Source organism: Nocardioides eburneiflavus (genome assembly GCF_004785795.1).
GTDB classification, from domain to species: Bacteria; Actinomycetota; Actinomycetes; order Propionibacteriales; family Nocardioidaceae; genus Nocardioides; species Nocardioides eburneiflavus.
Genome location: NZ_SRRO01000001.1, coordinates 3,623,909 through 3,850,065 on the forward strand (window position 1 = coordinate 3,623,909; position 226,157 = coordinate 3,850,065).

The following is a 226,157-nucleotide window of genomic DNA, read 5'->3' on the forward strand; positions in this document are numbered from 1 at the left end:
ACCGGAACCTGGAACCCCGGCAAGGTGAGGCGCACGATCAAGTGGTTCGCCGACGGCAAGCGGATCAAGGGCGCGACCAAGAACCGTCTCCGCCTCACCGGCACGCTCAAGGGCAAGCGGATCTCTGCGCGCGTCACCGCCTCCGCCCCCGGCCGCACCTCGTTGAAGGTCACGACGCGGAGGACCAAGAAGGTCAGGGCCTGAGCCCAGGCACCACGACAGCGCGCGCGGACCCACACAGCCGCTGGCGCTCATCGGAGGCGGCTCCCCCGGCGGGGAGCCGCCTCGCTACGGCGCGGCGTGTCGCGACGACCACCCCGTCCTGATGGGCGCGGGGATCTGACTGCTGCGTCATCCGCGCTCGCTCCTCTGTCGGCGGCTTCCGCCGTGCCAGTCCTCCTGCTTGCCGACGGTGCCGGGCTGCACTCCGAACCCGACCAGCTGTGGCCTCTCGCGCAGGCTGCGCTTCAGCTCGGCGAAGCCGGGGAATCGCGCCAGGCCGACGACGTGGTCCCACAGCTCCACGGCCTGCTCGGGCTCGGGGAGGCGGCTGATCACGGGGCCGAAGAACGCCACCCCGTCCGGAGGCTCGAAGTGGATGATCGGCGTGCCCACGTCCTTGCCGGTCAGCGCGAGAGCCTCGTCGCCGTCCGCGCGGATCGCGTCGTCCCAGGCGGTGTCGTCGAGCGCGTCGGCAAGGTCGGTGGGCAGGCCCACGTCGCGGAGGACGGGCTCGAGGAACTCCCGCGTTCCGTGCCGAAGGCCCGCGTCGGCGACCGTGGTCTCGGCGGGCGGGGTGTCGAAGATGTGGGCCCCGAGTGCGGCCTGGAGCGAGTCGACCGCACCGGCGCCGTGCTCGTGACGCGCCCGGGCCACGGCACGCAACAGGCGCAGGCCAGCGGTGTGACCGGTCTCGTACTCGGGCGGGAAGTGGGCGTCGTAGTCGATGTGCTCGTTGATCAGGCGCAACGAGATGAACCGCCAGTCCACCGACACGGCTCGCTCGGCCTGCACCATCCGGACCCACTTGCTCGTCAGCCAGCAGAACGGGCACACCGGATCGAAGTAGAAGCGGATGTCGGACGTCATGGACCGACACTAGGACCCGGACCCGAGGACGGCGCCTGACGCGCCAGAGACGTCCAACGCGCCGTTCACCCCAGCAGCGCCAGGTCCCGCCGTACGTACCTCAGGTGCGCCCACTCCTCCTCGAGGATCACGCGGACGCAGTCACCGACCGTGGGGCTCCAGTCGAAGCCCCACGGGTCCCTCCGCTCCTCGGCGAGCAGCTCGGGGGTGACCGTGGCGAGGAAGTCGGTGACCATCTGCTGTCGCTCGGCGCGTACGGCGAGCACCTCGTCGTAGGTCGGCGGCTCGACGCGGAAGATCGAGGTGTCGAAGCCCATCTCCGCGGCGCCGGTGAAGATCTGGCCGATATCGTGGAACGGCTGCTCGATCCGCAGGATCCCGCGGCGGAGCCACGTGTCGGTCGCCAGGACGAGGTGCCGCAGGGTCTGGGCGAGGGACCACTCGTCCGGGACGTGGGCGTCGACCAGCTCGGGCGGGGTGTCGGCGACGGTCGCGGCCCACGCGGCCTGCACCGCGACCCAGCCCTCGCGCAGGCCCTCGGGCGTCTGCGCCTTCTGGAGCTCGCGACCGGGGAACCGCCGGTTGAGCTCGGCGTCCACGAGTGGCACCACGTCGACGCCGTTGACGAGCAGGCTCCCCATGAACAGGTCGTGGCTGTCGATGTCGAGGCCGTCGACGTCGACGCTGCGCATCGTCACCCCGCTCACGTCGGAATAGCGCAGGGTGGCGCCCTTGAAGCTGGTCCTGACGAAGGTCGCGCCCTCGAAGTCACCGGTCCCGGAGTCGTTGGTCATGGCCCCATGATGGCCGCTGCCGGGGGCCGCGCGACAGGACCTCCCCACGCCCGGTTTGCCTCGTCACCCCGTCCGCGACATGGTGGAGGGGACACATTCGCCACACGGATTGGAGAGCCCATGCTCGCTCTCACCGAGAACGTGACCGACATCGTCAAGAAGCTCGCTGAAGAGGTGCCGGAGATCTCGGCGCTCCGCATCGCGACCGAGGTCGACGGGGAGTCCCTCTCCGTCAGCCCGGCCGACCACGGCGAGGCCGACGACCAGGTGATCCAGCAGGACGGCGCGACGGTCTACGTCGACGCGCCGGCCTCGGAGCTCCTGGCCGACAAGGTGCTGGACGGAGGCGTGGACGAGGAGGGAAACATCCAGTTCGCGCTCGGCCAGCAGGCCTGATCGACCGCTCCACCCACGGCGACGAGCCCCGGACCCCGCGTGGGGGCCGGGGCTCCGCTCATCCCCGTCGCGGGTCGTCGAGCACGTCGCGCCACGAGTGCCGCGGCTCGAAGCCGACCAGCTCGCGCGCCTTGTCGATCGCGTAGAACGTCTCGTCGCGCCGCATCTCGCGGCGCACCTCGACGCCGTCGTAGAAGCGCTCGATGACCTCCGCCGTCGTCGCGGCGACCGACATGTCGGCGTTGGCGACGTTGAAGACCTCGTAGCCCAGGCCGTCGGTCTCCAGGCAGCGTTGGACCATCAGGCCGAGGTCGCGCACGTCGATGTAGGCGAAGATGTTGCGCCGCCGCAGGCCCGCGTCCTCGAGGAAGTCGGGGAACATCTCGGCGTACTCGTGCGGCTCGATCACGTTGTTGATCCGCAGGCCGTAGACGTCCGCACCCGTGCGCGCCTGGAACGACCGCGCGGTCACCTCGTTGGCGACCTTCGACATCGCGTACGAGTCCTCGGGGACCGTCGGGTGCTCCTCGTCGACGGGGAGGTAGAGCGGGCGGCGCTCGCCCTGCGCGAAGCACACGCCGTAGGTCGTCTCGGACGAGGCGAAGACGACCTTGCGGATGCCGAGGCGGGTCGCCGCCTCGAGCACGTGGTAGGTGCTGAGGACGTTGGTGGCGTAGGTCGTCGAGTCGGCCGTGCGCAGGATGGCGGGCACCGCGGCGAAGTGCACGACGGCGTCGTACGACGGCTTCTCGGGCAGGTCGAGCTCGTCGAAGGTCGCCAGCCCGGCGAGCGCCGACCAGACCTCGCCCGGCTCGGTGAGGTCGACCGCCAGGTCGTGGACGTCGGGGTGGTCGAGCGGGACGAGGTCGGCGTTGGTGACCTGGTGGCCCTGCTCCGCGAGGTACGGGGCGACGTGGCGTCCGGCCTTGCCGCTGCCGCCCGTGAAGAAGATGCGCATGGGTTCCTTCCTACCCCGGCGGGGCAAGGGCGGACCCGCCCGGTCGGGCCTGCAGCTGACGCCGCGCCAGCTCGAGGCCCGCGATCCATCCCGGAGCGCGCCCACCCGTGGGTGGGCGGATCACGCCCATGTCGTGCCCTGCGCGGGCCAGCGCCCAGGCGACCACGGAGTTGGAGTTCCACATCTCACCGGTGCCCAGCTCGTCACGGCCCCAGACCAGCGGTGGCACCTGCTCGAGGACCGCGAGCACGCTCGCGACCCGCGCCGGGTCCTCGGTCGTGCGGACGGGACTGGCGATCGCGTCGGCGACGTCGGGGATCCGGCCGCCGGCCCAGCAGCGCACCTCGTAGCGGAAAGGACGGAGCCGACCCAGGCCGTACGCCCCGACGGGACCTTCGCAGAGGACGCCGCGGTCGTCGTCGGCGACGTTCCACACCGGTCCCATCTCGACCGCGTAGGTGACGTCGTCGGCGCGGACCATCAGGGCGGAGTGGTAGAGGTCGGAGGCGGGCCGGTGCCCACGCCACGCGGCCAACCGCTCGTAGACGCGGCCGTTGGTCCGGACGAACCACCCGCCGGCGCCCAGCGGCAACCAGTACAGGTCGACCCATGAGTCCATCGCACCGCCCTCCGACCCGACCCGGACCGCAGCCCGGTCAGTGCGCCACCGAGACGTCCTCGCAGCCGATCAGCGTGTCGAGGGGGTCCAGGCCGCCCTCCCCGTCCAGGGCGTAGTAGGTGACCCGGTCGAACCCGCTGCCGCAGTCGATGACGTCCGGCACCCCGTCGTCGACCGTCTTCACCTCGTCGTCGCCCGCAGCGGCGACGACGCGGTCGCGGCCACCGGTGACGCCGAAGAAGTCGTCGCCGGTGCCGCCGCGGAGCACGTCGTCCCCGGGCTCGTCGGTCAGCTCGCTGATCACGCCGTCGGTCAGGGAGTCGTCGCCGGTGCCACCCCGGAGCCTGTCGTCGCCGGGGCCGCCGGAGAGGACGTCGCGGCCGATTCCGCCGGCGAGCAGGTCGTCGCCGCCGTCGCCGAAGAGCATGTCGGCTCCGCCCCCACCCGCGAGCAGGTCGCGGCCGGACCCACCGCCGCCCACGTCGCGTCCGAGCCCGCCGCGGAGGACGTCGGTCCCGGCGCCACCGTGGAGCCGGTCCGCTCCCGCCCGCCCGCGGAGGACGTCGTCGCCACCGCGGGCCCGGACGACGTCCGCCCCGGGCGTGCCGACGAGCGTGTCGTCACCCGGGGTGCCCGTGATCACAGCGGCGGCCGCCGGTGCGGCCAGGGTCAGCGCGAGGGCCAGGCCTGCGGTCATGGTGCGTCGCACGGGATCACCCTTCGTCGGAGTTCGCTCCATGCTGTGCCACGTCGAGGGTCCACCGCTAGGGGCGGAGGTCCCCGACTAGGCGACTCACGCCGACCGAGGGGGTGGCTCACCGGTCCGGCCGCGCTGCGTTCTCCTGCGCCCGCAGCAGCAGCACCGCGCGCTCGCCCTCGTTGCGGGTGAGCGCCGCCGCCTCGACGAAGGCGGCCTCCGCCTCGGCGAACCGCCCGGCCCGCTCCAGCAGGTCGCCGCGCACGGCCAGCACGAGCGGCGAGCCGGGCAGCTCGGCCGCGTCGACCGCGGCCAGCACGGCGAGGCCGGCCTCGGGGCCGTGTGCCCGCCCGTGGGCGACCGCCCGGTTCACCTCGACGACGGGGCCGGGCGCCGCCTGCGCCAGCACGTCGTAGAGCGCGGCGATCCGCCCCCAGTCGGTGTCCTCGGCGCGCGCGGCGACGGCGTGCTCCGCAGCGATGGAGGCCTGGAGGAAGTACGTCCCGACCGGGGTGCCGGTGGCGGCGAGGCGGGAGGCCGCCCGCAGCACGGCGAGGCCGCGCCGGACCATCAGCGGGTCCCACCGCGTACGGTCCTGGGCCTCGAGCAGCACGGGGGTGCCGTCGGGGGAGAGGCGGGCGGCCGTGCGCGAGCCCTGCAGCTCGAGCAGTGCCTGCAGCCCCAGCACCTCGGGCTCGTCGGGGGCGAGGTCGGCCAGCATGCGTGCCAGGCGGGTCGCCTCGGCGGCGAGGTCCGGGCGCATCCAGTCCGCGCCCGACGTGGCGGTGTAGCCCTCGTTGAAGATCAGGTAGATCACCGCCATCACGTCGTCGAGGCGCGCGGCCCGCTCCTCGCCGGTGGGCATCTCGAGCTCGGCGCGGACCGATGCGAGGGTCTTCTTGGCCCGCGAGATGCGCTGGCCCATCGTGGCCTCGCTGGTGAGGAAGCCGCGGGCGATCTCGGCGGTCGTGAGGCCGCCGACCAGACGTAGCGTGAGTGCCGCACGGGACTCGGGGGTGAGCGCAGGATGGCAGGACAGGAACACCAGCCGCAGGACGTCGTCCTCGATGTGGTCGACCTGGTCGTCGAGGTCGGGCACGTGTGCCTCCTCCCCGCCGCTGACACCGCGGTCGTGCTGCAGCTCGGCGACCTTGCGGCGCAGCGTCTCGGCGCGCCGGAAGTGGTCGACGCCGCGGCGCTTCGCCGTCGTCATCAGCCAGGCGGACGGGTTGTCCGGGATCCCTGTACGCGGCCACTGCTCGAGCGCGGCGACGAGCGCGTCCTGCGCGAGGTCCTCGGCGAGGTCCACGTCGCGGGTCATCCGGGTGAGGGCGCCGACGAGGCGGGCCGACTCGGCCCGCCACGCGGCGATCACGGCCCCTGTCGAAGCATCTGAGGGGTCGTCCGTCCTGTCGTCTGGGGGAGTCCCTGCCGGCACCGGGCCAGCGTAGTGAGGCCGGGTCAGCCTGTCGGGGCGTCCGGGCCGTCGGAGATCTGGCGCAGCGTCGACACCACGGTGACCTCGGGCCAGTGCTCGGCGTGGAGCTCGGCGAACTTCTGCTGGTCGGCCACGGCCTCCTCGAGACTGGGGTACTCCAGCAGCGACCAGCCGCCGACGACCTCCTTGGCCTCGGCGTACGGCCCGTCGACCCGGCTGACCTCGCCCTTGCGCACCACGAAGTTGACGGCGTCCTCGGTGCCGTACAGGCCGCCGCCGTCGAGGAAGACGCCGCTGGCGGCGCGCTCGCCGATGTAGACGTCCATCGCGTCGAACAGCGACTGCGGCGGCATCCCGATGTTCTCTTCCATCCTGACGAATCCCATGAAACGCGGCATGGTATTTGCTCCTCCTGTGGGCGGTGGGTGTGTTCTCGCACGTACGTCGAACGGGTCCGACGCGTCTCGACATCGGTGTCAGAAGTTTTTCCGACGCATCCCTGGCTTGCCACCCCCACGCACGATGGAAGCCATGAGGTCCCCCGCTCCCGCCCTCGCCGGGCTGGTCGCCCTGCTCGCCACCGGGTGCTCGGGCGACACTGCGGCGTCCGGCTCGCTCGGGCCCGCCACGGCGGAGAGCGATGACGGCTGGCCGTTCGTGGTCGAGGAGGTGGACCGCCTCGAGGACCCGTGGGCGATGGCGTTCCTGCCCGGCACCGGCGACCTGCTCATCACCGAGCGCACCGGCGCGTTGCACCTGCGCGACGCCGGGAGCGGCGAGCGGGTCGAGGTCGGGGGAGTGCCGGAGGTGGTCGTCGCGGGGCAGGGCGGGCTCGGCGACGTGCTGCCCGCCCCGACGTACGCGGACGACGGGCTCGTCTACCTGAGCTGGGTGGAGGAGGGCGACGGCGGCACCGGGGCCGTCGTCGGGCGTGCCGGGCTCGAGACCGGCGACCGGCCGCGCCTGGTCGACCTCGAGGTCGTCTGGAGGCAGACGCCGAAGGTCGACGGCGACGGCCACTTCGGACACCGGCTCGCCTTCTCGCCCGACGGGCAGCACCTGTTCGTCTCGTCCGGCGACCGGCAGCTCCAGGACCCGGCGCAGGACACGACGAACACGCTCGGCACGATCGTCCGGCTCACCCCCGACGGGGACCCGGCGCCCGGCAACCCGCTGGCCGACGAGGGCGGCGCGGCCGCGGAGATCTGGAGCTGGGGCCACCGCAACCCGCTCGGCCTCGAGCTCGCTCCCGACGGCACCCTGTGGTCGTCGGAGATGGGGCCCGAGGGCGGCGACGAGCTCAACCTCGTCGAGGCCGGGTCCAACTACGGCTGGCCCGAGGTCTCCGACGGCAGCGACTACGGCGGCGGCGAGATCCCCGACCACGCCGAGGGGGACGGGTACGCCCGTCCCGCGCGCTCATGGACTCCGAGCATCTCGCCGGGCAGCCTGATGATCTACCGTGGCGACCTCTTCGAGGACTGGCAGGGCGACGCGTTCCTCGGCGCGCTGTCGGGCGAGGCACTCGTGCGCGTCGACCTCGACCGCGAGACCGCGGGCGACGCCGAGGTCTTCGACACCGGCGAGCGCATCCGCGCCGTCGAGGAGGGACCCGACGGCTCGATCTGGCTGCTCGAGGACGCGGGCGCGGGGCGCCTGCTGCGACTGACGCCGGCGGAGTAGCCGCGCGTCGCGGTCGGATGCGGCCGTTCGGCGCTCCGGTGTCGTCACCCTCAACTAGGCTCGGTCCCCGTGACGGAAGCCATGATCTCGGCGCGGGGACTGCGCAAGTCGTTCGGTGACTTCGAGGCCGTCAAGGGCATCGACGTCGAGGTGCGCCGGGGCGAGGCGTTCGGCTTCCTCGGACCCAACGGTGCCGGCAAGTCGAGCACCATGCGGATGATCGCGTCGGTGAGCCCGGTGACCTCGGGCGAGCTGCGGATCCTGGGCCTCGACCCGGCGACCGACGGCCCGGCGATCCGCGGGCGCCTCGGCGTCTGCCCGCAGGAGGACACCCTCGACAACGAGCTCAACGTCTTCGACAACCTCTACATCTACGGCCGCTACTTCGGCATCGACCGCGCCACCTGCCGCGAGCGGGCCCGCGAGCTGCTCGAGTTCGCCCAGATCACCGACAAGGCGAAGTCAAAGGTCGAGGACCTCTCCGGCGGCATGAAGCGGCGGCTCACCATCGCCCGCAGCCTGATCAACAACCCCGACCTGCTCCTGCTCGACGAGCCGACCACCGGCCTCGACCCGCAGGCCCGCCACGTGCTGTGGGACCAGCTGTTCCGCCTCAAGCAGGCCGGCGTCACCCTCGTGATCACCACCCACTACATGGACGAGGCCGAGCAGCTGTGCGACCGGCTCGTCGTCATGGACAAGGGCCTCATCGCCGCGGAGGGGTCCCCGCGCGAGCTCATCGACGCCCACTCGACCCGCGAGGTCGCCGAGCTGCGCTTCGGCGTCGGCGAGCACGAGGCGCTCGCCGCCAAGGTCGAGGACCTCGGCGAGCGGGTGGAGGTGCTGCCCGACCGCCTCCTCGTCTACAGCGACCACGGCGAGGACGTCGTCACGGCGGTGCTCGAGCGCGGACTGCAACCCCTCGCGACGCTCGTACGCCGCTCCACCCTCGAGGACGTCTTCCTGCGCCTCACCGGCCGGACCCTGGCGGACTGATGGAGTCCGAGGTGGCGACCGACGCGACGCCCGGGAGCACGTCCCGCGGCCCCGGCCCGGCCGGGGCGCTGTCGGCATGGGAGGGCATGGCCCGCCAGTACGACTACTGGCTCACCGTCCTCAAGCGCACGTGGCGCGGGGGAGTGGTCAGCAGCTTCCTGACCCCGCTGCTCTACGTCGTCGCGATGGGGGTCCTGCTCGGCGGCTTCATCGAGGGAGACCCCGACAAGCTCGAGGGGGCGACCTCCTACCTCGCCTTCGTCGTGCCCGGACTGGTCGCCTCGCACGCCATGACGATCGCGGTCAGTGAGTCGACCTACCCGGTCATGGGCGCCATCAAGTGGCACAAGACCTTCTACGCCCAGCTGGCCACGCCCCTGGCGGTGCGCGACCTGGTCAACGCCTTCATCGGGTTCGTGATGTTCCGCGTCGCCTCCGCGTGTGCCGTCTTCATGCTCGTCATCGCGCCCTTCGGCGTCTTCGCGACCTGGTGGGGACCGATCCTGGCCTGGCTGTCGCAGGTGCTCGTCGGCTTCGCCTTCGCCACCCTCGTCTTCGCCTACAGCGCGCGGCTCAGGTCCGAGGAGGGCTTCGGGGTGCTGTTCCGCCTCGGGGTGATCCCGCTGACGCTGTTCTCGGGGGCCTTCTTCCCGATCGGCAACCTCGGCCCGGTGCTGGAGTGGCTCGCGCGCCTCACCCCCCTGTGGCACGGCGTCTCCCTCTCGCGGATGTTCTGCGTCGGGCAGGTCGACTGGTCCCTGGCGCTCCTGCACGTCGTGGTCCTGGCCACCCTCACCGTCGTCGGCTGGTTCCTCGCCGTGCGCAACCTCGACCGTCGGCTGGAGGTCTGAGATGGCGCTGCTGCAGGACATCCCGGCCCCCCTCACCCCGGCCGCCGCCACCAGGGTCCTGGTGCTGCGCAACTACGTCGTCTACAAGGACGCGTGGAAGCTCTTCATCACCGGCTTCCTCGAGCCCGTCTTCTACCTGTTCTCGATCGGCATCGGGGTCGGCCAGCTCATCGACACCTTCGAGTTCCACGGCGAGGCGGTGCCCTACGCCGAGTTCGTCGCGCCCGCCATGCTCGCCACCTCGGCGTTCAACGGCGCCCTGCTCGACTCCACCTACAACGTCTTCTTCAAGATGAAGTACGAGAAGCTCTACGACCAGATGCTCGCCACGCCGCTCTCGACGAGCGACATCGCCCGCGGCGAGATCGCCTGGGGCCTGATGCGGGGCTCGGTCTACTCCGCGGCCTTCCTCGTGGTGATGGCGGCGATGGGGCTGACGAGCTCGTGGTGGGCGCTGCTCGCCCTGCCGGCGACGATCCTCATCGCCTTCGCCTTCTCCGCGGTCTGCATGGCCGTGACGACCTGGATGAAGTCCTGGCAGGACTTCGACAAGATCACGCTCGTCCAGATGCCGCTCTTCTTGTTCTCGGCCACGTTCTTCCCCGTGGAGGCGTTCGGCGACGGTGTCCTGCGCTGGGTCGTCGAGGCCACGCCGCTCTACCGCGGCGTGGTGCTGTGCCGCGAGCTCACCACCGGGGTCGTGACCTGGGAGTCGGCGGTCTCGGTGGTCTACCTCGTCGCCATGGGGATCATCGGCCTGCTCGTCGTACGTCGGCGCCTCGACAAGCTGCTGCTGACCTGAGATCCACCGGGGCTGCGGCGGAGCGGTCGCCGAGGCCCGCGAGGTGGAGACGCGCGAGGTCTCTGCGTCGCGCCTCGGACCCGGCTGGTCACCCGAGCCGCCGCTGCCACCACGCGAGATCGATCCACCGACCCTGCTTGTGCCCCACCTCCCGCATCACGCCCACCTCCTCGAAGCCGCAGCCGCGGTGGAGCGCGAGGCTGGCGGGGTTGGGCAGCGCGACGGCGGCGACGACGAGGTGCACGCCGTCGTCGGCGAGCAGCGCCAGCAGCGCGTCGTACAGGGCACGTCCGGTGCCGAGGCCCTGGTGGCCGGGCGCCACGTAGACCGTCGTCTCCCGCGTGTGGCCGTAGGCAGGCTTGGGGCGGAACGGCGCGGAGCTGGCATAGCCGATGACCGTGCCCTCGAGGTCGGCGACGAGGAGGTGGTCACCCTCGGCGGACAGCTTCTCCTCCCAGAGCGCCATCGGGAGTGGCTCGAGGTCGAAGGTGGCATGTCCCTCGCGGGCCTCGCGGCCGTAGATCGCCGCGACGGCTGGCAGGTCGGCGGGAAGTGCGCGGCGGATGTCCATTCTTGCCATTGTCCCCGGTGCCCGGGCTGGTTGGATGACGGGCATGGCCGGCACCCCCGACGCGACCACGCCCGACGCGATCACGCCTGACACCAAGGACTGGACCTGGGTCCTGGGCCGCTCGTGCGACGAGTGCGGGTTCGACGCGGCCGCCCACGACGTCGCCGACCTGCCCGGCCTCCTGCACGACACGGCGATGACCTGGTCGGAGGTGCTCGCGCGCCCCGACGCCGCCGAGCGGCCGGCGTCGACGGTGTGGTCGCCGCTGGAGTACGCCTGCCACGTCCGCGACGTGCACGAGCTGTTCGCCCAGCGCCTGCGACTGATGCTCGAGGAGGACGCACCGACCTTCGCCAACTGGGACCAGGACGCCACGGCGGTCGCCGACGACTACGGCAGCCAAGAGCCGACGACCGTGGCGGTGGAGCTGATCGAGGCCGCGGGCACGGTCGCGGGGATCTACGCCACCGTCACCGACGCCGCGCGTGGGCGCCGTGGGCTGCGCTCCAACGGCGACGAGTTCACGGTCGAGAGCCTGGGTCGCTACCACCTCCATGACGTCGTCCACCACCTCCACGACGTGGGGGCGCAATGACCTCTGCCGAGACGGTCCGCGCCTACGACCTCGACGCCGCGGCGTACGCCGCCGTGACGGCGACGGTGCCCGACCGGGTGCGGACCGTCCTGGAGGACCTGGCGCGGCGCCTCGGCGACGGCGCGCGTGTGCTGGAGGTCGGGTCGGGTAGTGGTCGCGACGCGCTGCTGATGGAGTCGCTCGGCCTCGACGTACGCCGCACCGACGTCACACCGGGGTTCGTCGCACTGCTGCGCGAGCAGGGCCACGCCTGCGACCTGCTCGACCCGCTCGTCCACGATCTCGCCGCGCTCGCAGAGGCCGTCACGGCGTCGGGCTGGGCGGGCGTCGACCTCCGCGGAGGGTTGGTCGGCAGCCGTGGGGAGTCGTGGCTCGCGGTGTCGGCGGTCCGTGATGGGGTGTCGGCATGAGGCACACGGAGTTCTGGGCGCGGCTCGACGACACCCTGGGCCGGGCCTACTCACGGACGTGGGCCGAGCTCACGGTCGTGCGGGAGCTCGGCGGCCGCACGACCCGGGAGGCCCTCGACGCGGGTGTCCCGCCCAAGCAGGTGTGGGCGGCCGTGCGCCGGCACCTCGAGCTGCCGGACAGCGAGCGGTGACGACCCGGCTGGACCCCCGGCTCGACCTCGCCGTCGTCCAGCGGCGCACCGTCCGCACGCTCGTCGTCTCGCAGGCGGTGGGCGCGGTGGGCGTCACCATCGGCGTGACGACGGCCTCGCTCCTGGCCCGCGACATCTCCGGCAGCGAGGCCATGGCCGGTCTCGCGCAGACCTGCCAGGTGCTCGGCACGGCCCTCGCGGCGTACGCCCTGGCGCGCGTGATGCGGCGCCGCGGGCGTCGCGTCGGCCTGGTCGCCGGCTACCTCGTCGGGGCGACCGGCGCCGTGCTCGCCGTGGTGGCCGGGGTCGTCGACTCGATGGCGGTCCTGCTCACCGGAGCGGTGCTGCTGGGCGCCACGTCCGCGGTCAACAGCGGCTCGCGCTACGCCGCCACTGACCTGGCCACCGAGGAGCACCGGGCCCGCGCCCTCTCCGTGGTCGTGTGGGCGACGACCGTGGGCGCGGTCGCCGGGCCCAACCTGGTCGGGGTGGGCGGTTCGGTGGCCCGCTCCCTCGGCATCCCCGAGCTCACCGGCGGCTTCGCGATCGGCGCCGTCGTGCTGGTCCTCTCCGCCGCCTGGGTCTGGCTCCGGCTGCGCCCCGACCCGCTGCTCCTCGCCCAGCAGGCCGCCGGCGTCGTCCCGGCCGCGGGACCGGAGGAGCGCGGTCGGTCCTGGAGCCGCTTCGTCACGGTCGTCCGCGAGGTCCCGGCCGTCGGCGCGGCCGTCGTGGCGATGGCCTGCGCACACGCCGCGATGGTCACGGTGATGATCATGACGCCGCTGCACATGGAGCACGGCGGAGCGCACCTCGAGGTGATCGGGTTCGTCATCTCGGTCCACGTGCTCGGCATGTTCGCGTTCTCGCCACTCGTCGGATGGGCGGCCGACCGTCTCGGACGCGCGACGGTGCTGGTCGCAGGCGGAGCGGTCCTCCTCGTGTCGCTGGCGCTGTGCGGGCTCTCGCCCGAGGGGTCCTCGTGGCAGATCCTCGTCGGGCTGTTCCTGCTCGGCCTCGGCTGGTCCTGCGCCACCGTGGCGGCCTCGACCGTGATCGCCGACCGCACGCCCATCGAGGCCCGCACCGACGTGCAGGGCACCTCCGACATGGCGATGGCCCTCACCGCGGCGGGAGGCGGCGCGCTCGCCGGCGTCATCGTCGGCGCGCTGGGCTATCCGGCCCTCGCGGCCTTCGCCGCCCTGCTGGCCGGCACCGTCCTGGCGGCGGGCTGGGTCACAGGCCGGCACGGCTGAGCCCGCGCCCGGCGCCGCGCCGGCAGGTCCGACAACGTGCGCGACACGCCGTGCCCGAACGCGGCGTCGAACACCTGTTCGGGCTACTGTTCATCCACAGGTACGACGAGGGGCGAGGTTGTCCACAGCGTGCGGCGGTCCTGATCAGGGACTGTCGGTGGCTCGCCCTAGCGTCGGAGAAGTACCTCACACACACGACGAGAGAACGGGACACAGCAATGGCTGGTGCAGACCGCGAGAAGGCCCTCGACGCCGCGCTCGCACAGGTGGAGAAGCAGTTCGGCAAGGGTTCGGTCATGCGGCTGGGCGACGAGACGCGTGCCCCCCTCGAGGTGATCCCCACAGGGTCGATCGCCCTCGACGTGGCCCTCGGCCTGGGCGGCCTGCCGCGCGGTCGCGTCGTCGAGATCTACGGTCCGGAGTCCTCCGGAAAGACGACTGTCGCGCTGCACGCGGTGGCCAGCGCCCAGGCGGCCGGCGGCATCGTCGCCTTCATCGACGCCGAGCACGCGCTCGACCCCGACTACGCCAAGGCCCTCGGCGTCGACACCGACGCCCTGCTGGTCTCCCAGCCCGACTCCGGTGAGCAGGCGCTCGAGATCGCCGACATGCTGATCCGCTCCGGCGCCCTGTCGTTGATCGTCATCGACTCCGTGGCCGCCCTGGTGCCCCGCGCCGAGATCGAGGGCGAGATGGGCGACAGCCACGTCGGCCTCCAGGCCCGCCTGATGAGCCAGGCGCTGCGCAAGATGACCGGTGCCCTCAACAACTCCGGCACCACCGCGATCTTCATCAACCAGCTCCGCGAGAAGATCGGTGTCATGTTCGGCTCGCCCGAGACCACCACCGGTGGTCGCGCGCTGAAGTTCTACTCCTCGGTGCGCCTCGACGTGCGCCGCATCGAGACGCTCAAGGACGGCACCGACATGGTCGGCAACCGCACCCGCGTCAAGGTCGTCAAGAACAAGGTGGCCCCGCCGTTCAAGCAGGCCGAGTTCGACATCATGTACGGCAAGGGCATCAGCCGCGAGGGCGGCCTGATCGACGTCGGCGTGGAGGCGGGCATCATCCGCAAGGCCGGCGCCTGGTACACCTACGAGGGCGACCAGCTCGGCCAGGGCAAGGAGAACTCGCGCAACTTCCTCAAGGACAACCCCGACCTCGCCAACGAGATCGAGAAGCTCATCCTGGAGAAGCTGGGCGTCATTCCCGCCGTCGACAAGCCCGCCGACGACCTGAGTGACGAGCCCATCGGGGTCAATGACTTCTGATCCCGCAGCTGACTCCGAGGAACGAGGAGTCGGCGTGGGCGGGGTCAGGTCGAGCAAGCGATCGCCCGAGCCTGCGAGGACGATGATGCGTGTCGAGACCCGATGACCAGCGAAGAACATCGCCCACCTCCGGCCTGGGCCGGCGACGTCGGCCTCGGCGTGCAGGCGTGGGTGGGGGAGACCCCACCCACGCCGGGCGAGCCGCGACCTCGGGGCGATCGCTCCTCCGGCACCCGTTCGTCGGGCTCGACCCGGACTGGCGGACGCAAGAAACGGCGCACCTGGGAGGAGTGGGAGGCAGCCCGCATCGCTCGTGAGGAGGCCGCGGCCGCCGAGGTCGAGGCCGATCCCGAGGCCGTGGCTCGCAGGATCCTGCTCGATGCGCTGACCGGACAGGCGCGCTCGCGCCAGGAGCTCGCCGACAAGCTGGACGCCAAGGGCGTCCCTGAGCAGCTGGCGCACGACCTGCTCGACCGGTTCACCGAGGTCGGCCTGATCGACGACGCTGCCTATGCCCGGCAGTGGGTCGAGAGCCGACACCGCAGCCGTGGCCTGGCGCCGCGTGCCCTGGCCCAGGAGCTGCGTCGCAAGGGTGTCGGCGACGAGGAGGCCAAGGCGGCGCTCGAGCAGATCGACGAGACCGACCAGCGGGCCGCCGCACGGGCACTCGTCGACAAGAAGCTGCGCTCGATGCGTGGCGTCGACCGGCAAGTGGCCACCCGGCGCCTCGCCGGGCTGCTCGCCCGCAAGGGTTACTCGGCCGGGCTGGCGTTCTCGGTCGTGCGCGAGGCGCTCGACGATGGGGACGACCCCGACGGTGCCGGCGACCTCGACCACCCGGACTTCTAGGCCCGCCCTTCCGCCGTCCGCCGGGACTCTGGTGGGATGGCTCCGTGAGCAACGAGCGTGAGGTCCTCACCTACGACCTGTTCGGCACCGCCACCCGCGAGCTGGCCCAGCAGGTCGCCGACTCGGCCTTCCGGCCCGACCTCATCCTGTCCATCGCCCGCGGGGGCCTCGCCCTCGGGATGGGCCTGGGCTACGCCCTGGCGGTGAAGAACATCTCCGTGGTCAACGTCGAGTTCTACACCGGCGTCGACCAGCGGCTCGACGTCCCGATCATGCTGCCGCCGACCCCGGCGGTCGTCGACCTTTCCGGGCTCAAGGTGCTCGTCGCCGACGACGTCGCCGACACCGGGCGCACGCTCGAGCTCGTCCACGAGTTCTGTGCGGGTCACGTCGCAGAGGCCCGGACGGTCGTGATCTACGAGAAGCCGCAGTCGGCCATCAAGGCCGACTACGCGTGGCGCCGGACCGAGCGGTGGATCGACTTCCCCTGGTCGGTGCTGCCGCCCGTCGTCGACCCGGACGCGCTCGCGCACTGACCGGTCGGTGGCGACCAGGCGTGTGACGGTCAGGGGCGAGGGCGTCGCCCTCGCCGGCGAGGTCGGGCCAGGGGAGAGCTGGGCGGGTGCGGCGGCCCGCATCGCCGCGCCGCTGCCGGGCGACCCGGTGGCAGACGACCTCTCCGGCGAGATCCTGGCCTTCGTCGCCGACCCGGACCTGCGCATCGACCTCCGCGCGATGACCCACGGTGACCTGCCGATCCTCACGAGGTGGCTCACGGCACCGCACGTCCGCCGGTGGTGGCACTCCGACGGTGAGCCGACCCTCGAGCGGGTCACCACGACGTACGGCCCGCGAGTCGACGGGCTCACGCCGACCCGGATGTGGGTCGTCGAGGTCAACGGCCGGTCGGTCGGCTTCGTGCAGGACTACCGCATCCGCGAGCACCCGGACTTCGCGCTGCTCACCCCGAACCCCGACGCCATCGGTCTCGACTACGCCGTCGGCGAGCCCGAGTGGGCCGGTCGTGGGCTCGGCGCCCGCATCCTCTGGGCCTGGATGGTCGGCGCGACGCGACGGTTCCCCGACGCCGAGGAGTTCTTCGCCGCACCCGACCACCGCAACGCGGCATCCCTGCGGATCCTCGACAAGGTGGGATTCGTGCAGGGCACGTGGTTCGACGAGCCCACGCGCGACGGGTCCGTGGCGACGGTCGTCGGCTGCCGCCTCGACGTACGCCGTGTCCTCGGCGGCACGCAGCGCGGCGAGCCCGGTCCAGCGCCCCGTGGGCCATGATGACCCCATGACCTCCGCCATCGCCGACGCGCTGCGACTCCCTGCCGGTCCGGTGGACCTGACCGCCGTCGACACCGACTCCGCACCGGGCTTCGACGGCAAGAAGGCCGACGGCAAGGCAGCACTGGCCGGGATGCAACCCGAGCTCGCCGACCTGCAGGAGCGGCTCTGGGCCGAGCGGACCGCGGGGTCCGAGCGTCGGGTCCTCCTGGTGCTGCAGGGCATGGACACCAGCGGCAAGGGCGGCGTGCTGCGCCACACCATCGGGCTGGTCGACCCGCAGGGCGTGCGGATCACCAGCTTCAAGGCGCCGACCGAGGAGGAGCGCGCCCACGACTTCCTGTGGCGCATCGAGAAGGGTCTTCCGGAGGCGGGCTACATCGGTGTCTTCGACCGCTCGCACTACGAGGACGTCCTCATCGCTCGCGTGCGCGGGCTGGCCGACGCTGCTGAGATCGAGCGCCGCTACGGGGCGATCAACGACTTCGAGGCCCGGCTCGTCGACGAGGGCTTCTCGCTCGTGAAGTGCATGCTCCACATCAGCGCCGACGAGCAGAAGGCGCGCCTCGCCGAGCGGCTCGCCAACCCGGAGAAGCACTGGAAGTACAACCCCGGCGACCTCGACGAGCGGGCTCACTGGCCGGCCTACCGCGAGGCGTACGAGATCGCGCTCGAGCGCACGAGCACCGAGGTCGCCCCGTGGCACGTCGTGCCGGCCGACAAGAAGTGGTTCCGCAACCTCGCCGTGGGCCAGGTCCTCCTCGACACCCTGCGCGGCCTCGACCTGCAGTGGCCTGCCGCCGACTTCGACGTGGAGGCCGAGACCGCCCGACTGGCCGCGGAGGCCCCGGTCCGGTGACCGCGGAGCTCCCCACGGACCTGCCCACGGTCCTTCCCTCGGTCCAGGTCACGCGCTACGTCACGCCCCTGCGCGAGGGCGGCAGCCTGCCCGGGGTCGTGGAGGGCGACGACCTCGGCACGTACGTCTGCAAGTTCCGCGGCGCCGGCCAGGGCGCGAAGGTGCTGGTGGCCGAGGTGATCGTCAGCGGGCTCGCCACCCGGCTCGGCCTGCGCACGCCGCGGCTCGTCGTGCTCGACCTCGACCCCGAGCTCGCCCGCTACGAGGCCGACGAGGAGGTGCAGGACCTCCTCAACGCCAGCGTCGGGCCCAACCTCGGCATCGACTTCCTCCCCGGGTCCTTCGGGGTCGACGGGCAGGTCGCCACGGCCGACGACGAGGGCGCGAAGGTGCTCTGGCTCGACGCGTTCACCGCCAACGTCGACCGCTCGTGGCGCAACCCCAACCTGCTGCTCTGGCACGGCGACCTCTGGGTCATCGACCACGGTGCCTCGCTCTACTTCCACCACGGCTGGCAGGCCGGCGTCAACGACCCGGCGCGGTTCGCCGCGCAGGCCTGGGACGCCGCCGGGCACGTCTTCGAGAGCTGTGCACGACGGGCGCGGGAGCTGGACGACGAGATCGCGGCGCCACTGGACCGGACAGCCTTCGCGGAGGTGCTGGCGACCGTGCCCGATGTCTGGCTCGAGCCGGTCCCCGGGGCCGACGGCGCCGAGGCGCTGGGGCCGGACGCCCTGCGCGCCGCCTACGTCGACTTCCTCACCGCCCGCCTCGGCACGCGGCAGTGGCTCCCGGGGGTGGCGCCGTGAGCACGACTCGCCTGCCCTACCAGTACGTCGTCCTGCGCTGCGTGCCGCGACCCGACCGCGAGGAGTTCGTCAACGTCGGCGTGGTGCTGCACTGCCAGGGTGCGGACTTCCTCGACGCCGCCTGGTCCGTCGACCGCGACCGGCTGCGAGCCCTCCACGCCGGCGTCGACGTCGACCAGGTCTGCGAGGCCCTCGCCTTCGTCGACCTGGTGTGCCGGGGTGACGCGCGCGGCGGCGAGGCGGCGCGCCAGTCGCTCGGCCAGCGCTTCGGCTTCCTCAAGGCGCCCCGCAGCACCGTCCTCCAGCCCGGACCCGTGCACGGGGGCGTCACCGACGACCCGGCCCGCCAGCTCGAGCACCTCCGCGAGCGTCTCGTCGGCTGACCGGGTCCCTGCGCGCGGGTGCACCGGGGCCACCCGCAGGCGGATACTCGTGACGTGAACCCGCCCGGCGGACCCGTACGGTTCCGGCTCTCGTCCACCCTCGTCGTCGAGGCAGGCGACCACGAGCGGTCGGGGCGCGAGCTCGGCAGCCGCAAGGCACGCACGCTGCTGGCCCTGCTCGCAGCAGAGCGCGGACGCCCCGTCCCCACCGATCGCATCGTGGACGCGTTGTGGCACGAGACCCCACCGAGCGACCCCGCGGCCAACGTCGCGACCCTGGTGAGCAGGATCAGGCGGACCGTCGGTCCGTCGCTCGTGGTCGGGCTGCCCGGTGCCTACAGCCTCGGCGGAGCCTGGGCCCTCGACCTCGTCGACGCCGAACGGTGGTGCGCCGAGGCCGCCGCCCGGATCGGAGCGGCCGAGCACGCGCTGGCCGATTCGGCGGCCAGCGCCGCACTGGACCTGCTCGGTGGACAGGTCGCCCTCCTCGACGAGGCGGACGACGACTGGGTCCTCGCGGTCCGCGCCCAGGTCGACGCCCTGCGCCGATCGGCGCGCCGCCAACGGGTCGCGGCGCTGCTCCACCTCGATCCGGACACGGCCGTACGGGTCGCGACCGACGGCGTCGCCTCCGACCCCTACGACGAGCAGGCCGTCCGCGACCTGATGCGCGCGCTGGCCGCTGACGGCCGGGTGTCCGCTGCGCTCGCCGCCCACGACCGGCTCGCCCGAACCCTTCGCGAGGAGCTCGGCACCGACCCGGACCCTGCGACCGAGGCGCTGCACCTGTCCCTCCTCCGCGCCGGGAGCGGCGCAGCGGATCCGGGGATGCCAGTGGTCCCGGACGACCCGGTCGAGGCGGCAGCGGCCCCGACGCCGGTGGGGAGCCTGCTCGTGGGGCGCGCGGACGAGCTCGCCCGGGTCGGGGAGTCGTGGGGGCGGGCGGTCGCGGGAGGAGGCACCTGCCTCGTCGTCGTCGGCGAGGGCGGGATCGGCAAGACCCGGCTGCTCGACGCCGTCGCGGAGGACTGCGCGGCGACCGGTGGACAGGTCCTGCGTGGACGGTGCCACCCGGCGGAGCGGTCACTGTTCCTGCAGCCGTTCGTGGATGCGCTCTGGCCCGTGCTCGGCGGGTTGCGCCACGACCGGGTGCGGTCCGTGCTGCGCGACCACGAGGCCGCGTGGGTCTCGCTCGTCCCCGACCTGGCCGGGGTGCTGCCCCCCGCCCTCCGGCCGGCGGACCGCGACCTGCAGCGGCGGGCGACGTACGACGCGGTGGCTGCGGCACTGCGCCGGCTCGCGGACACGCGGCCCGTCCTCCTGGTCGTCGACGACCTCCAGGACGCCGGTGCCGCCACGATCGACCTGCTCGGCTACCTCTCCCGGCAGCTGGCGACGGCCCGCGTGCTGCTGGTCGGTGCCGTCCGGAGCGAGGACCCGACCGTGCTCGACCGGCTGGGGGAGCGTGCCACCCCGGTGCCGCTCGGCCCCCTCGGCGGGCCGGCGGTGGAGGCGCTCGCGGAGGCCGCCGGGCTGCGTGACCACGGCCACCAGGTGATGGCCCGCACCGCCGGGCACACGTTGAGCGTCGTCGAGTGCCTGCGCGCGCTGCAGGGCGGGGAGCAAGGCGTCCCCGCCTCCCTCGCCGACGGCGTGCTGGCCCGGGTGCGGCGGCTGGACGCAGACGGCCGGTCCGTCGTCGAGGCAGGATCCGTGCTGCGACGGCGACTCGACCCACGGCTGCTCGCGGGCCTCACCGAGCTGTCCGAGGTCGGTGTCATCCGCCACGCCGAGGACCTGACCCGGTCCGGGCTCTTCGTGCGTGCCGGCGAGGTCTACGAGTTCACCAACGACCTGTTCCAGGAGTGCGTGTACGCCGCCCTGCCCGCGACCGTCGCGGCGGCCTACCACCGCCGTGCGGCCGACCTGACCAGCGACCGGCCGGAGGTGATGGCCGTCCACGCGCACGCCGTCGGGGACGACGCGCGCGCAGCGCTGGGCTGGCTCGTCGCCGGCGAGGAGGCGTTGCGGCGCTCGGCGGTCGAGGACGCGCGGACCCTGGTCGAGCGCTGCCTGGAGATGACGTCGACGGAGGGCGACGTGCGCGCGCGAGCGCTGCTGGTCCGGGCCCGGGTGCACGAGGCCGGGATGAGCTGGTCCGCGGCCATCCACGACGCCGACGCCGCCCTGGGCCTGGCGCGCAGCAGCGGCGAGCGACGGCTCGAGCTGGCCGCGCTCCGGGCCCGCGGCGGCGACGCCGCGGTCGGCGCCCAGCTCGGCGCCGACGAGGTGAGCGCAGCCCTCGAGGACGGCCAGCGGCTCGCCGCCGACCTGGGGGACCGGCGCGCGGAGGCGGACTTCGCGAGTCGGCTGGCGGTGCTCGAGGCCAGCCGGCTGCGGCTCGTCGACGCAGGTGCGCGGGCCGCGAGCGCCCTCGCGCGAGCGCACGCGGCGAGCTCGCCGGACGGGACGATGCTCGCCCTGGACGGCCTGAAGACCGTCGCCTGGTACCTCGGCGACGCGCCGGCCCTCGCCGACGCGGTCGCGCAGCTCGAGCCGATGCTGGAGGAGCGCCCCGACCCGTGGCTGCGGCAGTGGGTGGTCTTCGAGTCCGCCTTCGTGCCCGCGTCGGCCGACCGGTGGGAGGAGGCGTCGCGCGCCATGGCGGATGCCCTCGCCCTCAACCGCCGCAGCGGGTTCCCGGCGTACGCCGGCTGGCTGCACGCCTACGAGGCGTGGCTCGCGCGCCTCGAGGGCGACCTCGACCGCGCCAGGGCCGTCGGGCGCCGTGCCGTGGAGCAGACCTCGGCGGTCGACCATCCGTGGTGGCACTCGTGGGCGGCCGGACTGCTGGCCGCGACCCTGGTGGAGACCGGCGACCGCGCCGAGGCGCAGGCAGTGGCCCGGGCCGGCCTCGCCGCCCGCAGCGGCACCGCGCGCCCGGGTCGGCTGCTCTGCGCGGCGGCCCTGGTCGAGCTGACCGGTGAGCACGTCCGCGGGGCCACGGACGCGCTGGGGCGGGTGGACTGCCCGCCGGGCCGCGCCTGGATCCTCGGCGCCGACGCCTACCTCCTGCTCGCGGGTGCGGCCGCGGCCCGCGGCGACGAGGTCGAGGCCGACCGCCTGCTCGCTCCGTTGCGTACGGCGACGGCCGGGTCGTGGCCGTCGGTCCGGCGCCGCGTCGAGGACCTGGACCGGGCCACCTCGGGCCGGGGCGCGGCGCCTCAGAGCACCTCGAGCGCCATCCGCGCCGCCCGCGCGGCTCCGTCGGACGGCACCGGCAGGTAGTCGACCGGTTGGCGGAGCGCAGCGGTCAGCTCCTCGGCGATCCGGTCGGGACTCGCGTCGGCGTACCCGAGCCGCCGTCCCGCCCGGTGTCGCTCGAGCCGGTGCCGCACGTGCACCTGCTGCTCGAAGTGGTGCTCCAGCGGAACGTAGACGAAGGGCCTCCGCGCAGCGGTGAGCTCCATCGTGGTGCTCAGCCCGCCCTGGACCACGGCCACGTCGCACGCGGCGTGGTGGAGGTCCAGGTCGGGCAGGAAGCCGTGCAGCTCGACGCCCTCCGGGACGCACAGCGCGTCGCGGTCGATGCGCGGGCCGGTGACCATGACCATGCGCAGCCCCGGCACCCGGTCGGCCACGGACCCGTACGCCGCGGCGACGCGTCGCAGCAGGTGGTGCCCGACCCCCGAGCCCCCGACGGACACCAGGCAGACCACCTCGTCCTCCCCGTAGCCGAGGCGAGCGCGCAGCTCGTCACGACGTCCCGGGTCCGGTCGTGCGCCCATGACGTAGCCGGCGAAGTCGAAGTTCGCGCGGGTCCAGTCGCGCGCAGTGGGCAGCCCCGGGCCGAGGGGCAGGTCGACCACGTCGTCGGGGTCGCCGACGAAGACCGACCGGTCGCGCAGCCCCGGCGACCGGCCGACGTGCTCGACCATCTCGGCGTTGTAGTCCGCTGTCAGGAACGCCTCCCGCTCGCCGCCGTCGGGCATCGGTACCCAGCCGACGAAGTCGGTCATCCAGACGAACGGCGCGCGCTTGAGGGAGGGGTGCTCGTGGAGGAAGTGGTCGAGGTCCCATGCCTCGTCGCCGACCCACAGGTCGAACCGCTCGCGCTCGACCAGGTCGTCGAACACCATGAAGTTGTTGACCAGCACCTCGTCCATGCGGCGCACCGCGTCGAACGCGTGCAGGTCGTGCTCGCCCGACTCCGCCTCGAAGTGCCCCGACTCGCTGGCCAGCAGCCGCGAGGCCGGGTGAACGACCTCGCCGCGCCGCTCGAGGAACTCGGCGACGGGTGACTGGGTCAGCCACTCCACCTCCAGGTCCGGCCGCTCGGCGCGCATCGCGTCGGCGACCGCGAGGTCGCGCCGGACGTGGCCGAGCCCGATGGGGGAGGACAGGTAGAGCGCGCGGGGTCGGCGACGGCTCGCCCGGCGCGGCCGCGGCACGGTCCGGTGCCCCGTCGCCCGGTCGACCAGCGCCTTGATCGCGCGGTTGACGACCACCGGGTGGCGGGCCATCGGCAGGTGCCCCGACCCCTCCAGCAGCAGGAGCTCGGCGCCCGTCCATGCCGCGACCGACCGGCCGCGCCCCTGCGGCTGGCAGAGGTCGGCCGTGCCCTGGACGACCAGCACGGGCGCGGTGATCCCCCGGAGCAGCGCCTCCGCCTCGTCGGCCGTGTCGGGGAACCGCGGTGAAGCGTTCTCGGCGAGGATCACCGCGCCGGTCGTCTCGCGGGTGAACCCGACGATGTCCTCGAGCTGCTTCGTCGAGTGCGGCTCGGGGAGCATCTGGTCGAAGAAGAACTCGGCGTACTCCGGCCAGTGGTCCGGCAGGTAGTGGCGGTTGTTGCCCCGCCACCCCGAGTAGTCGTCGAGCTCCTCCTCGAAGTGCACGGCCGCCTCGAGGCGTACGGGGAACGGCGGGGTGCGGTCGCGCGCCCACGGGGCCACCGCGACGACCCCTGCCACCCGCTCGGCGTGCAGCGCAGCGGTCAACAGTGCCTGCCACGCGCTGACGCAGATCCCGACCAGCACGGCGCGGTCGATGCCGAGGTGGTCCATCACGGCCAGCGTGTGCTCGACCATCGCCAGGTCGCCGTACGCAGCCGGGTCGAGCTCGCGTCCCGACCGCCCGTTGCCCGGCGGGTCCACCGTGACCACGCGGTGGTGCTGTGCCAGGTAGGCCACCTGCCCCTTCCAGGCGCGACTGTGCACGCACGTGTCGATCGGGACGAACAGCACCGTCGTCGGCGCCGTGTCGTTGAACGACTCCCACGCGAGGCGCACGCCGTCCACCTCGACGGTCCCGTCGCTGTCAGGCTCTCGTGCTCGCATGCCGTCACCCTCCGCGGACGTGGTTGCAGCGCGGTTGCAATCGCAGCGCAACCGGCGCCGCGCACCCTCACCTGACAGCATCCACCCGGGATGCCCGAAGAGGGAGACCCAGATGACCACCATCGACCAGGCAGCAGCAGCGGAAGCCGCTCCGGCGGCGCCCCCGATCGACATGGACGCCCTGATGGCGTTCGTCGGCGCGTTCGTCGGCGACCTCGGCGCCACCGTGGGTGCCGGCAACGTCCTGCTCGGAGAGCGCCTCGGCCTCTACCGGGCGCTCGCCCAGGGACCGGCCGACGCCCGTACGCTCGCCGCCGCCACCGGCACCGACCCGCGCTACGTCGAGGAATGGCTGCGCGGCCAGGCGGCCGGCGGCTACGTCGAGCACGACGCCGTCACGGGGACGTTCTCCATGACGCCGGAGAAGGCGTTCGCGCTCACCGACCCCGCCGGACCGGTCTTCCTGCCCGGCGCCTTCGAGCTCGCGCTGGGCGCGCTCAAGGCGCTGCCGGAGATCGAGCACGCCTTCCGCACCGGCGCCGGCTACGGCTGGCACCAGCACGACCAGGACGTCTTCACCGGCTGCGAGCGGTTCTTCCGGCCCGGGTACCTCATGCACCTGCTCAGCGAGTGGATCCCGGCGCTCGACGGGGTGGGCGCCAAGCTCGAGCGCGGGGCGCGCGTCGCCGACCTCGGCTGCGGCCACGGCGCGTCGACGGTCCTGATGGCCGAGGCGTTCCCGGCGAGCACCTTCGTCGGGTCCGACTACCACGCCGGCTCCATCGAGGCGGCCCGCACCCGCGCCGAGGAGGCCGGGGTCGCCGACCGCGTGCGCTTCGACGTGGCCGGCGCGCAGGCCCTCGCCGACCACGACCTCGACCTCGTCACGACCTTTGACTGCCTCCACGACATGGGCGACCCGCTGGGAGCCGCGCAGCACGTCCGTCGCTCGCTCGCCGCCGACGGCACGTGGATGATCGTCGAGCCGGCGGCGGGGGACACGGTCGCGGACAACCTCAACCCGGTCGGCCGCGTCTTCTACGGCTTCTCGACCTTCCTGTGCGTGCCCAACGCCGTGTCCCAGCCTGGGGGCTACGCGCTGGGAGCCCAAGCAGGAGGGGCCGCGATCCGCCAGGTGGTGACCGACGCGGGGTTCACCCGCTTCCGCCGCGTCGCCGAGACCCCGTTCAACCACGTCTACGAGGCTCGTCCCTGACGCTGTCGGAGGCGGCTGCGAGGATGCCGCCATGACCTACGTGGGGGCTGTGCGGGCGGCCCTGGCCGAGGTGGGGGACCCGGCCAGGGCTGCTCAGCAGCAGGCCTACATGAAGTCGGAGCTGCCCTACGTCGGCCTGCGCGCCCCGGCGCTCAGCGCCCTGCTGCGCCCGCTGCTGGCCGAGCACCGCTTCGTCGACCGGGCCCAGTGGGAGCACGCGGTGCTGGAGCTGTGGGAGGACGCCGAGCACCGGGAGGAGTGGTACGCCGCGATCGCGCTGCTGCGCTACCGGGCCTACCGGCCGTGGCTCGACCCCGACCTGCTGCCCCTGCTCGAGACGCTCGTGCGCACGGGCGCGTGGTGGGACGTGGTCGACGAGATCGCCTCGCACCTCGTCGGCCAGGTCCTGCTCGACCACCGCGCCGCGACGACCCCGGTGATGGACGCCTGGTCCGTGGACGCCGACAGCCTGTGGGTCCGTCGCACGGCGATGCTCGCGCAGCTGCGCCACGCCGGTCGCACCGACACCGACCTGCTCGGCCGCGTCCTTGTCGCGAACCTGGACGACACGGCGTACGGACGCGAGTTCTTCGTCCGCAAGGCGCTCGGGTGGGCGCTGCGCCAGCACGCGCGCACGGACCCGGCGTGGGTCCGCACGTTCGTCCGGACCCACGCCGACCGACTCAGTGGGCTGTCGCGCCGCGAGGCGCTCAAGCACCTGTGAGGGATCACGTCGCGCTCGTGCCTCGCGCGCCGCTGCTCGTCTCATTTCGACGCGCTCGTGCGACTTCGTTCCTCAGTCGCGTCGCTTGCTCAATCTGGCCGAGCCCACGCGTCGCGCTCGTACCTCGCGCGCCGCTGCTCGTCTCAGACAGGCACGAGCTCCACCGCGCCCACGGCGTAGCGGGCGAGGATCGCGCGCGCGACGGCCGGGTGCGCGCCCAGCGGGTCGGAGACGGCGACGGCGCCGGCCTCGACGGCGAGCTCCGTCGCACGGTCCGGCAGCCGGCCCGGGGCGAGGAAGAACGACGCGACCGCGATGTGGCGCTTGCCCGCGGAGCGGAAGGCGCGCACGGCCTCGCCGGCGGCCGGCGGTGCCGCGGAGGCGAACGCGGCCGTGACCGGGAGCCGGTGCCGCGCGCCCCACGTGCGGGCGATCCGGGCGACGGCCTGGTTGGCGAGCGGGTCGGAGGAGCCGGCGGCGGCGAGCACCAGGGCGTCGAGCTCGCGGACCCGCGCCGCCTTGAGCGCCTCGCGCAGCCGGACGTCGAGGACCTCGAGGAACGCGGTCTCCATGCCGAGGATGCGGCTCGCCTGGATCCGTACGCCCTCGTGCCGGGCCATGGCCGCCGCGATCGCCTCGGGGACGTCGACCTTGGCGTGGAACGCCTCGGTGAGCAGCAACGGCACCACGACGATCTCGTCGTGGCCAGCCTTGACGAGCCGGTCGACGACCGTGTCGAAGGACGGCTTCGACAGGTCGAGGAAGGCCGTCTCGATGCGGAGGTCGGGGCGCATGGCCTTGACCTCCGCGACGAGCGCCTTGATCGTCGCGGCGGATCGCGGGTCCCGGCTTCCGTGGGCCAGGGCAACCAGAGCAGGAGCAGCCATCAGGGGTGCCTCCGATCGTGAGTGGTGGTGCGGTCGTGCTGGGTGGGTGCGACGACGTTGTCGCTCGTGCTGAGGAGGTCGCGCAGCGACCGTCTCGAAGCGCTGGGCTGAGGGAGTGAGTCAGGCATGGATGCCGCACTCGGTCTTGGTGGTGCCGGCCCAGCGCCCGCTGCGCGGGTCGTCGCCGGGAGCGACGCGGCGCGTGCAGGGCCAGCAGCCGATGCTGGGGTAGCCGTCGTGGACGAGCGGGTTCACCAGGACCCCGTTGTCCTGGATGTAGCGCTCGACCTGCTCGTCGCTCCAGCGGGCCAGCGGGGAGACCTTGACCTTGCCCTTGCGCGCGTCCCAGCCGACGACCGGGGCGATCACGCGGTTGTGCGTCTCGGCGCGGCGCAGCCCGGTGGCCCACGCGTCGTACTCGGCGAGCGTGTCGGCGAGCGGCTTGACCTTGCGCAACGCGCAGCACAGGTCGGGATCGGTCTTGTAGAGGTCCTTGCCGTACTGCGCGTCCTGCTCGGCGACCGTCTGTGCCGGGGTGACGGTGCGCAGGGTGACCGGCAGGGTCGCCTCGACGGCGTCACGCGTGCCGATGGTCTCGACGAAGTGGTAGCCGGTGTCGAGGAAGACCACGTCGATGCCCGGCGCGACCTTGGAGGCGAGGTGCGCCAGCACGGCGTCGCCCATCGACGAGGTGATCGCGAACCGGTCGCCGAAGGTCGCGACGGCCCACTCGATGATGACCTCGGCGGGAGCGAGCTCGAGCTCGGCGCCCACGTGGGAGACGAGCTCGCGCAGCTCCTCGGGCGTACGTCCCGCGGTGTGGGTGCCCTTGAAGTCGCGTGCGGCTCGGGTCGAGAGACTCATGGTGTGCCTCCTCCGTTGCCGGGGTGCGGGATCATGCCGGTCATCTGGACGGTGAAGCTGCGCAGGCACGAGCGGCACTCCCAGGCGCCCGCACCCTCGCGCGGGAAGAGGTTCTCGTCCCCGCACCAGGGGCAGTGGAAGGGCACCGCACGTTCGGACATCAGACCGCCACCGGCTCCCCGCGCAGCAGGGCCTCGTCGGCTCGGGCGACCCACGCGGCGAACCGCTCGCCGTCTGTGCGGTCGGACAGGTACGCCGACACGACCGCGGTGACGTAGTCGTCGAGGCCGGCGCTGGTGACCTTGTGGGCGCGCAGCTTGCGGCCCATCGCCGGGTTGAGCCCGAGGGCCCCGCCGAGGTGCACCTGGAAGCCCTCGACCTGCTGGCCGTTGTCGTCCATGACCAGCTGGCCCTTGAGGCCGATGTCGGCGACCTGGGTGCGGGCGCAGGCGTTGGGGCAGCCGTTGACGTTGACCGAGATGTCGGTGTCGAGGTCGGGGAAGCGCTTCTCCAGCTCGGTCACCAGGCGACGTGCCCGCTCCTTGGTGTCGACGATGGCGAGCTTGCAGAACTCGATGCCGGTGCACGCCATCGTGGAGCGGCGCCAGTTGCTCGGGCGGGCGGTCAGCCCGATCTTCTCGAGGTCGTCGGCGAAGGCCTCGGTGTCCTCGGCTGCGACGCCGATCACGACGAGCTTCTGGTAGGCGGTCAGGCGGGCGCCGCGGGCGCCGTACGACTCGACGAGGTCGGCGAGGCCGCTGAGCGTCGTGCCGTCGATGCGGCCCACGACGGGGGCGGCGCCGACGTAGAAGCGGCCGTCCTTCTGCTCGTGGATGCCGATGTGGTCACCCTGCTGCACGGGCGCCTCGGGGGAGGGGTTGTCGACGAGCTGCCGGTGCAGGTACTCGTTCTCGAGGACCTCGCGGAACTTGTCCTTGCCCCAGTCGGCGAGCAGGAACTTGAGGCGGGCCTTGGAGCGCAGCCGGCGGTAGCCGTAGTCGCGGAAGATGCCGGCGACGCCCTCCCAGGCGTCGGCGACCTCTTCGACGGGGATCCAGACGCCGAGCTTGTGCGCGAGCATCGGGTTGGTCGACAGCCCGCCGCCGACCCACAGGTCGAAGCCCGGGCCGTGCTCGGGGTGGACCGTGCCGACGAAGGACACGTCGTTGACCTCGGGCGCGACGTCGTGGCTCGGGTGGCCGGTCAACGCGGTCTTGAACTTGCGCGGCAGGTTGGAGTAGTCCGGGTTGCCGAGGATTCGCCGCTTGATCTCGCCGAGGGCCTCGGAGCCGTCGATGATCTCGTCCTTGGCGATGCCGGCGACGGGGGAGCCGAGGAAGGGGCGCGGGCTGTCGCCGCACGCCTCGAGCGTGGTGAGGCCGACGCCCTCGAGGCGCTCCCAGATCGCCGGGACGCTCTCGATCTCGATCCAGTGGTACTGGATGTTGTTGCGGTCGGTGATGTCGGCGGTGTTGCGGGCGTACGCCGTCGACACCTCGCCGAGCGCGCGCAGGGCTGGGCCGTCGAGGATCGCGCCGTCGGTGCGGACGCGCATCATGAAGAAGCGGTCGTCGAGCTCCTCCTCCTCGAGCTGGGCGGTCTTGCCGCCGTCGAAGCCCGGGGCGCGCTGGGTGTAGAGACCCATCCAGCGGAAGCGACCGCGCAGGTCGGCCGGGTCGATGGAGTCGAAGCCGCGGCGCGAGTAGGTGTGGAGGATGCGATCGCGCACGTTGAGCGGGTCGTCGTCCTTCTTGGACTGCTCGTTCTTGTTGAGCGGCTCGGTGTAGCCGAGCGCCCACTGACCCTCGGCGCGCTTCGGGCGCGGGATCTCGGTGTTCTGGGCGGCCTGGGGCTTGAACCGGAGGTCGGGCATGTCAGGAGATTCCTGTTCGCTGAATGTGTGCCGCGCGCGACGTTGGGCGCGGAAGGGGTGTTGGGGCGGGCGGCGTCAGCGATGCCAACAGGTCGCGCTGCCCACACGCATGAGGTCGACGTGACGTCGAACCACGAGGTGTGTGTGGGTGGAGGCGGAGACCATGTCAAGAAGTCTCAGGGAGTGGACACCTGATCCACAAGACGAAATCTCGGCATGTGGGACCTAGAACCACCATGTGAGACGTCAGCCCGCCCCCACGCGAGGCGCGCGGGCCGGGTGCGGCCCAGGTCACACGGGTCGGCGCTCGCCGCAGGAGGCGATCCCGAGCCAGGTGTGCCGGTTGCCCCACCAGCACCACCCGAGCTTCACGGCGTCCCGGCGCTCGCGGCCGTCGCGCCCCGTGCCGTTGCTGATCCACAGCGCGGGCGTGCGGGCGTCGTACGACCCGTCGGCCCGCCGCAGACGCGAACCGGGCGTCATGAAGCAGGCGTTGCGCTCGAGGACGCCGGGCTCCTGGAGCACCCAGTGCAGGCCCTCGGCGAGGGTCACGGGCGAGCGCCCAGCGGCGAGCAGCTCCGGGACCGACTCGGCCGGCGTCCGGTCGAGGTAGGCGTCGCCGCGGTCGAGGCCGAGCGCGACGTACGGGGCTGCCGGCACGTCGTCGGTGGGGGCGAAGAGGTCGACGTCGGTCATGTCCTCGACGACGAAGCCGTCCTTCTCCTCGTGGCCCCCCGCGCGGCGCAGCAAGGGCGCGAGGGCCGACGCCGGGGCGGAGGTCACGAGGAGGCCGTCCGCGGGGCCGTGCGCAGCGAGCTCGCGCAGCCGGTCGGCGGGGATCCCGGCGACGTCGTGGACGCCGAGGCGGACGAGCCGCTCGGCCTGGTCGATCAGGGAAGGGAGGGCCACGCGGGTCCAACGCCCCACGCGCCTACGGGGTTCCCGTCCCGGTGTCCAGCGCCCGCGGGCCGCGAGCGCGCACGCGCGAGCGGGCCCTAGGCTGGGGCCATGACGGACTCCCTGATCAGCAGTGCGTACTCGCAGGCCCTCGAGGTCATCGCCTCGGTCGAACCCCGCATCGCGGAGGCGACCCGCCAGGAGCTGGCCGACCAGCGGGCCTCGCTCAAGCTGATCGCCTCGGAGAACTACGCGTCGCCCGCCGTGCTGATGACCATGGGCACCTGGTTCAGCGACAAGTACGCCGAGGGCACCGTCGGTCACCGCTTCTACGCCGGCTGCCAGAACGTCGACACCGTCGAGTCGCTCGCCGCCGAGCACGCCCGCGAGCTCTTCGGAGCGCCGTACGCCTATGTCCAGCCGCACTCCGGCATCGACGCCAACCTCGTGGCGTTCTGGTCGATCCTGGCCAACAAGGTGGAGAGCCCCTACCTGGAGAAGCTCCAGGCCAAGAACGTCAACGAGCTCACCGAGGCCGACTGGGAGACGCTGCGCCACGACTTCGGCAACCAGCGGCTGCTCGGCATGTCGCTCGACGCCGGCGGTCACCTCACGCACGGGTTCCGCCCCAACATCAGCGGCAAGATGTTCCACCAGCAGCAGTACGGCACGGACCCGGAGACCGGGCTGCTCGACTACGACGCCGTCGCCGCCAAGGCGCGCGAGTTCAGGCCGCTCGTCCTCGTCGCCGGCTACTCCGCCTACCCCCGCCGGGTGAACTTCGCGAAGATGCGCGAGATCGCCGACGAGGTCGGTGCGGTGCTGATGGTCGACATGGCGCACTTCGCGGGCCTCGTGGCCGGCAAGGTCTTCACCGGCGAGGAGAACCCGGTCCCGTACGCCCACTTCACGACCACCACCACGCACAAGTCGCTGCGCGGCCCCCGCGGCGGCATGGTCCTGGCCCAGGAGGAGTTCGCCGCCGACGTCGACCGCGGCTGCCCGATGGTCCTCGGCGGCCCGCTCTCGCACGTCATGGCCGCCAAGGCCGTGGCCTTCGCCGAGGCACGCACCCCCGATTTCCAGGCCTACGCCCAGCGCATCGCCGACAACGCGAAGTCCCTGGCCGAGGGGTTCCTGACCCGCGGCGCCAACCTCGTCACCGGCGGAACCGACAACCACCTCGTCCTGCTCGACGTGTCGTCCTTCGGTCTCACCGGCCGCCAGGCCGAGTCGGCTCTCCTCGACGCGGGCGTCGTGACCAACCGCAACTCGGTCCCGGCCGACCCCAACGGCGCCTGGTACACGTCCGGCGTCCGGCTCGGCACGCCCGCGCTCACCACCCGCGGCTTCGGCCACGACGAGTTCGACACCGTCGCCGAGCTGATCGTCGACGTGCTCAGCAACACCGAGGCGGGCACGACCAAGGCGGGCGGGCCCAGCAAGGCGTCGTACGTCCTGGGCGACGGCGTCGCCGACCGCGTCACCAAGCGGTCGGCCGAGATGCTCGACAAGCACCCGCTCTACCCGGGCCTGGTCCTCAGCTGATCGGGTCTACGTAGACGCGCGGGCACAACGTCGCGCCGTGGGTGGCGTCACGCGGCGACCGGCCACGCCGCCAGAGGTTCCGTCCGCGTGTCTACGCCGACCGTCCGGTACAGGACCTCGCGCACCCAGGTCGGCCACATCATCACGTCGTCCCAGGTGAACCGAAGGACGGTCCAGCCGTCGGCGGCCAGCAGGGTGTAACGCCGGACGTCCTTGGAGCCCAGCGACCTGCAGGCAGATCGCCCTCGTCACGGACTCGAACGGGTTCGCAGCGCGAGCATCGGCCTGCTCCGCGATCCGCCGCACCTTGGCGCTCCCTGCGCCACGGACGCTCGCCACCACCCAGCTGAGCGTACGACTCGCCCGGCGGCAGGGGTTCTGTCCGCGCGTCTACGCGAGCGAGCGGTAGAGCTCCAGGGTCCGCGCGGCGATCGAGCCCCAGCTGAACGACTCCTCGGCACGCCGGCGACCGGCCGCGCCGTACGCCCGGGCGCGGTCGGGGTCGCTGACCGCGTCGGTGAGCGCGGCGGCGAGGTCGGCGACGTAGCGCTCCGGGTCGAGCGGGGTGCCGGTGCCGTCGGTGGCCTGGTCGATCGGCACCAGCCAGCCGGTCTCACCGTGCACCACCACCTCGGGGATTCCGCCGGTGGCGGTGGCGACGACGGCGGTCTCGCAGGCCATCGCCTCGAGGTTGACGATGCCGAGGGGCTCGTAGATCGAGGGGCAGGCGAACACCGTGGCCGCGGTCAGCAGTGCGACCACGTCGGGGCGCGGGAGCATCTCGGCGATCCACACCACGCCCGAGCGGGTCGCAGCGAGCTCCTCGACCAGCCCGCGCACCTCGGCCTCGATCTCCGGTGTGTCGGGCGCGCCGGCGCACAGCACGAGCTGGACGTCGGGCGGGAGCGCGGCAGCCGCGCGGAGGAAGAGCGGCAGGCCCTTCTGGCGAGTGATCCGGCCGACGAAGATGACGCTCGGCCGGTCGGGGTCGACGCCGAGCTCGCGGACGCGGTCGGGGTTCGCGACCGGCGACCACTCGGTGGTGTCGATGCCGTTGTGCACGACGTGCACGCGAGCCGGGTCGACCGACGGATAGCTGCGCAGGACGTCGTCGCGCATCGCCGCGCTGACCGCGACGATGCCGGCGGCGCCCTCGTACGCCATGCGCTCCGCCCAGCTCGACAGGGCGTAGCCGCCGCCGAGCTGCTCGGCCTTCCAGGGCCGCATCGGCTCGAGGGAGTGGGCGCTGACGACGTGGGGGATGCCGTGCATCAGGCCGGCGAGGTGGCCGGCCATGTTGGCGTACCAGGTGTGCGAGTGCACGAGGTCGGCCCCGGCGCAGTCGTCGACCATGGCGAGGTCGACGCCGAGCGTACGGATGGCCGCGTTGGCCCCTGCGAGCGACGACGGCTCGGCGTACGCCGTGGTGCCCGCCTCCGACCGCGGCGCGCCGAAGCACCGCACGCGTGCGTCCACGTCGGGCAGCACCCGCAGTGCGCGGACCAGCTCGGCGACGTGCACGCCCGCTCCGCCGTAGACCTCCGGGGGGTACTCCTTGCTGAGGACGTCGATGCGCATGGGCCGAACCTAGCCTGAGAACGCCATGGCGAGGGAGGTCGACCGCGCACCCGCGGACGGCTAGTTTCGTCGCATGGCCATCACGCCCCCGCGCAAGAAGGTGCTCGCCGTCGTCCTCGCCGGAGGTGAGGGCAAACGCCTCATGCCGCTGACGGCCGACCGGGCCAAGCCGGCGGTGCCGTTCGGCGGCATCTACCGCCTCATCGACTTCGCGCTCTCCAACGTCGTCAACTCCGGCTACCTCAAGGTCGTCGTGCTGACCCAGTACAAGTCCCACAGCCTCGACCGCCACGTCACCACGACGTGGCGGATGTCCAACCTCCTCGGCAACTACGTCACCCCGGTGCCGGCCCAGCAGCGCGTCGGCAAGCGGTGGTACCTCGGCAGTGCCGACGCCATCTTCCAGTCGCTCAACCTGCTCACCGACGAGCAGCCCGACATCGTGGTGGTGGTCGGTGCCGACCACGTCTACCGCATGGACTTCTCGCAGATGGTGGCCGACCACGTCGAGTCCGGCGCCGGCTGCACGGTCGCCGCGATCCGCCAGCCCATCGGCCTCGCCGACCAGTTCGGCGTGATCGACGTCGACCCGGCCAGCCCGCAGAAGATCCGGGCCTTCCTCGAGAAGCCCACCGACCCGGTCGGCCTGCCCGACTCGCCGGACGAGGTGCTCGCGAGCATGGGCAACTACGTCTTCACCGCCGACGCACTGGTCGACGCGGTCACCCGCGACGCGGACCGCGAGCAGTCCAAGCACGACATGGGCGGCGACATCGTGCCGTGGTTCGTCGACAAGTCCGAGTCCGCGGTCTACGACTACAAGGACAACGAGGTCCCGGGCGCGACCGACCGCGACCGCGGCTACTGGCGCGACGTCGGGACGATGCGGTCCTACTACGACGCCCACAAGGACCTGGTCTCACCGCTCCCGGTCTTCAACCTCTACAACAAGGCCTGGCCGATCTACACCAGCTATGGGCCGCACCCGCCGGCCAAGCTCGTCGAGGGCGCCAGCGGCGCGGGCGTGTCGACCTTCAACTCGATCCTCTCGCCCGGCGTCGTCGTCACCGGCGGCACGGTGAACCAGTCCGTGCTCTCGCCCGCAGTGTGGGTCAAGGACGGTGCCGAGGTGTCCGACTCCGTGCTGATGGACGGCGTCTGGATCGGCGAGGGCGCCGTCGTGCGCAACGCGATCATCGACAAGGGCGTCGTCGTTCCGCCGGGCGTCCAGATCGGCGTGGACCACGAGGCCGACCGGGCCCGCGGGTTCGTGGTCGACGAGGGCCTCACGGTCCTCGCCAAGCAGCAGTCGGTGCCCGAGGACTGACCGGCGAGGCTCAGCCCAGCCCGTCCCGCTGGCTCGTGAGGAAGGCGCGCTCGACGTCGTTGCGGCACGCCGCGATCGCCTGGTCGTACGCCGCGCGCGCCGCGTCGGTCTCGCCGGCCCGCGACAGCAGCTCGGCGCGCACTGCGGCCGGACGGTGGCTGTCGGGGATCTCCAGGCCCTCCAGCGCATCAAGGCCCGCGGCTGCGCCGCGGTCCTCCGCGACCGCGACCGCACGGGCCAGTCGCGCGGAGGGGGAGGGGGCGATCTGCAGCAGCAGGTCGTAGAGGCCGACGATCCGGTCCCAGCGGGTCTCCGCCGCACTGGCCACGGTGGCGTGCTCCGCGGCGATGCGCGCCTGGAGGACGTACGACGCGGTCAGCGGTGTCACGGGGCCGCCGAGGCAGGGGGCGGCCAGCAGGCGGGTCGCCTCGGCCACCTCGTCGTGGTGCCAGCGGGTGCGGTCCTGCTCGGCGAGGAGCACGAGCCGGCCGTCGCTGACCCGGGCGTCGCGGCGCGAGTGCTGGAGCAGCATGAGCGCGAGCAGCGCCAGTAGCGACGGCTCATCGGGGCGCAGCCCCAGCACCACCCGCGCCAGACGGATCGCCTCGCCCGACAGCTCCGCGCGCAGCAGGTCCGGGCCGGTGCCCGGGGCGTAGCCGGCCGTGAAGGCGAGGTACGTCGTCTGGGCGACCGTGTCGAGCCTGCCGGGCAACGCGGAGGCGTCGGGCACCGCGAACGGGATGCCCGCGCCCACGATCCGCTTCTTGGCACGGGTGATCCGGGCCGCCATCGTCGGCGCCGGCACGAGGAAGAGCCGGGCGATGTCGCTGGTCGGGACACCGAGGACCAGGCGCAGGCTCAGCGCGCTGGCCGACTCCGGCGCGAGCGCCGGGTGGGCGCACATCAGCACCAGCCGGAGCACGTCGTCCTCGACGAGGCTGCCGCTGTCGGCCATGGTGCGCGCCCCCTCCTGGTGGCGTTCGGCGTCGGTGAGGAGCAGCTGCTGCTTGCGCGCGGCCACCGCCTCGGTGCGCAAGCGGTCGACGACCCGTCGCTTCGCCGCGGTCATCAGCCAGCCCGCGGGGTTGTCCGGGACGCCGTCGACGGGCCACGTACGGCTGGCCGCCTCGACGGCGTCGCCGAGGGCGTCCTCGGCGAGGTCGATGCGACGGAACTGCGAGAGGAGCAGGGCGACCAGGCGTCCCCACTCCTCGCGCACGACCCGTTCGAGCTCGGGGTCCGACGGACTCAGGACGTCACCTCGACGGTCGGGTGGATCTGGATGTCGTAGGGGGGCAGCACCCGCAGCAGCTCGACCACGACGTCGAGGTCGGGGGCCTCGAGCAGGTAGAAGCCGCCCATGCCCTCGATCACCTCGGCGTACGGACCGTCGGTCAGGGCGACCCGCCCGTCCGTCGAGGTGCGCATGACGGTGGCGTGGGCGGAGTCGCCCAGCGCCTCTCCGGCGAGCAGCTCGACGCCGTCGCGGTCCCGACAGGCTCGGTCGAACTCGCCGAACTTCGCCATGGCCGCCGCCTGCTCGGACTCCGTCTGCTCGGGCCACGGCTTCTCCGCGCCGTCGCCGATCAGCAGGACCAGGTACTTCACGACGCACGCTCCTCGGGCTGGACGCAGCGGCGCACCTCGACGGCATCGCCCGTGGCGGCCAGGATCAGGCAGACCTCCATCAGGTCCTCGAGGTCGGTGCTCTCCACGACGTAGAAGCCACCGACCTGCTCGGCGCTCTCGGCCCAGGGGCCGTCGGTCACCGTGGTGGCGTTCGGCGCGATCGTCCGCGCCTCGGAGGCTCGGTGGAGCTCGGCGCCCCCCGTCACCTTGTGTCCGCGTGCGGCCAGCTGCTGGGAGAACCGCTCGTGCGCGGCGTACGCCTCGCGCTTCTCCTCGTCCGTGGTCTCGGTCCACCAGCGATCGGCGTCGCCCATCAGCAGCACGACGTACTCAGTCATCACAGACCTCCTTCACTCCGCCATGCGGCGGAACTCGATGTGCTCGCCCCGGGTCGCGAAGCGCTGGCAGGCGGCTCGCAGGTCGGCCTCGTCGCCGGAGTCGACGAGGTAGAAGCCGACGACCTGCTCGGCCGTCTCGGAGAAGGGACCGTCGGTCACGAGCGCCTGGCCGTCGGCACCGGGCCGCATGGACGTCGCACGGTCCGAGGACTCCAGCGGGCCGGCGACCAGCAGCTCGTGGCCGCCCGCCACCAGGTCCTGCTGGAACTGCACGTGCGAGCGGTGCCCCTTGTCGTGCTCCTCGGACGGCAGGTCTGCCCACTCGGCCTCTGGTGCGGGGAGCAGGATCAGGTAGCGGCTCATGGATGCGGATCTCCTCTGGGGCAGCGGGGCCACCGGTTGCGGCCCCACCACTCTGACGGACCGACCCCGCCCCGATCGACAGCAGGGCCCGGCTTTCTCGACGGGACTAGCCGGACCCACCAAGATGGGGCCATGGCCACCCACGAGAGAGCCGGACAGCCCGCCCGCACCGAGGACCTGGTGGACGTCGCCCACCTCGTCACGGCCTACTTCGACCACGAGCCGGATCCCGACGACGTCACCCAGCAGGTGGCCTTCGGCACCAGCGGGCATCGCGGCACGTCGCTGACCACGTCCTTCAACGAGGTCCACATCGCGGCGACGACGCAGGCGATCTGCGACTACCGCAAGGAGCAGGGCTACGACGGGCCGCTGTTCATCGGCCGCGACACCCACGCGCTGTCCGAGCCTGCGTGGGCGACCGCGCTGGAGGTGCTCGTCGCCAACGACGTGACCGTCCTGGTCGACGACCGCGACGGCTTCACCCCGACACCGGCGGTGAGCCACGCGATCCTGCGCGCCAACCAGGGGCGTACGACCGGCGCCGGGCTCGCCGACGGCATCGTCGTCACCCCGTCTCACAACCCGCCGCAGGACGGCGGGTTCAAGTACAACCCGCCCCACGGCGGCCCCGCGGACTCCGACGCCACCTCCGTCATCGCGGCTCGGGCCAACGAGCTGATCCGGGGGAACATCGCCGGCGTGCGCCGCGTCGCGTTCGCGAAGGCGCGCGCGGCCGTCGGTTCCTACGACTTCCTCGGCACCTACGTCGACGACCTGCCCACCGTGCTCGACCTCGACGCGATCCGCGACGCCGGCGTGCGGATCGGCGCCGACCCCCTGGGCGGGGCGAGCGTGGCCTACTGGGGCGAGATCGCCGACCGGCACCGGCTCGACCTGTCGGTGGTCAACCCGCTCGTCGACCCCACGTGGCGCTTCATGACGCTCGACTGGGACGGCAAGATCCGGATGGACTGCTCCTCGCCGCACGCGATGGCCTCGCTGGTCGGTCGCAAGGACGAGTACGCGATCGCGACGGGCAACGACGCCGACGCCGACCGGCACGGCATCGTCACCCCCGACGCCGGCCTGATGAACCCCAACCACTTCCTGGCCGTCGCGATCGCGCACCTCTTCGGTGGCGCCCGCCCCGGCTGGCCCGGGTCGACGCGCATCGGCAAGACCCTCGTGTCGAGCTCGATGATCGACCGGGTCGCCGCGTCGATCGGCAAGCCGCTCGTCGAGGTCCCGGTGGGCTTCAAGTGGTTCGTGCCCGGCCTCATGGACGGCTCCTTCGGCTTCGGCGGTGAGGAGTCCGCGGGCGCGTCCTTCCTGCGCCGCGACGGCTCGACCTGGACCACCGACAAGGACGGGCTGCTGCTGGCGCTGCTGGCCAGCGAGATCCTCGGCGCCACCGGGAAGACGCCGAGCGAGCACTACGCCGACCTGGTTGCCCAGCACGGCGACCCGGCGTACGCCCGCATCGACGCCCCCGCGTCGCGCGAGGAGAAGGCCAAGCTCGGCGCGCTGTCACCCGACGACGTGGCCGCGATCTCGCTGGCGGGGGAGCAGATCACCGGCAAGCTCACCGAGGCGCCCGGCAACGGCGCGAAGATCGGCGGGCTCAAGGTCACCACCGAGTCCGCGTGGTTCGCCGCGCGCCCCAGTGGCACCGAGGACGTCTACAAGATCTACGCGGAGTCGTTCCGCGGCCCCGAGCACCTCGCCCAGGTGCAGGACGAGGCGCGCGAGGTGGTTAGTACGGCTTTGCGGTGAGGAAGCGCTGCTCACCGCGCGAGGGGTGGGGCACCGTGACCGGGCCCGCCTCGATCGGGCCGGTCGCCCCGCCACCGTGGGCCCGGGCCTCGGCGAAGGCACCGTTCTCCACCTGGGCACGCTGGAACCTCACCGCCGTCACCGAGTCGAGGCGTACGAGCGCCTGGCCGTCCTCGTCGTCGAGGACGGCGCCGAGCCCGTCGCACCCGATCACCCGGCCCTCCAGCCAGGTCCCCTGGACCAGGATGCTCACCCGGGCACCGGTGTCCTCAGCCCTCCGCAACAGCGTCCCCACGCTGAGCATCGTGCTCGAGATCTTCGTCATCGCGACCTCCCCACAAGGCACACCCCGCACGCACCCCAACGTGGTGCGGGTGTGGGGACCGTAGACCCGCGGCCGGGATCGACGCCCGCGATCGGACCAGTGTCCGGAAGGCCTTCGAGAGATCTGCGACGGCCCTGCGGAATCCGGGCCGGGTGGTGTGGACCGCTCAGGCGGCGCTGCCGCCGACCGGTCCCGCCTCGATGGGGTCGCGCTGCCGCCGGCCGTGGGCGCGCGCCTCCTCGCCGGCGTCGTCGTCGATGTCGGCACGCGAGAAGCTGACCGCGACGATGGAGTCGAGGCGTACGAGCACCTGCTGGGCGTTGCCGTCGTCGAGGACCACGCCGAGGCCGTCGGCGCCGACGATGCGGCCGTCGAGCCACCTGCCCTGCACGAGGAGTCGCACCGGAGCGCCGGCGTCCTGTGCGTGTCGCAGCAGGGTGCCGACGGTGAACAACGTGCTGCCCTTGCTGGACACGGTCATCTCCCTTGGTCGAGGGACAACGCTAGGTCGTCCGCGGCGCTCGCGCAGGCGAACCGGTCAGGAAGGCCCTGACGAGGGTCACGCCGTCGACATCACACGGTCGGGGTGGCCCGGTCGACGACCTCGCGCAGGGAGCCGCTGGTGAGCATGCCGAAGGTGCCGCCGTACGACGCCCCGAACCGGCTGCCGCAGAACGCGTCGGCGACCTCGGCGGGCGCGTGGCGCACCAGCAGCGAGCCCTGGAGGCAGGCCGCCATCCGGCCGGCCAGGCGACGGGCCCCGGCCTCGAGCCCCGCGTCCTCGCCCAGCAGCGCGAGCGTGTCGTCGACCGCACGGTCGAGGCGGCTGTCGCCGCCTCGCGCGGCGCCGACCTCGGTGATCCATGCCTCCAGCACCTCGGGCTCGCGGCCGAGAGCGCGCAGCACGTCGAGGGCGTTGACGTTGCCGGAGCCCTCCCAGATGGAGTTGAGCGGAGACTCGCGGAACATCAGTGGCAGCCCGGAGTCCTCGACGTAGCCGTTGCCGCCGAGGCACTCCAGCGCCTCTGCGACCATCGCCGGCGTGCGCTTGCACACCCAGAACTTCGCCAGCGGCAGGGCGATCCGCCGCAGCGCCACCTCGTGCGCGTCGCCCGGACGGTCGACAGCGGCGGCCAGGCGCATCGCCAGAGCGGTCGCCGCCTCGGACTCGACGGCGAGGTCGGCGATCACGTTCTGCATGAGGGGCTTGTCGACCAGCAGGCCGCCGAAGGCCGAGCGGTGGGCGACGTGCCACGACGCCTCGGCGAGCGCGTGCCGCATCAGCGCCGCGGACCCGAGCACGCAGTCGAGCCTCGTCGCGGCGACCATCTCGATGATCGTCCGCACGCCGCGACCCTCGTCGCCGAGCCGCTGGCCGAGCGTGCCGGACAGCTCGAGCTCGGACGACGCGTTGGACCGGTTGCCGAGCTTGTCCTTGAGCCGCACCACGTCGAGGCGGTTGCGGGTGCCGTCCTCCAGGACGCGCGGCACGACGAAGCACGTCAGCCCACCCTCGGCCTGGGCGAGGACCAGGAACACGTCGTTCATCGGGGCCGAGGTGAACCACTTGTGACCGTGCAGCGCGTACCAGCCGTCATCGGGCGTGGCCACCGCGCGGGTCTGGTTGGCCCGGACGTCGGACCCGCCCTGCTTCTCCGTCATGCCCATGCCGGCCAGCGCCCCGGTCTTGGTCGACCTCGTGCGCACGCCCGGGTCGTACGAGCGCGCGGCCAGCAGCGGCGCCCACTCCTTGGCGATCGCGTCGTCGGCCCGCAGCGCCGGCACCGCGGCGTACGTCATCGAGATCGGGCAGCCGTGGCCGGGCTCGGTCTGCGACCAGGCGAAGAACCCGGCCGCGCGTCGCAGGTGGGCGTACGGGTCTCCCGCCTCCTGGGCCTCCCAGGGCGCGGCCTGGAGGCCGTGCCCCACGGCGCGCTCCATCAGCCAGTGCCACGACGGGTGGAACTCGACCTCGTCGACGCGGTTGCCCCAGCGGTCGTAGGTCGTCAGCTCGGGGTGGTGGCGGTTGGCGAGCATGCCGTGCTCGCGGGCCTCGGCGCTCCCGGCCTCCGCGCCCAGCGCGGTGAGGTCGGCGACGAGGTCGGCGTCGCCGTGGCGGGTGAGCGCCTCGGTGAGCGCGACGTCGGACGTCACGACGTTGTGCCCGACGAGGGCCGGAGCCTGGTTGGTGGCGGTGCGGGCGTCGGGCCTGGAAGCGGGGGAGACCTCGGTCATGGCCCCACCGTAGGACGCCGGGCGGTCGCGGGTGACGCCGACCACGCCGCCGGGAGAACCGCCGCACGGGTCCGGTGCTTCGGCGCGCGGGCTCGATAGCGTGCTCCCATGGTCGAGGCGAGCGAGGAGGACACCCCTGCCCCGCGGCCGACCGACACCGTCGCGCGACGCCTGCGCGAGCACCTCTGGCGGATCATCGTCACGACCGTCGGGTCCTGCCTCCGGCACCGGGTGACCGGGCTGGCCGCGGAGGCGGCGTTCTTCGCGGTGCTGTCGGTGCCCCCGCTGGTCTTCGCCCTCGCCGGCGCCGTGGGCTTCGTCAGCGGGCGCTTCACCGACACGCAGGTCGAGGACGTGCGCAACGCGGTCCTCGAGGTCTCCCGCCAGGCGCTGACGGAGCGGGCCGTCAACAGCATCATCCGGCCGACCATCGACACGGTGCTCGACGGCGGACGCTACGACGTCATCTCGATCGGCTTCATCCTCGCCCTGTGGTCGGGCTCGCGTGCGCTCAACGTCTTCGTCGACACCATCACGATCATGCACGGCCTCGGCGGGCACCGCGGGATCGTCGCGACCCGGGCCCTGTCCTTCGTGCTCTACGTCCTCGCGATGGTGACCGGCGCGGTGAGCATCCCCCTGGTGGTCGCGGGTCCGACCCTGGTCGACCGGGTCGTCCCCGAACGGCTGGACTTCGTCAACGGGCTCTACTGGCCGGTCGTCCTGGTGCTCTGCATCTGCTTCCTCGCCACCCTCTACCACGTGTCGGTCCCCGTACGGACCAACTGGAGCTTCAACCTGCCCGGTGCCGTCTTCGCGCTGTTCTGCTGGATCGCGGGGTCGTACACGCTGAGGTGGGTGCTGACCGTGACCGCGGCGGAGTCGCGCTCGATCTACGGTCCGCTGGCCGCGCCGATCGCCGTGCTGCTGTGGCTCTACCTGCTGGCGCTCGCAGTGCTGATCGGTGCCGCGGTCAACGCCGCCTTCGACACCGTGTTCCCGCAGAAGAGCACGACGCGCGCGCGGCTCGAGACGGTGCAGCGGCTGCGGGAGCGGATCGGCGTGCGAGACTCCTGACCGTGTCGACGTCGAGCCACCAGCCCAGCGTGGGCCGGGTGTCGCTGCCCGAGCAGATCAGGTCGCCCTGGTGGGAGCTGGGACGCCGTGTCCTGATGGCCCTGTCGATCCTCGTGGGCACCGTGCTGCTCGTCTACTTCGACCGCGAGGGCTACCGCGACGGCAACGACCCCACCAACCAGATCAGCCTGCTCGACGCGTTCTACTACACGACCGTCACGCTCAGCACGACCGGCTACGGCGACATCGCACCGGTGTCGCCGCAGGCGCGCCTGGTCAACGCGCTGGTCATCACGCCGGCTCGCATCGCCTTCCTGGTCCTGCTGATCGGCACCACCCTGGAGGTCCTCGCCTCCCAGGGACGCGAGATGTTCCGGGTCTCCCGGTGGAGGAAGAAGATGGACCAGCACGTCGTCGTCGTCGGCTACGGCACCAAGGGCCGCAGCGCGATCGAGACGCTCCTCAACAACGGCTACGTCCGCGACGCGATCGTCGTCGTGGACCCGAGCCCGGTCGCGGTCGCCGACGGCAACCGCGACCAGCTGGTGGTCATCGCGGGCGACGCCACGCGGCGAGGCGTGCTGCGCCAGGCCGGCGTCGAGAAGGCCACCCACGTCATCATCACCACCGACCGCGACGACTCCAACGTGCTGGTCACCCTCACCGTCCGCCAGCTCAACCCCGACGCGTGGATCGTCACGGCGGTCCGCGAGCACGAGAACGTCCCCCTCATGCGCCAGTCCGGTGCCAACTCGGTCATCACGTCCTCCGACGCCGTCGGCCGCCTGCTCGGCCTCTCCTCGATGTCGCCGGAGCTCGGCTCGGTGATGGAGGACCTGATGACGTACGGCGAGGGCCTCGAGGTGGCCGAGCGCGACCTGCTGGTCGCCGAGGTCGGCAAGCAGCCGCAGTCGCTGCCCGACCAGGTGATCGCCGTCGTGCGGGACGAGAAGGTCTACCGCTACTTCGACCCGGTGGTGTCGCTCCTCGCCCGCGGTGACCGCCTCATCGTGATCCGTCCCGCCAAGGAGCTGCCGTGGGCGCCGCGGCCCGGCACGCACGGCGAGGACCTCGCCGAGGACGACTGACCGACCTCAGAGGCCGAGACGCCGCAGCGTGCGCTCGAGGCCGGCGGGCCCGGTCCCACCGGGGACGAACGATCGCTCGTGCCCCAGCGCTGCGTCGATCGCGACCTGCATCGCCACCGGCTCGTCAGCCGACCGGCCGTCGCCGATCTCGACCACGCGACCGCCCGGGGCCATGAAGGCCGACTGGTGCAGGCCCGACCCGGAGAGGCCGGCGATGACGCGCGCGCCCGCCACCGTGCGCAGCTGCTCGTCGATGGTGAGGCTCTCGGGGGCGACGATCTCGAAGCCGTGGCCGGCGAGGACCTCGTCCAGCGCCCGGTCCTCCTCGGCCGACGTACGGATCGGACGTCGGTGACCGTTCGCGCGGCGGGCCGCGTTGAGCGCGGTGCGGGAGACGTGGACGCGCTCGGGACCGTCCAGGTCGCGGAACCCGGCGGCCACGCGCTGCCAGACGTCGCGGGCCTCGGGATGCGCCCACGCGTGGAGCGAGACGCTGCGACCGGGCACGACGAGGCGGTCCGCGCGGGCGGGGCGTGCGCGGTCGACGACGTGGACCGGCAGGTCGCCCCACCCGGCCAGCTCGAGCAGCCGGTCCTGCCAGTCGGCACGGCGGTGCCGGCCGAAGCTGGAGTGGAAGACCAGCCCGACCGGCCGCTGCTCGAGCGTCGGCCAGAGTGTCGTCAGGGTCTCGACGAGGAAGTGGCCGTAGACCGATGCCCACGTGCCGCCGTAGAGCCAGGTGCCGGTCAGCTGCTCGGCGTCGTCACGGCGGGCGACTCGCTCGGGGTCGGCGGCCACACGCTTGCCGCGCGGGTTGCCCAGCACCTTCTGCGAGGAGGGCACCAAGGTGTCGTCGGCGTCGTAGACGGCACCGCGGAACCACTGGTCGAGGTGGTGGACGGTGGCCAGTCTGCCCGTCGCCACCTCCGAGAGGTACGCGTCCTCGACCGTCAGCAGTCGCGGTGGGCGGCGTGGCTCGACGGGGGGCGTGGCCGGCGCCCACGACGGGCGACGCGACCACCTCCTCTTCCTGGCGGACATGGGGCCGATTATGTCGGGCGGCCCGGAAGGCAGGGGCAGGCGCTCCACTAGGATCCCGCTCGTGCCGATATTCACCCGGGACGGACGTTCCGTGCTGTTCGTCCACGTCCCGAAGACCGGCGGCACGAGCCTGGAGCGGATGTTCATCCGCGCGGGCTGGGACGTCGGCCTGCGGGCCACGCCGCACACGCACCCGGCGCAGAGCCGCCTGCACCGGATCTCCCCGCAGCACCTGCACGCCCCGCTCCTGACGGAGATGCTGAGACTGGGGCGGTTCGACGCCATCTTCCTGGTCGTGCGCGAGCCGTTGCTGCGCTTCCGCTCCGAGTACGTCATGCGCAACAAGCGGCACGCCGACGCGGGGAGCGCGGGCCACGTCGAGGCCTGGACCGACGACGTGCTCGCCAGGCTTCGGGCCAATCCGGCCGTGCTCGACAACCACCTGCGGCCGCAGCACGAATTCGTGCTGCCGCGGGCACAGGTCTACCGCCTCGAGGACGGCCTCGAGGCGGCGGTGGCAGACCTGCGCGACCGCTTCGACCTCGACCTCCCGGCCGAGGTCCCGCACACCCTGGAGAGCGGGTCCGGCGGTGGTCTGTCCTCCCGCGACGTCGAGATCACCGATGCGGTGGCGGCCCGGGTGCGAGCCCTCTACGCCCGCGACCACGAGGTGTTCGGCTACGCCTGAGGGGCCGCAGGCCCCACCGCGCACCTGGGATAGCCTCAGGTGTGCTGGTCTGCGACTCCCACCGGGTTCTGTTCGTGCACGTGCCGAAGACCGGAGGGGTGTCGGCAGAGGGAGTCATGCGGCGCGCGTGCCCCGACGCTCGCAAGCAGGTCCATCCGCGTCGCGGCCGACACGCGCCGCTCGGGCGGATCCTCGACTCCGAGCCGGAGCTCGCGACGTACTGGTCCTACGGCTTCGTCCGCAACCCGTGGGCACGCATGGTGTCGTGGTACGCGATGATCGAGGACTGGAGTCGGCGCTACGCCGAGGGTGGTCCGGACTCGGTCAAGAACCGCGGCAACGACATGTGGCGGGCCGTGGGTGAGTACGCCGACTTCGAGGAGTTCGTGGTTCGCGGCACGGAGGAGTGGCCTCGGATGGGTCGCCCGCAGATCGACTACCTCGAGGCGCCGGGGCACGGGTGCGAGGTCGACTTCATCGGCCGCACCGAGACCTTCGCCGAGGACCTGGCGGTCGTGCAGCAGCGGCTCGGTGTCGAGCCCAAGGCGCCGCCGCGGCGCAACCGGTCCACGCATGGCCACTACCGGGACTACTTCACCCCCGCCTCGAGACGGAAGGTCGCCGAGGTCTACGCAGCCGACATCGATCGGTTCGGCTACGAGTTCTGACGTCCGGCGGTGAGCACGGTCCGCCACGCGTCCTCGGGCACGGCGCGGTGGGCCTCGTGGGACAGGCCGCGCCACACCGTGCCCCCGCACTCGAGGTCGAGCCGGCCGTCGGCGCACAGGTCGGCGTCGACCTGCACGCCGAGCGCGACGACCGTGCCGATGGAACGGTGCCCGCCCAGGATCCCGGGCCGCTCCGCACGGTCGTCCAGGACCGTCTGCTCCACCAGCAGGGGCACGCCGTCGTGGCCGTGCGCGCTCCACACCTGCTCCAGGTGGCCCCCGCGCTCGCCGTGCCGTCCCATCACCAGCGCCTCGCGCACCAGCAGACGGGCCCCGGGCCCCAGGTCGACGGTCGTGCTGCGGCGGACCCGGGCACCGGACGCCACCACGAACGGCTCGCCGGCCCACACCACAGTGGCGTCTGCCGCCAGGTCCAGCCGCACGTCCCACGACGCGTCGCCGCCGCGCATGTCGAACGCCACGGTCCCGGCCGGCTCGACCAGCTCGAGCCGGATCCCGGGGCCGACGACGACGTCGAGGCGTACGGCGTCGCCCGCCAGCAGCAGGGCCCCGTCGGGCACGAGCGCGACCCGGGCGTGACGGGCGCCGCTGCCCAGCAGGAGGGGTCGCAGGCAGGGAGCTCCGGTGTCGCCCGGGGTGCCGATGCGGACGTGCACGCGCCCGTCGGCCGGCGTGACGGCGAGCGTGGTGCTGCGAGCCGTGGTCGCGTCAGGCAGGAGCGTGGTCATGGTCGCGACCGGCCGGTCCGGGGGAGTGGTCGTGGGAGTGTGGCGCCATCGGGCCGGGGTCGGTGGGCACGAGGTCGCCCGCGCGGTGCCGGGCGACCTCGGCCGTCACCCACGCCGTCAGGGCCGCGACGGAGGCCCGGTCCGTGCGGGAGAGGGCGATCACCGAGCGCCCGTGCCGGGCAGCCTCGGCATCGGCGACCATGCGGTCCCGGTCGACGCCGACGTGAGGTGCGAGGTCGGTCTTGTTGACCACCAACAGGTCGGCGCGCTCGATGCCTGGGCCGCCCTTGCGGGCCACGTCGCCCCCGCCGGCGATGTCGAGCACGAAGACCTGGGTGTCGACCAGCGCCGGGGAGAACGTCGCGGTGAGGTTGTCGCCCCCTGACTCGATCAGCACGAGGTCGGGGGCGAACTCCTCCTCGAGCTCCTCGACGGTGAGCAGGTTGGCGGTGATGTCGTCACGGATCGCGGTGTGCGGGCACGCGCCCGTCTCCACCGCGCGGATCCGGTCCGCCGCCAGCACCCCGGACGCCCGGAGGAAGCGGGCGTCCTCGTCGGTGTAGATGTCGTTGGTGACCACGGCGAGCGACATGCGCTCGGCGAGCTCGCGGCACAGCAGGGCGATGAGGGAGCTCTTGCCGGTGCCCACAGGGCCGCAGACGCCGAGTCGGAGGCCGCGGGTCGGGGACTGGGCGGGGGACGGGTCAGGCACTGAACAACCTCCTGGTGCTGCGGGCGTGGGCCTGCGCCCACACCTCGGTCTGGGGTGCTGCGGCCGCGGGGATGTCGCGCGGATCGGTCAGCGGGGCCACGTCCGCGGCGACCGCGGCCACCTCGGGCAGGGCGTCGTGCACCCATGCGGTGGTCTCGGCAGGGTCGAGGGGGAGCAGCTTGAGCGACGCCGAGGCGACGGTCTGCACGTCGTCGTAGCCGACGAGCCGAGCCAGCGACGACGCGTCGAGGCCTGTTGCGGCGGCGGCGCCGGCGACTGCCACGGCGCGCGGGCAGCCGTCCAGCCCGTGCACCCGGAGTACGGCTGCGTCGTCCGCCCACAGCCGCGTGCTGAGGCGGTTCATGGCGCGCCCCTGTGCCCGAGAGCTGCGCCGCAGCGCGTGGCTCGGCGTACGCGCCGCCCACGCCGCGACGACGGGCTCGAGCGGCAGCCCGTGGGTCAGCCGGTGGAGGGCGACGACCGCGGTGCCGGCCTCCACCCGCACGGTGGTCGCGAGCCGGGCCGACAGGTAGGCCGGCACCTCCACGCTGGTCAGCCCGTGCTGGACGGCGGCCTCCAGCCCGGCGGACTGCGTGTGCCCCGCCACCGGCAGGCGCGCGTCGGCGAGGAGCATCAGCAGCAGGTCGGTCGGGACGTGGTCCATGGAGGTCGGAACCTGCTCAGAACATCGTGTAGAGCTGCGCGAGCGGCAGCCACGTCGCCGGGGCGGGCACGACACGCTCGCCGTCGATGTCGATGGCGAAGGTCTCGGGGTCGACGGCGATCACCGGCAGCGCGTCGTTGTTGACCATCTGCGCCTTGCCCACCTCGCGCGTGGACCGCACCGCGGCGAGCCGTCGCCGCAGCCCCAGCTCGGCCGCCAGCCCGGACTCGAGCGCCGCGGGCGAGACGAACGTGACGGAGTGGTCGGCCCCGTCGTCCTCGACGAGGGTCGGCCGCATGAGGACCGGCTGCGGGGTCGGGATCGAGGCGTTCGGGTCGCCGAGCGCGGCGTACACCAGGGCGCCCCCCTTGAGCACGACCGAGGGGCGTACGCCGAAGAAGCGCGGGTCCCACAGGACGAGGTCGGCGAGCTTGCCGGCCTCGACCGAGCCGACCTCGTGGTCGATGCCGTGCGCGATCGCCGGGTTGATCGTGTACTTCGCGACGTAGCGCCGCGCGCGCTCGTTGTCAGCCGGCCCGGAGCCCAGCGTCCCGAACCGGTCCTTCATGGTGTGCGCCACCTGCCAGGTGCGCGTGACGACCTCACCGATGCGGCCCATGGCCTGGGCGTCGGAGGAGGTGATCGACATGGCGCCGAGGTCGTGCAGCACGTCCTCGGCCGCGATCGTCGTCGCCCTGATCCTGGACTCGGCGAACGCGAGGTCCTCCGACACGCGCGGGTTGAGGTGGTGGCAGACCATCAGCATGTCGAGGTGCTCGGCGACGGTGTTGACCGTGTGCGGCAAGGTCGGGTTGGTCGATCCCGGGATGACGTACGGCTCTCCGGCCACCCGGACGATGTCGGGTGCGTGGCCACCGCCGGCCCCCTCTGCGTGGAAGGCGTGGATGGACCGTCCGCCGATCGCGCGCAGCGTCGACTCGAGGTAGCCCGCCTCGTTGAGGCTGTCGGAGTGCAGCGCGACCTGGAGGCCGTGCTCGTCGGCCGCGCGGAGAGCTGCGTCGATGGCCGCGGGCGTGGAGCCCCAGTCCTCGTGCACCTTGTAGGCGGCGGCACCGGCGAGGGCCTGCTCGGCGAGCGCCGCGGCCGAGACGGTGTTGCCCTTGCCCATCAGCAGGACGTTGACCGGGAGCGGGTCCAGGGCGCGGTGCACCGTCCGCAGGTGCCAGGCGCCCGGCGTCACGGTGGTCGCCTTCGAGCCCTCGGACGGACCCGTGCCGCCGCCGCCGAGGGTGGTGATCCCGGTCGCGAGGGCCTCGTGGACCTGCGAGCGCGAGAGGAAGTGCACGTGCACGTCGATCCCGCCCGCCGTGAGGATCTTGCCCTCGCCGGAGACCACGTCGGTGGACGGGCCGATGACGAGGTCGGGGTGCACTCCGTCCGCGATGTCGGGGTTCCCGCTCCGGCCGAGGGCGACGATGCGTCCGTCGCGGATCCCGACGTCGGCCTTCACGATGCCCCAGTGGTCGAGGACCAGGGCGCTGGTGATCACCGTGTCGAGCGCTCCGTCGGCGCGCGTCGTCGTCGACTGGTGCATCGACTCGCGGATCGACTTCCCGCCGCCGAAGACCGCTTCCTCGCCGCCGAAGGTGAGGTCCTGCTCGACCTCGATCCACAGGTCGGTGTCGGCCAGGCGCACCTGGTCGCCGGTGGTCGGGCCGTAGAGGGCGGCGTACGCGCTCCGGCTGATCTCAACCACCGACCGGCCCCTCGTCCCCGCGAACCTGGATCCCCGGCACGTGGCGCCGGCCGCGCAACGCCACGGCGCCGACCTCCTGCGACGCGCCGGGCTCGAAGCGCCGGCTGGTGCCCGACGGGATGTCCAGCCGGTAGCCCACGGCGGACGCCCGGTCGAAGGACAGCGCGGCGTTCACGTCGGGTAGGTGGATGTGTGAGCCGATCTGGACGGGGCGGTCTCCCGTGTTGACGATGACCAGGTCGAGGCGCTCGTCGGGGCCGCGGTCGGCGTTGAGCACGACGGTCCCGTCCATGGTCCGGATCTCACCGGGCCCGGTGGGCAGGTCGGCCACGGATCCTCCTGTCTCGGGTGTCGGCGGTGCGTCAGGCGATCGGGTGGTGGAGCGTGACGAGCTTGCGACCGTCGGGAAAGGTCGCCTCCACCTGGACGTCGGTGAGCATCGACGCGACCTCCGGCATCACCTGGTCCCGGGTGAGCACGTGGCGTCCCGTCTCCATGAGGTCGGCCACGCTCGCGCCCTCGCGGGCCCGCTCGATGACCCAGGTGCTCAGCAGCGCCACGGTCTCGGGGTGGTTGAGCAGCACGCCCCGGGCGAGTCGGTCGCGCGCGACCATCCCAGCGACGGCGAGCAGGAGCTTCTCGGAGTCGGCCGGTGTCAGGTGCATGGTGACGGTGAACCTAGGAAGCCTGCGTTTCGAGGTGCGACCGGGTCACGTTAATTCGGTGTTACACCCGACCAGGGGAGCGCGCCTCACCGCACCTGTCCGCTGCGGGCGGGCTCGCCGTCGACCCAGTAGTTGTCGGCCCAGACGTCACCGATGTCGTCGGGGAACTCGCCTCCGTCGGTGCCCTGGCCGCGATCGAACAGGTTGCCGGTCATCCGGATGTCCACGCAGACGTCCACGAGCTGGCAGTCGACGAAACGGGTGGCGAACCACTGGCCCTGACCCGTGCCGCGGCGGAAGTAGTTGTCCTCGATCGTGAGGTTCCCCGGCACGCCGAACTCGCGGTAGAAGACCCCGTCGGCGGAGCAACCGCCGTCCGTGCCCGACCCGGCGGGGGTGCAGAGGATCGTGTTCCCGCGCAGCGTGCTGTTCTTCAGCATCCGCAGGCCGCTCTGGTGCGTGGAGGTCCCCGTCGTGGTGATGTAGGAGTCCTCGATGACGACCTTGTTGTGGGCCCAGCCACCGCTGTGCGTCCCACGCAGGTAGGAGTCGCGGACCGAGAAGTGGGCCAGGCCGACGGCCCGGCACGAGTCCTGGGCGGGAGCGCAGAGGACCCTGGAGGACTCGATCGAGAAGATCTGCGGGTGCAAGGGGTTGTTGCCCGCCACGTCGTCGGTGTCGACCTCCGAGGTGAACACGCCGCCGTTGACGACGGAGTCACGGATCACGACGCCCTGCACCGAACGGTCGGGCGCCTCGTCCCCGTTCGCGTTGCCCATGACGAGCCCGCCCGGGCAGCTGACGACCACGCCCTCGATCACGAGGCCGTCGGTCGTGACGGTGCAGCCGCCGGTCCAGGCCCGCGTCGGCTCGGTGGCCGGGCCGACGGAGTCGGGAGTCGGGAAGTCCGCGGCGGACGGAGGTCCGTCCGGGTCCGGGGTCGGCGTCTCCGAGGGGTCGGTGGTGGGGGTCTGGGTCGGTGTGCTCGTGGGGGAGTCGGACGGGGTCTCGGTCGGCGACTCGGTCGGGGTCGCGGTGGGGGAGTCGGACGGCGTACCGGTCGGTGTCTCTGTCGGCGACTCTGTCGGGGTGCTCGTGGGGGAAGCGGTCGGGGTCTCGGAGGGGGTGCCCGGTGGTGTGGCCCGGAGCTCGGCCACTTGCTCCTCGAGGGTCGTCACCCGGTCCGCGAGCGCGTCGAACTCCTCGCGCGACGGCGCACCGTCGCCGCTCGACGTCTCCGACGACGCAGGCACCATGAGCATCAGGCCGACGAGCACGGCGAGGACCAGCCCGACGGGGGCGTACCGACGCATCAGCACTCCGCCCCGGTGTCGTGGGTGCGGTCGTGCGGCGGTTCCGGGCAGAGGTGGTTCCGTGCAACCTGCTCTGACATGGTGATGGCCCTCCCGGGGGTGAGAGTGCGATGCGGCCGGCGTCGCTCGAAGTGGCCCCGCACCGTGCGGTCCGCTCGAGTCGTCTCAGCGGGCACACCCACCGTAGGCACGACACGTCGCCCCGGCGCGTCTCACCAATGGGGTAAATGACGAGGACCCCGCATCGCTGCTGGGGCCCTCGGTGCTGGTGGGCGATACTGGGTTTGAACCAGTGACCTCTTCCGTGTCAAGGAAGCGCGCTACCGCTGCGCCAATCGCCCGTGTTGAGTTGTGTTGCGAGGTGGGTACGGGATTTGAACCCGTGTAGACGGATTTGCAGTCCGTTGCCTCGCCTCTCGGCCAACCCACCGTGGAGGCCCACGTGTGATGGGAGACCCCTCAGAGCGGACAACGAGACTCGAACTCGCGACCTCAACCTTGGCAAGGTTGCGCTCTACCAACTGAGCTATGTCCGCCTGCATTTCCTGGCCGTTTCACCGGCCCTGAGTGCGAGTGGAACAGTAGCCCATGGCCGTCGAGGCGCCAAAATCGGGTGCCCCCACTGCGTGTTCCGGACCCCGTCCGGGGTCCGTCCGGATCGCGGCCGAGCCCTAGGGTGAGGTCCATGCGCGCATGGCTCAACGGCACCCTCCTGGCCGACCCGACGCAGGGGGCGGTGGCGGTCACCGACCACGGCTTCACGGTGGGGGACGGGGTCTTCGAGGCCGTGAAGACCCTCGACGGCGAGCCGTTCGCGCTGACCCGGCACCTCGCCCGCCTCGAGCGCAGCGCAGCGGGTCTCGGGCTGCCCGCGCCCGACCTCGAGGACGTACGCCGCGGGGTCGCCGCGGTGCTCGCCGACGGAGCGGCCGCGGACCCGATCGGGCGCCTGCGCATCACCTGGACCGCCGGGCCGGCGCCGATGGGCTCGGGCCGCGGCGGGGGACCGGCGACGCTGGTCGTGGCCTACAGCGCCATCGACCGCGCGGCGCGCGAGACGACGGTCGTGACCGTCCCGTGGACCCGCAACGAGCACGGCGCCACGGCCGGGCTCAAGACCACGTCGTACGCCGAGAACGTCATCGCGCTCGCCCACGCGCAGGCCCGCGGCGGGACCGAGGCGATCCTCGCCAACACCGCCGGCGACCTCTGCGAGGGCACCGGCTCCAACGTCTTCTACGTCCTCGACGGCGAGCTGCGCACCCCGAGCCTGGCCGTCGGCTGCCTGGCCGGGATCACCCGCGAGCTGGTCGTCGAGTGGTGCGGTGCGCGCGAGGTCGACGAGCCGCTGGCCGACGTGCGGGAACGGGCCAGCGAGGCGTTCCTCGTGTCCACCACCAGGGACGTGCAGGCCATCGCCCGGTGGGACGACCGTGAGCTGCCCGCTCCCGGGCCGGTCACGCAGAGATGTGCGGAGACCTGGGCCGCCCGCGAGGCTGAGACGATGGATCCATGAACTTCACCCCACGACGTTCTTCTCCTCCGCTGCGCTCCCCCGAACAACGCCGCGGGGGCCCCGAGTGAGCACCCACGACTCGGGCCTCGACCCCGCGATCTCCGCGCGCCTGCGCCACACCGCCGAGGGCCTCGTGCCCGTCGTCGTGCAGCAGCACGGCTCCGGGGAGGTGCTGATGCTCGCCTGGGTCGACGACGAGGCGCTCGCCCGCACCATCGACACCGGTCGGGCCACCTACTGGTCGCGCTCACGCCGCGAGTACTGGGTCAAGGGCGACACCTCCGGTCACGTGCAGTGGGTCAAGGAGGTCCGGCTCGATTGCGACGGCGACACGCTGCTCTTCGTCGTCGACCAGGTCGGCGCCGCCTGCCACACCGGCGACCACTCCTGCTTCGACGCCGACCTGGTGCACCGCGTCGATGGCTGAGGCGCACGACGTGGCCCACGACCCCGGCGGCGGCCCCCGCCGCACGTTCGGCCCCGTGGTCGCCCTCGGCCTCGCCTCCGCGGGACTGGGGGCGTACGCCGCGAGCAAGCCGTGGGTCACCGGGGCCGGGGCGGAGTCGGCACCCGGCGTCAGCACGACGACGTGGGGCGAGGTCTCGTCCTCCCCGCTGGGCACCGCCCTGGCCTTCGTGGTCCTCGCCTGCTGGGGCGTCCTGCTCGTCACCCGCGGTCGCTTCCGACGCGGGATCGCCGGCCTGTCCGTGCTCGCCGCCCTCGGCTACGTCGCGGCTGTCGCGTGGGCGCCGTCCAGCCTGCCGGACCACCTGGTCGAGCAGGTCCGCGTCCGGACCGGGGAGGTCCTCGACGAGACCGCACTCACCGGCTGGTACTGGCTCGCGGTCGTCGCCGCGCTGCTGGTGCTGGTGTCCACCGTCCTGGGGCTCCGCCTCGTCCGCACGTGGCCGGAGATGGGCAGCCGGTACGACGCGCCCACCGGGCCGCGCGAGGCGGCCACGGAGCAGCCGACCGAGAACATCGACATCTGGAAGGCCCTCGACGACGGCCGCGACCCGACCGCCTGAGCCGCCGCGCCACCCCACCGCCTAGACTTCGGCGCGCACCCGCCGACCCGACGAAGGAGCACCCACGATGGCTGCAGGCCACGGCAACACCCCCGCTGCTTGGACCGCGGTGTCGGTCGCGATGCTCGGCTTCGTCGTGGGCAGCGTCGCCCTCCTCCAGGTGCCGACGCAGATGACCCTGCTGTGGATCGGCATCATCGTCGCCGTGCTGGCGTTCCCGCTGTTCCTCGTGCTCGCCAAGCTCGGCTTCCACGCCTCCGACCACTGAGCCGCCGGCCGGTCCCGCACCGGCCCGCACGCCGTCCGTCCACTGGCACCGGTCCCGCCGGGGCTGGAGCCGGGTGAGAGGCTGATCCCATGCCTGCGACCGGTTCCGTGCTCGACGACATCGTCGCCGGCGTCCGCGAGGACCTCGCCCGCCGCGAGGCCGCGCTCCCGCTGGGGGAGCTGCTCGCCCACCTCGCCGACGCCCCCGCACCGCGCGACCCGATGCCGCACTTCCGGGCCCGCGGCTCGAGCGTCATCGCCGAGGTCAAGCGCCGCAGCCCGAGCAAGGGCGCCCTCGCCGACATCCCCGACCCGGCGGCCCTCGCCGCGGCCTACGCGCGCGGCGGTGCCGCGGCGATCTCGGTGCTCACCGAGGAGCGCCGGTTCGGCGGCAGCCTCGACGACCTCCGCGCCGTACGCGCCGTCGTCGAGACGCCCATCCTGCGCAAGGACTTCATCGTCGAGACCTACCAGCTCGTCGAGGCCCGCGCCGCCGGCGCCGACCTCGCCCTGCTGATCGTTGCCGCCCTCGACGACGACGGCCTGCGCCGCCTGCACGACGAGGCGGGCGAGCTCGGCCTGACCGTGCTGGTGGAGGTCCACGACGAGGCCGAGGCCGAGCGTGCGATGGCCCTCGACGCGGAGCTCATCGGGGTCAACAGCCGCAACCTCAAGACCCTCGAGATCGACCCGGACGTCTTCGGTCGACTCGCGCCTGCGATCCACGACGACGTCGTCAAGGTCGCCGAGAGCGGCATCGGCGGCGTCGCCGACGTCGAGCGCTTCGTCTCCGAGGGCGCTGGCGTGGTGCTGGTCGGCGAGGCGCTGGTCAAGGACGGCGACCCCGAGGCCGCCGTACGAGCAATGACAGGAGTGACTGCACCGTGAGCGTGAGCGTGCCCAGTGGCCCGATGAGGTACGAGGCCGACGAGCGGGGCTACTTCGGCGAGACGTGGGGCGGACGCTTCATGCCCGAGGCACTCGTCGCCGCGCTCGACGAGCTGACCGACGCCTGGCAGGAGGCGATGGCCGACGACGCGTTCGTCGTCGACTTCGAGCGGGTGCTGCGCGACTACGCCGGCACGCCCAGCCGGCTCTACCACGCCGAGCGGCTCTCCGAGCTCGTCGGCGCCCGCGTGCTGCTCAAGCGCGAGGACCTCAACCACACCGGCGCCCACAAGATCCGCAACGTGCTCGGCCAGGCCCTGCTGACCCGGCGGATGGGCAAGACGCGCGTCATCGCGGAGACCGGCGCCGGCCAGCACGGCGTCGCCAGCGCCACCGCGGCCGCGTGGTTCGACCTCGACTGCACCGTCTACATGGGTGCCGTCGACACGCGCCGCCAGGCACTCAACGTCGCCCGCATGCAGCTCCTCGGCGCCAAGGTCGTGCCCGTCGAGTCCGGCAGCGCGACGCTGAAGGACGCGATCAACGAGGCGCTGCGCGACTGGGTCGCCAGCGTCGACCACACCGCCTACCTCTTCGGAACGGCCGCCGGCCCGCACCCGTTCCCGAGCATGGTCCGCGACTTCTGCCGCGGCATCGGCGACGAGGCCCGCGCCCAGTGCCTCGACCAGTACGGCGTGCTGCCCGACGCGGTCGCGGCGTGCGTGGGAGGCGGGTCCAACGCCATCGGCCTGTTCACCGCGTTCCTCGAGGACGAGGGGGTCGAGATCCACGGCTTCGAGCCCGGCGGCGACGGCGTCGAGACCGGTCGCCACGCCGCGACCATCCACGCCGGTGAGGCAGGAGTCCTCCACGGCGCCCGCACCTACGTCCTGCAGGACGAGGACGGCCAGACGGTCGAGTCGCACTCGATCTCGGCCGGGCTCGACTACCCCGGCGTGGGCCCGCAGCACTCGTGGCTGTCCGCGGCCGGCCGGGCGACCTACACGCCCGTCACGGACGCGCAGGCGATGGAGGCGATGGCGCTGCTCAGCCGTACGGAGGGCATCATCCCGGCCATCGAGTCGGCCCACGCGGTCGCCGGCGCCCTCGACGTCGCCAGGCGGCTCGGGCAGGAGAAGGGCCCCGACGCGACGGTGCTGATCAACCTGAGCGGTCGCGGCGACAAGGACATGGGCACGGCCATCGAGTGGTTCGGCCTCGGCGACGCCGAGGAGAGCCCGGAGGCCGAGCTCCGGCACGTGGAGGCCGACGCCGCCTCGGAGCTGGACACGGAGGCGCAGCAGTGACGTCGACGAGCACCGCCTTCGCGACGGCGCGCGAGGAGGGCCGCGCGGCCCTCGTCGGCTACCTCCCCGCCGGCTATCCCACGGTCGAGGGCTCCATCGAGGCGCTGCGGACGATGGTCGACGCGGGCTGCGACGCCATCGAGATCGGCCTGCCCTACAGCGACCCGGTGATGGACGGCCCCACCATCCAGGCGGCCGCGCAGGCCGCGCTCGACGGCGGCGTACGCACCGCGGACGTGCTGCGGGTCGTCGAGGCCGTCGCGCAGACCGGCGTCCCGACCCTGGTGATGACCTACTGGAACCCGATCGAGCGCTACGGCGTGCAGCGCTGGGCGGCCGACCTGGCTGCCGCCGGGGGAGCGGGCATGATCACGCCCGACATCACCCCCGACCACGGCGGGGAGTGGATCGCCGCGGCCGACGAGCACGGGCTCGACAAGGTGTTCCTCGTCGCGCCGAGCTCCACCGACGAGCGCATCGCGATGACCGCCCGGGAGAGCCGCGGCTTCGTCTACGCCGCCGCCGTCATGGGCGTCACGGGCGCGCGTGAGTCGAGCTCCGAGCTCGCCGGGCCACTGGTCGCGCGCGTCCGCGCGGGCGGCGACGTCCCCGTCGCGGTCGGCATCGGCGTCAGCACCGGCGACCAGGCCGCCGAGGTCGCCGCCTACGCGGACGGCGTGATCGTCGGCTCCGCGTTCGTCCGCTGCCTGCTCGACCACGAGGGCGACGAGGCGGCCGGGCTCGACGCACTGCGCACCCTGACCACCGACCTCGCCGAGGGCGTACGCCGTGCGAGGAGGTAGGGCGCTCGGGGCGGTCGCGATGCTGGGGCTGCTGGCCGCGTGCGGCGGGGGAGCGACGGGCTCGAGCGGGGCGATGGAGCTCAGCGGCACCCCGCTGGACCCGCCCGCCCAGGTGGTCGCGACACCCCTCGTCCACACCGCCGGCGACGCGTACAGCCTCGTCGACGACACCGACAAGGACCTGACCCTCGTCTTCTTCGGCTACACCAACTGCCCCGACATCTGCGGGCAGGTGATGGCGACGCTCGCCGGCACGCTCGCCCGGCTCGACGACAGCGAGAAGGAGCGGCTCGACGTGGTCTTCGTGACCACCGACCCCGCGCGCGACGACGCGGCGGTGGTGGACGACTACGTCAGCGCCTTCGACCCCAGCATCGTCGGGCTCACCGGAGACCTCGACGACATCGTCGAGGTCGGCAAGAGCCTCTACGTCGGGGTCGACCAGGGCGAGAAGCTGCCCAGCGGCGGCTACGACGTCACCCACGGCACCCGGGTGATGGCCATCGACGCCGATGACCAGACCCCCGTCATGTGGGACCACGACGTCTCCCAGGCCCAGCTGGCCCACGACGTCCTCATGTTGCTCGACGAAGGATGATGCTCACCATGCTCTCGATGGTCTCCCTGCCGGCGCCGCTCGTGACCCTGATGTCCATCCCGAGTCCCGCCGACGGGGTGTGGAACCTCGGTCCCGTCCCGATCCGCGGCTACGCGCTCAGCATCATCCTCGGCATCGTGCTCGCGATCTGGATCGGTGAGCGTCGCTGGGTGGCCCGCGGCGGCACGGCCGGCGAGGTCAGCGACCTCGCGATCTGGGCGGTGCCCTTCGGGCTCGTCGGTGGCCGGCTCTACCACGTGATCACCGACTGGGAGCTCTACTTCGGGGAGGGCCGCAACCCGGTCACGGCGCTGTACGTCTGGCGCGGGGGCCTCGGCATCTGGGGCGCGATCGCCCTGGGCGCCGTCGGCGTGTGGCTGGGCGCCCGCTCGCGCGGGATCAGGCTGCTGCCGCTCCTCGACGCCCTCGCGCCCGGCGTCCTCGTCGCGCAGGCGGTGGGACGATGGGGCAACTGGTTCAACCAGGAGCTCTACGGCCGCCCGACCGACCTCCCCTGGGCGCTGGAGATCGACATCGCGCACCGGCCCGCCCAGTACCTCGACGTGGCGACCTACCACCCCGCATTCCTCTACGAGTGCCTCTGGAACCTCGCCGCGTTCGCGGTGCTGATCTGGGCCGACCGCCGCTTCCGCCTCGGCCACGGGCGGGTCGTCGCGCTCTACGTGATGCTCTACACCGCCGGACGCGGCTGGATCGAGAACCTGCGCATCGACGACGTGCAGATGGACGACGTCCTCGGCCTGCGGCTCAACGTGTGGACCTCGATCGTGCTGTTCGTCCTCGCGGCGGCGTACTTCGCGTGGTCCACGCGCCGGCACCCGGGACGCGAGGAGTCCGTACGCACCCGCGAGCCGGCCGCCGAGCAGGAGGACGCCGACAGCGAGCAGAAGGCCGGTCCCACGGCCTGACACCTCGTGGTCCACCGGCTCGCGCCGGTGATAGGTTCCGTTGTGCTCGGGCCAACGTCGTCCCCAGCGGAAACACCCACCACCCGTGACCTGCCAGTTCGCTGGCACGCCGGGACGACGACGGGAGAACCAGTGTCCTCGACGCACGCGTTCCCGCCGAACTTCCCTCCTGCGCAGGGTCTCTACGACCCTCGCCACGAGAAGGACGCCTGCGGTGTCGCCATGGTGGCGACCCTGACCGGTGAGGCCAGCCACGACATCGTGGCCAAGGCGCTCACCGCCCTCCGCAACCTCGACCACCGCGGCGCCGCCGGCGCCGAGGTCAACTCCGGTGACGGTGCCGGGATCCTGCTCCAGGTGCCCGACGCGTTCCTCCGCGAGGTCACCGCCGAGCTCGGCTTCGAGCTGCCCCCCGCACGGGCGTACGCCGTCGGCACGGCGTTCCTGCCCGGCGACGCCGACGCCGTGGCGGGCACCCGCCGGCGCATCGAGGAGATCGCCGGCGAGGAGGGCCTCACCGTCCTCGGCTGGCGCGAGGTGCCGGTCGACGACTCCACGCTCGGCGCCACGGCCCGCAGCGTCATGCCCGCCTTCGCCCAGCTCTTCGTGGCCGGCAAGGGCTCCAGGGTGACCGGCATGGCGCTCGAGCGCCTGGCCTTCTGCCTGCGCAAGCGCGCCGAGTCCGAGACCGACGTCTACTTCCCGTCGCTGTCGTCGCGGACCCTGGCCTACAAGGGCATGCTCACCACCGACCAGCTCGACCAGGTCTTCCCCGACCTCACCGACGAGCGCGTCGCGTCCGCGATGGCCGTCGTGCACTCGCGCTTCTCCACCAACACGTTCCCCAGCTGGCCGCTCGCGCACCCGTTCCGGTTCATCGCCCACAACGGCGAGATCAACACCGTCATGGGCAACCGCAACTGGATGCGCGCCCGCGAGGCGCTGCTGCAGAGCGACCTGATCCCGGGCGACCTCGAGCGGATCTTCCCGATCTGCACCCCCGGTGCGTCCGACTCGGCGTCGTTCGACGAGGTGCTCGAGCTGCTGCACCTCGGCGGCCGGTCGCTGCCGCACGCGGTGCTGATGATGATCCCCGAGGCGTGGGAGAACCACCGCGAGATGGACGCCCAGCGCCGGGCGTTCTACGAGTTCCACTCCATGCTCATGGAGCCGTGGGACGGTCCCGCGTGCGTGGTCTTCACCGACGGCACCCAGATCGGCGCCGTGCTCGACCGCAACGGCCTGCGACCCTCGCGCTACTGGGTCACCGACGACGGGCTCGTCGTGCTGGCCTCCGAGGTCGGCGTGCTCGACCTCGACCCCGCCACGATCGTCCGCAAGGGCCGGCTCCAGCCCGGCAAGATGTTCCTCGTCGACACCGACGAGCACCGCATCATCGAGGACGAGGAGATCAAGGGCCAGCTCGCCGCCGAGCACCCCTACGACGAGTGGCTGCACGCCGGCCTGGTCCACCTCGACGACATCGACGACCTCGAGCACATCGTCCACACGCACGCCTCGGTCACCCGTCGCCAGCAGATCTTCGGCTACACCGAGGAGGAGCTGCGCGTCCTGCTGAGCCCGATGGCCAACACCGGTGGCGAGGCGCTCGGGTCGATGGGCACCGACACGCCGATCGCGGCCCTCAGCGAGAAGCCGCGACTCCTCTTCGACTACTTCTCGCAGCTGTTCGCGCAGGTCACCAACCCGCCGCTCGACGCGATCCGCGAGGAGCTCGTGACGTCGCTGGCCGGGTCGATCGGGCCCGAGGCCAACCTGCTGGAGCCGACCCCGGCGTCGTGCCGCCAGATCGTGCTGCCGTTCCCGGTGTTCTCCAACGACGACCTGGCCAAGATCCGGCACATCAACCGCAACGGCGACATGCCGGGCTTCCAGGTGCACGTCGTCCGAGGCCTCTACGACGTCGAGGGCGGGGGAGCGGCGCTGGAGGCGCGGCTCGAGGAGCTGTGCGCCGAGGTCTCCGCGGCCATCGCCGACGGCGCCCGGATCATCGTGCTCTCCGACCGGCACTCGACCGCCGAGCTGGCGCCGATCCCGTCGCTGCTGCTCACCGGTGCGGTCCACCACCACCTGGTCCGGGAGAAGACCCGTACGCAGGTCGGTCTCCTCGTCGAGGCCGGCGACGTCCGCGAGGTGCACCACGTGGCCCTCCTGGTCGGCTACGGCGCCGCCGCGGTCAACCCCTACCTGGCGATGGAGTCCGTGGAGGACCTCGCGCGCGAGGCCTACTACGTCAAGGTCGACCCCGAGAAGGCCGTCGCCAACCTGATCAAGGCGCTCGGCAAGGGCGTGCTCAAGGTCATGTCCAAGATGGGCGTCTCCACGGTCGCCTCCTACACGGGCGCCAAGATCTTCGAGTCCGTCGGCCTCTCGCAGGCCGTCATCGACCGCTACTTCAGCGGTACGACCTCCAAGCTCGGCGGCATCGAGCTGGAGACGATCGCCGAGGAGGTGGCGCGTCGCCACGCCACGGCGTACCCCCGCAAGGGCATCGCCCCGGCCCACCGCGAGCTGGCGATCGGTGGCGAGTACCAGTGGCGTCGCAGCGTGAAGGGGGATGCCGAGCCGCACCTCTTCGACCCCGAGACGGTCTTCCGGCTCCAGCACTCCACCCGCACCGGCAGCTACGACATCTTCAAGCAGTACACCGACCGGGTGAACCAGCAGTCCGAGCGGCTGATGACCCTGCGCGGGCTGTTCACCTTCAAGGACGGCGTGCGCGAGCCGATCGACATCGACGAGGTCGAGCCGGTCTCCGAGATCGTGAAGCGCTTCTCCACGGGCGCGATGTCCTACGGCTCGATCAGCCAGGAGGCGCACGAGACCCTCGCGATCGCGATGAACCGGCTGGGTGGAAAGTCCAACACCGGTGAGGGCGGCGAGGACCCGGACCGCCTCTACGACCCCACGCGGCGCTCGTCGATCAAGCAGGTCGCGTCGGGTCGCTTCGGCGTGACGTCGGAGTACCTCACCAACGCCGACGACATCCAGATCAAGATGGCGCAGGGCGCGAAGCCCGGCGAGGGCGGCCAGCTGCCCGGCCACAAGGTCTACCCCTGGGTGGCCAAGACCCGGCACTCGACCCCGGGCGTCGGCCTGATCAGTCCGCCGCCGCACCACGACATCTACTCGATCGAGGACCTGGCGCAGCTGATCCACGACCTCAAGAACGCCAACCCGTCCGCGCGCATCCACGTGAAGCTCGTGTCCGAGGTCGGCATCGGCACGGTCGCGGCCGGCGTCTCCAAGGCCCACGCCGACGTCGTGCTGGTCTCCGGCCACGACGGCGGAACCGGTGCGTCGCCGCTCACCTCGCTCAAGCACGCGGGCGGCCCCTGGGAGCTCGGCCTCGCCGAGACCCAGCAGACGCTGCTGCTCAACGGGCTGCGCGACCGCATCGTCGTGCAGGCCGACGGCCAGCTCAAGACCGGACGCGACGTCATGATCGCCGCGCTCCTCGGCGCCGAGGAGTACGGCTTCGCCACCGCTCCGCTGGTCGTGAGCGGCTGCATCATGATGCGGGTCTGCCACCTCGACACCTGCCCGGTGGGCGTGGCCACGCAGAACCCGGTGCTCCGCGAGCGCTACAACGGCCAGGCCGAGTACGTCGTGAACTTCTTCGAGTTCATCGCCCAGGAGGTCCGCGAGCTGCTGGCCGAGCTCGGCTTCCGCACGCTCGACGAGGCGATCGGCCAGGTCGGCACCCTCGACGTCGCCAGCGCGGTCGACCACTGGAAGGCCTCGGGCCTCGACCTCTCGCCGATCCTGCACCAGGCCTCGGCCCACGGCGAGTTCGGCCAGTTCGAGGACCAGGACCTGCGCAACACCAAGAGCCAGGACCACGGGTTGGCCAAGGCGCTCGACAACGAGCTCATCGCCATCGCCGCTCCGGCGCTGGAGTCCGGGGAGCCCGTGCGCGCCCAGGTCGCGGTCCGCAACGTCAACCGCACCGTCGGCACCATGCTCGGCCACGAGGTCACCAAGCGCTACCGCGGCGCGGGACTGCCCGACGGGACGATCGACATCACCCTGACCGGCTCGGCCGGACAGTCGTTCGGTGCGTTCGTGCCGCGCGGGGTGACGCTGCGGCTCGAGGGCGACGCCAACGACTACATCGGCAAGGGTCTCTCCGGCGGCCGCCTCGTGGTCCGGCCCGACCGGGCCGCCACCTTCGAGGCGTCCGAGCAGATCATCGGCGGCAACACGATCGGCTACGGCGCCACGTCGGGCCAGATCTTCCTCAGCGGTCGCGTCGGCGAGCGGTTCTGCGTACGCAACTCGGGTGCGCTCGCCGTCGTCGAGGGCGTGGGCGACCACGGCTGTGAGTACATGACCGGAGGCGTCGTCGTCGTCCTCGGCCCGACGGGCCGCAACTTCGCGGCCGGCATGTCCGGCGGCTACGCGTTCGTGCTCGACCTCGACGAGCAGCGGGTCAACCCCGAGCTGGTCGAGCTGTCGCCGGTGACCGGCAAGGCGGCCGACGAGCTGAAGGCCCTGGTCGAGCAGCACGCGGAGGAGACCGGCTCCACCGTCGCCGCCGCGCTCCTGTCCGACTGGGACTCCTCGCTGGCGCGCTTCACCGAGGTGATGCCCAGCGACTTCAAGCGCGTGCTCGAGGCCCGCGAGGAGGCCCTCGAGGACGGGCTCGACGAGGAAGAGGCAGCCGCCCGGATCATGGAGGTCCTCCATGGCTGAGCGCGCAGCGACCACGACGACCATCCACCGCGTACTCGCGAAGAAGGTGAACCAGCATGGCTGACCCCAAGGGATTCCTGAAGCACGGCCGTGAGGTCGCCTCGCGCCGCGACGTCGCCGAGCGGGTCCAGGACTGGAACGAGGTCTACCCCGACGGCATCGGACGCGCCCTGCTCCCGATCATCAACACCCAGGCCGGGCGCTGCATGGACTGCGGCATCCCGTTCTGCCACCAGGGCTGCCCGCTGGGCAACATCATCCCGGAGTGGAACGACCTTGTCTGGCGCGACGACTGGGACGGCGCGATGGACCGTCTCCACGCGACCAACAACTTCCCGGAGTTCACCGGTCGCCTCTGCCCGGCGCCGTGCGAGACCGCGTGCGTCCTGGGCATCAACCAGGACCCGGTCACCATCAAGAACGTCGAGGTCTCGATCATCGACCGCGCGTGGGGCTCGGGATACGTCCGGCCGCAGCCGCCCGAGTGGCTCTCCGGCAAGACCGTCGCCGTCATCGGCTCCGGTCCCGCCGGGCTCGCCGCCGCCCAGCAGCTCACCCGGGCCGGGCACACGGTCGCGGTCTACGAGCGCGCCGACAAGATCGGCGGCCTGCTGCGCTACGGCATCCCCGAGTTCAAGATGGAGAAGAAGCACCTCGACCGGCGCCTCGACCAGATGCGCCGGGAGGGCACCGTCTTCCGGGCCGGGGTCGACGTCGGTGGCGACCTGACCGGTGACAAGCTGCTCGACCGCTACGACGCGGTGGTGCTGGCGATGGGGGCGACCGCAGCGCGCGAGCTCCCGGTTCCCGGCCGCGCCCTCCGCGGCATCCACCAGGCGATGGAGTTCCTGCCGCAGGCCAACCGCGCGTCGCTGGGCGAGGCTCCGACGACCGACGGGTCGGAGCAGATCGTCGCCACCGGCAAGGACGTCGTGATCATCGGCGGCGGTGACACCGGCGCCGACTGCCTCGGCACCTCGATCCGTCAGGGCGCGCGGTCGATCACGCAGCTCGAGATCATGCCGCAGCCCGGCACCGACCGCCCGGACGGACAGCCGTGGCCGACGTACCCGATGACCTTCAGGGTCTCCTCGGCCCACGAGGAGGGCGGCGACCGCGTGTACGCCGTGTCGACGCAGGAGTTCGTCGGCGACGACGACGGCGGGGTCGCCGCGCTGCGGCTCGTCGAGGTCGACGCGACGTTCCAGCCGGTCGAGGGCACCGAGCGGGAGATCCCGGCCCAGCTGGTGCTCCTCGCCATGGGCTTCGTCGGACCCGAGAAGCCCGGTCTCGTCGAGCAGCTGGGCGTGGAGCTCGACGACCGCGGCAACGTGCGCCGCGACGAGTCGTACGCCGCCTCGGTGCCCGGTGTCTACGTCGCCGGCGACGTCGGCCGCGGCCAGTCGCTGATCGTCTGGGCGATCGCCGAGGGTCGCAGCGCGGCCGCCTCGGTCGATGCGTACCTCACCGGCTCGACGACGCTGCCCGCGCCGATCAAGCCGCACGAGCGACCGCTGGCCGTCTGAGGTGGTCGAGCGGTGAGTGAGGCAGGTTCGCACGCCGGAAAACCTGCCTCACTCACCCGACATCCTGGGACAGGATCTTTGGATCGTTCCAATGTCCGCTAGGGTTGGCCCCGTGCGTAGAGCAAAGATCGTCTGCACCCTCGGCCCCGCGGTGAACACCCCCGAGGGGATCCGGTCACTCGTCGACGCAGGCATGGACGTCGCCCGGCTCAACATGAGCCACGGCGCGTACGCCGACCACGAGGCCGTCTACCGGCTGGTCCGCCAGGCCTCCGACGACACCGGCCACGCGATCGGCATCTTCGCCGACCTGCAGGGGCCCAAGATCCGGCTGGAGACCTTCGCCGACGGACCGGTGAAGCTCAAGCGCGGTGCCACCTTCACGATCACCACGCGTGACGTCGAGGGCACCGTCGACATCTGCGGGACGACCTACAAGGGCCTGCCCGGTGACGTGAAGCCCGGGGACCCGCTCCTCATCGACGACGGCAAGGTACGCCTCAAGGTCGTCTCCGTCGACGACACCGACGTCGTGACCGAGGTCGTCGTGCCCGGCAAGGTGTCCAACAACAAGGGCATCAACCTCCCCGGCGTCGCCGTGTCGGTGCCGGCGCTGTCCGAGAAGGACACCGAGGACCTGCGCTGGGCGCTCAACCTGGGCGTCGACTTCATCGCCCTCAGCTTCGTGCGCAACGCCCGCGACGCCCAGGACGTGCGCGACATCATGCGTGAGGAGGGCATCTTCGTCCCCGTCATCGCCAAGATCGAGAAGCCGCAGGCCATCGAGAACATCGACGAGATCGTCGACGCGTTCGACGGCATCATGGTGGCGCGCGGCGACCTCGGCGTGGAGTGCCCGCTGGAGGACGTGCCGATCCACCAGAAGCTCATCATCGACAAGGCCCGTCGCTACGCCAAGCCCGTCATCGTCGCGACCCAGATGCTCGAGTCGATGATCAGCTCGCCCGCGCCGACGCGCGCCGAGGCGAGCGACGTCGCCAACGCGGTGCTCGACGGCGCCGACGCCGTGATGCTGTCGGGCGAGACGAGCGTGGGGGAGCACCCCGTCGTCGCGGTGCAGACGATGGCCCGCATCGTGGCGTCGACCGAGGACCACGGCCTGAGCCACATGGCGGCCGTGGCGTGGAACCCCCAGACCCGCGGCGGCATCATCGCCAAGGCCGCGGCGGAGGTCGCCGAGCGGGTCGGTGCCAAGTACGTCGTCGCGTTCACCGTCAGCGGCGACTCGGCCAAGCGCCTCTCCCGCTACCGCGGGCCGATCCCGATCCTCGCCTTCACGCCCGAGCCGCGGACCCGCTCCCAGCTCGCGCTCACGTGGGGCATCGAGACCTTCCTCGGCGCCGACGTCGAGCACACCGACGAGATGGTCCGACAGGTCGACGAGGCGCTGCTGCACATCGGTCGCGTCGAGAAGGGCGACCTGGTCGTGATCATCGCCGGCAGCCCGCCCGGCATCCCCGGCTCGACCAACGCGCTGCGCATCCACCGCATGGGCGACGCGATCGACGGCGCTGCGCCGGCGTACCGGCGTCCGCGCTGATCCAGGGAGCGGTGCCTGACCCACATTCCCCGCACATGGAACGTGGGTGGGGCACCGCTGCGTACCGACACGCCGACGATGGTGCTTCGAGCGGTGCCCGAGACACGTCCCGAGGCGCCGAGAGGTGGCTGAGGCACCTGACGGGGTCGAGGGGTCGTGGTGCCGGGTGTGGGAGTCGAACCCACACGCCCTTGCGGGCAGTGGTGTTTGAGACCACCGCGTCTGCCATTCCGCCAACCCGGCTAGGTGCGCACACGGTAGCGGAACTAGCCTTGCCCACGTGACGCAGCCCGCCGCCGACCAGCCCGAGCCCACGCCCACCGCCAAGGACGACGACGGCGTACGCCGCGTGGTGATCGCCGAGGACGAGGCCCTCATCCGGATGGACCTCGCCGAGATGCTCGTCGAGGAGGGCTACGAGGTCGTCGGGCAGGCCAGTGACGGCCGGAGGGCTGTCGAGCTGGCCCGAGAGCTGCGACCCGACCTCGTGATCCTCGACGTGAAGATGCCGGTCCTCGACGGCATCGCCGCGGCGGAGGCGATCGCGGCCGAGCGGATCGCGCCGGTCGTGATCCTGACGGCGTTCTCGCAGCGCGACCTCGTCGCCCGCGCGCGCGACGCCGGCGCGATGGCGTACCTCGTCAAGCCGTTCCAGCGCGGCGACCTGGTGCCCGCGATCGAGATGGCCGTGAGCAGGTACGCCGAGATCACCGTGCTGGAGCGCGAGGTCTCCGACCTCCAGGAGTCGCTGGCCACCCGAAAGTCGGTCGACCGTGCCAAGAGCGTGCTCCAGGAGAAGCTCGGCCTGAGCGAGCCCGACGCGTTCCGCTGGATCCAGAAGACCGCGATGGACCTGCGCCTGTCGATGAAGCAGGTGGCCGACGGGGTCGTCGAGCACGGCGTCGCCGGGCTGGGCGCCGAGGGACCTTCCTGACGCTCGAGGCCCCTGTCGCCGCAGATCCGACGGCCGGTCGACGGCTCTGCCGACAGAACCGCGGATGTCACGCCGCGTTACGCCCGCGTTTCCGGTGCAGACCACTAGGTCACGAAACGGCAACGGCACGGAGATGCGGGCGCTCAATCGTGTCCCGGGCCACATTCCGGGTGTTAGGTTCCGGGGCACGAGGCTGCCGAGGTGGACAGCCCACTTAGAACTACGGAGGGATCCATGATCCGCTCATCCAAGTCCTGGCAGGCCATCGCCGTCGCGGCGGCTGCCGGTTTGGTTCTGACCGCCTGTGGCACGACCGAGGACGGCGACGACGGCGGCAGCGGCGGTGGCGGCAGCGAGGCTGCCTGCGACCTGAAGCTGGCGTTCTTCGGCCCCGAGACGGGCCCCGCGGCCGGTCTCGGCAAGCCGATCATCCAGGGTGCCGAGCTCGCCGTCTCGCAGTACAACGAGGACGCCGACTGCGAGGTCGAGCTGGTCAACTACGACTCGCAGGGCTCGCCCGACGAGGCGCCCGCCCTGGCGACCGAGATCGCCGGCGACGACTCGATCATCGGTGTCGTCGGTCCCGCCTTCTCCGGTGAGTCCGCGGCCGCCGGCCCGATCTTCGCCGAGGCCGGAGTCCCGACGGTGAGCCCGTCGGCCACCAACCCGGCGCTGTCCGAGAACGGGTGGGACACCTTCCACCGTGCGCTCGGCAACGACGCCACCCAGGGCCCGGCTGCTGCGGCCTACATCAAGGACACGCTGCAGGCCAAGAGCACCTTCATCATCGACGACGCGTCCGAGTACGGCGCCGGCCTGGCCGGGATCGTCGAGGAGGACCTCGGCGGCGGTGCTGTCGCCGGCACCGACACCATCCAGGTCGGTGACACCGACTTCTCCGCGACCGTCTCCAAGGTCGTCGACTCCGACGCCGACGCCGTCTTCTTCGGTGGCTACTACGCCGAGGCGACGATCCTCGTCGGCCAGCTCCGCGACGGTGGCTTCGACGGCACCTTCGTCGTCGCCGACGGCGTGAAGGACCCGGCCTACCTCGACGCCGGTGACGCAGCCGAGGGCACCATCATCACCTGCCCGTGCATCCCCGACACCGACCCGGCCGTGGCCGAGTTCGCCAGCGCCTACGAGGCGGAGTTCGGCGAGGCTGCCGGCACCTACGCGGCCGAGGCGTACGACGCCGCGAGCATCTTCCTCGACGGCATCGGCGAGGGCATCGGCGACCGCGAGGCGATGCTCGAGTTCGTCAACGGCTACGACGAGGCCGGCATCACCAAGCAGCTGTCGTTCGACGAGACCGGTGAGCCGTCCGACGTCAAGGTCTACGCCTACAAGGTCGAGGGCGGCGAGATCGTCCCCGAGGGCGAGATCGGCTGACCTGGCGACTGAGTCGTCACAGCATGGCAACAGGCGCGGCCGGGGACTCCCTCCCCGGCCGCGCCACTGTCCACGATCCGATGGCTGACCCCCGGCCAGGAGGCCTTGCGTGAACTTCGAGTTCTTCTTCAACAACCTGCCCGGGCTGACCATCACCGGGCTCGCGTTCGGCGCCATCTACGCGCTGATCGCCCTGGGCTACACGATGGTCTACGGCGTGCTCCAGCTGATCAACTTCGCGCACTCCGAAGTCTTCATGTACGGCACCTTCGCGATGCTGTGGACGGTGATGGCGCTCGGCGGCGCAGACGCCAACGGTGTCGAGCTCGTCGCCATCCTGATCGCCTCCCTGGTGGCGGCGATGGCGATGTCGGCCGTCATCGCCCTGATCCTCGAACGGGTCGCCTACCGCCCCCTCATCAAGCGCAACGCGCCGCGCCTGATCGCGCTCATCTCGGCCATCGGCGCGAGCTTCGTGCTCGCCGAGCTGATGGGCCTCCGCGACCGGGTCGCCGGCTGGTTCGGTCTCGACGACGACCTCTCCGGCTACGTCGGCAAGGCCCGCATCAACAACAGCATCGCCGGCGTCGTCGACGCGCCCCGCTGGAACGTCGCGGGGATCTCCGTGTCGAGCATCGACGTCCTGGTGATCCTCTCCGCCGTCGGGATGATGGTCGTCGTCGACCAGTTCGTCCGCCGCTCCAAGCTGGGCAAGGGCATCCGCGCCACCGCGCAGGACCCCGAGACGGCGTCGATGATGGGTGTGAACCCCACGCGCACCATCCAGATGACCTTCCTCATCGGCGGCCTGATGGCCGGTGTGGCGGCCTTCCTCTACATGCTCAAGATCGAGACGACGAAGTTCGACGTCGGCTTCCTGCTGGGCGTCAAGGCGTTCACCGCCGCCGTCCTCGGTGGCATCGGCAACCTGCGCGGTGCGCTGCTCGGCGGCCTCGTCCTCGGCGTGGCCGAGAACTGGGGTTCTGCGCTGTTCGGCACCGAGTGGCGCCACGTCGTGGCATTCGTCCTGCTGGTGGTCATCCTCCTCTTCCGGCCCACGGGCCTGTTGGGTGAGTCGCTCGGAAAGGCGCGCGCATGAGCAAGTTCAAGCTCTCCCTGACGGGGCTGCCCAAGCCGGTGAAGATCGTGTTCTGGCTGCTGCTCGTCGCGTTCGCCTACGCCCTCCCGCTCCTGGAGCTTCCCCTCATCACCACGCCGGGCGTCGACTTCGGTGGCGTGCTGTTCGTGGTCACCATGTACATGCTGGTGGCACTCGGCCTCAACATCGTGGTCGGCTATGCCGGCCTGCTCGACCTCGGCTACGTCGGCTTCTACGCCGTCGGCGCCTACACCGCCGCGATCCTCACGTCCTTCCACGCCAACTGGCCGCTGCTCTTCGCCCTTCCGATCGCGGTGCTCGCGAGCACCATCTCGGGCGTGCTGCTCGGTGCGCCGACCCTGCGCGTGCGCGGCGACTACCTCGCGATCGTCACGCTCGGCTTCGGCGAGATCATCCGCCTGGTCGCGGTCAACACCGAGTGGCTGGGCGAGGCGAAGGGCATCAGCAACATCGCCCGCCCGCCGAGCCTGGGTGGGACCGACGGGCTGTTCGAGATCCCGCACCTCTACTGGGGCGACGGGACCGTGCTGCTCGACACGCAGGACACCACGAAGTTCCTCGTCTTCGGCGTGCTGGACCAGATCCCGTACTACTGGCTCGGCCTCACCGTCGTGATCATCATCCTGTTCGCCGACGTCCTCATCAAGAACAGCCGGGTCGGGCGTGCGTGGGAGGCGACGCGGGAGGACGAGGACGCCGCCGAGCTGATGGGCGTGCCGACCTTCCGGTTCAAGCTGCTCGCCTTCGCCACCGGAGCCTTCATCGGCGGTCTCGCGGGCGCGCTCTACGCCAGCCGACAGAACTTCATCAACCCGCAGTCGTTCCTGCTGCTCTTCTCGATCCTGTTCCTGGCGGCCGTCGTGGTCGGCGGGCAGGGCAACCGCTGGGGCGTCCTGGTGGGCGCGGCCCTGGTGGCGTACCTGCCGCAGCGCTTCCGCGAGTTCGACGACTTCCGCGTGCTGGTCTTCGGGCTCGCGCTGGTCGTGCTGGCGACGCTGCGACCCGAGGGACTGTTCCCCCCGAAGCGGACCGTACGCGCGAAACATCTCGAGCAGGAGCTGGAAGTGCTGGAAGAGGGCGGCGCCGAGGGAGAGGAGGGGGCTCGTGTCTGAGACACGCATCCTCGACATCGACAAGCTGACGCTGAAGTTCGGCGGCCTCACGGCACTCGACGACGTCAGCTTCCACATCAACGAGGGCGAGATCCTCGGGCTGATCGGCCCCAACGGTGCCGGCAAGACGACGTGCTTCAACGCCATCACCGGCGTCTACCGGCCGACATCAGGGACGATCAGCTTCCAGGGTGAGTCGCTGGCCGGCCGCAAGCGCTTCCAGATCGCGCAGGCCGGCATCGCCCGTACGTTCCAGAACATCCGGCTGTTCCCGACGATGACGGCGCTGGAGAACGTCCTGGTCGGTGCGGACGCGCAGCACACCACCGGGATGTTCAGCGCCCTCTTCCGGCTGCCGAAGCACCGCCGCGAGGAGGCCGAGGGCCATGACCTCGCGATGCAGCTGCTGCGCTTCATGGGCCTGGCCACCAAGGCCGACGAGCTGGCGGCGAACCTGTCGTACGGCGACCAGCGCCGGCTCGAGATCGCACGAGCCATGGCCACGAAGCCCAAGCTGATCTGTCTCGACGAGCCGGCGGCCGGCTTCAACCCGCAGGAGAAGAGGGTCCTGATGGACCTGATCCGCAAGGTCCGCGACCAGGGGTTCACCGTGCTGCTCATCGAGCACGACATGCGCCTGGTGATGGGAGTGACCGACCGGATCGTGGTGCTCGAGTTCGGCAAGAAGATCGCCGAGGGCGCCCCGGCGGAGATCCGCGACAACCCTGCGGTGATCGCCGCCTACCTCGGAGTGGAGGAAGAAGATGCTTCTTGAGGTGGAGGGACTGTGCGTCAACTACGGGCACATCGAGGCCATCCGTGACATCAGCTTCAGTGTGCCGGAGGGCAGCGTCACGACCTTGATCGGCGCCAACGGCGCCGGCAAGACCACGACGCTGAAGACACTCTCGGGCATCCGGAAGGTGCGCGCCGGCTCTGTGAAGTTCGACGGCAAGGACATCACCCACTCGGCCCCGTACGACCGGGTGAAGCTGGGCATCAGCCAGTCGCCCGAGGGCCGCCGCTGCTTCGTCGGCATGACCGTGCGTGAGAACCTCGACATGGGCGCCTTCGTGCGCAGCGACCGCAAGAGCAAGGCGTACCAGGAGGACATGGACCGGGTGCTGACACTCTTTCCGCGGCTGTCCGAGCGGATCAACCAGTCCGCGGGCACCATGTCGGGTGGTGAGCAGCAGATGCTGGCGATCGGGCGTGCGCTCATGGCACGTCCGCGGTTGCTGCTGCTCGACGAGCCGTCGATGGGACTGGCGCCCAAGCTGATCGCGCAGATCTTCTCGATCATCAAGGAGATCAACGCGCAGGGCACCACGGTGCTGCTGGTCGAGCAGAACGCCGCGCAGGCGCTCAAGGCCGCGGACGACGCCCACATCCTCGAGACCGGCGAGATCGTCCGCTCGGGCAAGGGCAGCGAGCTCGCCGGTGACGAGTCGGTGAAGGCCGCCTACCTCGGCGGAGACATCTGACTCGACACCGTACGGACGCACGACAGGGCCCAGCCGATCCGGCTGGGCCCTTCGTGCATGGAATCGGGTCTCGTCCCGCGGGTCACGGCTTCGCGAGCTCCGCCGTGCCGCTCGCTCAACCTCCTGTGAGTCCGGCCCGCTGACGCGTGCCGGTCACAGGACCTTCGACAGGAAGGCCTGGGTCCGCTCGTGCTGCGGGTTGGACAGCACCTCGCGCGGGTCGCCCTCCTCGACGATGACGCCACCGTCCATGAAGACCAGCTTGTCGCCCACCTCGCGGGCGAAGCCCATCTCGTGGGTCACGACCATCATGGTCATGCCCTCGCCGGCGAGGGTCTTCATCACCTCGAGCACGTCGCCGACCAGCTCGGGGTCGAGCGCGGACGTGGGCTCGTCGAACAGCATCATGTCGGGGTCCATCGACAGGGCACGCGCGATCGCGACGCGCTGCTGCTGGCCGCCTGAGAGGTGCGCGGGATAGACGTTCTCGCGACCGCCCAGCCCGACCTTCTCGAGGTTGGCCCGGGCGACCTCGATGGCTTCCTTCTTGGACCGCCCCTTCACCTTCTGCTGCGCCACCGTGAGGTTGCGCAGCACGTTCATGTGGGGGAAGAGGTTGAACTGCTGGAAGACCATGCCGATGCGGGACCGGACGGCGTCGAGGTCGGTCTCGGGGTCGATGATGTCGACCCCCTCGACCAGGATCTGCCCGCTGTCGGGCTCCTCGAGGCGGTTGACGCAGCGCAGCAGTGTGGACTTGCCCGAGCCGGACGGACCGATGACGCAGACGACCTCGCCGTCGTCGACGTGGAAGTCGATGCCCCTGAGGACCTCGTTGGACCCGAAGGACTTGTGCAGGTCCTTGATCTGGATGGCGGGGGCCGCCTGGACGCTCGTGGTCATGGTCACCTGGCCTTCTGCTGCTTGCGCTCGAGCCAGGACACCAGTCGGGTGAGCGGCAGGGTGATCAAGAGGTAGAGGATCGAGGCCTGGATCAGGCTGGTCGCAGTCCCGGCGGTCTCGCTGGAGGCCATGAAGTCGCGCGCGATCGTGGTCAGCTCACGCTGGTCGGCGGCGAAGCCGATCACGAACAGCAGCGCGGTGTCCTTGATGAGCAGGACGAACTCGTTGGTCAGCGGCGGGATGACGATCCGGAAGGCCTGGGGGAGCACCACGGTGATCGTGGTGCGGCCCGCGCTCATGCCGAGCGAGCGCGCGGCCTCGGTCTGACCCTTGGGCACGGCCTGGATGCCGGCCCGGATGGTCTCGGCCATGTAGGCGGCGGCGACCAGGATCAGTCCGACGACGCCGGCACCGACGGTGCCGCCGGGCGGGGTCCACCCGTTGAACGCGATCGGGATGCCGAACGCCATCACCAGGACGACGAGCAGGACGGGCAGGCCGCGGAAGAACTCGATGTAGGCGGTCGCGATCCAGCGGTAGGCAGCCACGGGGGAGAGCCGCATGAGTGCCAGCACGACGCCGAGCACCAGCCCCGCCCCGAAGGCGACTGCGGTGTAGATCAGCGAGTTCTTGACGCCGACCGTGAGGAGGTCGGGCCAGGTGCCCCAGTCACCCGTGAACGGGTTGCCGATGCCGGCAGGGGCGAAGAAGTTGGCGCGGATGGTGGCCCAGTCGGCACTCAGGCCCACCAGGAGCAACACCCCCAGCAGGACGGCGTAGAGGACCGCCCTGCTGAGGGTGCGACGCGTCGAGCGCTTCAGAGCCACGCGCAGGTCACTCGGTCGCGAAGTAGGAGTTGTAGATCTCGTCGTAGGTGCCGTCGTCGCGCATCTCGGAGAGCTGCTCGTTGACCGCGTCGACCAGGGCGGTGTTGCCCTTCTTCATCGCGAGCCCGTAGGACTCGTCGGTCGAGTACGTCTCGACGACCGAGAAGCCACCCTGGTCCTGGTGGTTGATGTTGACCGGCAGGTCCTGCAGCAGCGCCTCGACCTGGCCGGCCTTGATCGCCTGGAACATCTCGGCGTCACTGGGGAAGGACACGAGCTCGGCGCCGGTGGCGTTCTCCTCGGCGTAGACCTTGCCGGTGGTGCCCTGCTGGACGCCCACCTTCACGCCGTCGAGGTCGTCGATCGAGGCGATGTCGGAGTCCTCGGCCACCAGGAGCGACTGCTGGGAGTCGTAGTAGCCGTCGGAGAAGTCGAGGGCCGCCTGGCGCTCCTCGGTGATCGTCATCGCGCTGGCGGCGATGTCGCACTGGTTGGCGTTGAGGGCCTGACCGCTCTGCAGGGCGTCGAAGGAGGAGTCCTTGACTGCGAGCTCGAGCTCGAGACCGTCGGCGATCGCCTGGACGATGTCGATGTCGAAGCCCTTGAACCCCGACTCGGAGGTGTCGTCGAAGTCCTCGAACGGCGGGTAGGGGACGTCGGAGCAGACCGTCAGGGTGCCGCTGGAGACCGTGGTGAGGCCGGAGTCGTCGCCGGAGCCGCTGTCGCCGGCGGAGTCGCCGCCGTCGTCGGAGCCGCACGCGGTGAGCACCGCGGCGAGGGCCAGGGTGGACGCGAGGGCGATGGAGCTCCGGATGATGCCGCGGGGGCGCGGAAGGGTGCTGGATGCCATGCCGGGGAGCGTAGTGCACGGTCCCGGGCGAGGGATGCGACGCGCGAGGCATCGTCATCCGGCCGTTACATTCGCTCGGTCACCCGAGGTCCTGTGCGACCTCGCCATGGCGGTCGGGACGGCATGGGCGTACCCTCGCCCGGGTGTGGTGCCGCATCCGGAGCGGCGGGGGACCACGGAGGGTCTCGAGCAAGAGGTGGGTCGATGAGTCGGACGCCGGTGACCGTACGCGCGGCTGTGCCGACGGACGTCGCCTCGCTGCGGGAGCTGTGGAACGACATCCTGCGCAAGGGTGACCTCGACGAGCAGCTCGCCGACGTGTCACGCGTGGTCGCCGAGGCGGACACCACCGAGACCCGACTGATCGCGGTTGCCGAGGTCGACGGCGAGGTGGCCGGTGCGGTCTACCTCGAGGCCACCACGTTCACACCGCTCAACCTCGAGCCCGCCGTGCTGGCCGTCTCGCCCCACGTGTTCGCGCAGTTCCGCCGCAAGGGCGTGGGCAGCGCGCTGATGGAGGCGGCCTGCCGCTTCGCCGAGCAGCACGGGATCACCCATGTCCAGACCGCGGCGGCCTCGGAGGCGCGTGACGCCAACCGCTTCATGGCGCGGCTCTCCTTCGCCCCGCAGGCGACGCTGCGAGCGGCCACCACGACCGCCGTACGCGCCCGCTTGCCGCAGTCGCGCCAGGTGACGCAGGCGGCGACGAGCCGTCAGCGCATCGACCGGGTCCTGGCCGCGCGACGCATCCGTCGCGAGCGCGTCCCGGGCTGAGGCGCCGAGGGGTTTTCGAGACGGGACCCTTCGAGACGGCCGCGGGCGGCCTCCTCAGGACATCGCCCCGCTGTCCTCAACCCGCGGGGGGACGGGCGTCCAGGAGCGCGCAGGTGATCCGGGAGGTGCAGATCCGCCGGCCCTGGTCGTCGCTGATCACGATCTCGTAGGACGTCGACGAGCGACCGAGGTGGATCGCTGTCGCCACGCCGGTGACCGTTCCCGACGTGGCGGCGCGGTGGTGGGTGGCGTTGATGTCGACGCCCACGGCGATCCTGGCCGGGTAGGCGTGGATCGCCGACCCGATCGAGCCCAGGGTCTCGGCGAGCGCCACCGAGGCGCCGCCGTGCAGGAGGCCGTACGGCTGGGTGTTTCCCTCGACGGGCATGGTCGCCACGACCCGTTCGGCGGAGATCTCGACGAGCTCGACGCCCAGCTTGTCGTTGAGCCGGCCGTTGCCGTCGGGCATGAAGGCGATCAGCTCCTCGACGCTCAGGCCGGCCAGTGTCTCTGGAGTGGTCATGGCGCCCATTCTGCTGTCGGTGGCGGCGGATAGAGTCGGCGGGTGCCTGAGACGAGCGAGACGACCGACGTGCACCGCCGCCCCCGCCTCCTGCTGCTGGACGGCCACTCCCTGGCCTACCGGGCCTTCTTCGCCCTCCCGGTGGAGAACTTCGCGACCGCCACCGGGCAGCACACCAACGCCGTCTACGGCTTCACCTCGATGCTGGTCAACGTGCTGCGCGACGAGGCTCCGACGCACGTCGCGGTCGCGTTCGACAAGTCGCGCCAGACCTTCCGCCTCGAGGAGTACAGCGACTACAAGGCCAAGCGCAACAAGACGCCCGACGAGTTCAGCAGCCAGCTGCCGCTGATCCGCCGCGTCCTCGACGCGCTGCACATCCAGCACCTGTCGATGGACGGCTACGAGGCCGACGACATCATCGCCACGCTCGTGACGCAGGCGCTCGCCGAGGGGATGGAGGTGCTGGTCCTCACCGGTGACCGCGACTCGATCCAGCTCGTCACCGAGTCGTCCACCGTGCTCTACCCCATGCAGGGCGTGAGCAACCTGGCTCGGATGACCCCGGCCTACGTCGAGGACAAGTACGGCGTCCCGCCCGACCGCTACCCCGAGCTGGCCGCCATCGTGGGGGAGACCTCCGACAACCTTCCGGGCGTCCCCGGTGTGGGCCCCGGGTTCGCGGCGCGCTGGATCAACCAGTACGACGGCCTCGACAACGTGATCGCGCGCGCCGACGAGATCACCGGCAAGAAGGGCGAGGCCCTGCGCGCCCACCTCGGCGACGTCATCCGCAACCGGCGGCTCAACGCGCTCGTGCGCGACCTGACCCTCCCCGTACGCCCCGACGGCCTGGCCCGCCAGCCCTGGGACCGTACGGCGGGTCTCGAGCTGCTCGACGAGCTCGAGTTCCGCGGTGAGCTGCGCACCCGCCTGCTCGACACCATCGACCCCGCCCCCGACGAGACCGCCGAGGCCGAGGCCGGCTTCGAGCTGGACGGCCGGCGCCTCGCCGCCGGTGAGGCGGCGGCCTGGCTCGACGAGCACGCGCCTGCGGGCACCCGTGTCGGCGTCGCGGTGCAGGGCACGTGGCGCGCCGGCACGGGTGACGTGCACTCGCTGGCGGTGGCGACGAGGGAGGGACAGGCGGCCTGGATCGACGCCGCCGACCTCGGGCCCGACGACGACGCGGCCGTGGCGGCCTGGCTCGCCGACCCGGACCGGCCCAAGGCGGTCCACGACGCCAACGGGCCGAGCCTGGCGCTGGCCGCCCGCGGGTGGGAGCTGCGTGGCCTCGAGGTCGACACCGCGCTCGCCGCCTACCTGGTCCAGCCCGACCAGCGCTCGTACGCCCTCGCCGACCTGACCCTGCGCTACCTCAAGCGTGAGCTGCGGCAGGACTCCGCCGACGCCGACCAGCTCAGCTTCGACGCGATCGACGACACCACGGCGAGCGACACCGCGATGCTCACGGCCCGGGCGGTGCTCGACCTCGCCGACGCGCTCGACGGCGCGGTCGAGGAGCACGGTGGCAGCCAGCTGCTGCGCGAGGTGGAGCTGCCGCTCATCGGCACGCTGGTCAGGATGGAACAGGTCGGGATCGCCGTCGACACCGACTACCTCGAGGGACTCGAGTCGGAGTTCGGCGAGCAGGTCCGGGCGGCCGCCACCGACGCCTACGACGTCATCGGCAAGGAGATCAACCTCGGCTCGCCCAAGCAGCTGCAGGTCGTGCTGTTCGACGAGCTCGACATGCCGAAGACCAAGCGCACCAAGACCGGGTACACGACCGACGCCGACGCGCTCCAGCAGCTCTTCGAGAAGACCGAGCACCCCTTCCTCCAGCACCTGCTGCGCCACCGCGACGTGATCCGGCTCCGCCAGACCGTCGAGGGTCTGCTCAAGACGGTGGCCCCGGACGGTCGCATCCACACGACCTACAACCAGATCATCGCCGCGACCGGACGCCTCTCGAGCACCGACCCCAACCTCCAGAACATCCCGATCCGCACCGAGGCCGGGCGCCGGATCCGTGAGGCCTTCGTGGTGGGCGAGGCCGGCGAGTCGCTGCTGACCGCCGACTACAGCCAGGTCGAGATGCGGATCATGGCGCACCTCTCGGAGGATGCCCTGCTGATCGAGGCGTTCCGCTCCGGGCAGGACTTCCACTCGATCACCGCCGCGCGGGTGTTCGGTGTCGACGCCGCGGACGTCAGCGTCGAGCAGCGCGCCAAGATCAAGGCGATGAACTACGGCCTCGCCTACGGCCTGTCGGCGTTCGGCCTCTCCCAGCAGCTGCGTATCGACACCTCCGAGGCGCGGGGGCTGATGGACGAGTACTTCGAGACCTTCGGCGGGGTCCGCGACTACCTCGGCGGGATCGTCGACGAGGCCCGCCGCTCGGGGTTCACCGAGACCATCCTCGGCCGGCGCCGCTACCTGCCCGACCTCACCAGCGACAACCGCCAGCGCCGCGAGATGGCCGAGCGGATGGCCCTCAACGCCCCGATCCAGGGCTCGGCGGCCGACCTGGTCAAGGTCGCCATGCTCGGCGTCGAGCGCGCCCTGGCCGAGCAGGGCCTGCACTCGCGGATGCTGCTCCAGGTCCACGACGAGCTCGTGTTCGAGGTGGCGCCGGGCGAGGGCGAGGCGCTGGCCGCGCTGGTCCGCGCGGAGATGGGCGGCGCAGCCGACCTGGCCGTGCCCCTCGACGTGTCGATCGGCACCGGGCGCAGCTGGCACGACGCCGCGCACTGAGCCGTACGCTCACCTTGGTCTGTTCACCCGGGCCTGCTCAGCCGGTGGCGGGGTCCGGCTCGGGCTCGCGTGCCAGCCGCAGGCTGGCCACGGTGAGCACGGACAGGAGCACCGCGTCCACCGCCACCACCACGCTGACCAGGCCGATCACCGAGTCGGTCCGCAGGCCCAGCGCGACGACGACGGCCAGGGCGGCCCACACCAGCACCACGGTGCGGCGACCCTGTCGGGCCAGCACGGCGTACACCTGGAGCTGCAGCATCGCGAGCAGCGTGCCGAGGAAGGCGAAGACCCACAGCAGGTCCTCGACCTCGCCGAACTCCGCCCCGCCGACGAAGACCATCGCCAGCCCGGACAGCACCCGGGCGGCGACCACCATCACCACGCCCAGCGCCGCGACCAGCAGCAGGCTCCGGACGAGCGCTCGTCTGCGGCTCGTCGGGGTGGCCATGTCCGGGAAGGCGACGATCACGACGAACTGGGGGAGGAACAGCATGACCTTGGCCATGATCAGCCCCGAGGCGTACAAGCCCGCGTCGTGGTCGTCGAGGACCTGACGCGCGATCATGATGTCGACGCTGGAGAGGGCGAAGTAGGCGAAGAGCACCTGGGCGTTGTGCGCGCTCTCCACGAGGAGGGAGCGCGCCGAGTGCTCCGCCGCGACGCTCTCGGGCGTACGTCGGTGGCGCAGCGCCCACCAGCCGACCACGAGCGGGAAGAGGTAGCCGATGCCGACACCGAGGATGGCGCTCGTGGCATCGGGTCGCCACAGGATGATCGCGGTGCCGACCACGAGCCGGGGCACGCCGCCCGCGACGTAGAACAGCGCCAGGGCTCCCCAGCGGCGCTCACCCTGGAGGATGCCGGCCTGGCCGCCGGCCAGCGTGAGCGGCACGGCAGCGACGGCGACGACGGCGGCCGTGGTGAGGCTGTCGAGGTTGAGCAGGGCGTCGACCGCCGGGACGAGGACGAGCAGCAGTGCCCCCACCGCGACGGACACGCGCGTCGTCGTGCGCAGGATGGCGCCCTCGATGGTCGCCACGTTGCCGAGGTCGACGGCGATGCGGCGCGCCGCTGTGGCCTGGAGACCGAGGGCCACGACCTGGAGGATGACGAGCAGGTTGAGGCAGGCCACGAAGGCGCCGTACTCACTGGGGCCGATGATCCGGGCGGCCAGCATCGTGAAGCCGTAGGTCGCCACGTTCATGACGCTGGTGGCGATGGCGACGGCGCTGCCGTCGTGGGCGCGCGTCCTGCGCGTGCTGCTGGGGGCGGACACCCGCCGAATCCTAGGGTGCCTCGGTCGCGAACCCCGGGAACCTGCGAAAGAGCTGCACTCGGGTGCTACCTTCCGGGTTGGTCGCGGGTGCCGCGACAGTGTGGAGCAAGGGAAGGACAGGGCTGCGTGATGCGCGCCGCGAGGGTGCCCTCGAAGGTCATGACCGCAGTGCTGACGGTCCTCGTCTCGAGCGGGTGCGCCCTGGTGGCCAGCCCTCCGGACGATGACGCGCGACCGTCGAGCGAGGAGACCTCGCAGGCGAGCGAGCCGGCACCGACCGAACCCGGGCGCGAGCCCGTGGATCCCGAGGCGTTCCCGCTCGCCTTCGACGGGGATGCCAAGACGGTCTTCCCCGAGCGCCCCGTGTACGACGGTCAGCTGGTGGGGACCCGGCTCGTCACCATGACGCTCGACCAGCTGCGGGCTCGCAGCCTGCCCGAGCTCGACACGTCGTGGCAGATGGCCCCTTTGGGGCTGTTCGTCGACATCGAGACCCAGGACGAGCAGCTCTACGCGCTCGACCTGCGCGTCGTGGAAGGCGCCGGCACCCGGGCCGGTCGCCTGGCGATGACGCTGAGCCGCATCTCACCCGCGACCGGTGCCGTCCTCGACGAGGTGTCGTGGGAGAAGACCCAGGACGTGCAGTCGTCAGGGGACCCGGTGGTGAAGATCGTCGCGATCCTGGACGACGTCGTGGTCGTCGAGTCGAGCGGTGGCGACGAGGGCAGCAGGCGGACCCTGACCGCCGTGGACCTCGCCGCCGGCGAGGAGCTGTGGACCCGCAGGCCCGGCAGCTTCGTCGCGGCCGAGGGCGACACGGTCGTGCTGGAGACCGCGACCAGCGGGGAGGCGGGGTCCCTCGTCGCGGTGGACGCGACCACGGGCCGCCCGCGCTGGACGGGCCCGGGCAGCGTGTCGACCGTCGACCTCGTCGGAGTGCTGGACGACACGATGACCGCAGTGGTGCGCGAGTCCGCCGACGCGGACCCGGAGGTCCTGTCGATGTCCCTCGACGACGGATCCGTCTCGGGTCGCACCGACGCCCGCCTCGCGGACTGGTCGTGCCACCCGACCGACGGGACCGTCGTGGTGTGCTCGCTGCCGGGTGAGCGGGCCCTCGGGTTCGACCTCGCGACGGCGGACGAGGTGTGGCAGCTGCCGACCGCCGGCCGATACGGCGTGTGGGTCAGCTCCGTGCGGGGCGACTACGTCTACGGCTTCACCTCCGGAGGCAGGTCGGTCGTCCTCGATGCCGCCACCGGCCGCGACGTCACCGAGACCGCGGGTGCTGCTCCGGTCTCGTCCAACGGCTACGGCGGCCTGATCTTCTACAGCGGGCAGGCGATCTTCTACCCGGCCGAGGACGACGAGACACAGACGCCCGGCTAGGGCCGACCCCCACGGTCCGGCTCAGTAGGGATCGGCGCCGTCGTCGTGGCCGAGGACCCTCGCCACCCCTGCCAGTCGCAGCCGGAGGAGGACCTTCACCGCGAGGTTCCGCGCGAACCACGGCAGCTGCGCGACGATGCGGGCCCGATCGGCGGGCGTGGGGGAGCCGACCTCGAACAGCGCGAGGCTGCCCGTGCGTCCCAGGAACCGGCTGCTGCGTCCCGTGGCTGCGAGGACGAGCATCGCGAGCGTCACGCCGACCGAGGAGAAGGCGTCGTGCACGAGGAACCGTGCGCCGCCCGGGAGCCAGGCGGCCCAGCGAAGGTCACGCAGGCAGGACGCCACGTCGTGCTTGCCGTCGACGTACAGCAGGCCGAGCGGCTCGCCCCACGACGCCAACGCGTCCGCGCTGGGCTGCCGGAGCAGGACGACCGCGTCATCGACGCCGGTGCGGGCGATGTTGTCGCGGAACCGCTCGGCCGTGTCCACCGCTCCGTAGCGCCAGTCGACAGGGAACGGGTCGACGGCGACGACGCGCGCGGCGGCCGAGCCGAGCACGACGGTCGAGCGGCCCAGGTGGCTGCCGATCTCCACCACCGTCCCCCCGGCCCGGGTCGCCTCCTCGTGGAGCACGCGCGCCTGGGCCTCGGTGAGCCAGCCGTCGATGCCGCTCGCCAGCGACCAGGCCTCTTCGAACGATCGGGCGGGCATTGTGACCTCGGGGGATGGAGAGTGTTGCCGCCCGGGCGAGCGCGCGGCAAGCATAGGCTGACTGGGTGGCGGAGGACGTGCACGGGCGATCCCCTGCCCGATGGGCTCGTGTGGTCGTCCTCGCGTGGCCCCTGCTGCTGGCGGTCGTGCTGGTGTGGCCGCTCCTCAGCCGGCCCGGGCACCCGTTGTCGCGCGACCTGGTCTTCCTGCCGCAGCACCCCCTGACCTGGAGCGCCGCGGGGCTGGCGGACGGCTCGCCTCGCGCCGTTCCGCTGGACACGGTGCTCGCCCTGCTCACGAGCGTGGTCGACGGCGGGTGGCTCGCCAGGGTACTGCTCCCAGGCATCCTGGTGCTCGCAGCCGCCGGCGTGATGCGCCTGCTGCCGTGGTCGGGCACCGCGGGGCTCCTCGTCGCCGGCGGCGTGGCCGCGTGGAACCCGTTCGTGGTCGAGCGCCTCGCCCTGGGGCAGTGGGCGCTGCTCACCTCGTACGCCGCGCTCCCGTGGCTGGTCCGGGCAAGCACGACGGCGACACCGGCTGACGACACCGGTCGCGCCCCGGCCCCCCGCACCCCGCCCGTCGTCGGGTGGGCAGCACTGGCCTCGCTCACCCCGACCGGTGGCGTGCTGGCCCTCGCGGTCGTGGCGGTGCAGGTGGTCCTGCGCCGGGCCGGGTCGTCGGTCCAGCTGGGGGCCGTGCTGGTCCTCCAGCTGCCCTGGATCGTCGCGGGGTTGGTGGGATCGGCGACGACCGTCAGTGACCCGGCGGGGGTGTCGGCCTTCGCGCCGGACTCGGAGGGGCCGTTCGGCGTCTGGGTGGCGCTCCTCGGGCTGGGGGGCATCTGGGACTCCCGCAGCGAGCCGGCGAGTCGCACGACCCTGCTGGCGCCGCTGACGGCGCTGGTGGTGGTGATGGTCCTGCTGGCTGCCGGCCGTGAGCTGCACCGGCGGGTGCCGGGTGCCGGGACCTGGTGGACACTCGGCGCGGGCGGGCTCGTGCTCGCCATGCTCGCGGCGACCGAGCCGGGGCAGGCGTTGCTCCGGCTCGTGGTCGCCCACGTACCTGCCGGGGGGCTCCTGCGTGACACGCAGAAGTTCCTCCTGCCCACGGTGCTGCTCGTTGCGCTCGCGGCAGGGGTGGCAGCGGACCGCGTGGCGCGGTCCCTGCGTCGGCGGTGGGCCGACGCTCCCGAGCTCCGCCTGGTGCTTCTCCTCCCTGCGGTGCTGGCCCCTGTCCTGCTCCTACCGGACGGAGCCCGACCGGTGTGGACCACCGTGGAGCCGGTGGACCTGCCGGCATCCTTCGCCGAGGCAGACCGTCTCACCCGCGGGTCGGACTCGGTCGTCGTCACGTTGCCGTGGCGCTCGTACCGCCTCTTCCGCTGGGGCAACGGCACGACGTCGTCGGATCCGGCCGTACGTGCGCTGCACGCCCGGGTCCTGGTGTCGGACGACCTCCAGGTCGGCTCCCGGGTCGTGCGTGGTGAGGGGGCGTTGGCGCGTAGGGTCGGCGAGGTCCTGGAGGCGGGTGGTGCGGCCCGTGACCTCGGAGGGCTCGGCATCGGGTGGGTCCTCGTCTACCCGGACGACCCGGACGCCGCGACCCTCGACGTCGGGGGTCTCGAGCAGCGGTACGCCGACGAGGTGCTGGTCCTCTACCGGGTCCCCGGTGCCGTGACTGCCACCGCGGTCCCGCGAGGTGACCGGGTGCTCCTCGGCGGCGCCTACGCCGGTGCCGCCGCGGTCCTCGTCGCGGCAGCGTTGGCGGCTCTCGGCGGGGCCGTGCGGGCCAGGCCGCGCCGTCGTCGATGATTGCCCGCCAGAGGCGTGCTTTCCTGTATGCTCGCGCCGACATCGCTCGTATCGAAGGGTTCCGACGTGCAGAACACCTCTCTGTGGCTCAAGCTGCTGGTTGCTCCGTTCATCGGATTCCTGCTGGGACTGTTCGCCATGTTCGGCCTCGTCTACTCGCAGACCCAGGCTCCGGCCACCAACCCCGCCTCGCAGCCGGTGCTCACCTACGGCGACTGATCCCGCACCAGGGAGATGACCTGCTCGACCACCGACGCGGTGGCGGGCCAGGTGAACTGCTGCGCACGTCGGCGCGCGCACGCTGACATCCGCTGTCGTCCGGCGTCGTCGGCCAGGAGCATCGCGGTCGCCTCGACGAGGTCGTCCAGCGAGTCGACGAGCAGCCCGGTCTCGTGGTGGACCACCGACTCCGTGACGCCGCCGGCCGACCTGTAGGCGATCGACGGCGTGCCCTGGGCGGCGGCCTCCATCACGGCAAGCCCCCAGCCCTCCTTCACCGACGGCAGGAGCATGACCGCCGACGACGCGAGGAGCTCGTCACGGCGTTCTGCACTCACGCGCCCGTGGAACACCACCCGCCCCTCGACCCCTGCGGATCGTGCCGCCTCGACCAGCTCGTCTCGCCACCAGCCGTCGCCGATCACGTCGAGGGCGATGTCGGGGACGTCGTCCTGCAGCTCGCGCACGACGTGGAAGGCGTGGTCGATCTGCTTGTGCGGGACGAGGCGGGCGAGCACGCTGATCCGGTGGGGGGACGGGCTCGCCGGCGCGGCGGGGCGCGGATCGAGGCCGTTGTGAGCGACGTGGATGAGGGACGGGTCGACCCCGAGGGCCACCAGGTCGCGTCGCGAGCTGTCGGAGACGGTGACGTGCACGACGTCGCGGTAGACGGCTGGGGTGAGCCGGCTCTCGATCCACCACCCGAGCCGTCCGCGCCAACCGGGATAGATGATGTGCCACTGCTCGCGGTGGACGTGGTGCACCAGCGCCACGAGGCCGCGGCGACGGGCGAGGCGCGCCATGAACGGGAGGCCGTTGATGACGTCGACGACCACGTCCGTACGCCGGCCGGCGGTCAGTGCCCAGCCCAGCGACCGGACGTACACGGTCAACCGCCCGCCACGGCGCACGATCTCCACCCCGTCGACGACCTCGCGTGCCGCGCTGCCGGGATGACGTGCGCACCGGACCTGGACGTGGTGTCCCCGAGCGGCGAGCTCACGCGCCACGGACTCGACGTAGACCTCCGAGCCGCCTCCGTCCGGGTGCTGCTGGTCGCGCCACGTGAGGAAGACGATGCTGCACGCCGGCAGGGGGCTACTGCTCATGTGCGGAGTAGTCGTCCAGGATGCGCCGGCACGTGGGCGGGGTGACGCCGTCCTCGCGCTCGACGTGGATGCCACGCTCGGCGAGCTGTGCGGTGTCGGCCAGCGTCACCTCGATCGGGATCGGCTCGCGGACCCAGTCCTCGTCCCAGCTGAACGACCGGGTGAACCCCACGAAGCCTCCGGGGGTGGACCCCACCTCGGCGTAGCCCCACTCGGGGAGGTCGCGCACGCCGATGCGGACCTCGTAGGGGGGCAGCACGTCGAACCACGGTCCGTACCACGGGTCCTCCTCGTGCTGCAGGATCACGCGCGCCTGCCCGTCGTTGTTGGTCTGCAGGCGGACCCAGCGCCTCGGGTCGGTGCCGATGGTGACGATGATCGAGTTGGAGGCGGTGAAGTCCGGCTCGAGGCGGGCTGCGACGACGACGCTGCGACGCTCCGCCATCTGCCACCGGTCGGCGTCCTCACCGGTCTCGACGTAGAGCGCGTCACAGTCTCCTTCGACGTGGATCGTGTCGGGCGTCGCCCGCGCCGCGGGCGGGTCGTCGCTGAGCGTGGTCAGCCGGACCTGGGCGCCCGGGCTGATGCGCTCCTGCGTGGCGAGGTAGCGCGCGAGCACGGGCCCCGGCGAGGTGAACGCCGCCGTCTGGAAGCCGACGAGGAGGTGCGCTCCGGTGGAGTAGGCCGCGCCGAGTGCCAGGACGGTGACCGACGCGGTGGCCGCCCAGGCGGGCGCGCGCTGCAGCGCTCTCGCGAGCAGGACGCCGGTCACGATCGTGCCGACGACCAGCGCCGGGACGATGTCCCCGGTGTAGCGGTAGGCGAAGTAGCCGTAGTTCATGACCGCGGCCGTGACGAGCACCATCGACACGACCGGGATCCACAGCGCGGACGTCCGCGGACGGGCAGACGTGCGGAGCAGCCAGGGGATGCTGCACAGCGCCATGACCAGGAGGAGCGGCATGAACGCGGTCACCGACCCGGTGCGATAGCTCTGGTCGATGAAGGCCGACCCGACGGCGCGTGCCGGCTCCGCGGGGAAGGTCACCCACGGGAAGTAGTCGACGAACCTGATGCCGTCCAGGCGGAAGTAGGTCACCAGGGCGGTGAGGAAGAACTGGGTGCCGGTGATGGTCCCGCCGTTGACGGCGAGCGCCTCCCGGCGGTGGTCGTTGAGCTCGGTCCAGACCTGGTCCTGCAGGGGGAACAGGAAGGGGTGGCCGAACTTGGCCATGTTGAGCGCGATCCCGGCCGCCAGGCACGCGACGCCTCCGGCGACGATCGCGGCACCGACGCGGCGGGCCGAGCGGCGGCCCCGCCCCGAGAGCCACCAGGCTCCGATGGCCAGGGTGCCCAGGCAGACGGCGAACCCACCCGGCGTGCGGGTGAGGACGAGCGCGAGGTCGAGGGCCAGGAGCCAGCCGATGGTCCAGCGGGTGGGGTCCAGCTGCACCCGCACCATCCAGTAGGCGCAGCCGACCGCCAGCGCGACGGCCCACGCGTACACCTCGTGGTAGACCCACGGCAGGGATGCGTTGAAGGTCAGGGAGGTCCCACCCAGGCAGAGGGCGAGCACCACGCCCAGGACCGCGGCCTCTCGCGTGGTCACGGCCTCGTCCCGTCCCCGCACGAGGTCGCGCACGAGCCAGAGCAGCCGCGTCGTCATGGTGGCGAACACGACGTAGGCGAGGAGCATCGACGCGACCGTCAGGCGGCCGTCGAACTCCGAGGTGGTCCACAGGACGGGGATGCGCAGGAGTGCCGGGAACGGGCCGAAGTACATGTACTCGCGGCCGTCGACCTGGAACGCCTCGATGCCCAGCGAGCCCGTCGGGACCCAGAGGTGGCCGTCCATGAAGGCGCGCGCCTGGAAGTCGAAGAAGTTCGAGGCGTAGCCGAGCGGGTTCGCGGTGCGGTCGAGCGAGGTCGACCAGTTCAGGAGCGCTCCCACCTGCGCGACCACCCCGACCAGGAGGGCCGCCGCGCTGGAGACGATGCGGGGGAGGCGGTCGGACCGGGCGGTCAAGCACGCTCCAGTCGATAGAGGAACTGGTAGCCGAACAGTGTCGGCCACACACGTGTCGCGGCACGGTCCGCCGCTCCCACGCCCTCGGCGACGCGCTGCACCCGCGGTGAGGCGCCGCCACGCTCGAGGACGTCGACGGGGGAGCCGACCGTCACCCGCTCGACGATGCGCATGCCTGCCCGCTCCACGAGCTTCTCGAAGCTGCGACGGGTGAAGAACCGTACGTGTCCCTGGTCGAGCGGTCCGCGCTGGTCGTAGTCGAACCGTCCAACAGCGACACGGCCGCGGGGGTACCAGTGCCCGAAGTTGGGGATCGAGACGAGCACCTCGCCGTCGGGTGCCAGCCGGTCGCGCAGCTCCTGGAGGAGGGAGAGCGGGTCGATCACGTGTTCCAGCACGTCGCCGGCCACCACCACGTCGAACTGGCTCGGCAGGTCCGCGGGCAGACCCGCGTTGAGGTCGGCGGCGTGGAAGGCGTCCAGCCGGAGGGCGACCCCCTCGTGCTCGACGAGGTCGACGCCCGTGACGTGGTGGCCCTGGCGTCGGGTGAGCTGTGCGAAGCCGCCGTCGGAGCAGCCGACGTCGAGGACCTTGCCCGGCTCGCGCGCCTCGAGCCACGTCAGCAGGACACCGTGCGAGGAGTGGGGGGAGGGCTTCAGGTCGTACGCCTCGTCAGCCGCGGCGCCGTCGCCGAACCCCATCCGGCGCGCCCGGAACCGCACGACGTCCTTGGCGACGTTGGCGGCGTAGGCGAGTCCGTTGACGTAGCAGATCTCGTCGCCGTAGTAGGTCGGGATCGGGACCTCGGCGATGCGCATCCCCTGCGAGTGCAGGCCGAGGATGATCTCGGTGTCGAAGTCGAAGTCGTTGGTGAAGGAGTCGAGGTCGAGCGCCTTCAACGCCTCGACGCGGTAGGCGCGGTAGCCGCTGTGCCACTCGGACAGCTCGAGGCCCGCCAACGAGTTCTGGAACCGCGTGAGGATCCGGTTGCCGGCGTACTTGTAGAGCGGCATGCCCCCCGCGCGGGCGCCGCCCTTGATCATCATCCGGGAGCCGAAGACCGCGTCGGCCTCGCCGGCGACGAGCGGCGTGACCAGGTCCTCGATGCACTCGGGGGCGTACTGGCCGTCCCCGTGCAGCAGGACCACGACGTCGAGCCCGTGCGAGATCGCCCACTCGTAGCCGGCCTTCTGGTTGCCGCCGTAGCCGAGGTTCTGCTCGTGGCGGATGACCGTCATCGGGAGCGTGGAGCCGTTGGCGAAGCGGAGGCCCACCTCGTAGGTGTCGTCCTGGCTGCAGTCGTCACTGACGAGGATGTGGTCGACGCTGCGGCGGAAGGACTCGGGCAGCCTCTCGAGGGTCGACACCAGCGTCGACGACGCGTTGTAGGCGACGACGAGGACTCCGATCCGGGGTGCGGCGACGGGCGTGCGGGGCGCTGGCGCGGACATGACCCTCCAGTAACTTGTCTGCGGCGAGCAGTGTAACCGGCTCGGCAGCCTTCGCCTGCGTTCTTGCCGACACCGTGGTTGGATGCGCGCATGGAAGCACTCGCGCACGTGAACCTGCCGCGGCTGATGGAGGGCGTGGACGACCTCGCCACCACCTACCGCGCGGGACAGCCGTTCCCCCACATCGTCCTCGACGACGTGCTGCACCCGGAGGTCTTCGCCCGGGCCGCGGCAGAGTTCCCGGGCATCCGGGACGAGTTCTGGAAGGGGTACCTCCACGTCAACGAGACGAAGTACTCCAACACCCAGCCCGACTCCTGGGGCCCGACCCTGCGGGCGGTTGCGGAGGAGTTCTGCTCGCCCGCGTTCGTCGAGTTCCTGGGGCGGCTCACGGGCATCGAGGGGCTCATGCCCGACTGGACGATGGACGGCGGCGGGCTGCACCAGACGCTGCGTGGCGGCCACCTCAACATCCACGCGGACTTCACGACCCACCACGACCACGAGAACTGGGCCCGGCGCGTCAACATCCTGCTGTACCTGAACGAGGAGTGGGACAGCGCTGCCTGGGGCGGCCAGCTCGAGCTGTGGGATCCCGCGATGACGGCCTGCCAGGCGAAGGTCACCCCCGCCGGCAACCGGATGCTCGTGTTCACCACGACCTTCGACAGCTTCCACGGCCACCCCGACCCGTTGACCTGCCCCGACGACGTCGCGCGGCGCTCGATGGCCCTCTACTACTTCACCGAGGAGGAGAAGGCCGTCCGGCGCTCCACCAACTACCAGGCCCGGCCCGACGAGAGCGTCGGCAAGAAGGCCGCGGTGTGGGCCGACCGTCGTGCGCTCGACGTGTACGACCGCGTCAAGCGTCGTCTGGGCGTGTCCGACGAGGCTGTCCAGCGGGTGCTGTCGCGGATCGACCGGCTGCGTCGTCGTTGACCGTCAGGGTGCTCGCACCCTCGGGCGTGGGCTGCTCGGTGGCCGTCGTCGTGCCGGGGTGGCGCCCGGCCACGCCGCGCACCGTCGCTGACGCGAGGGCGCCGAGGTAGGTCGGGATCCCGCGGTCGAGCCGGCTCCACCGCGGATCGACCAGCGTGCGGCCGACCCAGTGCTCGACCGTGCGGTCGTTGACCACCGCGATCGTCACCGTCAGTGCGAGCGCGACGGCCGTGCGCAGCTGGTAGCTCCACGACTCGGTGTGGTGGTAGAGGTACATGTAGATGGGGAAGTGCCAGATGTAGAGGCTCAGGGACCGGCGCCCGAGCATCGCGAGCGGCGCGAACCCGAGGATGCCGGTCAGGCGCGCCGACACCGGTGCGATCGTGCAGGCGACGACGAACACCGCGAGGGCGACGTCGACGAGGTCGCCGGGCAGCCGGAAGAACTGGACGTCGTCCACGGTCGCGAGCGACAGCGCTGCCAGGGCCACGAGCGAGCCGACGGCGGCCGTCGGCGCCCACCTCGCGAACCGCCGGGCGTACGGCACCAGGCAGGCCGCCAGGGCCCCCGACAGCGGTGCGTCCATGCGCGCGTTGGTGCGCAGCAGGGCCTGGTAGAGGCCCTCGGTCTGGTAGACGTGGGTGCGCCAGGCGAACACCATGAGCAGGATCAGCGACAAGGTGCCGATCAGCGCCCAGGGCTTCTTGTGCAGCAACCACACGAGCAGCAGCACCAGCAGGAAGACCTGCATGTCGACCGACAGGTACCACAGGTGGCCGAGGTCGGGACGCGCGACGAGCGGGTTGTCCTTGACGTACCAGTTCCAGGTGTAGGTCAGGATGGACTGCGCCGACTCGCCCAGCCTGAGGCCGTCGTAGGTGGGGGTCGGCTCTAGGGCGGCCACGCAGGCGAGCACGCCGAGCAGGACCAGCACGGCGGGGGTGAGACGCAGGACGCGTCGCACCAGGTGGACCCCGGGGTGCAGGCCCTGGGGCGAGGCGGCGCGGTTGAGCAGGCCGCGCGTGTAGAGGAACGCGCCGATCACGAAGAAGATCGACACCGCGAAGTTGCCGTTCTCCAGCAGCGCCCGCGTGACGATGTTGCCCTCGCCGCGCACGTGCGGCCAGGTGAGCCACGAGGTGTGCGACAGCATCACCAGCAGGATGGCGATGCCGCGCAGTCCGTCGAAGACCTGGACGCGGTCTCGCACGACGGTGTGGGGACGGTCTGACATGGGCGGAACTCTAGCCCGACGCGCCGGTGTGGCCTCCGTCTCCCAACTACGTTACTCACCGGTCAACTCGCTGCTACAGTTCCCCCGATCTTGTCGATGGCACCCTGGGAGGGCTTGTCGTGCAGCGAATAGTCGGGTCGGTCCTTGCGCTCCTCGGAGCGTTCCTGATCACGGTGGGAGTGCTGGCCCAGTTCTACGCCGAGCCCCGGCTGGAGAAGACGCCGCTCGACGTCGACAGCACCACGCTGCTGTCGGGCACCGTGCAGCTGTCGGACGGCAGCGGTGGCCTCGAGGAGTCCCCCGTCAAGGCCTTCAGCGTCACCAAGGCCGACTCCGAGCGGTCGGACGACGGCGTCGTGGTCTTCGCCAACTCGAGCTGCCTGGTCAAGGACGAGGGCGACATCGACACGTGCGTGTCGGCCGACGACCCGCAGGACCGCCTGGTCTCGGCCAGCACCGACAACTTCGCCACCGACCGTGTGACGGCCATGGCGGTCAACGACCCGCAGTACCTCCCGCCGAGCGCGGAGGAGAAGACCGGTCTGGTCAACAAGTGGCCGTTCGGTGCGGAGAAGAAGACGTACCCCTACTGGGACGGTCTCGCCGGTGAGGCCCTCGACGCCGTCTACGACCGCAGCGAGTCGATCGACGGCCTCGAGGTCTACGTCTACCGCGTGGAGCAGTCGGGCACCCCGATCGAGCTGTCGGCCGGCGTCCCGGGCACCCTCGACGCCGAGAAGGAGCTCTTCATCGAGCCGACGACGGGCAGCATCATCGACCAGGTCGACAGCCAGCAGCGCATGGACGCCGACGGCAACCCCGCCATCGTCCTCGACCTCGCCTTCACCGACGAGCAGGTGGCGGCCAACGTCGAGGACTCCAAGAGCAACGCGGCCAGCCTCGACCTGCTGACCGGAACTGTGCCGATCATCGGCTACGCCGCCGGCATCCCCGCCCTGATCATCGGGCTCGTGCTGCTGGTCCTGTCGTTCCGCCGAAGGAGCAACAGTCCTGCCTGAGCAGCACCCGCTCGTCGACGGGCCGGTTCCGCACACCGCGGAGCCGGCCCGTTCGACGCGTCCCGGGGGCGCGCGACCGGGGCGGAACTCCGCACTGGACGGCCTGCGCGGTCTCGCGATCGTGCTCGTCGTGCTCGGGCACGCCGGCTCGGTCCTGTGGCCCACGCTGACCGCCGGCGAGGAGGGGCCGTACGGGATCCCGGTCCTGCGGGGGCTCCTGGGCGGGGGTGCGGTCATCATCTTCTTCGTCGTCGGGGCGTTCATCGTCGCCCTCGGCCTGCTCCGCGAGCACGAGCGTGGCGGAATGGACCCAGCCCGCTTCCTGCTGCGTCGGCTGGTGCGCCTCGGCGGCCAGCTGGTGCTCCTCGCAGTCGCACTCGTCGCCGTCCAGCTCCTCGACCCCACGGCCCCGGGGACGTTGCAGGGACTCGTGCAGAACCTCGCGCACATGCTGAGCTTCACGCTCAACCTGCTGCCGCTCGACCACGCGGTGCCGCCGCGGGCGGACGTCGGCCACCTCTGGTACCTGTCGGTGCAGCAGCAGTGCTATCTCGTCCTGCCGCTCTTCATCCTCGCCTTCGCGCGTCGGCGGGCGCTAGGGGCGCTGGTCCTCGCCGCGCTCATCGTCGCGGTGTACGTCCATCGGGTCGAGGTGACGGACGAGCGGGGCTGGGTGCTGGCCTCCATCCTCACCACGACGCGTTCGGACGGACTGTTCTGGGGTGTGCTGCTCGCCCTCGTCCTTCCCGTCCTGGCGCGCGTGCGTCGGTGGTCGGCGCCCCTCGCGGTCGGCGCCGCCGGCGTGGTCGCGTGCCAGCTCGCGATCCAGGAGCTGCCGCCGCTGTCCTACCTCGGGCCGTGGTCCCTCGTCTACCAGTTCTTCATCGGCGTGCTGGTCGTCGCCATCTGGTTGCAGGAGCGGCCTTCGCTCGTGTCGAGGGCGCTCGCCGTCCATCCCCTCACCTGGCTGGGCCGCAACTCGCTGACCATCTACTTCTGGCACCTCCCTGTCTTCTTCGTGGCAGCCCGACACCTCGGTGACCGGCCGTGGTGGGTGGGGGCGGCGGCGTCCGTCGTCGTGCTCGGAGTCCTCGTGGTCGTCCTCGAGCGACTCCTGGAGCACCCCACGCGACGGCTCCTCGCGCAGCACCCGTTGTTCCGCAGCCAGGCGACCCGTCCGGCAGGTGGTCAGGGATGACGTCCGCGAGCACTCCGGTGGCGCGCCTGGTCCTGGCCCTCGGCGCGGTCCTCATCGCCCTCGGGGAGGTCCCGCGTGTCGTCGAGGCCGACCGACTCGCGTGGATCGTGCCGCTCGACGCCCTGTTCCACAGCAGCGCGGTGGGCGGGACGCTCGTCCTCGCCGCTCTCGCCCACGTGACGACCACCGGCATGCTGCGCGCACGCGAGGTGGGGCGCACCGCCACGGTGTTCGTCCTGCTCAAGGTCCTCGCGCTGCTGTGGCTCCTCCAGCTCGTCGTCCTGGTCGTGGTCGCGCTGGCACGGGCGGTCGACTCGCTGGCACCAGCGACGAACCTGACCGGCGAGATGTGGTCGACCGTCCTCACCTTCCGCTGGAACCTCTGGCTGAGCGGCCACATGCTCGAAGTGCCGGCCGAGCTGCTCGGGCTCGCCCTGCTGAGCATCGCCGCGCAGCTGGTGACGCTCCTGGCCGTCGTCCTCGTCGCGCTTCCGCGTCGCTGGAACCGCGTCGTCCTCGCCGTCGCGGCGGCGGTGGCCGCGGTCGTCGTCGCCGGCCTCCGCGTGCGGGTGCTGGACCTGCAGGACCCGTACGTCCTCCTGCTCGACACGTTCGCCCGGTCCGACGCGTTCTTCGTCGGCGTGGTCGCCGGGTGCCTCGTCGCTCTCGGGCGCGACGTCGGTCCGTCCGCTGGTGCCCTGGTGTCGCTGGTCGGCGTGGTCCTGTCCTCGGGGTTCGTCTCGACCGACCAGCACCTCGTGCTGCAGCTGCCCGCTGCGGCGCTGTTCGCGGGGGTGGCCCTGCTCGACCTCGGTGCCCGCCCCGGTGACTCGCTCCTCGGGGGCCTGGCCGGCTCGCGGCAGGTCGCGTCACTGGCGGTCGTCTGGGCACCGTTGGTCGCCTGCGTGACACCGGCGGCCGTCGTCATCGGGCGACGCGACGAGATGAACTGGGTGCTGCGGGTCACGGTGCTCGTCATCGTCGTCACGATCATCACCCGGGTGGCCCTGGCGGTCGCCGGGCGCATCCGGATCCCGGACCGGCCGATCAGCCTGTCCGGAGTGGTCGAGCTGTGGCGCCGGGCCGTGGCTGAGGCAGACGCCGAGGTCAGGGGCGGCCACCGGGGTCGGTCCACCCCAGGCCCGAGGGACGACGGCGGTGGCGATGGTGCCGACTGACGTGCTGCATCCCGCGATCGATCGGGCTACGTTGTCCGCCAACCACCGCCGCTCGGCATCCACGAGCACTGACCAGGAGAGGTAGCTCGTCCAGCGCATGCCTGACCTTGCGACCGTTCACCGCGACGACGTGCGGTGGTACTCCGACTCCTTCGAACGCGTGGTGCACAACGTCGAGTCGGCCGTGCTCGGCAAGAGCCACGTCGTACGCCTCGCGCTGACCTGCCTGGTCTCCGGCGGCCACCTCCTCCTGGAGGACCTGCCCGGCACCGGGAAGACGATGCTGGCCCGGGCCCTCGCGAAGTCGCTGGACTGCTCGTTCGCACGGATCCAGTTCACGCCCGACCTGCTGCCCTCCGACGTCACTGGTGTCACCGTCTACGACCAGGCACACGGCGAGTTCTCCTTCCACGCCGGTCCGATCTTCCACAGCGTGGTGCTCGCCGACGAGATCAACCGCGCCTCGCCCAAGACGCAGTCGGCGCTGCTCGAGGTGATGGAGGAGGGCCACGTCACCGTCGACGGCCAGGCACACGACGTCGGCCGTCCGTTCATGGTGATCGCGACCCAGAATCCCATCGAGCAGGCCGGCACCTACCAGCTGCCGGAGGCGCAGCTCGACCGCTTCCTCATGCGCACCAGCGTCGGGCACCCGGACGCCGGGTCGACCGAGGCCCTGCTCGCCGAGTCCCGGGTCCGCGACCGCGCCGCCGGCCTGACCCCGGTGATCGGTGCGGCCGAGATCAGCCAGATGAGCCAGCTCGCCGACATGGTCCACGTCGACCCCGCCATCATCCGCTACGTACGTCAGCTGACCGAGGCGTCCCGCGACGTCCCGGACGTGCGCCTCGGCCTGTCGACCCGCGGTGCGCTGGCCTGGATGAGGGCGGCGAAGGCGTGGGCGCTGGCCGACGGTCGCGGACACGTCGTCCCGGAGGACGTCGCGGTGCTCGCCCAGCCGGTGCTGGGACACCGGATCCTCCTCGTCCCGGGCGCTGCGTTCGGCGAGGTCACCCCCGAGGCGGTCATCCACGACCTGCTGGCGCAGGTCCCGGTGCCTCGCGACCGGGCGTGACCTCGCGACGCCCGACGTCGGTCCGCGCGCGACTGCGCCGGCTGGCCGGGTTGCTCCCGCAGGCCCTGACGCCGCTGGGCCGCAGCGTCCTGGTCCTGGGCGCGGCCGCGACGGGTGTCGGCGTGTGGCTCAACTGGCACGAGTTCCTCCAGCTCGGAGCGATCGCGCTGGGACTGCTCCTCGTCGGTCTTGCCTGGCAGGTGCTGCCCGGCACGCCGACGGCCGAGCTCGCGCTGCGTCCCAGGCGGCTGGTCGAGGGAGGCCGTACGGCGACCGCGACCCTGCACGTGCAAGCCGGCGCTGCGCCGATGCTCTTCCCCAAGCTCTCGCTCCCGGTCGGGCGCCGCGACGTCAGCGTCCGGATGCCGTTCCTCGGACCGTTCGCCCAGCACGCCACGTCGTTCCCGCTCCCGCCACTGCCCCGCGGGGTGCACGTCGTGGGCCCGGTGTCCTACGAGAAGTCCGACCCCGTGGGGATGGTGTCGCGACGATTCGACATGGGCGCCTCCCTGGAGGTGCTCGTCGCGCCGCAGGTCACGGACCTGTCCCTGTTCGCGGGAGGCCTCACCAACGATCTCGACGGTGCGACCAGCCAGCAGCTCTCCATGAGTGACCTGGCATTCCACGCCCTGCGCGAGTACGTCCCGGGTGACGACCTGCGACACGTCCACTGGCGCTCGTCGGCCAAGGCGGGCGAGCTGCTGGTGCGCCAGTACCACGAGACCCGGCGCGGCCGCGTCACGATCCTCGTGGACGGGTGCCTGTCCTCCTACAGCCGTGCCCGTGACTTCGAGCTCGCCGTGTCGGTGGGTGCCTCCATCGCGCTCCGATCGGTGCGCGACGACTTCGACACCTACCTGCGCTGTGGGCCGCACGCAGCCCACGGGCGTGGGGCGTCGGCGATGACCGACATCGCGTGTCGCTTCGTCGCTCACAGCACGGACGACTACCTCGCCCAGTCGGCGGACGCGGCAGCCGCGGTCACCGGGACCGGGCTGGTCGTCCAGGTGACCGGTGCCAGGCGCGACGTCGTCGAGCTCGACGCCGTCGCCCGGCGCTTCGGCCAGGGCGCCGACTGGCTCGTGGTGCGCGCGGACAGCGCGAGCGGGGCGCGGCTCTCCGACACCCCTCGCGTCCGTGAGCTCATGGTGCCCGACCTGTCGCACCTGCGAGAGCTCTTCGAGCGGGGGCTGCGATGAACGAGAAGGGCACCCGGGAGGGAGTCATCGATGCCCTGGTCGTCCTGGGGGCGATCGCTGGCGTGCTGACCCTCCTCGACGAGAGCTTCTGGTCGCGCGACTACCTCGTCGCCGGCCTCGTGCCGGTGGTCCTGCTGCTCGCGGTCGCCTGGGGCCTGCGGCGCTGGCAGGAGGGCGTGTGGATCTACACGCTCGTCGCCCTGCTCGCCTACGCACCGGTCGGCGCCATCGCCGCGCTGCGCCAGCCCGGTCCCTGGGCAGTGCCGACCTTCGAGACCATGAACCAGGTGCTGGGGGACACGATCGTGGCGCCCCGCTTGTTCGTGAGCACGTTGCCCCCGGTGGAGGCGTCGGGGACGATCATGCTCCTGCCGTACGCGATCGGCTTCGCCGCGGCCGTGCCGGCGGCCTGGCTCGCACTCGCGACGAACCGACCGATCGCGCCGGCCATCCCCCTGGTGGCGGCGTTGGGAGCGACGATCCCGGTGGCGGTGCTGGTGCCCGACCACTACATCCTGCGCGGAGTCGTCCTGGCGGCGGCGTTGGTGACCTGGGCGACCGCCCGGGCTCGCCGGGCCGAGTCGCTCGCCGGGGGTCAGCGGTCCGGCCTGGTGGGCACGCTGGCTGCCATCGTGGTCGTGGTCGGGGTCGCGGCGGTCGTGACGGTGCTGGTCCCGGACAACGACCAGACGGACCGGAAGCGGCTCGACCCGGCGGCTGACGAGCAGGTGGCGACGCGAGGTGCCGGCTCGATGGTGCCATCGACCGGCGGTCGTCAGGAGCTGTTCCGCGTCACCGGCGCCCCGATCGGTGCCCGGATGCGGTTCGGTGCCCTCGACCTCTACGACGGAGAAGCCTGGGTGCCGGCCGAGCAGTCTCCCGGAGCAGGCGCGGTGGGCACGTTCCGACGTCTCGGCCGGACGGTCGAGCCTCTACGCCCCGGTCCGGAGACGACTGTCCGGGTCCGGATCCGGCCCGCCTACTCGAGCGCCTGGCTGCCGATGATCGGAGACCTGACCAGCATCGACCTCGACTACCGGGACGGTCGCACCCAGCTGAAGGACGTCCGCTACAACCAGGCCACGTCCAGCGCTGTCGTCGTCGGAGGTGTCGACCCGCGCGACGACTACACGTTCACCGCGGTGCTCCCGCCGGACGACATCTCCCGCAGGGACCCGGCGATGGCGGCCACTTCGGAGCAGCGTCAGCCGGACGGCGCCTTCCTCGACCAGTTCCTGACGGCGTTCGACCGAGCGGAGCTCACACCGGTGCAGCGCGTCCTGCTGCTCGCGCGCTACCTCCGGCAGAACGGTGCGGTGCGACTGTCGGGGCCCTCGTCACAGGATCCCATCGACCTCGGGTTGCGGCTCCTGGGCGCCGAGCGGATGACCGCCACGCCCTTCCAGTACTCCGCCGTGACAGCCCTGGGCGCATCCCGGCTGGGGGTGCCGGGGCGGGTGGTCGTCGGGGCTCGGATCGGCCCGCGCGGCATCGTCAGGGAGACCGACGTGTTCTCGTGGGTCGAGCTGCAGCTCTCGGACGGGAGCTGGCGGGCGCTCGCCCCGGAGCGCTACACAGGCGTGCACCGGCACGCCGAGGAGCAGCCCGACGCGGTGGCCGGTGCCTCCGCGTGGGTGGCGGGCGCACTCGACCTCGACGACGACGAGGTCAGGGTCAAGATCCCGAAGGGGGCGGACATCGAGCTGTCGCCGGATGCCGTCATCGAGGAGGAGGCCGACCCGTGGGAGGTGATCGGTCTCGCGGCCGCGGCGCTGGCCGGCGCCGCGCTGCTGGCCGGGCTCGCCGTGCCCGGGGTCAAGCTCGCCCGCCGTCGACGCCGCAGGACGGCGGGGGGCTGGTCGGGGGTCTACGTCAACGGGTGGCAGGAGGTCCTCGATGCCGCCCGCGACCGCGGCACCCCGGTGCCGGAGGGGTGGGGCCGCCTCGCGCAGGCGACCGCCCTGGGCGCCGGGGTCGACCTGGTCCGACAAGCAGACGCTGCCGTGTTCGCACCGCAGGCCGGACCCGCCGAGGACGGTCGTGAGTTCTGGGAGGAGTGCCAGCGCCTGCGCCGACAGCTGCTGGCGGAGACCGACGTACGCCGCCGGGCGTGGGCCCTGTTCAACCCGGCATCGCTGCTGGCCGGCTGGGCACGGCGCAGGAGCCGGTAGCGGTCATCGGACGAGCTCCGCGACGAAGATCGCCGTCCCCGGGGTCAGCCGCCCCCGGACGCGCGACCACCCGCCCCAGACGCGGTCGTGCCCCTCGGGCCACTCGGGCTCGACGAGGTCGGTCAGCCGGAAGCCGTGGCTCGCGAGGAGGCGTACCCAGTCGCCGAGGGTGCGGTGGTGCTCGACGTAGGACACGACTCCCGTCGCGTCGTCGATCTCGACGTAGGGCGTTCGGTCCCAGTAGGACTGGGTCGCGGTGAGACCCGCCTCGCCGGGGTCGTCGGGGAACATCCATCGAGTGGGGTGGGTGATGGAGAACGCGAAGCGCCCTCCCGGGCGCAGCACCCGCGCGACCTCGGCGACCGCCACGTCGATGTCACTGATGAACTGCAGCGCGCCGAAGGAGCAGAAGACGACGTCGAAGGCAGATGCGACGAAGGGGAGCGCGGTCGCTGTCGCGCGTACGGACGGGACCGCCACCCCCGTCTCCCCGTCGAGCCGCAGCGAGTGCTGGAGCTGGCGGTGCGAGAGGTCGAGGCCGTATCCGCGCCCGCCGTGGGTGCGTACCCACCGTGAGCACTGACCGGCTCCGCTGCCCACCTCGAGGACGTCGAGCCCCTCGACGTCGCCGAGGACGCGCAGCTCGTCCTCCGTGTGGCCCTCCGGACCCCAGACGAACCCGGAGTCTCCGAGGAAGGCGCCGTGGGTGGCCTGGTACTCGTCGGCGTAGCGGTCCCAGTCGGGGCCGTTGGCCAGGCGCGACTCCTGCTCGGAGACGGCCCTGCGCTCGACGCGGACCGACTGCGGTTGGTGATCCTGCACGGGTGGAGCGTAGTTGCCGGACACGGCAGTGCCGGTGCGCCGGGCAGGTTGCCCGGTGCACCGGCACCTCAGGGGCGCGAGCTCAGCCGATCGGCGTCCGTCCGGAGCGCCCACCGGGGTTGCGCGGGCCGGAGTAGAAGTCGGCCGGGTTGGAGCGGGCCTTGACCTCGACCCCGTCACGTACGCCGCCGCGGTCGGTGTCGCACTTGGTCGGGTCGGTCTTGTCGTTGCCCCACCGCTTGTTCGCCTTGCCGGTCTTCTCGACCTTGTCGTCCAGGCCGTCGCGGTCGGTGTCCTGCTTCGTCGGGTCGGTCCGGGTCCCGCCGATCACGAAGGAGCCCTTCCTGGTCGTCACCCGCTGCTTGATCCTGTAGCCGCGGACCTCCTTGCCGTCGGCGAGGCCGTCCTTGTCGGTGTCCGCGTCCAGCGGGTCCGTCCGGACGAGGATCGCCGTACGGACCTTCCTGCCACAGACCTCGAACCGCTCCTTGATCCGCACCCCGCTGACCTCGCGGCCGTCGGTGATGCGGTCGCCGTCCGTGTCGCTGTCGAGCGGGTCGGTCCCGTGGACGTCGACCTCCGCGCCGTCGGTCAACCCGTCGTTGTCCGTGTCCGGGTCGAGCGGGTCGGTGCCGGTGGTGTTGACCTCCGCGCCGTCGGTGAGGCCGTCGTCGTCGGTGTCGGGGTCGTTTGGGGTCGGTGCCGATCGTCCCCTCCTGCCCGTCTGGCAGGCCGTCGCCGTCGGTGTCACCCGGGACCGGGGGCGTCGGCGCCACGATGGTGAAGCTGACGGTGTCGGCCGGGCTGGGGTTGCCGGCGGCGTCTTCCTGCGTGGCGGTCACCGTGTGCGGGCCGAGCGGCAGCGCGACCGTGGGGGAGCAGGACCACGTGGTGTCGGTGGCGACGACCGCGGTGCACAGGACGGTCGAGCCCTCCGAGACGGTCACGGTCGCCCCGGGCTCACCGGTGCCGCTGATCTGCGGCGTGGTGTCCTGCACGGATGCGCCCTCGGCCGGCGCGGTGATCACCGGTGCTGCGGGCGGATCGGTGTCGTCCGCGTCGGGGTCGACGGTGAACGTGGTGGTGGCGGTGGCGGTGTTGCCGACCTCGTCCTCCGCGGTCACCGTGAAGGTGTGCTCCCCGGGCAGCAGCGGCAGGGACGGGGTGCAGGACCAGGTGCCGTCCGGCTCGACGGTGGTGCTGCAGACCGGCAGGCCCCCCTCGGTGACGTCGATGGTGGCACCCGCCTCGCCGGTGCCCGAGACCTCAGGCGTCGCGTCGGGGATGGTGGACCCGTCGGCCGGCGTGAGGACGTCCACCGTGGTCGCGGTGTCGACCTCGAAGGTGACCGTGTCCGGCTCGGACGTGTTGCCCGCGTCGTCCGTGGCGGTGGCGCTGTAGGTGGCCTCGCCCTCGGGCAGGTCCTCGTCGGGCGTGCAGCCCCACGAGCCGCCCTCGGCGACGTCGGTGCAGACCTCGTTGCCGTCCGCGTCCTCCACGACGACCGTCGAGCCGGGCTCGGCGGTCCCGGAGAACTCGGGCGTCGCGTCGCTGGTCACGTCGCCGTCGGTCGGGGTGTCGATGACGGGAGCAGCCGGGGCCTCGTCGTCGACGGCGCACTCGACGCCCCCCTCGGGGGCGATGGCCTGGGCCGACATCGGCGCCACGTCGAGGGAGAAGTCGGCCACCGGCGGCAGGAGGGGCGTCGCGTCGAGGACCTCGACGTCGATGCGCAGCAGCGCGTCGAGCGTGCCCTGGCCGGTCGCACCGGTGGACTGGTCGGTCGGCGTGAACGCGGTGACGGACAGGTCCACCAGCGGCTCGAGCAGGACGGGCAGGTCGATCTGCTGCGGCGTGCCGTTCAGCGGGATGTCGACGGGCGTGCCGCCGACGGTCGCCGTGACGGTGGGTGGGTCGACGAACCCGGCCGAGCCGGTGGTGCCGTCGGACCGTGCCTCCAGGACGACCGGGTTCGTGACGTCCACGGTGACGGCGCCGCCGAGCAGGTCGATGTCGCCCACGGTGGTCGTGGTGGTCGAGACGACGTCGGAGCCGTCTGCGTCGTCGACGAGGGCGGTGCGCGTACGGGTCTGCGAGTCCGTCATCTCGGCGAGGGTGCCGACCGGGTCCGGAGCGTCGACGAGCGTGACTCCGGCGAGGGTGGTGAGGGAGTCCGAGAGCACTCGCTCGCCGTCGACCGCCGGCACGCAGGCGTCGCTGCCCGCCCAGGCAGCCTGGACGTCGCCGGTGATGACCCCGACGTCGGCGACGGCGTCGACGGGGACGTCGGCGAGGGTCTCCGCGGGCGGGTCGGCGCTCGGCGGCGCCGTGACGCTGGTGCCGTCCGCCGTGATGGTCACGCCGTCGAGCACCAGGCTCGCGTCCAGGTTGGCGGACGCGGCCGTCGAGCTGCCGTCGGTGGTCGTGCCGGTGACCGAGCTGCGGCTGTGCCCGACCACGAGACCGGCCACGTCCAGACCGAGGACGTCACCCGTCAGGTCCACGATGTCGCCGTGCGCGTCGGCCGAGTAGGCCGCGGGAAGTGGTGCCGCTGCGGCTGGCGCCTGGGTCAGGGCCAGGAGAGACCCGGGCAGGGCGAGGGCGGTTGCCACCGCTGCTGCTCTGGAGAGCCGACCCCGTGTCCGGCGCTGTCGTGCATGCATCGTTCGTTCCCCCTGTGATGCTCGGCGTGCGCAGATCTTCGGACGATCTGCGTCACGGCTACTGCTGATCTAACAAAAGCAACGAGACATGCACGAGGAGGTGATACAAACTTTACCCAAAGGGATGAGTCGCCCTCGCCGGTGCAGACCAGCTCGGTCGTGCCACGATGAGGCGGTGAGCGAGCCGACGACGTCCCTGACGCCATTGGCGGGAGGTCACTCGGGCCGCACCTTCCTCGGTGACGCCGGTGGCGAGCGCGTGGTCGTACGGCTCCATCCGCCCGACGACGTGCGCGGTGCGCAGGCTCCCGAGATCGACTGCTCGGTCCTCGGGCTGGTCCGCGGGCTGCTGCCCGTGGCCGACGTGCTCGAGGTGCGCCGCCCGATGGCAGACGCCGGCACCCCGGGTCTGCTGGTGACCTCGTTCCTGCCGGGGGAGCGCGGGGACGTCGTCGTCGAGCGCCTGGTCGCCGCCGGGGACTCGGACGGGTTGCGGCGTATCGGGCGGGCGCTCGGGGCGGTCGCGGCCGGCCTCGCGGGGATGCCGATGCTGCGGCCCGGACCCTTCCTCGACGCCGACCTCACCCTGGGACGCTTCCCCGACGACGACCTGGCCGCCTGGGCCGCCGCCCGCCTGCCCGGCTGGCCCGCGGGGTTGCGGCGCAACCTGTCGCAGGTGTGCCGCCGGGCGCAGGACCTGCTGGACACGGTGGGACGCGCCTGCCTGGTCCACAGCGACCTCAACCCCAAGAACGTCCTGGTCGACCCCGCCACCCTCGAGGTCACCGGGGTGCTCGACTGGGAGTACGCCCACGCGGGCCACCCGTGGACCGACCTGGGCAACCTGCTGCGGTTCGACCGGCATCCGGCGTACGCCTCCGGAGCCCTCGACGCGTGGGTGTCGCTGCGCGGCGGCGAGGCCGCGACGGTGCTCGACGGCGCCCGGTCGGCCGACCTGAGGGCGCTGGTGGACCTCGCCGGCCGGGTGGGGGAGAACCCCGTCGCGGACCGCGCCGAGGAGCTGCTCCGGGCGATCGCGGACGCGGGTGACGTGCACGCCTGGCCCTTCGCCGGTTGAGCGTGGAGTGAGCGTGGTGACGAGCGTGCGCTGAGCGTGCGGCGCCGGTTGGACGTGGGCCCGCGCGGGCGCGTACTCTCAGGAGTTGCGCCAGTCGTCTGCCCGGCTTCCATACCGAGCGAACCCGTGCTCGCCGAGCTCGCGTCAGTGACCCGTCACCGACGAGTGCCAGTGAAACAGACGATCGTGCGCGTCCGCACGACTCCATCCATCCAAGGAATCACTTCCCATATGACGAGCACGCTCTCCACTCTTCCGGACTACGACGCGCCCCAGGTGGCCGTCAACGACATCGGGTCCGAAGAGGACTTCCTCGCGGCAATCGACGCGACCATCAAGTACTTCAACGACGGTGACATCGTCGACGGCACCATCGTCAAGGTGGACCGCGACGAGGTCCTCCTCGACATCGGCTACAAGACCGAGGGCGTCATCCCCTCGCGCGAGCTGTCGATCAAGCACGACGTCGACCCCAACGAGGTCGTTTCCGTGGGCGACAAGGTCGAGGCCCTGGTCCTCCAGAAGGAGGACAAGGAAGGCCGCCTGATCCTGTCCAAGAAGCGTGCTCAGTACGAGCGTGCCTGGGGCACCATCGAGCAGGTCAAGGAGGAGGACGGCGTCGTCGAGGGCACCGTCATCGAGGTCGTCAAGGGCGGCCTCATCCTCGACATCGGCCTGCGCGGCTTCCTGCCCGCGTCGCTCGTGGAGATGCGTCGCGTCCGCGACCTGCAGCCCTACGTCGGCCAGACGCTCGAGGCGAAGATCATCGAGCTCGACAAGAACCGCAACAACGTGGTCCTGTCGCGCCGCGCCTGGCTCGAGCAGACCCAGTCCGAGGTCCGCCACGGCTTCCTCACCCAGCTCCAGAAGGGCCAGATCCGCAAGGGTGTCGTGTCCTCGATCGTCAACTTCGGTGCCTTCGTGGACCTCGGTGGCGTCGACGGCCTGGTCCACGTCTCCGAGCTGTCGTGGAAGCACATCGACCACCCGTCCGAGGTCGTCGCCGTGGGCGACGAGGTCACCGTCGAGGTCCTCGACGTCGACATGGACCGCGAGCGTGTCTCCCTGTCGCTGAAGGCGACGCAGGAGGACCCGTGGCAGCACTTCGCCCGCACCCACCAGATCGGCCAGATCGTGCCGGGCAAGGTCACCAAGCTGGTGCCCTTCGGCTCGTTCGTCCGTGTCGAGGAGGGCATCGAGGGCCTGGTGCACATCTCCGAGCTCGCCGAGCGTCACGTCGAGATCCCCGAGCAGGTCGTCCAGGTCAACGACGACGTCATGGTCAAGATCATCGACATCGACCTCGAGCGTCGCCGCATCTCGCTGTCGCTCAAGCAGGCCAACGAGACCGCCGCCGCCGCCGACGTGGAGGAGTTCGACCCCACGCTCTACGGCATGACCGCGACCTACGACGAGCAGGGCAACTACGTCTACCCCGAGGGCTTCGACCCCGAGACGGGCGAGTGGCTCGAGGGCTTCGACGAGCAGCGTGCGGTCTGGGAGGACCAGTACGCCAAGGCGCACGCGCGCTGGGAGCAGCACGTCAAGCAGCAGGCTGACGCGAAGGTCGCCGAGGCCGAGGCCGGCGAGGCCACCTCGTACTCCTCCGGCGGCGACGTCGCCGAGGGTGGCGAGTCCGGTGGCGACACCGGCGGCTCGCTCGCCTCCGACGAGGCGCTGCAGGCGCTCCGCGAGAAGCTGACCGGCGGGTCCAACTGACCGCTGGCTCCACAGCACCACGAACGGCCCGCCCGGGACTCCCGGGCGGGCCGTTCGGCGTACGTGCCTCGCCAGGTCAGGGTGCGTCCGCTACAACTGGCGCATGAGCGGCACCTCGGCACTGGTCCTCGGCGGTGGCGGGATCACCGGCATCGCCTGGCAGCTCGGCATCCTCGCGGGGCTCGCCGACGCCGGCGTGGACGTGACGGACGCCGACGTCGTCGTGGGCACGTCGGCCGGGTCGGTGGTCGGCGCCCAGGTCACCAACGGCCTGCCCCTGGCGGACCTCTACGCCACCCAGCTCGAGCCCCCCGACGCCGAGATCGGCGGCCGGCTGTCACGGATCGCCGCGCTGAAGCTCGTGCCTCCCTACGCCCTGCCCGGCAGCGGTCGTACGAAGCTCGCGCGGGTGGGACGGGTCGCCACGGCCGCGCACGAGCCCGGCTCGGTCGACCGCGAGGGCGTGATCCGCTCCCGCCTGCCGGTGCACGGCTGGCCCGACCGCGACCTGCGGATCACCGCCGTCGACGCCGTCAGCGGCGAGTTCACCGTGTTCACCCCGGCATCGGGCGTCGACCTCGTCGCCGCCGTCGCCGCGAGCTGCGCGGTCCCGACGGTGTGGCCTCCTGTGGAGGTCGCCGGGCGGACCTACATGGACGGCGGGATGCGGTCGACCGCCAACGTCGACGTCGCCCGCGGGGCCGACCGCGTCGTCGTGCTGGCGCCGCTCCCGCGCGCGATCAGCAAGAAGGCGTCGATCCGCGCCCAGCTGGAGCGGGTGGCACCGCGGGCGTGGTCGGTCGTCACGCCTGACGCCGAGGCGCTCGCCGCCTTCGGTCGCAACCTGCTCGACCCGTCGAAGCGCGCCGTCGCGGCCGAGGCCGGACTGCGCCAGTCGCGCGACGTGCTCGACGGGGTCCGCGGGGTCTGGGAGGCGTGATGCCGTCGCCCGCGGGCCGGCCGGGTCACCACGGTCGTCCCCGTGCGTCAGGTCAGGACGAGAGCCGGCCTGCCTCGGCCACGACGCCGGGGAGGGCGTCGCGCCGCACCTTCCCCGTGGCGGTCATCGGGAGGGCGGGGACGAGCGCGTACTCCTTGGGCCGCTTGGCAGGCGCGAGCACCCGCCGGGCGTGGCCGGTGATGGTCTCGACGGCCACGTCGCCGACGACCGCCGCGCACACGCGCTGCCCCCACTGCGGGTCCGGGACGCCGTACACGGCGACGTCGTCGACGCCGCGCACCTCGCGCAACGCGGTCTCGACCTCCAGCGGGTAGACGTTGACGCCGCCGGAGATGATGAGGTCCGTACGCCGGCCGTCGAGGTGGACGTAGCCGTCGTCGTCGATCCTGCCGACGTCCCCGACGGTGAAGGCGGGCCCCGCTGCTGTGTCGCGCCAGGCTGCCGCCGTCTGCTCCGGAGCCCCGAGGTAGGTGAAGCGCGCGTGGCGCGGGACCGCGCACCAGATCCGGCCGTCGTCGTCGGTGGTCAGGGTCCGACCGGGTCGCGCCCGACCGACGGTGCCGGGGCGCGCCTGCCACTCCTCGGAACGGCAGGCCGTGAACTGGCCCTCGGTCGAGCCGTAGAACTCCCAGGTCGAGCCGGCCGGGAACAGCTCGACCAGTCGCTGCTTCACGGAGACCGGGCACGGGGCACCCGCGTGCGCGACGAGACGGAACGACGAGAGGTCGGGGACGCCGACGGCCTCCCAGTGCGCGAAGAGCCGCTGCAGGTGCGTCGGCACGCAGAACATCGTGGTCGGCCGCTCCTCGGTGATCGCCCGGGTGACCACCTCCGGGTCGAACTTCCCGGGGACGACGATCCGGCCGCCGGCCAGGAGCGTCCCCATGGCGAAGCGCAGGGGCGCCGAGTGGTGCAGCGGGCTGAGGACCAGGTTCGCGTCGTCCGCGCAGAACCCCCACAGGTCGCGCTCCTCGGCAACCAGCCCCGCCGCGTCGGACGCCGGGAGCAGGCCGGACCAGACGCCCTTCGGTGTCCCCGTGGTGCCGCTGGTGCAGTGGATCGGCCGCCCGCGCGGCAGGGACCGCGACCGTCCCGGCCGGGCCGCGAGCAGGGCGTCCACCTGCTCCTGGGTCGTCACGACGAGGTCGGGCTCGATCGGAGCGAGGATGCGGTCGCGCTCGGCGCGGGTGAGCGCTGGATCGAGCGGGACCGGGAAGACGCCGTCCGCGAGGAGTGCGATCACCAGGTCGACGTACGCCTCTGAGCCGGGGACGAGCAGCGCGACGCGCGATCCCTCGCTGGGCCGTTCCTGCGTGCCGAACATGACCGGCATTGTGCCGGTCGGGGCCCGGGTCTCAGCCGCGCGGGACCCGGTGGTGCCGCTCGTCGACCGGGCCGAGGTCGTCGATCGGGTGGGTGGTGGACGAGGGGCCGGCGAAGTCGTCGCGGCGGGCATAGTCGACGAGCAGCACGACGGCGGTGGTCAGGGCCAGGATGAGGATGATGGTGTTCATGGCAGTAATTCTCCGCTCATCTCATTCCTGCCACGAGTGGCAGGAATGACAACTATGGTTGATTTACTGCCACTCGTCGTGCAGGCTGGTCCCATGTCGGGATCCATCAAGAAGGTCGCTGTCGTCGTCCAGGAACGGCCCGAGCCGTTCGGCCTTGGCGCGCTGTGCGAGGTGTGGGCCGAGCCCTACCACCCCGAGGACGACAACCCGGTCTTCGACTTCACGGTCGTCACCCCGACGCCGGGCCGGTTGCGCACGCGCGCGGGCTTCGACCTCGTCGTGGAGCACGGCCTCGAGGCGGCGGCGGATGCCGACCTGGTCTGCCTCGCGCCCAAGAGCAACCACCTCGAGTCGCCGCCCGAGGTCTCCGAGCTCCTGCGGTCCGCGCACGACCGCGGGGCGATGCTGTTCGCCCACTGCTCGGCGACCTTCATGCTCGGGGAGGCCGGCCTCCTGGACGGTCGCCGGTGCACCACCCACTGGAGGTACGCCGCCGAGCTCGCCGCGCGCTACCCCGAGGCCGAGGTGGACCCCGACGTGCTCTACGTGCAGGACGGCTCCATCGTGACGGGCGCGGGGTCGGCGGCGGCGCTCGACGCCGCGCTCCACGTGATGCGCCAGCAGTTCGGTGCCAAGGTGGCCGCGACGACGGCGCGGCGCATGGTCGTGCCGCCGCACCGGGACGGCGGGCAGGCCCAGTTCATCGCCCGCCCGGTCCCGGTGTGCGAGTCCGAGGCACTGGCGCCGCTGCTGGCGTGGATCGCTGCGAACCTCGCCGAGGACCTCGACGTCGAGACACTGGCCAGGCAGGTGCACATGTCGGCCCGCACCTTCGCCCGGCGGTTCAAGGAGGAGACGGGCACCACGCCGTACAGCTGGATCCTCGGCGAGCGGGTGCGCGCCGCCCAGGAGCTGCTCGAGCAGACCGACCACTCGGTCGACTGGGTCGCCGCCGAGGTGGGCTTCGGCAACGCCGCCACGCTCCGCCACCACTTCGGTCGTACCCGCGGGGTCAGCCCCCAGGAGTACCGGCGTACCTTCCGTGCGCCGGCGGGCCTGCCTGCCTGAGCGAGGTCAGTACTCCACGCCGAGCTGCTCGGAGGCAAGGGCCCGGTAGGCGTCGACGACGCCAGGAAGGCCGCCCGCTCGACCTCGGCGGTGGGCCGGGGGCCCCACGACCGCCGCCCGGTGCGCACCACCACCGTCTCCACGCGGGCGGGCAGTGCGGAGTGGTAGGCCCACTGCCCACCCTCCGGCCTGACCCCCGAGGACACGCCGCGAGGCGAGTCGAGCATCGTCATGCGGTCCATCCGCTCGGGACGGAGCGCCTCCCGCTCGAACAGGGAGTCGGTCAGGATGAGCGTGGCGCCGGCGCGCACCCTTGCGCCCGGCGAGTCCGGACACCCCCATCTCGTAGGACACGCCGTCCCCGAGGGCGTACAGGGCGTTCTCGTTGAAGCCGGTGACGAGGTACGCCTCGTCGGCGACGTTCGGCACCTCCTCGCGCTTGCGTCGGAGCAGGTCGAGTAGCTGAGGTGGAACAGGCCGAAGGGACCGGACGAGAGCACGCAGGTGTTGAACGAGCCGAGGTCGGTGTCGAGGGTGCGCCCCTCGGTCGCACTGGCGCGGAGCGCGGGCTGGTCGTCGTTCCACGGGCGGAACGGCCACGAGCGCTGCGAGGGGCGACCTCTAGGCTGGGGGTCGTGAACGCGACTGCGCTGGCCGACCTGTCCGCCGACGACCTCGCCGCCCTGCTCGAGGAGCAGCGCACGGCCTACGAGCAGCTCAAGGCGCAGGGGCTCAAGCTCGACCTCACACGCGGCAAGCCGTCGGCCCAGCAGCTCGACCTCGCCGACGACCTGTTGCGGCTCCCGACGTCCACCAAGGACGCCAGCGGGGTCGACGTGCGCAACTACGGCGGGCTCGAGGGCCTGCGCGAGCTGCGGGAGATGTTCGCCGAGCTGCTGTGGGTCGAGCCGGACCAGGTGGTGGCGGGCGGCAACTCCAGCCTGTCGATGATGCGCGACTGCCTGGTCTGGATGATGCTCTTCGGCGCGGTCGACTCCGAGCGTCCGTGGAGCAAGGAGGACAAGGTCCGCTTCGTGTGCCCGGTGCCGGGCTACGACCGGCACTTCACCCTGCTCGAGAGCCTCGGCATCGAGATGGTGACCGTCGCGATGGGCGCGGACGGCCCCGACGTCGACGCCGTCGCGGCGCTCGTCGCGGACGACCCGAGCATCAAGGGCATGTGGATCGTCCCGACGTACGCCAACCCGACCGGCGCGATCTGCAGCCAGGACGTGGCCGCCAGGCTGGCCGCGATGCCGACGGCGGCTCCCGACTTCAAGATCTTCTGGGACAACGCCTACGCACTTCACCACCTCACCGAGGAGGAGGCCAAGAGCGCCGACATCCTCACCCTCGCGTCCGCCGCCGGCCACCCGGACCGGCCGATCATGTTCGCCTCGACCTCCAAGATCACCTATGCCGGGGCGGGCGTGGCGTTCCTCGCGGCCTCGACGGGCAACGTCGGCTGGTACCTCGGGCACCTCGGCAACGGGTCGATCGGTCCGGACAAGGTCAACCACCTGCGCCACGCCGAGTTCTTCGGCTCCCCGCAGGGGGTGCGCGACCACATGGTCCGGCACCGCGAGATCATCGCGCCGAAGTTCGCCGAGGTGGACCGGGTGCTGACCGAGCGCCTCGGCGGCCGCGGCGTGGCGACCTGGAACACCCCGAGCGGTGGCTACTTCGTCAACCTCGACGTCGTGCCCGGCACCGCGAGCCGCGTGGTCGCGCTCGCGAAGGAGGCCGGCATCGCGCTGACGCCCGCCGGGTCGTCGTTCCCCTACAAGCAGGACCCGGACGACACCAACATCCGGCTGGCGCCCACGATGCCGCCGCTCGCGGAGGTCACCGCGGCCATGGAGGCCGTGGCGACGTGCGTGCTGCTGGCGGCCGCCGAGAAGGCTGCCGCCTGACCCGCCCGGTCGGTGCTCAGGCGGCCGCCCGCTCCGCGCCGAGGCCACCGCGCGCCAGGTCGGCGTCCCGCCCGCCGTGGAGGAGCAGCTCCTCGTGGGTGCCGAGCTCCACGACGCGGCCGCGGTGCAGCACGGCGATCTGGTCGGCGTCGCGGACCGTCGAGAGCCGGTGCGCGATCGTGATGGTCGTCCGGCTGCGGCTGGGAGCGGGCGGGACCTGGTCGACGTGATCGAGGACGTGCGCCGACAAGCGTCCGAGGGCGTGCTCGACGTGCTCACGCCGGCGCAGCGTCGTACGCTCCACGACATCCTGGGCACCGTCCTGGGCAACGCGGTGGGGGAGGTCCAGTGAGCATTCGCGTCGGGCTGACCGGGGGCATCGCCTCGGGGAAGAGCACCGTCTCGGCGATCCTCGCCGAGCTCGGGGCCGTCGTCATCGACGCCGACCTGATCGCTCGTGAGGTGGTGACCCGCGGCACCCCCGGCCTCGACGCCGTGGTCGCCGAGTTCGGGCCCGGCGTCCTGACCGAGGAGGGCGACCTCGACCGGCCGGCGATGGGCGCGTTGGTCTTCTCGGACCCGTCGGCGCGCAAGCGGCTCGAGGCGATCGTCCACCCGCTGGTGCACCAGCGCAGCGCCGAGCTCGAGGCTGCCGCGCCGCCCGGCTCCGTGATCGTCCACGACGTCCCGCTGCTCGCGGAGGTGGGCCGGGGCGGGCAGTTCGACGCCGTGATCGTGGTCGACGCCCCCACCGACGTGCAGGTGACGCGGATGGTCCGCGACCGCGGGTGGACCCGTGAGGAGGCCGAGTCGCGGATCGCCGCCCAGGCCACCCGCGAGGACCGGCTGGCCATCGCGACCCACGTGATCGACAACACCGGGTCCCTCGACGACCTGCGCCGACACGTCGAGGAGGCGTACGCCGAGCTGGCCGGCCGTGCCTGACGTTTCCGGATCGTGGGGGTGCGGCCGGTAACCTCCACGCGTGCTCCCGATCCGACCCCGACTGGCCGTGATCGCGACGGGTGTCCTGCTCGTCAGCGGCTGCGCCGGCCTCGGCTCGACGCCAGACGACGCGGTTCCGGGCACGTCCACGCCCACGTCCTCCGCCTCCACCGGGTCCGGCGAGCCTGCGGCGCCCGAGGCCGAGGAGACCGAGGGCCCGGACACGCCGACCTCGTGGGGCCCGACCGTGGGAGAGGTCGAGGAGGCGCGTGAGCTCGTCGCCACGTGGACCCCCGAGCAGCTCGCCGGCGGCGTCATCGTCGGCCGGTTCCACGGCACCGACCCCGACGAGCCGGCGCGGATGGTGCGCGAGCTGCACCTGGCCGGTGTCTCGGTCACCGGTGCCAACGTCGTCGACCAGCAGCAGGTGCTCGACATGACCGCCGCCGTCTCCCGCGCCGCGCGCGAGGACGGGCGCGACTTCCCCCCGGTCATCGGCGTCGACCAGGAGGGCGGCTACGTCTCGCACCTGCGCGGCATCGCCACCGAGTTCCCCCACTTCGCGTCCGCCGGACTGGCCATCGCCGCCGACCCCAGGCTCGGTCGCCGGGTCACCCGCGCCGCAGCCCTGACGACGGGGCTCGAGCTGCGCGGGCTGGGGTTCACCTGGGTGTTCGCGCCGGTCGCCGACGTGACCATCGGCGCCGCCGACCCGACGATCGGCGCGCGCTCACCGTCGATGGACCCCGCGCTCGCCGCCCAAGCGGTCGGCGCGGCCGTCAAGGGCTACGACGACGCGGGTGTCGTCTCGACGGTCAAGCACTTCCCCGGCCACGGCGGTGCGACGAGCGACAGCCACGACACCCTGCCGGTGCTCGACGCGACCGTCGAGGAGCTGATGGCGCACGACCTGCCTCCCTTCGAGGCCGCCATCCGCCAGCAGGCACCGGCGGTCATGCTGAGCCACCTCGACCTCACCGACATCGCGCCGGGCGTCCCGGCGAGCATGGCGCCGGAGGTCTACGACCTGCTGCGCGACGACCTGGGGTTCGAGGGCGTGGCGATCACCGACTCGCTCGGGATGGGCGCGGTCGGCGGGCGCCCGACGCCGGCGCTGCAGGCTCTCCAGGCGGGTGCGGACCTGCTCCTGATGCCGGTGGACAACGCGACCACGCACCAGATCGTGGTCGACGCGATCGACTCTGGGCTCGTCTCGCGGGCCCGGGTCGAGGAGGCGGCCGCCCGCGTGGTGGCGCTCCAGATGTGGCAGGCCCGGATCGCAGCACAGCGGCCCGTGCCCGCCGACGTGGTCGACAGGGCACGGGCCGCGAGCGCGGACCTGGAGTCCGCGGCGTACTGATCAGGCAGCGAGGTCGGGGTCGCCGGCGCGGCGGAGCTTCTGCAGCGCCTCCCGCTCCAGCTGGCGCACCCGCTCGGCGGAGATGCCGTGGCGGGCACCGATGTCGGCGAGCTTGTGCTGGCGACCGTCGGCCAGGCCGTAGCGGGCGCGGACGATGTCGGCCGAGCGCTCGTCGAGGATCCCGACCAGGTCGTCGAGGCGCTGACGGGCCTCGGCGTCGAGGTAGTTGAGGTCCGGGCCCGGTGCGGTCTCCTGGGCCATCAGGTCGCCCAGCGACGTGTCGCCGTCCTCGTCGACCGGGGTGTCCAGGGACACGTGGTCGCGGCCCCAGCTCATCAGGTCGAGGACCCGGTCGAGCTCCATGCCGAGCTCGGTGGCGATCTCTTCGGGCTCGGGGTCGCGCCCGAGCTGGCGCTCGAGCGTGCGCCGCGCGCTGCCGACCTGGTTGAGCTCCTCCACGACGTGCACGGGGAGGCGTACGACGCGGGCCTGCTGCGCGATGCCGCGGGTGATGGCCTGGCGGACCCACCAGGTTGCGTAGGTCGAGAACTTGTAGCCCTTGGTGTAGTCGAACTTCTCGACCGCGCGGATCAGGCCGGTGTTGCCCTCCTGGATCAGGTCGAGCATCGGCATCTGCGAGCGGCCGTACTTGCGGGCGATCGAGACCACGAGGCGCAGGTTGGCCTCGATGAAGCGGTCGACGGCGAGCCGACCCTGCTCGGCGAGCCACTCGAGCTCGGCCTCGTTGGCGCTCATCGGGGCGCCGCCCTTGCGCCGGCCGACCCGGCCGGTGTCGAGGAGGTGCTGGGCCAGCAGGCCCGCCTCGATGGTCTTTGACAGCTCGACCTCGGTCTCGGCGTCGAGGAGCGGGGTGCGAGCGATCTCGTCGAGGTAGAGGCCCACGCTGTCGCGGCCCTCGATCTCACGAGTGGTGCTGGTGGTGCGCTTGGCCTGTGCAGTGCTCATCTCGTCCTCCTGCTCTCGTGCGACCACCCCGTGTCGCACATCTCTTCCAACGCCTGTGTCCGCTGCGGGATTCCCGGTCGGATTGGTGCCCTTCACCTGCCTTGACGAGCCAGTTCCCCCGGGAGTTGCACGAACGGCCAACTCTCAGGGACTTCTCAGGGGTTCCCCGGTCTGGCTGTGCACATACCCGTACGGGCCGTGATCCCCGCCCACAGGCTCGTGCGGAACATGTGGAGGGCAGGCGCGGGCCTGTGGAGCACGGGCCGACTTCTGTGAGGAAACCTGTGGGACCCGAGGAATGTCCGGTCGGGGCCTTGCGCGCGTCGGTCGGGGGGCATAGAACTCTCCCTACCGACACCGCTCCGGCGGGGTCGGGGATCGAATCGGAGGAAGAGCCCCACCCGGCGACATGGTCGCCGCGCAGGCCCGGTGACGGGGTCGGCGGGGGTTCGGGCGCCGGTGCGATGGGTCGGACGTCACCATCCCCGACCGCAGCGAGGGGCTCCTGGTGCTCATACCACCAGGAGCCCCTCATCCGCGTGCGCCCCCGAGGCTGCCAAACCAGCGGCCGGCGCCGCAACCCGCCGCGTGCGAGCTGTGGGTGACGAACGCTGCCGGCGTCGGTCCCGTCAGTCCTCCGGCGGCGGCTCGAAGCGCCGGAGGGCGGGATCGTCGACGCGGAAGCTGCGCACCGGTCCCGGCGGCGTGTCGGCGGTCTCGAAGCGTACGGTCACGACGCCCGCGCCCGAGCCCCAGACCCACCCGGGTCCCAGCTCGTCGTGGACCACGTCGGCACCCGGCGGCCACGTGCGGCGCGGCGGCTCGGGCAGCACCACCTCCACCTCCTCCTCGGCCGCGGTCTCGCCGAAGAGGTCCTCCTGCACCCAGTCGGCCAGGCCGGACACGCCGACCCCGAGGAGCCGCACCCCGCCCGTGGTGTCGAGGTCGGCGAGCAGGGAGCGGGCGATCCGCCCGATCGTGCCGCCCTCGTCGGTCGGGCTGGACAGCGTGCTCGACCGGCTGAGGGTGGTGAAGTCGTGCAGCCGCACCTTGATGGTGACGGTGCGGCCGGAGAGACCGTTCTTGCGCAGCCGGGTCCCGACCTCCCGGGCCTGCCGGGTCAGCAGGCCCTCCATCAAGCGGCGGTCGGTGAGGTCGGAGTCGTACGTGCCCTCCACGCTCACCGACTTGGCCTCGCGCTCGGCCACCACGGGACGGGAGTCCTGGGCGCGCGCGAGCTGCCACAGGCCGTGCCCGTGGGCCTGGCCGAGGAGGCGCACGAGCTCGTCCTCGGTGACGAGCTCGAGCTCGGCGATGGTGTGGATGCCCGCTCGGCGCAGCCGCTCGGCGGTCGCGGGCCCGACGCCGGGGATCACGTGGACGTTCATCGGACGGAGCAGGTCGAGCTCGGTCCCGGGCGGGACCACCGTCATCCCGTCGGGCTTGTCCAGCTCGCTGGCCACCTTGGCGAGGAACTTCGAGGACGCGATGCCCACCGTCGCGGTGAGACCGCCGGTCACCTCGTGCACCCGGGCGCGCAACCGCTCGCCCACCTCGGTGACGGTCGCGACCTCGAGGTCGGGGAGGTCCGCGGCGGCGAGGTCGACGAACGCCTCGTCCAGCGACAGCGGCTCCACCAGCGGGGACAGGTCGCGCAGGACCTCCATGACGAGCTTGCTCGTCGCACGGTAGGCGTGGAACCGCCCGCTGAGGAAGGCGGCGTGGGGGCAGCGTGCCCGCGCCTCGCGCCCCGACATCGCCGACCCGACGCCGTAGCGGCGCGCCTCGTACGACGCGGTGGACACCACTCCGCGACCGCCCGTGCCGCCGACGATCACCGGCTTGCCCCGCAGCGACGGCTTGTCGCGCTGCTCGACGGCGGCGAAGAAGGCGTCCAGGTCCAGGTGCAGGACCGACGCGGTGCTGCGCATCAGCCGGGGACCCGGGATCCAGAGGGCTGCGTCACTGCTCCATCCTCGCCCATCGGCGTCCGTACGCCGGCGCAAGCGGGGGGTTCGTGGGCCACGAACCGTCCACAGGCCGACGTCGAGGAGCCTTGTCCACAGGCTGTCGCGCGGCTGGGCTTGGGTCGTCGGTGCCCGCGGGAAACGTCCTCGACATGGAATCCCACGACCACCACCACGACCACGCCCCGACCTCACCCTCGCCTGTCACCAGGCTCCGCGCCCGCACCCCGGACGACATCGCCGCCTTCGTGCCGCTCGCCCTCGGCTTCGTCCCCGAGCGGTCCGTCGTCCTCATCAGCGTCGGCTCGCCGGGCGGCATGAGCGCACGCGTCGACCTGCCCCAGGACCCCGACGACGTCGACGACGTGGTGGAGGCGCTGCTGCGTCCCGCCCGGCGCAACGGCGTCCGCGACGTGGTCGTGGTGATCTACGACGACGACACCACGGTCGCCGACGAGGCTGCCTGGGCCCTCCACGAGGAGCTCACCGCGGCGGGCATCTCGGTCCGGGAGGTCATGCGGGTGCACGACGACCACTGGTACGCCGTGCTGCCCGGCGCGCCCCTGGCCGCCTACCGAGGCGTGCCGTTCACCCGCGCCGAGCACCCGTTCACCGCACAGGGCGTCTTCGACGGCCGCGTCACGCACACCAGCCGTGAGGCACTACGAGCCACGCTGGCCCCCGACGTCGCGTCGATCCGCACGACCGAGGCCGCGCTCGCGGAGGCGAGCGCCTTGCCCGGCGGCGCGCTCGGGAGCCTCGTGCGGCGCCATCTGGGCAGTGGCACCACCTTCTCGGTCGACGAGCTGGCCGCAGTCGCCCACACCCTCCCGTCCGGCGCGCGCCGCGACGAGGCGTGGGTGGGGCTCGTCCGGGGCGAGGCGCGCCGGGCCGTGGACCTGTGGAGCGACGCCGTACGACGACTGCCGGACCGGCACGTCGCCGGGCCGGCGGCCGTCCTGGCCTTCGCGGCGTGGCTCCTGGGGGACGGGGCGCTGGCGTGGTGCGCCGTCGACCGCTGTCGGGACGTCGAGCCCGCCCATTCCCTCGGCGGCCTCGTGGCCCAGCTGCTGGAGTCGGCGACCTCCCCGGACCACTGGGAGGTCCTGCGGCCCGAGCTGGCGACCAGCGGGGACCCCGCTGCGTGAGACCAGCCCGGCGGGCGGTTCCCGCGAGGTCCGGGCGTGGCTAGGGTGCCGACATGGGAGAAGAGGTCGCGCAGCAGGAGTTCAGTCGGGCCGACCGGACGCGCCACCGCGAGAAGGTGCGTCGCAACCTCGACGTGTTCGCCCGGATGCTGCGGGAGGCCGCGTTCGACACGGACGACCCGATGACCGGCCTCGAGATGGAGCTCAACCTCATCGACGACGCCGGCGACCCGGCCCTGAAGAACGCCGAGGTCCTCGAGGCCATCGCCGACCCCGACTTCCAGACCGAGCTCGGCCAGTTCAACATCGAGATCAACCTGGCGCCCGCCAAGCTGCGCGAGGGCGGGCTGGCCACCTTCGAGGAGAGCCTGCGCCGCTCGCTCAACGACGCCGAGGAGAAGGGCTCCCGGGTGGGGGCCCACCAGGTGATGATCGGCATCCTGCCGACGCTCGCCGAGGGGCACATGACCCGCGACTCGCTGAGCTCCAACCCCCGCTACGCGCTGCTGTCCGAGCAGATCCTCAACGCCCGCGGCGAGGACATCACGATCAGCATCTCCGGCAAGGAGCGGCTCACCACGACGGCCGACTCGATCGTCCCCGAGGCCGCGTGCACCAGCACCCAGTTCCACGTCCAGACCTCGCCCGACCAGTTCGCCGCCTACTGGAACGCGGCCCAGTCGATCGCCGGCGTGCAGCTCGCGGTGTCGGCCAACTCGCCCTACCTCCTCGGCAAGGAGCTGTGGCGCGAGACGCGGATCCCGCTGTTCGAGCAGGCCACCGACACCCGCAGCGAGGAGCTGAAGGCGCAGGGCGTCCGTCCGCGCGTGTGGTTCGGCGAGCGCTGGATCACCTCGGTGTTCGACCTGTTCGAGGAGAACGTCCGCTACTTCCCGGCGCTGCTGCCCGTGACCGACGAGGAGGACCCCCTCGAGGTCCTCGAGGCCGGCGGCACTCCCGCCCTCCACGAGCTCAAGCTGCACAACGGCACGATCTACCGCTGGAACCGACCGGTGTACGACATCTCCCAGGGCATGCCGCACCTGCGGGTCGAGAACCGCCTGCTGGCCGCCGGGCCGACCGTGGCCGACACGATCGCCAACGCGGCGCTGTGGTTCGGACTGATCCGCTACCTCGTCGAGAGCGAGCGCCCGCTCTGGTCGCAGATGTCGTTCTCGGCAGCCGAGGAGAACTTCCACGTCGCGGCCCAGACAGGTGTCGACGCCCAGGTCTACTGGCCCGGCATCGGGCAGGTCCGTGCCACCGAGCTCGTGCTGCGCAGGCTGCTGCCGATGGCACACGCGGGCCTCGAGTCGTGGGGCGTGCCGGGCGAGCAGCGCGACCGCTACCTCGGGATCATCGAGCATCGGTGCCAGGCCGAGGCTAGTGGCGCCGGGTGGTTCGTCGACCGGGTGCGCGAGCGCGGGGGAGAGGACCGCTACGACGCGCTGCGCGCGACGCTGCTCGACTATCGCGACCGCATGCACAGCAACGAGCCGGTCCACGCCTGGGACTGACCCGGCTCGCTCGCTGGTCGCGTGCTCGAGCGGTGTGTGACGCAGGTACTGAACCTGCAGAACCTGTCTCGCTCACCGATCGGGCGGTGCCGGAGCCACATTCGGCCGGCTCGGAATGTGGGTGGGGCACCGCTGGCGCGTGTCTCCCCGCGTGGGCGGTGCCGGAGCCACATTCGGCCGGCTCGGAATGTGGGTGGGGCACCGCTGGCGCCGAGGTCAGGGCGGCGTCGGGGGGACCGCGCCGGGCTTTGCGCGCAGGCGGCGCCACTCCCGGCGTACGCCGCTGACGGGGTCGAACCAGCCCCGGCGGGTCACCACGACCAGGCCGACGTGCGCGCCGAGCGCCTGGCTCGCCCAGGCGGTCGGGCCGAGCCAGCGCAGGTCGTCGTCGTGCGGGCTGAGCTGGCCCGGTCGGGTCAGCCAGAGCACCGGGCGCGGGGTGAGCGAGGCCGACCTGAGCAGCATCGCCAGCGCCACGTCGGCGCGCAGGCCGGCGTCGGCGACGGGCGGGTCGTCCGCGTGGCGGACGCATCGCCCCGGCACGCCGGCGTGCACAGTGGGCGGGAAGCGGCGGCGCCGCTCGGTCTCGACGAGCTCGAGCGTTGCTGCCCGCAGCACGGCGTGCGTGTAGCGGTCGATGGGGGCCTGGAGCGCGTAGGGGCCGGCGAGCTGGGGAGCCACGTGTCCAGCGTGCCGCAGCCCGACGCGCGCGACGCGCCCCTCCACAGGCTGCCCACGGTCGAGTGTTTTCCGTTACGGTGCCAACAGGCCGACGGCGTGCTGCCGCGGCCCCGAGAGGAGACACCATGGGCACTGTCGTCGTCGGATACGTCCCCAAGCCGGAGGGCGAAGCCGCTCTTGCTGCTGGCATCAACGAGGCCAAGCTGCGCGGCAGCAAGCTCGTCGTGGTGAACTCCCACCGGGGAGGCCAGGAGTTCGACGGCTCGGCGGCCAAGGCCGCGGAGGACGACCTCGGCGCCATCAGGGCCAGGCTCGAGGAGGCCGGTGTCGAGCACGACATCCGCCAGCTCGTGCGTGGGTTCGAGCCCGCAGAGGACCTGATCAGCATCGCCGAGGCCAACAGCGCGGAGCTGCTCGTCATCGGCCTGCGCCGCCGCTCGCCCGTCGGCAAGCTGATCCTCGGCAGCAACGCCCAGCGCGTGCTGCTCGACGCGCCCTGCCCGGTCCTGGCGGTCAAGGCCCAGTAGCAGGCCGACTGGCAGGCCGTGCAGGAGGCCGTGGGCCCGCTTCGCCCGCGCCGCGGAGCCGTACGTCGGGCAGGATGTCCTCATGGGCTTCCAGATCACCGGCGACCCCGCCGCCGACAAGGTTCTCGACGACTCCGCGTTCGCGCTGCTGGTCGGCATGATGCTCGACCAGCAGTACCCGATGGAGCATGCGTTCCGTGGCCCGGCCAAGGTGCTCGACCGGTTCGGCTCGGTCGAGCCCGACGCCATCGCAGCCGCAGACCCCGAGCAGTTCGCGGCCATGGCGTCGACGCCGCCGGCGATCCACCGCTTCCCGGGCTCGATGGCCGCCCGCCTGCAGGAGCTCGCGCGGATCGTCGAGGAGTCCTACGGCGGGGACGCCTCGCGGATCTGGACGGAGGCAGCCGACGGAAAGGACCTCCTCAAGCGGGTGATGGCCCTGCCGGGCTTCGGCAAGCAGAAGGCCCAGATCTTCGTCGCCCTGCTGGCCAAGCAGGCCGGTGTCCGCCCCGACGGGTGGGAGGCCGTCGTGGGCGACTACGCCCTGGACGGCCACCGGTCGGTCGCCGACGTCGTGGACGCCGAGTCGCTGCAGAAGGTGCGCGACTTCAAGAAGGCCAAGAAGGCCGGGTCGGCCGCGGCGAAGACCGCCCGCTGAGCCACCGACCTGGCGGCGTACGCGCCGCGCGAGCGGCCCGGTGCCGGACATCAGGTCAGTCGTGGCAGAATGACGACGCGGCTCTTGACGTCACCGGGCCTCGCCGCGCCCCGAAGTTGCTGGACGAGAGGTGTTCGTGTCTTCACACGCACGCAAGTTGCTCCCCGCAGAGGTGCTCGCGCACCCCTCCATCGCCACCCTGGTCGCCGCCGCGACCCCCACTGGCACCGTCTCCCCCGAGGACGTACGGCGCGCCAGTGACGAGGCCGGCGTCGAGCCCCGGCACCTGAAGGCACTCCTGGTGCACCTCAGCGGTCTCGGCATCTCGGTCCAGATCGATGCCACCAGCCTGCGCGCGGTCGCGGCGACCAGCAAGCGGGCTGCGACCTCCTCGGCCGCCAAGAAGGCGCCGGCCAAGAAGGCTGCGGCGGCCGAGGCGCCCGCCGCGAAGAAGGCCGCCGCCCCTGCGAAGAAGACGGCGGCGAAGAAGACCGCCACTAAGACCGCCGCCACCGACGAGGTCGTCGACCTCGGAGCCGTCGAGGCGCCGGTGATCGGCCCGGACGGCAAGAAGGTCCTGCCCGACATCCCCGACGCCGAGTTCGAGAAGGACGTGGCCAAGGACCCGACGATCAAGGAGGACGAGAAGCAGGCCTTCACCGTCTCCGCGGCTGACGAGACCGACGAGCCCGAGCAGCAGGTCATGGTGGCGGGCGCCACCGCAGACCCGGTCAAGGACTACCTCAAGCAGATCGGCAAGGTCCCCCTCCTCAACGCGGAGATGGAGGTCGAGCTCGCCAAGCGCATCGAGGCCGGCCTGTTCTCCGAGGAGAAGCTCGCCAAGGGCGGGCGGATCAGCCCCAAGATGCTCGAGGAGTACGAGTGGATCGCTGAGGACGGACGCCGCGCCAAGAACCACCTCCTCGAGGCCAACCTGCGACTCGTCGTCTCGCTGGCCAAGCGCTACACGGGTCGCGGCATGCTCTTCCTCGACCTCATCCAGGAGGGCAACCTCGGCCTGATCCGTGCGGTCGAGAAGTTCGACTACACCAAGGGCTACAAGTTCTCGACCTACGCCACCTGGTGGATCCGCCAGGCGATCACCCGCGCGATGGCCGACCAGGCCCGCACCATCCGCATCCCGGTGCACATGGTCGAGGTCATCAACAAGCTCGCCCGCGTGCAGCGCCAGATGCTCCAGGACCTGGGCCGCGAGCCCACGCCGGAGGAGCTGGCCAAGGAGCTCGACATGACCCCCGAGAAGGTCATCGAGGTCCAGAAGTACGGCCGCGAGCCCATCTCGCTGCACACCCCCCTCGGCGAGGACGGCGACTCCGAGTTCGGTGACCTCATCGAGGACTCCGAGGCGATCGTGCCGGCCGACGCCGTGTCGTTCACCCTCCTCCAGGAGCAGCTGCACGCGGTGCTCGACACCTTGTCCGAGCGCGAGGCCGGCGTGGTCTCGATGCGCTTCGGCCTCACCGACGGCCAGCCGAAGACGCTCGACGAGATCGGCAAGGTCTACGGCGTGACCCGCGAGCGGATCCGCCAGATCGAGTCCAAGACGATGTCGAAGCTGCGGCACCCGAGCCGGTCCCAGGTCCTGCGCGACTACCTGGACTGACCCGGACCCGGATCCAGGTGCGAGCGGACATGCACCGTCTCGCGAGCAGCGTCGCCCTCACGGCGGCGCTGCTCCTCATTTCGGGGTGCTCGACCGGCGGCACGCCCATCGACGGCGGGCCCGCCGGGTCGACCCCGTCCCCGCAGTCCTCCGCGACAGCGACGCCGACCGAGGACACCGCTGAGGGGACCACCGAGGAGCGGGCTCCTGAGCAGGGCATGGTCACCCCGGCGGACTTCGAACGCGCCACGGCCGTGCGGGTCGTACGCCACCTCGCCGGGGTGATCGGTCCCCGCGAGGCGACCGGCCGTGCGTACGCCCGCGCCGCACGCTGGGTGCAGGGCGAGCTCGAGGGGATGGGGTACGACGTGGCGCGCCAGCGGTTCGACGTGCCGGCGGGGGAGTCGTGGGGCGTCCCTGTCCCGGCCGGCCGATCGGTCAACGTGGTGGCGACGCCGGTCGGGTTCGACCCTGCCCGCCCGCACCTCGTCGTCGGTGCGCACCTCGACACCGTCCCGCAGGCTCCCGGTGCCGAGGACAACGCGTCCGGGGTCGGCGTCCTGCTGGCGGTCGCCGAGGCGGTCGCGCAGCGTCGGACCCGTCTGCCTGTCGTGCTGGTGGCCTTCGGCGCGGAGGAGCCCCGCGGGCCGGGAGACGACGACCACCACTACGGCTCGCGCCACTACGCCGCCGAGCTGGGACGTCGCGAGCGCGCCGCCGTGCGCGCCATGGTGTCGCTCGACCGCGTGGGAGTCGGCGCCACGGTGCCGGTCGGCTCCGCGACGTCGTCCGACCCCGTGCAACGCTCGCTTCTGGCCGCCGCCCGCTCCGCGGGCGTACGGGCGGTCGCAGTGGCCGAGCAGCGCAGCAGCGACCACTGGTCGTTCGTCCGAGCCGGCCTGCCCGCGGCACGGCTCGGGTCGACGTCGTACGCCGCCTATCACTCGGCGGCCGACGTCCCGGCCGTCGTGCAGCCCGAGCAGCTCGCGCGTGCGGGTCGCGTCGTGCTCGCGTGGCTCGCGCCGCGCCAGCCGTCCGCTGGGTAGGAGCTACGGCGCGCGCAGCCCGGCGCACGCCCGCAGCGCCGTACGCCGCGAGGCCGAGGCCGTGGCCGCACTGCCGGTGTCGGCCCTGGGCAGGCCGTCGGGCCCGATGGTCGCGGGCCACCAGCGGGTGTCGGTGACGCGTGCTCGACCGGCGGGTGCCGTCGGAGGCCGCACGGTGAGGGTCAGGACGCCGGTCGGGCCGGGGGAGTACCAGGCGAAGTTGCCCAGGCCGTAGGCGACGTAGCCCGCGTCGAGCCGGCCGTCGCCCTGCACCTCGTGGGCGTGGCTCCCGGCCACGACGTCCGCCCCGGCGCCGACGAGACGGGCGGCCAGGCGGCGTTGGGCCGGGGACGGGCAGGTGTCGCCCTGGACGCCCCAGTGGAGGTAGGCGACGACCACGTCGGCCACCGCGTCCGCGCGGCGTACGGCTCGCAGCAGCCGTTGCGGGTCCATGGCGTCGGCGGTGCCGGGTCGGGCATGCCCTGCCGCCCACTGGCTGGTGGGATCGGCCGTGGGGTCGGCGTCGGCGACCGATGCAGCGACGGTCGCCACGACGGTGCCGTCGACGTCGACCAGCGCCGGCGCGAACGCCTGCTCGACGTCGGCGCCGATGCCGACCACGGCGAGCGGCGGCTCGCCGCCGGCGGCTCGTCGGGCAGCCCGCAGGGTCGAGGGGAGCCGGGCGCGGCCGAAGTCGACGGCGTGGTTGTTGGCCATGGCGGCCACGTCGAGACCGGCGGCCGCGAGAGCGGTGAGGGCCGCGGGCCCGGCCGAGAACGTGTACCTCTTGCCCGGCTCGGGGCGACCACCGGAGCCGACGGACGTCTCCAGGTTGGCGATGGCGACGTCGGCTGCTGCCAGGGCGTGCGACGCCGGCGCCAGGGCGGTCGCGGGGTCGCGCAGCCGCACGGCGAGCGGGCCCTCGAAGTGGATGTCGCCCGCCAGCGCGATCGTGACCGTGGAGGGTCGTCCCGCGGGCGGAGCAGGAGACGCGGACGGATCGTCCGGTGGCGTGGCCGAGGGCGTCGGCGCGGCGGGCGCCGCCGGCAGCTCGCGCGCGCCGCTGCAGCCGGCGACGAGGAGGGCCGCCACGAGCCCGGCAGCCGCGGCCGGGCGGCGCACCCCCGCCGCCCGCGCCGCTGACCCCCTGACCGGCATGGCGCCATCGTGCCACCGGGATGCGGTCCCGTAGTAGGTGGACGGGACGGGGGTGCGCGGTGACACACTCGGAGCATGAGAACTCGGATCTCACCCGCCGTCCCCGCGCTCGTGCTCGCCGCCGCGCTGCCCGCCCTGTTCGCCGCACCTGCGCACGCGGAGTTCTACAGCATCGACGACCCCGCCGACGCGAAGGCGTCGCTCACCGACATCTACGGCATCGAGGCCGACCACGGCGGCGAGAACGTGCTCGTCAAGGTGCGCTTCAACGAGCTGATGCGTTCCAGCGCGGCCGCCGTGTCGGTCTTCGTCGACACCGACCGCGACGCCAAGGGACCGGAGTACGTGCTGACCAGCGGGCTCGGTGACGGCACCGACTACGTGCTGACCGAGGCCGACGGCTGGCGGGGCAGCGGCGAGCGGGTGCGCTGCGACTACGCCGCGCGGCCCAGGTGGGGCAAGGACGTCTTCCGCGCGAGGATCGGTCGCGAGTGCTTCGACCGCGCGCCGTCGGTGCGGATCTCGGTGAAGATGGTGGACCAGGCAGACGGCTCCCACCCGGTGCGCGACTGGGTGCCCCAGCGGCGACGGTGGTCGCTGCCGATCGCCACCGGCCTCGGCGCCTGAGGGATCAGGCGGCCGCCACGAGCCCCACGGCGAGTCCGCACAGCAGCAGGCCGACCGCCTGCGGGACGTGGATCCGCTCGCGCAGCACCGCGGCGGCGAGGCCGATCGTGACGGCGGGGTAGAGCGACGTCACCACGGACGCGATGGTCAGCATCCCGGTCTGTGTCGCGAGGAGGAACGCGACGACCGCCACGGTGGCGAGGATGCCCGCGGCGGCGCCCCAGGCCTGGGAGGCGGCGTACGGCACCCAGCGGGCCCGGAGGGCTGCCGCCGTGAGCGCCACCGCGGCCACCGCTACGCCCTGGGCCACGACGAGCGGGGCGAAGCCGGCCGACTCCGGCACCTGCCCCATCGCGGCGAAGAGGAGGCCGAAGCCGAGGCCGGCGAGGACACCGTCGAGGATCCCCGCCGCCAGGTTGCCGGCGCCGCCGGGTTCGCGGCTCACCAGCCAGATGCCGGGGACGGCAGCCACGATCCCCAGCCAGACCAGCAGGTCCGGGCGTTCGCCGGTGGCGACGCCCACGCAGACCGGCAGCAGCGCCGCCCCGACGGCGGAGATCGGCGCGACGACGCCCATCCTCCCGGCTGCGAGCCCGCGGTAGAGGAACGCGCCGCCCGCCCCGCTGCCGATGCCGGCGAGGGCGCCCCACCAGAGGTCGGCGCCGCTGGGCGACCCGTCCGTGACGAGCGCCAGCACCACGGCCCCGGCGAACGCGGCGACGGCGCCGACGAACGCGACCGGCCACGCAGACGTACGCCGCGACGCGAGGCCCCCGACGAAGTCCGAGAGCCCGTAGGCCAGGGCGGCGGCGAGGGAGAGCAGGACCGCCATCAGGTGACCACGACGCCGACGACCCAGGCGACCGCGGCGAGGAGTGCGGCCACGAGCTCGATCAGGATCGACACCCCGACGGCCCGGAGTGCTTCCTTGGTCGAGGGCCAGGCCAGGGCTGCGCCCACGCGGGCGCGCTCGGCGACGTACACCCCGAGGACGAACCCGACGAGCAGCCCGACCACCGGGATGACGAAGAAGCCGATGAACCCGACGAGGGCGCCGACGAACAGGGTCCGGTTGGGCACCCCGGACGACTTGAGACGCCGACCGGGCACCAGGTACTTCACGACCGTGCCGCCGGCGAGCAGGACGGTGGCCACCGCGAAGACGATCCAGCCGGTGGACGTGCCGACCTGGACCGCCCACACCAGGATCGCGCCGAGGACCAGCACGGTGCCCGGCAGGACGGGGACGATGATGCCCGCGATGCCGACGGCGATCGCGAGGGCGACGAGGATCTCGGTGGCGCTCACGGCGCACAGCCTCCCAGAAGGGGCCCGGCTGACCCGGACGGACCCGGGACCGGACGCAGAACGGCCCCGGACGGCTGGGTCCGGGGCCGTTCTGGAAGTCGGGTGTCGGGGTCAGGCCTCGCTGCCCGCGGCCGGCGCCTCGAGCTTGTGGGTCTCGTCGTGGACCGTGGCAGCGATCTCGCGGAGCTTCTCGCCGTGCTCGCGGGCGTGGTGGGCGCAGAACAGCAGCTCGCCGCCGGTCTGGAGCTCCACGCGGAGGTAGGCCTGAGCGCCGCAGCGGTCGCAGCGGTCACCGGCCGTGAGGACGGCCTGGGTGGGTGCGGTGGCAGTGGTCACGTCAGCCTCATTTCTGTTCATCGGTGTCTGGCCCAACGTAGCCAGTGGGGCAAAGATTCCCCGCTGGCGGGTGTCGATCGAGAACTCCTCAAGTGAATCACGTCGCATCCCTCCTCGCTGGCGTTGTCCTCAACCGTGGACGCACCGTTGCCGAAGCGATACCTGGCGATACCTATGAGGTTCCCCACGCTAGACCTGCTCATGCGCGTCGCGGGGCAGGCGTGCCTCCGTCGTCGTCCGGCGTGTCGCGGGTAGGTTCTCTCCTTGTGGCAGCACCGTCAGACAACACCTACAACGCAGCGCACCTCCTGGTCCTCGAGGGCCTCGACGCGGTCCGCAAGCGGCCGGGCATGTACATCGGCTCGACCGACACGCGCGGGCTCATGCACTGCCTGTGGGAGATCATCGACAACGGCGTCGACGAGGCGCTCGCGGGCGTCGCCCACCTCGTCGAGGTGACGCTGCACGACGACGGGTCCGTGGAGGTCTACGACGACGGTCGCGGCATCCCGACCGACAAGGAGCCCAAGACGGGGTTGTCGGGCGTCGAGGTGGTGGCGACCAAGCTGCACGCCGGCGGCAAGTTCGGCGGCGGCTCGTACGTCGCGACCGGCGGCCTGCACGGCGTCGGCCTGTCGGTGGTCAACGCGTTGTCGTCGCGGATGGACATCGACGTCGACCGCTCGCCGACCCAGCAGGGCCTGTCCTTCCAGCGCGGCGTGCCGGGCGTCTTCGACGGCGACGGCCCCGACGCGGCGTTCACCCCGCAGTCCGGCCTGACCCGCAAGGGCAGGCGTGTGGCCAAGGGGAAGACCGGCACCCGGATCAGGTTCTGGCCGGACCGCCAGATCTTCACCAAGGACGCCAGGTTCGAGATGGACGGCCTCGTCGGCCGCGCCCGCCAGACGTCCTACATCGTGCCCGGGCTCGAGCTGGTCATCCGCGACCGCCGCGCGGGCGAGATGGTGGAGGAGAAGTTCCGCCACGACGGCGGCATCGCTGAGTTCGTGGAGTTCCTGTCCCACGGTGAGCCGGTGACAGACATCCTCCGGCTGCAGGGCACCGACACGTTCACCGAGACGGTCCCGCTGCTCGACGACAAGGGCCACATGACGCCGCAGGAGGTCGAGCGCGAGCTCTTCGTCGACGTCGCCGTGCGCTGGGACACCGCCTACGACACCGAGGTCCGCTCCTTCGTCAACGTGATCGCCACCCCCAAGGGCGGCACGCACGTCAGCGGCTTCGAGGCAGCGCTGACCAAGACGTTCAACGACGCGATGCGTGGCGCCAAGGTGCTCAAGGCCGCCGACACCGACGTCATCAAGGACGACGTGCTCGAGGGCCTCACGGCCGTGGTGACCGTACGGCTGGCCGAGCCGCAGTTCGAGGGCCAGACCAAGGAGATCCTGGGCACGCCCGCGGCGCGGGGCGTCGTGCGCAAGGTGGTGGCCGGCGAGCTCAAGTCGTTCCTCACCTCGACCAAGCGCGCCGAGAAGGCGCAGGCCAAGCTCCTGATGGAGAAGGTGGCGGGGGCGTCCAAGACCCGGCTCGCCGCGCGCCAGCACAAGGAGAACCAGCGCCGCAAGAACGCGCTCGAGTCGTCCGCGCTCCCGGCCAAGCTCTTCGACTGCCGCAGCACCGACACCGAGCGCACCGAGCTGTTCATCGTCGAGGGCGACTCCGCGATGGGCACTGCCAAGGCGGCCCGCAGCAGCGAGTTCCAGGCACTTCTGCCGATCCGCGGCAAGATCCTCAACGTCCAGAAGGCCACCGTCGGTGACATGCTGAAGAACGCCGAGTGCGCCTCGATCATCCAGGTCGTCGGCGCCGGCTCCGGTCGTACGTTCGACCTGGAGGCGGCCCGCTACGGGCGCATCATCCTGATGGCCGACGCAGACTCCGACGGCGCCCACATCCGGTGCCTGCTCGCGACGCTGTTCTTCAAGTACATGCCCGAGCTGGTGCGCGACGGGCGGCTGTTCTCGGCCGTGCCGCCGCTGCACCGCATCGAGCTGTCCAACCCCAAGAAGGGGATGGACAAGTACATCTACACCTACTCCGACGACGAGCTCCAGCGGAAGCTCGCCGAGCTCAAGCGCAGAGGAGTCCGCTGGAAGGACCCGGTCCAGCGCTACAAGGGCCTCGGCGAGATGGACGCCGACCAGCTGGCCGAGACCACGATGGACCCGCGCCACCGCACGCTCCGCAAGCTGACGATCGACGACGTCGACGAGGCCAGCAAGGTCTTCGACCTGCTGATGGGCTCCGACGTCGCGCCGCGCAAGGAGTTCATCGTGCAGGGGGCCTACGAGGTCGACGTGGAGACGCTGGACGCCTGATGGTCGACCTGGTGGCGGTCGACGAGGCTGGCGAGGACCTTGTCCACGAGCTCTGGCCGCTCTACCGGAGCGTGTTCGGCGACTTCGATCGCGTGGACGCCTGGCGCGACCAGGTCTGGGACCGGCACGCGGCGAGGGCGGGGTTTCGGCTGGCACTGGCCCGGGACGGCAGTGGTCTGGTCGGTTTCGCGTACGGCTACACGGGTGAGCGCGGTCAGTGGTGGACCGACACCGCGGCGACGGTGCTCCACCCCGAGGTCGCTTCCGATTGGCTGGGCGGTCACTCGAGCTGGTGAGCATCGGTGTCGCAGAGTCCGTGCGTGGCGCGAGCGTCGGACGTCGCCTGCTGACCGCCCTGACCGATGGGCTCGAGCTCGTGCGCTGGGTGCTGATGACCTCGTCGGACCCGGAGGACCCCGCCCGCCGGCTGTACCGCTCGACCGGCTGGGCTGTGATCGGCCCTGGGTTCTCGGCCGACCGCGTCATCATGGGGCGCTCATGGCCGACGACGTGACCTGACACGAGCGCGGCTCGCAGACGGCCGGCCGACCCTTGGACAAGCACATGCAGGCAGTTCGCAACGGATTGCGGCTGGCTGAGCGTGAGGTCAGGCTCGCGGTGGGCGAACTGCCTTCACGGTGCACGGATCGGTCTGGTCAACGTAGGCAGTTCGCCTGTGCCTCCGGCTGCCCGAGCGTGGTCTTCGTGAGCACCGGCCCGAACTGCCTACGTTGGTCGAGCCCGGGCGCCCAGTGCCACGTGTGCTGGGCTGGCCAGCAGCCCGAGGTCAGGCGTGCTGGGTGAGCAGCCCGGTGTCGACGTCGTAGAGGAAGCCGCCGACCTTGGCGCGCTCGCCGATGAGGGGGTGCGTACGCACCTTGGCGACGTCCTGGCGCAGCTGGTCGAGCTGGTCGGCGACCACGCCGAAGGACTGCCAGCTGGCGTCGACGCCCGCGGACTCGCCGACGCGGGCGCGGAGGTCCTGCTCGGAAGCGGACGCCATCGCGCACCGGGTGTGGGGGACGACCAGCACACGCTGGACGTTGAGCAGGTGCACGCCCAGCACGAGCGCCTCGAGCGCCTGCGGGGTCACGCGGGCGCCCGGGTTGCGGAAGATCTTGGCGTCGCCGTGGTTGAGCCCGAGCATGCCCAGCGGGTCGATGCGCGAGTCCATGCAGGTCACGAGGGCGATGCCGGCATGGGCCTTGCCGTCGAAGCCGCCCAGGTCGAAGGAGTCCGCGAAGTCGCGGTTGGCGGCCAGCAGGTCGTCGAAGTCGCTCACGAGACCGCAGGGTAGCGCCCCTCAGGCACCGCCGGAGAAGACGTCTCGCGCAGCCAGACGGGTCGGCCGCACCTCGCGGAAGAGCACGAGTGCGAGGACGGCCGCGACCACGGCACACCCGGCGGCACCCCAGAACACCGCGTGCTCCTGGGCGATCCCGGCGACGCGCAGCAGGTCGGAGAACTCCTTGCATCGGCTCTTGCCGTCGCAGACCTCCTGCACGGGCGGCACCTCGAGCTGCTCGGAGTAGTAGCGGCGCAGGCCGATGGTGGTCAGCGCCGAGATCCCCACGAGCATCCCGACCATCCGCGACACGACCACGAAGGCGCTCGCGACGCCGTGGACGTCGTCGTCGGTGTAGGCGAGGAGCGCGGCGTTGACGGGTGCGAGGGCGAGCCCGAAGCCGAGGCCGCCGGTCACGAGCGCGACGTTGGCGATCGGCTCCTCGATCGTGGTGAGGCCCCACCGGGTCATCAGGACGAAGCCGGTGGCCGCCATCAGCATGCCGATCGCGGTGACGAGGCCCGGGGACAGGGACCGGATCAGGTAGCCGCCTGCGACGGCCCCGACCGGTAGCGCGACGAGGAAGCGTACGAGCACGAGCGCCGCGGGCAGCTGGTCGTCGGGGTAGACGGTCGTGCGCGCGAAGAGCGGGATGTCGATCAGGGCGGCGATGAGGGCGGCGCCGACGAAGAAGCTGACGAGCAGCGCGCCCCAGGCCGGCGTACGGTGCAGCGCGCCGCGGGGGACCAGCGGGCTGGCCGCGCGCCGTACGTGCCAGGCGAAGGCCAGCGCGGCGACGGCCGCGCCGAGGAGGTACCACCGGCCGCGGGGCGAGAAGACCTCGACCTTGGGGTCGGCGGTGGCGAAGGCGAGGATGACCCCGCCCAGCGCCGCCGCGAGCAGCAGGGCGCCCGCCAGGTCGGCCTCGACGAGGACGCGGGTCCACCCGCGGAGGTCGAGGAGGGGCCGCGGCGCGAACCAGCACCAGGCCAGCAGCAGCACCAGGGCGGCCGTCGTGATCGCGCCGATCGGCGTGAGCCAGCGACCGTCGCCGGCGAACGGGATGAACAGCTGGCCCCACGTGAGGTCGCGCATGAGCCCGGCCGGGCGCAGGAACACGATCGCCGCGCTCGCGAAGGTCGGGAGCACCAGCAGCACCCCGACCACGTCCGGGCGTCGGCGCACGCGCGCGTCGCCGTGGGGCGCGAGCGCGCGGATCGCGGCGGCGAGGACGAGCCCGACGGCGAGGTTGATCGCGAAGATCGCGCGCCAGTCGGAGAAGGCGAGGACCGCTGCGCCGAAGAGCGGGCCGAGCACGGACCCGATCTCCTGCACGGCCGAGACGACGCCGAGGGGTACGCCCCGACGCTCGACCGGGTAGAGGTCGGCCACGAGCGCGAGGGTGGCGGGGACGAGGCCGCCGCCACCGACGCCCTGGAGGAACCGGCCGGCGACGATGCTGGGCATGTCGTAGGCGACGGTGGTGATCAGCGAGCCCAGCGCGAAGAGGACCAGTGCCATCACCAGCACCGGCACCCGGCCGCGCAGGTCGGCGATGCGACCGATGAGGGGCAGCATCGCGACGTAGCCGAGCAGGAAGCCGCTGACGATCGGCGCGGCCCGCTGGAGCTGGTCGATCGGCACCCCGACGCCCGTCATCATGTCGGGCAGCGCCAGCACCACGACGTACGTGTCGGCCGCGGCGAACGCGACGGCGACCGCCGCCATCGCGAGGAGCACCCGCGAGGTGCGGGACACCTCCGCGACTCCGGGCGGGGCGCTCACGGCGCGGTGATGTCCTTCTCGGTGCCGTAGTCGGCGAAGTCGACGGTGTAGGTCATCGGCTCGGCGCGCGGGTAGAAGACGCCGGTGAGCGTAGCCTTGCGCAGCTCGCCGTCGTCGCTGACCTGCCACTCGACGTCGAAGGTGTCGCCCGACGACGACGGGATGATGGCGTCCATCGCGTCGCCGGGCACGGTGCCGGAGTAGGTGGTGAGGATCTCGGTGTTGTCGACGCCGCCGCGCACGCTCTCGCCGGTCTCGGGGGACTCGGTGAGGCCGAGGAGCCCGGCGAAGCCTTCGTCGCCGATGAGGCCCGCGGGGTCGGGAGCGCCGTACTCCTTGGGGTTGACCTTGTTCCAGCCGGGCGCGAACGGCAGCTGCGCGTAGACGGTGTCGTCGACGGCGACAACGGGCACGTCGGCGCTCTGCCCGGCGAAGACGACCGTGATCGTCCCGTCGAAGGCGGGCGCGTCGGTGACCGTGCCGACGGCGCGGGTGATGCCGGAGACGCCCTGGGGCAGCGCGTCGGTCGACAGGGTGAGCTCGACGCCGCTGGTCTCGGCGAGCGTCGTGGCAGCCTGCGCGAGGACCTCCTCGGCGCTCGGGCCGTCGTCGCCGCCGGCCTCGTCGCCCGAGCAGGCGGCGAGCAGGGGGAGGGACAGGAGGACCGCCGCCGCGGTCGTGGCGGGGCGTCCGGAGGTGCGCATGGGCTCAGCCTTCCACAGGAGTGGGTGCCCCCGGCGGCGCCGCGACCAGCGCGACCACCTGCGCGGCGACCGGCGAGGCCACTGCCGAGATGGGCTGCGGGGCGGGCACCCCCGAGCCGTCTCGACGCCCGTTGGCCTCCGGCAGCTCGACGGGGGCGCCACTGGACGCGGCCGCCCGGGCGGGACCCGGCCCGGCCCAGGCCGTGACGAGCGTGTCCTCGCCCTTGAGGAACCGGTGGCTGCGGACGCCCCCCGTGGCGCGGCCCTTGCCGGGGTACTCGCTGAACGGCGTCACCTTCACCGCGCCCGCCTCGGTGCCCGGGAGCGCGGTCGAGGAGCCGGAGGCCGTGACGACGACGGCGTCGTCGGGGTCGAAGGCGCCGAAGAACGCCACTCGCTGCCCGGCGCCCAGCTTGATGCCGGCCATGCCGCCGCCGGAGCGGCCCTGGGGGCGTACGCCGGACGCAGGGAAGTGCAGCAGCTGGGCGTCGGACGAGATGAAGCAGAGCTCCTCCTCGCCGGTCACCAGCTCGACGGCACCGACGACCTCGTCGCCGTCCTTGAGCCCGATGACCTCCCAGTCGTCGCGGTTGAGCACCTCGGGGTTGACCCGCTTGACCACGCCGTCGCGGGTGCCGAGGGCGAGGCCCGGGCCGTCGGTGGCCAGCGAGGTGAGAGCGAGCGGGCGCTCGCCGGGGTCGAGGGCGACCAGCTCGCTCAGCGACAGCGTGCCCTGGAGGTTGGGGTCGTTGGCGGTCGACGGGAGCTCGGCGTTGCCGAGGTCGAGGACCGAGAGCCTGACCAGGCGACCGCGGTTGGTGAGGACGCCGACCTCGCCGCGCTTGGTGGTGCGGACGGCGGAGACCGTCACGTCGTGGCTGGTGCGGTCCCCGCCACGTCCGGGCAGCTCGACGTCCTTCGTACGGGCCAGCAGCCCGGTGGACGACAGCAGCACGAAGCACGGGTCGTCGGCGACCTCGACCGAGGTCGCGGCCGTGATGGCGGGAGCGGCACCCAGCAGGACCGTGCGCCGGGGCGTGCCGTGCTCCTTGGCGACGTCGGTGAGCTCGTCGGAGACGACCTTCCGCAGCAGCTTCTCGTCGGCCAGGATCGCGTCGAGGTACTCGATGGTGCGCTCGAGCTCGCCCTTCTCCTTCTCGAGCTCCAGCTTGCTGAACTTCGTCAGCCGGCGCAGCGGCATGTCGAGGATGTAGTCGGCCTGCACCTCGGAGAGCTCGAAGATCGAGATGAGCCGCTCCTTGGCCGCGGCCGCGTTGTCGGAGCCGCGGATGACCTGGATGACCTCGTCGATGTCGAGGATGGCGATGAGGAGGCCGTCGACGAGGTGCAGCCGGTCAGCGGCCTTGCCGCGACGGAACGACGACCGGCGGCGTACGACGTCGAACCGGTGGCCGAGGAAGACGTCGAGCATCTCCTTGAGCCCGAGCGTGCGCGGCTGGCCGTCGACGAGGGCGACCGCGTTGATGCCGAAGGAGTCCTCGAGGGCGGTCTGGCGGTAGAGCTGCTCGAGGATCGCCTCAGGGACGAAGCCGTTCTTGACCTCGATGACCAGCCGGAGCCCGTGCTCGCGGTCGCTGAGGTCCTTGATGTCCGAGATGCCCTGCAGCTTCTTGGCGAGCACGAGCTTCTTGATCTGCTCCATCACGCGCTCGGTGCCCACGCCGTAGGGGAGCTCCGTGACGACGATGCCCTTGCGACGCGCGGTCACCGACTCGATCCGGGCCGTGGCACGCATCTTGAACGTGCCGCGACCGGAGTCGTAGGCGTCCCGGATCCCGTCGAGACCGACGATCTTGCCGCCGGTGGGCAGGTCCGGACCCGGGATGAACCGCATCAGGTCGTCGAGCGAGGCCTTGGGGTGGGTGATCAGGTGCTTGAGCGCCTGGACGACCTCCACGAGGTTGTGCGGGGCGATGTTGGTCGCCATGCCGACCGCGATGCCGGCGGAGCCGTTGACCAGCAGGTGCGGGATGGCGGCCGGCAGGACGACCGGCTCCATCTCGCGGGAGTCGTAGTTGGGCTTGAAGTCGACGGTGTCCTCGTCGATGGACGCCGTCATCGCCACCGCGGCCGGCGCCATCCGGCACTCGGTGTAGCGCATCGCGGCGGGGGAGTCGTCGGGCGAGCCGAAGTTGCCGTGCCCGTCGACGGTCGGCAGCCGCATCGACCAGGGCTGCGCCATGCGTACCAGGGCGTCGTAGATCGCACCGTCGCCGTGCGGGTGCAGCCGACCCATGACCTCACCGACGACGCGGGCGCTCTTGACGTGCCCGCGGTCGGGCCGCAGGCTCATGTCGTCCATCGTGTAGAGGATGCGGCGCTGCACCGGCTTGAGGCCGTCGCGCGCGTCGGGCAGCGCCCGGGAGTAGATGACCGAGTAGGCGTACTCCAGGAACGACGTCTGCATCTCGTCGCGGATGTCGGTGTCGAGGATGTGCTCCTCGAAGTCGTCCGGGAGGGGCTCGGTCTTCGTGCGTCGTGCCATGGGGGCATTCTCCCCGGTGCCCGCGCCCCAGCCGCCGGGGGCACGCCGGGGAGGAGGTCTTGATACGGCTCGCTCGGCTACGCGACCGACGAGGGGGGCCGATACATTGCTGTCGTGACCGAAGCGGACGCGGCAACGGACGACGTGGTGGTGCCGGCTGCGCCCCGGCACTGGGAGGCGGACGTCCTGCTGCGGGACGGGCGCGCGGCCCACATCAGGCCGATCCAGCCGGAGGACCGTGACCTGCTCGTCGAGTTCTACAGCCGGGTCTCCGACGAGTCGAAGTACTACCGGTTCTTCTCGCCGATGCCCGAGCTCTCCGAGCGCGACCTCGACCGGTTCACCCGGGTCGACCACCGCGACCGGGTCGCGATGATCCTCACCGTGGCCGGGCAGATGATCGCGGTCGGCCGCTACGACATGATCCGGCCGGGCTACGCCGAGGTCGCGTTCCTCGTCGAGGACAAGCACCAGGGCCGGGGGATCGGCCAGCTCCTGCTCGAGCACCTCGCCCAGGCCGGGCGCGAGCGCGGGATCGAGGAGTTCGTCGCGGAGGTGCTCCCCGACAACCAGGCGATGATCCACACGTTCAAGGACGCCGGCTACCAGGTGAGGAGCACCTACGAGGACGGGGTGATGGAGCTGGTCTTCCGCATCGACCCGACCGACACGGCCATCGGCGTGATGGAGCAGCGCGAGCACCGCGCCGAGTACGCCTCGATCGAGCGGTTCTTCTCGCCCAGGTCGGTGGCGATCATCGGTGCGAGCCGGCGCCAGGACACCATCGGCCGCGCGCTCGTGCGCCATCTCGTCCTCGGCAACTTCACCGGCCGCATCCACGTGGTGAACCCCAGCGCCGACTCGGTGTCGGGGATGCCGGCGTGGAAGTCGGTGGGGGAGATCCCCGGCGACGTCGACGTGGCGATCGTCGCCGTGCCGGCCGAGTCCGTGCAGGACGTCGTGCTCGACTGCGCCGCCAAGGGCGTGCACGGCCTCGTCGTGATCTCGTCGGGCTTCGCCGAGACGGGCGAGGAGGGCCGGATGCGGCAGCGGCGCCTGGTCGGGCTGTCCCGCTCGTACGGCCTGCGCCTGATCGGCCCCAACGCCCTCGGCATCATCAACACCGATCCCGAGGTGCAGCTCAACGCCTCGCTCTCGTCGGTGATGCCGCCGCGCGGGCGCGCCGGCTTCTTCTGCCAGTCCGGCGCCCTCGGGTCGGCGATCCTCGAGAAGGTGCAGAACCGTGGACTGGGCCTGACCACCTTCGTCAGCGCCGGCAACCGCGCCGACGTCTCCGGCAACGACCTCCTCCAGTACTGGGAGGAGGACGACGCGACCGAGGTGGTGCTGCTCTACCTCGAGTCGATCGGCAACCCGCGCAAGTTCTCCCGCATCGCCCGTCGCGTCAGTCGGCGCAAGCCCATCGTCGCGGTCCGGTCGGGGCGGAGCTCCCAGGGCGTGCCGATGGGTCACGCCGTCCGCAAGATCGGGGCACCCGCCCAGGCCGTCGACGCCATGTTCCGCCAGGCCGGGATCATCCAGGTCGAGTCGCTGGAGGAGATGTTCGACGTCGCGCAGCTCCTCGCCCACCAGCCGCTGCCGCGCGGGCGCCGGGTCGCGATCGTCGGCAACTCCGACGCCCTCGGGCTGCTCGCAGCCGACGCCGCCAACTCGGTGGGCCTCGTCGTCAACCGGCAGGAGGCGCTGGGCGCCGACGCGACCGCCGAGGACTTCGAGGACGCCCTCGACGCGGCGATCGACGATCCCGAGGTCGACGCGGTCGTCGCGATCTTCATCCCGCCGCTCAACGTGGCCGGTGCCCGCGAGGACGTCGCCAACGTGCTGGCCGCCGTCGGCGAGCAGTCCGACAAGCCGATCGTGTCGACCTTCCTCGGCACCGAGGGCGTGCCCGAGCTGCTGCGCGTCCCGGACGTCGCCGGGTCGAGCGCGGGCCGCGGGTCCGTGCCGTCCTACCCGGCGGTGGAGGCCGCCGTGCGCGCGCTCGCGCACGTCGTCGAGTACGCCGTGTGGGTCCGGGTGCCGCAGGCGACGGTCGCGGAGCCGAGCGTCAACGACCTCGACGGCGCCCGCCACCTCGTCAACGAGGTGCTCATGCGCCACCCCGAGGGCCGCGACCTCGACTTCGACGAGCAGAACCGGCTGCTGCGCGCCTACGGCATCGACCTGTGGGACACCTACGCCGTGGCGTCCCTCGACGAAGCGACCGCGGCGGGCGAGGCCCTCGGCTGGGACGTGGTGCTCAAGGCGACGGCCGACCACCTCCGCGACCGGCCCGACCTCGCCCACGTGTGGCGCAACATCGACACCCCCGACGAGATGGCGGACGCGTGGGCGTCGCTCAACGCGCTCATCACCGACCCGGACCGCGCCGGTTTCGTCGTGCAGCGCAACGCGCCCCCGGGTGTCCCGGTGACGATCGCCACGATGGAGGACCCGCTGTTCGGGCCGGTGCTGTCCTTCGGCATGGGCGGTCCGCTGACCGAGCTGCTCGGCGACCGGTCGTACCGCATCCCACCCCTGGCCGACCACGACGCCCAGGACATGGTGCGCGAGATCAAGGCGTCCCCGCTGCTCTTCGGCTACCGCGGCAGCGAGATCGTCGACGTCGCCGAGATCGAGCGGCTGGTGCGCCAGGTGGCCCAGCTCCAGCACGACCTGCCGCAGGTCCGGGCCCTCCAGCTCCCGCTGGTGCTCGCCGGTGCGGCGGGTGCGACGGTGCTCGGCGCGAGCGTACGGGTGGAGCCGGTGAAGGACCCGCGCTCGGACTGGTTCGTCCGCCGGCTCAGCACGATGCCCGGGGACACGATGCCGGACTGAGCACTGCGTGACAGACTGCAGGCATGCCCCGCTCCACCCGTGACGCGGACGTCTCCCACGACCTCCGTCAGGCGATCCACCGCACCGGCTACTACCCCGAGGTCGTCGCTGACGGCGTCTTCTCCGCCGCCGGCGGCGAGGAGGTGCTCTCCTACTTCGTGCACCACGAGACGACCTTCGACCACGAGGAGGTGCGCCGGCACCTGACGGCGCTGCTCCTGACCCCGACCCGGCTCGTGATCGCCCACACCGACGAGCACCCGGGCGACGACCTGCTGCCCGAGCCCTACACCTCGACCACGACCGAGGCCGTCACGCTCACCTCGATCCGCACCGTGGTCGTCACGCGGATGGTGGCCAACCCGACGGCTGGCGTCGCCCCGCCGGCGGAGGCCGTGCTGACCATCGGCTGGGGAGGGGTCGGTCGCCTCGACCTCGAGCCGGCGGCCTGCTCGGACCCCGGGTGCGACGCCGACCACGGCTACACCGGCACCCTGGCCGGCGACGACTACACGCTGCGGGTTTCGGCTGCCGCCGAGGGAGCCGACGCAGTCGCCGGGCTCCTCGGCTTCGCCGACGCGCTCTCGGCGCGTACGCGTGGCTGAGCCGCCCGCGTGACCGTGGGGATCGACGGATCGGGCTTCACCCTGCCGGCCTACGGCGACCGCTCGCTCGCCGACGTCGTGCCGGCAGTCGCGCGAGCGCTCGGCGCGCCCCTCGGGGGCCACCCCGGCGGGTTCGAGCTGCCGCCGGCGCCGTCGTACGTCGTCTTCCTGGTCGACGGCATGGGTGCGGAGCTGCTCGTACGCCACGCCCACGCCGCGCCCTACCTCTCCGCGCTGCTCGAGGGCTCCGCCACGGGCACCGCGGGCGTGCCGTCGACGACCGCGACGTCTCTGACCTCCCTCGGCACCGGCCTCGTTCCGGGCGCGCACGGCCTGGTCGGCTTCACCGCCCGGATCCCCGGCACCGACCGCCTGCTGAACCACCTCTGGTGGGACAAGTCCGTCGACCCCGTCGAGTGGCAGCCGCACCCGACCGCCTTCGGGCGACTCGCGCACGCGGGTGTCCACGTCACCTCGGTCAACAAGCGCGACTTCGACGGTTCCGGCCTCACCCTCGCCTCGCAGCGGGGAGCGACGTACGTCGGCGCCGACCGCGTCGGCGAGCGGATCGCAGCGACCGTCAGCGCCTCCGCCGCCCGGCCGTCCCTGACGTACGTCTACGACTCCGACCTCGACTGGACGGGCCACAAGTTCGGCGTGGCCTCGACCCAGTGGCTCCAGCAGCTCGCGATGGTCGACGCCGAGGCCGAGCAGCTGCGCGAGGCGCTGCCCGCGTCCACCCGTCTCCTCGTCGTGGCCGACCACGGGATGGTCGACGGCCCGCGCGAGGCCCGCGTCGACGTCGACGCGGTCGACGGGATGCGCGACGGGGTGGCCCTGCTGGGCGGGGAGGCGCGGTTCCGCCACCTCTACTGCTCGGCCGGGGCCGTCGACGACGTCGCCGCCACCTGGCGCGAGGTCCTCGGACCGCGGGCCACCGTCCTCACCCGCGAGGACGCCATCGGCCGTGGCTGGTTCGGCGCGGTGCAGCCGGGCGTCCTCCCGCGGCTGGGCGACGTGATGGTCGCCTGCCACGACGACACCGCGATCGTGTCGACCCGCGACTTCGCCTACGAGGACACCCTCGTCGGGCTGCACGGCTCGTTGACGTCGACGGAGATGTCGATCCCCATCCTCGTCGGCTGAACCTCGTCGGCTGAGCGCGTCGCCTCAGCCGAAGGGCAGCGGCTCCGGCGCGAGGCTGACCGCCTTGGCGCGCGCCGCGGTGAGGCGGCGACGGTGGTGCTGGCGGCACAGCACCTCGTACGCGACGTCGTGGGGGCCGGCAGGCGGCTCGTCGGCCTGCTCGACGTCGCCGACGACGATGACCTCTCCGTCGGTGACCATCACGCCGTTCTCGGTGCGCGCGTTGTGGGTGGCGCGCTTGCCGCACCAGCACAGCGCCTCCACCTGGAGGACGTTCATCCGGTCGGCCAGCTCGACGAGCCGGGCGCTGCCGGGGAACAGGAACGAGCGGAAGTCGGTCAGGATGCCGAAGGCGAAGACGTCGATCTGGAGCTCGTCGACGACCTTGGCGAGCTGGTCGATCTGCTCGGCGGAGTAGAACTGTGCCTCGTCGCAGATGAGGTAGTCGATCCGGCCGCCGCGGGTCAGGGAGTCGACGACGTAGGCCCAGAAGTCGAAGTCGGCGCCGACCTCGAGCGCGTCGTGCGTCAGCCCGAGCCGGCTGGACAGCACGGCCTGGCCCGAGCGGTCGTGGGTGGTGAAGATCCGGCCGACGCGTCCTCGAGCGGCGTGGTTGTGGTTGGTCTGGAGCGCCAGCGTCGACTTGCCGGAGTCCATCGTGCCCGTGAAGAAGTGCAGTTCAGCCATGACCCGGCGAATCCTGTCACAGCGACCGTCCGGAGCGGCGGCTACCGTGCCGGGTGTGGACGACGACTTCGGCACCGGGCCCCTGATCAGCGCCGACGAGCTCGCGGCCACGCTGGGGCGGGTCACCGTCCTCGACGTGCGCTACGTCATGGGCGGACCGGCCGGGCGCGGCGAGCACGCGGCGGGCCACGTGCCGGGAGCGGCGTACGTCGACCTCGACGACGACCTCGCCGACCCGCCGGGCGTGGGCGGGCGCCACCCGCTGCCCGACGAGGATCGCTTCGAGGCGGCCATGCGGCGTGCCGGTGTCGACCCGGACCGCCCCGTCGTGGTCTACGACGACTGGCAGGGGCGGGCCGCGGCGCGGGCGTGGTGGTTGCTGCGCTTCCACGGCCACTCCGACGTCCGCGTCCTCGACGGCGGGTGGACGGCGTGGCGCGACGGCGGACACCCGGTCGAGACGGGGGAGACCGGGCCCGTGCCGGGCGGGTTCACCGTCTCGCCGACCAAGCAGATGCCGGCGATCGGCGCCGGGGAGGTCCTCGGCGTCGAGGTCCTCGTCGACGCGCGCGCCCCCGAGCGCTTCCGCGGCGAGACCGAGCCCGTCGACCCCGTCGCCGGTCGTGTCCCGGGCGCCGTCAACGTGCCAACCACGGCCAACCTCGACGAGGACGGCAGGTTCCTGCCGCCGGACCGGCTGCGCGAGGCGTACGCCCGAGTGGGCGCTGACGAGGCGACCACTGTCGCTGCCTACTGCGGCTCGGGTGTGACCGCCGCCCACGACGTGCTCGCGATGGAGGTGGCCGGCATCCGGGCGGCGCTCTACCCCGGCAGCTGGAGCGAGTGGGTCACCGACCCGGAGCGGCCCGTCGAGACGGGGTGATCAGTCGCTCTTGCCGCCGCCGAACATGATCTCGTCCCAGCTCGGCACCGAGGCCCGGCCGCGCTTCTTCGCGGGCCGCGGCCTGGGCTCGGCGGGCGCCTCTGCGGCCGGCTCTGCGGCCGGGTCCTGCCGCGGCTCGTCGGCGTCGTCCTCGCCGCGCGCCTGGTCGTCGAGGTAGGCCTCCATCGGCTGCTCGGTGCCGAGGTCGGTGGAGAGCTCCATCGTGGTCTCCGTGGCCGACTCGTCGTCGGTGACCATCTCGATCGCATCGTCTCCGAGGGGTACGTCTCCGAGGGGTACGTCGCCGCCGGCGGCGCTGAGTCGGCGCTGGCGTGCGGCCGCGAGGTCGTCTGCGGCGGCGGAGTCGGGTGCGGCGGCGTCGGGCGCGGGCAGGGCGACGTCACCCACCAGCCACCGGGCGTCCTCGTCGTCGACCGTCACGAAGCTGCCGCGCGGGTCGTGGGAGAAGGTCGCGGTGCCGACCCGGCCGGCCACGTCGTACAGCGCCGTCAGCGTCCAGCGGCCGTCCTCGCGACGCCAGGCGTCCCACTCGACGCTCCCGGGGTCGACGTTGTGCGAGCGCAGATGGGCGTTGACGGCCTCACCGAGGGTGCGGGCCCCGGAGTCGCCGCTGCGGCGGCGCATCGAGGCGAGCTGGGCGCGCTCGGCCACGTGGGCACGCTCGGCGAGGACGGGGGCGGCGAACGCCATGATCTTCTCGACCGAGGTGCCGGCGGCGTGCGCGACCGCCTCGGGGCTCTCGCCCGCGCGGATGCGCATCTGGATGTCGCGGGGGCGGAGGCTTGATTCCATCGGGATCTCCAACTGGCCGGTGCTCTCGGGCGTGCTCGACAGGGCCCTGCGGAGCCGGGCGTCGATCGCCAGGGTGTGCTCCTGGCCCGCGTCGTCCACCAGCAGCAGGCGCTTGCCGTCCACGCTGCGTCCGGTGAACGTCAGCTTGGCCATCGACGGCTGGCTCCTGCCTGGTGCGTGGGCGGGTGGTCTGCTCGAGCCTACGCCAGCCGGGTGCCCGGGCGCCGTCACGCCTGCGGCGCGCCTTAGGCTTCCACCGTGCCCGAGACGGAGTTCGCCACGACCCTCGTCGTGCTCGACCTGATCGGCATCTTCGTCTTCGCGGTCGCGGGTGCGCTCGTCGCCGTCCGCAAGAACCTCGACATCTTCGCGGCGCTCGTCCTCGGGGGCGTGACCGGGCTGGGCGGGGGCTTCATCCGCGACGTCCTGATCGGCGCGACCCCGCCCGCCGCGCTCGCGGACTGGCGCTACATCCTGGTGCCGGTCGCGGCCGGGCTGCTGACCTTCGTCTTCCACCCGACCGTGGGGCGGCTCGAGCGGCCCGTCGCCCTGCTCGACGCCTTCGGGCTGGCCCTGTTCTGCGTGACCGGGGCGCTGAAGGCCGTCGACTACGGCCTCGACCCGCTGTCCGCCGCGCTCATGGGCATGGTCACCGGCATCGGTGGCGGGATGATCCGCGACGTCCTGGCGGGCAGTGTGCCGGTGATCTTCGAAGGGGTCCTCTACGGCACGCCGGCGCTCGCCGGCGCCACCGTCGCGGTGCTCCTCGATCGCACCGACCTGCCCCTGGTGGTGGTCGCCGCAGCGGGCTTCGCGACCTGCCTCGGGTGGCGGCTCCTGGCGATGGTCCGGGGCTGGCGCGCGCCCCTGCCCAAGGGACCCGCGAGCGTCTGACTCGTCGCCCCTCAGTCGCCCAGGATGCGACGCAGGTGGTCGTTGGCGAAGACGCGGTCCGGGTCCAGCCGGTCGCGCAGGGCGAGGAAGTCGTCGAACCGGTCGTACGCCGGCGCGAGGTCGGCGGCCGTACGGGTGTGGACCTTGCCCCAGTGCGGCCGTCCGCCGGCGTCGCGCAGGATCGGCTCGAGGCCGCCGAAGTAGGCCCGGTGGTCGGTGCCGGCCGGGACGTGGAAGGCGAGGTAGAGGCTGTCGCGTCCGTAGGACGTCGACAGCGGGATGTCGTCGGCTCGCGCGGTGCGGACCTCGACCGGGAACGCGACTCGCCAGTCGCTGGCGTCGATGACGCGCCGGCACTCGCGCAGCACGTCGATCCCGACCTCGCGGGGGACGGTGTACTCCATCTCACGGAAGCGCACCCGGCGCGGCGTCACGAAGACCCGGTGCGCGAGGTCGCTGTAGCGGCGTTCGGACTGCGCGCGAGCGGCGACTCGGTTGATGCGGGGGACCAGGGCGGGAGCGCGCTCACCGAGGCGGCACAGCCCGCCGAAGACGGTGTTGGACACGAGCTCGTCCTCCCACCAGGCGGCGACACGGGACGGCGGCTGCTGCTCGCCGGGGTCGAGGTCGGTGCGGACGTTCTGCTTCACCATCAACCGGTCCGTGTGGGGGAACCAGTAGAGGTCGACGTGGTGCGCGGCGGCCACCATGTCGTCGTACGCCGCCAGCCCGCGGTCCCAGGTCATCGGCTGCTCGTGGGCCTCGAGGACGAAGAGCGGCTCGACGTGGAAGGTGAGGCTGGTCAGGATGCCGAGCGCGCCGAGCCCGACGCGGGCGACGTCGAAGACGTCGGGGTTCTCGGTCGCGGAAGCGCCCACGACCTCTCCCGTGCCGGTCACGACCTCGAGTCCGGCCAGCTGGGCGGCGAGCCCCGCGGCAGTGCCGCCGGTGCCGTGGGTGCCGGTCGACGTCGCGCCGGCGAGCGTCTGCTCGGCGATGTCCCCCATGTTGTGCAGGGACAGGCCGAGCCGTTCGAGCGCGAGGTTGAGGTCCTTCAGGCGGGTCCCGGCGCGGGCGGTGACCGTCATCGCGGCGCGGTCGACCGACAGGACCCCTTCGAGCCCGTCCGGGCGCAGCAGCGTGTGCTCGGGTGCCCCGATCGCGGTGAAGCTGTGCCCGGTCCCGGCCATCTTGACGGTGCGTCCGTCGGCGCGCGCCCGGCGTACGGCGTCGACGACGTCGTCGACCGATGCGGGGGTGGCCACGTGGCGGGGCACCGCCTCCTCGAGGCCCGACCAGTTCCGCCACAGGTGGCCGCGCACGGGGGACGTCATGGCGGCACGCTAGGGCATCCGGCGCCGCGGCCGGGCCGTCTGCGCGGCCAGGGCGCCCAGGATGCCGCCCGCGAGCGCGACCGCGTACGCCGCCGAGGCGCCGTGGTGGTCGACGACGAATCCGGCGATGCTCGCGCCCGGGGCCACGCCCGCCACGATTCCGGTGTGAAGGATGGCCATGCCCTCGGTGAGGCGGCCCGGCGCGACGCCCTGCTCGACCATCGTCATCGCGCTGATCAGCGTCGGTGCGATCGCGAGCCCGCCGACGAGCAGCAGGACCGCCATCAGGGGGATCGAGGAGACGAACGCGAGCGGAGCCATCGCGAGCGCCATCGCCGCGGAGCCCCAGCGCAGGCGTATGTCGGGCCCGCTGCGCCACACGACGGCGCCGGTGACCAGCCCGGCGACGAGGCTGCCGAAGGACCACGTCGCCAGCAGCCATCCCGCGACCCACCGCGCGCCCTGCTCCTCCGCGAACGCCACGGTCGTGACCTCGGCGGCGCCGAAGAGCGCGCCGAGGGTGAGGCAGACGAGCGCGAGCGGCAGGACCAGCCGCCACGGCATGGGGCTGCGCTCGGCGGCAGGTGAGGCGCGGCCGGCGGGAGGCTCGGTGCGCCGCTGGACGGCGAGGGCGAAGGTGCCCAGCACGCCGCTCGCCACGGCGAACGACAGCCCGGCGACGGGGTGCCAGCCGGTGGCGAGGAGGGTGACCAGCACCGGCCCGACGACGAAGACGACCTCGTCGAGGACGGCCTCGAGGGCGAACGCGGTCTGCTTGTCGGCGGGCTGGTCGAGCAGGTGGGACCAGCGGGTGCGGACGCTCGCGCCGACCTGGGGGAGCGAGGACCCGGCGACGGCGGCGAAGACGTACGTCCAGGGGCGCGCCCAGTCCTGCTCGACCGCCAGCATCATCAGGGCGAGCCCGGCGCCGAAGACCGAGATCCCGAGCGGCAGGACCCGCGCCTGGCCGAAGTGGTCGACCCACCGTCCGTGCAGGACGGCGAACGCCGCCTCCGCGAGCACGAACACCGCGGCCACCGTGCCCGCGAGGCCGTAGGAGCCGGTGCGCTCCTCGACCAGCAGCACGATCCCGAGCCCGACCATGGAGATCGGCAGCCGCGCCACGAGTGCGGCGCTGCTGAACGCGAAGGCGCCCGGGCGCGCCAGCACCCGGCGGTAGGAGTCGAGCATCTGGCGCATCGTAGGCCGCTCTACGCTGGCGTCATGAATCCTGCGGGTCACCCCGACGTGAAGCCGTACGACGCTCTCCTGGTGCTCTCCTTCGGGGGTCCCGAGAAGCAAGAGGACGTGGTGCCGTTCCTGGAGAACGTCACCCGTGGGCGGGGCATCCCGCGTGAGCGTCTCGAGCAGGTCGGAGAGCACTACTTCCTCTTCGGGGGCAAGAGCCCCATCAACGACCAGAACCGTGCGCTGATCGCCGCGCTGGAGAAGGACCTCGCCGACCAGGGGATCGACCTGCCGATCTACTTCGGCAACCGCAACTGGGACCCCTACCTCGCCGACGCGTTGGCAAAGATGGCCGCCGACGGCGTCGAGCGGGCGGCGGTCTTCGCCACCTCGGCGTACTCGTCGTGGTCGTCGTGCCGGCAGTACCGCGAGAACCTCTGGGACGCCGTCGAGCAGGTCGAGGGCGCGCCGCGGCTCGACAAGCTCCGGCAGTACTACAACCACCCCGGATTCATCGAGCCGGCCGTCGACGCCTGCCTCGCGGCGCTCGCCCAGCTCCCCGACGGCGGCGACCGGGCACGCCTGGTCTTCGTCACCCACTCCATCCCGACCGAGATGGCCGAGACCAGCGGCTCGCTCGACGCCGAGGGCCAGCCGCGCGGGGCCTACGTCCGCCAGCACCGCAGCGCCGTCGACGAGGTCGCGCGCCGGGTGCGTGAGGCGACGGGTCGGGCCCACCGCCACGACCTCGTCTACTGCTCCCGCTCGGGTGCGCCGTCGACGCCGTGGCTCGAGCCCGACGTCAATGACCATCTCGAAGAGCTCGCCACCGACGGGGTGGGCGGCGTCGTGCTGGTGCCGATCGGATTCGTCTCCGACCACATGGAGGTCATCTACGACCTCGACACCGAGGCGAGGGCCACCGCGGAGCGGCTCGGCCTCGAGGTGGTGCGCGCGGCGACCGCCGGGACGGACCCGCGCTTCGTGGCGATGATCCGCGAGCTCGTGCTCGAGCGCGCCGCTGCCGAGCGTGGAGAAGACCCTGCACGCCCGACGGTGGGGTCGATGCCCCCCGGACCGGATCTCTGCGGAGCGGGCTGCTGCCCGAACCCGCGGGGCCCGCGTCCGGCCCTGTGTGGACGCGACTCGTGAGCGCGAGCGCGCCCGAGCTGCGCGACCTCGCCCGCACCCTCGCCCACGAGGGCGCCGAGCTGGCGCGGACGATGCGTCGCCAGGGCATCGAGGTCGCCGACACCAAGACCAGCGCCGTCGACGTCGTCACCGAGGCCGACCGGGCGGTCGAGGCCCTCATCCGCTCGCGCATCACCGCGCTGCGACCTGACGACGCGATCCTCGGCGAGGAGGGCGACGACCTCCCCGGCACGTCGGGCGTGAGGTGGGTGGTCGACCCGATCGACGGCACCGTCAACTACCTCTACGGCCTGCCCGACTGCGCGGTCTCCATCGCGGCCGAGGTCGACGGCCAGGTGGTCGCCGGAGCCGTGGTGACGATCCCGACGGGCCTCGAGTACGCCGCGGCCCTCGGCCACGGGGCCACACGGGACGGCCGCCTGATCGCCGTACGCCCCACTCCGCCACTCGGCGAGCGGCTCGTGCTGACCGGCTTCGGCTACCAGCGCGAGGTGCGTGAGCACCAAGCCCGCTGCGTGGCCAGCCTGCTGCCGGAGGTGCGCGACATCCGCCGGATGGGGTCGTGTGCGCTCGACCTGTGCCACGTCGCCGAGGGGAGCGGTGACGGCTACGTGGAGGCTGGTCCGCAGCCCTGGGACTGGTCCGCCGGGGGCCTCGTCCTGCGCGAGGCAGGCGGACGGTTCGCTCTGCTCGACGGGACCTTCACCCTCGGCAGCCACTCGGTCCGTCACGTGGTCGTCGGCGCGCCGGCAGACGGCTGGGACAGCTTCGTCGAGGCGCTCGGGAAGGCCGGCTTCCTCGCGTGATCGCACACCCGTAGAGGTGGCCCGGATCACCCGGCGCCACGGGGAATAGCGGGGTGTCGTCCACTGTTCAGGCGACACGTTGCGGACCGGCTCACCAAGGAACCGGTTCATGGTGCACAATCTGGCGCCGACGACGCGCACAAAAGGACACGGCCCGCCGCGATCCGGCTTGCACGTGACCACTGCATGGGGAGAGGGATCCGATGGCCACCGACTACGACGCACCACGCAAGTCCGAGGAGGACCAGAGCGAGGAGAGCATCGAGGAGCTCAAGGCCCGCCGCCACGACAAGAACTCAGGCAAGGTCGACGAGGACGAGACCGAAGCGGCCGAGTCCTTCGAGCTCCCGGGTGCCGACCTGTCGCACGAGGAGCTCGCCGTCGAGGTGATGCCTCGTCAGGACGACGAGTTCACCTGCATGAGCTGCTTCCTGGTGCACCACCGCTCGCAGCTGGCCGACGAGAAGAAGCTCATCTGCCGCGACTGCATCTGAACAGGCGTCACCCTCTGATTCGCGACAGCGCCCGCCCCGTCGGGGTCGGGCGCTGTGTCGTGCCCGGACCTGGTGTCGTCAGTGCTGACGGGTCTTCCGCGCTCCTCACGCATCGGCAGCGTCCCACTGGTTCGGCCGGCCAGGCGGTCAGCCGGCGCGGCGGCGCTTGATCTCCTGGCGTCGTCGTTCGAGCTGTTCCTCGCGCCACTCGACCTCGGCGGCGAACTGGTGCACCGCCGGATGGTCGTCGGGAACCCCCCACCGCTCCCGCTCACGGCGCTTGTCGTGCGGCGAGAGGCAGAACCCGACCGCCGGGTCCCTCGCCGCTCGCGAACGATCCAGCCACTGCCACGCCTCGATCGAGGTCATCGCCCGCAACCGCCGCGGCAGCCACCAGCCCCGCGCCCGCAGGTCCACATGCGCTGGGAACCGGCTCCCCGCATGCGTACGCGCCCCATCCGCACGCATCGGCACCACCTGCTGCCCGGTCTCCGCATCCGTGAAGCCCACCCGCAGCCCGGCCAGCTGCAACATCTGCTGCACCACCGCCACCCGCGGACTCGTCCGACCCGTCTCCCACCGCGCCACCACCGACTGCGAGACCCCCAACAAGCCCGCCAGCCCCCGCTGCGACACGTCCAGGATCCGCCTGATCCGACGCACCAGCCCCGGCACCTGACCCGCGAACGGGCCCATGAACCACCACTCCCGCTCGGCCTCGGACCAGTTCACCATCGCATCCCACGCCGGCTCCAGCACCGGCTCCAGCACCGGACCCGCCTCCGGCTCGTGGACCGGTTCCCCGGCCGGCTCCCGGGCCGGCTCGTCCCCACTCGTCTCGCGCACCCTCGATCACCCTCTCCTGCCCCCGGGGGCCCCGCCACCCGGGGCCGCCTCAGAGCCATCCCACGCCCCACGACCGACACCCCGCACCCCGTCATCCACAACCACCCCCACCCAGCCCGCCAGCACCCACCCTGTGGACACTTCCCGGCCACCCCGGGGCACACGCCAGCACCCCGACCCGGCCCCGGCCCACCCCGGCCCAGTTCGGGCACGCCAGCACCCCGACCCGGCCCCTTGCCCGTGAGTCGCCCAGAGACTCACCGGCAAGGGTGCCGACACGAGATGGGCTCAGCGACCCTGAGTCGCCCAGAGACTCACTGGCAAGGGTGGCGAGAGGCAGCGGGAGGGCGGCGTCGTGGACCTGCCGCCGCACGCCTGGGCCGGACAGGCAGCCTGCGCGAGCGGACGCGCGCGCGGCTCCGGCGCCGTCCGGATCGATCAGACCGATCCAGGTCCGAGCAGGTCAGCTCGACGTCATGACTGGGGGGCCGGTGCCTTGTCGGCGTCCTGGTCGTCCTTCTGGAGCTGGGGAGGTAGGTGGCCGGTCGAGCGCGCGTAGTAGTGCGCCGCGCGGCGAGTCGCCAGCATCCGGGCGACGCCGATCAGGGTCCCGCTGAGCGCGGCCCACATGACGGCCTCGGAAAGGCTGACGTCGGGGTCCGCCGGGTTCGCGGGAGGGTTCTTGCCGGTGGCGGCGCGCCAGGTCGAGTTCAGCCCCTTCTTGGCCACGGCTGCGGCGCCGATGGCGGCAGCGAGGGAGAACGCTGAGTAGAACCTGCTGTTGCTGTCCGTGGAGGAAGACGCCATGCCGTCACCCTACCCAGCGGTTCGACGCGCCCGCCCCGCCTCGAAGGCTGAGACGATCGCGTCGGGGCGGCGGCAGCTGACGAGCCAGTACGGGGTCGGGTCGGCAGGGTCGATGATGTCGACCCGTACGCCGCGCTTGAGGTACGGCCGCAGGACGAGGTGGGCCCGGGCGTCCGCGTCCACGCCGGCCTGGCGACGTACGCCGTCCGCGTCGAGCGCCGTGACCTCGCCGACGAGATCGAGCGGGATGTGGGCGCGACCGGCGCGGAAGGTCGTGCCGGTCACGGCGACGCGGGCCCGTCCGTAGGTGACGAACAGGGCGACCATGAGTGCCAGCGCGGCGCCGCTGACCGCCCACGCAAGGGGCTCGGGCACGGCGACGACGAGAGCCAGCCACAGGGACGCCACGAGCATCGTGCCCTGCGCCCACCAGCGCAGCGGAACGGTGAGGCGTTCGGCGTAGTCCACGGCGCAGAGCCTATAGATTCAGTCCTCGTGCCCGACCACGACCCAAGCCAACCTGCCCGCCACGACCTGGATGTCGCGGTCGTCCGTCTCGATCCCGGCCTGCCGGTCCCGGCGTACGCGCATCCCGGGGACGCCGGGGCAGACCTGCACACCGCCGTAGACATCGAGCTCGCACCCGGTGAGCGCGCACTGGTGCCCACGGGCCTGTCGATCGCGCTGCCGGACGGGTACGTCGCGCTGGTGCACCCACGATCCGGGCTCGCGGCCCGGCACGGGCTGTCTATCGTGAACACGCCGGGCACGGTGGACGCGGGATACCGGGGTGAGATCAAGGTGATGCTGATCAACCACGATCCCGTCGAACCTGTCACGCTCCGCCGCGGCGACCGGATCGCGCAGCTGGTGATCCAGCGGTTCGAGCGGGCCCGGTTCGTGGAGGTGGGGGTGCTGCCGGAGTCGGTCCGGGGCGCCGGGGGCTACGGTTCTACGGGTACCGGTTCGCGCGCATGAGCCGGATCCGGAGTCGAGACGAGCGCTGATCGAAGGAGTGCTGACGTGAAGTTCCGCCGCAAGGCAGAGGCCGCCCCGGCGTCCGCGGAGGATGCCGCGGGATCGGCCACCCTGGACGAGGGCGACGCCGCTGCGGGCGAGGGAGCCGCTCCCGCCTCGGGAGCCTCCGGTCCGTTCGACGTCTCGCAGGTCGAGGGCGACGGCGTCGAGCGCGCCGACCTCGGCTCGCTGCTGGTGCCGGCGATCGCCGAGCGCGAGCTGCGCCTCCAGGTCGACGAGAAGAGCGGTCAGGTGCGCGCAGTGATGCTCGCCGGGGCCGACGGCGCGTGCGAGTTCCAGGCGTTCGCGGCGCCCCGCAACGGCGACCTCTGGTCCGACGTCCGTCCGCAGATCGCCGAGGACATGGTCCGCCGTGGCGGGCACGCGACGGAGCGCGAGGGTCGATGGGGGACCGAGCTGGTCTGCCAGATGCCGGTGAAGCGGCCGGACGGCACGACCGCGACCCAGCCCTCGCGCATCCTCGGGATCAACGGCGACCGCTGGATGCTGCGCGCCTCGTTCCTCGGCCGGCCCGCGCTCGACCCGAACGCCACTTCGGAGTGGGAGGACGCGCTCGCCCAGGTGGTCGTACGCCGCGGCGAGCAGGCGATGCCGGTGGGCGAGCCGCTGCCGGTCACGCTGCCGGACGACGCACGCCGGGTCAGGTGAGCCGTGGGGGAGAAGAGCCGGCTGCGGCAGGCCCTCTCGAGGTGGGCCGACAGCTCCGAGGCGCACCAGCGAGACCTGCGTGAGTCGCACGCGACGTCGGAGGCAATGGCGATCGCCGAGGCCCCCGAGCGCGAGCACGTCGTCGTCAACGGCGTCCTCCGTACGGTGACCCTGCGCCCGCGCGGCGGCGTTCCCGCGCTCGAGGCCGAGCTCGACGACGGCTCGGGGGTGATCACGGTCGTGTGGCTCGGCCGTCGCCGGATCACCGGCGTCGACCCCGGCCGGTCCGTGACCGTTGCCGGTTGCATCGGCCGCCAGGGCGGCGTACCGATCATGTTCAACCCGCGCTACGAGCTGCGCCCGTGACGAGCACGGACACCGTCGAGGCAGTGGTGCGCCAGCAGCTCTCCAAGGCGCTCGGCGGCCGTCGCGGCATGGCAGAGGCGGCGGTGCCCACGATCCTGTTCACCGTCACGTGGCTGACGAGGCGCGACCTCGACCTCGCCCTGATGGTGAGCATCGGTGCGGCCCTCGTCCTGCTGGTCGTCCGCCTCGTGCAGCGCTCGACGGTGCAGTTCGTCGTCAACGCGCTCCTCGGCATCGGCATCGGCTGGTTCTTCGTCCAGCGCTCGGCCGCGTCCGGCGGCTCGGAGCAGGACCAGGCGCTCGCCTACTTCCTGCCCGGCCTGCTCTACAACGGCGGGTACGCCGTGGTGCTGGCGTTCACCTGCCTCATCGGCTGGCCGCTGGTCGGGTTCATGGTCGGCAGCATCACCGGCGATGCGACCGCGTGGCACTCCGACAAGCAGATCGTGCGGCTCTGCAACCGGCTCACCTGGATGCTTGTCGCGCCGTGCGTCCTCCGGGTGATCATCCAGGCGCCGATCTGGCTGGCCGGCAGCTCGGGCTCGATGGACCCCGACGCCGCGGTCGCCGCACTCGGCGTGCTGAAGATCGTCCTCGGCTGGCCGCTCCAGCTCGCGGCGCTCGGCTCGATGGTCTGGCTGCTCTCGCGCAACAGGACCCCGGTCGAGCCGGACGCGTCGCCGGCCTGATCCGTCAGGCGTGACCGGGGGAGAGCAGCTGCTCGAGCTCGTGCTCGACCTCGGCGGGCACCACGAACAGCAGCTCGTCGCCCGACTCGAGGGGCTGCTCGGCCTCGGGGGTGTAGACCTGCCCGTCGCGCAGGATCGTCACGAGCGCGCAGTTCTCGGGGAAGGGCACCAGTCCGGCCGGCGTGCCGACGTAGGGCGAGTCTGCCGACAGCGTGAGCTCGACCAGGTTGGCGTTGCCCTGTCGGAAGGTGAAGAGCCGGACGAGGTCACCGATCGAGACGGCCTCCTCGACGAGCGCCGACATGATGCGCGGCGTGGAGACGTTGACGTCGACACCCCACGCATCGGTGAACAGCCACTCGTTGTTCGGGTGGTTGACCCGCCCGACCGTGCGCGGGACGCCGAACTCCGTCTTCGCCAGCAGCGAGGTCACGAGGTTCGCCTTGTCGTCGCCGGTGGCGGCGATGACGACGTCGCACTTGCCGAGCTGGGCCTCCGCGAGGGAGGAGAGCTCACACGAGTCGGCGAGGAGCCACTCGGCGTTGGGCACGCGCTCGGGGCGGATCGAGGACGGGTTCTTGTCGATGAGGAGGACCTGGTGGCCGTTCTCGATCAGCTCGCGGGCGATCGAGCGGCCCACTGCTCCGGCTCCGGCGATGGCGACGCGCATGTCTCAGATGTTCCTTCAGTCGTCTTCGGGGCCGGCCTCGAGCACGGCGTACGCGTGGGCGGCGTTCTCCTCGCGGATCACGATGTGGAGCATGTCGCCCTCCTGGAGGACCGTCTCGCGGGTCGGCAGCATGCCCTCGCCGAGCCGGTCGATCCACGCGATCCGGCTGCGCGACTGCATCTGGAACTCGACGGTCCGGTTGCCGATCCAGAGCTCGGGGATCGGGATGTGGTCGACGCGGATGGTCCCGGACGGGTCGCGGAAGTCGGGCTCCGCGCCGGCGGGCAGGATACGGCGCAGGACCTGGTCGGCGGTCCACTTCACGGTCGCCACGGTCGTGATGCCGAGCCGCTGGTAGACCTCGGCGCGGCCCGGGTCGTAGATGCGGGCGACGACCTGCTGCAGGCCGAACGTCTCGCGGGCGACACGTGCGGCGATGATGTTGGAGTTGTCACCGCTGGAGACGGCTGCGAAGGCGTCCGCCCGCCGGATCCCGGCCTTCTCCAGCACTTGCTGGTCGAAGCCGTAGCCGGTGATCTTGTCGCCGTTGAACTCGGGGCCCAGGCGCCGGAAGGAGTCGGGCTCGCTGTCGATGACGGACACCGTGTGGTTGCGGTCCTCGAGGCTGCGGGCGAGCGTCGAACCGACGCGGCCACAGCCCATGATCACGACGTGCACACCGGAACCGTATCCCAGCGGGGATATCGGCCGCTGCGGGTCTAGGCTTGCCGCCCGTGAGTGTCGGCGACGTGTCCAAGCGGATCCTGCTGGGCCGCAAGCTGAGGAGCAGCCAGCTGGGCGAGACCCTGCTGCCCAAGCGCATCGCGCTGCCGGTGTTCGCCAGCGACGCGCTGTCCTCGGTCGCGTACGCCCCGGACGAGGTCTTCATCATGCTGGCGGTCGCGGGCGCGTCGACCTACGTCTGGTCGTGGAAGATCGGCCTCGCCGTCGCCGTGGTCATGCTCACCGTGATCGCCAGCTACCGCCAGACCGTGCACGCCTATCCCTCCGGGGGCGGCGACTACGAGGTCGCCACCGTCAACCTCGGACGCAACGCAGGCGTGACGGTGGCCAGCGCCCTGCTGGTCGACTACGTCCTCACCGTGGCGGTGTCGATCTCGTCAGCGTCCCAGTACGCCGCTGGTGCGATCCCGCCGCTGATCGGCCACGAGGCGACGGTCGGCGTGGTCGCGGTGGCGGCGCTGATGGCGATGAACCTGCGCGGCGTACGTGAGTCCGGCGCGTTCTTCGCCGTGCCGACCTACCTGTTCATGGTGGCGATCCTCGGCATGTGCGTGTACGGCCTGCTGAGACTGCTTTCGGGGGACCTCCCCGACGCGGAGAGCGCGGACCTCCAGATCGTGCCCCAGCCCGGGTGGGAGGAGCCGCTCACCCAGATCGGCCTGATGTTCCTGCTCGCGCGGGCGTTCTCGTCGGGCTGTGCGGCGCTGACGGGCGTCGAGGCGATCAGCAATGGCGTGCCGGCGTTCCGCAAGCCCAAGAGCCGCAACGCCGCCACCACCTTGCTCCTGCTCGGCCTGATCGCCATCACGATGATGATGAGCGTCATCGTGCTCGCCAAGCAGATGACGATCCGCTACGTCGATCCCCATCACCTCGAGCAGCTGCGCACGTCGAGCGGCGCGGTCCCCGAGGGCTACGAGCAGCACCCGGTGATATCGCAGATCGCCGCAGGCGTGTTCGACCACTTCTCGCCGGGCTTCTACTTCGTCGTCACGGTCACCGGCATCATCCTCGTCCTGGCGGCCAACACGGCCTTCAACGGCTTCCCGGTGCTCGGCTCGATCCTCGCCCAGGACGGCCTCGCGCCGCGCTCGTTGGGATCGCGCGGCGACCGCCTCGCCTACAGCAACGGCATCGTCTTCCTCGCTGCGATGTCCATGTTGCTGATCTGGGTCTTCGACGCCGAGACGACCAAGCTCATCCAGCTCTACATCGTCGGCGTCTTCGTGTCCTTCAACCTCAGCCAGCTCGGCATGATCCGGCACTGGACGCGGCACCTGCGCACGGAGCGCGATCCCGCCGTGCGTCGGCGGATGATGCGGTCACGAGCGATCAACACGTTCGGCCTCGGGATGACTGCGGTCGTGCTGGTGATCGTGCTGATCACGAAGTTCCTCGCCGGCGCCTGGATCACCATCATCGCGATGGGTGTCTTCTTCGCCGTGATGCAGGCCATCGGACGCCACTACGCGCGCGTCGAGCTCGAGCTCGCGGCCGACGAGCAGGACAAGGTCATGCCGACCCGCGTCCACGCGATCGTCCTCGCCTCCAGGCTGCACAAGCCGACCCTGCGAGCGCTCGCCTTCGCCCGCGCCACCCGCCCCAACGTCCTCGAGGCCATCTACGTCAGCATCGACCCCCGCGCGACCAACCGCCTGCTCGAGGAGTGGGACGAGCGGCACCTCGACATCCCGCTCAAGGTGCTGCACTCGCCCTACCGCGAGGTCGTGCGCCCGATCGTCGAGTACACCCAGGAGATCCGGCGAGCCAGCCCGCGCGGTGTGGTCGCGGTCTACATCCCCGAGTACGTCGTAGGTCGCTGGTGGGAGCAGCTGCTCCACAACCAGACGGCGCTGCGGCTCAAGGGCCGCCTGCTGTTCACTCCGGGCGTGATGGTCATCTCCGTGCCCTACCAGCTCCGGTCGTCCCAGGTCGCCCAGGAGCGCGGCCGGCTCGACGACACCCGCGTCCACGCCGGTGACCTCCGCCGCGGCCGCGTGGGCAACCGCGAGACCGGCCGGCAGGTCGACGACGCATGAGCCGCACGAACCGGCCGCGTCGCGCCCGCGGCCGCTCCCGGGTGGGGGAGCACTTCGAGGTCGAGGTGGGACCCGTCGCCCACGGTGGCCACTGCGTCGCCCGCCTGCCCGAGCCGGCTTCGCGCGTCGTGTTCGTACGCCACGCGCTGCCCGGCGAACGGGTGCTCGTGCAGATCACCGAGGGCACCGAGGGTGACGGGTTCTGGCGTGGCGACGCCGTCCGGATCGACGCCCCGTCCGCCGATCGGGTGGCTCCTCCGTGCCCCGTGGCCGGACCTGGCCTGTGCGGCGGCTGCGACTTCCAGCACGTCGCCGTCCCGGCCCAGCGCGACCTGAAGACGTCCGTCGTGCGCGAGCAGCTGGTCCGGCTCGGCCGACTCCCTGCCGACTCGGAGGTGGTCACCGGCCTCCGCGTCGAGGCCGTCCCGGTCCCCGGCCGGGCGGACGACGGCCTGCGCTGGCGCACCCGGCAGCGGTACGCCGTCCTCCCCGACGGGCGGCCCGCGATGCGTGCCCACCGCTCGCACGAGCTCGTCCCCCTCGACGACTGCCTCATCGCGGTCGACGAGGCGCGTCCACCGGTGTCGCTACCCGAGGGGGGAGCCCCGCGTCCCTCACGAGACCCCGTCACCCACATCGTCACCGCGGCCGGACAGGTCCACGACTTCACCGCCGCCGCCGACGGCTTCTGGCAGGTCCACCCCGACGCGCCGCGCGTGCTGGTCGAGGCCGTCCTCGACCTGTTGGCGCCGCGGCCGGGGGAGCGCGCGCTCGACCTCTACTCCGGGGTGGGCCTGTTCGCCCGCTTCGTCGGCGAGGCGACCGGCGCCCGGGTGGTCGCTGTCGAGGCCGAGCGCACGGCCTGCCAGCACGCCCGCGGCAACCTGTCGGCGCTCAAGGCCGCCGTCGTCGAGTGCGGCCCGACCGACCGGGTGCTGCGCACGGGCTACGACGAGCCTTTCGACCTGGTCGTCCTCGACCCGCCTCGAGAGGGCGCGAAGCGGGCCGTGGTCGAGCAGGTCGTCGACCGTCGCCCCCGCGCCGTCGCGTACGTCGCCTGCGACCCCGCCGCCCTGGGCCGCGACGTCGCGATCTTCGCCGAGCACGACTACGAGCTCACCGCCATCCGCGCCTTCGACCTCTTCCCGATGACGCACCACGTGGAGTGCGTCGCGCTGTTGACGAGAACCGGCCCCGGCGCGCGGTGATCCCGAACTAGAGTCGGGCGGGTGCGTCTCGTCTCGGCCGTCCTCGGGTTCCTTCTCAGGAAGCTCGGCGTGTTCGTTGCGGTCCTCGTCTCCCTGTTCCTCGGTCTCGTGCTGATGTCCTCGCTCGTCCCGGAGCTCCAGCGGGCGGAGGCGGAGCGTGATCGGCTGCGCGAGGTGTCGCAGGAGCGCAGGGCTCTGGAGAACGAGGTCGGGCAGCTTCGGAGCGCCTCTGAGGAGGCCCTCGTCGAGGAGGTCGCGTCGCTTGCAGCGGAGGCCGCCGAAGAGGCCGTCGAAGCACGCCAGCAGGTGTCCGAGGCGTCCAGGGAGGCGGAGCGGCGCCTGGACGAGCGGGACGAGGCCTGTGGAACCGTCGACAAGGTGATCGCGTGGGTCCTTCCGGGCAACGCGTGCAAGGCCGCAGAGGAGGCGTTGGAGAAGGCAGAAGAGCTGAAGGACACGGTCGACCGAGGTCTCGCCCGGGCGGAGGAGAGGGTCGTGGTGCTCTCGGACCCCGACCTGACCGCCGACGAGAAGCTCGATCGGCTCGGGGAGGACGACCTTCAGTCTGCAGCCACGAGGGACCTCGAGGTTGCGAAGGCGGAGCTTGCGCAGAAGCAGGCCGAGGAGAGGAGCCTGGAGGAGGCGCAGGGGTCGTGGGCAGGGCGCGTCGTCAACCTGTGGGCGCGGTCCTGGAAGTGGCTGGCCGGCATCGCGGTGCTGGTCGTCGTCATGCCGGGTGTCATGCGGGTCGTCAGCTACTTCGTGCTGATGCCGCTCGTGAGCCGCTCGCAGAAACGGATTCGTCTGGCCGATGGCGTCGACGATACCGACGCCACGCTCACGACCGGCCTCGCCGAACGTACGCTGACGGTCGAGCTCGGCCACGGCGAGGTGCTCTCGGCGCGCTCGGAGCACGTACGACCGGTCGAGGGGAAGAAGGCCCACGGCCGGCTGATCTACGACCCGTCCGCTCCGTTCGTGAGCTTCTCCGCCGGTCTCTACGGCCTGAGCCGGATCGCTGGTGACGAGAACGGCACCGTGGCGGTGCTGGCAACGCCCGAGGACCCCGACTCGTACCTGATGCGCATCGACATCACGGACCACCCCGGACTGGTGATGCACCCGCGGCACGTCGTGGGCGTCATCGGCGCGCCCGGCCTGCGGACCCGGTGGCGGTGGGGCATCCTGGCCCTGGCCAGGTGGCAGGTGCGCTACATCATGTTCGCCGGCACGGGCAGCCTGATCGTGCAGGGCAGTGGCGAGGTGAAGGCCGACAGCCCCCGATGCGGATCCCTGCGGATCGAGCAGCACCTGGTGATGGGCTTCGACTCGCGCCTCGTCCTGGGGGTCAACCGGACCGAGGTGTTCTGGCCTTACCTGTGGGGCCGCACACCGCTGGTCGACGACGAGTTCACCGGGGTCCACCCGTTCTTTTGGCAGAAGGCGAGCAACCAGGGGCCCAGCAACCCGGTCGCACGAGCGTTCAGCACCTTCTTCTCGGCGTTCGGCAAGCTGCTGGGCTTCTGAGTCTGGCAGGGTGGCCCCATGGCCAGCTACGCGGTCAACCCGGCTGCCGTCGCCCACGCTCGGCGGCTCATCGACGGCCGTCAGTACGTGCTCGACAGCGACTGGGGTGAGGTCCAGCCACGGGCCGACGCCGAGAACGCCTACCTCGAGCGGCACTCGTGGGAGGACTACGCCGCCTGGCACCTCGGCCTCACCGAAGGCGCCAACGAGGGCACCAAGGCCCGCTACGCGTTCGTGTACGGCGACCTGCGGCGGGTGCACCGCAGCGGGCTCATCGCGTGCGTCTACCGGGCCGCGGAATGGCGGCACAAGGCGGTGGAGCTCGCCGCCCACGACCTGTTGCAGCGCCTCGACCAGATGGCCGGCATCGAGTAGGTCATACGAGAGCGGCCAGCGCAGCGAGCGCGGACTCCTGCTCGCTCGCGTCGACCACCGCCCACCCGTGGCCCGTGGCCAGGTCGAGCAGCTGCCGACGTCCCTCGAGCACCAGCTCGTCGCCGCCGCGCTCCTCGATGATCCGCGAGACGACGGCCGTCAGGGGCGTGACCGCGCGGGCGTGGAGGCGCTCGAGCAGCACGGAGACCCACGACCGCAGCTCGTCGATGTCGCAGAGCAGCGTCCCGGGGTGCGCGGCGGCGTGGGCGCTGGCCAGTGTGGACTTCCCGACGCCGGAGGGACCGTTGAGGTGGAGGAGGGTCGGCACGCGGGGAGGCTATCCGGGCGAGCCCGGCCGTGTGATATCTTGACGTCAAGATACTGCGATGCCAGAACTAAGGGTCGCCTGCCTTCCCGTCCTCTCCCGTACGACGGCAAGATGGGTGCGAACCCGCGAACTCCCGAGGAGATGTGGCTGATGGCCAGTCAGGACAGCTTCGGTGCCAAGGGCACCCTGGACGTGGACGGACAGTCCTACGAGATCTACCGGCTCGACGCGGTCGAGGGAGAGGGCCTCGACGTCGAGAGCCTGCCCTTCTCGCTCAAGGTGCTGCTGGAGAACCTGCTCCGCACCGAGGACGGCGCCGACATCACGGCCGACCACATCAGGGCGATCGCCGGCTGGGACGCCAGCGCGAACCCCGACCAGGAGATCCAGTTCACGCCCGCGCGCGTGATCATGCAGGACTTCACCGGCGTCCCCTGCGTCGTCGACCTCGCCACCATGCGCGAGGCGATGGCCGAGCTCGGCGGCGACGCCACGAAGATCAACCCGCTCGCACCGGCCGAGATGGTCATCGACCACTCCGTCATCGCCGACGTCTTCGGCTCCGCCGACGCCTTCGAGCGCAATGTCGAGATCGAGTACGAGCGCAACCGCGAGCGCTACCAATTCCTCCGCTGGGGCCAGGGCGCCTTCGACGACTTCAAGGTCGTCCCCCCGGGCACGGGCATCGTGCACCAGGTCAACATCGAGCACCTCGCCCGCGTCGTCATGGTGCGCGACGGCGTCGCCTACCCCGACACCTGCGTCGGCACCGACTCCCACACCACGATGGTCAACGGCATCGGCGTGGTCGGCTGGGGCGTCGGCGGCATCGAGGCCGAGGCCGCGATGCTCGGCCAGCCGGTCTCCATGCTGATCCCGCGCGTGGTCGGCTTCAAGCTGTCGGGCGAGCTGCCCGCCGGCTCGACCGCCACCGACCTCGTCCTGACGATCACCGAGATGCTCCGCGAGCACGGTGTGGTCGGCAAGTTCGTCGAGTTCTACGGCGAGGGTGTCTCCGCGCTGCCGCTCGCCAACCGCGCCACGATCGGCAACATGAGCCCGGAGTTCGGTTCGACGATCGCCGTCTTCCCGATCGACGAGCAGACGATCGACTACCTCCGCCTGACCGGACGCACCGACGACCAGCTCGCGCTCGTCGAGGCGTACGCCAAGGAGCAGGGGCTCTGGCACGACCCGAGCGCGGAGCCCCGCTACAGCGAGCGCCTCGAGCTCGACCTCGCCACGGTGGTGCCCTCGCTCGCCGGCCCGAAGCGTCCCCAGGACCGCGTCGAGGTCTCGGCCGCGAAGGACTCGTTCCGCGCGGCCCTGAGCGACTACGTCGACGAGGGTGACTCCGACCCGGACGACGCCGCCGAGGCGACGGGTTACGACGAGGCGGTGGAGGAGTCCTTCCCGGCCTCCGACTCGCCGAGCCACGAGGGCGGCAACGGCAAGCCCGTTCACGTCGACGCACCCAAGGACGGCGGTCGACCCACGAAGCCCACGAAGGTGTCGCTCGACGGCCAGGAGGTCGAGATCGACCACGGCGCAGTCGTGATCGCCGCGATCACCTCGTGCACCAACACCTCCAACCCGAGCGTGATGATCGGTGCCGCACTGCTGGCCAAGAACGCGGTCGAGAAGGGCCTGACCCGCAAGCCGTGGGTGAAGACCTCGCTCGCGCCGGGATCCAAGGTCGTCTCGGACTACTACGACCGCGCCGGGCTGACGCCGTACCTCGACAAGCTCGGCTTCAACCTCGTCGGCTACGGCTGCACGACCTGCATCGGCAACTCCGGCCCGCTCATCCCCGAGGTGTCCGCAGCCGTCAACGAGGCGGACCTGGCCGTCGTCTCGGTGCTGTCGGGCAACCGCAACTTCGAGGGCCGGATCAACCCGGACGTGAAGATGAACTACCTCGCGTCGCCGCCGCTCGTCGTGGCCTACGCGCTGGCCGGCTCGATGGACGTCGACCTGTTCGGCGACCCGCTCGGTCAGGACTCTGATGGCAACGACGTCTTCCTCGAGGACATCTGGCCCAGCCCGCAGGAGGTCGAGGAGACCATCGCCCACGCGATCACCTCCGACATGTTCGGCGACTCCTACGCCGACGTGTTCAAGGGCGACGAGCGCTGGCAGTCGCTGCCCACCCCGGAGGGCAACACCTTCGAGTGGGACGAGCAGTCGACCTACGTGCGGCGTCCTCCCTACTTCGACGGCATGCCCGACGAGCCGGAGCCGGTCAGCGACATCGTCGGTGCCCGGGTGCTGCTCAAGCTGGGTGACTCGGTGACCACCGACCACATCAGCCCGGCCGGCGCGATCAAGAAGGACAGCCCGGCCGGCACGTACCTCGCCGAGCACGGCGTCGAGCAGCGCGACTTCAACTCCTACGGCTCGCGCCGCGGCAACCACGAGGTCATGATCCGCGGCACGTTCGCCAACATCCGCCTGCGCAACCAGCTCGCGCCGGGCACCGAGGGCGGCGTGACGCGCGACTTCACCAAGGACGGCGAGGTCACCAGCGTCTACGAGGCGAGCCAGAACTACCAGGCTGCAGGCACCCCGCTGGTCGTCCTGGCGGGCAAGGAGTACGGCTCCGGCTCGTCGCGCGACTGGGCCGCCAAGGGCACCGCGCTGCTGGGCGTGAAGGCCGTCATCGCCGAGTCCTACGAGCGCATCCACCGCTCGAACCTCATCGGCATGGGCGTCATCCCGCTCCAGTTCCCCGCGGGCAAGACCGCCGAGGACCTGGGACTCACGGGCGCCGAGGTCATCTCGATCTCCGGCATCACGGCGCTCAACGACGGCACCACGCCCAAGACGGTCACCGTCAAGGTGGAGCCGGCGCCGGGCACCGACCAGGCGCACGGCGAGACCAGCGAGTTCGAGGCCACCGTCCGCATCGACACCCCGGGCGAGGCGAACTACTACCGCAACGGCGGGATCATGCAGTACGTCCTGCGCAACCTGCTCAAGGGCTGACCTTGCGCGAGTTCCTCACGCAGGCGCAGGCGGCCGCCGACTCCACCACCGGTGGGGACGGCGGCCGCCTGCCGCTCGGCGGCATGGTCGACTGGGAGGTCTTCCCCTTCGAGCGCGAGGGCCTGCGGTCGCGCCCGCTCGTCGACTACGCCGTCCCCGAGCCCGACCGCCGCAAGGCGCCGGAGGACTGCAAGACCTGCACCGCCCTCGGTCGCGACGACCTCGTGCTGCACACGGGGGAGCGGCTCGCAGTCATCCGCCCGGGTGGCACGTCGTTGCCCTTCGTCGCCAACGTCGTCTCCCGCACCCACGAGGTCCTCGACGACCTCGGCGACGACGGGCACGTCGAGCTGGGCCGCCTCATCGGGCGCACGTACGCCGCCCTCCGCGCGCTCGACGGTGTCGGCAACGTGCACGTCAACAAGTGGGAGAACGGCACCGGTCACCTCTCGGTGACGCTCCTCGCCCGCCCACTCGGCGTGCTCCAGCTCCGCGGGTCCAACCTGCCGGTCTGGGCCGACATGCTCCCGGCGACCCCGCCCGAGGAGCTCGCCGCCCGGGCCGACGTCGTCCGGGCCGCCCTCGCTCGCTCGGTGGTCGAGTAGTCCGCGCGCGCCAGCGAGCGGACTACTCGAGACCCGGACCCCTCCGAATCGGCATCTCGTGGCGTGTGGACGTGTGAGGCTGTCCACCCATCCGAGGAGCTCCCATGTCCGCACCGCCCGCCGACGTCGTCGACCGGCTCGAGCGCCTGGCCGCGCACGCGCCCGGTGGGGCCATCGACCCGGACGCGGTCTGGACGCACGGCCGGCGTCGCAGGCGCGTACGCCTCGGCGCGGCGCTCGCGGCCGTCGCCGCCGTCGGGCTGCTGGGCGCGACGACCACGCCGCTGCTCGTCGAGCGTGCCCAGCGGGTGCAGCCGGCGGACGTGGGGGAGCGGATGGTGCTCCCGGACGTGATCCGGCAGCCGGGTGGGTGGGAGCCTGCGTTCCCGTCCACCCCCGGGCGGCTGTCGGCGGTCGGAGTCGGCACCAGGTCGGGCCTGTGGTCCGACCGCAACGCCTTCTGGGGGGTCTCCGCTGCGACGGGGGAGTCGCGGTTCCTCGACCTGCCCGGATCGATCGAGCTCGGCCAGCCCGCCCTGTCGCACGACGGCTCGCGCGTGGCGTACTGGATCGCGACCACCGCCGACGTCGATGCGCTCGGTCAGGCAGGGGAGAGCGCGATGCTCGCCGACGGGGTCGCCGTGCTCGACCTCGAGACCGGGAAGCGCGACGCCTGGACCGTCGAGTCCGACCACGGCCTGTGGGTCGGTGGCCTGGCCTGGGCGGGGGACGTGCTGTGGTGGTCTGCCGGGCCGGCGCAGGCGCAGGGGGACGGTGCGCTGGCCGCACGCACCCGGCCCCGGACGTGGGACCTCGACACCGGCGAGCGCGACGACACCCCCAGCTCGGTGCAACGCCGCGTCAGCCCCAACGGCGTCGGCCACGCACCGGGTGGCTTCGTCCAGCAGCCCAGCTCGCGGCGCCTCACGCTCGTGTCGGGGCACGAGCCGACCACGCTGCGACTCATGCTGCCGGACGACGCGCCCTCGGCGGCCGGTACGACCGATGCGACCGTGAGCACCGACGGCTCGCTCGTCGCGACCCTGCTGATGCCCGACGCGAGCACCTACGACGAGTCACCCAAGGCGGTCCTCGTCGGCGACCTCGAGGGCCGGGACGTCGCCCTACGCCGAATCGGCGACGTGTCCGCGCAGTCCGTACTCGGGTGGCGGTCCGCAACCGAGCTGGTCGTCGCATCGGTCGACGACGTCGAAGCGGGTCGTCCGCAGCGGGCGAGTCGCGCCCGGATCCTTGACGTCACGTCCGGTGCGCAAGACCCGTTGCTCGCGTTCTCCGGCAACACGCCCCACGTGGCTGCCGACGCGTGGACGGCAGAGGTCGTCCCCGCCCCTGACGCCCCCTTCGCCCCCGACCCGCGCCTGGTCGGGCTCGGGCTCCTGGCTGCGGCGTTCGTGGGCTGGCGGATCACCGTACGGGTCAGGAGCCGCCGTGGCCACGCCTGACGGCTTCGCCGAGTTCGTGCTCGCCCGGCAGGCTGCGCTGCTGCGCACGGCGTACCTCCTCACCGGGCACGCGCAGGACGCCGAGGACCTCGTGCAGACCACGCTGGTCAAGGTGGTCCCGCAGTGGCGGCGGATCCGCGACAACCCCGAGCCGTACGTCAGGCGGGTCCTCGTCAACGAGAACGTCTCGCGTTGGCGTCGTCGCCGGTGGCGCGAGGAGAGCACCGACGCGCTGCCCGAGCAGCTCGCCGACGCCCCGGACCACGACGAGCTGCTCGCCGTACGCTCCGCGCTGGCCGCCCTCGCGCCCCGGCAGCGGGCGGTCCTCGTGCTGCGCTACTACGAGGGCCGCTCCGAGGCAGAGATCGCCGCGGCGCTCGGGATCGCGCCGGGCACGGTGAAGTCGCTGGCCCGCGACGGGCTCGCCAGGCTGAGGCAGGCCCTCCCCGCCGAGGACGACGCCGTGGAGGGCGCCGGTAGCCTGACGCGGTGATCGACGCCGACGGCCAGCCCGCTCCACCGCGCCCGGAGCCGGCACCCGTGGTCCAGGAGTTGGGGCCCCGTCGGCTGCCCCTCGTCCTGGCGAGCGTCGCCGCCGCGCTCGTGCTCGCCGCCGCTCTCGTCGCGCCGCTGGTGGACCGGCTGGTCCGCGGTGACGAGCTGGAGCAACGCGCGCTCGACCTCAGCCTCGTCGAGACCTGGGAGATCACCGACCGGGCGCACACGACCGGCGACGTCACATACCCGCAGGATCCGCCCGCCGGGGGCGCGCACGCGCCGATCTGGCTGGCGTGCGGCGTCTACGACGAGCCGGTGCGCGAGGAGAACGCCGTCCACGACCTCGAGCACGGCACCGTCTGGATCACCCACGACCCCGGCCTGTCCGCCGCGGACGTCGAGGCGCTGGCCGACCGGCTCCCGGACAACGGCATCATGTCGCCGCGCGAGGGCCTGCCCTCACCGGTGGTGGTCACCGTCTGGGGTGCCCAGCTCCGGCTCGACGGCGCAGACGACGAGCGGCTCGGGCTCTTCCTCGAGGAGTACGGCGACGGCCACACCGCCCCGGAGCTCGGGGTCAGCTGCCAGGGCGGCACCCCCGACCCCCAGGGGGCGACCCCGGACGAGGGCACCAACACCTGAGGGGCCCGGCTAGCGTGGTCGCATGATCGTGGCCTTCTCGCTCTCGCCCATGTCCAGCGACCCGACCGGGTCCGTCACCGAGGCGGTCGCCTCTGCCGTACGGGTCGTCCGCGAGTCCGGGCTGCCGCACGAGACCAACGCGATGTTCACCAACATCGAGGGGGAGTGGGACGAGGTGATGACAGTCGTCAAGCGCGCCGTCGACGTGGTCGCCGAGGTGTCCCCGCGGGTCGGTCTCGTGCTGAAGGCCGACATCCGGCCGGGCTACGACGGGCAGCTCACTGCCAAGGTCGAGCGCATCGAGGAGGCGCTGGGCGACTGAGCCGTCCGCAAGGTGTAGACCTGCGTCCATGGACCTGGCTGCGGCAACCGAGCAGGAGCGGGCTGCGGCGTTGCCCGGTGATGACCGCGTCGACGCGGACGTGGTGATGGACCGCGGCTTCGACCTCCCCGCCCCGCCGGAGAAGGTGTGGCCCTGGCTGGTTCAGCTCGGCAAGCAGCGCGCCGGGTGGTACCTGCCGCGGCGCGTCGAGTGTCTGGTGCCGCCGGCGCGGCGCGCGCTGCGCCACGTGGACCAGCACCTGCTGGACCACTCGGTCGGCGACGTCATCCCCGACTGGGGCGGAACCGACGCGACATTCACGCTTGCCGCCATCGAGTGGCCGAGCTTGCTCCTCTACACGTCTCGGCGTGGCCACACCGACCTCACGTGGTGCCTCCGGGTCACGGACGGGCACGCCGGCGGCAGCCGCGTCCACCTGCGTCTGCGGATGGGGCCCGTCCGGCACCGGCGGCTGGCCCGCACGCTGGGTGGTGTGGTGGACGCCGTGACGATCGTCGGGCTGGCGGCCGGACTGCGTGAGCGGGTGCGGCGCTAGCGTGGCGCCATGGAGAGTGAGACCAGGACCTACCGCACCGGCGGCGACGAGGTCGTGCTCGACCTGACCCGCGACGCCGCGGACGTCGTGGCCGGTCGCGGCGACGGGCTCCTGCACGTGTTCGTGCCGCACGCGACCGCCGGCATCGCGATCATCGAGACCGGAGCGGGATCCGACGACGACCTGCTGGCCGCCCTCGGCGACCTGCTCCCGGCAGACGACCGGTGGCGACACCGCCACGGCTCGCCGGGGCACGGACGGTCGCACGTCATGCCGGCGATCGTGCCGCCGTACGCCACGGTCCCCGTGCTGGGCGGCCGGCTCGCCCTGGGCACCTGGCAGAGCATCTGCCTCGTGGACCTCAACGTCGACAACGCCGAGCGCGAGGTGCGCTGGTCCTTCCTGGAGGGCTGATGGTGGCGGACGGGACGGACATCGAGGTCCGCGAGGCCGGGGACGCCGACACCCCGGCGATGGAGGTCGTGGTCGAGGCAGCCTTCGACGAGCAGGGCGCCGCGATCAACGACGTGATGGCCCGTCTGCGCGGCGTCGAGGACATGGCCGTCGAGCTGGTGGCGGTCTCGGGTGACGAGGTGGTCGGGCTGGTGGCACTCTCGCGGGCCTGGCTCGACGCCCGGGAGCGCCTGGTCGACGTCCTTGTGTTGAGCCCCCTGGCCGTCGTGCCGGACCAACAGGGTCGGGGCATCGGCACCCGCCTGCTCGATGCGGTGCCCGAGGCGGCCGAGGGACTGGGCGCGCCTCTGGTGTTCCTCGAGGGCGATCCCGGCTTCTACGCCGCCCGCGGGTGGCAGACCGCCTCGGGCCACGGTCTCGAGCGCCCCTCGCGACGCATCCCCGAGTCTGCCTGCCAGGCGCGGCTGCTCGCGGGCCACGAGCCGTGGATGACGGGGCGCCTCGTCTATCCCGACGTGTGGTGGCGCCTCGACCTCGTCGGCCTGCGCGACCCCCTCCTCGCCGAGATCGAGGAGGCAGACCTGGGATCCCGCCAGTGACGGATCGAACAGGCGTTCGATAGACTTGCGCGGTGTTCCCCGCGCCGCAGCCACGCAAGCGCCCCACCCCGCCCGAGGGCCATCGCGGCGTGGCGCCCCCCGGCTGGCCGCGACAGGTGCGCCCGCCCGACGCGCCCGACTGGGAGGCCACCGCAGCCAGCTGGCTCCTGGACCTGTGCCCGCCGGACTACCGCCGGTTCCCCGGTCTGCGGCGCCACGTCGTGGTGCTCGCCCGGTTCGCGGTCCTGCACGTCGAGGCACAGCAGCTGGCCACGCGGCGCGGCCTGAGCGAGATCCGCGGCGACCTCAGGGACGTCGCCTCGGAGGCGGTCGTGCTGGCGGCCGTGCAGACCTTCCAGCTCGAGGACGCCCGCCTGCAGGGCGTACGCCGCGAGGTCGGCCTGGTCGAGGACGCGCTGCGCGGGCGTCGCTACCGGGTCCGGATGTGAGGTCTGTCCATCAGGGTCGCCGGGTGCACGCAAGCGCACCGGACCCCGGCCCCGACCCGCGCCGCTCCGCCGGGGTGGTCCTGGTCGACCGGCGAGGCTGGATCCTGCTCCAGGAGCGGGACGAGCACCCCCGCATCGACCCCGAGAAGTGGGGCCTCGCAGGCGGGCACGTCGACCCGGGGGAGGACTTCGCCGCCGCCACCGACCTCACCGACGCCGACGAGGGGGAGCCTCCACGAGCCGTCGGTGGCCGTCCACGACCTGGCATGAAATAGACTCAGGCCCCATGGCACTCCTCGACTCGATCGCCTCCCCGCGCGACCTCCGTGACCTCTCTGCGGAGCAGCTGGACGAGCTGGCCGCCGAGATCCGGGACGTGATGATCCGCACGGTGGCCACCAACTCCGGCCACCTCGGTCCCAACCTCGGCGTCGTCGAGCTGACGCTGGCCATCCACCGGGTCTTCGACTCCCCGCGCGACCGGGTCGTGTTCGACACCGGCCACCAGTCCTACGTGCACAAGCTCGTCACGGGCCGCCATGCCGACTTCGGCACGCTCCGCAAGGAGGGTGGCGTCAGCGGCTACCCCAGCCAGGCGGAGTCCGAGCACGACATCGTCGAGAACTCGCACGCGTCCACCTCCCTGTCCTACGCCGACGGCCTCGCCAAGGCGTACGCCATCCGCGGCGAGGACCGCCACGTCGTGGCGGTCATCGGCGACGGGGCGCTGACCGGCGGGATGGCCTGGGAGGCGCTCAACAACATCGCGATCGCCCGCAACAGCCGCCTGGTGATCGTCGTCAACGACAACGAGCGCTCCTACACCCCGACCATCGGCGGCCTCGCCACGGCGCTCACGTCGCTGCGCACCAACCCGCGCTACGAGCAGGTCCTCGACCTGGTCAAGAAGCGGCTCAACCAGGTGCCCGGCGTCGGGCACGCCGCCTACGACGCGCTCCACGCGGTCAAGAAGGGCATGAAGGACGCCCTCGCCCCGCAGGGCCTGTTCGAGGACCTCGGCCTCAAGTACGTCGGTCCCGTCGACGGTCACGACCGCGCCGCGATGGAGCAGGCGCTGGCCAACGCCAAGCGGTTCAACGGCCCCGTGATCGTCCACGCGATCACCCGCAAGGGCCAGGGCTACGACCCGGCGCTGCGCCACGAGGCCGACCAGTTCCACGCGCCCGGCCCGTTCGACGTCCAGACCGGCGCGGAGAAGCCCAAGGGCAGGATCTGGACCGACCACTTCTCCGAGGCGATCGTGGACCTCGGCGAGCGTCGCGACGACGTCGTCGCCATCACGGCCGCGATGATGCACCCGGTCGGCCTCGACGTGTTCGCGCAGCGGTTCCCCGAGCGCACCTTCGACGTCGGCATCGCCGAGCAGCACGCCGTCACCTCGGCCGCCGGCCTCGCCATGGGCGGGCTGCACCCCGTGTTCGCGGTCTACGCGACCTTCCTCAACCGCGCCTTCGACCAGGTGCTGATGGACGTCGCGCTCCACCGCTGCGGCGTGACCTTCGTGCTCGACCGGTCCGGCGTGACCGGCGACGACGGCGCCAGCCACAACGGCATGTGGGACATGTCGATCCTCCAGGTCGTCCCGGGCCTGCGCCTCGCCGCGCCGCGTGACGTCACCCGGCTCCACGAGCTGCTCGACGAGGCAGTCCTGGTCGACGACGCGCCCACGGTCGTCCGCTTCCCCAAGGGCCCGCCGCCCGAGGACGTGCCCGCGATCGACCGCGTCGGCGGCGCCGACGTACTGGCACGCACCGGCGACAAGGACGTCCTGGTCGTGGCCGTCGGGTCGATGGCGACCACGGCCGTCGAGGTCGCCGCGCGCCTCACCGACCAGGGCATCGGGGTGACCGTGGTCGACCCGCGCTGGGTCAAGCCGGTCGACCCCGCGATCGTCGACCTCGCCCGCGAGCACCGTCTCGTGGTCAGCGTGGAGGACAACGGACGCGTCGGCGGCTGCGGTGCCGCGCTGCTCCAGACGCTCAACGACGCGGGCGTGCGTACGCCCTTCCGCCTGCACGGCATCCCGCAGGAGTTCCTCGACCACGCCAAGCGCGACGTGATCCTCGCCCGCATCGGCCTCGACGCCCAGACGATCGCGCGCACCATCGTCGAGGACGTCACCGCCCTCGACCGGGGGCTCACCCTCGTGGAGGTCGAGCACCCGGCCTGAGCAGGTGCGTCAGAGGTCCCGCTGGACCGACCCGGGCTCCTCGCCGCGGTAGCGGTTGATGTTCCAGATCGCGACGGCCAGGCCACCCCAGAGGACGGTCATGGCGATCAGCATCATGACCACGGCTGCTGCGGACATCAGGAGCTCCTCTCGTCCTGCGCGGCGACGACCTCGGGGTCGTCGAGGGGGGTGCTCGCGCGCCACGGCAGGCGTGCCGCGACGAAGCCGAGCACGAGGACGGCTGCGGCCAGGCCCCAGCCGAGCGTGTTGAGCATCCAGGTCGGGTAGTCCCCGTAGGGGACCTGGATGTTGTCGATCAGCTCGTTGACGAGGATGAAGACCAGCGCGGCCGGGGCCACGAAACCGATGAGCACCTCCCACGTACGCCCGAGCTGCACCGACCCGTCCCGGTTGAGGTGGTCGCGCAGCAGGCCCGTCCTCCGGAACACCCACGCGAGGGCGAGCATGCTCGCCACGGCCACCAGGAGGATCCCGAACCGGTTGATGAAGTGGTCGACGATGTCGAGGACGTAGACGCCGGTGGTGGTGCCGAGCAGGGTGATGCTGATGACCGCCGCTGGCACGCCCACCGAGAGCGAGGCGCCGGTGCGGGTCATCTCGAACTTGTCGCGGACCGCTGAGATGACGACCTCGATGACGCTCACGAGCGAGGTCACCCCGGCCACGACGAGGGACCCGAAGAACAGGATGCCGATCAGCGCCCCGGCGGGGGCCTCGTTGATGATCGCCGGGAAGGCGATGAAGGCGAGGCCGAGGCCCTCGGTCGCCACCTCGTCGACGCCCACGCCGGCCGCGGTCGCCATGAAGCCGAGGGCGGCGAACACGCCGATACCGGCCAGCAGCTCGAAGCCCGAGTTGGCGAAGCCGACCACGAGGCCCGAGCCGGTCATGTCGCTGCGACGGCCCACGTAGGAGGCGTACGTGATCATGATGCCGAACCCGACCGAGAGGGAGAAGAAGATCTGGCCGTAGGCCGCGATCCACACGCTGGTCTCGGTGAGAGCGCTCCAGTCGGGCGAGAACAGGGCGTCCAGGCCGGTGGCGGCGCCGTCGAGGGTCAGCGCCACGACGACGAGCGCGATGAACGCCATGAACAGGATCGGGATGAAGATCGCCGACGCGATCCCGATGCCCTTCTGCACGCCCAGCACCATCATCGTCAGGACCGCCACCCAGACCAACACCAGCGGAACGGTGACGCCGCTGACGAAGTCGAGGCCGATGGTCTGCTCGCCCGCCTGGAGGTAGGACCCGAACAGGAAGCCCTCGGGATCGTCGCCCCAGGCCTTGTCGAAGGAGAAGAGCGCGTAGCGGGCGGCCCACGCGATCACGGCCGCGTAGTAGACGGCGATGACGAAGCAGATGCCCACCTGCCACCACCCCAGCCCCTCTGCCGCCCGGTGCGCGCGCCGGAACGACAGCGGCGCGGACCCGCGGTAGCGGTGGCCGAGGCCGTAGTCGAGCAGCAGGAACGGCAGTCCCGCGGTGAGCAGGGCGATCAGGTAGGGGAGGATGAACGCCCCGCCGCCGTTCTCGTAGGCGACGTAGGGGAAGCGCCAGATGTTGCCCAGGCCGACGGCGGAGCCGATCGCGGCGAGGATGAATACCTTGCGCGAGCTGAAGCCGCCGCGTTGCTGCTCTGCGTGGTCGAGGTCCTGGCTCATGGTGCCTCCTGGTTGACGACGACGGACGGCGTCCAGCATGGCAGAGATCGCCGACGCCGGGCGCTGGCGGGTCCGTCGGTCCGCAGGCGCGAAGGGGCGGTGCCCCACCCACCTCCCGCGCGTACGGAATGTGGCTGGGACACCGCCCCGACGATCAGCGGTGGATCAGTGGAAGCGCTTGCCGGTCGCCTTCTCGGAGATCCCCTTCACGTCGAGCATGAAGGTCAGCCCGCCGTTCCAGAACGAGAACCCGGCGCCGGTGATCATGGCCAGGTCGATGTCCTGCGGTGCCGCGACGACGCCCTCGTCGAGCATCAGGCGGGCCTCCTCGGCGAGGCCTGACAGCGTCTTCTCCCGGACCTCCTCGGCGGTGAGGACCACGGGCGAGGCCGGCTTCTCCAGCATGGCCTCGACCTCGGGGTCGAGGTTGCCGTCGGGGCCGTAGTAGGCCGGCTTCCGCGCCGCCACGATCCGCTCGAGGGCGGGGGAGACGTAGAAGCGGTCGGGGAACGCACCCTTCAGCGTCTCGTTGTTGTGCAGCGCGATGGCCGGACCGACCAGCGACAGCAGCACGAACGGCGGCATCGGCGCGATGCCCGCGAACGCGTTGTCGGCCACCGAGACCGGCGTGCCCTCGTCGACGATGCGGCCGACCTCGCTCATGAACCGGCCGAGCAGGCGGTTCACGATGAAGGACGGGCTGTCCTTGACCAGGATCGGGGTCTTCTTCAGCGCCTTGCCGGTGGCGAACGCGGTGGCGAGCGTCGCGTCGTCGGTGGCGTCACCCTTGACGATCTCCAGCAGCGGCATCACCGCGACCGGGTTGAAGAAGTGGAAGCCGACGACCCGCTCGGGGTGCTCGAGGTCGGCGGCCATCTCGGTGATCGACAGCGACGAGGTGTTGGTCGCCAGCACGCACTCGGCGCTGACGACCTTCTCGACGTCGGCGAAGACCGTCTTCTTGACCGACATCTCCTCGAAGACGGCCTCGATGACGAAGTCGGCGTCACCGAAGGCGACCTGCTTGTCGGTCTCGCCGGAGACCAGTGCCTTGTGCCGGTTGGCCTTGTCCTGGTTGATCCGGCCCTTGGCGAGCAGCTTGTCGATCTCGGCGTGCACGTAGGCCACGCCCTTGTCCGCGCGCTCCTGGTCGAGGTCGGTCAGGACCACCGGGACCTCGAGGCGGCGTACGAAGAGCAGCGCGAGCTGGCTGGCCATCAGACCGGCGCCCACGATGCCGACCTTGGTCACCGGCCGGGCCAGCGACTTGTCGGGCGCACCCGCGGGCCGCTTGGCGCGCTTCTGCACCAGGTCGAACGAGTAGAGCGACGCGAGCAGCTCGGCGGTCTGCGACATCGCCTCGAGGGCATCGTCCTCGGCCGCGAATCCCGCGTCACGGTCGGTGTCACGGGCCGCGGCGATCAGCTCGACCGCCTTGGCGGCGGCCGGGGAGGCGCCACCCGTCTTGGTGGCCACGATGCTCTCGGCACGGGCGATCGCCGCGTCCCAGGCCTCGCCACGGTCGATCTCGGGGCGCTCGACGACGGTCTCGCCGCGCAGCACCGACGCCGCCCAGAGCAGCGACTGCTCGAGGAAGTCGGCACCGTTGAAGACCGCGTCGGCCAGGCCGAAGTCGTACGCCGCCTGCCCGCCGAGGGTCTTGCCCTGGTTGAGCGGGTTCTCGAGGATCAGGGTGACGGCCTTGTCGGCGCCGACGAGGTTGGGCACGAGCCACGCGCCGCCCCACCCGGGCACGAGGCCGAGCATGACCTCGGGCAGGCCCAGCGCGGCGGCGGAGTCCATGACGGTGCGGTAGGTGCAGTGCAGGGCGACCTCGAGGCCGCCACCGAGGGCGAGCCCGTTGATCAGGCCGAACGACGGCTTGCCGCCCTCGCCCAGCTTGCGGAACACCGCGTGGCCGAGCTCGGCCACGATCCGGACGGCGTCGGGACCGCCACCCTGGATCGAGGTGAGGTCGGCGCCCGCGGCGAGGATGAACGGCTTGCCGGTCACCGCGATGGCGTCGATCGAGTCGTCGGCGAGAGCCGCGTCGATCGCCACGTCGAGCGCGAGCAGCGAGCCCGGACCGAACGTGTTGGGCTTCGTGTGGTCCTCGCCGTTGTCGAGGGTGATCAGGCCGAAGGTCGCGCCCGGCAGCGCGACCGTGCGCAGGTGGGCCTGCGTGACGCGCTCGGCGTCGGACACGATCGCCCGCGCGCGCTCGAAGATGGTCGAGTCGGGGGTGGTGCTCACTTGTCGTCTCCCGTCGAGTCGGTGGTGCCGGCGCCGTCCTGAGCCTGTCGAAGGGTCCAGTGGGGGTTCTCCCAGATCACGGTGCCGCCCATGCCGATGCCGATGCACATGGTGGTGAGGCCGTAGCGGACCTCCGGACGCTCCTCGAAGGCGCGCGCCAGCTGGTTCATGAGGCGTACGCCGGACGAGGCCAACGGGTGTCCCATGGCGATGGCGCCGCCGTAGGGGTTGACCCGCGGGTCGTCGTCGGCGATGCCGTAGTGCTCGAGGAAGGCCAGCACCTGCACGGCGAAGGCCTCGTTGACCTCGAAGGCCCCGATGTCGTCGATGGTGAGACCGGCGAGCCTGAGGGCCTTCTCGGTGGCCGGGATCGGGCCGGCGCCCATCACCTCGGGCTCGACGCCGACGAAGGCGTAGGTCACCAGGCGCATCTTGACGGGCAGGCCGAGCTCACGCGCGGTCTCCTCGTCGGCGAGAAGGGCGGCGGTGGCGCCGTCGTTGATGCCGGCTGCGTTGCCCGCGGTCACGTTGCCGTGGGAGCGGAACGGCGTCTTGAGGGCGGCGAGCGACTCGAGGGTCGTCTCGGGGCGCATCGGCTCGTCGATCGTGGCCAGGCCCCAGCCGGCGTCGGTGGAGCGGGTCGCGACGGGGACGAGATCCGGCTGGATTTTGCCGTCGTCGTAGGCGGCCTTGGTCTTCTGCTGGCTGCGCACGGCGTACGCGTCGACGCGCTGCTTCGTGATCGTCGGGTAGCGGTCGTGCAGGTTCTCCGCGGTCTTGCCCATCACCAGGGCGTCCGGGTTGACGATCCGCTCCGACAGGATGCGCGGGTTGGGGTCGACGCCCTCGCCCATGGGGTGGCGCCCCATGTGCTCGACGCCGCCGGCGATGGCGACGTCGTAGGCGCCGAAGGCGATGCCGGACGCGGTGCTGGTCACCGCGGTCATCGCGCCCGCGCACATGCGGTCGATGGAGTAGCCGGGCACGCTCTGCGGCAGGCCGGCGAGCAGCGCCGCCGTACGCCCGAGGGTCAGGCCCTGGTCGCCGATCTGGGTCGTGGCGGCGATGGCGACCTCGTCCACCCGCTCGGGCGGCAGGGACGGGTTGCGACGCATCAGCTCGCGGATGCTCTTGATGACGAGGTCGTCGGCGCGCGTCTCGGCGTACTGGCCCTTGGCCTTGCCGAACGGGGTGCGCACGCCGTCGACGAAGACGACCTCACGCTGGGGACGGGACACTGGCTACTCCCATGACACTAGAGGATGGAACGCGGGGGACAGGCGAGATCACGTTACCCCTGAGTAACAACGCCTGCCCACGGGGGCGGGTGTGTGTCGGGTCACCTCCACGTACGCCCTAGTCTTGGCGCATGGCCGACCGACTCGTGCACATCGTCGACGATGCCGAGGTGCTGGCCGACGCCGGTGACCTCACGCTGGTCGTCGTCCTCACCGGGTTCCTCGACGCGGGCAAGGCGGCGGAGCTCGCCGCGGCGCACCTCGCGGAGCTCTCCGAGGGCAAGGTCGTGGCGACCTTCGACGTCGACGCGCTGCACGACTACCGCGCCCGGCGCCCGCCGATCACCTTCATCCGCGACCGCTACGCCGACTACGAGGCGCCCCGCCTCGTCGTCCGCGCCCTGCGTGACACCGGTGGCACGCCGTTCCTCCTGCTCGCCGGTCCAGAGCCCGACACCCGGTGGGAGGGCTTCGCCCGCGCCGTGCGCGAGGTCGTCGAGCACTTCGGGGTCTCCCGCACGGTGAGCCTGGGCGCCGTGCCGATGGCCGTCCCGCACACGCGCCCGATCGCGATCACCCCGCACGCCAACCGTCCCGAGCTGGTCCCCGGGGAGAGCCCGTGGCAGGGCGAGCTGCGGGTCCCCGCGAGCGCGCAGGCGCTGCTCGAGGTGCGGCTGGGGGAGTGGGGCCTCGACGCGCTCGGCTTCGTGGCGCACATCCCCCACTACCTCGCCCAGATGGAGTATCCGCAGGCCGCGCTCGTCCTGCTCGAGCACCTCGAGATCGGTGGCCGCCTGACGATCGACCTCGGCGAGCTGCGCGAGGCCGCCGAGATCACCGAGACCGAGGTCGACCGCTACCTCTCGACCCACGACGAGGTCGGCGAGGTCGTGCGGGGCCTGGAGCAGCAGTACGACTCCTTCCGCGAGGCCGAGTCCAGCGGGTCCTCGCTGCTCGCGGGGGACGAGCCGCTGCCCACCGGCGAGGAGATCGGCAGCGCCTTCGAGGCCTTCCTCGCCGACCTCGACGACCGGCCCAAGGACAGCGACGACGACACCCCCGGCTGGGACGGCCGCTGATGGCGGGCACGTCCGCGGACCTCGCGACCCTGCTCGACCTCGAGCGTCTCGAGGTCGACCTGTTCCGGGGCGCCCAGGCCCGCACCGAGCGCCAGCGCGTCTTTGGCGGCCAGGTCGCCGCCCAGGCCGTCGTGGCGGCCACCCGCAGCGTGGACGGCGACTTCGTCCTGCACTCGCTGCACTCCTACTTCCTGCGCCCGGGTGACACGACCGTGCCGATCGTCTACGACGTCGAGCGCATCCGCGACGGGCGATCGTTCGTCACGCGCCGCGTCTCCGCGCGGCAGCACGGCCGCCCGATCTACTACATGACCGCCAACTTCCAGGTTCCCGAGCCGGGACTCGAGCACCAGGACCGGATGCCCGAGGTGCCGGGCCCGGACCAGGGGATGCCGCTCGTCGACCTCGCCCGTGAGCGCGGCCCCGAGGTGGCCGAGCACTGGGAGCGCGAGTGGGCGGCGCTCGACATCCGCCACGTCGGCATCACCGGCCAGGGCCTTCCCGAGGACGCGGAGCACGCGGCACGCGCCCGCCTGTGGATCAAGGTCGACGGCACCCTCGCCGACGACGCCACCGTGCAGCAGGCGGCGTTCACCTATGCCAGCGACCTCACGCTGCTCGGCGCGGCCCTGGTGCCCCACGGCATCCACATCGCCTCACCGCGGCTCCAACCGGCGTCCCTGGACCACACCATCTGGTTCCACCGGCCCTTCCGCGCCGACGAGTGGTGGCTCTACGACCAGTTCTCACCGTTCGCCGGCGGAGCGCGCGGCCTGGCCCTGGCGCGGGTGTTCACCCAGTCCGGCGAGCTGGTGGCCACCGTCGCCCAGGAGGGCCTGATCCGGCTCCGAGACGGCCGCTGACGGGGCACCGCCCGGCCTCAGGGTGAGGTCGTACGCCCCAGCAGGTGGGGCGACCCGTCCTTCGGGCTGGTGAGGGCGAAGGTCCAGCCGGTGTCGTCCGAGCGGGCGGCGAAGGCGACCGTGCCCGGCAGGAACACCGGCTTCCTGAACGCGACCGCCACGGTGACCGCGTCGGGCAACCGGTTCTCGATGGCCGCGACGGAACGCGCCTTGGTCCACATGCCGTGCGCGATCTGGCGCGGGAAGCCGAGTGCCTTCGCCGTCAGCGGGTAGAGGTGGATCGGGTTCGCGTCGCCCGACGCCGAGGCGTACGTGCGCCCGAGATCGGCGGGCAGGCGCCACTCGATGCCACCGGTCGGCGGGTCGGGGACCTCGAGGCCGGGCGTGACCTCTCCCTCGATCGACCGGCCGCGACGCAGGTAGGTCGAGGTGGACTCCCAGGTCGTCTCGCCGTCCGCGCTCACGGTGGTGACGAAGTCGAGGAGCACCCCGCGGGCGTGCGGTCGCGGTGCGCCGACGGCCGTGGTCACGTCGAGCGCCTCGCCGACACCGATCGCACAGTGGGCGGTGATGGTGTTCTCGACGTGCACCATCCCGATCGCGGGATACGGGAACGACGGGTCGCCCATGATCGCCATGTGCAGGGGGAAGGCGAGCATGTGCGGATAGGTCAGCGGCACCGTGTCGCGGCGCGGGAAGCCGCACACGGCGGCGTACGCATCCACGCCGGCCCGCTCCGCCTCGACCTGCTCCCGACGGTAGGACAGGCCGGCGAAGTCGCGAGCGGAGCCCTTGCGGACGCCGGGCAGCTGGTTGATCCCGGGAACGACCGGCAGCGCCGCGCGGACCAGGGTGCCGAGCCGACCGGGCTCGCCGTCCAGGACCTTGGCGTCCAGGGGCGCGGTCGGCATCAGGCCCCCAGCATCATCTGGCCGCACACACGGACCACGTTGCCGTTGACCGCGCCCGAGCCGGCGCTGGCGAACCACGCGATCGTCTCGGCGACGTCGACCGGCAGACCGCCCTGGGACATCGCGTTGAGCCGCTGGCCGACCTCGCGCGTCGCGAAGGGGACCGCCGCGGTCATCTGCGTGATGATGAAGCCCGGCGCGACGGCGTTGACGGTGATGCCGTCGTCGAGCTCGTCGCGCAGGCTCTCCACGAGGCCGATGACGCCGGCCTTGGAGGTCGCGTAGTTGGTCTGCCCGACGTTGCCCGCGATGCCGGCGATCGAGGCGACGCCGATGATCCGCCCGCCCGCGTTGAGCACGCCCGCGTCGAGGAGCTCGCGGGTGATCAGCTCGGGTGCGGTGAGGTTGACAGCGATCACGCTGCTCCAGCGGTCCTCGGCCATGTTGGCGAGCTTCTTGTCCCGGGTGATGCCGGCGTTGTGCACGACGACGTCGACGCCGCCGTGGTGCTCCCTGAGGTGGTGGGCGATGCGCTGCGGCGCGTCCTTGGCGGTGATGTCGAGGACGAGGTGGACGCCGTCGAGCTCGGCCATGAGCGTCTGCAGCTCGCTGGCCGCCTGCGGCACGTCGACGCCCACGACCGTGGCGCCGTCGCGGTGCAGCACCCGCGCGATCTCCTCGCCGATGCCGCGGCTGGCACCGGTGACGAGCGCGACCTTGCCGGCCAGGGGGCGCATCCAGTCGGCGACCTCGTCGGTGGTGGTCCCCCCGTGGGCGCCGATCCGCACGACCTGGCCGGAGACGTACGCCGACTTGGGGGAGAGGAGGAACGCGAGCGTGGAGGCGATGGCGCCGTCGGCGGCGGGCGCGACGTAGACGAGCTGGACGGTGCCGCCGCGCCCGATCTCCTTGCCGAGGCTGCGCGTGAACCCCTCGAGGGCGCGCTGGGCGATCCGCTCGGACCCGGTGCGCTGCTCCGGGGGCGTGCCGATGACGACGACGCGCGGACACGTCTCCAGGCGGCGCATGAGCGGCGTGAAGAACTCCTGGAGGGCGACGAGACCAGCGGTGTCGGTGATGCCGGTCGCGTCGAAGACCAACGCCTTGGCGCGGGCGCCTTCCTCGAGGGTGGCCGCCGAGGCGATGCCGAGCCCGTCGAGGGTGCGGGGGAGGGCCTCGGCGAGCCGGCCCTCTCCGCCGAGCACGACGAGCCCGTCGACCAGGCTGTCGCCGCCTGACCACCGCTCGAGCGCGGTCGGGTTGGGCAGGCCGAGGTTCTTCACGAACAGCTGGCCGATCGAGGTGGACGCGAAGCCCTGGTAACGGTCGCTCATGGGTGGAGGGAAGCCTTCCGGTTGTGCGGGGGACGAGCACATGTAACTGCTTGTGACACTCAGAGTCCATATTTCGTGACGTGCCCCTCATGCGGTTGGCGCGAGGAACCTCACCAGACAGGATATGGACATGCAGCCCACCACTCGCCCGGTCGCCGTACTCGGCGGCAACCGCGTCCCGTTCGCCCGGAGCAACACCGTCTACGCCGGTGTCTCCAACCAGGAGATGCTCACCGCCGCCATCGACGGGCTGGTGGACCGCTTCGAGCTGCGCGGCGAGCGCCTCGGCGAGGTCGTCGCCGGTGCGGTGCTCAAGCACTCGCGCGACTTCAACCTCACTCGCGAGTCGGTCCTGGGGTCGCGGCTGGCTCCCGAGACCCCGGCCACCGACATCCAGCAGGCCTGCGGCACCGGGCTCCAGGCCGCGATCCAGGTCGCCAACAAGATCGCGCTCGGCGTGATCGACGCCGGCGTCGCGGGCGGGACGGACACCACCTCGGACGCGCCGGTCGCGATCAGCGACAAGCTGCGCAAGAAGCTGATGAAGGTCAACTCCGCCAAGGACACCGCGTCGCGCCTCAAGGCGCTCGGCGCCATCCGCCCCGGCGACATCGGCCTCGACATCCCGCAGAACGGCGAGCCGCGGACCAGGCTGTCGATGGGCGAGCACGCCGCGCTCACCGCGCTCGAGTGGCGCATCACCCGCGAGGCGCAGGACGAGCTCGCCGCACGTTCGCACCACAACCTCGCCCGGTCGTACGAGGAGGGCTTCCACGACGACCTGATCACGCCGTTCCGTGGCGTCGAGCGCGACAACAACCTGCGGCCCGACTCGTCCGTGGAGAAGCTCGCCACGCTCAAGCCGGTCTTCGGCAAGGGCGCCGCGGCCACGATGACCGCCGGCAACTCCACTCCGCTGTCGGACGGCGCGTCCGCGGTGCTGCTGTCCAGCGACGAGTGGGCGGCGGAGCACGGCCTCCCCGTGCTGGCGCACCTCGTCGACGCGGAGACCGCTGCGGTCGACTACGTCAACGGCCACGAGGGACTGTTGATGGCGCCGGCGTACGCCGTGCCGCGGATGCTGGCGCGCAACGGCCTGACCCTCCAGGACTTCGACTTCTACGAGATCCACGAGGCGTTCGCCTCGCAGGTGCTGGCGACGCTGGCGGCGTGGGAGGACCCGGTGTTCTGCAAGGAGCGGCTCGGCCTCGACGCCCCGCTGGGCGCCATCGACCGCGACAAGCTCAACGTCAACGGCTCCTCGCTCGCGGCCGCACACCCGTTCGCCGCGACCGGTGGGCGGATCGTCCCGGTGGCGGCGAAGCTGCTCGCCCAGAAGGGGTCGGGCCGTGCGCTGATCTCCATCTGCGCCGCGGGCGGCCAGGGCGTCGTCGCGATCCTGGAGCGCTGAGGCGGCTCGGTCCGGTCAGTCCACTGGGTCGCGGGTCAGGCGGTACCACGCGCCGTCGCGCTGGGCGCCGCCCTCGGGCAGGGCGACGACCTGCCCGGTGATGGACCAGCCGGTGAACGCACGCTCGACGTCCGCGCGGGTGGCCCCGCGTCCGCCGCGGAGCCACGACCGTGGCCCGGCGGTGTGCAGCAGCAGCGTCGCGTCCGTCTGGGCGAGCGTGGTGATCCCGTCCGCCATGAGCGCCCGGTCCGGGGCGTCGAGGCCCTGGAAACACCCGACGTCGAGGAACAGGTCGAAGCCGGTGCCGACCCCGGAGTGCGGAAGGTGGCGTACGTCGCCGATGACGAAGCGGGCGTCGTCGAGTCCGTTGCGGCGCACGGCCACGTCGACTGCCTGGCGCACGTCGTCGACGCCGATGGCGTCCCAGCCACGGTCGACGAGCAGCTTGGTGTGGGCGCCGCGACCGCAGCCGAGGTCGATGGCGCGCCGTCGGCCTTCGGGCCGGGCGAGCTCCTCGGAGTCGAGGAGGCGTTCGAGGACGGGGAGGCCGGTGCGACCCGCCCTCTCCCAGGGGATGATCCCGGTGCGGTATGCGGTGGCGTAGCCGATGCCCATGGCGAGCTCCTGACCTGTGCGGTCGGCGGGTTCCGGCCACTGTCGACACTACGCCGCTGACCCTGACCGACTGCTAGGGTCAGGCGCGATCGACATCCTTTAACGAGCCGTCCCGTGAGGCGGAGAAGGAGGTCCGGCGTGCAGATGCCTGCCCCAGACGAAGCCAGCCCAGGTCCCACGACGGAGCGGGCGGACCGCACCGTCCTCGACGCCCGTGACATCTCCCGGGCCCTGACCCGCATCTCGCACGAGCTGTTGGAGCGCAACAAGGGCGCCACCGACCTGGTGCTGCTCGGCCTGCACACCCGCGGCGTACCCCTCGCGAGGCGGATCGCCGAGAAGATCGCGACCGTCGAGGGCGCACCCGTCGCGGTCGGCGAGCTCGACGTGACGATGTACCGCGACGACCTCCGCTCGCAGCCCACCCGACGCGCCCACCGCACGGCGCTGCCCACCGCCGGGATCGACGGCAAGGTCGTCGTGCTGGTCGACGACGTGCTGTTCTCCGGACGCACGATCCGTGCCGCGCTCGACGCGCTCGCCGACCTCGGCCGCCCGTCGGCCGTACGCCTCGCGGTCCTGGTCGACCGCGGTCACCGCCAGCTGCCGATCCGCGCCGACCACGTCGGCAAGAACCTGCCCTCCGCCCTTGCCGAGCGCGTCAGCGTACGGCTCGCGGAGATCGACGGCACCGACGAGGTGACGATCTCGTGAAGCACCTCCTGTCCATCGACGACCTCTCGACCGACGACATCCACCAGCTCTTCGAGACCGCGGCCGACATGCACGACGTGCAGCGCCGCGAGGTCAAGAAGCTGCCGGCGCTGCGCGGCCGCACGGTCGTCAACATGTTCTTCGAGGACTCCACCCGGACCCGGTCGTCGTTCGAGATCGCCGGCAAGTGGCTCTCGGCCGACGTGATCAACGTCAGCGCCAAGGGCTCCAGCGCGTCCAAGGGCGAGAGCCTGCGCGACACCGTGCTGACGGTGTGCGCGATGGGCGTCGACGGCCTCGTGATCCGACACCCCGCCAGCGGTGCCGCCGTGCAGGTGAGCGAGTGGGTCGACGCGGCGGTGGTCAACGCCGGCGACGGGATGCACGAGCACCCCACCCAGGCGCTGCTCGACGCCTACACCCTCCAGCGGCACCTCGGCTCCCTCGAGGGCCGGCACGTCGCGATCATCGGCGACCTCACCCACAGCCGGGTCTTCCGCTCCAACGTCCAGTGCCTCACCCGGCTCGGCGCCCGCGTCACCGTGGTGGCACCGCCGACGCTGATGCCGAGCGGCATCGTCGCCTGGTCGGCCGCGGCGGGCTTCGAGACGTCGTACGACGTGGACGCCGTGCTGCCCGACGCGGACGCCGTGATGATGCTGCGCGTCCAGCGCGAGCGGATGTCGGGCGCGTTCTTCCCGAGCGCTCGGGAGTACACCGTGGGCTACGGGCTGACCCGCAACCGGCTCGCGCTGCTGAAGCCCGACGTGCCGATCTGCCACCCCGGACCGATGAACCGTGGCCTCGAGATCGCTGCTGACGCCGCCGACGCGGCGCAGTCGGTCGTGCTGGAGCAGGTCTCCAGCGGGCTCGCGATCCGGATGGCCGTCCTCTACCACCTGCTCGCCGGATCGCCCGAAGGGGGAATCGCCTGATGTCGCTGGTGATCAAGGGAGCCTCGCTGCTCGGCGAGGGACCCGCTGACCTGTTCATCGACGACACCGGCACGTTCGTCGACATCGCGCCGAGCGGGGCCGAGACCATCGACGCCGCCGGCCTCGTGGCGCTGCCCGGCCTCGTCGACCTGCACACCCACCTCCGCGAGCCCGGCCGCGAGGACGCCGAGACGATCCTCACCGGGTCCCAGGCCGCAGCCCTGGGCGGCTACACCGCTGTCCTCGCGATGGCCAACACCTCGCCGGTGACCGACACGGCCGAGGCCGCGACCCGGGTGTGGGAGCTCGGTCGCGAGGCCGGCCTCGTGCACGTCCAGCCGGTCGGGGCGGTGACCCGTGGCCTCGCCGGCGAGGAGCTCGCCGAGCTCGGCCTCATGCACCGCTCGCGTGCCGGCGTCACCGTCTTCTCCGACGACGGGAAGTGCGTCCACGACGCCCGCGTGATGCGCCGGGCGCTGGAGTACGTCAAGGCGTTCGGCGGCGTGGTGTCGCAGCACGCGCAGGACCCGTCGCTGGCGGGGCCCTCGGCCTGCTGCCACGAGGGCGAGCTGTCCGGCCGGCTCGGGCTCCCGGGCTGGCCCGGCATCGCCGAGGAGGTGATCGTGGCCCGCGACGTGATGCTGGCGCGGCACACCGGGTCGCGGCTGCACGTCGCCCACGTCTCGACCGCGGGGTCGGTCGAGGTGCTCCGCTGGGCCAAGGCCCAGGCCGGAAGAGATGGGCACTGGGACGTGACGGCGGAGGTGACGCCCCACCACCTGCTGCTGACCTCCGACCTGCTCGCGGGCTACGACCCGACCTTCAAGGTCAACCCCCCGCTGCGCCCGCAGGAGGACGTCGAGGCACTGCGCGCCGCGCTCGCCGACGGCACGATCGACGCCGTCGCCACCGACCATGCGCCGCACGCACGCCACGACAAGGAGCACGCCTTCGTCGACGCGGCGTTCGGGATGCTCGGGCTCGAGACGGCGCTCGGCGTCGTGCGCACTGCCCTCCCGGACCTGTCCTGGGCCGACGTCGCCCGGGTCATGTCGGTGACCCCTGCCCGGATCGCCGGGCTGGCCGACCAGGGCCGGCCGCTGGCGCCGGGCTCGCCGGCGAACGTCGTGCTCGTCGATCCGGACGCCTCGGTGACGGTCGACCGCGACGCCTCGGCGTCGCTCTCGCGCAACAACCCCTGGCACGGCCGCAGCCTCAGCTCCCGGGTGGTGCACACGGTGTACGCCGGGCGGCTGACGGTCCGCGACGGCGCGCTGGCGCAGGCAGGCGCCCACTCGTCGTGAGGACGGCCGTGTTGGTGGTCGACGTCCAGCGCGGCCTCGTGGAGGGTGAGGCCGCCGTCCCTGACGCGGACACCTTTGTCGCCGGGCTGGCCGCGTTCCTCGAGCGCGCCAGGTTGGACGGTGTGCCGATCGTGCACCTGCAGGACGAGGGCACTGCACCCGATTCGCCCATCCGGCGAGGAACGGAGGGCTGGGAGCTGGCGCTCGCCGTTGGGAGCGGCGAAGTGGTCCTGTCCAAGTCGGACGACGACGGCTTCCGCGGCACCGGCCTCCACGACACCTTGCAGGCCCGCGGAGCCGACCGGTTGATCGTGGTCGGCATCCAGTCGGAGATGTGCGTCGCGGCAACGGCTCGCGGCGCACTCGACCGGGGGTACACCGTGGTGATGCCGCGCGAGGGGCACACCACGTACGACGTCCCGGACGACGACGCAGGCGGCCCCGCCGTACCTGCCGCCCTCGTGGCGCGGGTGGCCGAGTGGTCGCTGGGGGACGCGGTCGAGGTCCCGCAGACGCTCGACGACGTCGCCTGGAGCTGAGACGACCCGAAGTTGGACTTCCACTCACACGGGTGGAAGTTCAGGCTTGCACGGGCCGCCCCACGCTCACGTGCGGATGAAGAACCACGCGCACGGGTGGAAGTTCATCGGCGGCCGTCAGCGGCGCGGCCGCAGGTCCAGGACGTTGCCCTCCCCGCGGTCGCGGACGGTCGTACGACCGCGCTCGACCGTGACGCCGTTGCGGTCGCCGGTGAGGACGAGCCGGTCGCCGCGACGGAGTCGCACCGCGTTGTCCGACCCGGTGATGCGGGTGCGGTAGGCCTTGCGCGCGGCCACGCTGTCGGCACCGCGGAGGCGGAGCACGTTGACGGTGTCGGCGGTCAGCGACGACCCGGTGCTGGTCAGCTCCGCGCGCTCGACCAGCCCCGCCACCGCGACGTCCGACCCTGCACCCGTGACGGCGAGGGTGGTGATCGACGGGGTGGTGACGGCGTTGGACGCACCGGTGACCAGCACGTCGTACACCGACTTCGCCGTGATCGTGTTGTCGGCCCCCTCGACGACGAGCCGGGTGGCGGCGGGCATGGTGACGGTCGCGGCGTCGGCCGTCACCCGGACGACGCCGCAGGTCCCGCGCAGGTCGTAGGCCACGTCGTCCCAGGCCAGCACCGTCTCGGAGCCGACCTCGCACTGCACCGGGACCGTCAGCCCGGCGGCGGTCGCGGGCGCCGCCGGCAGGAGGAGTGAGGCGGCGAGGAGGGCGTACGGGACGTGTCGGCGTGAAGTCACATACCGACAGTACGCACAGCGGGCCGCGAGCGCGCCGTGGGGTCGGTCACACCGAGCGGGCCCGGCCGGTCACCGGGTCGCGGTCGGTGAGGCAGTAGACCTGTCCGCCCGGAGCCTCCAGGACCGTCCAGTGGTCGTGCTCGGCGCGGAGCGTCGCGCCCAGCCCCACGTGGCGGGCGGTGTCACCCCGCCGGTCGGCCGTGGCGAGGTCGGGGTGGGCCCGGACCGGTCCGTCCTGCTCGTCGAGACGCTGGAGGAGCATCCGCACCCGTCCCTCCTCGACGAGGCGGACGAACTCGGGCAGTGCGCCGACCTCGGGCTCGCGACCGGTGAGTGCCGCCCAGTACGCGACCTCGGTCTCCCAGTGCGCGGAGGGGATGTCGAGACACACCTGGTCGAGGATCGTCGTTCCGTCACGGGCGAGGGTCGGCTCGCCGTCGACGAGGGTGTGGCAGAAGGGGAGGCCGCCGGGGGAGTGCGCCACCTCGACGTCGTGGTAGGTCCACGCGTGCGTCGCCCCCAGCGTCAGAGCCCGATCGACCAGGGCCGGTCGGTCCGCGGAGTCGAGGTCGAGGTGGACGCCCCCCGGACCAGCCACTGCCTGCATCTTGACGTGCGCCGCTCCCTCCCGCGGCAGGAGCGTGAGGAACTGGCCGTCCTCGCCGCGACGCTCGGACGGCTGCCAGCCCGTCACCGCCGACCAGAAGGCGAGCGCCTCCTCGAACCGGTCGGACGGGACGTCGAGGAAGACCTGGATCCAGGCGGGTCGTGCGGCCATTCCTCGATCCTGACACGTCGTAGGGTCGGAGGGTGAGCGACTTCCCGCCCGTGGTCCCGCAGCTGCTGCACACCGTGCTCGACGCCGTCGACGTGCGCGGCGAGGCGGAGTTCTGGCGCGACCTGCTGGGCCTGGCCTACCGTCCCGGCGACGAGGTCCCGGCCGCAGGTGTCGACGAGGCCGACTGGCTCGTCCTCACCCATCCCGACGGTCGCCGGTGCCTCGCGATCCAGCAGGTCGAGGAGCTGACCGCGAGTCGCTGGCCCGAGCCCGGCCATCCGTCGGTCTCGCACCTCGACACCACGGTGCCGTCGCGCACGGCGCTCGACGCCGCCCACGAGCGGGTGCTGGCGCTCGGGGGCGAGCTGCGGCTCGACCGCACCGACGACCCCGACGAGCCGCTGCGGGCGTACGCCAGCCCGGCCGGCCACGTGTTCTGCGTCTTCGTCGCCTGAGCCGGGGCCGGGCTGAGCAGCCGGTCACGCGAGGCCCAGGGCCCGTGCCTCCTCCCAGAGGTCGTCGCGGACGCTCGGGTGGGCGGCGTGCTCGATCAGGTTGCGGGCCTGCGTGCGCTCGTCGCGGCCCCACATCCAGGCGATGCCCTGGTCGGTGACGACCGCGCCGTGCTGGAAGGACGTCACGGGCTCGTCGACGAGCGGCACGATGGTGGACACGTCGGCCTTGGGGTGCCAGCTCCGCAGCGCCATGAACGCCCGCCCGCCCGGCGAGTGGCTCGCCCCGACCGTGAAGTCGGTCTGGCCACCGAAGCCGCTGTGGATCCGGGCGTCGATCCGCGACGCGTTGGCCTGGTCGAACAGGTCGACCTGGAGCGCGGTGTTGATGGAGGTCATCGCGGGCTGCTGGGCGATGGCTGCGGGGGAGTTGGTCGTCTCGGTGCGCAGCATCCGCACCCGCGGGTTGTCGTCGACCCAGTCGTAGAGCTCCTGGCTGCCGAACACGAAGGACGTACGCACCGGGGTGCCGCGGTCGAGGGCTCCGGCCTTCTCCAGCGTGAGGACGCCGTCACTGAACATCTCCGTCCAGATCTTCAGGCCCCGCCGCTCGAGTACGCCGGCGATGGTGGCGTCGGGCACCTCGCCGATGCCTGCCTGGAGGGTGGCGCCGTCGCCGATCTCTGCGGCCACGCGGGCTCCGATCATCCGGGCGTCCTCGCCGGGCGGACGGGCGACGTGCGTGGTGAGCGGCACGTCGACCTCGACGCCGAGGTCGAGGTCCTCGACCGGCAGCACCGCGTCCCCGAAGGTCCACGGCATCCGCGGGTTGAGCTGGGCCACGACGAGGGCGCCCCGCTCCCGTGCGGCCTCGATGGCGGCGGGGAGGACGTTGACCTCGAGGCCGAGCGACACCTGCCCGTCGCGCGGTGTGGTGGTGTGGACGACCACCACGTCGGGCGCGAGGGGGCCGTGGAAGAGCCGCGGCACCATCGACAGGCGGCACGGCACGTAGGAGAGGCGGGGGTGCCGACGGAAGCCGGGACCGACGAACGTCGTCTCGGGGACCACGCCGTCGTGGACCGGCAGGTCGGACTGCGCGTTGAGGGCGTGCAGCCGGGCCTCGGGCAGCTCGGCGACCAGCGCCGCGAGCAGCACGGTCGGGGTGGCGAAGTTGCCGCTCGTCACCACCCGGGGCGGCGCCTGGAGGGGGCCACAGTGCTCGCGCACCACTCGGACGGCGTGCTCGATGTCGACGACCTGCATGCGCCCAGCGTGCCAGCGCCCCCGGGAAAACCGCTGGGCCTTCCGGCCCGCCGCTCCTAGGCTGTTGGTCATCATGTGGATCCAGGACTGACCCGACTCGCGCCCGCGGCGGCGCACCAGTGCGCCCGAGGCCCGGCGAGTCCCTCAGTCCCGCCAGTCGAAGGACCTCCGCATGCCCGTCAGCTCCTCGTCCCCATCTCCCTCCCCTTCGTCCTCCCCGCTCCCTCCCCTCGCGGTCACCGGGCTGTCCGTGACCTACCCCGACCGGACCGTGCTCGGCGGCGTCGACCTGCTCGCCCAACCCGGGCGCCGCATCGGGCTCGTCGGTGAGAACGGCGCGGGGAAGTCGACGCTGCTCCGCGCGGTCGCGGGGCGCCTGCCCGCCCAGGCGTGCGTCGCCGGCTCCGTCACCGCCCCGGGCGACCTGGTCCTGCTCGGCCAGGAGCCTCCGTTCCGCGACCGTGCGACGATCGAGGAGGTGCTGGCAATGGCCCTCGGGCCGTTGCGGACCGCCGTCGCGGACGTCGAGCGTCTGGCCGGTGACGTCGGCACCGCACGTGGCGAAGCGGCGTACGGTCGCGCCCTGGAGGTCGCACTCGCGCACGACGCGTGGGACGCAGACCGCCGCGCGAGCCTCGCGGCGCAGCGACTCGGCCTGTCCGAGCTCGACCCTGCCCGGGTGGTCGGCAGCCTGTCGGGCGGAGAGCGCACCCGGCTCGCCCTCGCGACGATCATGACGACGCGGCCGACCTGCCTGCTGCTCGACGAGCCGACCAACCACCTCGACGACGACGCGATCGGCGTGCTGACCGACTTCCTGCGCGACCTGCCCGGCGTGGTGGTGCTCGCCAGCCACGACCGAGTCCTGCTGGACGACGTCTGCACCGACCTCGTGGACCTCGACGCCGGCGCGCTCGGCACCGACGGCAGCGGCGGGCGGCGCTTCGGCGGCGGCTGGAGCGCCTACGAAGCCGCCCGCGCGGACGCCCGGCGGCGGTGGGAGGAGACGTACGCCGCCCAGCAGGAGGAGATCGCCCGACTGCGCGACGCCACGCGGATCGGCACGGGGGCGGTCGCGCACGACCGCGGTCGGACCGACGGGGACAAGTACGTCTACTCCTTCAAGGGCGGCCGGGTCGAGCAGACCCTCGCGCGACGCAAGAAGGACGCCCGGCGACGGCTGGCGGTCGCCGAGCGGGAGCAGGTCCGCAGGCCGCCCCCGCCACTGAACTTCCGCGGCGGCCTCACCGGCGCCGGCACGGGACGGCTCGTGCACGCGCGCGACATCGAGCTCGAAGGTCGGATGCGGTTGCCACGGCTCGACCTCGCTGCGGGGGAGCACCTCCTGCTCACCGGACCCAACGGCTCGGGCAAGTCGACGCTGCTGGGCGTGCTGTCGTCCCGCCTGTCACCGACTGCCGGCACGGTCGAGGTGTCGGCGCGCACGGTGCGCGAGCTCACCCAGGACCCGGACGTCACCCATCCGGGGCGCTCCGCCCTGGTGGCGTACGACCGCGCGGTGGCCGGGCTCGTCGACCCACCCCGGCTGCGCGACCTCGGGCTGCTGCACCCGCGCGACCACCGCACGCCGGTCGGCGCCCTCTCGGTGGGCCAGCGCCGTCGCCTGGGCCTTGCGGTCGCGATCGCCGCCACTCCCGACCTGCTCCTGCTCGACGAGCCGACCAACCACGTGTCGCTCGCCCTCGCCGGAGAGCTCGAGGAGGCGCTCGCGGCCTGTCCCGGCGGCGTGCTGCTGGCCTCCCACGACCGATGGCTGCGACGTCACTGGGACGGCCCCGAGTTGACGCTCACGCCGTGGTGAGATCGGTCGACCATGTGCTCGACATGGACGCTCGACGCACGGCATGCCGGGCGTCGAGCGGACATCGGTCCGCTCGACCCACCGCGTGGACGCGATGCCGCCCAGGGGTCGCTGCGCTGGTAGGGTCGGCGACGGCTCGAACATCCTTTAACGATCCGTCCCGTGAGGCGGAGAAGGAGGTACGGCATGGCTCTGCCTGCCCCTGCCCAGACTCGTCTGGCGCCCCGATCGGCACTTCTGGTCCTCGAGGACGGGCGCACCTTTCGCGGTGAGTCCTTCGGAGCCGAGGGTGAGACCTTCGGCGAGGCCGTCTTCTCGACCGGCATGTCCGGCTACCAGGAGACGCTGACCGACCCCAGCTACCACCGCCAGGTCGTCGTCATGACGGCCCCGCACGTCGGCAACACCGGGATGAACGACGAAGACGTCGAGTCCTCGCGCATCTGGGTCGCCGGCTACGTCGTCCGCGACCCTGCCCGGGTGCCGTCCAGCTGGCGCAGCATGCGCAGCCTGACCGACGACCTGCGCGACCAGGGCGTCGTCGGCATCAGCGGCATCGACACGCGTGCCCTGACCCGCCACCTGCGCGAGCGGGGCGCCATGCGGGTCGGCATCTCGACGACGGAGACCGACCCCCAGCGCCTGCTGGAGCGGGTCCTGGTCTCCGGCGAGATGGCCGGCGCCAACCTCAGCGAGGCCGTGAGCACCAGCGAGGCGTACGTCGTGCCGGCGCAGGGGACCAGGCGCTTCACCGTCGCCGCGGTCGACCTCGGCATCAAGACCAACACCCCGCGGATGATGAGCGAGCGCGGCATCGAGGTGCACGTGCTTCCCGCCACCGCGACGCTCGACGACGTGCGGGCGGTCGAGCCGGACGGGCTCTTCTTCTCCAACGGCCCCGGCGACCCGGCGGCGACCACCGGGCAGGTCGAGCTGCTGCAGGGCGCCCTGCGAGCGGGAATACCCTACTTCGGGATCTGCTTCGGCAACCAGCTCTTCGGCCGCGCGCTCGGCTTCGGCACCTACAAGCTCAAGTACGGCCACCGCGGCATCAACCAGCCGGTGATGGACCGCACCACGGGCAAGGTCGAGGTCACCGCCCACAACCACGGCTTCGCGGTCGACGCCCCGCTCGAGGGCACTACGAGCACGGAGTTCGGCGAGGTCTCGGTCAGCCACGTCTGCCTCAACGACGACGTCGTCGAGGGCCTCGAGCTGCGCGACGCCGACGGACGCCTCACGTCCTTCTCCGTGCAGTACCACCCGGAGGCGGCCGCCGGCCCGCACGACGCGGCGTACCTCTTCGACCGCTTCTGCGAGCTGATGTCCTCGGTTTCGACACGCTCGCTGGCGCTCGCTGCTCAACCAGCGGACGACGACACCCAGAACGGGGGCAACTGACATGCCCAAGCGCACCGACATCACGAGCGTCCTGGTCATCGGCTCCGGGCCGATCATCATCGGCCAGGCCTGCGAGTTCGACTACTCCGGCACCCAGGCCTGCCGGGTGCTGCGCCAGGAGGGCCTGCGGGTCGTCCTGGTCAACTCCAACCCGGCCACGATCATGACCGACCCGGAGTTCGCCGACGCGACCTACGTCGAGCCGATCACCCCGGAGTACGTGGAGAAGGTCATCGCCAAGGAGCGCCCCGACGCGCTGCTGGCCACCCTCGGCGGACAGACCGCGCTCAACTGCGCGATGGCGCTCGACAAGGCCGGCGTGCTGGAGAAGTACGGCGTCGAGCTGATCGGCGCCTCGATCGAGGCGATCGAGCGCGGCGAGAACCGCCAGCAGTTCAAGAAGATCGTCGAGCAGCTCGGCGGCGAGTCCGCGAAGAGCGTCATCTGCCACTCGATGGACGACCTGCTCGCCGCGGCCGACGACCTCGGCTACCCGATGGTGGTGCGCCCGTCGTTCACCATGGGCGGCACCGGCTCCGGCATGGCCTACGACGAGGCCGACCTGCGCCGCATCGGCGGCGCCGGCCTCGCCGCGAGCCCGACCACCGAGGTGCTCCTCGAGGAGTCGATCCTCGGCTGGAAGGAGTACGAGCTCGAGGTGATGCGCGACCGCGCCGACAACAGCGTGATCGTCTGCTCCATCGAGAACCTCGACCCCATGGGCGTGCACACCGGCGACTCGATCACCGTCGCACCTGCCCTGACCCTGACCGACCGCGAGTACCAGAAGATGCGCGACCTCGCGATCGCCATCATCCGGGCGGTGGGCGTCGACACCGGCGGCTGCAACATCCAGTACGCCGTCAACCCCGCCGACGGCCGCCTGATCGTCATCGAGATGAACCCGCGCGTCTCGCGGTCCTCCGCGCTCGCGTCGAAGGCCACCGGCTTCCCGATCGCCAAGATCGCCGCCAAGGTCGCCATCGGCTACACCCTCGACGAGATCCAGAACGACATCACCGAGGAGACCCCGGCGTCCTTCGAGCCGACCCTCGACTACGTCGTGGTGAAGGTCCCGCGGTTCGCCTTCGAGAAGTTCCCCGAGGCCGACCCGACGCTGACCACGCACATGAAGTCGGTCGGCGAGGCGATGGCCATCGGCCGCAACTTCACCGAGGCGCTGCAGAAGTCGCTGCGCTCGCTGGAGAGCAAGCACGCCCCCTTCGACTGGCACAAGGAGTTCGTCGAGCTCGACAAGGCCGCGCTCCTCGAGGAGATCACGGTCCCGCACGACGGCCGGCTCAAGAAGGTCATGGACGCCATCCGGGCCGGTGCCACGCCTGAGGAGATCTTCGAGGCCACCAGGATCGACCCGTGGTTCGTCGACCAGCTCGCGCTGATCAACGAGGTCGCGGTCCAGCTCATCGACGCCACCGAGCTCACCCCGGAGCTGCTGCGCCTGGCCAAGCGCCACGGCTTCTCCGACGAGCAGATCGGCAAGATCCGCGGGCTGTCCGCCGACGTCATCCGCGGCGTACGCCACGCGCTGGGCATCCGGCCGGTCTTCAAGACCGTCGACACCTGTGCTGCCGAGTTCGCCGCGCGCACGCCCTACCACTACTCCTCCTACGACGAGGAGACCGAGGTGCAGCCGCGCGCCGAGGGCAAGGAGGCCGTGATCATCCTCGGCTCCGGTCCCAACCGGATCGGCCAGGGCATCGAGTTCGACTACTCGTGCGTGCACGCGTCGCTCGCGCTGGCCGAGGCCGGCTACGAGACGATCATGGTCAACTGCAACCCGGAGACGGTGAGCACCGACTACGACACCTCCGACCGCCTCTACTTCGAGCCGCTCACGCTCGAGGACGTCCTCGAGATCGTGCACGCCGAGCAGCAGGCCGGTCCGGTCGCCGGTGTGGTGTGCCAGCTCGGCGGGCAGACGCCGCTCGGCCTGGCCCAGGGCCTGGCCGACGCCGGCGTCCCGATCGTCGGCACCACCCCGGAGGCGATCCACCTCGCCGAGGAGCGCGGCGCCTTCGGTCGCGTCCTCGCCGACGCCGGCCTGCCGGCGCCCAAGCACGGCACCGCCACGTCGTACCCGCAGGCGCAGCGCATCGCCCACGAGATCGGCTACCCGGTCCTCGTCCGCCCCTCGTACGTCCTGGGCGGGCGCGGGATGGAGATCGTCTACGACGACGCTGCGCTCGAGGCGTACCTCGAGAAGTACGTCGCCAACGGTCTGATCAACGAGCGCCAGCCGGTGCTGGTCGACCGATTCCTCGACGACGCGGTCGAGATCGACGTGGACGCGCTCTTCGACGGCGAGGAGCTGTTCCTCGGCGGCGTGATGGAGCACATCGAGGAGGCGGGCATCCACTCCGGCGACTCCTCGTGCGCGCTGCCTCCGATCACCCTCGGCCGTGAGGAGATCGACCGGATCCGCCGCTCCACCGAGGCGATCGCCCGCGGTCTCGACGTGCGCGGCCTGCTCAACATCCAGTTCGCCCTCGCCTCCGACGTGCTCTACGTCCTGGAGGCCAACCCGCGTGCCTCCCGCACGGTGCCGTTCGTCTCCAAGGCGACGGCCACCCCGCTCGCCAAGGCCGCCGCGCGCATCATGCTCGGCGAGTCGGTCGCCGAGCTGCGCACGGCGGGTGTGCTGCCCGCCGAGGGCGACGGCGGCCACCTGCCCGACGGGTCGCCGATCGCGGTCAAGGAGGCGGTCATGCCGTTCGACCGCTTCAAGACCGCGGACGGGCGCACCGTCGACGCGCTGCTCGGGCCCGAGATGCGCTCGACCGGCGAGGTGATGGGCTTCGACGCCACCTTCGGCACCGCGTTCGCCAAGGCGCAGGCGGCGGCCTACGGGTCGCTCCCGCTCACGGGCAAGGTCTTCGTGTCGGTCGCCAACCGCGACAAGCGGCACATGATCTTCCCGGTCAAGCAGATCGCCGACATGGGCTTCGAGATCCTCGCGACGGCCGGCACCGCCGAGGTGCTCCGCCGCAACGGCGTGCGGTCGACCGTGGTGCGCAAGCACTCCGAGGGCGAGGGCCCCGACGGCGAGCCGACGATCGTCGGCCGGATCTGGGCCCGCGAGGTCGACCTGGTCATCAACACGCCCCACGGAGCCACGAGCGGAGGCTCGCCCCGGATGGACGGCTACGACATCCGCACCGCGGCCGTGTCGACCGACATCCCGTGCATCACCACCATCCAGGGCCTCGGCGCCGCCGTGCAGGGCCTGGAGGCGATGCGGCGCGGCGAGATCGGGGTGCGGTCGCTGCAGGACTGGGCCGCCCACCTCGATCCGGCCGCCGACCGGACCGACTGACGTGCGGCCCTACGACGTCGTCTTCGAGCAGGCCCTGACCCGGGTCGACCCCGAGCGCATCCACCACGCCGCGTTCGCGGCGATCCGGGCGGCGGCGCCCCTGACGGGTCGGCTCGTCCGGGTCCCGTCGGCGCCGGTCCACGCGCTGGGCCTGACCTTCCCGCACCCGCTCGGGCTGGCGGCCGGCTTCGACAAGAACGCTGTCGGCATCGACGGGCTCGCCGCGCTCGGCTTCGGCCACGTCGAGATCGGCACGGTCACCGGGGAGGCGCAGCCGGGGAACCCGCAGCCGCGGCTGTTCCGGCTCACCGGCGACCGCGCGATCGTCAACCGGATGGGCTTCAACAACGACGGCGCCGAGGTGGTGGCACGCCGGCTCGCCGCGTGGCGCTCGGGCGGTGGCTCGACGATCCTCGGTGTCAACATCGGCAAGTCCAAGGTCGTGCCGGAGGAGGAGGCCGCCGGCGACTACGAGAAGTCCTCCGGCCTGCTCGCGCCCTACGCCGACTACCTCGTCGTCAACGTGTCGTCGCCCAACACCCCGGGGCTGCGCGACCTGCAGGCGGTGGAGAAGCTCGCACCGATCCTCGCCGCCGTACGTCGTCGCGCCGACGAGGTGCGCCCCGACCACCGGGTGCCGCTGCTGGTCAAGATCGCACCCGACCTCAGCGACGACGACGTCCTGGCGGTGGCCGACCTCGCCCTGGCCAGCGGCCTCGACGGCATCATCGCCACCAACACCACGATCAGTCGCGACGGGCTCACGACGCCAGCGTCGACCGTCGCGGGCATCGGCGCCGGCGGGCTCAGCGGACGCCCGCTCGCCCAGCGCTCGGAGGACGTCGTACGGACGCTGCGCCGGCGCGTCGGACCGGACCTGGCGCTCATCGGCGTCGGTGGCATCACGACCGTCGACGACGCCCGGCGGCGACTCGCGGCCGGGGCCGACCTGATCCAGGGCTACACCGCCTTCGTCTACGAGGGCCCGCTGTGGCCACGGAGAATGGTCAAGGGCATCGTCCGGGGGCTCGCCACGGATGCCTGAGGAGCGGGGCACGCCGGCCGGGCCGGTCCACGTGGAGGGGGAGGTCGTCGCCACCAAGCGGGTGGGCGCCTACCGCCACCTCACGCTGGCCGCGCCGGGCATCCCGGAGCGCTTCCGGGCCGGCAGCTTCGTCGCGGTCACCGTCGCGGGCCACGTCGCCCGCCGGGCGCTGTGGGTGCATCGCGTACGCGGCTCCAGCGCCTTCGGGCCCACCCTCGACGTGGTGGTCCAGGTGCAGGGGAGCGGCACCGCCTGGCTGGCCGCACAGCCCGTGGGGACCAGGATCGCGATCACCGGTCCGCTCGGTCGCGCCTTCGCGCTGCCCAAGGAAGCGGTGTCCTGCCTGCTCGTCGGCGAGGGCTACGCCGCCGCGCCGCTCTTCCCGCTCGCAGAGCGCCTGCGCGAGCGCGGCTGTGCCGTCTCGCTCGTCGTCTCCGCGCCCGACGAGGCCCACCTGCTGTCCGCGCTCGAGGCCCGGCGCTCCGCCCGTTCGGTCACCGTCCTCACTGCCGACGGCTCCGTCGGCCAGCGCGGGGGCGTGCCCGACCACGTCGACGAGCTCCTCCGCCGCAGCGACGCCGACGTCGTCTACGCCGCCGGACCGGCGGTGGTCCTGCGGAGCGCCGCCGCCGCAGCCGAGCGCGCGGGCGCCTGGAGCCAGGTCGCCGTGGAGGTCCCGACGCCCTGCGGCACCGGGCTCTGCCACGGCTGCCCGCTGCCCGTGGTCGGCGAGGACGGCGTCGACCGCGTCGTACGCGCCTGCACCGAGGGCCCCGTCGTCCGCGGCGACCGAGTCCGCTGGGACCACCTGTGAGCGCCGCGCGGCTGGGCTCGGTGCCCGGGCCGGTGATGGTCGCCGCCGGGTGTGGCGGCACCGGCCGTGAGCTCCTGCCCTACGCCGACCAGTCCGGACTCGACGGACTCGACCTCGTCACCCGTTCGATCACCTTGGACGCCCGCAGCGGCGGGCCGGGGCCGCGGGTCGTGGAGGTCCCCGGCGGTCTCGTCAACGCCGTCGGCCTGCCCAACCCCGGGCTGGAGCACTTCCTCGCGACCGAGCTCCCGTGGCTGGTGCGCGCGGGGGCGCGGGTCTTCGTCTCCGTCGCCGGCGCGACGATGGGGGAGTACGCCGACCTGGCCCGCCGGCTCAGCCGCGCACCCGGCGTGGCCGGGCTCGAGGTCAACGTGGGCGCCCCGGACGAGGCGGGCGCAGGGCTCTTCGAGGTCCGCGAGCCCTACCACGCGGCCAGCGTCATCGCAGCCGTGCGACGTGAGTTCCCCACCGACCGGCCCGTCCTCGCCAAGCTGCGCCCCGACGTGTCCCGCATCGTCGAGGGTGCTCGCGCGTGCCACGAGGCGGGCGCCACTGCCGTGGTCGTCGGCAACGCGGTCCCGGCAGCCTTCGCGGACGGGCGCCCGGCTGGGCTCAGCGGCCCGGCGATCTCCCCGATCGCGCTGCGGTGCGTCGCAGAGGTGCACCGCGCGCTGCCGGACGTCCCGACCATCGGGTGTGGCGGCGTGCACGACCTCGCGTCGGCCCGCGCCTTCCTCGACGCCGGCGCGCGCGGCGTACAGGTCGGCACCGCGCTCCTGAACGACCCGACGACCGTGGCGCGCCTCCGTGCCGTGCTCCTGCCCGACCACCTGACCACACCCGAGGAGACCCCATGACCCCGTTCGGCACCCGCCTCGCCGCCGCCATCGAGGACCGTGGCCGGTTCTGCGTCGGCATCGACCCCCACGCCGCACTGCTGCACGAGTGGGGGCTCGACGACGACGTCGCGTCCCTCGAGCGCTTCGCCCTCACGGTCGTGGAGGCCGTCGCACCCGTGGTCGGCGCGGTGAAGCCGCAGAGCGCCTTCTACGAGCGGTTCGGCAGCAGGGGGATCGCCGTCCTCGAGCGCGTGGTGGCCGAGTCGCGCGCCGCCGGCGCGCTGGTGCTGATGGACGCCAAGCGCGGCGACATCGGTTCCACGAGCCAGGCCTACGCCGACGCCTACCTCGACCCGTCGTCGCCCCTCGGCTCCGACGCCGTCACGGTCAGCCCCTATCTCGGCTTCGGCTCGCTCGAGCCGATGGTCGAGGCCGCCCGCCGGCACGGCGGTGGCCTGTTCGTGCTCGCGCTCACCTCCAACAAGGAGGGTCCCGAGGTCCAGCACGCCCGCAACGGCGAGGCCACGGTCGCCGGCACGATGCTGGCGCACCTGCGCGCCGCCAACGCCGGGGCCGAGCCCGTCGGCTCCTTCGGCGCGGTGGTGGGCGCGACCATCGGCAGCACCGACGAGGACCTCGACATCAACGGGCCGCTGCTCGTGCCGGGCTACGGCGCCCAGGGGGGCACCGCCGCGGACCTCGAGCGCATCTTCGGAGCCGCCGCCCGGTGGGCGCTGCCGAGCTCCTCGCGCGACGTGCTGCGCGCCGGGCCGGACAGGACGGCGCTGCGCGACGCTGCGCGCCGAGGCAACGACGCCGTCCGGGGCCTGGGCGCGTGAGGCACCTCGTCCCGGCGGCGCTGGTCGCCGGCCTGGCCCTCGGCGGCTGCTCGGGCGACCCGCAGGAGCGCTACTGCGAGACGGTCGTGGAGCACCAGGCCGAGCTCAGCGAGGTCGCCGCCACCGACGACCCCGGGGCCGTGTTCGACGCGCTCGACGCCTACGACGACCTCGCCGAGCGGGCGCCGCGCGACATCGCCGACGACTGGTCCGCCGTCGTCGACCCGCTCCGGGCCCTCGAGCGGGTGCTGGCCGAGCACGACGTCGACCCCTCCGACTACGACGCCGAGGCGCCCCCGGCCGGCCTCGGCGAGGAGGTGCGCGCCGAGATCGAGTCGGCGGCCCGGGAGGTCGGCTCGGAGCAGACCGTACGAGCCATGGCCGCCGTCGAGCAGCACGCGCTCGACGTGTGCGGCACCCCGCTGTCGCGCTGATCGGTCCTCCCGGCCGGTCCACCCATGGCGAACATCACGCGGCACGGGCGACGGCGCCGGCTCGATTGCCTGTGCCGTCGGTCGATGACTAGATTGACCCGCACCTGCCGGGCCCTCCTCCCACCCGGTCCGAACCGATCCAGAAGGACAGCTTTCGTGGCCTTGCCCCCACTGACGCCCGAGCAGCGCCAGGCAGCCCTCGACAAGGCCGCGGCCTCCCGACGCGAGCGGGCCGAGGTGAAGAACCGCCTCAAGAACTCCGGCGGCTCGATCGTCGACGTGCTGCACGAGGGCCAGACCAACGAGGTCATCGGCAAGATGCGCGTCGTCGAGCTCCTCCAGTCGGTGCCCGGCCTCGGTCGCGTCCGTGCCCGGCAGGTCATGGAGCGGCTCGGCATCGCCGAGAGCCGGCGTGTCCGCGGGCTCGGCGTCAAGCAGGTCGCCGCGCTCGAGCGTGAGTTCGGCCCCGACGCCTCGTGACCGGCTCCGAACCGACTCCCGACATCGCCCCGCAGTCGGGCAACGCCACCACGCGCTCGCGGCTGATCGTCCTGGCGGGCCCGACCGCCGTCGGCAAGGGGACCGTCGCCGCCGCCGTTCGAGAGACGCACCCCGAGGTGTGGATCTCCGTGTCCGCGACGACCCGCGCCCCACGCCCCGGTGAGGAGAACGGCGTCCACTACTGGTTCGTCTCCGACGAGGAGTTCGACGCGATGGTCGCCAAGGGAGACCTCCTCGAGTGGGCCGTGGTCCACAAGGCCGCCCGCTACGGCACGCCCCGCGGTCCGGTCGACCTCGCTCTCGCCTCCGGTCATCCCGCGATGCTCGAGATCGACCTCCAGGGCGCGCGACAGGTCCGCGAGACGATGCCGGAGGCGCTGTTCGTCTTCCTCAAGCCGCCGTCGTGGGACGAGCTCGTACGCCGCCTCGTCGGCCGCGGCACCGAGACCGAGACGGAGCGCGAGCGCCGGCTCGAGACCGCGCGCGCCGAGCTGGCGGCCGAGAGCGAGTTCGACGTGACCATCGTCAACCACGAAGTTCACGCTGCAGCCGACGAGTTGGTAGCCTTGATGGTTGGACCTGTTTCCACCCGATCTGACTAGCGAGGCACCATCACCGTGGCTTCTCCCACCATCGCCGCCGAGGGCGTCACCAACCCCTCGATCGACGACCTGCTCAGCAAGACCGACAGCAAGTACAAGCTCGTGCTCTACAGCGCACAGCGTGCCCGCCAGATCAACGCCTACTACTCGCAGCTCGGCGAGGGCCTCCTGGAGTACGTCGGCCCGCTGGTCGACACCCACGTCCAGGAGAAGCCGCTCTCGATCGCCCTGCGCGAGATCAACGACGACCTCCTGACCTGCGAGGACATCGACCCCGCCGCCGAGGCCGCCGCCGCCGAGGCTGCTGCCGGCGACGCCACGGAGTGACGCGAGCCTCGCGATGACCGGAAGGGTCGTCCTGGGCGTCTCCGGTGGGATCGCGGCCTACAAGGCCTGCGAGCTGCTGCGCCGGTTCACCGAGTCGGGGCACGACGTCACCGTCGTGCCCACGGCTGCGGCCCTGGAGTTCGTGGGAGCGCCGACATGGGCGGCCCTGTCCGGCAAGCCGGTCTCGTCCGAGGTCTGGTCAGCCGTCCACGAGGTGCCGCACGTGCGGATCGGCCAGTCCGCCGACGTGGTCGTGGTGGCCCCGGCGACCGCCGACCTGCTCGCGAAGGCCGCCCACGGGCTCGCCGACGACCTCCTGACCAACACGCTCCTCACCGCGCGCTGCCCGGTCGTGCTCGCCCCGGCGATGCACACCGAGATGTGGGAGCACCCCGCCACCCAGGCCAACGTGGAGACGCTGCGGCGCCGCGGGGTCGTGGTCATCGAGCCCGCCGAGGGCAGGCTCACTGGGGCAGACACCGGCAAGGGCCGGCTCCCCGAGCCGGCCGAGATCTTCGACCTCGTCCGCGCGGTGCTCGACCGCGGACCGGACGTCCGCCCCGACCTCGCCGGCCGCAAGGTCGTGGTGTCCGCGGGCGGCACCCGGGAGTACCTCGACCCGGTGCGCTTCCTCGGCAACCGCTCGTCGGGCCTCCAGGGCTACGCACTGGCCCGTACGGCCGCCGCTCGCGGCGCCCACGTCACCCTCGTCAGTGCCAACGTCTCCCTCGCCGACCCGGCCGGGGTGAGCGTCGTACGCGTCGAGACGACCGACCAGCTGCGCGAGGCCGTGGTCGCGGCGACGGCCACCGCCGACGCGGTCGTGATGGCCGCGGCGCCGGCCGACTTCCGGCCCGTCTCCATGAGCGACGCCAAGATCAAGAAGGCCGACGACGGCTCGGCGCCGCCCATCGAGCTGGTGCAGAACCCCGACATCCTCGCCGAGATCTCCCACGACCGCGCTCGCGAGGGAGCGGTGGTGGTCGGCTTCGCCGCCGAGACCGGCGACGCCTCCGGCTCGGTCCTCGACCTCGGTCGGGCCAAGCTGGCCCGCAAGGGCTGCGACCTGCTCGTCGTCAACGACGTCAGCGGGGGAGCGGTCTTCGGCAGCACGGACAACGAGGCCGTCATCCTCGGGGCCGACGGGGCGGTCGTCGAGGTCCCGCACGGCACCAAGACCGCGCTGGCACACGTCGTCTGGGACGAGGTCGGACGGAGATTCCCCTGAGATGGGGATCCCAGATCCTGAGCAACCGGTACGTTTGCATCACCCGTTCCACACAAGAATTGAGGGCAACGTGGCTGGACGCCTCTTCACCTCCGAGTCGGTGACCGAGGGTCACCCGGACAAGATCGCCGACCGGATCAGCGACTCCGTCCTCGACCACCTCATGGCTGAGGACCCCGACCGCGCCAACCTGCGCGTGGCCGTCGAGACGCTGCTCACCACCGGGCTGGTCGTCGTGGCCGGCGAGGTCCGCACCACGGCGTACGCCCCGGTCGCCGACATCGTGCGCAAGGCGATCCTCGAGATCGGCTACGACTCCTCGGAGAAGGGCTTCGACGGCACGACCTGCGGCGTGCAGGTCGCCATCGGCGCCCAGTCCAGCGACATCGCCGCCGGCGTCGACGCCGGCCACGAGTCCCGCGTGGGCTCCTCGGAGGACGAGCTCGACAAGCGAGGCGCCGGGGACCAGGGGCTGATGTTCGGCTACGCCTGCGACGACACCCCCGAGCTGATGCCGCTCCCGATCACCATCGCCCAGCGGCTCGCCCAGAGGCTGACCGAGGTCCGCAAGGACGGCACGCTCGACTACCTCCGTCCCGACGGCAAGACCCAGGTCACCATCGAGTACGACCAGGACGACCGTCCGGTGCGAATCGACACCGTGGTGCTCTCCACCCAGCACGACCCCGGGATCGAGCACGCCGCGCTCGAGGCCGACATCAAGCAGCACGTCATCGACCCCGTCCTCGCGGCCTTCGACATCCCGTCCGAGGGCTACCGGATGCTGGTCAACCCGACCGGCACCTTCGTCATCGGCGGCCCCATGGGCGACGCCGGCCTCACCGGTCGCAAGATCATCGTCGACACCTACGGCGGCATGGCCCGCCACGGCGGCGGCGCCTTCTCCGGCAAGGACCCCTCCAAGGTCGACCGCTCGGCCGCCTACGCCATGCGGTGGGTCGCCAAGAACGTCGTCGCGGCAGGCCTCGCCCGGCGCTGCGAGGCCCAGGTCGCCTACGCCATCGGCAAGGCCGCCCCGGTCGGTGTGTTCATCGAGACCTTCGGGACGGGCGTGGTCCCGGACGAGAAGATCCAGGACGCGGTGCTCGAGGTCTTCGACCTGCGCCCCGCCGCGATCATCCGCGACCTCGACCTGCTGCGCCCGATCTACGCCAAGACGTCGGCCTACGGCCACTTCGGTCGCGAGCTCGCCGAGTTCACGTGGGAGACCACCGACCGCGCCGACAAGCTGAAGGCCGCCGCCGGCATCTGAGGCCATGCCCTCCGGGGACTCCCCGCTCGAGCGGGGAGTCCGCCACCTCGGGGGGCGTACAACCCCCTCCAGGTGTCGGAGTTCCCCACCAGATCGGCCTGTCGGCGCCCGCTGACACAATCACCCGCATGACGCAGCGCGAGGCCCCGGAAGCAGACATGCTCCCGGGGCTTCGCGCCGCCGTCGACGACGCCCGCGCCAAGGCCGCCGCCACCCGACGTCGCAAAGCTGCCGCGTGGGAGCCGGCAGCGACGGACCCGGTGGCGCGCGTGCTCGTCGACATCGCGCTGGCCCATCTCGACCGCCCCTTCGACTACGCCGTCCCGGCGTCGATGGCCGACGCTGCGGTCCCGGGTGCTCGCGTCAAGGTCCGGTTCGCAGGCCAGGACGTAGACGGCTTCGTGGTCGAGCGGGCGAGCACGTCCGACCACACCGGCTCCCTGCGGCCCCTGCGCCGCGTGGTGAGCCCCGAGCCGGTGCTCGCGCCCGAGATCGCCCGGTTGAGCCAGACCCTCGCCCGCCGGTACGCCGGAGCCCGGTCCGACGTGCTCCGGCTCGCGGTGCCACCGCGGCACGCCACCACTGAGAAGGTGCCCTCCCCGGCTCGCACCCCGGCCCCCCTCCTGGCGAGCCCCACGACCTGGTCGGAGGTCGAGCACGCCGGGGCCTTCCTGCGCCACCTCACCACCGGCGGCGCACCGCGGGCCGTCTGGTCCGCGGCCCCGGCGGACGACTGGCCCGCCATGGTGGCGGAGGCCGTCGCAGCCACGTACGCCGGCGGTCGAGGGGCACTCGTCTGCGTCCCGGACCGACGTGACGTCGCCCGCGTCGACGCGGCTCTGACGTCGGTGCTGCCGGGCCACCATCATGTTTGCCTCACCGCCGACGGCGGTCCCGCGGCTCGCTACCGCGACTTCCTGGCCATCTCCCGCGGGGCGCGCCGCATCGTCGTAGGCACCCGCTCGGCGGGGTTCGCGCCCGTGCACGACCTGGGGCTGGTCGTGCTCTGGGACGACGGCGACGACCTGCACGCCGAGCCGCGTGCTCCCTACCCCCACACCCGCGAGGTGCTGCTGGCCCGCGCCGAGCAGCAGGGCACGGCTGCGCTCCTCGGCGGGGTGGCGCGCACCCCCGAGGCCCAGCAGCTGGTGACGACCGGCTGGGCCCACGAGCTGACGGTGCCGCGGGCCGTTCTGCGCCACCGGGCGCGGGTCGAGGCCGTGCCCGCCGAGGACCGTTCGGTCGGCACCCGCATCCCGCGGGCGGCCTACGACGCGGTCCGGCGTGGCCTCACGACGGGCCCGGTCCTCGTCCAGACCCCCCGGGCCGGCTACGCCGCGTCGCTGGCCTGCGACACCTGTCGGGCGCCGGCTCGCTGCTCGGCGTGCACGGGCCCGCTCGCGCAGGCCGGCCCCGCCCAGCCGCCACGGTGCCGCTGGTGCGGCCACGACGAGGCGGCCTGGGCGTGCGCGACCTGCGGGGCCCGGGGCCTCCGGGCCCCGGTGCGCGGCGAGGCGCGTACAGCTGAGGAGCTGGGCCGGATGTTCGCCGGCACCACCGTGCGCAGCTCCAGCGGCGATCGCGTGCTGGACCGCGTCGGGCCGGCCGCCGACATCGTCGTGGCCACGGTCGGCGCGGAGCCTGTCGCCGACGAGGGCTACGCCGCCGTCGTCCTGCTCGACACCTGGCTCACCCTGGCGCGCGACGACCTGCGCGTCGCCGAGGAGGCGCTGCGACGCTGGCTCAACGCGGCGGCGCTCGTCCGGACCGGCGGCCACGTCGTCGCGGTCGGCGACCCCGCCCACCCGGCGCTCCAGGCTCTCGTGCGCTGGGACCCGGCCGGGTTCGCCCGACGTGAGGTGGACGAGCGCGCCCAGGCCCACCTGCCGCCGGCGGCGCGGATGGCGACCGTGACCGGCGACCTCGGTGCCCTCGACGACGTCCTCCACCTCCTCGACCTGCCCCAGGGCGCGGAGGTCCTGGGCCCGGTGCCGGTGGACGAGGAGCACCGGGTGCTCCTCCGCGTGCCGGCTCCGGCGGGTGAGGCCCTGTCCCACTCGCTCGGTGACCTCCAGCGGCTGCGCTCGGCCCGCAAGCTCGACCCAGTCCGCATCCAGGTCGACCCGCTCAGCATCTAGGCAGCGCCTGCGCCCCGCGGTCGCCGTCCCCACCGGGGCGCCGGCGACGGCGGCCGGAGTCCCTAGACTTGGCCCTCCCGAACCCCACTCCAAGGAGCTCCGTGGCCGTCCAGCCCATCCGCCTCTTCGGCGACCCGGTCCTGCGCCAGCGCGCGGTGGAGGTCGACGACTTCGACAAGGAGGTCCGTCAGCTCGTCACGGACCTCACCGACACGATGCTGGCCGCGCCGGGAGCAGGCCTCGCTGCACCCCAGATCGGGGTCGGCCTGCGGGTGTTCACCTGGAACGTGGAGGGCCAGGTCGGCCACCTCGTCAACCCGACGCTCGAGCTCTCCGACGACACCCAGGACGGCGCCGAGGGCTGCCTGTCCCTGCCCGAGCTCACCTACGACTGCCTGCGGGCCCTGTCGGTCGTCGCGACCGGGTTCGACATGCACGGCGAGCCCCTGCGGATCGAGGCCTCCGAGCTGCTCGCCCGCGCCATGCAGCACGAGACCGACCACCTCGACGGCATCCTCTTCATCGACCGGCTCGACACCGCCGCCCGCAAGGCCGCGATGAAGGAGATCCGCGAGTCCGAGTGGTTCGGCCTGGAGAAGCCCACCGTCAGGGTCAGCCCCCACGCCACCCATGGCTTCGCCCGATGAGGCGGCACCGCTGATGCGCGTCGTCTTCGCCGGCACGCCCGACGTCGCCCTGCCTGCTCTCGACGCCGTCGCGGCGAGCCGTCACGAGCTCGTGGGCGTCGTCACCCGACCCGACGCGCCGAGCGGCCGCGGTCGCCGGCTCGTCGCCAGCCCGGTGGCCCAGCGGGCCGAGGAGCTCGGCGTACCCGTGCTCAAGCCCGAGCACCCGCGCGACCCCGCGTTCCAGGCCGCGCTCGCCGAGCTCCGGCCGGACGCCTGCCCGGTGGTGGCCTACGGCGCCCTCCTGCCGCAGTCGGCGCTCAACCTCGTCCCGTACGGCTGGATCAACCTGCACTTCTCCGTGCTGCCCGCGTGGCGCGGGGCCGCGCCGGTCCAGCACTCGCTCTGGGCCGGCGACGAGGTCACCGGCGCGACGACCTTCCGGATCGTGAAGGCGCTCGACGCCGGTCCGGTCTTCGGCGTCATGACCGAGCGGATCAGGCCCGACGACACGGCCGGCGACCTCCTCGCCCGGCTGGCCGAGGGCGGCGCGGGGCTGCTCGTGCAGACCCTCGACGGCATCGAGGACGGCACGCTCGAGGCTCGCGAGCAGCCCGAGGACGGCCTCTCGTTCGCCCCGAAGATCCTCGTCGACGACGCGCGGATCGACTGGAGCCACCCCGCGGTGGCCATCGACCGGCAGGTGCGGGCGTGCGACCCGGCACCGGGGGCGTGGAGCACCTTCGAGGGCGAGCGGATCAAGATCGGCCCGGTCACGGCGGTCGAGGGCGACCGCCTCCCACCCGGCGTCCTCGAGGTCTCCAAGAATGCCGTCCTCGTCGGCACCGGCACCAGCCCGGTGCGGCTCGGAGAGGTCAAGGCCTTCGGCAAGAAGCAGATGCAGGCCGCCGACTGGGCCCGCGGCGTACGTCTCTCGTCCGGTGTCCGGCTCGGCGTGGACGAGACGCCGTGAGCACCCCCGCCCGCCCCGAGGACGTCGACGAGATCTGCGCCGGCCTGCCCGAGACCGAGCTCGGCACGTCGTGGGGCGACGTCCCGACGTGGAAGGTGCCGCGCGGGGAGAAGGGGAGGGGCTTCGTCCTCTACCGCCCGCCGGGGAAGACGGCCGTCGACCCCGCGACAGGGGAGCCCTACGAGGACCTCGTGGTGATCATCACGCCGACCGAGGTCGAGAAGGACGCGCTCGTGGCCGATGAGTCCACGCCGTTCTTCACGATCGACCACTTCACGGGCTTCGCCGCGGTGCTGGTGCAGCAGTCCCGGCTCGGCGAGATCAGCCGAGAGGAGCTGGCCGAGATCATCACCGACGCGTGGGCCACGCGGGCCCCGAAGAAGCTCGTCCGGGAGCACCTCGGTGACTGACCGCCGTCGGCCCGTGGACCGCCCGCGTCGCGCCGCGCTCGACGTCCTGACCGCCGTCCGGGTCGACGAGGCGTACGCCAACCTGGTCCTGCCGCAGGTGCTGCGCAAGCACGGACTGGCCGGCCGTGACGCAGCCCTCGCGACGGAGCTGGCCTCCGGCGCGATCCGCATGCGGGGCCTCTACGACCCGGTCATCGACGCGTGCCTGACCAGGCCGCGGCTCCAGCCCGAGGTGCGTGACGTGCTGCGGCTCGGCACCCACCAGCTGCTGTCGATGCGGGTGCCGGACCACGCGGCCATCTCGACGAGTGTCGACCTGGTCCGCGCCGCCGTCGGCCGCGGCCCGTCCGGCCTCGTCAACGCGGTGCTGCGGACCATCAGCCGGCGCAGCCTCGACGACTGGATCGCCGAGGTCGCCCCCGACCCCGCGCACGACCCGTACGGCCACCTCGCCGTCGCGCGGTCCCACCCCCGCTGGGTGGTCGACCTCCTCGGACAGGCGCTGGGTGCGGACGCCGAGCTCGACGACCTCCTGGCCGCCGACAACGCCGCGCCTCGCGTCACCCTCGTCGCCCGTCCCGGACTGGCGACGGTCGAGGAGCTGGAGGCGGCCGGCGGCACCCGCACCGCCCGGTCGCCCTACGGCGTGGTGCTCGACGGCGGTGACCCCGCCGCGGTCGCGGCCGTCTCCGAGGGGCGTGCCGGCGTGCAGGACGAGGGCTCGCAGCTCGTCGCCCTGGCGATGTCGGAGGCGTCCCTGGAGGGTCGCGACGAGAGGTGGCTGGACCTGTGCGCCGGCCCAGGGGGCAAGGCGGCACTGCTCGCCGCGCTGGCCGCCCGGCGCGGGGCGACCCTGGTCGCGCACGAGCGACAGCCGCACCGAGCGGCACTCGTGGCCGCCGCGGTGCGGGCCGCCCCGGCCGGGTCGGTGAGCGTCGTGGCCGGTGACGGGATGCGACCGGCGTGGGTGTCCGGCACCTTCGACCGCGTGCTCGTCGACGCGCCGTGCTCGGGCCTCGGCGCTCTGCGCCGCCGGCCGGAGTCGCGCTGGCGGCGTACGCCCGAGGACGTCGACGTGCTGGTCGGCCTGCAGCAGGTGCTGCTCGACGGCGCGCTCGACGCGGTACGCCCCGGCGGGATCGTGGTCTACGCGACCTGCTCGCCCGTCGTGGCCGAGACGAGCGAGGTGGTCGACGCGGTGGTCGGCAGGCGCGGCGACACCGACGAGGTCGCCCGCTTCCAGCTGTGGCCCCACCGGGACGGCACCGACGCGATGTTCGCCGCGACCCTGCGGCGCCGCGCCTGAGCGACCGCCGATCCACGGGCCGTACGCCGAGCGGTGCATGAGCCACCTGCTGCGGCCCCGGGATGTGGGTGGGCCACCGCTTCCGCGAGCGGCCTCGTCACCAGGACAGGTGAATTCGACGCGTCGGGCCCACGGCACCTGCGCGTCGCCTGTTCACAACGCTCGCCCGCACGAGCATGATGGGGGCAGCGCGGTCCACCGGAGGGGTGGGCGGCGCCACGGGGAGCAGGAACCACACATGCAGGTACGCAGCCTCCTGGCGGCGATGGCCGTCACGGCACTGACGACGACCCTGGGCACGTCCCTGGGCGCCAGCCCTGCTGCGGCTGCCGACACCCGTACGCTGTCCGGCCCGACCACGGGCGACCCCGACGCCTACCTCACGTTCGTGGGATGTGACGACCTCTTCGGCTCCCCGGCCGCCACGGCTCCCCGTTCGCGCATCAACCTCGGCCCCTACTCCGCCCCGCTCGGGCGACGCTCGCTCGGTCTCGTCCCGACGTCACCGGGCACCGCCACCGGGCCCTACACGTCCTTCGGCGCCCTCACCGAGCTCGACGCCTCGCTCTCGGTGGCGGCCACCGGCGGCAGCCAGGGCGTCTCCTGGGTCATCACCGTCACCCCGACGAGTCCGCGCGGCACCGCCTGGACCGGCCGCGCCGCGGTGTCCGCGCCGGCCGGGACCTGGAGCCAGGTGGCGAGCAGCAGCCAGACCTACGTGTGGACACTGGTCGACCTCCTGTCCGGCGCGGTCCTCGGCCGGGCGGCCGACGGCACTCCCGCCGCTTTCGCCGCCGAGCACGGGGACGGTCCCGGCTTCGCCGTGACCGGGTTCGGCTGCGACGGCCGTCCCTTCAACCTCGACGCGGTGCGCGGAGCAGGGACGACCTTCGACTTCGAGGGCGTCCAGCTCTCCACCTCGATCGACGTGGACGCGCCCCAGGTCCGTGCGGGCGAGAAGGTCACCGTCACCGGAGCGGTCACCGACGGCGCCCAGCGGGTGACCGGCGACCCGCTCGTCCTGCAGACCCGCGTGCCCGGCGGTGCCTGGACGTCCGCCGACGCGCCGGTCCTCGCCGACCGCGACGGGGTGACCCGGACCGCTGTGGAGCTCCAGGAGACCACCGAGATCCGCTGGCACCGACCGGAGAGCCAGTACGCCGACGAGGGGTGGTCCGAGGCGGTCACGGTCACGGTCACGGCTCCCGCGGACGGTGCCGACGGCGGGCCCACGCCGTCCGAGGCTCCGACCGAGGCTCCGACCGAGCAGTAGCCCGCACCGCTAGGCTCGGGACGTGGCGTCGCCGTTCATCGAGATCGAGGTCGACGACCGCGTCGTCAAGGTCACCAACCCCGACCGGGTCTACTTCCCTCCCTCGGACGCGTCACCGGACGGCGCGACCAAGCTCGACCTCGTCGAGTACTACCTGGCCGTCGGCGACGGCATCGTCAACGCGCTCTACGAGCGGCCCTGCATGCTGCACCGCTTCCCGAAGGGCCTGGCCGGCGACAAGGTGCACCAGAAGCGCCTGCCCGCCGGCGCCCCCGACTGGGTCGAGACCGTGCAGCTCTTCTTCCCGCGGTGGAAGCGCACCGCCGACGAGCTCTGCGTGACCGAGCTGGGCAGCGTCATCTGGGCGGTGCAGATGTCGACGGTGGAGTTCCACCCGTGGAACAGCCGCCGCGCGGACACCGAGAAGCCCGACGAGTGGCGCATCGACCTCGACCCCGGTCCGGAGTGCGACTGGGCGACCGTCCAGCGAGTTGCACATGTCACCCACGAGGTGCTCGACGAGCTCGGCGCCGTCGGGTTCCCGAAGACCAGCGGTGGCTCGGGCATGCACGTCTACGTACGGATCCCGCCCGACCACGGCTTCCAGGACGTACGCCGTGCCGCGCTGGCCTTCGCCCGCGAGGTCGAGCGCCGGGCCGGGGGAGAGGTCACCACGGCGTGGTGGCGCAAGGACCGCGACCCCGCGCAGCTGTTCGTCGACTACAACCAGAACGCCCGCGACCACACCATCGCCGCAGCCTACTCGGTGCGCGGCGTGCCCGAGGCGCGCGTCTCCGCGCCCGTGCGGTGGGAGGAGGTCGACGACTGCGTGCCCGACGACTTCACGATGTTCACGATGCCCGAGCGGTTCGCCGAGATCGGCGACCTGCACGCCGACATCGACGACCACCCGTTCGACATCGCGCCGCTGCTGGAGTGGGCCGAGCGGGACGAGGCGGAGGGAGCGGACGCGCCGCCCGAGCCCGACGAGCAGTAGGCACGGCCCGCGCACGGGCCGACTGCGACGTTCGAGGGCGACCGCGACGCCCTGCACGTCCTCGTCCCGACCAGGAGAGGTGCCGCGCGACTGGACGGCGGGCGCAGTCACTAGGCTCGCCCCGTGGGCATCCAGATCACGCCGAGCATCCTCAACGCCGACCTGTCGCGCCTCGCCGACGAGGTCGCCCGGATTCCCAGCGCCGACTGGGTGCACGTCGACGTGATGGACAACCACTTCGTCCCCAACCTGACCCTCGGGCTGCCGGTGGTCGAGGCGCTCAGCAAGCACGCCAGCCAGCCCCTCGACGCCCACCTCATGATCGAGGACGCCGACCGGTGGGCACCGGCGTACGCCGAGGCGGGGTGCGGGTCCGTCACCTTCCACGCCGAGGCCGCGAAGGCACCCGTACGCCTCGCCCGGGAGATCCGGGCGCAGGGGGCGCGCGCGTCGATGGCGCTCAAGCCCGCGACGCCGATCGAGCCCTACGAGGCGCTGCTGGCCGAGCTCGACATGGTGCTGATCATGACCGTGGAGCCCGGCTTCGGCGGCCAGAAGTTCCTCGACCTGTGCCTGCCCAAGCTCCGCACCGCGCGCGAGCTGGTGCGCAAGCACGGGCTGGAGACGTGGCTGCAGGTCGACGGCGGCGTCTCGCTGGAGACGATCGAGCGGTGTGCCGAGGCAGGCGCCGACGTCTTCGTGGCCGGCTCGGCGGTGTACTCCGCCGAGGACCCGGACGCCATGGTGCAGGCGCTGAAGGCGACAGCGGAGGCCGCAGCCACGTGAGTCGTCGGGCGACGGTCGACGACATCCACGCGACGGCGCGGGCGATGCCGCACGTGACCGTCGAGCGCCCGGAGAAGAACCCCGTCTACCAGGTCGGCGGGAAGTCGTTCGTCTTCTTCCGTACTCCGCGCCCCGACGCGGTCGACCCGGACACCGGGGAGCGCTACGACGACGTCGTCGTGATCTGGGTGGCCTCCGAGGGCGACAAGCAAGCGCTCCTGCAGGACGACCGGCTCCCGTTCTTCACCACCTCCCACTTCGACGGTCACCCGTCGGTGTTGCTGCGGGCCTCGCGCGTGGGCGAGATGGAGCGGGACGAGCTCGTGGAGGTCGTCGAGGAGGCGTGGCTCGCCCGCGCGTCGGAGCGCCGCGGTCGGACCTGGCTCGCCTCGCGAGGGCTCGAGCCGTAGGGACCGGTCCGTAGGTTGGGCGACATGACCGAGTCCGTGTGGGACTACCCCCGACCGCCGCGGGTCGATCCGAGCACCGAGCACGTCGTCGTGACCCACCGGGGCGTGGTGCTCGCCGACACCACGTCCAGCCTGCGGGTGCTGGAGACCAGCCACCCGCCGACCTACTACCTCCCGCGTGCGGCGTTCCCCGACGGCGTGCTGCGCCCGGCGGAGGGTGCGTCGTGGTGCGAGTGGAAGGGACGGGCGGCCTACTTCGACGTCGTGGTGGGCGGCGACGTGCTGCCGGCGGTGGCGTGGACCTACCCGACGCCGTCCAGGGGCTTCGAGCAGCTGGTGGACCACGTCGCGCTCTACCCGGGGCGCGTCGAGCGGTGCACGGTGGACGGCGAGGTCGTCGAGCCGCAGCCGGGCAACTTCTACGGCGGCTGGATCACCTCGCGGGTGACCGGACCGTTCAAGGGCGGCCCCGGCTCGTCCGGCTGGTAGGCCGTCGCTCGACCGGGCTCGCCGCTCAGTGCAGGCCGCGGTCGTCGACCTGCTGGCTGCGCAGGTGCGAGCCGTGGCGACCCTGCTCGGCGAGGCGGCGCTCGTCGGCCATCCACGTCTCGCCCTCGAGCTCGTGCGCCCGAGCCTGCACCCGCTCGAGGCGTGCCGTCCACTGATCCACCTCGCGGGCCACGTCGTCGAGGCGCGCGTGAGGGAGCACGATCGCGTCGCCCTCGCTCCGCAGACCGGGCTCGCTGACGGCCAGGCCGTCGACCTCGTACGGGGTCAGCGGCCGGGTCAGCCGCATCCGTACGGGATAGGTCTCGCGGTCGACGTCGGACGGATCGACGGCCAGCTCCACGATCCCCAGGGCCGGTCGGTGCCTGCGTGCGTTCATGTGCGTCGTCCCCTCACCGGGGCCGAGGTGGCCCCTCCTCATGAGTCGAGCACGCTCACGCGCGGAAGTCCATGGGATCCGCCCCCTACGCTCCCTCAGCCGGCGAAGAGGGTGAGCCGCTGGCGGATGATCTTGCGCCGCAGCACCACGCGCCGCTTGCCGTCGTTGCCGATGCGCAACCGGTCGAGCTCCCAGCCACCGTGCTCGGCGCGCTCGACGAGCACCCGGGTGACGACGTTGCGGGAGAACTCCTTCGGGAGCACGAGCGTCTCGAACTCCCACTCCACCCCGCGGGCCGGTGGGCGTCGCTGGATCCTGGCCAAGGGTTGTCTCCCGTCTCGCAGTAGGGGCGTCGTCGGTCTGGCGTCAGTCGGCGGACACGTCGTCGAGGGCCGCGACGATCTCCGGGGGCAGGGTGAGGTCCTCGATCCCGAGCGCCCCGTCGAGCTGCGCGGCCGTACGGGCTCCGACGATCGGCGCGCTGACCCCGAGCCGGTCGCGCACCCACACCAGCGAGACCTCCAGCGGCGACCACCCGAGCCCGTCGGCGGCGCGCGCCACGGCCTCGACGATCCCACGGCCGCGCTCGTCGAGGTAGGCCCCCACGAACCGCGCGAAGTGCTCGGTGGCGGCACGGGAGTCCGACGGCGTGCCGGTGCGGTACTTGCCCGTGAGGACGCCGCGGCCCAGTGGCGACCAGGGCAGGACACCGAGACCGAGCGCCTGGGCGGCCGGCACCACCTCGTGCTCGACCTGGCGGTTGAGCAGCGAGTACTCGACCTGGGTCGAGGCCAGCGGCACGCGGCCGGGGACCGCGCGCTGCCAGGTGGCCGCCTGGGCGGTCTGCCAGCCGGTGTAGTTGGAGATACCGACGTAGGACGCGCGTCCGGAGGTCACGGCGAGGTCGAGGGCGCTGAGCGTCTCCTCGACCGGCGCCTCGTCGGTCCACACGTGGACCTGCCACAGGTCGACGTGGTCGACGCGGAGCCGCTTCAGCGAGGCGTCGAGGGTGGTCAGGAGGTTGCCGCGCGAGGTGTTGGTGACCCGCTCGCCCGTACGCCGCGAGATGCCGGCCTTGGTCGCGAGGACGATCTCGTCGCGGGCGACGACGTCGCCGACGAGCGTCCCGATCAGCTCCTCGCTGGCGCCGTCCCCGTAGCCGGCGGCCGTGTCGACCAGCGTGCCGCCAGACTCGGCGAAGGCGATCAGCTGGTCGCGTGCCTCGTGCTCGTCGGTGTCGCGACCCCAGGTCATGGTGCCGAGACCGAGCCGGGACACCTTGAGGCCGGTCGCGCCGAGCGAACGCTGCTGCATGGGGGTGAGAGTAGCCACGGGTCGTGCGCCGGTGGCACGGGACGCGCCCGTAGGCTCACCCGCTGTGATCGATCTCCTCAAAGCCGTGGTCCTCGGAGTGATCCAGGGGCTGACCGAGTTCCTGCCGATCTCGAGCAGCGCGCACCTGCGGATCTTCCCCGAGCTCGTCGGCTGGGGCGACCCGGGCGCGGCGTTCACCGCCGTCATCCAGATCGGCACCGAGCTCGCCGTGCTGATCTACTTCCGCAAGGACATCTGGCGCATCGGCAGCGCCTGGGTGCGCTCGCTGTTCCAGGCGGAGTACCGCGGCACGCTCGACTCGCGGATGGGCTGGTTCATCATCGTCGGCTCGCTGCCGATCGTGGTGCTCGGCGTGCTGCTCAAGGACATCATCGAGGAGGACTTCCGCAACCTCTGGATCATCGGCACCACGCTCATCGTCCTGGGCGTCGTGCTCGGCATCGCCGACCGCGTCGGGCGTACGGACCGCCCGCTGGACAAGATCACGTTGAAGGATGCCCTGCTGATGGGCGCCGCGCAGGCCCTCGCGCTCATCCCCGGCGTCTCCCGCTCGGGTGCGACGATCTCGATGGGCCGCTTCCTCGGCTTCGAGCGCGAGGCGGCCACCCGGTTCGCCTTCCTGCTCGCGATCCCCGCGGTCGTCGGGGCGGGCCTGTTCGAGCTGAAGGAGATCCCCCACGGCCACAACGACTTCGGATGGGGCCCGACGATCATCGCGACCGTGGTCTCGTTCGTCGTCGGGTACGCCGCGATCGCGTGGCTGCTGCGCTACGTCAGCACCCGGTCCTACACGCCGTTCGTCGTCTACCGGATCCTGCTCGGCGCGGGCACGCTCATCCTGCTCGGCGCAGGCGTGCTGACCGCCTGACGGTGCCGTTTCGAAGCGTGCCGGCCAACAGCACCAGGGCCGCCACCTGGGCGAGCGCGACGACCACCACGAGGGCCGGCAACGACCGCTCGTAGAGCCAGCCGGCGGTGACCCCGCCGACGATCGCGAACAGGCCCTGGACGCCGGCGAACACGCCGTACGCGGTGGCGCGCCGGGGTGCCTCGACGAGGTCGGCGACCACTGCCTTGACCGTGGAGTCCTGCACGCCCTGGGCGATGCCCCACGCGCCGACCCCCGCCAGCACCGCCACGAGCGCGGGGCCCAGGGCCAGGGCGGGGACGAGCGCGACGAGCACCGGGACCACGAGCAGCACCCGGGTGCCGGTGCGGTCGTAGACAGCACCCACGACCAGCGCGGCGACCGCCTCGACGGCCATCGCCGCGGCGTACACCACCGGGACCGCCGCCACCGGGAGCAACCCCTCGACGGTCAGGTGGTAGCCGATGATCCCGAAGGTCACCAGCGCGCCGGTGGTGAGCGAGGCAGCCACCGCGTAGCGGAAGAAGTCGCCCGACAGGCCGGCACCGACGGCCTCGGCCCACCAGCCGCCGCGCGGCACCGACGGATCGGCAGGCGCGGGGCGCGCCCCGTCGTACGCGGCCGGGTCGGGCACCCGACGACGCAGGGTCACCAGCAGCACCATGGCGACGGCCCCGGGGACGGCGAGCACGGCCATGCCGGCCCACATCGACGCGACCGCGACGACGCCCGCCACCAGCAGCGGTCCGGCGAAGGCGCCGACCTGGTCGAGCGCCTTGTGCACGCCGAACCCGCGGCCACGACCCACCGCCGAGGCGACGTGCGCCAGGAGTGCCGACTTCGACGGCGAGCGGATCGCCTTGCCGAGCCGCTCGAGGAGGATCAGCGTCACGGCGAAGGCCAGGCCGGCCCCGCCCAGCCGCGGGGCCAGTGCCAGCAGCGGCACGCACAGGGCGGTGAGGCCGTAGCCGAGGATCGTGAGCGACCAGTAGCGCCCGGTGCGGTCGGCGAGCGGGCCGAACGCGAGCCGCGCCACCAGCGCGACGGCCTCGCCCGCGCCGGTGACGAGGCCGACGACGACCGCGGAGGCACCCAGCGCCGCGAGAAGCGGCCCGTGGACCGAGCGGGCGCCCTCGTAGACCATGTCGGCGGCCAGGCTGACGAAGCCGAACCACCACACCACCCGCCACGCGGACGGGGAGGCGGCCACGGGTCGGGTCACAACCACCCGGACTTCTTGAACCAGGCGAACAGCCCGGCCGAGACCCCGACCATGAGCAGCAGCGCGAACGGGTAGCCGAAGGCCCAGTGCAGCTCGGGCATGTGGTCGAAGTTCATGCCGTAGATCCCGGCGATGAGGGTCGGCACGACCACCAGCGCCGCACCGGCGGAGATCTTGCGCATGTCCTCGTTCTGCTGCACCGAGATCCGGGCCAGGTGCGCGTCGAAGGCGGTGGACAGGAGGACGTCGAGGTTGTCGATGACCTCCGAGACCCGCTGGAGGTGGTCGGCGACGTCGCGGAAGTAGGTGGCGGTCTCGGGCGTGATGCGCTCGTCGACGCCCATCGCGAACTTCCGCATCGGCTCGCGCAGCGGCATCACCGCCCGTCGCACCTCCGCGATCTCGCGCTTGAGGACGTAGATCCGCGACGAGTCGTCGGTGCGGGCGGGGGAGAAGACCGACTCCTCGACCTCGTCGACGTCCTCCTCGAGCGCCTCGCCGACCCGCTCGTACTCGTCGACGACGCGGTCGCAGATGGCGTAGAGCACCGCCATCGGGCCGTGCTCGAGGACCTTGGCGCGGTGCTCGAGGTCGCGCCGCGAGGCGCCGAGGTCGATGCCCTGGCCGTGCCGCACCGTCACCACGAAGTCGTGGCCGACGAACATGTTGATCTCGCCGGTCTCGACGGCGTCCTCCTCGTCGACGTACCAGAGCGTCTTGAGGACGAGGAAGAGCGTGTCCCCGTAGCGCTCGAGCTTGGGCCGCTGGTGGGAGTCGCCGGCGTCCTCGACCGCCAGGGGGTGCAGGTCGAACGTGCGCGCGATCCGGTCGAGCTCGTCGGGGCTCGGGTCGTGGATCCCGATCCACTGGAAGTCACCGGGGTCGCACGGCACCCGCGCCGACCCCAGGCTCTGGTCGTCGCCGTCACCGAGGGGGACACGCTTGCCGCGGTGGTAGAGCGCGTTGTCGACGATCACGTTGCCGAGGCTAGTCCCAGCGGCGCCCGGTCCCACGGACGTCTGGCTAACCTCTGGACCATGCCCACCGTGATCCTCGTCCGCCACGGCCGCTCGTCGGCGAACGCCACCGGGGTCCTCGCCGGGCGACTGCCGGGCGTGCACCTCGACGACGCCGGCGTGCAGCAGGCCGTGGCCGTCGGCGAGCGGCTCGCCGGCGTACGCCTCGCGGCGGCGGTCTCGAGCCCGCTCGAGCGGTGCCGGGAGACGGCCCGCGAGATCACCTCCCGACAGGCCGGGACCCTGCGGGCGGGCACCGACAAGCAGCTCTCCGAGTGCGACTACGGCGAGTGGCAGGGCCGCGCGCTCAAGGAGCTCGCCCGCGAGAAGCTCTGGAAGACGGTGCAGGCGCAGCCGTCCGCGGCCACGTTCCCCGGCGGGGAGTCGATGCGCGCGATGCAGGATCGCGCGGTCGCCGCCGTACGCCGCCACGACGCCCGCGTCGCCGCCGAGCACGGCCCCGACGGGGTGTGGCTGGCCGTCAGCCACGGTGACGTCATCAAGTCGATCCTTGCCGACGCGCTCGGCACGCACCTCGACCTCTTCCAGCGCATCCACGTCGACCCGGCATCGGTGTCGATCGTGCGCTACACCGAGTCGCGGCCCTTCGTGATCGGCACCAACACCCACGCCGGCGACCTGTCCTGGCTGACCCCGCCGCGCAGGAAGGCACGCGGTCGGCGGCGTACGGACGCCGAGGTGGGTGGAGGCGCCGGTCCCCAGACAGGCACGCCCTAGGGTGAGTGACATGCCAGTCGTGCACCGCTTCGACCCACCCGAGCGCTTCGTCGCCGGCACCGTTGGCGAGCCCGGCCAGCGCACGTTCTTCCTCCAGGCCCGCGAGGGCACCCGCCTCGTCAGCGTCTCCCTGGAGAAGCAACAGGTCCAGGCGCTGGCCGAGCGGATCGACGAGCTCCTCGACGAGCTGATGCGCGCCGCCGGCGACGAGGTGCTGATCCCGGCCATCGCCCCGCGCGACCTCGCCGACGCCCAGCCGCTCGAGCAGCCCATCGAGGAGGAGTTCCGCGCCGGCACCATGACCCTGTCGTGGGACGGCGCCGACGAGCGGGTGGTGATCGAGGTCTTCCCGTTCACCGAGGCCGCCGTGGTCTCGCCCGAGCAGCTGCAGGAGGACCTCGAGGACCTCCTCGAGCCGGAGCCCGAGGAGATCTTCCTCGTCCGCATCACCGCGGCCTCGGCCCGCTCGTTCGTGGAGCGGGCGATGTCGGTCATCGGTGCGGGTCGTCCCGACTGCCCGTTCTGCGGTGAGCCGGTCGATCCCGACGGGCACCTGTGCGTCCGCGCCAACGGCTTCCGGCGCCGTGACCCCTGATCCTGCCGCCCGGCCCACCACCCCGTTCCCTGCGGACTTCCCGGTCGGGGAGCTGACCCTCCACGGGCGCGTCCTCCCCGCCTCCAACGCGACCTTCGTCGGTGAGCTCGCCGGCGTGCGGGTGGTCTACAAGCCGGTCGCAGGGGAGCGGCCGCTGTGGGACTTCCCTGACGGCACGCTGGCCGCACGCGAGGTGGGCGCGTACGCCGTCTCCGAGGCGCTCGGCTGGGACATCGTCCCGCCGACGGTCCTCGGCGACGGGCCCCACGGCCCCGGGATGGTGCAGCTGTGGCGGGACGAGGTCGAGGACGCCGCGCCCGTCGACATCGTCGCCGAGGGGCAGGTGCCGGACGGCTTCCGGCACGTCTTCGACGGCCTCGACGCCCACGATCGGGAGGTCTCGCTCGTCCACGAGGACAGTGCGGCGCTGCGACGGATGGCCCTGTTCGACGTGGTGGTCAACAACGCCGACCGCAAGGGCGGCCACGTCCTGCCGATGCCCGACGGGCACCGGCACGGGGTGGACCACGGCCTGACCTTCCACGTCGAGCACAAGCTGCGCACCGTGCTGTGGGGCTTCGTCGGCGAGCCGATCTCGCCCGAGGAGCTCGCCGGGTTGCGCCGGCTGGCGACGGCGCTCGACGGAGAGCTGGGCGCGACGCTGCCCACGCTGCTGACCGGGGCAGAGGTGGCCGCCACCGAGCGACGGCTCACGCGGCTGCTCGCCCGCGGGGAGTTCCCCGCGCCCGCCACGTCCTCGTACCCCGTGATCCCGTGGCCCCCCTTCTGATCTGCCTCCCCGGGAAGGCGAGGGTTTCGACGCGCGGTCGCGAGCTCGCAGGCTCACTCGCGCGCTTGCTCAACCTCCCGACCCACGCGGTGCGCTCGTTCCTCGCGCCCCGCTAGGGTCATGACATGCGTTCCTGGTCGTCGCCCGACGTTCCCCGGCTGCCCGTGAGGGGCCCTGTCGTGCGGGTGCACGACACCGCGAGCAACAGCCTCGTCGAGACCCGGCCCGAGGGTCCGGCCCGGCTCTACGTCTGCGGCATCACCCCGTACGACGCCACCCACATGGGCCATGCGGCGACGTACGTCGGGTTCGACCTGCTCCACCGGGCCTGGCGCAACGCCGGCCACGAGGTGACCTACGTCCAGAACGTCACCGACGTCGACGACCCGCTGCTCGAGCGGGCCGACAAGGTGAAGGTCGACTGGACCGAGCTCGCCGAGCGCGAGACCCAGCTGTTCCGCGACGACATGGAGGCGCTGCGCGTCCTGCCGCCCGCGCACTACGTCGGCGCCGTCGAGTCGATCCCTCAGGTCGTCGAGCTGATCCGGGTCCTCGAGGAGGCCGGCGCGGTCTACCGCGTCCAGGACGACCTCTACTTCTCCGTCACCGCCGACGACGCCTTCGGCTCGGTGTCCGGCCTCGATCGCGCGCAGATGCTCGAGATCTTCCCCGAGCGTGGCGGCGACCCGGACCGCGAGGGCAAGAAGGACCCGCTCGACTGCCTGCTCTGGCGTGCCGAGCGGCCCGGCGAACCCGCGTGGGACAGCCCGTGGGGCCCCGGCCGGCCCGGCTGGCACATCGAGTGCACCGCGATCGCGCTCGACCACCTCGGCACCGCCTTCGACGTGCAGGGCGGCGGCAGCGACCTGGTCTTCCCTCACCACGAGATGTCGGCCGGCGAGGCGCAGGTCGCGCACCCGGGCCATCGGTTCGCCCGGGCCTACGCGCACGCCGGCATGGTCGCCTACGACGGTGAGAAGATGTCGAAGTCCAGGGGCAACCTGGTCTTCGTCTCCGCGCTGCGGATGAGCGAGGTCGACCCGATGGCGATCCGTCTCGTGCTGCTGCGTCACCACTACCGCAGCGACTGGGAGTGGACCGACGACCAGCTCTGGGACGCGGTCGACACCCTGGCCGACTGGCGCCGCGCCCTGGCGCTGGGCTACGGCGCAGCCTCGGCGCCTGTCGTGGAGCGGGTGCTGGCCGCGCTGGCCGACGACCTCGACGCCCCGACCGCGGTCCTGGCCGTGCAGGAGTGGGTCGAGGCCACCCTCGGCACCACCGGCCTGGCCGACACCTCGGACCACGAGGCGGCGGCGACGATCCACCGGCTGCTCGACGCCGCCCTCGGCCTGTCGCTCTGACGTACGCCCAGACGGGCCGTCGAGCGGCCACATGTCCGCTCGAGTCGGGCTGTGGTCGGTAGAGCGGCACTGGTTGATGCATGTGGACGCCTGACGCACGCCATGGTGCGCGTCGGGCGGCCACATGTCCGCTCGAGTCGGGCTGTGGTCGGTAGAGCGGCACTGGTTGATGCATGTGGACGCCTGACGCACGCCGTGGTGCGCGTCGGGCGGCCACATGTCCGCTCGAGTCGGGATGTGGTCAGTCGGTGTCGCGCCGCTTGAGGTAGCGCTCGAACTCCCGCGCGATGGCCTCGCCGCTGGCCTCGGGGAGGTCGGCGGTGTCGCGCGTCTCCTCGAGCGCACGGACGTAGTCGGCGACGTCCTCGTCCTCGGCGGCGAGCTCGTCGACGCCCCGCTCCCAGGCCTTGGCGTCCTCGGCGAGCTCGCCGATCGGCATCGGTGCCTGCAGCAGCTCCTCGAGGTGTCCGAGGAGCGCGAGGGTGGCCTTGGGGCACGGCGGCTGCGCGACGTAGTGGGGGACGGCCGCCCAGTAGGAGACCGCCGGGATGTCGAGCTGCGTGCACGCGTCGTTGAAGACGCCCACGATCCCCGTCGGTCCCTCGTAGGTCGACTGCTCGAGATCGAGCCGGTCGACCAGCTCGGGCTCGCTGGCGGTGCCGGTGACGGGGATCGGCCGGGTGTGCGGGGTGTCGGCGAGCAGGGCGCCCAGGGTGACGACGAGCTCGGCGCCGAGGTCGTCGCACGCAGCGAGGAGCTCGGCGCAGAACTGGCGCCACTTCATGTTGGGCTCGATGCCGCGCACGAGGATGACGTCGCGGTCGAGCTCCGCCGGCCGGGCGACGGCGATGCGCGTGGTGGGCCAGGTGAGCCGACGGTGGCCGTGGTGGTCGGTGCCGATCACCGGGCGGTTGACCTGGAAGTCGTAGAACTCCTCGGGGTCGATCGCGCCGATCACCTCCGCCTTCCACTGCTCGATCAGGTGGTCGACCAGCCCCGAGGCGGCATCGGCCGCGTCGTTCCACCCCTCGAAGGCCGCGATCACCACGGGGGAGACCAGGTCCTGCACGTCGTCGAACTCGATCACCAGCCCAGCCTAGGGCGCGAGGCCCAGTCGCCCGCCGTGATTTCGCCACCCGACGCGCCGAGTGCCACCATGTGGGAATCCGGTCCGCGATTCGGACAACGTTCCTAGGCTGGCACCCCTGCCACCGAGAGGAGCCACGCACCCGTGGAGCCGCAGCACCGCCCCGACGCCACTGAAGCCCTGACGGCGATCCTCGCCGAGCGGATCGTGGTGCTCGACGGTGCGATGGGCACGGCGATCCAGCGTGACCGCCCCGACGAGGCGGGCTACCGCGGCGAGCGCTTCGCCGACCACCCCAGCGACCTCGTCGGCAACAACGACCTGCTGACGATCACGCAGCCCCGGATCATCCGCACGATCCACGAGGAGTACCTCGCCGCGGGCGCCGACGTCATCGAGACCAACACGTTCAACGCCAACGCGATCTCGCTCGCCGACTACGGCCTCGAGGACCTCGCCTACGAGCTCAACTACGAGTCCGCCCGACTGGCCCGCCTGGCGGTCGACGCCGCCTCGACGCCCGATCGGCCGCGCTGGGTCGCCGGCGCACTCGGCCCCACCACCCGTACGGCCTCGATCTCGCCCGACGTCAACGACCCCGGCGCCCGCAACGTGAGCTTCGACCAGCTCGCCGACGCCTACCTCGTCGCCGCGCGGGGTCTCGTCGACGGCGGGTCCGACCTGCTCGTGATCGAGACGATCTTCGACACCCTCAACGCCAAGGCCGCGATCTTCGCGGTCGAGACGCTGTTCGAGGAGCAGGGACGCCGCTGGCCGGTCATCGTCTCGGGCACGATCACCGACGCGTCCGGCCGTACGCTCTCCGGCCAGGTCACCGAGGCGTTCTGGGACTCCGTACGCCACGCCCGCCCGCTGGCGGTCGGCCTCAACTGTGCGCTCGGGGCCCGCGACATGCGCCCCTACGTCGCCGAGCTGTCCCGGCTCGCCGACTCGTTCGTCAGCGTCTACCCCAACGCCGGGCTGCCCAACGCGTTCGGCGAGTACGACGAGACCCCCGACCAGACCGCGGCGGTCCTGGCCGAGTTCGCTGATGCCGGCTTCCTCAACCTCGTCGGCGGGTGCTGCGGCACCACGCCGGCCCACATCGCCGCGATCGCGCAGGCGGTCGACGGCAAGGCGCGCCGCGAGCCCGTGACCCACCAGCCGGTCATGCGGCTCTCCGGCCTGGAGCCGCTGACCATCACCGAGGACAGCCTGTTCGTCAACGTCGGCGAGCGCACCAACATCACGGGCTCGGCGCGCTTCCGCAAGCTGATCAAGGACGGCGACTACGACACCGCGCTGAGCGTGGCCGCCCAGCAGGTCGAGGCCGGCGCCCAGGTCATCGACGTCAACATGGACGAGGGCATGATCGACGGCGTCGCCGCGATGGACCGCTTCCTCAAGCTGATCGCGTCCGAGCCCGACATCAGCCGGGTGCCGGTGATGGTCGACTCCTCCAAGTGGGAGGTCATCGAGGCCGGGCTCAAGTGCGTGCAGGGCAAGGCGATCGTCAACTCCATCTCCATGAAGGAGGGCGAGCAGGCGTTCCGCGAGCACGCCCGCCTGTGCCGCAAGTACGGCGCCGCCGTCGTGGTGATGGCCTTCGACGAGGACGGCCAGGCCGACAACCTCGAGCGCCGCAAGGCGATCTGCGAACGCGCCTACCGGATCCTCGTCGACGAGGTCGGGTTCCCGCCCGAGGACATCATCTTCGACCCCAACGTCTTCGCGGTCGCGACGGGCATCGAGGAGCACGCCACCTATGGCGAGGACTTCATCGAGGCGACCCGCTGGATCAAGCAGAACCTGCCTGGCGCCAAGGTCAGCGGCGGCATCTCCAACGTGTCCTTCTCCTTCCGCGGCAACAACCCGGTCCGCGAGGCGATCCACGCCGTCTTCCTCTACCACGCCATCCGTGCCGGTCTCGACATGGGCATCGTCAACGCCGGCGCCCTCGTGGTCTACGACGAGGTCGACCCCGAGCTGCGCGAGCGCATCGAGGACGTCGTGCTCAACCGTCGGCCCGACGCCGCCGAGCGGCTGCTCGAGATCGCCGAGGCGCACAACCGCTCCGCCGAGGCGGAGGAGGCCGCCGAGGACGAGTGGCGCGCGCTGCCCATCGGCGAGCGGATCACCCACTCGCTCGTGAAGGGCATCGACGCCCACGTCGAGTCCGACACCGAGGTCCTGCGCCAGGAGATCGCCGCGCGTGGTGGGCGCCCGATCGAGGTGATCGAGGGCCCGCTGATGGACGGGATGAACGTCGTCGGCGACCTCTTCGGTGCCGGCAAGATGTTCCTCCCGCAGGTGGTCAAGAGCGCCCGCGTGATGAAGAAGGCCGTGGCCTACCTGATCCCCTTCATCGAGCAGGAGAAGCTCGACAACCCCGAGCTCGCGACCGCCAAGGACACCAACGGCACGATCGTCATGGCGACCGTCAAGGGCGACGTCCACGACATCGGCAAGAACATCGTCGGCGTGGTCCTGCAGTGCAACAACTACGAGGTCGTCGATCTCGGTGTCATGGTCCCCGCGCAGAAGATCCTCGACACCGCCGCCGAGGTCGGTGCCGACATCATCGGGCTGTCCGGGCTCATCACGCCCTCGCTCGACGAGATGGTCAACTTCGCCACCGAGATGCAGCGCCAGGGCCTCACGATCCCGCTGCTCATCGGCGGGGCGACCACGTCGCGCGCGCACACCGCGGTCAAGGTCGACCCGAAGTACGAAGGCCCCGTGGTCTGGGTCAAGGACGCCTCCCGCTCGGTCCCCACCGCTGCCGCGCTGCTCCACGAGACCGGCCGCGCGAAGCTGATGGCCGACGTCCAGGCCGACTTCGACTCGCTCCGCACCCGCCACGCGGCCAAGACCGACCGCCCGATGGTCACGCTGGAGCAGGCCCGCGCCAACGCCACGCCCATGGACTGGAGCGACTACCAGCCGCCGGAGCCGCAGCAGCTGCGCCGGGACGGCCAGCACGTCCGGGTGCTGCGCGACCAGGACCTGTCGGTGCTGCGCGGCTACATCGACTGGCAGCCGTTCTTCAATGCCTGGGAGATGAAGGGCGCCTTCCCCGACATCCTCAACAACCCCAGCTCCGGGCCGGCCGCGCGCAAGCTCTACGACGACGCCCAGGAGATGCTCGACCGGATGGTCGAGGAGAAGTGGATCCGCGCCCACGGCGTGATCGGGTTCTTCGCCGCCAACAGCGTCGGCGACGACGTCGAGCTCTACCTCGACGACGACCGCAGCCGCGTGCACGCCACGCTGCGCCACCTGCGTCAGCAGGGCCAGCACCGCGCCGGGGTGCCCAACCGCGCGCTGTCCGACTTCGTCGCGCCGAAGGCGACCGGTTTGCGCGACCACGTGGGTGCGTTCGCGGTGACGGCCGGCGACGGCCTCTCCGAGCGGGTCGCATCCTTCCGCGCCGAGCTCGACGACTACAACGCCATCCTGCTCGAGTCGCTCGCCGACCGGCTCGCCGAGGCCTTCGCCGAGCACCTGCACGAGCAGGTCCGCAAGGAGCACTGGGGCTACGCACCCGACGAGCAGCTCGACAACGTCGGGCTCATCAAGGAGCAGTACGACGGCATCCGCCCGGCGCCCGGCTATCCCGCCTGCCCCGAGCACACCGAGAAGCAGACGCTCTGGGAGCTGCTCGACGTGGAGCAGCACACCGGCATCGAGCTCACCGAGTCGATGGCGATGTGGCCGGGCGCGTCGGTCAGCGGCTTCTACTACTC

Annotated in this window: 222 protein-coding genes, 4 tRNA genes and 1 pseudogene (2 of these 227 running past the window's edge); 139 read left to right on the forward strand and 88 right to left on the reverse strand. The window is 72.1% G+C overall.

The genetic code is table 11. From position 1 onward, the window contains the following. Positions 1-204: the end of a carboxypeptidase-like regulatory domain-containing protein gene (locus tag EXE59_RS16935; protein WP_168218565.1), read on the forward strand. It extends 858 nt beyond the left edge of the window; 204 of the gene's 1,062 nt are visible here — the last part of the coding sequence; its start codon lies off the left edge, out of view; the stop codon is at positions 202-204. Between the two features lie 147 nt (positions 205-351). Here EXE59_RS16935 and EXE59_RS16940 read toward each other — a convergent pair whose 3' ends face one another. Next, positions 352-1,089, reverse strand: a complete 738-nt coding sequence (locus EXE59_RS16940) for a mycothiol-dependent nitroreductase Rv2466c family protein (protein WP_135839955.1) — start codon at positions 1,087-1,089, stop codon at positions 352-354. A gap of 65 nt (positions 1,090-1,154) precedes the next feature. After that, positions 1,155-1,883 (reverse strand): DinB family protein, encoded by a 729-nt coding sequence (locus tag EXE59_RS16945; RefSeq protein ID WP_135839956.1) that lies wholly within the window; start codon positions 1,881-1,883, stop codon positions 1,155-1,157. A 120-nt stretch (positions 1,884-2,003) separates the two neighbouring features. Between EXE59_RS16945 and EXE59_RS23880 the strand changes: the two genes are divergently transcribed. Next, complete coding sequence (locus EXE59_RS23880; RefSeq protein WP_168218566.1) at positions 2,004-2,279, forward strand: Fe-S cluster assembly protein HesB; 276 nt, start codon at positions 2,004-2,006, stop codon at positions 2,277-2,279. A 58-nt stretch (positions 2,280-2,337) separates the two neighbouring features. Here the strand turns inward: EXE59_RS23880 and EXE59_RS16950 are convergent, their stop codons facing one another. The 5 genes from EXE59_RS16950 to EXE59_RS16970 all read right to left on the reverse strand — a co-directional run bounded on the left by EXE59_RS16950 (position 2,338) and on the right by EXE59_RS16970 (position 6,362). Then, positions 2,338-3,237: an NAD-dependent epimerase/dehydratase family protein gene (locus EXE59_RS16950; RefSeq protein WP_135839957.1), complete on the reverse strand. Its 900-nt coding sequence runs from the start codon at positions 3,235-3,237 to the stop codon at positions 2,338-2,340. A gap of 10 nt (positions 3,238-3,247) precedes the next feature. Continuing rightward, complete coding sequence (locus tag EXE59_RS16955; protein ID WP_135839958.1) at positions 3,248-3,856, reverse strand: hypothetical protein; 609 nt, start codon at positions 3,854-3,856, stop codon at positions 3,248-3,250. Positions 3,857-3,893: 37 nt separating this feature from the next. Further along, the gene (locus EXE59_RS16960; RefSeq protein ID WP_168218567.1) at positions 3,894-4,565 is read right to left on the reverse strand and encodes a calcium-binding protein; all 672 of its coding nucleotides are present in this window, start codon (positions 4,563-4,565) and stop codon (positions 3,894-3,896) included. Between the two features lie 106 nt (positions 4,566-4,671). Then, on the reverse strand, positions 4,672-5,928 hold the full coding sequence (locus tag EXE59_RS16965; RefSeq protein ID WP_135839960.1) for an RNA polymerase sigma factor: 1,257 nt from the start codon (positions 5,926-5,928) through the stop codon (positions 4,672-4,674). Between the two features lie 86 nt (positions 5,929-6,014). Further along, positions 6,015-6,362, reverse strand: coding sequence for a YciI family protein (locus EXE59_RS16970; protein WP_246056846.1), 348 nt, complete (start codon positions 6,360-6,362; stop codon positions 6,015-6,017). A 160-nt stretch (positions 6,363-6,522) separates the two neighbouring features. Here EXE59_RS16970 and EXE59_RS16975 point away from each other — a divergent pair, with 160 nt between their 5' ends. The 4 genes from EXE59_RS16975 (at position 6,523) to EXE59_RS16990 (ending at position 10,323) form a co-directional block, all read left to right on the forward strand. Then, entirely contained in the window at positions 6,523-7,674 is a 1,152-nt protein-coding gene (locus tag EXE59_RS16975; RefSeq protein WP_135839962.1) for a PQQ-dependent sugar dehydrogenase, read from the forward strand. A gap of 69 nt (positions 7,675-7,743) precedes the next feature. After that, positions 7,744-8,670, forward strand: coding sequence for an ABC transporter ATP-binding protein (locus tag EXE59_RS16980; protein ID WP_425464521.1), 927 nt, complete (start codon positions 7,744-7,746; stop codon positions 8,668-8,670). Further along, on the forward strand, positions 8,670-9,521 hold the full coding sequence (locus EXE59_RS16985; RefSeq protein ID WP_135839963.1) for an ABC transporter permease: 852 nt from the start codon (positions 8,670-8,672) through the stop codon (positions 9,519-9,521). The genes EXE59_RS16980 and EXE59_RS16985 overlap by 1 nt, the downstream gene beginning before the upstream one ends. Before the next feature lies 1 nt (position 9,522). Beyond that, a complete protein-coding gene (locus EXE59_RS16990) occupies positions 9,523-10,323 on the forward strand; it encodes an ABC transporter permease (protein ID WP_135839964.1) in 801 nt (266 codons plus the stop codon). Positions 10,324-10,411: 88 nt separating this feature from the next. Here EXE59_RS16990 and EXE59_RS16995 read toward each other — a convergent pair whose 3' ends face one another. Further along, positions 10,412-10,894, reverse strand: coding sequence for a GNAT family N-acetyltransferase (locus tag EXE59_RS16995; protein ID WP_210429050.1), 483 nt, complete (start codon positions 10,892-10,894; stop codon positions 10,412-10,414). Between the two features lie 43 nt (positions 10,895-10,937). Between EXE59_RS16995 and EXE59_RS17000 the strand changes: the two genes are divergently transcribed. From EXE59_RS17000 to EXE59_RS17055, 12 genes are all read left to right on the forward strand, one after another. Continuing rightward, complete coding sequence (locus tag EXE59_RS17000) at positions 10,938-11,489, forward strand: DinB family protein (protein WP_135839966.1); 552 nt, start codon at positions 10,938-10,940, stop codon at positions 11,487-11,489. After that, positions 11,486-11,899 carry a class I SAM-dependent methyltransferase gene (locus EXE59_RS17005; RefSeq protein WP_135839967.1) on the forward strand — a complete coding sequence of 138 codons (414 nt, stop codon included), beginning with the start codon at positions 11,486-11,488 and terminating at the stop codon, positions 11,897-11,899. Before EXE59_RS17000 ends, EXE59_RS17005 begins: the two co-directional genes overlap by 4 nt. Then, positions 11,896-12,090: a DUF3046 domain-containing protein gene (locus tag EXE59_RS17010; protein ID WP_135839968.1), complete on the forward strand. Its 195-nt coding sequence runs from the start codon at positions 11,896-11,898 to the stop codon at positions 12,088-12,090. Before EXE59_RS17005 ends, EXE59_RS17010 begins: the two co-directional genes overlap by 4 nt. Beyond that, the gene (locus EXE59_RS17015; protein ID WP_246056848.1) at positions 12,087-13,343 is read left to right on the forward strand and encodes an MFS transporter; all 1,257 of its coding nucleotides are present in this window, start codon (positions 12,087-12,089) and stop codon (positions 13,341-13,343) included. Before EXE59_RS17010 ends, EXE59_RS17015 begins: the two co-directional genes overlap by 4 nt. Positions 13,344-13,561: 218 nt before the next feature. Then, the gene (gene recA, locus EXE59_RS17020) at positions 13,562-14,614 is read left to right on the forward strand and encodes a recombinase RecA (RefSeq protein ID WP_135839969.1); all 1,053 of its coding nucleotides are present in this window, start codon (positions 13,562-13,564) and stop codon (positions 14,612-14,614) included. A 102-nt stretch (positions 14,615-14,716) separates the two neighbouring features. Further along, positions 14,717-15,463: a regulatory protein RecX gene (locus EXE59_RS17025; RefSeq protein ID WP_135839970.1), complete on the forward strand. Its 747-nt coding sequence runs from the start codon at positions 14,717-14,719 to the stop codon at positions 15,461-15,463. A gap of 44 nt (positions 15,464-15,507) precedes the next feature. Then, positions 15,508-15,999 carry a phosphoribosyltransferase gene (locus EXE59_RS17030; RefSeq protein ID WP_135839971.1) on the forward strand — a complete coding sequence of 164 codons (492 nt, stop codon included), beginning with the start codon at positions 15,508-15,510 and terminating at the stop codon, positions 15,997-15,999. Between the two features lie 7 nt (positions 16,000-16,006). Further along, positions 16,007-16,756, forward strand: coding sequence for a GNAT family N-acetyltransferase (locus tag EXE59_RS17035; RefSeq protein WP_246056851.1), 750 nt, complete (start codon positions 16,007-16,009; stop codon positions 16,754-16,756). Between the two features lie 7 nt (positions 16,757-16,763). After that, on the forward strand, positions 16,764-17,615 hold the full coding sequence (locus EXE59_RS17040) for a polyphosphate kinase 2 family protein (protein WP_135839972.1): 852 nt from the start codon (positions 16,764-16,766) through the stop codon (positions 17,613-17,615). Beyond that, positions 17,612-18,424, forward strand: coding sequence for a HipA family kinase (locus EXE59_RS17045; protein ID WP_246056852.1), 813 nt, complete (start codon positions 17,612-17,614; stop codon positions 18,422-18,424). The genes EXE59_RS17040 and EXE59_RS17045 overlap by 4 nt, the downstream gene beginning before the upstream one ends. After that, on the forward strand, positions 18,421-18,807 hold the full coding sequence (locus tag EXE59_RS17050; RefSeq protein WP_135839973.1) for a DUF3037 domain-containing protein: 387 nt from the start codon (positions 18,421-18,423) through the stop codon (positions 18,805-18,807). The genes EXE59_RS17045 and EXE59_RS17050 overlap by 4 nt, the downstream gene beginning before the upstream one ends. 54 nt (positions 18,808-18,861) lie before the next feature. Continuing rightward, on the forward strand, positions 18,862-22,095 hold the full coding sequence (locus EXE59_RS17055; protein ID WP_168218568.1) for an ATP-binding protein: 3,234 nt from the start codon (positions 18,862-18,864) through the stop codon (positions 22,093-22,095). Here the strand turns inward: EXE59_RS17055 and EXE59_RS17060 are convergent. After that, entirely contained in the window at positions 22,032-24,146 is a 2,115-nt protein-coding gene (locus EXE59_RS17060; RefSeq protein ID WP_135839975.1) for an alpha/beta hydrolase, read from the reverse strand. The genes EXE59_RS17055 and EXE59_RS17060 overlap by 64 nt on opposite strands. Before the next feature lie 112 nt (positions 24,147-24,258). Here EXE59_RS17060 and EXE59_RS17065 point away from each other — a divergent pair, with 112 nt between their 5' ends. Further along, positions 24,259-25,362 (forward strand): class I SAM-dependent methyltransferase, encoded by a 1,104-nt coding sequence (locus EXE59_RS17065; protein ID WP_210429051.1) that lies wholly within the window; start codon positions 24,259-24,261, stop codon positions 25,360-25,362. A 31-nt stretch (positions 25,363-25,393) separates the two neighbouring features. Further along, entirely contained in the window at positions 25,394-26,086 is a 693-nt protein-coding gene (locus EXE59_RS17070) for a DNA alkylation repair protein (RefSeq protein ID WP_135839976.1), read from the forward strand. 143 nt (positions 26,087-26,229) lie between these two features. Here EXE59_RS17070 and EXE59_RS17075 read toward each other — a convergent pair whose 3' ends face one another. The 6 genes from EXE59_RS17075 to EXE59_RS17095 all read right to left on the reverse strand — a co-directional run bounded on the left by EXE59_RS17075 (position 26,230) and on the right by EXE59_RS17095 (position 30,619). Next, complete coding sequence (locus tag EXE59_RS17075; protein WP_135839977.1) at positions 26,230-26,973, reverse strand: sirohydrochlorin chelatase; 744 nt, start codon at positions 26,971-26,973, stop codon at positions 26,230-26,232. A gap of 120 nt (positions 26,974-27,093) precedes the next feature. Further along, entirely contained in the window at positions 27,094-27,837 is a 744-nt protein-coding gene (locus EXE59_RS17080) for a phosphoadenylyl-sulfate reductase (protein ID WP_135839978.1), read from the reverse strand. Then, positions 27,834-27,998, reverse strand: a complete 165-nt coding sequence (locus EXE59_RS17085; RefSeq protein WP_135839979.1) for an Insertion element protein — start codon at positions 27,996-27,998, stop codon at positions 27,834-27,836. Before EXE59_RS17085 ends, EXE59_RS17080 begins: the two co-directional genes overlap by 4 nt. Further along, positions 27,998-29,710 (reverse strand): nitrite/sulfite reductase, encoded by a 1,713-nt coding sequence (locus tag EXE59_RS17090; RefSeq protein WP_135839980.1) that lies wholly within the window; start codon positions 29,708-29,710, stop codon positions 27,998-28,000. Before EXE59_RS17090 ends, EXE59_RS17085 begins: the two co-directional genes overlap by 1 nt. Positions 29,711-29,785: 75 nt before the next feature. Next, positions 29,786-29,875 carry a putative leader peptide gene (locus tag EXE59_RS25145; protein WP_372461825.1) on the reverse strand — a complete coding sequence of 30 codons (90 nt, stop codon included), beginning with the start codon at positions 29,873-29,875 and terminating at the stop codon, positions 29,786-29,788. Positions 29,876-30,001: 126 nt separating this feature from the next. Then, positions 30,002-30,619, reverse strand: coding sequence for a DUF5701 family protein (locus EXE59_RS17095; RefSeq protein ID WP_210429052.1), 618 nt, complete (start codon positions 30,617-30,619; stop codon positions 30,002-30,004). Positions 30,620-30,718: 99 nt separating this feature from the next. Here EXE59_RS17095 and EXE59_RS17100 point away from each other — a divergent pair, with 99 nt between their 5' ends. After that, positions 30,719-32,155, forward strand: coding sequence for a glycine hydroxymethyltransferase (locus EXE59_RS17100; protein ID WP_135839982.1), 1,437 nt, complete (start codon positions 30,719-30,721; stop codon positions 32,153-32,155). A gap of 390 nt (positions 32,156-32,545) precedes the next feature. On the opposite strand, the gene glgA is transcribed toward EXE59_RS17100, so the two are convergent. Then, on the reverse strand, positions 32,546-33,733 hold the full coding sequence (glgA, locus tag EXE59_RS17105) for a glycogen synthase (RefSeq protein ID WP_135839983.1): 1,188 nt from the start codon (positions 33,731-33,733) through the stop codon (positions 32,546-32,548). 79 nt (positions 33,734-33,812) lie between these two features. Between glgA and glgC the strand changes: the two genes are divergently transcribed. Beyond that, complete coding sequence (glgC, locus tag EXE59_RS17110) at positions 33,813-35,060, forward strand: glucose-1-phosphate adenylyltransferase (RefSeq protein WP_425464541.1); 1,248 nt, start codon at positions 33,813-33,815, stop codon at positions 35,058-35,060. 10 nt (positions 35,061-35,070) lie between these two features. Here the strand turns inward: glgC and EXE59_RS17115 are convergent, their stop codons facing one another. Genes EXE59_RS17115 through EXE59_RS17130 form a run of 4 tightly spaced genes read right to left on the reverse strand, consistent with a single transcriptional unit; the run spans position 35,071 to position 37,390 of the window. Further along, the gene (locus tag EXE59_RS17115; RefSeq protein ID WP_246056854.1) at positions 35,071-36,279 is read right to left on the reverse strand and encodes an RNA polymerase sigma factor; all 1,209 of its coding nucleotides are present in this window, start codon (positions 36,277-36,279) and stop codon (positions 35,071-35,073) included. A 29-nt stretch (positions 36,280-36,308) separates the two neighbouring features. Continuing rightward, positions 36,309-36,668, reverse strand: a complete 360-nt coding sequence (locus tag EXE59_RS17120; protein ID WP_135839985.1) for a YciI family protein — start codon at positions 36,666-36,668, stop codon at positions 36,309-36,311. Beyond that, complete coding sequence (locus EXE59_RS17125) at positions 36,665-37,027, reverse strand: YciI family protein (RefSeq protein WP_135839986.1); 363 nt, start codon at positions 37,025-37,027, stop codon at positions 36,665-36,667. The genes EXE59_RS17120 and EXE59_RS17125 overlap by 4 nt, the downstream gene beginning before the upstream one ends. A gap of 12 nt (positions 37,028-37,039) precedes the next feature. Continuing rightward, positions 37,040-37,390 carry a YciI family protein gene (locus tag EXE59_RS17130; RefSeq protein ID WP_135839987.1) on the reverse strand — a complete coding sequence of 117 codons (351 nt, stop codon included), beginning with the start codon at positions 37,388-37,390 and terminating at the stop codon, positions 37,040-37,042. Between the two features lie 132 nt (positions 37,391-37,522). Here EXE59_RS17130 and pgm point away from each other — a divergent pair, with 132 nt between their 5' ends. Next, positions 37,523-39,166, forward strand: a complete 1,644-nt coding sequence (gene pgm, locus EXE59_RS17135) for a phosphoglucomutase (alpha-D-glucose-1,6-bisphosphate-dependent) (protein WP_135839988.1) — start codon at positions 37,523-37,525, stop codon at positions 39,164-39,166. Here the strand turns inward: pgm and EXE59_RS17140 are convergent. The 3 genes from EXE59_RS17140 to EXE59_RS17150 form a co-directional block, all read right to left on the reverse strand. Continuing rightward, complete coding sequence (locus tag EXE59_RS17140; RefSeq protein WP_135839989.1) at positions 39,147-39,491, reverse strand: hypothetical protein; 345 nt, start codon at positions 39,489-39,491, stop codon at positions 39,147-39,149. The genes pgm and EXE59_RS17140 overlap by 20 nt on opposite strands. Before the next feature lie 166 nt (positions 39,492-39,657). Continuing rightward, positions 39,658-39,966, reverse strand: coding sequence for a hypothetical protein (locus tag EXE59_RS17145; protein ID WP_135839990.1), 309 nt, complete (start codon positions 39,964-39,966; stop codon positions 39,658-39,660). Between the two features lie 98 nt (positions 39,967-40,064). Further along, positions 40,065-41,726, reverse strand: coding sequence for an acyl-CoA dehydrogenase family protein (locus EXE59_RS17150; protein WP_135839991.1), 1,662 nt, complete (start codon positions 41,724-41,726; stop codon positions 40,065-40,067). Positions 41,727-41,834: 108 nt separating this feature from the next. On the opposite strand from EXE59_RS17150, the gene EXE59_RS17155 reads away from it, so the two are divergent. Continuing rightward, positions 41,835-42,803, forward strand: a complete 969-nt coding sequence (locus EXE59_RS17155; protein WP_135839992.1) for a YihY/virulence factor BrkB family protein — start codon at positions 41,835-41,837, stop codon at positions 42,801-42,803. Positions 42,804-42,898: 95 nt separating this feature from the next. Continuing rightward, positions 42,899-43,891 carry a potassium channel family protein gene (locus tag EXE59_RS17160; RefSeq protein ID WP_135841360.1) on the forward strand — a complete coding sequence of 331 codons (993 nt, stop codon included), beginning with the start codon at positions 42,899-42,901 and terminating at the stop codon, positions 43,889-43,891. 6 nt (positions 43,892-43,897) lie between these two features. On the opposite strand, the gene EXE59_RS17165 is transcribed toward EXE59_RS17160, so the two are convergent. Next, positions 43,898-44,932 carry a glycosyltransferase family 61 protein gene (locus EXE59_RS17165; protein WP_168218569.1) on the reverse strand — a complete coding sequence of 345 codons (1,035 nt, stop codon included), beginning with the start codon at positions 44,930-44,932 and terminating at the stop codon, positions 43,898-43,900. Between the two features lie 61 nt (positions 44,933-44,993). Between EXE59_RS17165 and EXE59_RS17170 the strand changes: the two genes are divergently transcribed. After that, positions 44,994-45,620, forward strand: a complete 627-nt coding sequence (locus tag EXE59_RS17170) for a sulfotransferase family 2 domain-containing protein (protein WP_168218570.1) — start codon at positions 44,994-44,996, stop codon at positions 45,618-45,620. 80 nt (positions 45,621-45,700) lie between these two features. After that, the gene (locus EXE59_RS23885; RefSeq protein WP_168218571.1) at positions 45,701-46,288 is read left to right on the forward strand and encodes a sulfotransferase family 2 domain-containing protein; all 588 of its coding nucleotides are present in this window, start codon (positions 45,701-45,703) and stop codon (positions 46,286-46,288) included. Here the strand turns inward: EXE59_RS23885 and EXE59_RS17180 are convergent. The 10 genes from EXE59_RS17180 to EXE59_RS17225 form a co-directional block, all read right to left on the reverse strand. Next, the gene (locus EXE59_RS17180) at positions 46,276-47,037 is read right to left on the reverse strand and encodes an urease accessory protein UreD (RefSeq protein WP_135839996.1); all 762 of its coding nucleotides are present in this window, start codon (positions 47,035-47,037) and stop codon (positions 46,276-46,278) included. The two genes, EXE59_RS23885 and EXE59_RS17180, sit on opposite strands and share 13 nt — an antisense overlap. Continuing rightward, positions 47,018-47,749 (reverse strand): urease accessory protein UreG, encoded by a 732-nt coding sequence (gene ureG / locus EXE59_RS17185; RefSeq protein ID WP_135839997.1) that lies wholly within the window; start codon positions 47,747-47,749, stop codon positions 47,018-47,020. The genes EXE59_RS17180 and ureG overlap by 20 nt, the downstream gene beginning before the upstream one ends. Further along, entirely contained in the window at positions 47,742-48,413 is a 672-nt protein-coding gene (locus EXE59_RS17190) for an urease accessory protein UreF (protein WP_246056857.1), read from the reverse strand. Before EXE59_RS17190 ends, ureG begins: the two co-directional genes overlap by 8 nt. A 16-nt stretch (positions 48,414-48,429) precedes the next feature. After that, positions 48,430-50,130 carry an urease subunit alpha gene (locus EXE59_RS17195; RefSeq protein ID WP_135839998.1) on the reverse strand — a complete coding sequence of 567 codons (1,701 nt, stop codon included), beginning with the start codon at positions 50,128-50,130 and terminating at the stop codon, positions 48,430-48,432. After that, positions 50,123-50,461: an urease subunit beta gene (gene ureB / locus EXE59_RS17200; protein ID WP_135839999.1), complete on the reverse strand. Its 339-nt coding sequence runs from the start codon at positions 50,459-50,461 to the stop codon at positions 50,123-50,125. The genes EXE59_RS17195 and ureB overlap by 8 nt, the downstream gene beginning before the upstream one ends. A 31-nt stretch (positions 50,462-50,492) precedes the next feature. Further along, complete coding sequence (locus EXE59_RS17205; protein ID WP_135840000.1) at positions 50,493-50,795, reverse strand: urease subunit gamma; 303 nt, start codon at positions 50,793-50,795, stop codon at positions 50,493-50,495. Between the two features lie 86 nt (positions 50,796-50,881). Beyond that, positions 50,882-52,108: a PT domain-containing protein gene (locus EXE59_RS24215; RefSeq protein ID WP_210429053.1), complete on the reverse strand. Its 1,227-nt coding sequence runs from the start codon at positions 52,106-52,108 to the stop codon at positions 50,882-50,884. 266 nt (positions 52,109-52,374) lie between these two features. Then, a tRNA-Val gene (locus EXE59_RS17215) sits at positions 52,375-52,449 on the reverse strand. A gap of 18 nt (positions 52,450-52,467) precedes the next feature. Next, positions 52,468-52,538, reverse strand: a tRNA-Cys gene (locus EXE59_RS17220). A gap of 33 nt (positions 52,539-52,571) precedes the next feature. Next, positions 52,572-52,644: transfer RNA gene (locus EXE59_RS17225), tRNA-Gly, on the reverse strand. 149 nt (positions 52,645-52,793) lie between these two features. Between EXE59_RS17225 and EXE59_RS17230 the strand changes: the two genes are divergently transcribed. The 12 genes from EXE59_RS17230 (at position 52,794) to pyk (ending at position 67,247) form a co-directional block, all read left to right on the forward strand. After that, entirely contained in the window at positions 52,794-53,624 is an 831-nt protein-coding gene (locus EXE59_RS17230; RefSeq protein ID WP_135840001.1) for an aminotransferase class IV, read from the forward strand. Between the two features lie 64 nt (positions 53,625-53,688). Next, positions 53,689-54,051 (forward strand): phosphoribosyl-AMP cyclohydrolase, encoded by a 363-nt coding sequence (gene hisI, locus EXE59_RS17235; protein WP_135840002.1) that lies wholly within the window; start codon positions 53,689-53,691, stop codon positions 54,049-54,051. Next, positions 54,044-54,652 carry a Trp biosynthesis-associated membrane protein gene (locus EXE59_RS17240; protein ID WP_135840003.1) on the forward strand — a complete coding sequence of 203 codons (609 nt, stop codon included), beginning with the start codon at positions 54,044-54,046 and terminating at the stop codon, positions 54,650-54,652. The genes hisI and EXE59_RS17240 overlap by 8 nt, the downstream gene beginning before the upstream one ends. Before the next feature lie 67 nt (positions 54,653-54,719). Beyond that, entirely contained in the window at positions 54,720-54,920 is a 201-nt protein-coding gene (locus EXE59_RS17245) for an HGxxPAAW family protein (protein ID WP_135840004.1), read from the forward strand. 89 nt (positions 54,921-55,009) lie between these two features. Beyond that, positions 55,010-55,807 (forward strand): indole-3-glycerol phosphate synthase TrpC, encoded by a 798-nt coding sequence (gene trpC, locus EXE59_RS17250; protein WP_135840005.1) that lies wholly within the window; start codon positions 55,010-55,012, stop codon positions 55,805-55,807. A 23-nt stretch (positions 55,808-55,830) separates the two neighbouring features. Further along, on the forward strand, positions 55,831-57,114 hold the full coding sequence (trpB, locus tag EXE59_RS17255; protein ID WP_210429220.1) for a tryptophan synthase subunit beta: 1,284 nt from the start codon (positions 55,831-55,833) through the stop codon (positions 57,112-57,114). Continuing rightward, positions 57,111-57,917 carry a tryptophan synthase subunit alpha gene (gene trpA, locus EXE59_RS17260; RefSeq protein WP_135840007.1) on the forward strand — a complete coding sequence of 269 codons (807 nt, stop codon included), beginning with the start codon at positions 57,111-57,113 and terminating at the stop codon, positions 57,915-57,917. The genes trpB and trpA overlap by 4 nt, the downstream gene beginning before the upstream one ends. After that, complete coding sequence (locus tag EXE59_RS17265) at positions 57,904-58,515, forward strand: SCO family protein (RefSeq protein ID WP_246056859.1); 612 nt, start codon at positions 57,904-57,906, stop codon at positions 58,513-58,515. The genes trpA and EXE59_RS17265 overlap by 14 nt, the downstream gene beginning before the upstream one ends. Further along, entirely contained in the window at positions 58,515-59,444 is a 930-nt protein-coding gene (gene lgt / locus EXE59_RS17270; RefSeq protein WP_135840008.1) for a prolipoprotein diacylglyceryl transferase, read from the forward strand. Before EXE59_RS17265 ends, lgt begins: the two co-directional genes overlap by 1 nt. 132 nt (positions 59,445-59,576) lie before the next feature. Next, a complete protein-coding gene (gene gltB / locus EXE59_RS17275) occupies positions 59,577-64,160 on the forward strand; it encodes a glutamate synthase large subunit (protein ID WP_135840009.1) in 4,584 nt (1,527 codons plus the stop codon). A 56-nt stretch (positions 64,161-64,216) separates the two neighbouring features. Then, on the forward strand, positions 64,217-65,686 hold the full coding sequence (locus tag EXE59_RS17280) for a glutamate synthase subunit beta (protein WP_135840010.1): 1,470 nt from the start codon (positions 64,217-64,219) through the stop codon (positions 65,684-65,686). A 112-nt stretch (positions 65,687-65,798) separates the two neighbouring features. Then, complete coding sequence (pyk, locus tag EXE59_RS17285) at positions 65,799-67,247, forward strand: pyruvate kinase (protein WP_135840011.1); 1,449 nt, start codon at positions 65,799-65,801, stop codon at positions 67,245-67,247. Positions 67,248-67,404: 157 nt separating this feature from the next. Here pyk and EXE59_RS17290 read toward each other — a convergent pair. Beyond that, positions 67,405-67,490 (reverse strand) — tRNA-Leu (locus tag EXE59_RS17290). A 106-nt stretch (positions 67,491-67,596) separates the two neighbouring features. On the opposite strand from EXE59_RS17290, the gene EXE59_RS17295 reads away from it, so the two are divergent. The 6 genes from EXE59_RS17295 to EXE59_RS17320 all read left to right on the forward strand — a co-directional run bounded on the left by EXE59_RS17295 (position 67,597) and on the right by EXE59_RS17320 (position 73,289). Then, positions 67,597-68,181, forward strand: coding sequence for an ANTAR domain-containing response regulator (locus tag EXE59_RS17295; RefSeq protein WP_281280346.1), 585 nt, complete (start codon positions 67,597-67,599; stop codon positions 68,179-68,181). 234 nt (positions 68,182-68,415) lie between these two features. Next, positions 68,416-69,573 carry a branched-chain amino acid ABC transporter substrate-binding protein gene (locus EXE59_RS17300; protein WP_135840012.1) on the forward strand — a complete coding sequence of 386 codons (1,158 nt, stop codon included), beginning with the start codon at positions 68,416-68,418 and terminating at the stop codon, positions 69,571-69,573. 109 nt (positions 69,574-69,682) lie between these two features. Further along, positions 69,683-70,672 carry a branched-chain amino acid ABC transporter permease gene (locus EXE59_RS17305; RefSeq protein ID WP_135840013.1) on the forward strand — a complete coding sequence of 330 codons (990 nt, stop codon included), beginning with the start codon at positions 69,683-69,685 and terminating at the stop codon, positions 70,670-70,672. After that, a complete protein-coding gene (locus tag EXE59_RS17310) occupies positions 70,669-71,805 on the forward strand; it encodes a branched-chain amino acid ABC transporter permease (RefSeq protein WP_135840014.1) in 1,137 nt (378 codons plus the stop codon). The genes EXE59_RS17305 and EXE59_RS17310 overlap by 4 nt, the downstream gene beginning before the upstream one ends. Then, positions 71,798-72,580, forward strand: coding sequence for an ABC transporter ATP-binding protein (locus EXE59_RS17315; protein ID WP_281280327.1), 783 nt, complete (start codon positions 71,798-71,800; stop codon positions 72,578-72,580). The genes EXE59_RS17310 and EXE59_RS17315 overlap by 8 nt, the downstream gene beginning before the upstream one ends. Next, positions 72,570-73,289 (forward strand): ABC transporter ATP-binding protein, encoded by a 720-nt coding sequence (locus tag EXE59_RS17320; protein WP_135840015.1) that lies wholly within the window; start codon positions 72,570-72,572, stop codon positions 73,287-73,289. Before EXE59_RS17315 ends, EXE59_RS17320 begins: the two co-directional genes overlap by 11 nt. A gap of 153 nt (positions 73,290-73,442) precedes the next feature. Here the strand turns inward: EXE59_RS17320 and EXE59_RS17325 are convergent, their stop codons facing one another. From EXE59_RS17325 to EXE59_RS17335, 3 genes are read right to left on the reverse strand one after another with little or no spacing between them, the layout of a single operon-like run. Then, positions 73,443-74,192: an amino acid ABC transporter ATP-binding protein gene (locus EXE59_RS17325; protein WP_135841365.1), complete on the reverse strand. Its 750-nt coding sequence runs from the start codon at positions 74,190-74,192 to the stop codon at positions 73,443-73,445. A gap of 2 nt (positions 74,193-74,194) precedes the next feature. Next, on the reverse strand, positions 74,195-75,019 hold the full coding sequence (locus EXE59_RS17330; RefSeq protein ID WP_135840016.1) for an amino acid ABC transporter permease: 825 nt from the start codon (positions 75,017-75,019) through the stop codon (positions 74,195-74,197). A gap of 7 nt (positions 75,020-75,026) precedes the next feature. Continuing rightward, positions 75,027-75,869 carry a transporter substrate-binding domain-containing protein gene (locus EXE59_RS17335; protein WP_135840017.1) on the reverse strand — a complete coding sequence of 281 codons (843 nt, stop codon included), beginning with the start codon at positions 75,867-75,869 and terminating at the stop codon, positions 75,027-75,029. A 204-nt stretch (positions 75,870-76,073) separates the two neighbouring features. Here EXE59_RS17335 and EXE59_RS17340 point away from each other — a divergent pair, with 204 nt between their 5' ends. Further along, complete coding sequence (locus EXE59_RS17340; RefSeq protein WP_168218573.1) at positions 76,074-76,643, forward strand: GNAT family N-acetyltransferase; 570 nt, start codon at positions 76,074-76,076, stop codon at positions 76,641-76,643. Between the two features lie 76 nt (positions 76,644-76,719). Here the strand turns inward: EXE59_RS17340 and EXE59_RS17345 are convergent, their stop codons facing one another. After that, positions 76,720-77,166 (reverse strand): hotdog fold thioesterase, encoded by a 447-nt coding sequence (locus tag EXE59_RS17345; protein ID WP_210429054.1) that lies wholly within the window; start codon positions 77,164-77,166, stop codon positions 76,720-76,722. Between the two features lie 42 nt (positions 77,167-77,208). On the opposite strand from EXE59_RS17345, the gene polA reads away from it, so the two are divergent. Then, the gene (polA, locus tag EXE59_RS17350; RefSeq protein ID WP_246056861.1) at positions 77,209-79,923 is read left to right on the forward strand and encodes a DNA polymerase I; all 2,715 of its coding nucleotides are present in this window, start codon (positions 77,209-77,211) and stop codon (positions 79,921-79,923) included. Between the two features lie 37 nt (positions 79,924-79,960). Here the strand turns inward: polA and EXE59_RS17355 are convergent, their stop codons facing one another. Continuing rightward, positions 79,961-81,202: a lipopolysaccharide biosynthesis protein gene (locus tag EXE59_RS17355; protein WP_135840020.1), complete on the reverse strand. Its 1,242-nt coding sequence runs from the start codon at positions 81,200-81,202 to the stop codon at positions 79,961-79,963. 159 nt (positions 81,203-81,361) lie between these two features. Here EXE59_RS17355 and EXE59_RS17360 point away from each other — a divergent pair, with 159 nt between their 5' ends. After that, positions 81,362-82,591, forward strand: a complete 1,230-nt coding sequence (locus EXE59_RS17360; RefSeq protein ID WP_168218574.1) for an outer membrane protein assembly factor BamB family protein — start codon at positions 81,362-81,364, stop codon at positions 82,589-82,591. Positions 82,592-82,612: 21 nt separating this feature from the next. Here EXE59_RS17360 and EXE59_RS17365 read toward each other — a convergent pair whose 3' ends face one another. Continuing rightward, a complete protein-coding gene (locus tag EXE59_RS17365) occupies positions 82,613-83,302 on the reverse strand; it encodes a class I SAM-dependent methyltransferase (RefSeq protein ID WP_135840022.1) in 690 nt (229 codons plus the stop codon). A 65-nt stretch (positions 83,303-83,367) separates the two neighbouring features. Here EXE59_RS17365 and EXE59_RS17370 point away from each other — a divergent pair, with 65 nt between their 5' ends. Together EXE59_RS17370 and EXE59_RS23890 are read left to right on the forward strand one after the other, a co-directional pair. After that, positions 83,368-85,113, forward strand: a complete 1,746-nt coding sequence (locus tag EXE59_RS17370) for an MmpA family trehalose lipid delivery protein (RefSeq protein ID WP_135840023.1) — start codon at positions 83,368-83,370, stop codon at positions 85,111-85,113. Positions 85,114-85,179: 66 nt separating this feature from the next. Then, positions 85,180-85,332, forward strand: coding sequence for a hypothetical protein (locus tag EXE59_RS23890; RefSeq protein WP_168218575.1), 153 nt, complete (start codon positions 85,180-85,182; stop codon positions 85,330-85,332). Here the strand turns inward: EXE59_RS23890 and EXE59_RS17375 are convergent. Genes EXE59_RS17375 through EXE59_RS17385 form a run of 3 tightly spaced genes read right to left on the reverse strand, consistent with a single transcriptional unit; the run spans position 85,320 to position 89,918 of the window. Then, a complete protein-coding gene (locus tag EXE59_RS17375; protein ID WP_135840024.1) occupies positions 85,320-86,441 on the reverse strand; it encodes a glycosyltransferase family 4 protein in 1,122 nt (373 codons plus the stop codon). The two genes, EXE59_RS23890 and EXE59_RS17375, sit on opposite strands and share 13 nt — an antisense overlap. Beyond that, positions 86,431-88,467, reverse strand: a complete 2,037-nt coding sequence (locus tag EXE59_RS17380; protein WP_135840025.1) for a hypothetical protein — start codon at positions 88,465-88,467, stop codon at positions 86,431-86,433. Before EXE59_RS17380 ends, EXE59_RS17375 begins: the two co-directional genes overlap by 11 nt. Continuing rightward, a complete protein-coding gene (locus tag EXE59_RS17385; RefSeq protein WP_210429055.1) occupies positions 88,464-89,918 on the reverse strand; it encodes a bifunctional glycosyltransferase/class I SAM-dependent methyltransferase in 1,455 nt (484 codons plus the stop codon). Before EXE59_RS17385 ends, EXE59_RS17380 begins: the two co-directional genes overlap by 4 nt. Before the next feature lie 90 nt (positions 89,919-90,008). On the opposite strand from EXE59_RS17385, the gene EXE59_RS17390 reads away from it, so the two are divergent. Next, complete coding sequence (locus EXE59_RS17390) at positions 90,009-90,857, forward strand: 2OG-Fe(II) oxygenase (protein ID WP_135840026.1); 849 nt, start codon at positions 90,009-90,011, stop codon at positions 90,855-90,857. Here EXE59_RS17390 and EXE59_RS17395 read toward each other — a convergent pair. Next, a complete protein-coding gene (locus EXE59_RS17395; RefSeq protein ID WP_135840027.1) occupies positions 90,781-92,091 on the reverse strand; it encodes an acyltransferase family protein in 1,311 nt (436 codons plus the stop codon). The two genes, EXE59_RS17390 and EXE59_RS17395, sit on opposite strands and share 77 nt — an antisense overlap. Before the next feature lie 119 nt (positions 92,092-92,210). Between EXE59_RS17395 and EXE59_RS17400 the strand changes: the two genes are divergently transcribed. The 6 genes from EXE59_RS17400 to EXE59_RS17425 all read left to right on the forward strand — a co-directional run bounded on the left by EXE59_RS17400 (position 92,211) and on the right by EXE59_RS17425 (position 99,931). Further along, complete coding sequence (locus EXE59_RS17400) at positions 92,211-93,110, forward strand: PorA family protein (protein WP_168218576.1); 900 nt, start codon at positions 92,211-92,213, stop codon at positions 93,108-93,110. Positions 93,111-93,204: 94 nt separating this feature from the next. After that, complete coding sequence (locus EXE59_RS17405; RefSeq protein ID WP_342777231.1) at positions 93,205-94,308, forward strand: acyltransferase family protein; 1,104 nt, start codon at positions 93,205-93,207, stop codon at positions 94,306-94,308. After that, the gene (locus EXE59_RS17410; protein WP_135840030.1) at positions 94,305-95,486 is read left to right on the forward strand and encodes a hypothetical protein; all 1,182 of its coding nucleotides are present in this window, start codon (positions 94,305-94,307) and stop codon (positions 95,484-95,486) included. The genes EXE59_RS17405 and EXE59_RS17410 overlap by 4 nt, the downstream gene beginning before the upstream one ends. Positions 95,487-95,583: 97 nt before the next feature. Further along, complete coding sequence (locus tag EXE59_RS17415; RefSeq protein WP_135840031.1) at positions 95,584-96,561, forward strand: AAA family ATPase; 978 nt, start codon at positions 95,584-95,586, stop codon at positions 96,559-96,561. Further along, positions 96,558-97,760 (forward strand): DUF58 domain-containing protein, encoded by a 1,203-nt coding sequence (locus tag EXE59_RS17420; protein WP_135840032.1) that lies wholly within the window; start codon positions 96,558-96,560, stop codon positions 97,758-97,760. Before EXE59_RS17415 ends, EXE59_RS17420 begins: the two co-directional genes overlap by 4 nt. Then, positions 97,757-99,931, forward strand: coding sequence for a transglutaminaseTgpA domain-containing protein (locus tag EXE59_RS17425; protein ID WP_135840033.1), 2,175 nt, complete (start codon positions 97,757-97,759; stop codon positions 99,929-99,931). The genes EXE59_RS17420 and EXE59_RS17425 overlap by 4 nt, the downstream gene beginning before the upstream one ends. Positions 99,932-99,934: 3 nt before the next feature. Here the strand turns inward: EXE59_RS17425 and EXE59_RS17430 are convergent, their stop codons facing one another. The 3 genes and pseudogenes from EXE59_RS17430 to EXE59_RS17435 all read right to left on the reverse strand — a co-directional run. Next, positions 99,935-100,753, reverse strand: coding sequence for a class I SAM-dependent methyltransferase (locus EXE59_RS17430; RefSeq protein ID WP_135840034.1), 819 nt, complete (start codon positions 100,751-100,753; stop codon positions 99,935-99,937). A gap of 82 nt (positions 100,754-100,835) precedes the next feature. Further along, positions 100,836-101,504 (reverse strand): hypothetical protein, encoded by a 669-nt coding sequence (locus EXE59_RS25150; protein ID WP_425464542.1) that lies wholly within the window; start codon positions 101,502-101,504, stop codon positions 100,836-100,838. Further along, a pseudogene (locus tag EXE59_RS17435) lies at positions 101,443-103,416 on the reverse strand (Ig-like domain-containing protein); the annotation flags it as partial. The gene EXE59_RS25150 and the pseudogene EXE59_RS17435, both read right to left, overlap by 62 nt. A 175-nt stretch (positions 103,417-103,591) precedes the next feature. Between EXE59_RS17435 and EXE59_RS17440 the strand changes: the two are divergent. The 3 genes from EXE59_RS17440 to EXE59_RS17450 all read left to right on the forward strand — a co-directional run bounded on the left by EXE59_RS17440 (position 103,592) and on the right by EXE59_RS17450 (position 107,153). Then, positions 103,592-104,494 (forward strand): phosphotransferase family protein, encoded by a 903-nt coding sequence (locus EXE59_RS17440; protein WP_246056863.1) that lies wholly within the window; start codon positions 103,592-103,594, stop codon positions 104,492-104,494. A 231-nt stretch (positions 104,495-104,725) separates the two neighbouring features. Next, complete coding sequence (gene rpsA, locus EXE59_RS17445) at positions 104,726-106,213, forward strand: 30S ribosomal protein S1 (RefSeq protein WP_135840037.1); 1,488 nt, start codon at positions 104,726-104,728, stop codon at positions 106,211-106,213. Between the two features lie 103 nt (positions 106,214-106,316). Continuing rightward, entirely contained in the window at positions 106,317-107,153 is an 837-nt protein-coding gene (locus tag EXE59_RS17450; protein WP_135840038.1) for a patatin-like phospholipase family protein, read from the forward strand. 52 nt (positions 107,154-107,205) lie between these two features. Here the strand turns inward: EXE59_RS17450 and EXE59_RS17455 are convergent, their stop codons facing one another. Both EXE59_RS17455 and EXE59_RS23895 read right to left on the reverse strand, forming a co-directional pair. Further along, positions 107,206-108,498, reverse strand: a complete 1,293-nt coding sequence (locus tag EXE59_RS17455) for a class I adenylate-forming enzyme family protein (RefSeq protein WP_135840039.1) — start codon at positions 108,496-108,498, stop codon at positions 107,206-107,208. Between the two features lie 31 nt (positions 108,499-108,529). Continuing rightward, positions 108,530-108,688, reverse strand: a complete 159-nt coding sequence (locus EXE59_RS23895) for a hypothetical protein (RefSeq protein ID WP_168218578.1) — start codon at positions 108,686-108,688, stop codon at positions 108,530-108,532. A gap of 93 nt (positions 108,689-108,781) precedes the next feature. Here EXE59_RS23895 and EXE59_RS17460 point away from each other — a divergent pair, with 93 nt between their 5' ends. Together EXE59_RS17460 and EXE59_RS17465 are read left to right on the forward strand one after the other, a co-directional pair. Continuing rightward, positions 108,782-109,756 carry a GlxA family transcriptional regulator gene (locus EXE59_RS17460; RefSeq protein ID WP_135840040.1) on the forward strand — a complete coding sequence of 325 codons (975 nt, stop codon included), beginning with the start codon at positions 108,782-108,784 and terminating at the stop codon, positions 109,754-109,756. A gap of 635 nt (positions 109,757-110,391) precedes the next feature. Continuing rightward, positions 110,392-111,669 (forward strand): aspartate aminotransferase type Ic, encoded by a 1,278-nt coding sequence (locus EXE59_RS17465; RefSeq protein ID WP_210429056.1) that lies wholly within the window; start codon positions 110,392-110,394, stop codon positions 111,667-111,669. Positions 111,670-111,685: 16 nt separating this feature from the next. Here the strand turns inward: EXE59_RS17465 and EXE59_RS17470 are convergent, their stop codons facing one another. Further along, positions 111,686-111,973 carry a hypothetical protein gene (locus EXE59_RS17470; protein WP_135840041.1) on the reverse strand — a complete coding sequence of 96 codons (288 nt, stop codon included), beginning with the start codon at positions 111,971-111,973 and terminating at the stop codon, positions 111,686-111,688. Positions 111,974-112,017: 44 nt separating this feature from the next. Between EXE59_RS17470 and coaE the strand changes: the two genes are divergently transcribed. Together coaE and EXE59_RS17480 are read left to right on the forward strand one after the other, a co-directional pair. Then, the gene (gene coaE, locus EXE59_RS17475) at positions 112,018-112,614 is read left to right on the forward strand and encodes a dephospho-CoA kinase (protein WP_425464522.1); all 597 of its coding nucleotides are present in this window, start codon (positions 112,018-112,020) and stop codon (positions 112,612-112,614) included. A 40-nt stretch (positions 112,615-112,654) separates the two neighbouring features. Then, positions 112,655-113,974: a glycoside hydrolase family 3 protein gene (locus EXE59_RS17480; protein WP_135840042.1), complete on the forward strand. Its 1,320-nt coding sequence runs from the start codon at positions 112,655-112,657 to the stop codon at positions 113,972-113,974. Here EXE59_RS17480 and EXE59_RS17485 read toward each other — a convergent pair whose 3' ends face one another. Beyond that, positions 113,975-114,940, reverse strand: coding sequence for a sigma-70 family RNA polymerase sigma factor (locus EXE59_RS17485; RefSeq protein WP_135840043.1), 966 nt, complete (start codon positions 114,938-114,940; stop codon positions 113,975-113,977). Positions 114,941-115,569: 629 nt separating this feature from the next. Then, a complete protein-coding gene (locus EXE59_RS17490) occupies positions 115,570-116,871 on the reverse strand; it encodes a DNA polymerase IV (protein WP_135840044.1) in 1,302 nt (433 codons plus the stop codon). Positions 116,872-117,059: 188 nt separating this feature from the next. On the opposite strand from EXE59_RS17490, the gene EXE59_RS17495 reads away from it, so the two are divergent. Both EXE59_RS17495 and EXE59_RS17500 read left to right on the forward strand, forming a co-directional pair. Further along, positions 117,060-118,055 carry a DUF4192 domain-containing protein gene (locus EXE59_RS17495; RefSeq protein WP_135840045.1) on the forward strand — a complete coding sequence of 332 codons (996 nt, stop codon included), beginning with the start codon at positions 117,060-117,062 and terminating at the stop codon, positions 118,053-118,055. Positions 118,056-118,108: 53 nt separating this feature from the next. Beyond that, the gene (locus EXE59_RS17500; RefSeq protein WP_135840046.1) at positions 118,109-119,572 is read left to right on the forward strand and encodes a glutamate-cysteine ligase family protein; all 1,464 of its coding nucleotides are present in this window, start codon (positions 118,109-118,111) and stop codon (positions 119,570-119,572) included. A 216-nt stretch (positions 119,573-119,788) separates the two neighbouring features. Here EXE59_RS17500 and EXE59_RS17505 read toward each other — a convergent pair whose 3' ends face one another. Further along, on the reverse strand, positions 119,789-120,253 hold the full coding sequence (locus EXE59_RS17505) for a hypothetical protein (protein WP_135840047.1): 465 nt from the start codon (positions 120,251-120,253) through the stop codon (positions 119,789-119,791). 125 nt (positions 120,254-120,378) lie between these two features. Here EXE59_RS17505 and EXE59_RS17510 point away from each other — a divergent pair, with 125 nt between their 5' ends. From EXE59_RS17510 to EXE59_RS17525, 4 genes are all read left to right on the forward strand, one after another. Then, positions 120,379-120,780 carry a universal stress protein gene (locus EXE59_RS17510; protein ID WP_135840048.1) on the forward strand — a complete coding sequence of 134 codons (402 nt, stop codon included), beginning with the start codon at positions 120,379-120,381 and terminating at the stop codon, positions 120,778-120,780. Between the two features lie 82 nt (positions 120,781-120,862). Further along, on the forward strand, positions 120,863-121,438 hold the full coding sequence (locus tag EXE59_RS17515; RefSeq protein WP_135840049.1) for an HhH-GPD-type base excision DNA repair protein: 576 nt from the start codon (positions 120,863-120,865) through the stop codon (positions 121,436-121,438). Between the two features lie 130 nt (positions 121,439-121,568). After that, entirely contained in the window at positions 121,569-123,062 is a 1,494-nt protein-coding gene (locus tag EXE59_RS17520) for an RNA polymerase sigma factor (protein ID WP_135840050.1), read from the forward strand. 29 nt (positions 123,063-123,091) lie between these two features. Further along, entirely contained in the window at positions 123,092-124,108 is a 1,017-nt protein-coding gene (locus EXE59_RS17525; RefSeq protein WP_135840051.1) for a M28 family metallopeptidase, read from the forward strand. 3 nt (positions 124,109-124,111) lie between these two features. Here the strand turns inward: EXE59_RS17525 and EXE59_RS17530 are convergent, their stop codons facing one another. Further along, entirely contained in the window at positions 124,112-125,266 is a 1,155-nt protein-coding gene (locus tag EXE59_RS17530) for a CapA family protein (RefSeq protein WP_135840052.1), read from the reverse strand. Between the two features lie 75 nt (positions 125,267-125,341). On the opposite strand from EXE59_RS17530, the gene EXE59_RS17535 reads away from it, so the two are divergent. Further along, on the forward strand, positions 125,342-125,893 hold the full coding sequence (locus tag EXE59_RS17535) for a hypothetical protein (protein WP_135840053.1): 552 nt from the start codon (positions 125,342-125,344) through the stop codon (positions 125,891-125,893). 4 nt (positions 125,894-125,897) lie between these two features. Here the strand turns inward: EXE59_RS17535 and EXE59_RS17540 are convergent, their stop codons facing one another. From EXE59_RS17540 to EXE59_RS17550, 3 genes are all read right to left on the reverse strand, one after another. Continuing rightward, the gene (locus tag EXE59_RS17540; RefSeq protein ID WP_135840054.1) at positions 125,898-126,725 is read right to left on the reverse strand and encodes an EamA family transporter; all 828 of its coding nucleotides are present in this window, start codon (positions 126,723-126,725) and stop codon (positions 125,898-125,900) included. Continuing rightward, on the reverse strand, positions 126,725-127,201 hold the full coding sequence (locus tag EXE59_RS17545) for a DUF456 domain-containing protein (RefSeq protein WP_135840055.1): 477 nt from the start codon (positions 127,199-127,201) through the stop codon (positions 126,725-126,727). The genes EXE59_RS17540 and EXE59_RS17545 overlap by 1 nt, the downstream gene beginning before the upstream one ends. 111 nt (positions 127,202-127,312) lie before the next feature. Continuing rightward, positions 127,313-127,558 (reverse strand): DUF7455 domain-containing protein, encoded by a 246-nt coding sequence (locus tag EXE59_RS17550; protein ID WP_210429057.1) that lies wholly within the window; start codon positions 127,556-127,558, stop codon positions 127,313-127,315. Between the two features lie 245 nt (positions 127,559-127,803). On the opposite strand from EXE59_RS17550, the gene EXE59_RS17555 reads away from it, so the two are divergent. The 3 genes from EXE59_RS17555 to EXE59_RS17565 are packed head-to-tail and all read left to right on the forward strand — an operon-like array spanning position 127,804 to position 130,390. Then, positions 127,804-129,876 (forward strand): DNA gyrase/topoisomerase IV subunit B, encoded by a 2,073-nt coding sequence (locus EXE59_RS17555; protein ID WP_246056865.1) that lies wholly within the window; start codon positions 127,804-127,806, stop codon positions 129,874-129,876. Then, on the forward strand, positions 129,876-130,172 hold the full coding sequence (locus EXE59_RS17560) for a hypothetical protein (RefSeq protein ID WP_135840057.1): 297 nt from the start codon (positions 129,876-129,878) through the stop codon (positions 130,170-130,172). The genes EXE59_RS17555 and EXE59_RS17560 overlap by 1 nt, the downstream gene beginning before the upstream one ends. Next, positions 130,169-130,390, forward strand: coding sequence for a GNAT family N-acetyltransferase (locus tag EXE59_RS17565; RefSeq protein WP_135840058.1), 222 nt, complete (start codon positions 130,169-130,171; stop codon positions 130,388-130,390). The genes EXE59_RS17560 and EXE59_RS17565 overlap by 4 nt, the downstream gene beginning before the upstream one ends. 273 nt (positions 130,391-130,663) lie before the next feature. Here the strand turns inward: EXE59_RS17565 and EXE59_RS17570 are convergent, their stop codons facing one another. The 4 genes from EXE59_RS17570 to EXE59_RS17585 are packed head-to-tail and all read right to left on the reverse strand — an operon-like array spanning position 130,664 to position 136,156. After that, the gene (locus EXE59_RS17570) at positions 130,664-131,158 is read right to left on the reverse strand and encodes a beta-class carbonic anhydrase (RefSeq protein ID WP_135840059.1); all 495 of its coding nucleotides are present in this window, start codon (positions 131,156-131,158) and stop codon (positions 130,664-130,666) included. 21 nt (positions 131,159-131,179) lie between these two features. Then, entirely contained in the window at positions 131,180-132,946 is a 1,767-nt protein-coding gene (locus EXE59_RS17575; RefSeq protein ID WP_281280328.1) for an MFS transporter, read from the reverse strand. Then, positions 132,943-133,650, reverse strand: coding sequence for an LppX_LprAFG lipoprotein (locus EXE59_RS17580; RefSeq protein ID WP_135840060.1), 708 nt, complete (start codon positions 133,648-133,650; stop codon positions 132,943-132,945). Before EXE59_RS17580 ends, EXE59_RS17575 begins: the two co-directional genes overlap by 4 nt. Before the next feature lie 4 nt (positions 133,651-133,654). Beyond that, positions 133,655-136,156, reverse strand: coding sequence for a DNA gyrase/topoisomerase IV subunit A (locus EXE59_RS17585; RefSeq protein ID WP_135840061.1), 2,502 nt, complete (start codon positions 136,154-136,156; stop codon positions 133,655-133,657). 114 nt (positions 136,157-136,270) lie between these two features. On the opposite strand from EXE59_RS17585, the gene EXE59_RS17590 reads away from it, so the two are divergent. The 3 genes from EXE59_RS17590 to EXE59_RS17600 are packed head-to-tail and all read left to right on the forward strand — an operon-like array spanning position 136,271 to position 140,745. Further along, positions 136,271-138,994: a bifunctional acetate--CoA ligase family protein/GNAT family N-acetyltransferase gene (locus EXE59_RS17590; RefSeq protein WP_135840062.1), complete on the forward strand. Its 2,724-nt coding sequence runs from the start codon at positions 136,271-136,273 to the stop codon at positions 138,992-138,994. Between the two features lie 23 nt (positions 138,995-139,017). Then, a complete protein-coding gene (locus EXE59_RS17595) occupies positions 139,018-139,599 on the forward strand; it encodes a DUF5998 family protein (RefSeq protein ID WP_135840063.1) in 582 nt (193 codons plus the stop codon). Between the two features lie 9 nt (positions 139,600-139,608). Beyond that, complete coding sequence (locus tag EXE59_RS17600; protein ID WP_246056866.1) at positions 139,609-140,745, forward strand: alkaline phosphatase family protein; 1,137 nt, start codon at positions 139,609-139,611, stop codon at positions 140,743-140,745. Between the two features lie 24 nt (positions 140,746-140,769). On the opposite strand, the gene EXE59_RS17605 is transcribed toward EXE59_RS17600, so the two are convergent. Continuing rightward, positions 140,770-141,432, reverse strand: coding sequence for a thymidine kinase (locus tag EXE59_RS17605; protein ID WP_135840064.1), 663 nt, complete (start codon positions 141,430-141,432; stop codon positions 140,770-140,772). Between the two features lie 55 nt (positions 141,433-141,487). Between EXE59_RS17605 and EXE59_RS17610 the strand changes: the two genes are divergently transcribed. Further along, complete coding sequence (locus EXE59_RS17610) at positions 141,488-142,315, forward strand: sulfurtransferase (protein ID WP_246056867.1); 828 nt, start codon at positions 141,488-141,490, stop codon at positions 142,313-142,315. Here EXE59_RS17610 and sepH read toward each other — a convergent pair whose 3' ends face one another. Continuing rightward, a complete protein-coding gene (gene sepH / locus EXE59_RS17615) occupies positions 142,316-143,281 on the reverse strand; it encodes a septation protein SepH (RefSeq protein ID WP_135840066.1) in 966 nt (321 codons plus the stop codon). A gap of 105 nt (positions 143,282-143,386) precedes the next feature. On the opposite strand from sepH, the gene EXE59_RS17620 reads away from it, so the two are divergent. Beyond that, positions 143,387-144,022, forward strand: coding sequence for a trimeric intracellular cation channel family protein (locus tag EXE59_RS17620; RefSeq protein ID WP_135840067.1), 636 nt, complete (start codon positions 143,387-143,389; stop codon positions 144,020-144,022). 11 nt (positions 144,023-144,033) lie between these two features. Here EXE59_RS17620 and EXE59_RS17625 read toward each other — a convergent pair whose 3' ends face one another. Both EXE59_RS17625 and EXE59_RS17630 read right to left on the reverse strand, forming a co-directional pair. Beyond that, positions 144,034-145,356 carry a D-arabinono-1,4-lactone oxidase gene (locus tag EXE59_RS17625; protein ID WP_135840068.1) on the reverse strand — a complete coding sequence of 441 codons (1,323 nt, stop codon included), beginning with the start codon at positions 145,354-145,356 and terminating at the stop codon, positions 144,034-144,036. A gap of 9 nt (positions 145,357-145,365) precedes the next feature. Next, positions 145,366-146,547, reverse strand: coding sequence for an MFS transporter (locus EXE59_RS17630; RefSeq protein WP_168218580.1), 1,182 nt, complete (start codon positions 146,545-146,547; stop codon positions 145,366-145,368). 33 nt (positions 146,548-146,580) lie between these two features. Between EXE59_RS17630 and EXE59_RS17635 the strand changes: the two genes are divergently transcribed. The 3 genes from EXE59_RS17635 (at position 146,581) to EXE59_RS17645 (ending at position 148,996) form a co-directional block, all read left to right on the forward strand. Further along, positions 146,581-147,696 carry a ferrochelatase gene (locus EXE59_RS17635; protein ID WP_135840070.1) on the forward strand — a complete coding sequence of 372 codons (1,116 nt, stop codon included), beginning with the start codon at positions 146,581-146,583 and terminating at the stop codon, positions 147,694-147,696. Further along, positions 147,693-148,502 (forward strand): inositol monophosphatase family protein, encoded by an 810-nt coding sequence (locus EXE59_RS17640; protein ID WP_246056868.1) that lies wholly within the window; start codon positions 147,693-147,695, stop codon positions 148,500-148,502. Before EXE59_RS17635 ends, EXE59_RS17640 begins: the two co-directional genes overlap by 4 nt. A 203-nt stretch (positions 148,503-148,705) precedes the next feature. Next, on the forward strand, positions 148,706-148,996 hold the full coding sequence (locus tag EXE59_RS17645) for a DUF4193 domain-containing protein (RefSeq protein ID WP_056600397.1): 291 nt from the start codon (positions 148,706-148,708) through the stop codon (positions 148,994-148,996). Positions 148,997-149,143: 147 nt separating this feature from the next. On the opposite strand, the gene EXE59_RS17650 is transcribed toward EXE59_RS17645, so the two are convergent. The 3 genes from EXE59_RS17650 to EXE59_RS17660 form a co-directional block, all read right to left on the reverse strand. Continuing rightward, complete coding sequence (locus tag EXE59_RS17650; RefSeq protein WP_135840071.1) at positions 149,144-149,842, reverse strand: helix-turn-helix domain-containing protein; 699 nt, start codon at positions 149,840-149,842, stop codon at positions 149,144-149,146. A gap of 474 nt (positions 149,843-150,316) precedes the next feature. Next, positions 150,317-150,649: a DUF4235 domain-containing protein gene (locus EXE59_RS17655; RefSeq protein WP_135840072.1), complete on the reverse strand. Its 333-nt coding sequence runs from the start codon at positions 150,647-150,649 to the stop codon at positions 150,317-150,319. Between the two features lie 9 nt (positions 150,650-150,658). Then, entirely contained in the window at positions 150,659-151,117 is a 459-nt protein-coding gene (locus tag EXE59_RS17660) for a DUF3093 domain-containing protein (RefSeq protein ID WP_135840073.1), read from the reverse strand. A 27-nt stretch (positions 151,118-151,144) separates the two neighbouring features. On the opposite strand from EXE59_RS17660, the gene dut reads away from it, so the two are divergent. From dut to EXE59_RS17680, 4 genes are read left to right on the forward strand one after another with little or no spacing between them, the layout of a single operon-like run. Next, a complete protein-coding gene (gene dut, locus EXE59_RS17665; protein ID WP_210429059.1) occupies positions 151,145-151,627 on the forward strand; it encodes a dUTP diphosphatase in 483 nt (160 codons plus the stop codon). A 45-nt stretch (positions 151,628-151,672) separates the two neighbouring features. Continuing rightward, a complete protein-coding gene (locus EXE59_RS17670; RefSeq protein ID WP_135840074.1) occupies positions 151,673-152,335 on the forward strand; it encodes a DUF3710 domain-containing protein in 663 nt (220 codons plus the stop codon). Positions 152,336-152,338: 3 nt separating this feature from the next. Continuing rightward, positions 152,339-152,701 carry an OB-fold nucleic acid binding domain-containing protein gene (locus tag EXE59_RS17675; RefSeq protein WP_135840075.1) on the forward strand — a complete coding sequence of 121 codons (363 nt, stop codon included), beginning with the start codon at positions 152,339-152,341 and terminating at the stop codon, positions 152,699-152,701. After that, positions 152,698-153,390 (forward strand): DUF3159 domain-containing protein, encoded by a 693-nt coding sequence (locus EXE59_RS17680; protein WP_246056869.1) that lies wholly within the window; start codon positions 152,698-152,700, stop codon positions 153,388-153,390. The genes EXE59_RS17675 and EXE59_RS17680 overlap by 4 nt, the downstream gene beginning before the upstream one ends. 4 nt (positions 153,391-153,394) lie before the next feature. On the opposite strand, the gene EXE59_RS17685 is transcribed toward EXE59_RS17680, so the two are convergent. Continuing rightward, positions 153,395-154,060: a potassium channel family protein gene (locus tag EXE59_RS17685; protein WP_135840076.1), complete on the reverse strand. Its 666-nt coding sequence runs from the start codon at positions 154,058-154,060 to the stop codon at positions 153,395-153,397. A 15-nt stretch (positions 154,061-154,075) separates the two neighbouring features. Continuing rightward, positions 154,076-154,738 carry a potassium channel family protein gene (locus tag EXE59_RS17690; RefSeq protein WP_135840077.1) on the reverse strand — a complete coding sequence of 221 codons (663 nt, stop codon included), beginning with the start codon at positions 154,736-154,738 and terminating at the stop codon, positions 154,076-154,078. A gap of 56 nt (positions 154,739-154,794) precedes the next feature. On the opposite strand from EXE59_RS17690, the gene EXE59_RS17695 reads away from it, so the two are divergent. The 4 genes from EXE59_RS17695 to EXE59_RS17710 are packed head-to-tail and all read left to right on the forward strand — an operon-like array spanning position 154,795 to position 159,953. Next, positions 154,795-156,843, forward strand: coding sequence for an APC family permease (locus EXE59_RS17695; RefSeq protein WP_135840078.1), 2,049 nt, complete (start codon positions 154,795-154,797; stop codon positions 156,841-156,843). Beyond that, positions 156,840-158,051: a class I SAM-dependent RNA methyltransferase gene (locus EXE59_RS17700; RefSeq protein ID WP_135840079.1), complete on the forward strand. Its 1,212-nt coding sequence runs from the start codon at positions 156,840-156,842 to the stop codon at positions 158,049-158,051. The genes EXE59_RS17695 and EXE59_RS17700 overlap by 4 nt, the downstream gene beginning before the upstream one ends. Before the next feature lie 21 nt (positions 158,052-158,072). After that, a complete protein-coding gene (locus tag EXE59_RS17705; protein ID WP_135840080.1) occupies positions 158,073-159,578 on the forward strand; it encodes a hypothetical protein in 1,506 nt (501 codons plus the stop codon). An 18-nt stretch (positions 159,579-159,596) separates the two neighbouring features. Continuing rightward, entirely contained in the window at positions 159,597-159,953 is a 357-nt protein-coding gene (locus EXE59_RS17710) for a hypothetical protein (RefSeq protein ID WP_135840081.1), read from the forward strand. Position 159,954: 1 nt separating this feature from the next. Here the strand turns inward: EXE59_RS17710 and EXE59_RS17715 are convergent, their stop codons facing one another. Next, entirely contained in the window at positions 159,955-160,281 is a 327-nt protein-coding gene (locus tag EXE59_RS17715) for an ATP-binding protein (RefSeq protein ID WP_135840082.1), read from the reverse strand. 150 nt (positions 160,282-160,431) lie between these two features. Here EXE59_RS17715 and EXE59_RS17720 point away from each other — a divergent pair, with 150 nt between their 5' ends. The 12 genes from EXE59_RS17720 (at position 160,432) to dxs (ending at position 171,005) form a co-directional block, all read left to right on the forward strand. Next, a complete protein-coding gene (locus EXE59_RS17720) occupies positions 160,432-163,266 on the forward strand; it encodes an aconitate hydratase (RefSeq protein ID WP_135841376.1) in 2,835 nt (944 codons plus the stop codon). Positions 163,267-163,268: 2 nt separating this feature from the next. Next, a complete protein-coding gene (locus EXE59_RS17725; RefSeq protein ID WP_135840083.1) occupies positions 163,269-163,871 on the forward strand; it encodes a hypothetical protein in 603 nt (200 codons plus the stop codon). 104 nt (positions 163,872-163,975) lie between these two features. Next, complete coding sequence (locus tag EXE59_RS17730; RefSeq protein WP_135840084.1) at positions 163,976-165,334, forward strand: hypothetical protein; 1,359 nt, start codon at positions 163,976-163,978, stop codon at positions 165,332-165,334. Further along, positions 165,321-165,827, forward strand: coding sequence for a SigE family RNA polymerase sigma factor (locus EXE59_RS17735; RefSeq protein WP_135840085.1), 507 nt, complete (start codon positions 165,321-165,323; stop codon positions 165,825-165,827). Before EXE59_RS17730 ends, EXE59_RS17735 begins: the two co-directional genes overlap by 14 nt. Next, on the forward strand, positions 165,824-166,474 hold the full coding sequence (locus EXE59_RS17740) for a thioredoxin-like domain-containing protein (protein ID WP_135840086.1): 651 nt from the start codon (positions 165,824-165,826) through the stop codon (positions 166,472-166,474). The genes EXE59_RS17735 and EXE59_RS17740 overlap by 4 nt, the downstream gene beginning before the upstream one ends. A 22-nt stretch (positions 166,475-166,496) precedes the next feature. Continuing rightward, entirely contained in the window at positions 166,497-166,796 is a 300-nt protein-coding gene (locus EXE59_RS17745) for a thiamine-binding protein (protein ID WP_135840087.1), read from the forward strand. 28 nt (positions 166,797-166,824) lie between these two features. Beyond that, positions 166,825-167,352 carry a hypothetical protein gene (locus tag EXE59_RS17750; RefSeq protein WP_135840088.1) on the forward strand — a complete coding sequence of 176 codons (528 nt, stop codon included), beginning with the start codon at positions 166,825-166,827 and terminating at the stop codon, positions 167,350-167,352. A 9-nt stretch (positions 167,353-167,361) separates the two neighbouring features. Further along, positions 167,362-167,766: a YjbQ family protein gene (locus tag EXE59_RS17755; RefSeq protein WP_135840089.1), complete on the forward strand. Its 405-nt coding sequence runs from the start codon at positions 167,362-167,364 to the stop codon at positions 167,764-167,766. Beyond that, positions 167,766-168,365 carry a GNAT family N-acetyltransferase gene (locus EXE59_RS17760; protein ID WP_135840090.1) on the forward strand — a complete coding sequence of 200 codons (600 nt, stop codon included), beginning with the start codon at positions 167,766-167,768 and terminating at the stop codon, positions 168,363-168,365. The genes EXE59_RS17755 and EXE59_RS17760 overlap by 1 nt, the downstream gene beginning before the upstream one ends. Before the next feature lie 32 nt (positions 168,366-168,397). After that, the gene (locus EXE59_RS17765; protein WP_210429060.1) at positions 168,398-168,814 is read left to right on the forward strand and encodes a hypothetical protein; all 417 of its coding nucleotides are present in this window, start codon (positions 168,398-168,400) and stop codon (positions 168,812-168,814) included. A gap of 23 nt (positions 168,815-168,837) precedes the next feature. Beyond that, positions 168,838-169,089, forward strand: coding sequence for an NUDIX domain-containing protein (locus tag EXE59_RS17770; protein WP_135840091.1), 252 nt, complete (start codon positions 168,838-168,840; stop codon positions 169,087-169,089). Between the two features lie 11 nt (positions 169,090-169,100). Further along, entirely contained in the window at positions 169,101-171,005 is a 1,905-nt protein-coding gene (gene dxs, locus EXE59_RS17775; protein ID WP_135840092.1) for a 1-deoxy-D-xylulose-5-phosphate synthase, read from the forward strand. Between the two features lie 9 nt (positions 171,006-171,014). Here dxs and EXE59_RS17780 read toward each other — a convergent pair whose 3' ends face one another. From EXE59_RS17780 to EXE59_RS17795, 4 genes are all read right to left on the reverse strand, one after another. Then, positions 171,015-171,143 carry a methionine/alanine import family NSS transporter small subunit gene (locus EXE59_RS17780; RefSeq protein ID WP_135840093.1) on the reverse strand — a complete coding sequence of 43 codons (129 nt, stop codon included), beginning with the start codon at positions 171,141-171,143 and terminating at the stop codon, positions 171,015-171,017. Next, the gene (locus tag EXE59_RS17785; RefSeq protein WP_135840094.1) at positions 171,143-172,690 is read right to left on the reverse strand and encodes a sodium-dependent transporter; all 1,548 of its coding nucleotides are present in this window, start codon (positions 172,688-172,690) and stop codon (positions 171,143-171,145) included. Before EXE59_RS17785 ends, EXE59_RS17780 begins: the two co-directional genes overlap by 1 nt. Positions 172,691-172,855: 165 nt before the next feature. Continuing rightward, positions 172,856-174,943: a 3-hydroxyacyl-CoA dehydrogenase NAD-binding domain-containing protein gene (locus tag EXE59_RS17790; protein WP_135840095.1), complete on the reverse strand. Its 2,088-nt coding sequence runs from the start codon at positions 174,941-174,943 to the stop codon at positions 172,856-172,858. Further along, positions 174,940-176,181 (reverse strand): thiolase family protein, encoded by a 1,242-nt coding sequence (locus EXE59_RS17795; RefSeq protein WP_135840096.1) that lies wholly within the window; start codon positions 176,179-176,181, stop codon positions 174,940-174,942. Before EXE59_RS17795 ends, EXE59_RS17790 begins: the two co-directional genes overlap by 4 nt. A 131-nt stretch (positions 176,182-176,312) precedes the next feature. Here EXE59_RS17795 and EXE59_RS17800 point away from each other — a divergent pair, with 131 nt between their 5' ends. Together EXE59_RS17800 and EXE59_RS17805 are read left to right on the forward strand one after the other, a co-directional pair. Beyond that, the gene (locus EXE59_RS17800) at positions 176,313-177,260 is read left to right on the forward strand and encodes a proteasome assembly chaperone family protein (protein WP_135840097.1); all 948 of its coding nucleotides are present in this window, start codon (positions 176,313-176,315) and stop codon (positions 177,258-177,260) included. Beyond that, positions 177,260-178,123, forward strand: a complete 864-nt coding sequence (locus EXE59_RS17805; RefSeq protein WP_135840098.1) for an acyl-CoA thioesterase — start codon at positions 177,260-177,262, stop codon at positions 178,121-178,123. Before EXE59_RS17800 ends, EXE59_RS17805 begins: the two co-directional genes overlap by 1 nt. 17 nt (positions 178,124-178,140) lie before the next feature. Here EXE59_RS17805 and EXE59_RS17810 read toward each other — a convergent pair whose 3' ends face one another. Both EXE59_RS17810 and EXE59_RS17815 read right to left on the reverse strand, forming a co-directional pair. Then, on the reverse strand, positions 178,141-179,034 hold the full coding sequence (locus EXE59_RS17810; RefSeq protein ID WP_135840099.1) for a MaoC family dehydratase: 894 nt from the start codon (positions 179,032-179,034) through the stop codon (positions 178,141-178,143). Continuing rightward, positions 179,034-180,368 (reverse strand): 3-oxoacyl-ACP reductase, encoded by a 1,335-nt coding sequence (locus EXE59_RS17815; RefSeq protein ID WP_135840100.1) that lies wholly within the window; start codon positions 180,366-180,368, stop codon positions 179,034-179,036. The genes EXE59_RS17810 and EXE59_RS17815 overlap by 1 nt, the downstream gene beginning before the upstream one ends. A 130-nt stretch (positions 180,369-180,498) precedes the next feature. On the opposite strand from EXE59_RS17815, the gene EXE59_RS17820 reads away from it, so the two are divergent. Then, on the forward strand, positions 180,499-181,779 hold the full coding sequence (locus tag EXE59_RS17820; RefSeq protein ID WP_135840101.1) for an acetyl-CoA C-acetyltransferase: 1,281 nt from the start codon (positions 180,499-180,501) through the stop codon (positions 181,777-181,779). Between the two features lie 15 nt (positions 181,780-181,794). Here the strand turns inward: EXE59_RS17820 and EXE59_RS17825 are convergent, their stop codons facing one another. Further along, on the reverse strand, positions 181,795-182,394 hold the full coding sequence (locus tag EXE59_RS17825) for a class I SAM-dependent methyltransferase (protein WP_135840102.1): 600 nt from the start codon (positions 182,392-182,394) through the stop codon (positions 181,795-181,797). A gap of 144 nt (positions 182,395-182,538) precedes the next feature. On the opposite strand from EXE59_RS17825, the gene pyrR reads away from it, so the two are divergent. The 4 genes from pyrR to EXE59_RS17845 are packed head-to-tail and all read left to right on the forward strand — an operon-like array spanning position 182,539 to position 185,886. Next, positions 182,539-183,108, forward strand: a complete 570-nt coding sequence (gene pyrR / locus EXE59_RS17830) for a bifunctional pyr operon transcriptional regulator/uracil phosphoribosyltransferase PyrR (protein ID WP_135841378.1) — start codon at positions 182,539-182,541, stop codon at positions 183,106-183,108. Beyond that, positions 183,105-184,043, forward strand: coding sequence for an aspartate carbamoyltransferase catalytic subunit (locus EXE59_RS17835; RefSeq protein ID WP_135840103.1), 939 nt, complete (start codon positions 183,105-183,107; stop codon positions 184,041-184,043). The genes pyrR and EXE59_RS17835 overlap by 4 nt, the downstream gene beginning before the upstream one ends. After that, on the forward strand, positions 184,043-185,347 hold the full coding sequence (locus EXE59_RS17840) for a dihydroorotase (RefSeq protein WP_135840104.1): 1,305 nt from the start codon (positions 184,043-184,045) through the stop codon (positions 185,345-185,347). The genes EXE59_RS17835 and EXE59_RS17840 overlap by 1 nt, the downstream gene beginning before the upstream one ends. Next, positions 185,344-185,886, forward strand: coding sequence for an isochorismatase family protein (locus EXE59_RS17845; RefSeq protein WP_135840105.1), 543 nt, complete (start codon positions 185,344-185,346; stop codon positions 185,884-185,886). Before EXE59_RS17840 ends, EXE59_RS17845 begins: the two co-directional genes overlap by 4 nt. A gap of 117 nt (positions 185,887-186,003) precedes the next feature. On the opposite strand, the gene EXE59_RS17850 is transcribed toward EXE59_RS17845, so the two are convergent. Then, complete coding sequence (locus EXE59_RS17850; protein ID WP_135840106.1) at positions 186,004-186,636, reverse strand: DUF3060 domain-containing protein; 633 nt, start codon at positions 186,634-186,636, stop codon at positions 186,004-186,006. Between the two features lie 46 nt (positions 186,637-186,682). Continuing rightward, entirely contained in the window at positions 186,683-187,414 is a 732-nt protein-coding gene (locus EXE59_RS17855) for a VOC family protein (RefSeq protein ID WP_135840107.1), read from the reverse strand. A gap of 32 nt (positions 187,415-187,446) precedes the next feature. On the opposite strand from EXE59_RS17855, the gene EXE59_RS17860 reads away from it, so the two are divergent. Next, the gene (locus EXE59_RS17860; protein ID WP_135840108.1) at positions 187,447-187,869 is read left to right on the forward strand and encodes a VOC family protein; all 423 of its coding nucleotides are present in this window, start codon (positions 187,447-187,449) and stop codon (positions 187,867-187,869) included. 24 nt (positions 187,870-187,893) lie between these two features. On the opposite strand, the gene EXE59_RS17865 is transcribed toward EXE59_RS17860, so the two are convergent. Then, positions 187,894-189,132 (reverse strand): acetyl-CoA hydrolase/transferase family protein, encoded by a 1,239-nt coding sequence (locus EXE59_RS17865; RefSeq protein ID WP_135840109.1) that lies wholly within the window; start codon positions 189,130-189,132, stop codon positions 187,894-187,896. Between the two features lie 172 nt (positions 189,133-189,304). On the opposite strand from EXE59_RS17865, the gene EXE59_RS17870 reads away from it, so the two are divergent. From EXE59_RS17870 to EXE59_RS17975, 23 genes are all read left to right on the forward strand, one after another. Further along, positions 189,305-190,954: an ABC-F family ATP-binding cassette domain-containing protein gene (locus tag EXE59_RS17870; RefSeq protein ID WP_135840110.1), complete on the forward strand. Its 1,650-nt coding sequence runs from the start codon at positions 189,305-189,307 to the stop codon at positions 190,952-190,954. A gap of 186 nt (positions 190,955-191,140) precedes the next feature. Continuing rightward, the gene (gene carA / locus EXE59_RS17875; RefSeq protein ID WP_135840111.1) at positions 191,141-192,355 is read left to right on the forward strand and encodes a glutamine-hydrolyzing carbamoyl-phosphate synthase small subunit; all 1,215 of its coding nucleotides are present in this window, start codon (positions 191,141-191,143) and stop codon (positions 192,353-192,355) included. Between the two features lies 1 nt (position 192,356). Beyond that, on the forward strand, positions 192,357-195,689 hold the full coding sequence (gene carB / locus EXE59_RS17880) for a carbamoyl-phosphate synthase large subunit (protein ID WP_135840112.1): 3,333 nt from the start codon (positions 192,357-192,359) through the stop codon (positions 195,687-195,689). A 1-nt stretch (position 195,690) separates the two neighbouring features. Continuing rightward, on the forward strand, positions 195,691-196,734 hold the full coding sequence (locus tag EXE59_RS17885; RefSeq protein ID WP_135840113.1) for a quinone-dependent dihydroorotate dehydrogenase: 1,044 nt from the start codon (positions 195,691-195,693) through the stop codon (positions 196,732-196,734). After that, positions 196,727-197,548, forward strand: a complete 822-nt coding sequence (locus tag EXE59_RS17890) for an iron-sulfur cluster-binding protein (protein WP_135840114.1) — start codon at positions 196,727-196,729, stop codon at positions 197,546-197,548. Before EXE59_RS17885 ends, EXE59_RS17890 begins: the two co-directional genes overlap by 8 nt. Next, positions 197,545-198,405, forward strand: coding sequence for a tRNA-dihydrouridine synthase (locus tag EXE59_RS17895; protein ID WP_135840115.1), 861 nt, complete (start codon positions 197,545-197,547; stop codon positions 198,403-198,405). Before EXE59_RS17890 ends, EXE59_RS17895 begins: the two co-directional genes overlap by 4 nt. Further along, positions 198,402-199,226: an orotidine-5'-phosphate decarboxylase gene (pyrF, locus tag EXE59_RS17900; protein WP_135840116.1), complete on the forward strand. Its 825-nt coding sequence runs from the start codon at positions 198,402-198,404 to the stop codon at positions 199,224-199,226. Before EXE59_RS17895 ends, pyrF begins: the two co-directional genes overlap by 4 nt. Beyond that, a complete protein-coding gene (locus tag EXE59_RS17905; protein ID WP_135840117.1) occupies positions 199,223-199,660 on the forward strand; it encodes a hypothetical protein in 438 nt (145 codons plus the stop codon). The genes pyrF and EXE59_RS17905 overlap by 4 nt, the downstream gene beginning before the upstream one ends. A 156-nt stretch (positions 199,661-199,816) precedes the next feature. After that, entirely contained in the window at positions 199,817-200,140 is a 324-nt protein-coding gene (mihF, locus tag EXE59_RS17910; RefSeq protein ID WP_135840118.1) for an integration host factor, actinobacterial type, read from the forward strand. 23 nt (positions 200,141-200,163) lie between these two features. Beyond that, a complete protein-coding gene (gene gmk, locus EXE59_RS17915) occupies positions 200,164-200,763 on the forward strand; it encodes a guanylate kinase (protein WP_135841379.1) in 600 nt (199 codons plus the stop codon). A gap of 15 nt (positions 200,764-200,778) precedes the next feature. Further along, entirely contained in the window at positions 200,779-201,090 is a 312-nt protein-coding gene (rpoZ, locus tag EXE59_RS17920) for a DNA-directed RNA polymerase subunit omega (protein WP_056600245.1), read from the forward strand. A gap of 13 nt (positions 201,091-201,103) precedes the next feature. After that, a complete protein-coding gene (gene coaBC, locus EXE59_RS17925; protein ID WP_135840119.1) occupies positions 201,104-202,318 on the forward strand; it encodes a bifunctional phosphopantothenoylcysteine decarboxylase/phosphopantothenate--cysteine ligase CoaBC in 1,215 nt (404 codons plus the stop codon). Positions 202,319-202,388: 70 nt separating this feature from the next. Continuing rightward, positions 202,389-203,591 (forward strand): methionine adenosyltransferase, encoded by a 1,203-nt coding sequence (gene metK, locus EXE59_RS17930; RefSeq protein WP_210429061.1) that lies wholly within the window; start codon positions 202,389-202,391, stop codon positions 203,589-203,591. A gap of 128 nt (positions 203,592-203,719) precedes the next feature. Then, a complete protein-coding gene (locus EXE59_RS17935; protein WP_168218582.1) occupies positions 203,720-205,729 on the forward strand; it encodes a primosomal protein N' in 2,010 nt (669 codons plus the stop codon). 101 nt (positions 205,730-205,830) lie between these two features. Then, entirely contained in the window at positions 205,831-206,376 is a 546-nt protein-coding gene (gene def / locus EXE59_RS17940) for a peptide deformylase (RefSeq protein ID WP_135840121.1), read from the forward strand. 13 nt (positions 206,377-206,389) lie between these two features. Beyond that, positions 206,390-207,328, forward strand: coding sequence for a methionyl-tRNA formyltransferase (fmt, locus tag EXE59_RS17945; RefSeq protein ID WP_135841381.1), 939 nt, complete (start codon positions 206,390-206,392; stop codon positions 207,326-207,328). Continuing rightward, entirely contained in the window at positions 207,325-207,738 is a 414-nt protein-coding gene (locus tag EXE59_RS24540; RefSeq protein WP_246056870.1) for an MmcQ/YjbR family DNA-binding protein, read from the forward strand. The genes fmt and EXE59_RS24540 overlap by 4 nt, the downstream gene beginning before the upstream one ends. Continuing rightward, complete coding sequence (locus EXE59_RS17950; RefSeq protein ID WP_246056871.1) at positions 207,731-209,044, forward strand: RsmB/NOP family class I SAM-dependent RNA methyltransferase; 1,314 nt, start codon at positions 207,731-207,733, stop codon at positions 209,042-209,044. Before EXE59_RS24540 ends, EXE59_RS17950 begins: the two co-directional genes overlap by 8 nt. A gap of 238 nt (positions 209,045-209,282) precedes the next feature. Further along, positions 209,283-210,317: a DUF4175 domain-containing protein gene (locus tag EXE59_RS17955; RefSeq protein WP_135840123.1), complete on the forward strand. Its 1,035-nt coding sequence runs from the start codon at positions 209,283-209,285 to the stop codon at positions 210,315-210,317. A 22-nt stretch (positions 210,318-210,339) separates the two neighbouring features. Further along, positions 210,340-211,314, forward strand: coding sequence for a non-homologous end-joining DNA ligase (gene ligD / locus EXE59_RS17960; protein ID WP_135840124.1), 975 nt, complete (start codon positions 210,340-210,342; stop codon positions 211,312-211,314). A gap of 123 nt (positions 211,315-211,437) precedes the next feature. Continuing rightward, positions 211,438-212,100: a ribulose-phosphate 3-epimerase gene (gene rpe / locus EXE59_RS17965; protein WP_135840125.1), complete on the forward strand. Its 663-nt coding sequence runs from the start codon at positions 211,438-211,440 to the stop codon at positions 212,098-212,100. Beyond that, positions 212,097-212,510, forward strand: a complete 414-nt coding sequence (locus EXE59_RS17970; RefSeq protein ID WP_135840126.1) for an MmcQ/YjbR family DNA-binding protein — start codon at positions 212,097-212,099, stop codon at positions 212,508-212,510. The genes rpe and EXE59_RS17970 overlap by 4 nt, the downstream gene beginning before the upstream one ends. 24 nt (positions 212,511-212,534) lie before the next feature. Beyond that, the gene (locus EXE59_RS17975) at positions 212,535-212,999 is read left to right on the forward strand and encodes a DUF427 domain-containing protein (RefSeq protein ID WP_135840127.1); all 465 of its coding nucleotides are present in this window, start codon (positions 212,535-212,537) and stop codon (positions 212,997-212,999) included. Between the two features lie 25 nt (positions 213,000-213,024). On the opposite strand, the gene EXE59_RS17980 is transcribed toward EXE59_RS17975, so the two are convergent. The 3 genes from EXE59_RS17980 to EXE59_RS17990 form a co-directional block, all read right to left on the reverse strand. Next, entirely contained in the window at positions 213,025-213,396 is a 372-nt protein-coding gene (locus EXE59_RS17980; protein WP_135840128.1) for a hypothetical protein, read from the reverse strand. Positions 213,397-213,491: 95 nt separating this feature from the next. Beyond that, positions 213,492-213,719 (reverse strand): DUF5703 family protein, encoded by a 228-nt coding sequence (locus EXE59_RS17985; RefSeq protein ID WP_224745207.1) that lies wholly within the window; start codon positions 213,717-213,719, stop codon positions 213,492-213,494. Between the two features lie 43 nt (positions 213,720-213,762). Further along, positions 213,763-214,710 carry an aldo/keto reductase gene (locus EXE59_RS17990; protein ID WP_135840129.1) on the reverse strand — a complete coding sequence of 316 codons (948 nt, stop codon included), beginning with the start codon at positions 214,708-214,710 and terminating at the stop codon, positions 213,763-213,765. A gap of 67 nt (positions 214,711-214,777) precedes the next feature. Here EXE59_RS17990 and EXE59_RS17995 point away from each other — a divergent pair, with 67 nt between their 5' ends. After that, a complete protein-coding gene (locus tag EXE59_RS17995; protein WP_135841382.1) occupies positions 214,778-215,599 on the forward strand; it encodes an undecaprenyl-diphosphate phosphatase in 822 nt (273 codons plus the stop codon). On the opposite strand, the gene EXE59_RS18000 is transcribed toward EXE59_RS17995, so the two are convergent. Together EXE59_RS18000 and corA are read right to left on the reverse strand one after the other, a co-directional pair. Continuing rightward, a complete protein-coding gene (locus tag EXE59_RS18000) occupies positions 215,565-216,821 on the reverse strand; it encodes an MFS transporter (RefSeq protein WP_246056874.1) in 1,257 nt (418 codons plus the stop codon). The two genes, EXE59_RS17995 and EXE59_RS18000, sit on opposite strands and share 35 nt — an antisense overlap. Next, positions 216,818-217,798: a magnesium/cobalt transporter CorA gene (gene corA / locus EXE59_RS18005; protein ID WP_135840130.1), complete on the reverse strand. Its 981-nt coding sequence runs from the start codon at positions 217,796-217,798 to the stop codon at positions 216,818-216,820. Before corA ends, EXE59_RS18000 begins: the two co-directional genes overlap by 4 nt. Positions 217,799-217,858: 60 nt before the next feature. Between corA and EXE59_RS18010 the strand changes: the two genes are divergently transcribed. The 4 genes from EXE59_RS18010 (at position 217,859) to mshC (ending at position 221,324) form a co-directional block, all read left to right on the forward strand. Continuing rightward, a complete protein-coding gene (locus tag EXE59_RS18010; RefSeq protein ID WP_135840131.1) occupies positions 217,859-218,575 on the forward strand; it encodes a histidine phosphatase family protein in 717 nt (238 codons plus the stop codon). A 10-nt stretch (positions 218,576-218,585) separates the two neighbouring features. After that, positions 218,586-219,170, forward strand: a complete 585-nt coding sequence (locus tag EXE59_RS18015; RefSeq protein WP_135840132.1) for a DUF3090 domain-containing protein — start codon at positions 218,586-218,588, stop codon at positions 219,168-219,170. After that, a complete protein-coding gene (locus EXE59_RS18020; RefSeq protein ID WP_135840133.1) occupies positions 219,160-219,960 on the forward strand; it encodes an SCO1664 family protein in 801 nt (266 codons plus the stop codon). The genes EXE59_RS18015 and EXE59_RS18020 overlap by 11 nt, the downstream gene beginning before the upstream one ends. A gap of 125 nt (positions 219,961-220,085) precedes the next feature. Beyond that, the gene (gene mshC, locus EXE59_RS18025; RefSeq protein ID WP_135840134.1) at positions 220,086-221,324 is read left to right on the forward strand and encodes a cysteine--1-D-myo-inosityl 2-amino-2-deoxy-alpha-D-glucopyranoside ligase; all 1,239 of its coding nucleotides are present in this window, start codon (positions 220,086-220,088) and stop codon (positions 221,322-221,324) included. 241 nt (positions 221,325-221,565) lie between these two features. Here the strand turns inward: mshC and EXE59_RS18030 are convergent, their stop codons facing one another. Beyond that, positions 221,566-222,411: a PAC2 family protein gene (locus EXE59_RS18030; RefSeq protein WP_135840135.1), complete on the reverse strand. Its 846-nt coding sequence runs from the start codon at positions 222,409-222,411 to the stop codon at positions 221,566-221,568. A 144-nt stretch (positions 222,412-222,555) separates the two neighbouring features. Here EXE59_RS18030 and metH point away from each other — a divergent pair, with 144 nt between their 5' ends. Beyond that, positions 222,556-226,157: the 5' portion of a methionine synthase gene (gene metH, locus EXE59_RS18035; RefSeq protein WP_135840136.1), read on the forward strand. The gene runs 139 nt beyond the window's last position; the window shows 3,602 of its 3,741 coding nt (coding positions 1-3,602); it begins with the start codon at positions 222,556-222,558; the stop codon falls past the right edge of the window.

Excerpts from the sequence above, each read along its gene's own strand:
- lgt (WP_135840008.1), top strand. The coding sequence starts at position 58,515 with ATGCTCACCATGCTCTCGATGGTCTCCCTGCCGGCGCCGCTCGTGACC.
- EXE59_RS17310 (WP_135840014.1), top strand. The coding sequence starts at position 70,669 with ATGAGCAAGTTCAAGCTCTCCCTGACGGGGCTGCCCAAGCCGGTGAAG.
- EXE59_RS16995 (WP_210429050.1), bottom strand. The coding sequence starts at position 10,894 with ATGGACATCCGCCGCGCACTTCCCGCCGACCTGCCAGCCGTCGCGGCG.
- EXE59_RS17820 (WP_135840101.1), top strand. The coding sequence starts at position 180,499 with ATGCAGCCCACCACTCGCCCGGTCGCCGTACTCGGCGGCAACCGCGTC.
- EXE59_RS17365 (WP_135840022.1), bottom strand. The coding sequence starts at position 83,302 with ATGCCCGCCCGATCGTTCGAAGAGGCCTGGTCGCTGGCGAGCGGCATC.
- EXE59_RS17180 (WP_135839996.1), bottom strand. The coding sequence starts at position 47,037 with ATGACCACGCTCCTGCCTGACGCGACCACGGCTCGCAGCACCACGCTC.
- EXE59_RS17340 (WP_168218573.1), top strand. The coding sequence starts at position 76,074 with ATGAGTCGGACGCCGGTGACCGTACGCGCGGCTGTGCCGACGGACGTC.
- EXE59_RS17125 (WP_135839986.1), bottom strand. The coding sequence starts at position 37,027 with ATGACTGAGTACGTCGTGCTGCTGATGGGCGACGCCGATCGCTGGTGG.
- EXE59_RS17870 (WP_135840110.1), top strand. The coding sequence starts at position 189,305 with ATGCCCGTCAGCTCCTCGTCCCCATCTCCCTCCCCTTCGTCCTCCCCG.
- EXE59_RS17700 (WP_135840079.1), top strand. The coding sequence starts at position 156,840 with ATGAGCCGCACGAACCGGCCGCGTCGCGCCCGCGGCCGCTCCCGGGTG.
- EXE59_RS17655 (WP_135840072.1), bottom strand. The coding sequence starts at position 150,649 with ATGGCGTCTTCCTCCACGGACAGCAACAGCAGGTTCTACTCAGCGTTC.
- EXE59_RS17500 (WP_135840046.1), top strand. The coding sequence starts at position 118,109 with ATGGGAGAAGAGGTCGCGCAGCAGGAGTTCAGTCGGGCCGACCGGACG.
- EXE59_RS17075 (WP_135839977.1), bottom strand. The coding sequence starts at position 26,973 with ATGGCTGCTCCTGCTCTGGTTGCCCTGGCCCACGGAAGCCGGGACCCG.
- EXE59_RS17155 (WP_135839992.1), top strand. The coding sequence starts at position 41,835 with ATGGTCGAGGCGAGCGAGGAGGACACCCCTGCCCCGCGGCCGACCGAC.
- EXE59_RS17585 (WP_135840061.1), bottom strand. The coding sequence starts at position 136,156 with ATGGCACGACGCACGAAGACCGAGCCCCTCCCGGACGACTTCGAGGAG.
- EXE59_RS17800 (WP_135840097.1), top strand. The coding sequence starts at position 176,313 with ATGGCCGACCGACTCGTGCACATCGTCGACGATGCCGAGGTGCTGGCC.
- EXE59_RS17515 (WP_135840049.1), top strand. The coding sequence starts at position 120,863 with ATGGGCTTCCAGATCACCGGCGACCCCGCCGCCGACAAGGTTCTCGAC.
- EXE59_RS17375 (WP_135840024.1), bottom strand. The coding sequence starts at position 86,441 with ATGAGCAGTAGCCCCCTGCCGGCGTGCAGCATCGTCTTCCTCACGTGG.
- EXE59_RS17390 (WP_135840026.1), top strand. The coding sequence starts at position 90,009 with ATGGAAGCACTCGCGCACGTGAACCTGCCGCGGCTGATGGAGGGCGTG.
- EXE59_RS17595 (WP_135840063.1), top strand. The coding sequence starts at position 139,018 with ATGCCCCGCTCCACCCGTGACGCGGACGTCTCCCACGACCTCCGTCAG.
- pyrR (WP_135841378.1), top strand. The coding sequence starts at position 182,539 with ATGCCTGCCCCAGACGAAGCCAGCCCAGGTCCCACGACGGAGCGGGCG.
- EXE59_RS17990 (WP_135840129.1), bottom strand. The coding sequence starts at position 214,710 with ATGCAGCAGCGTTCGCTCGGCGCGACCGGCCTCAAGGTGTCCCGGCTC.
- EXE59_RS17100 (WP_135839982.1), top strand. The coding sequence starts at position 30,719 with ATGACGGACTCCCTGATCAGCAGTGCGTACTCGCAGGCCCTCGAGGTC.
- EXE59_RS17710 (WP_135840081.1), top strand. The coding sequence starts at position 159,597 with ATGGCCAGCTACGCGGTCAACCCGGCTGCCGTCGCCCACGCTCGGCGG.
- EXE59_RS17755 (WP_135840089.1), top strand. The coding sequence starts at position 167,362 with ATGGAGAGTGAGACCAGGACCTACCGCACCGGCGGCGACGAGGTCGTG.
- EXE59_RS17535 (WP_135840053.1), top strand. The coding sequence starts at position 125,342 with ATGAGAACTCGGATCTCACCCGCCGTCCCCGCGCTCGTGCTCGCCGCC.
- carB (WP_135840112.1), top strand. The coding sequence starts at position 192,357 with ATGCCCAAGCGCACCGACATCACGAGCGTCCTGGTCATCGGCTCCGGG.
- EXE59_RS17955 (WP_135840123.1), top strand. The coding sequence starts at position 209,283 with ATGCAGGTACGCAGCCTCCTGGCGGCGATGGCCGTCACGGCACTGACG.
- EXE59_RS17530 (WP_135840052.1), bottom strand. The coding sequence starts at position 125,266 with ATGCCGGTCAGGGGGTCAGCGGCGCGGGCGGCGGGGGTGCGCCGCCCG.
- EXE59_RS17935 (WP_168218582.1), top strand. The coding sequence starts at position 203,720 with ATGACGCAGCGCGAGGCCCCGGAAGCAGACATGCTCCCGGGGCTTCGC.
- EXE59_RS18015 (WP_135840132.1), top strand. The coding sequence starts at position 218,586 with ATGCCAGTCGTGCACCGCTTCGACCCACCCGAGCGCTTCGTCGCCGGC.
- EXE59_RS17495 (WP_135840045.1), top strand. The coding sequence starts at position 117,060 with ATGGAATCCCACGACCACCACCACGACCACGCCCCGACCTCACCCTCG.
- EXE59_RS17720 (WP_135841376.1), top strand. The coding sequence starts at position 160,432 with ATGGCCAGTCAGGACAGCTTCGGTGCCAAGGGCACCCTGGACGTGGAC.
- EXE59_RS17560 (WP_135840057.1), top strand. The coding sequence starts at position 129,876 with ATGGTCGACCTGGTGGCGGTCGACGAGGCTGGCGAGGACCTTGTCCAC.
- EXE59_RS17090 (WP_135839980.1), bottom strand. The coding sequence starts at position 29,710 with ATGCCCGACCTCCGGTTCAAGCCCCAGGCCGCCCAGAACACCGAGATC.
- EXE59_RS17025 (WP_135839970.1), top strand. The coding sequence starts at position 14,717 with ATGACCAGCGAAGAACATCGCCCACCTCCGGCCTGGGCCGGCGACGTC.
- EXE59_RS17395 (WP_135840027.1), bottom strand. The coding sequence starts at position 92,091 with ATGTCAGACCGTCCCCACACCGTCGTGCGAGACCGCGTCCAGGTCTTC.
- coaBC (WP_135840119.1), top strand. The coding sequence starts at position 201,104 with ATGACCGGAAGGGTCGTCCTGGGCGTCTCCGGTGGGATCGCGGCCTAC.
- rpsA (WP_135840037.1), top strand. The coding sequence starts at position 104,726 with ATGACGAGCACGCTCTCCACTCTTCCGGACTACGACGCGCCCCAGGTG.
- EXE59_RS17040 (WP_135839972.1), top strand. The coding sequence starts at position 16,764 with ATGACCTCCGCCATCGCCGACGCGCTGCGACTCCCTGCCGGTCCGGTG.
- sepH (WP_135840066.1), bottom strand. The coding sequence starts at position 143,281 with ATGGCCAAGCTGACGTTCACCGGACGCAGCGTGGACGGCAAGCGCCTG.
- EXE59_RS24215 (WP_210429053.1), bottom strand. The coding sequence starts at position 52,108 with ATGCGTCGGTACGCCCCCGTCGGGCTGGTCCTCGCCGTGCTCGTCGGC.
- carA (WP_135840111.1), top strand. The coding sequence starts at position 191,141 with ATGGCTCTGCCTGCCCCTGCCCAGACTCGTCTGGCGCCCCGATCGGCA.
- EXE59_RS17240 (WP_135840003.1), top strand. The coding sequence starts at position 54,044 with ATGGCTGAGGCGCACGACGTGGCCCACGACCCCGGCGGCGGCCCCCGC.
- EXE59_RS17485 (WP_135840043.1), bottom strand. The coding sequence starts at position 114,940 with ATGAGCACTGCACAGGCCAAGCGCACCACCAGCACCACTCGTGAGATC.
- EXE59_RS17190 (WP_246056857.1), bottom strand. The coding sequence starts at position 48,413 with ATGGACCACGTCCCGACCGACCTGCTGCTGATGCTCCTCGCCGACGCG.
- EXE59_RS17140 (WP_135839989.1), bottom strand. The coding sequence starts at position 39,491 with ATGACGAAGATCTCGAGCACGATGCTCAGCGTGGGGACGCTGTTGCGG.
- EXE59_RS17415 (WP_135840031.1), top strand. The coding sequence starts at position 95,584 with ATGCCTGACCTTGCGACCGTTCACCGCGACGACGTGCGGTGGTACTCC.
- EXE59_RS17825 (WP_135840102.1), bottom strand. The coding sequence starts at position 182,394 with ATGGGCATCGGCTACGCCACCGCATACCGCACCGGGATCATCCCCTGG.
- EXE59_RS17325 (WP_135841365.1), bottom strand. The coding sequence starts at position 74,192 with ATGACCACGAGCGTCCAGGCGGCCCCCGCCATCCAGATCAAGGACCTG.
- EXE59_RS16985 (WP_135839963.1), top strand. The coding sequence starts at position 8,670 with ATGGAGTCCGAGGTGGCGACCGACGCGACGCCCGGGAGCACGTCCCGC.
- EXE59_RS17410 (WP_135840030.1), top strand. The coding sequence starts at position 94,305 with ATGACGTCCGCGAGCACTCCGGTGGCGCGCCTGGTCCTGGCCCTCGGC.
- EXE59_RS17645 (WP_056600397.1), top strand. The coding sequence starts at position 148,706 with ATGGCCACCGACTACGACGCACCACGCAAGTCCGAGGAGGACCAGAGC.
- EXE59_RS17525 (WP_135840051.1), top strand. The coding sequence starts at position 123,092 with ATGCACCGTCTCGCGAGCAGCGTCGCCCTCACGGCGGCGCTGCTCCTC.
- EXE59_RS16990 (WP_135839964.1), top strand. The coding sequence starts at position 9,523 with ATGGCGCTGCTGCAGGACATCCCGGCCCCCCTCACCCCGGCCGCCGCC.
- EXE59_RS17635 (WP_135840070.1), top strand. The coding sequence starts at position 146,581 with ATGAATCCTGCGGGTCACCCCGACGTGAAGCCGTACGACGCTCTCCTG.
- EXE59_RS17780 (WP_135840093.1), bottom strand. The coding sequence starts at position 171,143 with ATGTCCGCAGCAGCCGTGGTCATGATGCTGATCGCCATGACCGTCCTC.
- EXE59_RS17785 (WP_135840094.1), bottom strand. The coding sequence starts at position 172,690 with ATGAGCCAGGACCTCGACCACGCAGAGCAGCAACGCGGCGGCTTCAGC.
- EXE59_RS17815 (WP_135840100.1), bottom strand. The coding sequence starts at position 180,368 with ATGAGCGACCGTTACCAGGGCTTCGCGTCCACCTCGATCGGCCAGCTG.
- EXE59_RS17975 (WP_135840127.1), top strand. The coding sequence starts at position 212,535 with ATGACCGAGTCCGTGTGGGACTACCCCCGACCGCCGCGGGTCGATCCG.
- EXE59_RS17460 (WP_135840040.1), top strand. The coding sequence starts at position 108,782 with ATGTCGGGATCCATCAAGAAGGTCGCTGTCGTCGTCCAGGAACGGCCC.
- EXE59_RS17345 (WP_210429054.1), bottom strand. The coding sequence starts at position 77,166 with ATGACCACTCCAGAGACACTGGCCGGCCTGAGCGTCGAGGAGCTGATC.
- pyrF (WP_135840116.1), top strand. The coding sequence starts at position 198,402 with ATGACCCCGTTCGGCACCCGCCTCGCCGCCGCCATCGAGGACCGTGGC.
- EXE59_RS17070 (WP_135839976.1), top strand. The coding sequence starts at position 25,394 with ATGACCTACGTGGGGGCTGTGCGGGCGGCCCTGGCCGAGGTGGGGGAC.
- EXE59_RS17605 (WP_135840064.1), bottom strand. The coding sequence starts at position 141,432 with ATGGCTGAACTGCACTTCTTCACGGGCACGATGGACTCCGGCAAGTCG.
- EXE59_RS17750 (WP_135840088.1), top strand. The coding sequence starts at position 166,825 with ATGGACCTGGCTGCGGCAACCGAGCAGGAGCGGGCTGCGGCGTTGCCC.
- EXE59_RS17335 (WP_135840017.1), bottom strand. The coding sequence starts at position 75,869 with ATGGCATCCAGCACCCTTCCGCGCCCCCGCGGCATCATCCGGAGCTCC.
- EXE59_RS23895 (WP_168218578.1), bottom strand. The coding sequence starts at position 108,688 with ATGAACACCATCATCCTCATCCTGGCCCTGACCACCGCCGTCGTGCTG.
- EXE59_RS17245 (WP_135840004.1), top strand. The coding sequence starts at position 54,720 with ATGGCTGCAGGCCACGGCAACACCCCCGCTGCTTGGACCGCGGTGTCG.
- EXE59_RS25145 (WP_372461825.1), bottom strand. The coding sequence starts at position 29,875 with ATGGTCTCCGCCTCCACCCACACACACCTCGTGGTTCGACGTCACGTC.
- pgm (WP_135839988.1), top strand. The coding sequence starts at position 37,523 with ATGGCCACCCACGAGAGAGCCGGACAGCCCGCCCGCACCGAGGACCTG.
- trpC (WP_135840005.1), top strand. The coding sequence starts at position 55,010 with ATGCCTGCGACCGGTTCCGTGCTCGACGACATCGTCGCCGGCGTCCGC.
- EXE59_RS17060 (WP_135839975.1), bottom strand. The coding sequence starts at position 24,146 with ATGCGAGCACGAGAGCCTGACAGCGACGGGACCGTCGAGGTGGACGGC.
- glgA (WP_135839983.1), bottom strand. The coding sequence starts at position 33,733 with ATGCGCATCGACGTCCTCAGCAAGGAGTACCCCCCGGAGGTCTACGGC.
- EXE59_RS17685 (WP_135840076.1), bottom strand. The coding sequence starts at position 154,060 with ATGCGCGTCGCCATCGCCGGAGCCGGAGCAGTGGGCCGCTCGATCGCC.
- EXE59_RS17580 (WP_135840060.1), bottom strand. The coding sequence starts at position 133,650 with ATGCGCACCTCCGGACGCCCCGCCACGACCGCGGCGGCGGTCCTCCTG.
- EXE59_RS17205 (WP_135840000.1), bottom strand. The coding sequence starts at position 50,795 with ATGCACCTGACACCGGCCGACTCCGAGAAGCTCCTGCTCGCCGTCGCT.
- EXE59_RS17005 (WP_135839967.1), top strand. The coding sequence starts at position 11,486 with ATGACCTCTGCCGAGACGGTCCGCGCCTACGACCTCGACGCCGCGGCG.
- EXE59_RS17360 (WP_168218574.1), top strand. The coding sequence starts at position 81,362 with ATGACCGCAGTGCTGACGGTCCTCGTCTCGAGCGGGTGCGCCCTGGTG.
- EXE59_RS17810 (WP_135840099.1), bottom strand. The coding sequence starts at position 179,034 with ATGCCGACCGCGCCCCTGGACGCCAAGGTCCTGGACGGCGAGCCCGGT.
- EXE59_RS17630 (WP_168218580.1), bottom strand. The coding sequence starts at position 146,547 with ATGCTCGACTCCTACCGCCGGGTGCTGGCGCGCCCGGGCGCCTTCGCG.
- EXE59_RS17745 (WP_135840087.1), top strand. The coding sequence starts at position 166,497 with ATGATCGTGGCCTTCTCGCTCTCGCCCATGTCCAGCGACCCGACCGGG.
- EXE59_RS17760 (WP_135840090.1), top strand. The coding sequence starts at position 167,766 with ATGGTGGCGGACGGGACGGACATCGAGGTCCGCGAGGCCGGGGACGCC.
- EXE59_RS17490 (WP_135840044.1), bottom strand. The coding sequence starts at position 116,871 with ATGCGCAGCACCGCGTCGGTCCTGCACCTGGACCTGGACGCCTTCTTC.
- EXE59_RS16940 (WP_135839955.1), bottom strand. The coding sequence starts at position 1,089 with ATGACGTCCGACATCCGCTTCTACTTCGATCCGGTGTGCCCGTTCTGC.
- mshC (WP_135840134.1), top strand. The coding sequence starts at position 220,086 with ATGCGTTCCTGGTCGTCGCCCGACGTTCCCCGGCTGCCCGTGAGGGGC.
- EXE59_RS17540 (WP_135840054.1), bottom strand. The coding sequence starts at position 126,725 with ATGGCGGTCCTGCTCTCCCTCGCCGCCGCCCTGGCCTACGGGCTCTCG.
- EXE59_RS16955 (WP_135839958.1), bottom strand. The coding sequence starts at position 3,856 with ATGGACTCATGGGTCGACCTGTACTGGTTGCCGCTGGGCGCCGGCGGG.
- EXE59_RS17840 (WP_135840104.1), top strand. The coding sequence starts at position 184,043 with ATGTCGCTGGTGATCAAGGGAGCCTCGCTGCTCGGCGAGGGACCCGCT.
- EXE59_RS17280 (WP_135840010.1), top strand. The coding sequence starts at position 64,217 with ATGGCTGACCCCAAGGGATTCCTGAAGCACGGCCGTGAGGTCGCCTCG.
- recA (WP_135839969.1), top strand. The coding sequence starts at position 13,562 with ATGGCTGGTGCAGACCGCGAGAAGGCCCTCGACGCCGCGCTCGCACAG.
- EXE59_RS17320 (WP_135840015.1), top strand. The coding sequence starts at position 72,570 with ATGCTTCTTGAGGTGGAGGGACTGTGCGTCAACTACGGGCACATCGAG.
- EXE59_RS17000 (WP_135839966.1), top strand. The coding sequence starts at position 10,938 with ATGGCCGGCACCCCCGACGCGACCACGCCCGACGCGATCACGCCTGAC.
- EXE59_RS17385 (WP_210429055.1), bottom strand. The coding sequence starts at position 89,918 with ATGTCCGCGCCAGCGCCCCGCACGCCCGTCGCCGCACCCCGGATCGGA.
- EXE59_RS17625 (WP_135840068.1), bottom strand. The coding sequence starts at position 145,356 with ATGACGTCCCCCGTGCGCGGCCACCTGTGGCGGAACTGGTCGGGCCTC.
- EXE59_RS16975 (WP_135839962.1), top strand. The coding sequence starts at position 6,523 with ATGAGGTCCCCCGCTCCCGCCCTCGCCGGGCTGGTCGCCCTGCTCGCC.
- EXE59_RS17865 (WP_135840109.1), bottom strand. The coding sequence starts at position 189,132 with ATGCAGGTCGTCGACATCGAGCACGCCGTCCGAGTGGTGCGCGAGCAC.
- EXE59_RS16950 (WP_135839957.1), bottom strand. The coding sequence starts at position 3,237 with ATGCGCATCTTCTTCACGGGCGGCAGCGGCAAGGCCGGACGCCACGTC.
- EXE59_RS17805 (WP_135840098.1), top strand. The coding sequence starts at position 177,260 with ATGGCGGGCACGTCCGCGGACCTCGCGACCCTGCTCGACCTCGAGCGT.
- EXE59_RS17980 (WP_135840128.1), bottom strand. The coding sequence starts at position 213,396 with ATGAACGCACGCAGGCACCGACCGGCCCTGGGGATCGTGGAGCTGGCC.
- EXE59_RS23880 (WP_168218566.1), top strand. The coding sequence starts at position 2,004 with ATGCTCGCTCTCACCGAGAACGTGACCGACATCGTCAAGAAGCTCGCT.
- EXE59_RS17300 (WP_135840012.1), top strand. The coding sequence starts at position 68,416 with ATGATCCGCTCATCCAAGTCCTGGCAGGCCATCGCCGTCGCGGCGGCT.
- EXE59_RS17510 (WP_135840048.1), top strand. The coding sequence starts at position 120,379 with ATGGGCACTGTCGTCGTCGGATACGTCCCCAAGCCGGAGGGCGAAGCC.
- EXE59_RS17730 (WP_135840084.1), top strand. The coding sequence starts at position 163,976 with ATGTCCGCACCGCCCGCCGACGTCGTCGACCGGCTCGAGCGCCTGGCC.
- EXE59_RS17160 (WP_135841360.1), top strand. The coding sequence starts at position 42,899 with ATGGCCCTGTCGATCCTCGTGGGCACCGTGCTGCTCGTCTACTTCGAC.
- EXE59_RS16970 (WP_246056846.1), bottom strand. The coding sequence starts at position 6,362 with ATGGAAGAGAACATCGGGATGCCGCCGCAGTCGCTGTTCGACGCGATG.
- trpB (WP_210429220.1), top strand. The coding sequence starts at position 55,831 with ATGAGGTACGAGGCCGACGAGCGGGGCTACTTCGGCGAGACGTGGGGC.
- EXE59_RS18010 (WP_135840131.1), top strand. The coding sequence starts at position 217,859 with ATGCCCACCGTGATCCTCGTCCGCCACGGCCGCTCGTCGGCGAACGCC.
- EXE59_RS17085 (WP_135839979.1), bottom strand. The coding sequence starts at position 27,998 with ATGTCCGAACGTGCGGTGCCCTTCCACTGCCCCTGGTGCGGGGACGAG.
- fmt (WP_135841381.1), top strand. The coding sequence starts at position 206,390 with ATGCGCGTCGTCTTCGCCGGCACGCCCGACGTCGCCCTGCCTGCTCTC.
- EXE59_RS16945 (WP_135839956.1), bottom strand. The coding sequence starts at position 1,883 with ATGACCAACGACTCCGGGACCGGTGACTTCGAGGGCGCGACCTTCGTC.
- EXE59_RS17230 (WP_135840001.1), top strand. The coding sequence starts at position 52,794 with ATGCGCGCATGGCTCAACGGCACCCTCCTGGCCGACCCGACGCAGGGG.
- EXE59_RS17855 (WP_135840107.1), bottom strand. The coding sequence starts at position 187,414 with ATGGCCGCACGACCCGCCTGGATCCAGGTCTTCCTCGACGTCCCGTCC.
- dxs (WP_135840092.1), top strand. The coding sequence starts at position 169,101 with ATGGCACTCCTCGACTCGATCGCCTCCCCGCGCGACCTCCGTGACCTC.
- EXE59_RS17425 (WP_135840033.1), top strand. The coding sequence starts at position 97,757 with ATGAACGAGAAGGGCACCCGGGAGGGAGTCATCGATGCCCTGGTCGTC.
- EXE59_RS17080 (WP_135839978.1), bottom strand. The coding sequence starts at position 27,837 with ATGAGTCTCTCGACCCGAGCCGCACGCGACTTCAAGGGCACCCACACC.
- EXE59_RS17130 (WP_135839987.1), bottom strand. The coding sequence starts at position 37,390 with ATGAGCCGCTACCTGATCCTGCTCCCCGCACCAGAGGCCGAGTGGGCA.
- EXE59_RS17165 (WP_168218569.1), bottom strand. The coding sequence starts at position 44,932 with ATGTCCGCCAGGAAGAGGAGGTGGTCGCGTCGCCCGTCGTGGGCGCCG.
- EXE59_RS17455 (WP_135840039.1), bottom strand. The coding sequence starts at position 108,498 with ATGTTCGGCACGCAGGAACGGCCCAGCGAGGGATCGCGCGTCGCGCTG.
- EXE59_RS17010 (WP_135839968.1), top strand. The coding sequence starts at position 11,896 with ATGAGGCACACGGAGTTCTGGGCGCGGCTCGACGACACCCTGGGCCGG.
- EXE59_RS17890 (WP_135840114.1), top strand. The coding sequence starts at position 196,727 with ATGCCTGAGGAGCGGGGCACGCCGGCCGGGCCGGTCCACGTGGAGGGG.
- EXE59_RS17450 (WP_135840038.1), top strand. The coding sequence starts at position 106,317 with ATGAGCGGCACCTCGGCACTGGTCCTCGGCGGTGGCGGGATCACCGGC.
- EXE59_RS17150 (WP_135839991.1), bottom strand. The coding sequence starts at position 41,726 with ATGACCGAGGTCTCCCCCGCTTCCAGGCCCGACGCCCGCACCGCCACC.
- EXE59_RS17550 (WP_210429057.1), bottom strand. The coding sequence starts at position 127,558 with ATGAACAGAAATGAGGCTGACGTGACCACTGCCACCGCACCCACCCAG.
- EXE59_RS17065 (WP_210429051.1), top strand. The coding sequence starts at position 24,259 with ATGACCACCATCGACCAGGCAGCAGCAGCGGAAGCCGCTCCGGCGGCG.